Annotated in this window: 201 protein-coding genes, 2 tRNA genes and 3 pseudogenes (2 of these 206 running past the window's edge); 97 read left to right on the top strand and 109 right to left on the bottom strand. The window is 48.9% G+C overall.

The window, feature by feature from the left end; all coding sequences use genetic code 11:
* The 7 genes from GA003_05510 to GA003_05480 form a co-directional block, all read left to right on the top strand.
* Window positions 1-1,039, top strand: partial view of a sulfatase-like hydrolase/transferase gene (locus GA003_05510; GenBank protein ID QXD29429.1) — the 3' portion only. The gene continues 410 nt to the left of window position 1, outside the view; 1,039 of the gene's 1,449 nt are visible here — the last part of the coding sequence; its start codon lies beyond the left edge, outside the window; its stop codon occupies window positions 1,037-1,039.
* Between the two features lie 88 nt (window positions 1,040-1,127).
* On the top strand, window positions 1,128-2,576 hold the full coding sequence (locus tag GA003_05505; GenBank protein QXD29428.1) for a sulfatase: 1,449 nt from the start codon (window positions 1,128-1,130) through the stop codon (window positions 2,574-2,576).
* A gap of 17 nt (window positions 2,577-2,593) precedes the next feature.
* On the top strand, window positions 2,594-3,598 hold the full coding sequence (locus tag GA003_05500; GenBank protein QXD29427.1) for an aldo/keto reductase: 1,005 nt from the start codon (window positions 2,594-2,596) through the stop codon (window positions 3,596-3,598).
* A 139-nt stretch (window positions 3,599-3,737) separates the two neighbouring features.
* The gene (locus tag GA003_05495; protein ID QXD29426.1) at window positions 3,738-4,073 is read left to right on the top strand and encodes a hypothetical protein; all 336 of its coding nucleotides are present in this window, start codon (window positions 3,738-3,740) and stop codon (window positions 4,071-4,073) included.
* Window positions 4,070-4,522: a hypothetical protein gene (locus GA003_05490; GenBank protein QXD29425.1), complete on the top strand. Its 453-nt coding sequence runs from the start codon at window positions 4,070-4,072 to the stop codon at window positions 4,520-4,522. The genes GA003_05495 and GA003_05490 overlap by 4 nt, the downstream gene beginning before the upstream one ends.
* 100 nt (window positions 4,523-4,622) lie before the next feature.
* A complete protein-coding gene (locus GA003_05485) occupies window positions 4,623-4,949 on the top strand; it encodes a sigma-70 family RNA polymerase sigma factor (GenBank protein QXD29424.1) in 327 nt (108 codons plus the stop codon).
* Window positions 4,942-5,178: an RNA polymerase sigma factor gene (locus GA003_05480; protein ID QXD29423.1), complete on the top strand. Its 237-nt coding sequence runs from the start codon at window positions 4,942-4,944 to the stop codon at window positions 5,176-5,178. Before GA003_05485 ends, GA003_05480 begins: the two co-directional genes overlap by 8 nt.
* A gap of 161 nt (window positions 5,179-5,339) precedes the next feature.
* Here GA003_05480 and GA003_05475 read toward each other — a convergent pair whose 3' ends face one another.
* Window positions 5,340-6,011 carry an energy transducer TonB gene (locus GA003_05475; GenBank protein QXD29422.1) on the bottom strand — a complete coding sequence of 224 codons (672 nt, stop codon included), beginning with the start codon at window positions 6,009-6,011 and terminating at the stop codon, window positions 5,340-5,342.
* Window positions 6,012-6,101: 90 nt separating this feature from the next.
* Window positions 6,102-6,626 carry a glycine cleavage system protein R gene (locus GA003_05470; GenBank protein ID QXD29421.1) on the bottom strand — a complete coding sequence of 175 codons (525 nt, stop codon included), beginning with the start codon at window positions 6,624-6,626 and terminating at the stop codon, window positions 6,102-6,104.
* Between the two features lie 122 nt (window positions 6,627-6,748).
* On the opposite strand from GA003_05470, the gene GA003_05465 reads away from it, so the two are divergent.
* Both GA003_05465 and GA003_05460 read left to right on the top strand, forming a co-directional pair.
* Window positions 6,749-7,639, top strand: coding sequence for a DMT family transporter (locus GA003_05465; protein ID QXD29420.1), 891 nt, complete (start codon window positions 6,749-6,751; stop codon window positions 7,637-7,639).
* The gene (locus tag GA003_05460) at window positions 7,632-8,168 is read left to right on the top strand and encodes an NUDIX domain-containing protein (GenBank protein ID QXD29419.1); all 537 of its coding nucleotides are present in this window, start codon (window positions 7,632-7,634) and stop codon (window positions 8,166-8,168) included. Before GA003_05465 ends, GA003_05460 begins: the two co-directional genes overlap by 8 nt.
* A 13-nt stretch (window positions 8,169-8,181) precedes the next feature.
* On the opposite strand, the gene GA003_05455 is transcribed toward GA003_05460, so the two are convergent.
* Together GA003_05455 and GA003_05450 are read right to left on the bottom strand one after the other, a co-directional pair.
* On the bottom strand, window positions 8,182-8,598 hold the full coding sequence (locus GA003_05455) for a DUF481 domain-containing protein (GenBank protein ID QXD29418.1): 417 nt from the start codon (window positions 8,596-8,598) through the stop codon (window positions 8,182-8,184).
* A 15-nt stretch (window positions 8,599-8,613) separates the two neighbouring features.
* Complete coding sequence (locus tag GA003_05450; GenBank protein ID QXD29417.1) at window positions 8,614-9,255, bottom strand: DUF481 domain-containing protein; 642 nt, start codon at window positions 9,253-9,255, stop codon at window positions 8,614-8,616.
* 201 nt (window positions 9,256-9,456) lie between these two features.
* Between GA003_05450 and GA003_05445 the strand changes: the two genes are divergently transcribed.
* The gene (locus tag GA003_05445) at window positions 9,457-10,299 is read left to right on the top strand and encodes a mechanosensitive ion channel (GenBank protein QXD29416.1); all 843 of its coding nucleotides are present in this window, start codon (window positions 9,457-9,459) and stop codon (window positions 10,297-10,299) included.
* Between the two features lie 61 nt (window positions 10,300-10,360).
* On the opposite strand, the gene dusB is transcribed toward GA003_05445, so the two are convergent.
* The 4 genes from dusB to GA003_05425 all read right to left on the bottom strand — a co-directional run bounded on the left by dusB (window position 10,361) and on the right by GA003_05425 (window position 17,900).
* Complete coding sequence (gene dusB / locus GA003_05440; protein ID QXD29415.1) at window positions 10,361-11,350, bottom strand: tRNA dihydrouridine synthase DusB; 990 nt, start codon at window positions 11,348-11,350, stop codon at window positions 10,361-10,363.
* A 319-nt stretch (window positions 11,351-11,669) separates the two neighbouring features.
* Window positions 11,670-15,743: an ATP-dependent RNA helicase HrpA gene (gene hrpA, locus GA003_05435; protein QXD29414.1), complete on the bottom strand. Its 4,074-nt coding sequence runs from the start codon at window positions 15,741-15,743 to the stop codon at window positions 11,670-11,672.
* A gap of 505 nt (window positions 15,744-16,248) precedes the next feature.
* Window positions 16,249-16,854, bottom strand: coding sequence for a nucleotidyltransferase family protein (locus tag GA003_05430; GenBank protein QXD29413.1), 606 nt, complete (start codon window positions 16,852-16,854; stop codon window positions 16,249-16,251).
* A complete protein-coding gene (locus GA003_05425) occupies window positions 16,851-17,900 on the bottom strand; it encodes an XdhC family protein (protein QXD29412.1) in 1,050 nt (349 codons plus the stop codon). The genes GA003_05430 and GA003_05425 overlap by 4 nt, the downstream gene beginning before the upstream one ends.
* Window positions 17,901-17,963: 63 nt before the next feature.
* Here GA003_05425 and GA003_05420 point away from each other — a divergent pair, with 63 nt between their 5' ends.
* The 5 genes from GA003_05420 (at window position 17,964) to ispH (ending at window position 23,320) form a co-directional block, all read left to right on the top strand.
* On the top strand, window positions 17,964-18,440 hold the full coding sequence (locus tag GA003_05420) for a (2Fe-2S)-binding protein (GenBank protein ID QXD29411.1): 477 nt from the start codon (window positions 17,964-17,966) through the stop codon (window positions 18,438-18,440).
* Complete coding sequence (locus GA003_05415) at window positions 18,437-20,734, top strand: molybdopterin-dependent oxidoreductase (GenBank protein ID QXD29410.1); 2,298 nt, start codon at window positions 18,437-18,439, stop codon at window positions 20,732-20,734. Before GA003_05420 ends, GA003_05415 begins: the two co-directional genes overlap by 4 nt.
* Window positions 20,735-20,750: 16 nt before the next feature.
* A complete protein-coding gene (locus GA003_05410; protein ID QXD29409.1) occupies window positions 20,751-21,509 on the top strand; it encodes an energy transducer TonB in 759 nt (252 codons plus the stop codon).
* Between the two features lie 237 nt (window positions 21,510-21,746).
* Complete coding sequence (locus GA003_05405; GenBank protein QXD29408.1) at window positions 21,747-22,286, top strand: type II secretion system GspH family protein; 540 nt, start codon at window positions 21,747-21,749, stop codon at window positions 22,284-22,286.
* Window positions 22,287-22,453: 167 nt separating this feature from the next.
* Window positions 22,454-23,320, top strand: a complete 867-nt coding sequence (gene ispH, locus GA003_05400; protein ID QXD29407.1) for a 4-hydroxy-3-methylbut-2-enyl diphosphate reductase — start codon at window positions 22,454-22,456, stop codon at window positions 23,318-23,320.
* Here the strand turns inward: ispH and rdgB are convergent.
* Genes rdgB through GA003_05385 form a run of 3 tightly spaced genes read right to left on the bottom strand, consistent with a single transcriptional unit; the run spans window position 23,317 to window position 25,669 of the window.
* Entirely contained in the window at window positions 23,317-23,928 is a 612-nt protein-coding gene (gene rdgB / locus GA003_05395) for an RdgB/HAM1 family non-canonical purine NTP pyrophosphatase (protein ID QXD29406.1), read from the bottom strand. The two genes, ispH and rdgB, sit on opposite strands and share 4 nt — an antisense overlap.
* A gap of 2 nt (window positions 23,929-23,930) precedes the next feature.
* Window positions 23,931-25,031, bottom strand: a complete 1,101-nt coding sequence (gene ribD / locus GA003_05390; protein ID QXD29405.1) for a bifunctional diaminohydroxyphosphoribosylaminopyrimidine deaminase/5-amino-6-(5-phosphoribosylamino)uracil reductase RibD — start codon at window positions 25,029-25,031, stop codon at window positions 23,931-23,933.
* Window positions 25,028-25,669 carry an MBL fold metallo-hydrolase gene (locus tag GA003_05385; GenBank protein QXD29404.1) on the bottom strand — a complete coding sequence of 214 codons (642 nt, stop codon included), beginning with the start codon at window positions 25,667-25,669 and terminating at the stop codon, window positions 25,028-25,030. Before GA003_05385 ends, ribD begins: the two co-directional genes overlap by 4 nt.
* A 117-nt stretch (window positions 25,670-25,786) precedes the next feature.
* Here GA003_05385 and leuB point away from each other — a divergent pair, with 117 nt between their 5' ends.
* Both leuB and alaS read left to right on the top strand, forming a co-directional pair.
* Window positions 25,787-26,887, top strand: a complete 1,101-nt coding sequence (gene leuB, locus GA003_05380) for a 3-isopropylmalate dehydrogenase (GenBank protein QXD29403.1) — start codon at window positions 25,787-25,789, stop codon at window positions 26,885-26,887.
* A gap of 109 nt (window positions 26,888-26,996) precedes the next feature.
* A complete protein-coding gene (alaS, locus tag GA003_05375) occupies window positions 26,997-29,648 on the top strand; it encodes an alanine--tRNA ligase (protein QXD29402.1) in 2,652 nt (883 codons plus the stop codon).
* 13 nt (window positions 29,649-29,661) lie between these two features.
* Here the strand turns inward: alaS and GA003_05370 are convergent, their stop codons facing one another.
* Entirely contained in the window at window positions 29,662-29,988 is a 327-nt protein-coding gene (locus tag GA003_05370) for an FmdB family transcriptional regulator (protein ID QXD29401.1), read from the bottom strand.
* 157 nt (window positions 29,989-30,145) lie between these two features.
* A complete protein-coding gene (locus GA003_05365) occupies window positions 30,146-31,390 on the bottom strand; it encodes a GTP-binding protein (protein QXD29400.1) in 1,245 nt (414 codons plus the stop codon).
* Window positions 31,391-31,726: 336 nt separating this feature from the next.
* Between GA003_05365 and GA003_05360 the strand changes: the two genes are divergently transcribed.
* The gene (locus tag GA003_05360) at window positions 31,727-32,275 is read left to right on the top strand and encodes an NUDIX hydrolase (protein QXD29399.1); all 549 of its coding nucleotides are present in this window, start codon (window positions 31,727-31,729) and stop codon (window positions 32,273-32,275) included.
* A gap of 13 nt (window positions 32,276-32,288) precedes the next feature.
* Here the strand turns inward: GA003_05360 and GA003_05355 are convergent, their stop codons facing one another.
* From GA003_05355 to GA003_05320, 8 genes are all read right to left on the bottom strand, one after another.
* Window positions 32,289-32,927, bottom strand: coding sequence for a phosphoribosylanthranilate isomerase (locus GA003_05355; GenBank protein ID QXD29398.1), 639 nt, complete (start codon window positions 32,925-32,927; stop codon window positions 32,289-32,291).
* Window positions 32,924-34,024 (bottom strand): DegT/DnrJ/EryC1/StrS family aminotransferase, encoded by a 1,101-nt coding sequence (locus GA003_05350; protein ID QXD29397.1) that lies wholly within the window; start codon window positions 34,022-34,024, stop codon window positions 32,924-32,926. Before GA003_05350 ends, GA003_05355 begins: the two co-directional genes overlap by 4 nt.
* 118 nt (window positions 34,025-34,142) lie before the next feature.
* Window positions 34,143-35,666, bottom strand: coding sequence for a uroporphyrinogen-III C-methyltransferase (gene cobA, locus GA003_05345; protein ID QXD29396.1), 1,524 nt, complete (start codon window positions 35,664-35,666; stop codon window positions 34,143-34,145).
* The gene (gene hemC, locus GA003_05340; GenBank protein QXD29395.1) at window positions 35,663-36,517 is read right to left on the bottom strand and encodes a hydroxymethylbilane synthase; all 855 of its coding nucleotides are present in this window, start codon (window positions 36,515-36,517) and stop codon (window positions 35,663-35,665) included. Before hemC ends, cobA begins: the two co-directional genes overlap by 4 nt.
* A 106-nt stretch (window positions 36,518-36,623) precedes the next feature.
* Window positions 36,624-37,649 carry a ketol-acid reductoisomerase gene (gene ilvC, locus GA003_05335; GenBank protein ID QXD29394.1) on the bottom strand — a complete coding sequence of 342 codons (1,026 nt, stop codon included), beginning with the start codon at window positions 37,647-37,649 and terminating at the stop codon, window positions 36,624-36,626.
* Window positions 37,650-37,688: 39 nt separating this feature from the next.
* Window positions 37,689-38,183, bottom strand: a complete 495-nt coding sequence (gene ilvN, locus GA003_05330; protein QXD29393.1) for an acetolactate synthase small subunit — start codon at window positions 38,181-38,183, stop codon at window positions 37,689-37,691.
* Between the two features lie 18 nt (window positions 38,184-38,201).
* A tRNA-Val gene (locus tag GA003_05325) sits at window positions 38,202-38,278 on the bottom strand.
* A 99-nt stretch (window positions 38,279-38,377) separates the two neighbouring features.
* Entirely contained in the window at window positions 38,378-39,409 is a 1,032-nt protein-coding gene (locus tag GA003_05320) for an aspartate-semialdehyde dehydrogenase (GenBank protein ID QXD29392.1), read from the bottom strand.
* A 402-nt stretch (window positions 39,410-39,811) separates the two neighbouring features.
* Here GA003_05320 and GA003_05315 point away from each other — a divergent pair, with 402 nt between their 5' ends.
* Window positions 39,812-40,972: a PAS domain-containing sensor histidine kinase gene (locus tag GA003_05315; GenBank protein ID QXD29391.1), complete on the top strand. Its 1,161-nt coding sequence runs from the start codon at window positions 39,812-39,814 to the stop codon at window positions 40,970-40,972.
* Window positions 40,973-40,979: 7 nt separating this feature from the next.
* Here the strand turns inward: GA003_05315 and GA003_05310 are convergent, their stop codons facing one another.
* Genes GA003_05310 through GA003_05300 form a run of 3 tightly spaced genes read right to left on the bottom strand, consistent with a single transcriptional unit; the run spans window position 40,980 to window position 42,844 of the window.
* Window positions 40,980-41,366 carry a hypothetical protein gene (locus tag GA003_05310; GenBank protein QXD29390.1) on the bottom strand — a complete coding sequence of 129 codons (387 nt, stop codon included), beginning with the start codon at window positions 41,364-41,366 and terminating at the stop codon, window positions 40,980-40,982.
* Between the two features lie 53 nt (window positions 41,367-41,419).
* Window positions 41,420-42,181 (bottom strand): class I SAM-dependent methyltransferase, encoded by a 762-nt coding sequence (locus GA003_05305; protein ID QXD29389.1) that lies wholly within the window; start codon window positions 42,179-42,181, stop codon window positions 41,420-41,422.
* Window positions 42,182-42,199: 18 nt separating this feature from the next.
* Complete coding sequence (locus GA003_05300; GenBank protein ID QXD29388.1) at window positions 42,200-42,844, bottom strand: DUF4202 domain-containing protein; 645 nt, start codon at window positions 42,842-42,844, stop codon at window positions 42,200-42,202.
* Window positions 42,845-42,911: 67 nt separating this feature from the next.
* Here GA003_05300 and GA003_05295 point away from each other — a divergent pair, with 67 nt between their 5' ends.
* Window positions 42,912-43,349 carry a hypothetical protein gene (locus GA003_05295; protein ID QXD29387.1) on the top strand — a complete coding sequence of 146 codons (438 nt, stop codon included), beginning with the start codon at window positions 42,912-42,914 and terminating at the stop codon, window positions 43,347-43,349.
* Between the two features lie 259 nt (window positions 43,350-43,608).
* On the opposite strand, the gene GA003_05290 is transcribed toward GA003_05295, so the two are convergent.
* A complete protein-coding gene (locus tag GA003_05290; GenBank protein ID QXD29386.1) occupies window positions 43,609-44,727 on the bottom strand; it encodes an ABC transporter substrate-binding protein in 1,119 nt (372 codons plus the stop codon).
* Between the two features lie 62 nt (window positions 44,728-44,789).
* On the opposite strand from GA003_05290, the gene GA003_05285 reads away from it, so the two are divergent.
* On the top strand, window positions 44,790-45,734 hold the full coding sequence (locus GA003_05285; GenBank protein QXD29385.1) for a LysR family transcriptional regulator: 945 nt from the start codon (window positions 44,790-44,792) through the stop codon (window positions 45,732-45,734).
* Between the two features lie 398 nt (window positions 45,735-46,132).
* Here the strand turns inward: GA003_05285 and GA003_05280 are convergent, their stop codons facing one another.
* From GA003_05280 to GA003_05240, 9 genes are all read right to left on the bottom strand, one after another.
* Window positions 46,133-46,813 carry a hypothetical protein gene (locus GA003_05280; protein QXD29384.1) on the bottom strand — a complete coding sequence of 227 codons (681 nt, stop codon included), beginning with the start codon at window positions 46,811-46,813 and terminating at the stop codon, window positions 46,133-46,135.
* Between the two features lie 39 nt (window positions 46,814-46,852).
* Window positions 46,853-47,338 (bottom strand): alginate export family protein, encoded by a 486-nt coding sequence (locus GA003_05275; protein ID QXD29383.1) that lies wholly within the window; start codon window positions 47,336-47,338, stop codon window positions 46,853-46,855.
* A gap of 229 nt (window positions 47,339-47,567) precedes the next feature.
* Complete coding sequence (locus GA003_05270) at window positions 47,568-48,047, bottom strand: MOSC domain-containing protein (protein QXD29382.1); 480 nt, start codon at window positions 48,045-48,047, stop codon at window positions 47,568-47,570.
* Between the two features lie 13 nt (window positions 48,048-48,060).
* Window positions 48,061-48,882, bottom strand: a complete 822-nt coding sequence (locus GA003_05265; protein QXD29381.1) for an inositol monophosphatase family protein — start codon at window positions 48,880-48,882, stop codon at window positions 48,061-48,063.
* Between the two features lie 66 nt (window positions 48,883-48,948).
* Window positions 48,949-49,860: a DMT family transporter gene (locus GA003_05260; GenBank protein ID QXD29380.1), complete on the bottom strand. Its 912-nt coding sequence runs from the start codon at window positions 49,858-49,860 to the stop codon at window positions 48,949-48,951.
* Window positions 49,861-50,045: 185 nt separating this feature from the next.
* Window positions 50,046-51,482: a sulfatase gene (locus tag GA003_05255; GenBank protein ID QXD29379.1), complete on the bottom strand. Its 1,437-nt coding sequence runs from the start codon at window positions 51,480-51,482 to the stop codon at window positions 50,046-50,048.
* Window positions 51,479-51,673, bottom strand: a complete 195-nt coding sequence (locus GA003_05250; GenBank protein ID QXD29378.1) for a hypothetical protein — start codon at window positions 51,671-51,673, stop codon at window positions 51,479-51,481. Before GA003_05250 ends, GA003_05255 begins: the two co-directional genes overlap by 4 nt.
* Before the next feature lie 84 nt (window positions 51,674-51,757).
* Window positions 51,758-53,413: an arylsulfatase gene (locus GA003_05245; protein ID QXD29377.1), complete on the bottom strand. Its 1,656-nt coding sequence runs from the start codon at window positions 53,411-53,413 to the stop codon at window positions 51,758-51,760.
* Between the two features lie 18 nt (window positions 53,414-53,431).
* Window positions 53,432-54,793, bottom strand: coding sequence for a sulfatase (locus GA003_05240; protein QXD29376.1), 1,362 nt, complete (start codon window positions 54,791-54,793; stop codon window positions 53,432-53,434).
* 197 nt (window positions 54,794-54,990) lie between these two features.
* On the opposite strand from GA003_05240, the gene GA003_05235 reads away from it, so the two are divergent.
* Both GA003_05235 and GA003_05230 read left to right on the top strand, forming a co-directional pair.
* A tRNA-His gene (locus GA003_05235) sits at window positions 54,991-55,067 on the top strand.
* Window positions 55,068-56,010: 943 nt separating this feature from the next.
* Window positions 56,011-57,042 carry an MBL fold metallo-hydrolase gene (locus tag GA003_05230; protein QXD29375.1) on the top strand — a complete coding sequence of 344 codons (1,032 nt, stop codon included), beginning with the start codon at window positions 56,011-56,013 and terminating at the stop codon, window positions 57,040-57,042.
* 119 nt (window positions 57,043-57,161) lie between these two features.
* On the opposite strand, the gene GA003_05225 is transcribed toward GA003_05230, so the two are convergent.
* The 7 genes from GA003_05225 to GA003_05195 all read right to left on the bottom strand — a co-directional run bounded on the left by GA003_05225 (window position 57,162) and on the right by GA003_05195 (window position 67,558).
* Window positions 57,162-58,514 carry a TolC family protein gene (locus GA003_05225; protein ID QXD29374.1) on the bottom strand — a complete coding sequence of 451 codons (1,353 nt, stop codon included), beginning with the start codon at window positions 58,512-58,514 and terminating at the stop codon, window positions 57,162-57,164.
* Between the two features lie 6 nt (window positions 58,515-58,520).
* Window positions 58,521-61,667: an efflux RND transporter permease subunit gene (locus GA003_05220; GenBank protein ID QXD29373.1), complete on the bottom strand. Its 3,147-nt coding sequence runs from the start codon at window positions 61,665-61,667 to the stop codon at window positions 58,521-58,523.
* Window positions 61,668-61,887: 220 nt separating this feature from the next.
* Window positions 61,888-62,988: an efflux RND transporter periplasmic adaptor subunit gene (locus GA003_05215; protein QXD29372.1), complete on the bottom strand. Its 1,101-nt coding sequence runs from the start codon at window positions 62,986-62,988 to the stop codon at window positions 61,888-61,890.
* Window positions 62,989-63,067: 79 nt separating this feature from the next.
* Window positions 63,068-64,342, bottom strand: coding sequence for a transporter substrate-binding domain-containing protein (locus GA003_05210; protein ID QXD29371.1), 1,275 nt, complete (start codon window positions 64,340-64,342; stop codon window positions 63,068-63,070).
* Window positions 64,343-64,688: 346 nt separating this feature from the next.
* The gene (locus GA003_05205) at window positions 64,689-65,153 is read right to left on the bottom strand and encodes a hypothetical protein (GenBank protein QXD29370.1); all 465 of its coding nucleotides are present in this window, start codon (window positions 65,151-65,153) and stop codon (window positions 64,689-64,691) included.
* Between the two features lie 82 nt (window positions 65,154-65,235).
* Entirely contained in the window at window positions 65,236-66,624 is a 1,389-nt protein-coding gene (locus GA003_05200) for a sensor histidine kinase N-terminal domain-containing protein (GenBank protein ID QXD29369.1), read from the bottom strand.
* A 265-nt stretch (window positions 66,625-66,889) separates the two neighbouring features.
* A complete protein-coding gene (locus tag GA003_05195) occupies window positions 66,890-67,558 on the bottom strand; it encodes a response regulator transcription factor (GenBank protein ID QXD30348.1) in 669 nt (222 codons plus the stop codon).
* A gap of 154 nt (window positions 67,559-67,712) precedes the next feature.
* Between GA003_05195 and GA003_05190 the strand changes: the two genes are divergently transcribed.
* From GA003_05190 to GA003_05165, 6 genes are all read left to right on the top strand, one after another.
* A complete protein-coding gene (locus GA003_05190) occupies window positions 67,713-68,441 on the top strand; it encodes a HEAT repeat domain-containing protein (GenBank protein QXD29368.1) in 729 nt (242 codons plus the stop codon).
* Window positions 68,442-68,584: 143 nt separating this feature from the next.
* Window positions 68,585-70,312, top strand: coding sequence for a TolC family protein (locus GA003_05185; GenBank protein QXD29367.1), 1,728 nt, complete (start codon window positions 68,585-68,587; stop codon window positions 70,310-70,312).
* Window position 70,313: 1 nt separating this feature from the next.
* Window positions 70,314-72,008, top strand: coding sequence for an efflux RND transporter periplasmic adaptor subunit (locus GA003_05180; GenBank protein ID QXD29366.1), 1,695 nt, complete (start codon window positions 70,314-70,316; stop codon window positions 72,006-72,008).
* 59 nt (window positions 72,009-72,067) lie between these two features.
* Complete coding sequence (locus GA003_05175; GenBank protein QXD29365.1) at window positions 72,068-72,772, top strand: ABC transporter ATP-binding protein; 705 nt, start codon at window positions 72,068-72,070, stop codon at window positions 72,770-72,772.
* 132 nt (window positions 72,773-72,904) lie between these two features.
* Window positions 72,905-74,209, top strand: coding sequence for an ABC transporter permease (locus GA003_05170; protein QXD29364.1), 1,305 nt, complete (start codon window positions 72,905-72,907; stop codon window positions 74,207-74,209).
* A 187-nt stretch (window positions 74,210-74,396) separates the two neighbouring features.
* Complete coding sequence (locus tag GA003_05165; protein ID QXD29363.1) at window positions 74,397-75,893, top strand: SGNH/GDSL hydrolase family protein; 1,497 nt, start codon at window positions 74,397-74,399, stop codon at window positions 75,891-75,893.
* Between the two features lie 347 nt (window positions 75,894-76,240).
* On the opposite strand, the gene GA003_05160 is transcribed toward GA003_05165, so the two are convergent.
* Both GA003_05160 and GA003_05155 read right to left on the bottom strand, forming a co-directional pair.
* Window positions 76,241-76,429: a cell wall metabolism sensor histidine kinase WalK gene (locus GA003_05160; protein QXD29362.1), complete on the bottom strand. Its 189-nt coding sequence runs from the start codon at window positions 76,427-76,429 to the stop codon at window positions 76,241-76,243.
* Between the two features lie 24 nt (window positions 76,430-76,453).
* Window positions 76,454-77,122, bottom strand: a complete 669-nt coding sequence (locus GA003_05155; protein ID QXD29361.1) for a HAMP domain-containing histidine kinase — start codon at window positions 77,120-77,122, stop codon at window positions 76,454-76,456.
* Between the two features lie 88 nt (window positions 77,123-77,210).
* Here GA003_05155 and GA003_05150 point away from each other — a divergent pair, with 88 nt between their 5' ends.
* Window positions 77,211-78,689, top strand: a complete 1,479-nt coding sequence (locus GA003_05150) for a sulfatase (GenBank protein ID QXD29360.1) — start codon at window positions 77,211-77,213, stop codon at window positions 78,687-78,689.
* A gap of 260 nt (window positions 78,690-78,949) precedes the next feature.
* A complete protein-coding gene (locus GA003_05145) occupies window positions 78,950-80,392 on the top strand; it encodes a Gfo/Idh/MocA family oxidoreductase (protein ID QXD29359.1) in 1,443 nt (480 codons plus the stop codon).
* A gap of 120 nt (window positions 80,393-80,512) precedes the next feature.
* On the opposite strand, the gene GA003_05140 is transcribed toward GA003_05145, so the two are convergent.
* Window positions 80,513-80,881 carry a hypothetical protein gene (locus GA003_05140; protein QXD29358.1) on the bottom strand — a complete coding sequence of 123 codons (369 nt, stop codon included), beginning with the start codon at window positions 80,879-80,881 and terminating at the stop codon, window positions 80,513-80,515.
* 142 nt (window positions 80,882-81,023) lie between these two features.
* On the opposite strand from GA003_05140, the gene GA003_05135 reads away from it, so the two are divergent.
* On the top strand, window positions 81,024-81,533 hold the full coding sequence (locus GA003_05135) for a cupin domain-containing protein (protein ID QXD29357.1): 510 nt from the start codon (window positions 81,024-81,026) through the stop codon (window positions 81,531-81,533).
* 23 nt (window positions 81,534-81,556) lie between these two features.
* On the opposite strand, the gene GA003_05130 is transcribed toward GA003_05135, so the two are convergent.
* A complete protein-coding gene (locus GA003_05130) occupies window positions 81,557-83,119 on the bottom strand; it encodes a sulfatase (GenBank protein ID QXD29356.1) in 1,563 nt (520 codons plus the stop codon).
* A 179-nt stretch (window positions 83,120-83,298) separates the two neighbouring features.
* On the opposite strand from GA003_05130, the gene GA003_05125 reads away from it, so the two are divergent.
* Window positions 83,299-84,756 carry a sulfatase gene (locus GA003_05125; protein QXD29355.1) on the top strand — a complete coding sequence of 486 codons (1,458 nt, stop codon included), beginning with the start codon at window positions 83,299-83,301 and terminating at the stop codon, window positions 84,754-84,756.
* Between the two features lie 144 nt (window positions 84,757-84,900).
* Here the strand turns inward: GA003_05125 and GA003_05120 are convergent, their stop codons facing one another.
* From GA003_05120 to GA003_05105, 4 genes are all read right to left on the bottom strand, one after another.
* Complete coding sequence (locus GA003_05120) at window positions 84,901-85,761, bottom strand: alpha/beta hydrolase (GenBank protein ID QXD29354.1); 861 nt, start codon at window positions 85,759-85,761, stop codon at window positions 84,901-84,903.
* Complete coding sequence (locus GA003_05115; protein QXD29353.1) at window positions 85,758-86,519, bottom strand: hypothetical protein; 762 nt, start codon at window positions 86,517-86,519, stop codon at window positions 85,758-85,760. Before GA003_05115 ends, GA003_05120 begins: the two co-directional genes overlap by 4 nt.
* Window positions 86,520-86,758: 239 nt before the next feature.
* Window positions 86,759-88,036 carry a beta-lactamase family protein gene (locus tag GA003_05110; GenBank protein ID QXD29352.1) on the bottom strand — a complete coding sequence of 426 codons (1,278 nt, stop codon included), beginning with the start codon at window positions 88,034-88,036 and terminating at the stop codon, window positions 86,759-86,761.
* Between the two features lie 252 nt (window positions 88,037-88,288).
* On the bottom strand, window positions 88,289-89,563 hold the full coding sequence (locus GA003_05105) for a DUF2264 domain-containing protein (protein QXD29351.1): 1,275 nt from the start codon (window positions 89,561-89,563) through the stop codon (window positions 88,289-88,291).
* A gap of 130 nt (window positions 89,564-89,693) precedes the next feature.
* Here GA003_05105 and GA003_05100 point away from each other — a divergent pair, with 130 nt between their 5' ends.
* The 3 genes from GA003_05100 (at window position 89,694) to GA003_05090 (ending at window position 92,970) form a co-directional block, all read left to right on the top strand.
* Complete coding sequence (locus GA003_05100) at window positions 89,694-91,511, top strand: arylsulfatase (protein ID QXD29350.1); 1,818 nt, start codon at window positions 89,694-89,696, stop codon at window positions 91,509-91,511.
* Between the two features lie 264 nt (window positions 91,512-91,775).
* Window positions 91,776-92,093, top strand: a complete 318-nt coding sequence (locus GA003_05095) for a hypothetical protein (GenBank protein ID QXD29349.1) — start codon at window positions 91,776-91,778, stop codon at window positions 92,091-92,093.
* Window positions 92,029-92,970 (top strand): hypothetical protein, encoded by a 942-nt coding sequence (locus tag GA003_05090; GenBank protein QXD29348.1) that lies wholly within the window; start codon window positions 92,029-92,031, stop codon window positions 92,968-92,970. The genes GA003_05095 and GA003_05090 overlap by 65 nt, the downstream gene beginning before the upstream one ends.
* Before the next feature lie 77 nt (window positions 92,971-93,047).
* Here the strand turns inward: GA003_05090 and GA003_05085 are convergent, their stop codons facing one another.
* Both GA003_05085 and GA003_05080 read right to left on the bottom strand, forming a co-directional pair.
* On the bottom strand, window positions 93,048-94,337 hold the full coding sequence (locus GA003_05085; GenBank protein ID QXD30347.1) for a sulfatase-like hydrolase/transferase: 1,290 nt from the start codon (window positions 94,335-94,337) through the stop codon (window positions 93,048-93,050).
* A 326-nt stretch (window positions 94,338-94,663) separates the two neighbouring features.
* Window positions 94,664-95,059, bottom strand: coding sequence for a hypothetical protein (locus GA003_05080; protein ID QXD29347.1), 396 nt, complete (start codon window positions 95,057-95,059; stop codon window positions 94,664-94,666).
* 96 nt (window positions 95,060-95,155) lie between these two features.
* Here GA003_05080 and GA003_05075 point away from each other — a divergent pair, with 96 nt between their 5' ends.
* Complete coding sequence (locus GA003_05075; GenBank protein QXD29346.1) at window positions 95,156-95,938, top strand: glycosyltransferase; 783 nt, start codon at window positions 95,156-95,158, stop codon at window positions 95,936-95,938.
* Window positions 95,939-96,074: 136 nt separating this feature from the next.
* Here the strand turns inward: GA003_05075 and GA003_05070 are convergent, their stop codons facing one another.
* The gene (locus tag GA003_05070) at window positions 96,075-97,052 is read right to left on the bottom strand and encodes an MBL fold metallo-hydrolase (protein ID QXD29345.1); all 978 of its coding nucleotides are present in this window, start codon (window positions 97,050-97,052) and stop codon (window positions 96,075-96,077) included.
* Window positions 97,053-97,393: 341 nt separating this feature from the next.
* Between GA003_05070 and GA003_05065 the strand changes: the two genes are divergently transcribed.
* The 9 genes from GA003_05065 (at window position 97,394) to GA003_05025 (ending at window position 108,283) form a co-directional block, all read left to right on the top strand.
* The gene (locus tag GA003_05065; GenBank protein ID QXD30346.1) at window positions 97,394-98,149 is read left to right on the top strand and encodes a cytochrome c; all 756 of its coding nucleotides are present in this window, start codon (window positions 97,394-97,396) and stop codon (window positions 98,147-98,149) included.
* A 73-nt stretch (window positions 98,150-98,222) separates the two neighbouring features.
* Window positions 98,223-98,993, top strand: coding sequence for an NAD(P)-dependent oxidoreductase (locus GA003_05060; protein ID QXD29344.1), 771 nt, complete (start codon window positions 98,223-98,225; stop codon window positions 98,991-98,993).
* An 89-nt stretch (window positions 98,994-99,082) separates the two neighbouring features.
* Complete coding sequence (locus GA003_05055) at window positions 99,083-100,201, top strand: aminoglycoside phosphotransferase family protein (protein QXD29343.1); 1,119 nt, start codon at window positions 99,083-99,085, stop codon at window positions 100,199-100,201.
* Window positions 100,202-100,356: 155 nt separating this feature from the next.
* Window positions 100,357-102,573 carry a sulfatase-like hydrolase/transferase gene (locus GA003_05050; GenBank protein ID QXD29342.1) on the top strand — a complete coding sequence of 739 codons (2,217 nt, stop codon included), beginning with the start codon at window positions 100,357-100,359 and terminating at the stop codon, window positions 102,571-102,573.
* Between the two features lie 23 nt (window positions 102,574-102,596).
* Window positions 102,597-104,546, top strand: coding sequence for a sulfatase-like hydrolase/transferase (locus GA003_05045; protein QXD29341.1), 1,950 nt, complete (start codon window positions 102,597-102,599; stop codon window positions 104,544-104,546).
* Window positions 104,547-104,688: 142 nt separating this feature from the next.
* Window positions 104,689-106,005, top strand: a complete 1,317-nt coding sequence (locus GA003_05040) for a Gfo/Idh/MocA family oxidoreductase (protein QXD29340.1) — start codon at window positions 104,689-104,691, stop codon at window positions 106,003-106,005.
* 315 nt (window positions 106,006-106,320) lie between these two features.
* Window positions 106,321-107,079, top strand: a complete 759-nt coding sequence (locus GA003_05035; GenBank protein QXD29339.1) for an SDR family oxidoreductase — start codon at window positions 106,321-106,323, stop codon at window positions 107,077-107,079.
* A gap of 37 nt (window positions 107,080-107,116) precedes the next feature.
* Window positions 107,117-107,323: a YheU family protein gene (locus tag GA003_05030; GenBank protein QXD30345.1), complete on the top strand. Its 207-nt coding sequence runs from the start codon at window positions 107,117-107,119 to the stop codon at window positions 107,321-107,323.
* Window positions 107,324-107,386: 63 nt separating this feature from the next.
* The gene (locus GA003_05025; GenBank protein ID QXD29338.1) at window positions 107,387-108,283 is read left to right on the top strand and encodes a hypothetical protein; all 897 of its coding nucleotides are present in this window, start codon (window positions 107,387-107,389) and stop codon (window positions 108,281-108,283) included.
* Between the two features lie 141 nt (window positions 108,284-108,424).
* Here the strand turns inward: GA003_05025 and lsrF are convergent, their stop codons facing one another.
* The 4 genes from lsrF to GA003_05005 all read right to left on the bottom strand — a co-directional run bounded on the left by lsrF (window position 108,425) and on the right by GA003_05005 (window position 111,628).
* On the bottom strand, window positions 108,425-109,300 hold the full coding sequence (gene lsrF, locus GA003_05020) for a 3-hydroxy-5-phosphonooxypentane-2,4-dione thiolase (GenBank protein ID QXD29337.1): 876 nt from the start codon (window positions 109,298-109,300) through the stop codon (window positions 108,425-108,427).
* Between the two features lie 224 nt (window positions 109,301-109,524).
* A complete protein-coding gene (locus tag GA003_05015) occupies window positions 109,525-110,799 on the bottom strand; it encodes a PQQ-binding-like beta-propeller repeat protein (GenBank protein QXD29336.1) in 1,275 nt (424 codons plus the stop codon).
* A 102-nt stretch (window positions 110,800-110,901) separates the two neighbouring features.
* Window positions 110,902-111,336, bottom strand: a complete 435-nt coding sequence (locus tag GA003_05010; protein QXD29335.1) for an energy transducer TonB — start codon at window positions 111,334-111,336, stop codon at window positions 110,902-110,904.
* A gap of 1 nt (window position 111,337) precedes the next feature.
* A complete protein-coding gene (locus GA003_05005; GenBank protein QXD29334.1) occupies window positions 111,338-111,628 on the bottom strand; it encodes a hypothetical protein in 291 nt (96 codons plus the stop codon).
* Window positions 111,629-111,899: 271 nt separating this feature from the next.
* On the opposite strand from GA003_05005, the gene GA003_05000 reads away from it, so the two are divergent.
* From GA003_05000 to GA003_04985, 4 genes and pseudogenes are all read left to right on the top strand, one after another.
* Window positions 111,900-112,850: an SMP-30/gluconolactonase/LRE family protein gene (locus GA003_05000; protein ID QXD29333.1), complete on the top strand. Its 951-nt coding sequence runs from the start codon at window positions 111,900-111,902 to the stop codon at window positions 112,848-112,850.
* A gap of 165 nt (window positions 112,851-113,015) precedes the next feature.
* Window positions 113,016-114,368: a PQQ-like beta-propeller repeat protein gene (locus GA003_04995; GenBank protein QXD29332.1), complete on the top strand. Its 1,353-nt coding sequence runs from the start codon at window positions 113,016-113,018 to the stop codon at window positions 114,366-114,368.
* A 597-nt stretch (window positions 114,369-114,965) separates the two neighbouring features.
* Window positions 114,966-115,187 (top strand): annotated as a pseudogene (locus GA003_04990) (hypothetical protein).
* Between the two features lie 54 nt (window positions 115,188-115,241).
* Entirely contained in the window at window positions 115,242-115,811 is a 570-nt protein-coding gene (locus tag GA003_04985; GenBank protein QXD29331.1) for a hypothetical protein, read from the top strand.
* Between the two features lie 134 nt (window positions 115,812-115,945).
* Here the strand turns inward: GA003_04985 and GA003_04980 are convergent, their stop codons facing one another.
* Window positions 115,946-116,434, bottom strand: coding sequence for a type II secretion system GspH family protein (locus GA003_04980; protein QXD29330.1), 489 nt, complete (start codon window positions 116,432-116,434; stop codon window positions 115,946-115,948).
* 150 nt (window positions 116,435-116,584) lie between these two features.
* Here GA003_04980 and GA003_04975 point away from each other — a divergent pair, with 150 nt between their 5' ends.
* From GA003_04975 to GA003_04955, 5 genes are all read left to right on the top strand, one after another.
* A complete protein-coding gene (locus GA003_04975) occupies window positions 116,585-117,301 on the top strand; it encodes a DUF1080 domain-containing protein (protein ID QXD29329.1) in 717 nt (238 codons plus the stop codon).
* 78 nt (window positions 117,302-117,379) lie between these two features.
* The gene (locus GA003_04970) at window positions 117,380-118,819 is read left to right on the top strand and encodes an amidohydrolase (protein ID QXD29328.1); all 1,440 of its coding nucleotides are present in this window, start codon (window positions 117,380-117,382) and stop codon (window positions 118,817-118,819) included.
* Between the two features lie 104 nt (window positions 118,820-118,923).
* Window positions 118,924-119,319: an alkaline phosphatase family protein gene (locus GA003_04965; GenBank protein QXD29327.1), complete on the top strand. Its 396-nt coding sequence runs from the start codon at window positions 118,924-118,926 to the stop codon at window positions 119,317-119,319.
* 84 nt (window positions 119,320-119,403) lie between these two features.
* On the top strand, window positions 119,404-121,794 hold the full coding sequence (locus tag GA003_04960; protein QXD30344.1) for a DUF5060 domain-containing protein: 2,391 nt from the start codon (window positions 119,404-119,406) through the stop codon (window positions 121,792-121,794).
* A 54-nt stretch (window positions 121,795-121,848) separates the two neighbouring features.
* Window positions 121,849-123,132: an Nramp family divalent metal transporter gene (locus tag GA003_04955; protein ID QXD29326.1), complete on the top strand. Its 1,284-nt coding sequence runs from the start codon at window positions 121,849-121,851 to the stop codon at window positions 123,130-123,132.
* A gap of 244 nt (window positions 123,133-123,376) precedes the next feature.
* On the opposite strand, the gene GA003_04950 is transcribed toward GA003_04955, so the two are convergent.
* Window positions 123,377-123,625, bottom strand: a complete 249-nt coding sequence (locus GA003_04950; GenBank protein ID QXD29325.1) for a hypothetical protein — start codon at window positions 123,623-123,625, stop codon at window positions 123,377-123,379.
* A 15-nt stretch (window positions 123,626-123,640) separates the two neighbouring features.
* Between GA003_04950 and GA003_04945 the strand changes: the two genes are divergently transcribed.
* Window positions 123,641-124,639, top strand: coding sequence for a mandelate racemase/muconate lactonizing enzyme family protein (locus tag GA003_04945; GenBank protein ID QXD29324.1), 999 nt, complete (start codon window positions 123,641-123,643; stop codon window positions 124,637-124,639).
* Between the two features lie 126 nt (window positions 124,640-124,765).
* Here GA003_04945 and GA003_04940 read toward each other — a convergent pair whose 3' ends face one another.
* Window positions 124,766-125,761 carry a PKD domain-containing protein gene (locus GA003_04940; protein QXD30343.1) on the bottom strand — a complete coding sequence of 332 codons (996 nt, stop codon included), beginning with the start codon at window positions 125,759-125,761 and terminating at the stop codon, window positions 124,766-124,768.
* A 333-nt stretch (window positions 125,762-126,094) separates the two neighbouring features.
* Between GA003_04940 and GA003_04935 the strand changes: the two genes are divergently transcribed.
* The 4 genes and pseudogenes from GA003_04935 to GA003_04920 all read left to right on the top strand — a co-directional run bounded on the left by GA003_04935 (window position 126,095) and on the right by GA003_04920 (window position 129,792).
* Entirely contained in the window at window positions 126,095-126,295 is a 201-nt protein-coding gene (locus tag GA003_04935; protein QXD29323.1) for a hypothetical protein, read from the top strand.
* Between the two features lie 34 nt (window positions 126,296-126,329).
* Window positions 126,330-127,451 (top strand): mannonate dehydratase, encoded by a 1,122-nt coding sequence (locus tag GA003_04930; GenBank protein ID QXD29322.1) that lies wholly within the window; start codon window positions 126,330-126,332, stop codon window positions 127,449-127,451.
* A gap of 107 nt (window positions 127,452-127,558) precedes the next feature.
* Window positions 127,559-128,231 (top strand): annotated as a pseudogene (locus tag GA003_04925) (RraA family protein).
* Between the two features lie 103 nt (window positions 128,232-128,334).
* Complete coding sequence (locus GA003_04920) at window positions 128,335-129,792, top strand: VCBS repeat-containing protein (GenBank protein ID QXD29321.1); 1,458 nt, start codon at window positions 128,335-128,337, stop codon at window positions 129,790-129,792.
* 133 nt (window positions 129,793-129,925) lie between these two features.
* On the opposite strand, the gene GA003_04915 is transcribed toward GA003_04920, so the two are convergent.
* The 4 genes from GA003_04915 to GA003_04900 all read right to left on the bottom strand — a co-directional run bounded on the left by GA003_04915 (window position 129,926) and on the right by GA003_04900 (window position 132,727).
* A complete protein-coding gene (locus GA003_04915; GenBank protein QXD29320.1) occupies window positions 129,926-130,489 on the bottom strand; it encodes a sulfopyruvate decarboxylase subunit beta in 564 nt (187 codons plus the stop codon).
* Window positions 130,490-130,491: 2 nt separating this feature from the next.
* A complete protein-coding gene (locus GA003_04910) occupies window positions 130,492-130,986 on the bottom strand; it encodes a hypothetical protein (protein QXD29319.1) in 495 nt (164 codons plus the stop codon).
* Window positions 130,987-131,311: 325 nt separating this feature from the next.
* Window positions 131,312-132,055 carry a hypothetical protein gene (locus GA003_04905; protein ID QXD29318.1) on the bottom strand — a complete coding sequence of 248 codons (744 nt, stop codon included), beginning with the start codon at window positions 132,053-132,055 and terminating at the stop codon, window positions 131,312-131,314.
* A gap of 39 nt (window positions 132,056-132,094) precedes the next feature.
* Complete coding sequence (locus GA003_04900; protein ID QXD29317.1) at window positions 132,095-132,727, bottom strand: hypothetical protein; 633 nt, start codon at window positions 132,725-132,727, stop codon at window positions 132,095-132,097.
* A 114-nt stretch (window positions 132,728-132,841) separates the two neighbouring features.
* Here GA003_04900 and GA003_04895 point away from each other — a divergent pair, with 114 nt between their 5' ends.
* Window positions 132,842-133,765: a hypothetical protein gene (locus GA003_04895; GenBank protein ID QXD29316.1), complete on the top strand. Its 924-nt coding sequence runs from the start codon at window positions 132,842-132,844 to the stop codon at window positions 133,763-133,765.
* 126 nt (window positions 133,766-133,891) lie between these two features.
* Here GA003_04895 and araD read toward each other — a convergent pair whose 3' ends face one another.
* The 3 genes from araD to GA003_04880 form a co-directional block, all read right to left on the bottom strand.
* Window positions 133,892-134,626 carry an L-ribulose-5-phosphate 4-epimerase AraD gene (araD, locus tag GA003_04890; protein ID QXD29315.1) on the bottom strand — a complete coding sequence of 245 codons (735 nt, stop codon included), beginning with the start codon at window positions 134,624-134,626 and terminating at the stop codon, window positions 133,892-133,894.
* A gap of 128 nt (window positions 134,627-134,754) precedes the next feature.
* The gene (gene araA, locus GA003_04885; protein ID QXD29314.1) at window positions 134,755-136,278 is read right to left on the bottom strand and encodes an L-arabinose isomerase; all 1,524 of its coding nucleotides are present in this window, start codon (window positions 136,276-136,278) and stop codon (window positions 134,755-134,757) included.
* Window positions 136,279-136,297: 19 nt separating this feature from the next.
* Window positions 136,298-137,977, bottom strand: coding sequence for a ribulokinase (locus GA003_04880; GenBank protein QXD29313.1), 1,680 nt, complete (start codon window positions 137,975-137,977; stop codon window positions 136,298-136,300).
* Window positions 137,978-138,075: 98 nt separating this feature from the next.
* On the opposite strand from GA003_04880, the gene GA003_04875 reads away from it, so the two are divergent.
* The 5 genes from GA003_04875 to GA003_04855 all read left to right on the top strand — a co-directional run bounded on the left by GA003_04875 (window position 138,076) and on the right by GA003_04855 (window position 141,511).
* The gene (locus tag GA003_04875; protein ID QXD29312.1) at window positions 138,076-139,140 is read left to right on the top strand and encodes a LacI family transcriptional regulator; all 1,065 of its coding nucleotides are present in this window, start codon (window positions 138,076-138,078) and stop codon (window positions 139,138-139,140) included.
* 108 nt (window positions 139,141-139,248) lie between these two features.
* Window positions 139,249-140,601 (top strand): sulfatase-like hydrolase/transferase, encoded by a 1,353-nt coding sequence (locus GA003_04870; GenBank protein ID QXD29311.1) that lies wholly within the window; start codon window positions 139,249-139,251, stop codon window positions 140,599-140,601.
* 55 nt (window positions 140,602-140,656) lie between these two features.
* On the top strand, window positions 140,657-140,902 hold the full coding sequence (locus GA003_04865) for a hypothetical protein (GenBank protein ID QXD29310.1): 246 nt from the start codon (window positions 140,657-140,659) through the stop codon (window positions 140,900-140,902).
* Between the two features lie 18 nt (window positions 140,903-140,920).
* Window positions 140,921-141,358 carry a hypothetical protein gene (locus GA003_04860; GenBank protein QXD29309.1) on the top strand — a complete coding sequence of 146 codons (438 nt, stop codon included), beginning with the start codon at window positions 140,921-140,923 and terminating at the stop codon, window positions 141,356-141,358.
* A 24-nt stretch (window positions 141,359-141,382) separates the two neighbouring features.
* Window positions 141,383-141,511: a hypothetical protein gene (locus GA003_04855; GenBank protein QXD29308.1), complete on the top strand. Its 129-nt coding sequence runs from the start codon at window positions 141,383-141,385 to the stop codon at window positions 141,509-141,511.
* A gap of 293 nt (window positions 141,512-141,804) precedes the next feature.
* Here GA003_04855 and GA003_04850 read toward each other — a convergent pair whose 3' ends face one another.
* The 4 genes from GA003_04850 to GA003_04835 are packed head-to-tail and all read right to left on the bottom strand — an operon-like array spanning window position 141,805 to window position 147,407.
* The gene (locus GA003_04850) at window positions 141,805-143,166 is read right to left on the bottom strand and encodes a sulfatase-like hydrolase/transferase (GenBank protein ID QXD29307.1); all 1,362 of its coding nucleotides are present in this window, start codon (window positions 143,164-143,166) and stop codon (window positions 141,805-141,807) included.
* Between the two features lie 8 nt (window positions 143,167-143,174).
* The gene (locus tag GA003_04845) at window positions 143,175-144,716 is read right to left on the bottom strand and encodes a sulfatase (GenBank protein QXD29306.1); all 1,542 of its coding nucleotides are present in this window, start codon (window positions 144,714-144,716) and stop codon (window positions 143,175-143,177) included.
* An 11-nt stretch (window positions 144,717-144,727) separates the two neighbouring features.
* A complete protein-coding gene (locus GA003_04840; protein QXD29305.1) occupies window positions 144,728-146,179 on the bottom strand; it encodes a sulfatase in 1,452 nt (483 codons plus the stop codon).
* A gap of 25 nt (window positions 146,180-146,204) precedes the next feature.
* Window positions 146,205-147,407: a redoxin domain-containing protein gene (locus tag GA003_04835; protein QXD29304.1), complete on the bottom strand. Its 1,203-nt coding sequence runs from the start codon at window positions 147,405-147,407 to the stop codon at window positions 146,205-146,207.
* A 113-nt stretch (window positions 147,408-147,520) separates the two neighbouring features.
* Here GA003_04835 and GA003_04830 point away from each other — a divergent pair, with 113 nt between their 5' ends.
* The 5 genes and pseudogenes from GA003_04830 to GA003_04810 all read left to right on the top strand — a co-directional run bounded on the left by GA003_04830 (window position 147,521) and on the right by GA003_04810 (window position 151,429).
* Window positions 147,521-148,276 carry a hypothetical protein gene (locus tag GA003_04830; protein ID QXD29303.1) on the top strand — a complete coding sequence of 252 codons (756 nt, stop codon included), beginning with the start codon at window positions 147,521-147,523 and terminating at the stop codon, window positions 148,274-148,276.
* An 88-nt stretch (window positions 148,277-148,364) separates the two neighbouring features.
* Entirely contained in the window at window positions 148,365-149,102 is a 738-nt protein-coding gene (locus GA003_04825) for a DUF1080 domain-containing protein (GenBank protein ID QXD29302.1), read from the top strand.
* Window positions 149,103-149,126: 24 nt separating this feature from the next.
* Entirely contained in the window at window positions 149,127-149,657 is a 531-nt protein-coding gene (locus GA003_04820; GenBank protein ID QXD29301.1) for a hypothetical protein, read from the top strand.
* Window positions 149,658-149,705: 48 nt separating this feature from the next.
* A complete protein-coding gene (locus GA003_04815) occupies window positions 149,706-150,551 on the top strand; it encodes a ThuA domain-containing protein (GenBank protein ID QXD29300.1) in 846 nt (281 codons plus the stop codon).
* A gap of 17 nt (window positions 150,552-150,568) precedes the next feature.
* Window positions 150,569-151,429, top strand: a pseudogene (locus GA003_04810) (GNAT family N-acetyltransferase).
* A 188-nt stretch (window positions 151,430-151,617) separates the two neighbouring features.
* Here the strand turns inward: GA003_04810 and GA003_04805 are convergent.
* The gene (locus GA003_04805) at window positions 151,618-153,153 is read right to left on the bottom strand and encodes a sulfatase (protein QXD29299.1); all 1,536 of its coding nucleotides are present in this window, start codon (window positions 153,151-153,153) and stop codon (window positions 151,618-151,620) included.
* 176 nt (window positions 153,154-153,329) lie between these two features.
* Here GA003_04805 and GA003_04800 point away from each other — a divergent pair, with 176 nt between their 5' ends.
* The 4 genes from GA003_04800 to GA003_04785 are packed head-to-tail and all read left to right on the top strand — an operon-like array spanning window position 153,330 to window position 156,921.
* On the top strand, window positions 153,330-153,866 hold the full coding sequence (locus tag GA003_04800) for a cytochrome c (GenBank protein ID QXD29298.1): 537 nt from the start codon (window positions 153,330-153,332) through the stop codon (window positions 153,864-153,866).
* Between the two features lie 58 nt (window positions 153,867-153,924).
* Window positions 153,925-154,761: a sugar phosphate isomerase/epimerase gene (locus GA003_04795; GenBank protein QXD29297.1), complete on the top strand. Its 837-nt coding sequence runs from the start codon at window positions 153,925-153,927 to the stop codon at window positions 154,759-154,761.
* Window positions 154,762-154,771: 10 nt separating this feature from the next.
* Window positions 154,772-155,800, top strand: coding sequence for a Gfo/Idh/MocA family oxidoreductase (locus GA003_04790; protein ID QXD29296.1), 1,029 nt, complete (start codon window positions 154,772-154,774; stop codon window positions 155,798-155,800).
* The gene (locus tag GA003_04785) at window positions 155,800-156,921 is read left to right on the top strand and encodes a DUF5009 domain-containing protein (protein ID QXD29295.1); all 1,122 of its coding nucleotides are present in this window, start codon (window positions 155,800-155,802) and stop codon (window positions 156,919-156,921) included. Before GA003_04790 ends, GA003_04785 begins: the two co-directional genes overlap by 1 nt.
* 257 nt (window positions 156,922-157,178) lie before the next feature.
* Here the strand turns inward: GA003_04785 and GA003_04780 are convergent, their stop codons facing one another.
* Both GA003_04780 and GA003_04775 read right to left on the bottom strand, forming a co-directional pair.
* Window positions 157,179-157,511 carry a hypothetical protein gene (locus GA003_04780; protein QXD29294.1) on the bottom strand — a complete coding sequence of 111 codons (333 nt, stop codon included), beginning with the start codon at window positions 157,509-157,511 and terminating at the stop codon, window positions 157,179-157,181.
* A gap of 11 nt (window positions 157,512-157,522) precedes the next feature.
* Window positions 157,523-158,770: a mandelate racemase/muconate lactonizing enzyme family protein gene (locus tag GA003_04775; GenBank protein ID QXD29293.1), complete on the bottom strand. Its 1,248-nt coding sequence runs from the start codon at window positions 158,768-158,770 to the stop codon at window positions 157,523-157,525.
* 259 nt (window positions 158,771-159,029) lie between these two features.
* Here GA003_04775 and GA003_04770 point away from each other — a divergent pair, with 259 nt between their 5' ends.
* Window positions 159,030-160,241, top strand: a complete 1,212-nt coding sequence (locus tag GA003_04770) for an acetylxylan esterase (GenBank protein QXD29292.1) — start codon at window positions 159,030-159,032, stop codon at window positions 160,239-160,241.
* 338 nt (window positions 160,242-160,579) lie between these two features.
* Here GA003_04770 and GA003_04765 read toward each other — a convergent pair whose 3' ends face one another.
* Window positions 160,580-161,263, bottom strand: a complete 684-nt coding sequence (locus GA003_04765) for a hypothetical protein (GenBank protein ID QXD29291.1) — start codon at window positions 161,261-161,263, stop codon at window positions 160,580-160,582.
* A gap of 192 nt (window positions 161,264-161,455) precedes the next feature.
* On the opposite strand from GA003_04765, the gene GA003_04760 reads away from it, so the two are divergent.
* Both GA003_04760 and GA003_04755 read left to right on the top strand, forming a co-directional pair.
* On the top strand, window positions 161,456-162,232 hold the full coding sequence (locus tag GA003_04760; GenBank protein ID QXD29290.1) for an NIPSNAP family protein: 777 nt from the start codon (window positions 161,456-161,458) through the stop codon (window positions 162,230-162,232).
* Window positions 162,233-162,345: 113 nt separating this feature from the next.
* Window positions 162,346-163,662 carry a sulfatase-like hydrolase/transferase gene (locus GA003_04755; protein ID QXD29289.1) on the top strand — a complete coding sequence of 439 codons (1,317 nt, stop codon included), beginning with the start codon at window positions 162,346-162,348 and terminating at the stop codon, window positions 163,660-163,662.
* A gap of 178 nt (window positions 163,663-163,840) precedes the next feature.
* Here the strand turns inward: GA003_04755 and GA003_04750 are convergent, their stop codons facing one another.
* Both GA003_04750 and GA003_04745 read right to left on the bottom strand, forming a co-directional pair.
* Entirely contained in the window at window positions 163,841-165,292 is a 1,452-nt protein-coding gene (locus tag GA003_04750) for a hypothetical protein (protein QXD29288.1), read from the bottom strand.
* 5 nt (window positions 165,293-165,297) lie between these two features.
* The gene (locus tag GA003_04745; GenBank protein QXD29287.1) at window positions 165,298-166,320 is read right to left on the bottom strand and encodes a DUF2235 domain-containing protein; all 1,023 of its coding nucleotides are present in this window, start codon (window positions 166,318-166,320) and stop codon (window positions 165,298-165,300) included.
* 151 nt (window positions 166,321-166,471) lie between these two features.
* Between GA003_04745 and GA003_04740 the strand changes: the two genes are divergently transcribed.
* Both GA003_04740 and GA003_04735 read left to right on the top strand, forming a co-directional pair.
* Entirely contained in the window at window positions 166,472-166,918 is a 447-nt protein-coding gene (locus GA003_04740; GenBank protein QXD29286.1) for an SRPBCC family protein, read from the top strand.
* Window positions 166,919-167,049: 131 nt separating this feature from the next.
* The gene (locus GA003_04735; GenBank protein QXD29285.1) at window positions 167,050-168,657 is read left to right on the top strand and encodes an NAD(P)/FAD-dependent oxidoreductase; all 1,608 of its coding nucleotides are present in this window, start codon (window positions 167,050-167,052) and stop codon (window positions 168,655-168,657) included.
* A 189-nt stretch (window positions 168,658-168,846) separates the two neighbouring features.
* On the opposite strand, the gene GA003_04730 is transcribed toward GA003_04735, so the two are convergent.
* From GA003_04730 to GA003_04715, 4 genes are all read right to left on the bottom strand, one after another.
* Window positions 168,847-170,400 carry an aldehyde dehydrogenase family protein gene (locus tag GA003_04730; protein QXD29284.1) on the bottom strand — a complete coding sequence of 518 codons (1,554 nt, stop codon included), beginning with the start codon at window positions 170,398-170,400 and terminating at the stop codon, window positions 168,847-168,849.
* Window positions 170,401-170,617: 217 nt separating this feature from the next.
* On the bottom strand, window positions 170,618-172,345 hold the full coding sequence (locus GA003_04725; protein ID QXD29283.1) for a dihydroxy-acid dehydratase: 1,728 nt from the start codon (window positions 172,343-172,345) through the stop codon (window positions 170,618-170,620).
* 479 nt (window positions 172,346-172,824) lie between these two features.
* Entirely contained in the window at window positions 172,825-174,228 is a 1,404-nt protein-coding gene (locus tag GA003_04720) for a DUF1501 domain-containing protein (GenBank protein ID QXD29282.1), read from the bottom strand.
* 3 nt (window positions 174,229-174,231) lie between these two features.
* Complete coding sequence (locus GA003_04715) at window positions 174,232-177,414, bottom strand: PSD1 and planctomycete cytochrome C domain-containing protein (protein ID QXD29281.1); 3,183 nt, start codon at window positions 177,412-177,414, stop codon at window positions 174,232-174,234.
* A gap of 257 nt (window positions 177,415-177,671) precedes the next feature.
* Between GA003_04715 and GA003_04710 the strand changes: the two genes are divergently transcribed.
* Entirely contained in the window at window positions 177,672-179,381 is a 1,710-nt protein-coding gene (locus tag GA003_04710) for a hypothetical protein (GenBank protein QXD29280.1), read from the top strand.
* Between the two features lie 72 nt (window positions 179,382-179,453).
* On the opposite strand, the gene GA003_04705 is transcribed toward GA003_04710, so the two are convergent.
* The 6 genes from GA003_04705 to GA003_04680 all read right to left on the bottom strand — a co-directional run bounded on the left by GA003_04705 (window position 179,454) and on the right by GA003_04680 (window position 186,763).
* Entirely contained in the window at window positions 179,454-180,467 is a 1,014-nt protein-coding gene (locus GA003_04705; GenBank protein ID QXD29279.1) for an NAD(P)-dependent glycerol-3-phosphate dehydrogenase, read from the bottom strand.
* Between the two features lie 75 nt (window positions 180,468-180,542).
* Window positions 180,543-181,439, bottom strand: coding sequence for an alpha/beta hydrolase (locus GA003_04700; GenBank protein QXD29278.1), 897 nt, complete (start codon window positions 181,437-181,439; stop codon window positions 180,543-180,545).
* A 3-nt stretch (window positions 181,440-181,442) separates the two neighbouring features.
* Complete coding sequence (locus GA003_04695; GenBank protein QXD29277.1) at window positions 181,443-182,303, bottom strand: phytanoyl-CoA dioxygenase family protein; 861 nt, start codon at window positions 182,301-182,303, stop codon at window positions 181,443-181,445.
* A gap of 114 nt (window positions 182,304-182,417) precedes the next feature.
* A complete protein-coding gene (locus GA003_04690; GenBank protein QXD29276.1) occupies window positions 182,418-185,813 on the bottom strand; it encodes a fibronectin type III domain-containing protein in 3,396 nt (1,131 codons plus the stop codon).
* A gap of 84 nt (window positions 185,814-185,897) precedes the next feature.
* Entirely contained in the window at window positions 185,898-186,413 is a 516-nt protein-coding gene (locus tag GA003_04685; GenBank protein ID QXD29275.1) for an FAD-dependent oxidoreductase, read from the bottom strand.
* Window positions 186,410-186,763: a metalloregulator ArsR/SmtB family transcription factor gene (locus GA003_04680; GenBank protein ID QXD29274.1), complete on the bottom strand. Its 354-nt coding sequence runs from the start codon at window positions 186,761-186,763 to the stop codon at window positions 186,410-186,412. Before GA003_04680 ends, GA003_04685 begins: the two co-directional genes overlap by 4 nt.
* A gap of 296 nt (window positions 186,764-187,059) precedes the next feature.
* On the opposite strand from GA003_04680, the gene GA003_04675 reads away from it, so the two are divergent.
* Window positions 187,060-187,863, top strand: a complete 804-nt coding sequence (locus GA003_04675) for a purine-nucleoside phosphorylase (protein ID QXD29273.1) — start codon at window positions 187,060-187,062, stop codon at window positions 187,861-187,863.
* 161 nt (window positions 187,864-188,024) lie between these two features.
* On the opposite strand, the gene GA003_04670 is transcribed toward GA003_04675, so the two are convergent.
* Complete coding sequence (locus GA003_04670; GenBank protein ID QXD30342.1) at window positions 188,025-188,396, bottom strand: GxxExxY protein; 372 nt, start codon at window positions 188,394-188,396, stop codon at window positions 188,025-188,027.
* A 124-nt stretch (window positions 188,397-188,520) separates the two neighbouring features.
* On the bottom strand, window positions 188,521-189,672 hold the full coding sequence (locus tag GA003_04665; GenBank protein QXD29272.1) for an alpha-hydroxy-acid oxidizing protein: 1,152 nt from the start codon (window positions 189,670-189,672) through the stop codon (window positions 188,521-188,523).
* Between the two features lie 158 nt (window positions 189,673-189,830).
* On the opposite strand from GA003_04665, the gene arsC reads away from it, so the two are divergent.
* Window positions 189,831-190,193 carry an arsenate reductase (glutaredoxin) gene (gene arsC / locus GA003_04660; GenBank protein ID QXD29271.1) on the top strand — a complete coding sequence of 121 codons (363 nt, stop codon included), beginning with the start codon at window positions 189,831-189,833 and terminating at the stop codon, window positions 190,191-190,193.
* Between the two features lie 12 nt (window positions 190,194-190,205).
* On the opposite strand, the gene GA003_04655 is transcribed toward arsC, so the two are convergent.
* A complete protein-coding gene (locus tag GA003_04655) occupies window positions 190,206-191,255 on the bottom strand; it encodes an alpha/beta fold hydrolase (GenBank protein QXD29270.1) in 1,050 nt (349 codons plus the stop codon).
* Between the two features lie 61 nt (window positions 191,256-191,316).
* Window positions 191,317-193,914, bottom strand: a complete 2,598-nt coding sequence (locus tag GA003_04650) for a hypothetical protein (protein QXD30341.1) — start codon at window positions 193,912-193,914, stop codon at window positions 191,317-191,319.
* A 214-nt stretch (window positions 193,915-194,128) separates the two neighbouring features.
* On the opposite strand from GA003_04650, the gene GA003_04645 reads away from it, so the two are divergent.
* The 6 genes from GA003_04645 (at window position 194,129) to GA003_04620 (ending at window position 205,323) form a co-directional block, all read left to right on the top strand.
* Window positions 194,129-195,715, top strand: coding sequence for a fibronectin type III domain-containing protein (locus GA003_04645; GenBank protein QXD29269.1), 1,587 nt, complete (start codon window positions 194,129-194,131; stop codon window positions 195,713-195,715).
* A gap of 141 nt (window positions 195,716-195,856) precedes the next feature.
* Complete coding sequence (locus GA003_04640; protein ID QXD29268.1) at window positions 195,857-197,863, top strand: hypothetical protein; 2,007 nt, start codon at window positions 195,857-195,859, stop codon at window positions 197,861-197,863.
* A gap of 70 nt (window positions 197,864-197,933) precedes the next feature.
* Complete coding sequence (locus tag GA003_04635) at window positions 197,934-199,211, top strand: DUF1552 domain-containing protein (GenBank protein ID QXD29267.1); 1,278 nt, start codon at window positions 197,934-197,936, stop codon at window positions 199,209-199,211.
* A 329-nt stretch (window positions 199,212-199,540) separates the two neighbouring features.
* The gene (locus GA003_04630; GenBank protein ID QXD29266.1) at window positions 199,541-201,958 is read left to right on the top strand and encodes a DUF1592 domain-containing protein; all 2,418 of its coding nucleotides are present in this window, start codon (window positions 199,541-199,543) and stop codon (window positions 201,956-201,958) included.
* A gap of 200 nt (window positions 201,959-202,158) precedes the next feature.
* Window positions 202,159-204,108 (top strand): FAD-dependent oxidoreductase, encoded by a 1,950-nt coding sequence (locus tag GA003_04625; protein ID QXD29265.1) that lies wholly within the window; start codon window positions 202,159-202,161, stop codon window positions 204,106-204,108.
* 48 nt (window positions 204,109-204,156) lie between these two features.
* Entirely contained in the window at window positions 204,157-205,323 is a 1,167-nt protein-coding gene (locus GA003_04620; protein QXD29264.1) for a mandelate racemase/muconate lactonizing enzyme family protein, read from the top strand.
* Between the two features lies 1 nt (window position 205,324).
* Here the strand turns inward: GA003_04620 and GA003_04615 are convergent, their stop codons facing one another.
* The 3 genes from GA003_04615 to GA003_04605 form a co-directional block, all read right to left on the bottom strand.
* Entirely contained in the window at window positions 205,325-206,851 is a 1,527-nt protein-coding gene (locus GA003_04615; GenBank protein ID QXD30340.1) for an arylsulfatase, read from the bottom strand.
* A 19-nt stretch (window positions 206,852-206,870) separates the two neighbouring features.
* Window positions 206,871-207,758 (bottom strand): NAD(P)-dependent oxidoreductase, encoded by an 888-nt coding sequence (locus GA003_04610; protein ID QXD29263.1) that lies wholly within the window; start codon window positions 207,756-207,758, stop codon window positions 206,871-206,873.
* Window positions 207,759-207,870: 112 nt separating this feature from the next.
* Window positions 207,871-208,353, bottom strand: coding sequence for an FtsX-like permease family protein (locus tag GA003_04605; GenBank protein QXD29262.1), 483 nt, complete (start codon window positions 208,351-208,353; stop codon window positions 207,871-207,873).
* A gap of 230 nt (window positions 208,354-208,583) precedes the next feature.
* On the opposite strand from GA003_04605, the gene GA003_04600 reads away from it, so the two are divergent.
* Both GA003_04600 and GA003_04595 read left to right on the top strand, forming a co-directional pair.
* On the top strand, window positions 208,584-209,777 hold the full coding sequence (locus GA003_04600) for a hypothetical protein (GenBank protein ID QXD29261.1): 1,194 nt from the start codon (window positions 208,584-208,586) through the stop codon (window positions 209,775-209,777).
* 56 nt (window positions 209,778-209,833) lie between these two features.
* A complete protein-coding gene (locus GA003_04595) occupies window positions 209,834-210,547 on the top strand; it encodes a M48 family metallopeptidase (protein QXD29260.1) in 714 nt (237 codons plus the stop codon).
* Between the two features lie 182 nt (window positions 210,548-210,729).
* Here the strand turns inward: GA003_04595 and GA003_04590 are convergent, their stop codons facing one another.
* From GA003_04590 to GA003_04580, 3 genes are all read right to left on the bottom strand, one after another.
* Window positions 210,730-211,062, bottom strand: a complete 333-nt coding sequence (locus GA003_04590; protein ID QXD29259.1) for a hypothetical protein — start codon at window positions 211,060-211,062, stop codon at window positions 210,730-210,732.
* Window positions 211,063-211,501: 439 nt separating this feature from the next.
* Entirely contained in the window at window positions 211,502-212,755 is a 1,254-nt protein-coding gene (locus GA003_04585) for a bile acid:sodium symporter family protein (GenBank protein QXD29258.1), read from the bottom strand.
* A gap of 331 nt (window positions 212,756-213,086) precedes the next feature.
* Window positions 213,087-214,487, bottom strand: a complete 1,401-nt coding sequence (locus tag GA003_04580; protein QXD29257.1) for a sulfatase-like hydrolase/transferase — start codon at window positions 214,485-214,487, stop codon at window positions 213,087-213,089.
* A 157-nt stretch (window positions 214,488-214,644) separates the two neighbouring features.
* Here GA003_04580 and GA003_04575 point away from each other — a divergent pair, with 157 nt between their 5' ends.
* A complete protein-coding gene (locus GA003_04575) occupies window positions 214,645-215,175 on the top strand; it encodes a response regulator transcription factor (GenBank protein ID QXD29256.1) in 531 nt (176 codons plus the stop codon).
* Between the two features lie 43 nt (window positions 215,176-215,218).
* Here GA003_04575 and GA003_04570 read toward each other — a convergent pair whose 3' ends face one another.
* The 4 genes from GA003_04570 to GA003_04555 form a co-directional block, all read right to left on the bottom strand.
* On the bottom strand, window positions 215,219-216,715 hold the full coding sequence (locus GA003_04570; protein QXD29255.1) for an inorganic phosphate transporter: 1,497 nt from the start codon (window positions 216,713-216,715) through the stop codon (window positions 215,219-215,221).
* 165 nt (window positions 216,716-216,880) lie between these two features.
* Complete coding sequence (locus GA003_04565) at window positions 216,881-217,546, bottom strand: gluconate 2-dehydrogenase subunit 3 family protein (GenBank protein QXD29254.1); 666 nt, start codon at window positions 217,544-217,546, stop codon at window positions 216,881-216,883.
* The gene (locus tag GA003_04560) at window positions 217,543-218,592 is read right to left on the bottom strand and encodes a GMC family oxidoreductase (GenBank protein QXD29253.1); all 1,050 of its coding nucleotides are present in this window, start codon (window positions 218,590-218,592) and stop codon (window positions 217,543-217,545) included. Before GA003_04560 ends, GA003_04565 begins: the two co-directional genes overlap by 4 nt.
* Complete coding sequence (locus tag GA003_04555; protein QXD29252.1) at window positions 218,555-219,208, bottom strand: hypothetical protein; 654 nt, start codon at window positions 219,206-219,208, stop codon at window positions 218,555-218,557. Before GA003_04555 ends, GA003_04560 begins: the two co-directional genes overlap by 38 nt.
* Window positions 219,209-219,322: 114 nt before the next feature.
* On the opposite strand from GA003_04555, the gene GA003_04550 reads away from it, so the two are divergent.
* Entirely contained in the window at window positions 219,323-220,162 is an 840-nt protein-coding gene (locus GA003_04550; protein ID QXD29251.1) for a phytanoyl-CoA dioxygenase family protein, read from the top strand.
* A 7-nt stretch (window positions 220,163-220,169) separates the two neighbouring features.
* Window positions 220,170-221,270: a lactonase family protein gene (locus GA003_04545; protein QXD29250.1), complete on the top strand. Its 1,101-nt coding sequence runs from the start codon at window positions 220,170-220,172 to the stop codon at window positions 221,268-221,270.
* 106 nt (window positions 221,271-221,376) lie between these two features.
* On the opposite strand, the gene GA003_04540 is transcribed toward GA003_04545, so the two are convergent.
* The 4 genes from GA003_04540 to GA003_04525 form a co-directional block, all read right to left on the bottom strand.
* Window positions 221,377-222,285: a hypothetical protein gene (locus GA003_04540; GenBank protein ID QXD29249.1), complete on the bottom strand. Its 909-nt coding sequence runs from the start codon at window positions 222,283-222,285 to the stop codon at window positions 221,377-221,379.
* A gap of 11 nt (window positions 222,286-222,296) precedes the next feature.
* The gene (locus GA003_04535; GenBank protein ID QXD29248.1) at window positions 222,297-222,509 is read right to left on the bottom strand and encodes a hypothetical protein; all 213 of its coding nucleotides are present in this window, start codon (window positions 222,507-222,509) and stop codon (window positions 222,297-222,299) included.
* Window positions 222,510-222,710: 201 nt separating this feature from the next.
* Complete coding sequence (locus GA003_04530; protein ID QXD29247.1) at window positions 222,711-223,886, bottom strand: hypothetical protein; 1,176 nt, start codon at window positions 223,884-223,886, stop codon at window positions 222,711-222,713.
* Window positions 223,887-224,011: 125 nt separating this feature from the next.
* Complete coding sequence (locus tag GA003_04525) at window positions 224,012-225,082, bottom strand: Ldh family oxidoreductase (protein QXD29246.1); 1,071 nt, start codon at window positions 225,080-225,082, stop codon at window positions 224,012-224,014.
* A 138-nt stretch (window positions 225,083-225,220) separates the two neighbouring features.
* Between GA003_04525 and GA003_04520 the strand changes: the two genes are divergently transcribed.
* Entirely contained in the window at window positions 225,221-226,063 is an 843-nt protein-coding gene (locus tag GA003_04520; GenBank protein ID QXD29245.1) for a glycoside hydrolase, read from the top strand.
* Here the strand turns inward: GA003_04520 and GA003_04515 are convergent.
* A complete protein-coding gene (locus tag GA003_04515) occupies window positions 226,022-226,564 on the bottom strand; it encodes a hypothetical protein (protein ID QXD29244.1) in 543 nt (180 codons plus the stop codon). The two genes, GA003_04520 and GA003_04515, sit on opposite strands and share 42 nt — an antisense overlap.
* A 73-nt stretch (window positions 226,565-226,637) precedes the next feature.
* Window positions 226,638-227,153, bottom strand: coding sequence for a hypothetical protein (locus GA003_04510; GenBank protein ID QXD29243.1), 516 nt, complete (start codon window positions 227,151-227,153; stop codon window positions 226,638-226,640).
* A 187-nt stretch (window positions 227,154-227,340) separates the two neighbouring features.
* Here GA003_04510 and GA003_04505 point away from each other — a divergent pair, with 187 nt between their 5' ends.
* The gene (locus GA003_04505) at window positions 227,341-227,613 is read left to right on the top strand and encodes a hypothetical protein (protein ID QXD29242.1); all 273 of its coding nucleotides are present in this window, start codon (window positions 227,341-227,343) and stop codon (window positions 227,611-227,613) included.
* A 186-nt stretch (window positions 227,614-227,799) separates the two neighbouring features.
* Window positions 227,800-228,801: a Gfo/Idh/MocA family oxidoreductase gene (locus GA003_04500; GenBank protein QXD29241.1), complete on the top strand. Its 1,002-nt coding sequence runs from the start codon at window positions 227,800-227,802 to the stop codon at window positions 228,799-228,801.
* A gap of 11 nt (window positions 228,802-228,812) precedes the next feature.
* Here GA003_04500 and GA003_04495 read toward each other — a convergent pair whose 3' ends face one another.
* The 3 genes from GA003_04495 to GA003_04485 all read right to left on the bottom strand — a co-directional run.
* Entirely contained in the window at window positions 228,813-229,718 is a 906-nt protein-coding gene (locus tag GA003_04495; protein QXD30339.1) for a sulfotransferase domain-containing protein, read from the bottom strand.
* Window positions 229,719-229,774: 56 nt separating this feature from the next.
* Window positions 229,775-230,254, bottom strand: coding sequence for a MarR family transcriptional regulator (locus GA003_04490; protein QXD29240.1), 480 nt, complete (start codon window positions 230,252-230,254; stop codon window positions 229,775-229,777).
* A 227-nt stretch (window positions 230,255-230,481) separates the two neighbouring features.
* Window positions 230,482-230,686 carry the end of a mandelate racemase/muconate lactonizing enzyme family protein gene (locus GA003_04485; GenBank protein ID QXD29239.1) on the bottom strand. It continues 1,037 nt past the right edge of the window, so 205 of the gene's 1,242 nt are visible here — the last part of the coding sequence; its start codon lies beyond the right edge, outside the window — the gene reads right to left on this strand; its stop codon occupies window positions 230,482-230,484.

Below are 230,686 nucleotides of genomic sequence, written 5' to 3'. Positions count from 1 at the left end.
CAAATGGCAGATTAACGATTTCCGGGTGCAACCCGAAGCAATGATTGAAATTGGCTTTGACGACTACTGCATGTGGACCGGAGGCGAAGGCAATAATCCACCCAGCGATGAACGATTCTGGGATCCCTACATTCATACCAAAGAAGGTAGTTTCATCCGTGAAGGTGAGTACGGCGAAACCATGTTTGTCGACTTCCTCATCGACTTCATGAAGAAGAACAAAGACGACCCGATGTTCCTCTACTACCCCATGGTACTCACGCATACTCCATTCGTCACAACTCCAGACGAACGGGATGTCGAAACCGATCTGGATAAGCACAAGGCCATGGTTCGCTACACCGACAAAGTATTGGGAAAATTGGTACAAGCCTTGGACGACCTTGGTATTCGCGACAACACTATCATCATCTGGACCACTGACAATGGTACCACGGGCGAAATTACCGGCCATCAAAATGGCCGAACCGTAAAAGGGGCAAAGGCCAGTACAACTGAACCAGGACTCTGCGTACCCTTCATCGTCAACAGCCCGGGATTGGTTCCTGAAGGCGTGAAGACAGATGCTCTCATCGATGTCACAGATCTGCTACCCACTTTTGCGGAACTCGGAGGCGGAAAGCTCCAAGAGGGTTATACCTACGACGGGAAATCCTTCGCCGACCTCATTCTGGGCAAAAGCCAAGATAGCCAACGGAGTTGGATGCTTGGCATGGGCGGTCGAAACGAAGCAGCTCTCACCGAAGACGGTGTGGAGAACGCCTATGCCTTTCGCGACCGAGTGATTCGTGAGAAACGCTTTAAGCTGTATGTGAGCCATAAGAAAGAGCCCGAGAAGCTGGTCGATGTATTGGCTGATCCTGACGAACAAACGAATCTGATAACAAGCAGCGATCCTGAGGCCCAAGCTGCACTCGCTCGCATGTCAGACCTCATCAGCACCTTTCCTGAGAGGGACAATGATCCCATTTACGATCCCAATCCCGATCAACCGTGGGATGTAGCAATTACCGAACAGAGCGAGGTCTGGAAGAAATAGACTGTAAATTCAGTTAAACACTTGAAGCAAGCGGGCTTGTTTTAAACGATGTCTATTTTCTTCAAATCTGGAAGAATCCCATCGCTTCATGGTTCGACTGACTATATTTCTTTTTCTTACTCTCCTTTCCGTATTCTCAGGTGCCCTATCCGCTAAAGAAGAGAAACTAAACGTTCTATTCATCGCCGCGGATGACCTGACCAGCTCAATCGCTTGCTTTGGAGATCCGATCGCTGTAACGCCAAATCTGGATCGTCTATCAAACATGGGAGTTCGATTCGACAACGCTTACTGCCAGATACCCCTTTGTAATCCTACCCGTGCATCGCTGATGACCGGTCTACGGCCCGATACGATCAAGGTCTACGACCTGGAAGTTCACTTTCGAGATGCTGCTCCAAACGCAGTTACCCTACCCCAGCTTTTCCAGAAGGCCGGTTACAAGTCCATGCGAGTGGGCAAGATATACCACTATGGCGTCCCCAGACAAATAGGGACCAATGGCTTAGACGATCCCGCTTCTTGGAATCAGGTAGTAAACCCCAAAGGGCGAGACAAAGACGAAGAGCATCTCATCACCAATCTGGAGCCGCATAGACAAATCAGTGCAGCGTTGAGTTGGCTGGCTGCAGAAGGAACAGATGAGGAGCAAACGGATGGAATGATAACCACGGAGGCTATTCGCCTGATGAAGGAAAATAAAGATAAGCCGTTCTTCCTGGCCGCAGGATTTTTCCGCCCACACACACCGTATGTAGCTCCGAAAAAGTATTGGGACCTCTACCCAATAGAAAAAATCAAAATACCCTACGCACCGGAAGGTGATCGAGAAGACATCCCAAAAATCGCATTTGCCCACAACAACCCGGTCCCCAATTACAACCTGGCCATCGAAGATGTCCTTAAAGCCAAACAGGCTTACTATGCCAATGTAAGCTTTGTGGACGCACAGGTTGGAAGATTATTAGACGCCTTGGAAGAGCTGGGACTGGCAGATAACACGGTTGTCGCGTTCTGGAGTGACCATGGCTATAATCTGGGAGAACATAATGGCATCTGGCAAAAACGTTGCCTGTTTGAGGAATCAGCTTCGGCGCCCTTAATCATTTATAGCCCCAACCAAAAAGGAAACGGCAAGCCCAGTAAACAAATTGTCGAGTTTGTAGATATCTACCCAACCATAGCAGAACTTTGCGGATTGGAATCACCAAAGGACGCTGAAGGGAAAAGCCTGCTCCCCTTGCTCAACAATCCTAATAAGAAATGGAAAGGCGAAGCTTTCACCCAAGTGCTCCGCCCAGGTGACGGCCTCCCTGTCATGGGTGCCAGCATTCGCACCGATCGCTGGCGTTACAACGAATGGAATGAAGGCCAGCAAGGAGTGGAACTTTATGATCACTTTGAAGACCCTAACGAGTTCAATAATTTAGCATCAAACCCAGCTTATACGAAAACCATTCGAGAGCTGAGCGCAAAGCTAAGAAAAACGGTCAATGGGCAGGTCCCAACGTCGCCATTTAATCCACCAAGACTTTAATCCAAAACTCATAACCTATGAAATTTCGATCTCTCGGCTCAAGTGGCCTTCTTGTATCTCCTGTTTGTCTCGGAACAATGACCTACGGTTCGCCTGTTGAAGGGGCCGATGCGATAAAATTAACTCATGGAGCCATTGATTTGGGTATCAACTTTATAGATACGGCAAATGCCTACGAAGGCTACAATCGAGTATTGGGCTCTTCGGGCGGTGTCGCAGAAGAGATACTCGGAAAAGCTCTTTCAGATAGAAGAGACCGGGTGATCCTCGCGACCAAGGTAGGCGCACCACTCGGTCCTGGCCCACAAGATGCCGGACTTTCCCCTACCACGATTGGAAGAGAGCTGGATGCCAGCCTTAAACGCCTGAACACCGATTACATCGACCTCTACATTCTTCATTGGCCCGACAAACATACACCACTAGAAGCAACCTTGAGTGCGATTGAAACGGCTGTCCGCCAGGGGAAAATCCGATCTTTTGGTGTGTCCAATCACTTCGCTTTCGATCTCTGCGAGTTGCTCTGGTTATCAGATAAACATGGGTGGCCCAAACCGGTGTCCTCTCAAATCCCCTACAGTATGCTGAAACGCCACTTCAACATCGATCTTGAATTTTGCGACAAGCACAACATCGGTGTCACACCCTATCAAATCCTTGAAGGTGGGCTGCTAACCGGTAAATACAAGCGAGGGCAGGAAATCCCTGAAGGATCCCGGATGCAGGAAAACCCCAACTGGCTATCGAATCCTGAAGAAGGCATTTATAATCAGCTAGAAGCCACTGAAGCATTGGCAAAAGAAGCAGGTATTCCATTTTCTCAATACACCGTCGCCTGGACCTTAGCACAGCAAGCTATGTCTTCCGTAGTACTGGGAGTTAAAACACTGAAGCAAGTTGAAGATGCAATTGCCGGAGCAAATGCTCAGTTATCAGAGGACCTATTGGCTAAACAGGATGGCATCACACCGCCTCCGCATCGGCATAGTGCCCCATTTGTCCGCCCGACCAGCACGAGTTAAATAGTAGAATTGTCGGCGGTTTAAAGAGTTCAGGGTTAAATATAAATCCTGTTGAAGCTTTTTCGTACCTCGCTTAATTCATTGAAGGGTAATGACTCTCCGCGGGGTTATTACTCATGCATAGTTATGCTTATAGAATATGAGCGATAAAAACGAATTGGATTTCTTGTTGAGGAAATGGAAGAATGCACCTGCCTCTGATCCTCAACTCAAAAAGCGTGTGTGGACCCGCATAGCTGCGGAAGATTCCAGAAAAGCCCAATCCTATCGACATTGGCTATCACCACTACTGGAAATAATTTCAAAGCCATTAGGAGCCACTGCTTTTGTAGCCGCGAGCATCGTTTGCGGCATTCTGATTGCAGAACTTCGCTTGGATCGTAGTTCGAGTATTCGAACGGAGGAACTGGCCCAAAACTACATTCAGCTCATTGAAGCTCGGACTCAGCTTCTAGAAAAGAAGGACACACAGTGAAAAGCAGCATTCTTACCATTGTCCTGGGCCTGACCGCTGGTCTGTTCGCCCACTCCCTCTATTTCAATTCATTCAAGCCCTGCGAAGAGGATACCCTGGAATGCAAGTTGAGCTGGATTCAGGATTATCTGTCTTTAAGCGAAGAACAGTTTGAAGTGGTCGTAGCCATGCACCGAGATCATCAGCCAGAAGTCATTCAACTGGAGGAACAAATCCAAGTATTGGAACAACGGCTCGCTTCTCTTGAAGAAGAACGCGTAGAAAACGACCGCATCGATTTCATCGCATTCTACAAATACTTACAGGATAAGGTAGACCTCGATAAAACCAGAGACTCATCTACTGAAAGCTTTTTAACTAAAATTGGGGATGTAATGAACGTGAATCAAAAGGCCCGATTCGACGAATTACTCAAAGACTTCAAAACCAGCCTACCGGAAGAATCTTAATCGACTTTAACTTCCTCAATCCAAGCCCCACGATACTCAGACAGACCTCCGACTCTTGGAGGAGCTGAGAAACGGAAGAGATTCCGCTCTCAACGAAATCATGGATCGTTGGGAACGACCGTTAACCAGCTTTGCATGGCGCTACGTGCAAAATGAAACGGATGCACAAGACCTCGTCCAAGAAACTTTTGTAAAAGTCTATAAGAACAAAGACAAATTCAGACCAGATACCCGCCTTTCAGCTTGGCTTTTCACGACCTTGGCCAACCAATGCCGCAACTTTGGCCGCTGGAAAAGACGCCACCCTACAGTTGCCTTACTTAACATGAGAAATTCAGCTGAAGAGTCTGAAAATACGGTAAAAACGGATCCTTCTGATTCGGAGCCAACCCCCCGACACGAGCGCAGCGACCAACGACATGGTTGAATACTTAAAAAAGGCAATTAGCAACCTTCCGCACGATCTGAAAACCACATTAATACTCTACCAGCATGAAGGCCTTTCCTACAAGGAGATCGCTGAAATAGTCGGTTGTAGCACTAAGGGCGTTGAAACTCGCCTCTACCGTACTCGCAAACAATTGAAACGAGCCCTGCTACCCAAGTTTTCAGAGACAGATCGGATTGCGGCCACTCCGGACCAAGCAACAGGTTAGAATATCCTCTTAAGGCTTAAGTAACATAAATAGGAGGAGATCAATACTCCTCCTACTCATTGGGTAAACGTTTGTTTGGGTGCAAAATTACCGGGTCTTTCTAATTCTTATTTTCTTGGAACTTGAATACTTGACGGACCTGGATAGAAACCGGCTTCCCATTAACCAAGGGGGGGATTAAATTTCCATTTATCCACGGCGAGCAGCGCCGTTTTTCCAAAACTATCGTGAGAATACTCTGTCACATGAGGCATTCGAATATTCCCTTCTTCATCGATATGGAAAAGAACGGTAGCAGAACCTTCGATTCCTTTTCCTTTAAACTCAGCGGGATACAAGGGCGTTGTCATAGAGATGGGTTCAGGAATCTCATCCAATTCCCTCGGGCTATAAATCCGCTTCCCATTGACGAAATTAGAGAACCGTAATTTGGAAGCGGCAGCCTCGTGTATTCCCATTGAAAATACACCTCGGCGATCTTCAAACTTAAAATCAAATGGCTTAATAACGGATAGAGGCTCACCGTTGAGTTTTGCAGGCTTAAATTTCCATTTCTGGATGTACTCTTCGGCCAATTTCCCAAACAATGGATGCGTATAGGAGGCTAGATATACATCTTCAACTTCGCCCAGCTCATTTACATTCACTATAACCTGGGCCGATCCGTCAAAAATGCCTTCAAAAGTCATACCCGTCGGATATGCCGGAAGCACCGAATGGATAACTTCCAATGATTCAAAGTTTTCAACCGCAGTCGAAGCAGTGCTTTGACCAAGATTAATAAGGATAATAAGGGCGAAAGAGGAAAGTGATTTTGGGATACGTATTCTCATATATATTCGGGTTTGAAGAGCATAACACCCAGGACTGCAAAATCCCTTCGAAGAAAATCAACTTATCCCAATAAACAGGACCTGGAAACTTTAAATCTCCCTTTGCAGTTGCAGGTCGACCATCAAATCAGCGGCCACAGCCTCTAATTCGTCACGTAACGTTTCAGGAGCCAAACTGGCTGGTAATTGCAGCAACCCTCTCGCTTTGAACAGCAGTTCAGCAGACATCGGGGCCGTAGTGAGTTCTGTATGCAGTTCCTCGACATTAACATCCAGGCTCGCCAGTAAACCACTGATTCTACTTACAATGCCTACCTGGTCACTCCCAAGGAGCTCTAAAGTCACAAGGGATCGCTTGAGCTGACTTGAAGCAGCTAGTTCAGATCTCACTGTAATACTCAAGCCAGACTCCTGCAGCTGCAAAAGCGATTTCAATAGGGAGGCTTCCTTTGCTTCTTCAATGGCTACACGCAAGACTCCGGCAAATTGCCCACCTAAATGGGACATTCTACTTTCGAGCCAATTGCCCCCCTCGCGGGCCACCACTGAAGCGACCGACTCAACCAATCCAGGTTGGTCTTTTCCCATAAATGTTATCACCAGATGAATGCTCATAAGTAGTCAGTATTTGATTTTAGATTATCAAGGAGGCAGGCCACGGCCAAGGCAACAAAAAGGCCTCTTCTATCTCCTAAAAACCCGTTGACCTGAGTGAGGCCCCCGCCCCTAATCCCCAGATGCCATTTTGGGGAGAAACCTGGTCATTGATGTGCGCGCTTTTTTGGGCCAGCGCCACCATCTTGTTTCGTGTCGCAGTACGCGGCATACCAGCGATTGAATTGGCCCTCTTTAAGAACTCGTTCGCGACGATTCTCTTTTTCCTGACTTGGTTGGCTTTCCCAGACCTCGATGCACAGGGAGAGCTTTCAAGCAGTGATATCTTCATCCTTATAATATCCGGAATGCTGGGAATAGCGGTTGGAGACACACTTTTTCTCTACTCATTAAAGATTCTGGGCGCAGGGCGGAACGCAATCCTGGCCTGTCTTTTCAGTCCCTTTGTCATCCTACTCTCCCTACTGTTTCTAGAGGAAAAAATTGGAGTTCTTCAACTTGTCGGAATCCTCATCATACTCGTAGGTATCCTTCTGGCTATCTATCAGAAGCCACAGCATGCGATTTCTAAAGACCAGTTGATCAGAGGCACTCTCATCGGCATTGCTGCGGTGTTCTTCATGGCAGTGGGGATGGTATCAACCAAACCGATCCTTACCGATGCATCTCCAATCACGGTATCCTGTATTCGCTTACTCGGAGGAACCACCGGAATATTTCTATTCACGGTTTTTTCAGGACGTGTCTTTCACTCAATCCAAATCTTCAAAGGTCATCTTCCATGGAAGGTGATGCTCATCGGAGCCTTTGTGGGATCCTACTTGGCACTCTTCGCCTGGATTGTAGGATTTAAATATACTTCTGTTTCAGTCGCCTCGATTCTCAATCAAACATCCGTCTTTTTTACACTTATCCTGGCAGCCTTCTTCCTCAAAGAGCGACTTAGCCCATTAAAAGTAGCCGGAGCCACTCTGGGCTTTTTCGGCGTCCTGCTCATCATCTTAAATGCCTGAATCTAAAGAGCTCCCCTACTGCCCTCACTGCGGGGCCAAAACGTTCCATGCCGGATCCTTCAAGCCCTGGCATTGTACCTCCTGTAACTTTAAGCTCTACCCCAACATCGCGTCTGCGGCTGGGGTTTTCATTCGTGATACCCAAGGGAGAATACTCATGACGGAACGAGCACACGAACCCAGTTTGGGAAAGCTAGGACTACCGGGTAGATTTTTAGAGCGAAATGAAACGGCTGAGGAAGGCCTGATCCGGGAAGTCAAAGAGGAAGTAGGCATCCCCATTGAGAAACTCAAATACCTCTGTAGCTCTCCGAACCGATACGCATTTGGCGGAATCACCTACGACACCTTGGATCTTTTCTACACAGCGACTACTTCAGCAACCGAGACCATCATCGATCCCGAGGAAGTTGCGGCGGTTCATTGGATGCACCCCAAAGATATCAAACCAGAAGACCTGGCTTTCCAATTATTCCTCCAAGCCTTTGAGAGTCTCAAAAAGTGGCTTGGAGAAGAATCAGTAACTTGAACTGCCTAGGAGCTTAGCGCCAGGTCAGCAGCAACCGAGCATAGTAGGTGGTATCCATTTCATCCAAGCCAGGGACTGGCTCAGAATTATAATCGTTGTTGACACCAATACGTAGCTTCCAAAACTCACTCGTTCCAACTGGCAAATCCAGTGACGTTTCATGATAGACTCTGAAATTCCCAAAGTCTTCAAAGGATGGATTGTAGGTCAGAAGATTATTAAGCGTTCCCCAATTGAGTTCCTTGTAATGAATGAGGGCTAAATCAATACCTGGCGACTCCACCTTAGATCCATCGTTAAAGTTCTCATAGCGATAGGCGAGACCACCGCGAAACTCCAGCTTCTGGTCGTCTTTTCGAATCACATGTTTACCGATACCAAACGCGGCAGTCGCTCGGAGATCCAACAATTCAATATCATCTTTTTCCATCTCTCCACGAACATACTAAGAGAGGCTGTCCAAGAAGAATGACGAGTAATCGATTCCACCTTTAATCTCATCAGCCGTGGTGTTATCATTTTCTTCAGCGTTATCGATGGATCCATAAAACATCAGTCGGTCTTGCTTACCCTCAAGTACTGCAGTGGCTCCAACACCTACCGCTGAACGATCAGAGTTTCCAGACTTTCCGCTGATGTCCGCGCTCACGTCAAACTTCCACTTTCTCTCGTTGGCTGCGATCTCGGCCTTCAATGCTTTTTCCTTCGGGCTATCTTCGCCAGGTTGCCAGGCTGCAGTTACATTGCCAACGGATGTTTCAAACGTACCACCTTGTGCAGCGATCTTGATGGCATCACCTTCCCCGGATACAGTTCCCTTGAAGGTATTGCCGCCATCTGTAGACACATTGATCGTTTCATCAGAAGAAAACACGGCCACTTCAGACTTCTTAATGGAAAGCTCTCCGGCATAGGAGGTTTCAACTTTGATAACTCCACCCTCAATCGAAAGAATCTTCCCGTTGATAACGGATCCGTCTTTGGTTTCAATTTTCCCAGCAAAAACGAGCGGAGAAACAAAGAGTAAAATTAAGCTCACCAAGAGCGTTGCAGGTACAAACGTCCCTAAAGATATAGGTTGTTTCATAATGATAGGATGTTGGGATTCTACAATAAATTGTAGTAAGATAATCTGACCAACGATTCAGGCAATTTCAAATCTTTGTAAAAAGTGTCGCTTTGTATCGGTAAATCAAATACAGTAATCCCGTTTTACCAGTTGTTCCCGGGAAAAATAGGGAAATCGAACTTGTTCAAAATCTCTTCACATTAACTCAACAATAGCACTATGGATATCGATACAGTTGTAAACTGGCTTCAAACAGACGGCCTAGATTTATTAATCAAACTAGTAGTAGCGATCGTCATTTTCGTAATTGGAAAATGGATAGCTCGCAAAATCACTAATCTAGTCAATAAGGCCATGGGGAAAGCCAACATGGACGAAACACTAGTTTCGTTCCTAGGAAACGGCGTCTACATGGTCCTGATGGTCTGTGTCGTTTTGGCAGCCTTGGACTACCTGGGTGTAAAAACGACAGGCTTCGTAGCCATTCTTGGTGCCGCCGGCTTAGCTGTTGGTTTGGCTCTACAAGGCTCTCTGGCAAACTTTGCCTCAGGCGTGCTCATCATCATGTTCCGTCCCTTCAAAAAGGGTGATGCGGTTGATGGCGGTGGAGTTTTTGGAATCGTAGAGGAAATCACGATTCTGACGACCGTAATGCGCACACCAGACAACAAGGTCATTATTGTTCCGAATTCTCAAATCATGGGTGGAGCAATCACCAATTTCTCAACCAAACCTACGCGTCGCGTAGATCTGGTCATCGGATGTGGTTATGACGACGACTTAAAGAAAGTCCGTAGCGTTCTTGAAAGCATTCTCAACGATGACGAGCGAGTTCTCAAAGACCCATCTTACACCATCGGCTTATCCGAAATCGGTGACAGCAGTGTTAATTTCGTGGTTCGCCCTTGGGTAAATGCCGCTGATTACTGGGACGTTTATTTTGATGTGCAAGAGGAAGTATTTAATCGTTTTGGTGAAGAAGGAATTTCCATTCCTTATCCTCAAACAGACGTACACTTGTTCCCTGCGCCTTCGAACGACGGCGATCAGGCAGCCTCTTAATACAGGTAGTTACAATTTAGATACAAAGCCCGGTTGTAAGAACAGCCGGGATTTTTTATGCTTAAGCTCTCAGCTCGACAGTGGACAAGCTCTCATCCCTCAACGCGTATAATTCGTCCCAAGACTTCAGGCGACTCATCCGATTGCGCAACTTACGGGCTCCAGGAAAGCCGGCGACAAAAGTAACCATCCGGCCTTTCATTAGCCCCAGCAACATGTCTTCACGCAAATGACTGTAGTGCCCCTTCATAATCTCCGAGTAGCGAACTACTAATTCCCAGCGTTCTTCAATTGAAGGCTCAGGTGGAGCGACCCGGTCGTCTACTTTATATTTTAGCTCCTGAAACAACCAAGGATTACCAAGGGCAGCTCGGCCAACCATCAATCCACTTATCGAGTACTGTTCACGTAGCTTACAAATATCATATTTGGAACCAATTGAACCATTTCCAATTACCGGGATCGAAATGGATTCAGCAACTTGATGGATCACATCCCAGTTCGCATCTCCTTTGTACCCTTGTGCTTTGGTTCTCCCATGAATCGCCAAAGCCTGGACACCTACATCCTCAATAACTTTGCCCGCTTCGATAGCGACAATGGTTTGGCTGTCCCAACCCATTCGGATTTTTGCAGTCACAGGACAATCGGGAAGGGCTCGGACAACTGCCTGACAAATCTCACCCAAAAGGGGTAGGTCCTTCAGAAGGGATGAACCGGCGTTTTTGCAGGTCACCTTCTTGGCCGGACAACCAAAATTAAGATCGATAAAGTCAGGATTTAAACGATCCACGATTTTCTTGGCTGCATCCGCCATCGTGTCCGCTTCAGACCCGAAAATTTGCACCCCCATGGGTCGTTGCTCTTCGGTAAACTCAATCGAGTTCCAGACTTTGTAATCTCCACGTAGAATGGCATCGGCCAACACAAACTCAGAAACGACCACATCAGCTCCCTTCTCTTTGCACAGGGTACGAAAGCCGATGTCGGTAAATCCGGCCATCGGTGCCAAATAAAGCGGAAACTTTCCGTCCTGAAACCAGGGAAGCATAGCCGTTAAAATGAGAGGCGAGCTTGGACTGTCAAGCGAGGCCGTCCAAGGATCTTACCAATCCAGTTTCTTCACGGAGATGAGATGTTGAGGATGACGACCGAGAGGTGAGTGAGCGCACTTGTGTGTGTAATTGAATCTGGAGGGAGGTTCCGAGGAGCCTTGCGACGACAAGACCGGATGCAAAGCAGACCGGAACAGACTCAGCATGTCATCCCGAAATTCTGAGTATGATCTGTTCAAAGATTGTAACCTGCATAACCAACGCGCTGAACCTTGCTAGTTTACTATTTCACTCAGAATTGTTGAAGGAAGAAGATTAAAAATCCCGACCAATCTTAAACTCTTTTAAATCGATAACCGGTTTCGACTTCGGTTTGATATCCAATGAGTTGGGATTAATCAATCGCTTTATCTTATCGATTTGATCTTCCACTTTCCTGGGCGAGATTGAAACGGGAGTTCCCAATTCCTGAGCAAAGAGGCTCACACGAAACTCCTCCAACAACCACCTGAGTTGATTAAGTAAGCCCAGGCCAGCTTTGGGGAAATCGGGACTACTCAACCACTCCAGATACTGCTGCTTATAGTTATTTAATTCCTCCGCACGTTTAGCATCTTTGGGAGGATCGTTAATGAACCGCTTGCGACGGATTTGCATAGCCTCGAAGTAGCGAGGATATTCCTTAAGTTGGAGGAAGGGTCTTTTCAGTAAGAAGTCCTTGGGAATTAATTGCGCTAAGTCTTCAAACATTCCAGGATAACCTCGTTTCTCGACAGTAAGTAACTGTCGGTTCTTAAAAATGATTTTAAGCAAATCACTAAATTGAGGAACAAGGCCTTTTAGCTCATTTCGAATTCGTCGCACCAGTTCTTCGAATCCTTTCTGCTTAAGCGGCAACACTTGGTCAGATCGATAGAGATGACGGCACAGGTGAACATAGCTATGCTTCAGCAACGTATCCTGATGAACAAAGGTAACGCACAAGGGAGCCAATTGCTTCAAATCCCTTAAATCCTTTTGCAACCAGGCTAGCTCATAACGGAGGACCTTTTCGAGAAGCTTCGGTAAAGTCTGCCTGGTTGATGCATCGGCTTCAGCCAGGGATTTAAAAACCTGAACCTCACAGTCGCTTTCACCCTTTCCAAGGCCAGGGTATCCATAAACGGGTACTCCACCCAAATGACTCACCTCAACCCGTTCCGGTAAATCTCCAAAATCCCATTCCGTGACCTCTTTTCGTCCCCATTTCTTTTGAGCGACCGACCAGGCATCCCGATCTTTTTCATATTTCCGGTGCTTCTTCTCAGCATCTTTGATTTTGGCTTTAACTTCTACCGAAATGTCATCCATCGATCGAGCACTCGCAATGGCCTCGTCATTTTCATTCACGACTTCCAAGCGAACTTTCAAATGATCGGGAATCGCCGAATAATCCCAAACAACCGAAGGGATACCCACATCATACTTTTCCTTAACGATGACTGTCAGCGCCTCACTAAGAGAATAATCTCCAGGTTCAAGAAGCTGCATGATCTCACTGGCCTTTTCACCAATAGGGAAAAGCTTCCGTCTGACATCCTTCGGCAAAGCTCGGAGCAAAGCATCCACCTTCTCTTCCAGATAACCTGGAACAATCCAATCAAGAGCACCCGGCCGGAAAGAATCGAAAGCATGCAATGGCAGACTCAGTGTAGCACCATCCTTTTCCTCTCCCGGTTTGTAATGGTAGTGAAGTCTACGTTCACCTTCGGGCGTTTGAATGGTTTGAGGAAACTGTGCTTCATCAACTTCGACTCCCGATTCACCCAGTAATTCTCCCTCAGAGATTAACAGATCATCTTCAGGATGGGACTTCAACCAGGCATGCATGTCGGCCACCGAACCCATTTGTTTGATACGCTCGCTGTAGAATTGATACAAAGCCTCATCGAGTCCGAAAAATCCCGTCATCCTCGATCGTGCCTGTTTTTGTTCCACACGTTCAATCAAGGCCTGATTCTTCTCACGAAACTTAAGCTGAGTTCTTAAACTCTCACCCATCAGGCCTTCACGAATAAAGATCTCTGTCGCCGCGGCCGGATCCACCTTTACGTAGCCCACTCGCTTCACATCCACTTCCAAACCCAACAAAATGCACCGTTGTTTTGCCACCACACGTTCACCCTTTTCATCCCACCGTGGATCTGAGTACCGGTGTCGGATCAAATGCGCTCCCAGTTTCTCCAACCAAGCTGGATCGATGCCCGCAACGGTTCGAGCATAGACTTGGCCGGTTTCTACGATTTCCGAAGCCACGATCCAGTCCGGCGTATTCCCTTCAATCACATCGCGCGCTTGCTCGCCGGCCTTCTTCTTGCGCATTTCTCGGCTGGCTTTTTTATCAAACAAGGCCGAACCGGGAAAGATCATCGTCTTGCGATTGCGGGCAGCCCGATAGTGGTTGCCCATATCTTTGATGCACACATTGCTGAGCAACCCGGCAACAATCGATCGGTGAATCGCGATGTAATCCACATTCTTTCGACTCTTTCGATATTCACCCAAGTCTTTCATCACCAAAAGCAATTGCTGATGAATGTCCCACCACTCGCGCATACGTAGGTATGAGAGAAAATGACTTTTACAAAACTTCCTCAGTTGGTTTTGCGTCAGCTTCTCCGTTTCGTCGTGATAGGCGGCCCAGATATTGTAGAGCGTAATAAAGTCCGAGGAGTCATCCCTGAACTTCTTATGCATCAGATCCGCCTGCTCGCGTTTTTCTTCAGGTCGTTCACGTGGATCCTGAATACTCAATCCAGCCGCAATGATCAGAACTTCCTCTAAAGCTCCTTCCTCCTTAGCCTCCAGAATCATTCGACCCACCGTGGGATCCACCGGCAAGTGCGCAAGCTTCTTACCCAAAGGGGTCAATTCATATTTGGCATCTGCTCCTGAAGCCTGACCATCGACACCTTTTTTTCTACCTTTCAAGGCCCCCAGCTCAACCAGAAGCTGGTACCCGGATTGAATGGCTCTTGGACTCGGAGGATCAATGAACGGAAAGGTTTCGATATCACCTAAGTCAAAGACGAGCATCTTCAAAATAACAGCCGCTAAATTGGAACGCAGTATTTCAGCTTGTGTATATTCAGGTCGTTTCAGGAAATCCGCTTCTGAATACAAGCGAGTACAAATACCGTTCTCGACACGGCCGCATCGCCCCATCCGTTGATTAGCGCTACTTTGGGAGACAGCTTCAATTGGCAATCGCTGCGTTCGAGTTCCGGCGCTGTACCGACTTAAGCGCACGTATCCAGTATCCACTACAAAACGAATGCCAGGTATCGTGAGGGATGTCTCCGCTATATTCGTAGATAGGATAATCTTCCTGTTACCACTCCTGGAAAATACTTTCTGCTGATCGCCTGATGACAGTCTTCCAAATAGAGTAAATATTTCTACATGCTTCCATCGACGCCCCATAAATACATCTCGTGTTTCCCGGATATCCTTCTCTGCCGGAAAGAAAACCAAAATATCCCCACGATTGTGTTCCTCAATCAGCTGCTCCACCGCAGCCACCGCACCATCTAAATAATTGGCACTTGTTCCAGGGAGCAATTCCTCCAGCGGCAGATACTCCAGGTCCACTGGGAACATACGACCAGACACTTCGATGATCGGTGCATCGCCAAAGGCTTTTGAAAATGCCTCCGTATCGATGGTTGCGGAAGTTATAATAATTTTCAGATCCGGTCGCTCTTCCCTAAGCTGATTCATGTAGCCCAGAAGGAAGTCGATGTTGAGGCTTCGCTCGTGAGCCTCATCGATGATCACCGTGTCATACTCCAGCAAATGACGATCTCCATGAATCTCCGAGAGAAGCATGCCATCCGTCAGAAATTTGATGCGCGTATCCTTTCCTGTTTTGTCCGTAAATCGGATTTTGGCCCCGACCTCTTTTCCCCAGGGAACTTTCAGTTCCTCCGCTACGCGCTGGGATACTGACAAAGCCGCTATCCTTCTCGGCTGCGTGCAGGCAATCTTACCCTTAACGCCACGCCCTGCATCCAAACATAGCTTCGGAAGTTGAGTGGTTTTTCCGGATCCTGTTTCACCAGCGATGACCACGACCTGATTCTCTTGAATCGTTCGACGGATCTCTTCCCGGTGCTGAGAGATAGGCAATGCATCTGGAAACGTAATATCAGGGAGTGAATCTAAAAGCCTGGAGCATCGTTTGGAAGACGCTTTAGCATCGGCTAAGAAGCTCGCCAATTTCTTTTCCACAGCTTTTGGATTTCTGGGAGGCAACAGTCTCTCAACCTGTTCACGCACACGCCACTGAACAGCTACCTCGCATTCAGGTAATAACCGCTCCAACTCCGCTGCCTGTTCCTTCCAGTCCATGTTTTGTCCCGACATTTAAATTCGCCCTAGCAGGGGTCAACGTCATTAAAAATCGTTCTCGTCCCCTCAAAAATCCTCCCTATTATTCGAATACAGAATCCATGCTTTAAAAAAATATATCCGGTGGCCAAACCGGTGCCGATCGCGCCCACTTGATGCTACTCTGGAATTGGTAAAGATGGAGTCGAAATGTGCAGTGTCAATAAGGACAGACTTGGCAAGAGCAGTAGCACCCCCATCGACTTGGTTCGATTCACTACCAACAATAAAGCGCCCATCACCTGGAGCGCGACTATGATAATGGATAGCTCTTGCGAGTATCCGAAAAAGGCAAATAGGAGTTCGAAACCACTTAGTTCATTGACCGGTGTATCTATCAGGCTGGTCGCTTTAAACTGCCACGGCTTCTACATACCATATATAAAGATGACAATTGCAGCGGAGAATCGGAAACTCTGTTCAATGATAACGAAACGTTTCGTGAGATTTGAACTAAAGGAGCCATTCAGCTCTCAGCATTTACCAGATCATCTGGCAAATCTAAATCTCGAACAACACCACCAGAATCAACCGTCACTAATTCTAAATACTCACTCGCTTGCTGGATAATCGATCGGGCTCCCTCATCACATTCCAGCTTGGCTAATGAATCCATATATGAAATTGGAAACACAACCGGATGTCCTCGCCTGCCATTATAAACAGGTAGGGCAACTCGACTACGATTCAGTTCGCAAAATCGTGCTAAAACTCGCTTCACAGATCCAAGCTCCAGGTAAGGCAAGTCACCCAGACAAACCATGATCCCCGTGAAATCCCGTGGATCGATTCCCTGGACGCCTTTTGCCAGTGAAGTACCCATCCCAGATTTCCAATTAGGATTATTCACGCAATCGATCTCGTAATTTGAGAGCAATGAAACCACAGCTTCGTGATCTCCGCCGGTCACTACACAAATCTTCGAAACACCACTGTGTAGGATACATCGAACAACCCGTTCCAATACAGCAACTCCATCCAACTCAACCAACAGCTTATTTTCGGGGCCATAACGCTTAGATTCCCCAGCAGCGAGAATGATGGCGCAAATGGATCCAGCGTCTTCGGTCATCCTTTTGCGGTATCTTCAACCTGATTTTTGAAACTCTGCTTATTTTTAAGCTGCACCATTTCAGCTACAATACTCACAGCAATCTCGGCAGGGGTAGTACTTCCAATATCAAGACCGACCGGTCCATGAATCCGTTCCAGCTCAGCCGCATCAAATCCTTTGGCAGACAATCGCTTCAAACGAGCTCCGTGACTTGTGCGACTTCCCAAGGCACCCACGTAAGAACAGTCACTCTTTAAAGCAATCTCCAGAGCTTGATCATCAATCTTCGGATCATGAGCCAGCATCACCGTGCTATCGAAGGGAGTGAATCTAATTTCCTTCAAAGCGACCTCCGGCCATTTCTGAATCAAATGATCGGGCTTTGTTTCGAAGCGTTCTTCCTGAGCAAAGCTTTCCCGAGGATCGATGACGATGGTCTGGTAGTTTAGCGCTTTCGCGAAATGAACCAGGCTAAGGGAAATATGACCGGCTCCGATAATGAACAATCGATAGGGTTGGGCTATTAATCGCAGGAGTATCTTTGAATCACCTTCCCCAATTTCATACGTGTGGCCTTCGTTAATCATGACCTCTCGCGCCTTTTGCAACGTGAACTCATCCCAGTCACTTTCATCACCCGTTATTGTTCCGTCTTCCAGTAGCAATGCCTGCTTGCCATCACCCGACAACCATACGCCAGTTCCATGCGCTTCATGCAACGCAACCAGTGAAGCCACTAGCTTGGTTTCATAAGTAAAGCGTTCCACGCGAACCCCAATCCTGCCGCCACACGAAAATGCCACTTCCCAGGGAAATCCCTGGCTCGGGCCAAACTCAGCCCAACGGGTCTTTCCGTCCGCCACGCATGAGACAGCCATTTCGATGACTTCCGTCTCAATACAACCGGCACTGACAGATCCAATAAAGTGTTTCCCATCTGCAGAGATAGCCAAGACTGATCCAATTCCCCTCGGGGAGGGATTGCGGGCACTCACCACCGTAGCCAAGGCAAAAGCTTGTTCGGCTTCGATCCATAATTTGAGCTGTGACCAAATTTCGTGCATAAGGAACTTTGACTTACTTAAAGCGACTATTTAGAAAATCTAAACATTTCATTCAATTACCCTATGGCAACCATACAAATTCAGGTTAACGGGACAAATCGAGAAATCGATGACATCGATCCCACGACTCCCCTACTCTGGGCACTGCGCGACCATCTCGGCATGGTCGGCACTAAATTCGGCTGCGGCAAGGGCCTCTGTGGTGCTTGTACCGTCCACTTAAACGGGACAGCCATCCGATCCTGCAGCACGCCAGTGTCGGCAGTTGAAGGCCATATGATTACAACCATTGAAGGCTTAGCCAAGGACGAGGACACCTTGCATCCGGTTCAGGAAGCCTGGATGGAACACGACGTCCCTCAATGTGGCTACTGCCAGGCAGGACAGATGATGAATGCATCCGCGCTCCTCGCCATCAATCCAAAGCCTTCGGATAAGGATATCGATAATGCGATGGCAGGAAACATTTGCCGCTGCGGGACATACAAACGGATCCGCAAAGCCATCCACACCGCAGCTGAGAATGGAGGTGCACGATGAAGAAGGATCTTTATGACTACGAGTTGATTCCAGACGTCGATATGCCAGCTGAGTTTGTTCAGCGAATCAAAGACTACGATGAATTGGACGATAGCTCTGTAGATACCAACATGGCCCGGCGCCAATTCTTGAAGTTATCAGGGATAGCAGGAGGTGGTTTGGTCTTAGCCTTTGCGATGGGTGGAACACCGCGGGCAGAAGCGGCTCATCACGGCAGTAAGAAAGGTGCCGCAGCACTCAATGCATATGTGCAAATCAAACCCGACGGTACCGTCGTCATTGCGGCTAAGAATCCAGAAGTTGGGCAAGGGGTAAAAACCTTCCTACCCATGATCATCGCGGAGGAGCTCGAAGTACCTTGGGAATCCGTTTCTGTTATCCAATCAGATATTGATGAAAAACGTTACGGTCGCCAATCCGCAGGTGGATCACAATCCACCCCTCGCAACTGGACACCAATGCGTGAAGCAGGAGCAACCGCGAGAACGATGCTCGTAAATGCCGCCGCTGAAAAATGGGGAGTAAATGCCTCGCAATGTAGAGCCGATCAAGGACAGGTCATCAATAAGTCGAACGGAAAAACACTCGGCTACGGAGAATTGGCCAGTGCTGCAGCAAAGCAAGCCATTCCAGACCCTAAAAGCTTAAGCTTTAAAGATCGCAAAGACTTTAAACTACTTGGCAAATTTGTAGGCGGCGTGGACAATCACGCTCTGGTTACCGGTCAACCACTCTTCGGTATCGATACTCAGCTTCCTGGTATGCTGAACGCCGTTTCCGTGAAGTGCCCTAGCATTTATGGCAAAGTCAAACGCGCCAATCTGGATGAAGTGAAGAACCTGCCAGGTGTGGTAGATGCTTTCGTCATTGAAGGCAATAGCGTCGACGGTGAGCTAAAGCCTGGTGTGGCGATTGTTGCCAAAACCACCTATCAAGCGTTTCTGGCAGAAAAAGCGTTACAGGTTTCCTGGGACAAAAGCGAAGCCTCCAATGAGTCATGGGGAGACTTTAAGGAAATGGCCAAGGAAGTAACTTCCAAGCCAGGTCCAGCCTCTGAGGAAACAGGCAACATGGCCCAAGCCATCGCCGATGCAGATCAGGTAGTCGATAGCTACTACACTTATCCATTTCTGTCACACTCCAATCTAGAACCACAAAACTGTGCTGCCTGGTTCCGGAATGGGAAAATGGAGATTTATGCGCCCACGCAAACACCTCAAGCTATTGCCGGTCCGGTTTCCAAAATCCTAGGTCTTAAGCAAGAAGACGTAGTCATCAAACAACTCCGCGGAGGAGGTGGATTTGGCCGACGACTGATCAACGACTGGGTGTGTGAAGCAGCAGCAATTGCTCACAAGGTGGATGCGCCGATCAAGATGACCTGGAACCGGGAAACCGACATGGCCCATGACTTCTTCAGGGTCGGAGGATTCCACAACCTCAAAGGCACTCTGGACAAACAAGGCCGGCTGACGGGATTACAAGATCGAACCATTGTATTTACAAACAAAGACAATGGTCGTCCCGTACGCGGGGGCGGCATTCGAGGTGGCAACATACAAGCACCCGAGATTCCAAACGTACGCATGGAAACGCATCAAGTTCCACTCACTATTCCATGTGGTTGGTGGAGAGCACCCACGTCTTGTTCCGTAGCTTGGGTATTCCAAAGTTTTATCCACGAAATGGCTGAAGCCGCTGAACGGGACCACCTGGAATTCCTTCTGGAGCAATTCGGACAACCAAGACACCTAGGCAAAAAGACTGCTCGTGACTTCAACACCGAGCGCGCGATCAATGTCACCAAGCACGTCGCTGAGAAAGCGAACTGGGGACGTAAGCTGAAAAAGGGCCAAGGCCAGGGCTTGTCATTTTACAATAGCCACCTCGGCTATTTTGCCGAAGTAGCGGAAGTGACGGTCGATAGTTCCAACCGAGTAAAAGTAGATCGCGTAGTAGCCTCCTGCGATGTGGGCATGCTGCTTAATAAAAGCGGTGGCGAAAACCAGGTGGAAGGATCCATCGTGGATGCGATTTCAACCTTGGCCGGTCAGGAAATCACTTTCGAAGAAGGTGCCGTTCGCGAATCGAATTTCGACGACTATCCACTCTTGAGAATGCCTTCACAACCGCAGATCGACATTCATTGGTTAACCACGGACTACGCACCCACCGGACTCGGCGAGCCCGCCTTCCCTCCGGCGGTAGCCGCAGTCACCAACGCCATCTACAATGCGACCGGGAAACGTATCCACACCATGCCGATCTCGAAAGAAGGATTTCAAATCGTGTAATCCGAAGACTGATAGCATGAAAAAGCGCTTCTCCCCTATTGGGTTGTTTATTTTCCTGTCGAGCTTCGGCGTTCAATTGAGCGCGGAAGACCTCGAAGGCTTTTGGAAATATTCAGAAGAATCCATTCAGGAGATCACTGATTTCACACTCGAGTCTAGACGAAGCGGAAAATCCTCAGGAGACAGCTCGGCAGCTGAAATCAGTGACGCCTATCGAAATCACATACGTCAATTTTCAATCACTGGGGACAACCGGATACACATCCAGCTCATCCAATTCAAACGCAACGACGATCCTTATCCCAAATATTTTCGCAGCTTTCGCTTCGACTACGAAGCAAAGGACAACCAATTCTCTATTAAGAGTGGCGAGAAGGAGATCTTTTCCGGACATATCGAGGACAATGTTTTACACATCCAAGATTCCTCTTCTGGTTCAGTCCTCAAAATGGTTCCCCTCACGGCTAGCGAGGTACCAACCATAAGCGAAGGCAACTTCAGTCAGCCCAAACTAGATCGCCAACCCAAACCTAAAAAAATGGCGACCCCAGAGTATCCACCCAATCTTGAACGACAAGGAATCGGAGGTGTCGTCCAGCTTTCATTTTATGTGAATGTAGACGGAAGCACTTCTGAAATAAGAGTCCTCAGTTCCCCACACCCAGGGCTGGAACGGGCAGCGATCGACGCGATTCTCGAAAGCACATTTCACCCAGGACGAGCCAACCGGAAAGCAGTCCGCACGCACGTCAAATTGCCTATTACTTTCAGGTAGTTGATCAATAGTCTGGAGATGGGTCATGAGAGGATCAGCGTTTCTGATTCAAAATAGTCACGTAAAGCCGCACTCCTATCCTTTACATAAACTAGAGGGTAACCCTCAGGTGGCATTTAGGTAAACGGTACTTTTTGTAAAGTATTTTTAAAATGATGTAAATTAAGACAGCTCTATCGTCTTACCCAACAATCTAGTCGGATAATTTCGCCCAGGATATAAATTGGAAGTTGGGGTATGAAGAAAAGGGATGTTAAGGGATTTACGTTAGTGGAAGTGATAATGGGATTACTGGTATTCTCCATTCTAGCTACATCAGCTTCAGTCGCTTTCGTGCAAACGCAAAAGCTGGCACACTCAAATGTGATGCACAATACTGCTCGAACGGTGCTTCAAGGATACGTGGAGCAGATAAAGGGCGTACAATACCATAAGCTGATAGAAGTTCTGGAGAACCCGGAGACTCACCCGATTCCCACAAAAAGTATATCTTCTTTAACAGAGGGTGACGAAATCCAGATTGATGATGTCCTAAGTCTAAATGTGGAGAACCATAAGAACATCCTGCTCGATATCATCGACAACGGTAACGGGGAATTTGAATCCCATACCATGGATTTATTCGTCACACCAACTGCTACCAATATTATCAACTCCGCTGGCATCGAGGTCATAGAGTTCACTTTAAACTATCGTTACGAATCACTCTTCAAAGGCATGGGAGCTACTCACGATGGATCAGTCCGATTTATTAAAACCTCTGTTTCGGAATTTTAGACATGAAAAATACGCTTAAAAGTCCCCTCTTCCCCAAAAGCTGGCCAGTCACAATACGAACAGGGCCCTAAACTTGATGGCTTCTCTTTCAAGTTTGGACGATTTGGAATAATTCAATCGATCAGTGGTCGTTGACAAAGTCGAACTCCGCTTCAAGAAGGGAGGGTATGAAAGTCATCCGATCTCAGAGCGCCGGTTTTTGCTGGGGCGTAGAAAGAGCCATTGACATAGCCGCAAAGTTTGCAAACGACGGCCGCCATCCCGTTTACACAGACGGTCCGCTCATTCATAACAAGCAAATGATGGATCGCCTGACTCAGAAAGGCATTCGTGAAGTAGGCGACTACCAGAGCAAATCGACAGTCGAAGTTTCGCACGAAGAAAAAGACGAACCCATCATGGTCGTTCGTGCCCATGGAATTTCCCCAGATCGTCGAAAGTACCTCAAGAATCTTGATATGGAATTCCGCGATGCGACTTGCCCGGATGTGGGCATCATCGCTGGCAAAATCAGACTCCATGCCAAAAAGGGCTATTCAACCGTCATCTTTGGCGATCCTCAACACCCAGAGGTTATTGGTTTGATGGGGTATACAGAGGGGAAAGGTCATGTGATACAGACCAAAGAAGACATCGACAATCTACCGAAGTTTGGCCCTGTCTGCCTGGTTTCTCAATCGACCATGTTCACCCATGAGTTCGAGGAGCTATCTCAGCATCTAAAAATAAATAACCCGGAAGCTGTCATCATGGACACCATTTGCGGAGCCACCAAAGAACGCCAAACAGGTGTTGTCGAACTAGCAGCCGAAGGAGCTGAGGCCATAGTGGTGATAGGAGGCAAACATTCAGCAAATACACGGAAATTGGCCTTACTTGCTCGTCAGCAGAAGTTGCCTACTTACCACATCGAAACCTGGGATGACCTGGACCTTGACGAGATAATTAACTTTGAGAAAGTTGGTGTAACGGCAGGAGCGTCCACTCCCGATTTCATTATCAATGATGTCTGCAAGAAGCTGGAAGCCATTTAACTCGGCAGGTTTTCTCTCATCCAACTGACGAGTTGCTGTAGGGCCTTGGCCCTGTGACTGATTCTGGATTTAACGGTCCAATCTAACTCTCCAAACGTGCTGTCATATCCTTCTGGAATAAAAGCAGGATCGTATCCAAAGCCATTATCGCCAACAGACTCCGGAATCAGATGCCCACGGCAAATATCTGAAAACTGGGTGCGAGTGCCCTGATGATCTACCAGCACTAAACTGCAGGCAAATTGCGCGCCACGATTCTCTTCAGGAACACCTGAAATGAGCATAATCAACTTATCCAAGTTTGCAGAATCACTGGCATCCTCGCCCGCAAAACGGGCTGAATAAATTCCAGGTGCGCCATCCAGAGCATCCACTTCAATTCCACTATCATCAGCCAACGCATATTCTCCCTCACTCAATCGGTCAGCTAGAGCCATGACTTTCAAAGTAGCATTTCCGACAAAGGTGGATTCAGTTTCTTCAACTTCAGGCATACCACCTATAGCGGCCGCGCTTTTTACTTCTATGGGTAACTCCTCCCGCTCAAACATGGCAGACAGTTCCCTAACTTTGTGGTCATTATTAGTGGCTAAATAGAGCGTACTCATAGTTAAGAATAGTTGATAAATCCTCGAGTTAGTTGGTCGTCACCGAAGGTTCCATGCTGAACCTTTTCCAGAGAATAGGCATCGGACATTTGATCCACCGATTGTCCTCCCACAAATGCAGGTGCATCCGAGTCAGCCAAGAACTTGGGCGCTCGGTAGGCAAACAAGTAGTTCAGCTCTTGATTTCCGAGCAATTCACTCAACAAACCTGGGCCTCCTTCAAAATAGATTCCGTGGATGGATTCCTCACGGCATTTTTCTCTAAATCCTCTCCAAAAGGCTTCGCTTTTCAGTGGAAGTTTCCACACCCGGATCCCTTTAGATTCAAGGGCCTTCGGAACATCAGTCTCATCGCCGCAAACAAGAATCGTCTTCGAGTTAAAGGCATCATTATAAATCTTAAGCGTGTCGAGCTGCTCAAGGGTCCTAAGACGACGGTCAAAAATAAACCGAATTCCACACGTAACTGAATCTTCCAACCGGCTAGTCAAACTTGGATTATCGGCTAACGCAGTCCCAGATCCGACAGCAATAGCCGGAAAGTACCTGCGCCATCGCATAACATCCCCTCGTGCCTCCTCGCCTGTTATCCACTGAGAACTACCACTACGCGTAGATACTTTCCCATCCAAAGTGATAGCGGTCTTAGCAGCCAACAGTGGCTGTTCTTCCTTGGCACTAAAATTGAAAATAAGATTCAAATCCTCGCAAGGACCCTCCAATACACCGACCTCGGTTTCAACACCTGCATCATTGAGCAAGGCTATACCCCGTCCTTGATGCCTGGGATCTGGATCAATCGATCCTATAACAACCTTTCTAAGGCCGCTATCAATAATCGCTTGTGTACAAGGACCGGTCTTACCCGTACTGCAACACGGTTCCAGAGTCACATACATGACCGCATCGGCAGACGGGTTACGCCCCAGATGATTCAACACTTCAATTTCAGAATGCGGGCCGCCAAAGCGTGCGTGATAGCCTAGACTCACAACCTGCCCACCTTCTACAATGATCGCCCCTACCATAGGATTGGTCCCAGTGAGCCCCCATCCTTTCTTCGCCTCATCCAAGGCCATCTGCATGTAGCCTTCGTTCGTCATACCACGTCAGGTACGTAAGGATTCGTTGCCTTTTCCTGACCGACCGTCGTTGCAGGACCATGTCCGGAGAGGAGCTGGGTTTCGTCTGGCAAGGTGTATATTTGAGTCCGTATGGATTGTTCGAGTACCTCCATACTACCACCTGGCAAATCCGTGCGACCAATACTGCCCGCAAAAATAGCATCTCCAACCACGGCGAGCTTCATTGCCTCGAGGTAAAACAACACATTACCAGGACAGTGACCCGGCACATGGCGCACTTCCACCTGGTTCTCCAAAATCGTGAGCGGTTGTCCCACCTCGATCCAATGGTCGATCTTTACCGAGCTCAGGTCCTTGTTTCCACCCGCCAGGAATGCTCGCTGGGCCTCGGCATTTTCAAATAGCTCTTTATCATCACTATGCCCGTATACCGGCACACCTGCATCAGAGAATTTCGAAGCATCCCACATATGATCCCAGTGACCATGCGTGAGGTATAACGCCTCCAGCTCAAATGGCATTTCTTGCTTCGCTTGCTCCAACAATTCCCAGGTTTGCTCAGGGGCATCAAAGAGCACGGCTTTGTTCGACTCTTCATCGAGAAAGAGATAGAAATTGGTGCCTGCCATACCAAGTGCTTGGGAGAAAAACTTCATCTCTGTCAGATTGGGGACGGCCTGAGTCGAATCAATTGAAAAGACACTTAACAAGATCCTTGATTTCGCATCTCTTCCCTGAGAGTGTCCCTGCCTTTTCAAAGTCACTGATATCAAATGAGCACTCTTAAATTTGCTGTTTTACCGGGCGATGGAATCGGACCCGAGGTCATGAACGTAGCCCTCAATGTATTGAAGGTTGTTGCTGAGAAGCACCAGTTCGAGCTGGAATTCGAGCACGCTGATGTGGGCGGAATCGCCATTGATAACCACGGTGTAGCCCTCCCTGATTCAACCCTGGAGATTTGTAAGAATGCAGACGCCATACTGTTTGGCTCTGTTGGAGGCCCAAAGTGGGAATCTCTACCTCCTAAGGAACAACCAGAGCGCGCAGCCTTACTCCCCCTTCGCAAAGCTTTTTCACTCTTTGCCAATATTCGTCCAGGTCTGCTTTATCCTGAACTTACAGAAGCGTCTCCACTCAAGACGGATCGTATTCCCAATGGCATCGATATTGTCTGTATCCGAGAGCTCACTGGAGGCATCTACTTTGGACAACCCAAGAGTACTCAGGAGCTTGAGGACGGAGATATCGAAGCGATCGATACTATGGTTTACAAGAAGTCTGAGATCGAACGCATTGCAGATGTGGCGATTGCAACTGCCCAGTCGCGAGGCAAACGCCTATGCTCAGTAGACAAGGCTAATGTTTTGGAAACCTCTGTTCTGTGGCGCAAGACCGTCAGCGATTACGTCGCTGCAAAGGCCCCTGAGTTGGAGCTTTCACATATGTATGTGGACAACGCAGCCATGCAATTGGCCCGCGACCCTAACCAATTCGACGTCTTGTTCACTGAAAATATGTTTGGTGACATTCTGTCCGACGAAATGGCCGTGATATGCGGCTCACTCGGAATGTTGGCCTCCGCCAGTCTCGGGGCAGGCAAAAATAGTTTAGATCATCCGTTTGGCTTATTCGAACCTGCTGGAGGAACCGCACCCGATATTGCTGGCCAAAACCTGGCAAATCCTTGTGCCCAGGTCCTTAGTGCGGCTATGATGCTACGATACAGCTTTGGACTGGACGCAGCGGCCAATGAGATCGAAGCAGCCGTAGAATCCGCCGTCAAAGTTGGCACTCGCACGGGCGACATCGCTTTCGGAGGAAATGCAGCCTCCACCTCAGATATGGAAGCCGCAATTATTGCAGGATTATAAAAAATCTCCTAAAGCTTCTCCTCAGAATCCTAAAAACTGCGAGAAGCAGCATAATGTTGTCCTCTTGGACTGACTTTCACTGAGTACACCGCAGTCGATTTCTCTTATCATGACATCTTCAGAAATTCGCCAATCATTCCTGGATTTCTTCAAATCCAAGGAACACGAGATCGTTCCCTCAGCGCCGTTGTTACCGACGGCTCCGAATTTGTTGTTCACGAATGCGGGCATGAACCCCTTCGTACCCTATTTCCTGGGAGAGCGGACAGCCTTGCATACCCGCGTGGCAGATACACAGAAATGTATCCGGGCAGGCGGAAAGCACAATGACCTGGAAGACGTCGGATTCGACACCTACCACCAGACTTTCTTTGAAATGCTCGGCAACTGGTCATTCGGAGATTATTTCAAAAAAGAGGCGATTGAATGGGCTTGGGAATTGCTCACCGAAGTATGGAAGTTCCCCAAGGATCGTCTCTACGCCACCGTTTACCAACCCGACGAAGGAGATCCGGCAAAGTTTGACCAAGAAGCCTACGATTTCTGGAAAGAGATTTTCGAACGCGAGGGTCTTGATCCGCTTGTCCACATTGTCATGGGCGATAAGAAGGATAACTTCTGGATGATGGGTGAGACAGGACCATGCGGTCCTTGTAGTGAACTTCACGTCGACTTGACTCCAGAAGGAGATACGAAGGGTGCCTTAGTAAACAAGGATTCACCGCTCTGCATCGAGATTTGGAACTTGGTATTTATTCAGTTCAATGCAACTCCGCTGAGAACCTTTGTTCCATTGTCCTCGAAGCACGTAGATACTGGGATGGGCTTCGAACGCGTCTGCGGTATCATGGGGACTACCAAAAACTTCACTGATTTCAGCGAAGCGCCCAGCAACTACAATTGCGATCTATTCCAAGAGATATTTGATGAGCTGAGCAGTCTTTCAGGCAAAGAATACAAAGCCACCCTTCCCGAGTCTGCAGAGAATATGTCGGACCAGGAATCGGTTGATGTGGCATTCAGGGTCATCGCAGATCATATTCGAACTTTATCCTGTTCCATTGCAGACGGAATACTGCCCGGCAACGAAGGCAGGAACTATGTGCTTCGCCGCATCCTGCGACGAGCCATCATGTTTGGTAATGGATTGGGACTGAAAACAGGATTCTTCGAAAAACTAGTTCCCACAGTAGTGGATAAACTGGGACCTGTTTACCCTGAGCTCGTTGAACAAAAAGGAGTCATTGAACGCGTCATTCGTTCAGAGGAAGAAGCGTTTGGAAAAACGCTCGATCGCGGACTGGCATTGCTGGATCGAATCACACAAGAAGCCGGAAATCAAATTTCCGGGAAAGCAGCGTTTACACTCTACGACACCTACGGATTCCCCTTGGACCTTACCCAGCTTATTGCTCGTGAAAAAGGCCTAACCGTCGATTCAGATGGCTTCGACAAAGCCATGAAGGAGCAGCGCAAACGATCCCAGGATGCCCAAAAGAAAAGTGTGATCGAAGTGGTCAGCGATTCTGACGAAGAAGCTACTGATTTCGTAGGCTTCAACATCAAGAATCTAAAGAACTACGAGACCACCGTGCAGAGAGTCATCAAACAAGATGGCCAATCATTAGTGCTACTGAAGCGAACCCCTTTTTATGCTGAAATGGGCGGTCAGGTTGGAGATACCGGATTGCTGCAGGCCGGAGCAAAGAGTTTCAGAATCAAAGATACCACGCGTGATTCCCATGGTCATATTCTGCACAGAATAGAAGAGGATGTAGAATTTGTAGTCGACGAACCCGTAATCGTCAGTGTGGATCGAGAACGCCGATTGGCTATTCAACGTAATCACTCGGCTACCCACTTGATGCATCACGCGTTGAGAGAAGTACTGGGAACTCATGTGCGTCAGGCCGGATCATTGGTAACCCCATCGCGACTCCGTTTCGATTTCAATCATTACGAGGCTGTAACTTCAGAACAACTGAAGAAGATCGAACGTATAGTAAACGAGCTGATCTGGGAGAATGGGCTCATCAATTGGTATGAAGTACCTTACGACGAGAAGCCGGACAATGTAATCGCTCAATTTGGCGAGAAGTACGGAAACGTTGTTCGTGTAGTTGATATTGGTGAATACTCACTTGAACTTTGCGGTGGCACCCATGCTCGTGCCACCGGAGAGATAGGCTTTTTCAAAATTCTTTCTGAGTCGGCAATCGCTGCAGGAACTCGACGTATCGAAGCTATTGTCGGAGACAGCTCTTTCAATTTTGTCGAAGAACAAATAGGATCTCTGCATGAGATCTCCACGAAACTAGCCTGCCCTCCGAACGAAATCAGCAAGCGCCTGGAAAACCTGCTTAAGGACAAGGCTGCCCTGGAAAAAGAGCTTAAGAAGTTTCATCAAAAAGCTTCGGCTAACGAAGCAACTGATTTGGCAGATTCTGCCCAGGACCGCGAGGGACTCAAATGGGTGGTCGAACAAGTGCAAGTCGCCAACCCGAATGACCTAAGAACGTTGGCTGTTCAAATCTCCAAGTCTATCGAAGAAGGCGTCGTTGTTCTCGGGGGTGTATTTGGTGATAAGGTAACCGTTCTGGCCCTTTGCTCCAAAGGTGCGATTGACGCCGGACACAAGGCCGGAGACATCGTGAAATCCTTAACTGGAAAACTCGGTGGGTCCGGAGGCGGTAAGCCCGATTTTGCAATGGGCGGCGCAAAGGATGCCGAAGGATTGAAGGCGGCCCTGGCCGAGATCTAGTCGACCTCTTTTCTTATCCAACCTGGCTCCGAATCGCCCCAGTATTCAGGGTTTCGGGCAGCGCTTTATTGGTACCCGCGGACTTGAAATAATTACCCGTGAGTTTGTCCTTCTCGTATTTGGTAAAACCGGCTTTCTCGACGTTCTTGTTATCGAGCTTCTTTTCAATCGAACCGACCGTATGCTTCACACCGAGATTGGGCGGTTGCATAATTTTCACGATAGGCTCACCCGTGATCGGGTGCTGCTCCAAGGTCGGTTCAGACATGGAATGCTCAACTTCGAAATGCTCCCCTCTGGAGCCATCTTGGTTCACAACGCGGTAAGAATAAACAGGCATAGTTAAAAGGATGATAGGATTAAAAGGAGCGGCGAACTGCCTCTTTCACCTGACAAACCCATGCCATTAAGGGGCGAACATCAATTTTTGATCTCATGTTAAAATAAATTTTTAACAGTTCTTCACAATTCCGGATCCATCAGGTGATCGATTCAAGTCATGAAAAATCTTCTGATTGAAGCTGGCACTCGTCAAGCGCCGCCCAGATAGCGGCTTCATCCATACCAATCCCAATAAAAACGATCTCCTGGCGCCGATCACCAAAAGGCTCCTCCCAGGTTTTCAGAACTTCCTCGGGGAATTGATCTTTTTTCACTTGGCCTTTCTCAAAGCGAGTAGCCCACCAGTCACCGATAAAATCACACCGATTCACATCACCAGCAATCGATAGCAGTGCAACTTGTTCTGCACGCTCTGCAATCCAGGCAAATCCCTTTACACGAAGTAGGCCTGCATGCTGCTTCTCTAAGAAAGCACTCAGCTTAGGAGCTTTGAATGGGATACGGCTTCGATAAATGAAGGTACTCAACCCATACTTGGTCGCAAAATCGGAATCTCCATCAGCCTCAGCACCCTCAAAGCTGGAAGGATTCATCATAGACTGATTTGTCACTGCATCCTGCGGAGCAAAGCTCGGTGAGTCAGAATCTGATTCGTGCTCCAATTCCTGTGTCCAGCGAGGCGCACTAATCGTGTCCTCCATCTTAAAAGCGCGGCTGTTTAACAAAGCAGAAATGTCGGTTTCGCTCTGAGACACCAGTATGGTTTGGGCGCGAGCATTGAGTCCGGCAACAATACTGATCAATTGAACTCCTTCTTCCTCGGTGATCAGATCTTTCTTATTGAGAAGGACATAGTCGGCACATTCGATTTGCTCAACCATCAGCTCAAACACCGGTTGCTCATCATCCGGGCGAATCATTTCTTTCGATGTATCCGAACTGTGGATGCGCTTCCACTCCTTGATAAAAAGAGCACCATCAATCACAGAGACCAATGCATTAATAGGAGCAATATCCGTCACCTTTTTTCCAAATAAGTCTGGAGCATAAAGCGCTTGCAGAACCTGGGTGGGTTCGGCCACTCCGCTTGCTTCAATCACAATATGATCGGCCCCACTATTTTCAACGAGTTCTTGGACGGCTTCCGCCATATCCCCCTGAATGGAACAACAAATGCACCCATTCGACAGTTCGACCATTTGGGTCGCGGAATCATCGAGCTCCTTCAGCTGTGTCTTCACAAGAGACGCATCCACATTAATTTCCCCAACGTCGTTCACCAACAATGCGAGTTTTTGATCGCCGCACTCAGCCAGCATACGATTGAGCAATGTGGTCTTTCCAGAACCAAGGAAACCAGACAGTAGGGTAAGTGGAACGGGTTCAGAATTCGATTTCATGATGATAAGTCCCTGAGATAGGCAACACCTTACAAACTCGTCAATCTTGATGGGAATTATTTACCGATTAAGGCATCATCTTATCAGGCCTTTGGGGGTAATTAACCAAATCACACAACGGATTAGCGGAGGGCAAATCGCTAACCCCATGATCTCTATGCACATAACAGCCAAAGAGAATATCGGCAGCATTCTTGCACTGTTACTCTTGGACTATTGGCCAATATCCACAAACGGGTGCCGATCCATCGTGGCGGATCGGCACCACTCTTTTAATTTCAATTGAAATTCAGCGGAGGCCTACAACAATTGCTCATTTCACAACTGCTATCCTGAATGCCACGAAAAACTAAATACGAAGGGAAATGGCTTAATTTCTACGAAACAACGTTCACCAACTCATCGGGTGAATCGAGGGAGTGGGAATATGCCGCACGAACAGGTTCAGACGGTGCAGCCGTCATTATCGCAGTTGTATCAGATGACATTCCAAATGTGGTAGTCATCAAACAATTCCGCCCACCCATAGACAATTATGCTTTGGAGTTTCCCGCAGGCCTCATTGATCCAGGTGAATCGATTCAAGCAGCTGCTACTCGCGAGCTGGAAGAAGAAACAGGTTATTACGGGGAAGTAATCCAAGTGGGTCCCCCCATCTATAGTTCACCGGGTCTCACAGATGAATTTGTATCCATGGTGACCATCGATGTAAAAGGCCAAGCCGAGACGAGACACGAACCGGATGAGAACATTGAAGTATTCACGCTTCCACTACCGACCTTGTTGGTCGAACTGAAGCGAATACAAGCAGAAGGCTGTCTGATTGATGCAAAGCTTTGGTCATTTGCCCAAGGGCTTGATTGGAATCCAACAGGGAATAAGTAGGCCCTGTTTTCGACTAGGCTGAAAGATTGCCAAAAAATGCTCTGAGCTTGTCTGCGCTTTTGATTCCAGGGCTCGATTCAAGGCCACTGCTGACATCCACTATATCAGCTTCAGACTGATTAACCGCATCTTCGATATTGTCTGGATTTAATCCCCCGGCAAGAATCCAGGTTTTTTCAGGGTAATCATTTTTTAACTGACGAAATCCCTTCCAGTCTCCGGTCTTTCCACTTCCACCGAATCCATTTTTTTGAAAGGTATCCATTAAAAAGTTATCCGTGTAATCAAAAAGAGATTCTGGGAATAACGTCTCAGGAGGAAGTTTGGGAGCGAGCCACAATCGATCGCGGCCTACTAACTCTGATAGCTCCGCCAGATATTCCCCCTCATGGACATCAGAGAAATGAATCTGGAAAAAATCAAAGCCTGCCGAAACATATCGCTTAACCTGATCCATGTCTGGACGCACATCCACGACCACTCGAAAGCTGTCCGTCAAAGAGGCATTCAATGAAGTAAATGCTTCAAGATCGATTGAGCGAGGTGACTTGGAATAAAGAATGAAACCAAGGTAGCTTGCTCCAAGGGAAAGAGCTAATTGCCCATCCTCTGGCCTGGTGATGCCGCAAACTTTTACCCGAGGGGTGTTCATCCCTGAAATGAGTTAACCGTTTCGATGACATAGTCTACCTGCTCATCGGTCAATTCAGGGTAGATTGGCAAATTAATAATCTCGCGGCATGTCTGCTCGGACACCGGAAAATCCCCCTCCTTATAACCAAGACCTTCGTAAACTGGCTGCAAATGCAAGGGCCTTGGATAGAATTGGCCTGTGGCTACACCTGCTTCAGTCAAATGCTGGACAAACGCTTCTCTCTCAGAGTGACACACAGAAAATTGGTGATAGACGCTCTGAGCATTCTCAATCACAGGTGGCAGTTGAAATCCTTCGAGTTTAAAACCGCTCAAATACCGCGCAGCAATCTCACGTCTGCGAGCCGTCCAAGCTTTCAAATATTGGGCCTTCACTTGAAGCACTGCGCCGGCGAAACCTTCCATCCGATAATTGTAGCCAACATCCGAATAGGTATAGCGATCAGGCATTGCATGATTTCGCAATAAGCGAATCTGATCACAGGTGGCCTTATCCTTGGAAACACATAAACCTCCTTCAGTAAGACTCCCCAGATTCTTAGTGGGGTAAAATGAGAAAGCTCCGCAATCGCCAATCAATCCAGTAGCTTGACCTTGGTATTCCGCTAAGTGGGATTGTGCACAATCTTCAATAATCTTCACATTATATTTTCGGCCCAACTCCATGAATGCATCCATGGGAGCTGATTGCCCAAACAGGTGAACGACAACAATCGCTTTCGTCTTCTCCGTAATCGCCGCCTCCACTTTCTCTGGATCTAAGATATAAGTTTCCGGATCGATATCAGCAAAGACGGGAATCGCTTTTTCATAACTGATGCACCAGGACGAAGCCATAAAGGTAAACGGCGTAGTGATCACTTCATCTCCTGGATAAACACCACAGGCTCGCACACAGAGATGTAGAGCTGAAGTACCACTATTTACCCCAATAGTTTCTTCAGCACCCATAAGCTCGGCAAATTGCTTTTCGAACTTATCAACCTGGTCCCCAAGAATGTACTGTCCGAAATCCAGCGTCTCTTCCAGTGCCGCCATCAACTGTGGCTTTAATTCCTGATGGGTCTGATGAAAATTTAAAAATGGAACGTTCATTATAAACTTAGGTTTTGAACCGCAGATAAACTCAAATGACCGCAGATTATTTGATAAAGTTCAAAGCCCTTCTCACATCTGTGTAAATCTGTGTTCATCTGTGGTTGAAGTAAAAAGATTACTCTCCCAGCTCCTCCACGATGGCTTCAACTAGACCATCCAAACTGGATATTTGAGCTTCCTTAGTCAAAGGCACGTGAGATTCGCTCATGACCTTACTTGTCCGTGGACCGATTGAAATCGTTTTAGGCGTCTGTGCACCTTCCGCCAATTGCAGAGCCTTGGCTTGCTTCACAAAAGATCGCACGGTGGAACCACTGGTAAACGTAATGGCATGGGCACCAAGCTCGCGGAATTTCTGAGCCGCCCGGTTTTCACTCAGATCCGTCGCCTCGGTTTTATAAACTTCGAAGCGATCAACGATTGCCCACTTTTCTTCAAGAGGCTTAATCAAGTCATCACTCCCAAGATTCCCTTTCACAACTAATACCTTCGCATGTTCAATAGCCTCCGTATCAATCAAAGCCTGGGCAAGGTCGGCAGCCGTGTGTTTTTCCGGGACAAGCTCAACTTGCAAGTGAAACTTTTCAATTTCTCTAGCGGTAGCCGGTCCAACTGCGGCAATCCGCATGAAGCCCATCGAACGTAGATCCTTAAATTCACTCAGGAATGTCTCAAAGAAAAAGCGAACACCGTTGGGACTCGAGAACACAATCCATTCGTAGGAACCTAATTCACCGAAGATCTCTTTCTTAACATCTTCATCCACCGCTGAACGAACACGAATCAATGGCAACTCAAGCACTTCGGCTCCCAGCTGTAGAAGTCGGTGCATCAATTCGCTGGTTTGCTGACGCGTTCTTGTGATCGCAATTCGTTTTCCAAAAAGTGGTTTCTGCTCAAACCAGGAATGCTTCGGAGCATCCTTTACGACTTCGCCAATGATAATCATTGCCGGCGGCTTTATATTGGCCTCCTTAACACTTTCCAAAATTGTGCCCAACTTTCCAATACAGCTTTCTTGCGTTGGAAGCGTCGCCCATTGCACGACTGCGGCAGGAGTATCCTTACTCATTCCAGCATCGATCAATTGCCCCACGATGAAGTCGAGTTTGGTCAACCCCATATAGATGCACAGCGTGGCATCCAACTTGGCATACTTCTTCCAATCAATCGCCGACTCAGATTTCTCAGGATCTTCATGGCCAGTCACAAGCACCACCGAGGAACTGTCTTTCCGATGTGTTAAGGGAATCCCCATTGAAGCTGCGGTCCCCATCGACGCCGATACTCCAGGAACAATTTCAAAATCAATCCCAGCACTCAGCAGTGCATCGGCTTCTTCCCCGCCACGACCAAAAATAAATGGATCACCACCCTTGAGGCGTACGACCATTTTTCCCGCTTTAGCTTCTTCAATCAGAAGCTTCTCAATCTCATCTTGAGGTTTCGAATGGTATCCGGATTTCTTGCCTACATAAGTTTTCTCACAATCCCTTCGAGTCCAGGTCAGCAACTCATCATAGACGAGATAATCGTAAACAAGTACATCACACTTTTCGATCAATTCCTTACCACGAACCGTCACGAGATCTGAAGCCCCGGGACCTGCTCCGACGAGATACACCATTCCCTGAGTCATGATTCAATCTTTCCAAGGGTCAGACGAATCGCTTCGCGAACTTCATCCATATCCAGCGAATTAAAAGAAAGGCTGAATCGCCCCGCATCCTCATGGAATGCGAGCAAAGAGTTATCAACGAAATGCGCAGCAAATGCGGTCTGACAACCACCCTCAACCATGGTGAGGAACTCACGCTCAATGCTGACAGCCACGTCGGTGGCCGGGTCGGTCAAAGCACTGAAGCGCTCCTCTTCACCCGCTCGACACTGTAGCGCGATTGCGCCTTGCCCAACAGCAGGAATCATTTGATTTAGGCTTAGGGGTTCAAACTGAACGCCTTCCCATTCAGATATGCCCAAGCGTTTCAGTCCAGCTGCGGCGAGAATCGTCGCATCTGCATGCCCATCTTTGATTTTAGTTAATCGAGTGCCGACATTCCCACGTATTTCCAGGAATTCGACATCCGGTAAAAACAATTTTGCCTGGGCACGCCTTCGAGGACTACCCGTTGCCAGAGTTTTAATCGTATCAACGCCGTCTCGCTTCACCAACACATCTTCCACAGGTGCTCGTTGCAAGAATCCGGCCAGTACCAATCCAGGCTCCATCTCTGTAGGCATATCCTTCGCGGAATGCACAGCCAGGTCGGCACGCCCTTCAAGCATAGCGACTTCAAGTTCTTTGGTAAAAAGTCCTTTGCCGCCCTTCTCTTCCAATGACCAGGCCAGCCGCTGATCGCCGGTAGTCGTCATCTGAGATTGGATCACCTCAGTCCCAGGAAAAGCGGCAATGATTGCCTCCTCCACCATCCGGGTTTGAGCAAGCGCCAGGGGGCTCTTTCGAGTGGCCAATGTAATCGTTTTAGACACAACAAATGATTCGAATGGATAGTCTTAGAGTCGGTACTTAAAAAAGAAAAGCGCGAAGACCTCAGGGAGTCTTCGCGCTTAAAATCTTAAAAATCAGAAATGAACCTTAGTAAGCAGCTTGCACACCCTTGATGTTTTTCTTGGATACCCAAGGCATCAGGCCGCGTAAACGTCCGCCGCACTTTTCGATAGGATGTTTTTCACCCGCTTTAAGCAAAGCTTTGTAGTTAGGAAGACCGGCTTCGTATTCGGCAACCCACTGCTTAGCAAACTTGCCCGTTTGGATTTCCTTGAGGATCTTGCCCATAGCCTTCTTGGTTTGAGCAGTGATCACACGTGGTCCACGAGTAATGTCACCATACTTGGCTGTTTCTGAGATAGAGAAACGCATGCCCGCAACACCAGACTCAACCATCATGTCGACGATGAGCTTTAGTTCGTGCAAACATTCGAAGTAGGCCATCTCTGGCTGGTATCCAGCTTCAACCAAGGTTTCGAATCCGGCAGTGACCAGAGCAGAAGCTCCGCCACAAAGAACGGCTTGCTCACCAAAGAGGTCGGTTTCGGTTTCTTCCTTAAAAGTAGTTTCGATAACACCAGCGCGAGTTCCACCGATTCCCTTCGCCCAAGCCAGAGCAATTCTCTTGGCCTTCTTGGAAGCATCGTTGTGGATAGCGATCAGAGAAGGAACACCTTTTCCTTCTTGGTATTGAATACGGACCGTGTGTCCTGGGCCCTTAGGAGCCACCATGATTACATCCACATCCTTAGGAGCTTCAATCAATCCGAAGTGGATTGCGAAACCGTGGGTGAACATAATGGCTTTACCAGCTGTCAAGTTGGGTTCGATGTCCTTCTTGTAGACAGACGCCTGCTTCATGTCAGGAACGGCGATCATGATGACATCTGCGCGGCGCACTGCTTCAGCTGTTTCGAACACTTCGAAACCTTGCTTCTTAGCAACAGCGATAGATTTGCTCTTCTTGTAAAGTCCGATGATCACATTGAGACCACTTTCCTTCAGGTTCAAGGCATGAGCATGTCCTTGTGAACCAAAGCCGATAACGGCGAGGGTCTTGCGTTTGATCGATGCGATATTTGCGTCTTTGTCTTTGTATACTTTCGCTGGCATAATTTACAGAGGCTGTAAGGTGCTTGAATAAAACTTGGGTTACTGCGCCGGTTTAGAATTCTTAGCCCGTTCGAGGGCCAATTTTCCGGTGCGGGAAAGTTCGAGAATTTCAAATTGCTCAATCATCTCTAGAAACGCACGGACTTTTCCTTCGTCTCCAGTTAGCTCAAGGATGAGTGAATCCTTGTTAACATTGATAATTTTGGCGCGGAAAATGTCGCAAATCTGAATAATCTCAGAGCGATTATCTGAATCTGCAGCTAGTTTAACTAGAAGCAATTCGCGCTCAACGGCCTCGCCACGTTTAAAATCCAATACCTGGATCACGTTAACCAGCTTATTGAGCTGCTTTATAATTTGGTCCAGGACCTGATCGTCTCCGACCGCCACTACGGTGATCCGTGAAAGAGTACGATCGTGAGTCGGAGCAACATTAAGCGAGTGAATGTTGAAACCTCGACCACTGAACATGCCGGCAACTCTGGCCAACACTCCAAACTTGTTCTCAACCAGAACGGATATTGTGTGTTTCATGTGGATGGATCTTTAGAATGGTGGGCGAAGACGGATTCGAACCGCCGACCCCCTCGGTGTAAACGAGGTGCTCTAACCAACTGAGCTATTCGCCCCCAAATAAGGTGGGATAGGAAGCCATCTGTTTTGTTCGTAATCAAGCACTAAATCCAAAAAGTTCTGAGCTCAGATTCCACGCTTTTTCACGACCAAATTTACTGGGCTGTAATACCGACCCAACCGCGTTCGTGAAGCAATTCAGCGATTTGGATAGCATTGAGTGCTGCCCCCTTCCAAAGCTGGTCTCCACTTACCCAAAGCGAGAGGCCATTTTCCAAAGCTGAGTCCTTACGAATTCGGCCCACACCACAGTTTACCTTTTCAGAATAATCGATAGGCATGGGATACTGAAGATGGTCGACGTCGTCGCACAATTCACTTCCTGGAAAGTTTGAAACAGCCTCTTTCGCAGCAGCCACTTCTACAGGTCGCTCAAATTCAGCCTGAATGGATACGGAATGCGCACGATAGACCGGCACGCGTACACAAGTGCAGCTAACCTTAAGGTCAGGCAAGTCCATGATCTTTCTGCCCTCATTCAACATTTTCATTTCCTCCTTGGTATAACCGTCTTCGAGGAAAACATCTACATGAGGCAGCACATTGAAAGCGATCTGGTGAGGATAGACCTCCTTTTCAACAGGCTGGTCATTTACCAAAGCCTTCACCTGATTGTCCAATTCAACAATGGCGTCCGCCCCAGTTCCTGAAACGGCCTGGTAGGTAGAAGCAAAGAAACGCTTCAATCCAAACGCCTTGTGCATCGGGTAAAGAGCCATCAATGCCACAATGGTTGAACAATTGGGATTTGCGATGATGCCCTTGTGAGCTTTGGCCGCATCTGGATTGATCTCAGGTATTATAAGGGGGACCTCTTCGTCCATCCGGAAGGCAGAGCTGTTATCGACGACCACACATCCACGACGCGCAGCCTCGCGGGCCAGGGCCTTCGTAATACCTGAGCCAGCACTGAAGAGAGCAATATCCAAGTCGTCAAAAGACTCAGGGGTCGCTTCCTCAACTTCGAAGGAATGGTCTTCGTAGGTAATGGTTTTACCTTTAGAACGGGCGGAAGCCAGCAATCTTAAATTTCCAATGGGGAAATTGCGTTCATACAACAGGCGAATCAGCTCTTTGCCAACCGCACCCGTTGCTCCTACAATACCTACAGAATAACCGTCGTTCATATCTCAAAAAATTAAACCGGCACAAAATGGGTATTCACTTCTCCAAATGCAAGCGAGGATTCCACCAAATTCAGGGCCCTGAAAACCGGTTCCATTCAGGAAATCAGGGATTCCAGGCAGCCATTTTCAAGAGACTTAGCCAAAGCGGACCTAACTCGCTATTTCCACTGTGAATAACTGCGTGAATAACTTTCCCTGCTCCGATTAGAGTGAGTTTACGAACCAGGCCTTAAGGGAAACCCCTAAAAGAGCCTAAGGGAGCTCTCTGAAGCAAAGAAGTCGTTACTTTGGTCCTTAAATAGTATCCATTTACCAAATCCTGCCCCAGCTATTGAGATCCGCAAGAAATCTCAAACCCAACGACAGAGGCCTATCCAGCCTTACCAACTTATCCAATCAACCATGGCCCTACCACCTGTGTTATCGCGTGGAGCAACGAGAATTGAATTCTTCTCGAATGCAACGTCGACTCTGTCTCAAGACACGCCGGATCCTTATTTGAATGGTTTGCCCGACCCAGTATTTCTATTGGGTGTAGACGGCAAAATCATACGAGCGAATGCGCGCGCATTATCCTGGCTGAACAAGTATTCAATATCTCAAGTTGAAGGTTACCGCCTAAACGAGCTGATTGAAGCCAATGAATGGAACGGAGCTGCTGGTTCTATAGAAGCTAAGCTCTTGGGGCGCTTTTTCGAGTCAGGACTCGTCCCGAAGAATGTGAACTTGCACCTGGGTATTCAGGGTGAATGTGAATACACGAGTTCAGAGGAAGATAGCTTCGTACTGAAAGCATCCCTGAAAAAGATTTTTTCTGACGGCAAACCTCGTCTTCTCCTGACCGTTCAGGACATTACCGAGACGAAACAGAGAGAGTTACTTCAGAACCTTTTCATGCATGACTTGGCAAATCGAGTGACCGAAGTCATCGCCAACTCAGAGCTGCTCAATCAATTCTGCAAGAAAGGGGATACGAACCCTGAGAGTATCAACCGTTGGACGGAGAACATTAACATGATCTCCAAAGAGCTGGGACTCGAAGTATCTGCCCAACAAGCAGTGGCAACCATGGAGCTCAAAAAGATGTCCGCACACCCCTGTGATGTTCAGGCCCTTGAAGAAATCCAAAAATTAGCAGCCCATTTCTATCCGGTTGAGAAAGACCACAAAGTAAAGTTACAGGTCTCCCAGGATTCCAAAGAAATTCTCTTTTCAACTGACCCAGTTCTCCTGCGCCGTGTTCTAACTAACCTTGTTAAGAATGCGATAGAAGCTTCCAAGCCAGGAGACGTGATCACCTTGGGTTGCCGAGAAGGAAAAACAACAGGACTCGTCGAATTCTGGATTCACAATCCAGCGGTCATAGACGAAGAAATGCAAAGCCATCTGTTTAAGCCTTACTATTCGACCAAAGCGAGTACTCGTGGCCTGGGAACCTACAGCATCAAATTCCTTACCGAGTATTTCCTCAAAGGCACAGTAGAGGTAGAATCAACCAAGAAGAAAGGCACCTGCTTCCGGGTCGCCTACCCCTTGGCTCTGGAAACACAGTTGTCGGCTTAAGCCTCTTTTAGTTCTCCGAGATTTTTGGAACGCCAGTCGAGGTCGGCACTTCAAAGGTAACATCCTCAAGGTGTATCTGATGGATGCACGCACGCTTGGTGCAGCCTGGCAGAGCCTTAAGCGATACATCACAATCGATATCAATGCTACCTGGAAGGCACTGCCGTGGCTGGCTTTTGGAATAACAAAGCCCAGCAGCAATCGCAAAATCAGTCACCCACTCCTCGTATTTTTCATTCAAACATAAGGTCCTGGTGACCTTATCAGCCTTGTTCGAGGAGTCTGGCTTCGCAAACAGAACAAAGGTCAACTGGAAGCACTCGGAATGCGAATTGAAGACCAATCCGATCCAAGAAGCTTCGTAGAGCCCAGGTCCTAAATTTCCGATATCCATTTAATAGCTAGTATTGGATCTCTATCCAAATTCCGAGTCAACCCCGGGCAAACTTATTTTCGTCCGTGAATGAAGAACACCTGATGCGGAATCGAAAGCAGATCTTCTGGGAAATGTATCTCCAGCATCTGCTTATGCGCTTCGTCAAACGCGACGACTTCTTCTTCAGATAAGGATCCGACCACACCGGCGCTTGCTCGGATCCTTCCAAGCCAAGCCTCGTGAGAATAGTTAACCGTCTCTTGATAGGAAAAGCTGCAGATATCTGAGAACCCTCCTTCATTCAGATGCCTGAACCACTCAGGATAAACCCCGACCTGACCTCCCATATTCCAGGATGGATTTTTCTCCATGATCAGTTTCTCCGTATGCAAGACCACGTTTCCATGGATGGGAAGCCAATCAAAGTGAGCGATTAACAATAAGCCACCGGGTTTCAATATTCGCCGGACCTCTTTGAACGCACTTTCAGGATCGAACCAATGCCAACACTGCCCAGCCGTTACAACATCGGCACAATGATCCTTGAGACCCGTCTCCTCCGCTGTGCCCTGAAGGCAATCGATCACCACGCCTTCTTCCTTGGCCATCCCTAAAGCAGCACCGAGCATTTCAGAGGAAGGATCAATGGCAGTGACTTGGCAGCCTATCTTTGCCAACCCTCTTGCGACGGTTCCAGTCCCAGATCCCACATCCACTAAAGTTTCTGATCCCTCAATCAGTCCCTCGTTCTGTAGGCGGCTAAAAAACGAATCCGGAAATCCAGCCCGGTGTTTCTGGTAGTCGGAAGCAGTCTTTCCAAAGTCGGCTTTCATGAGCAATGAACGATGGGCTTAGCTCAACGCCAATCCAATCAAACGAGCACCCTCTTCGCTGAGTTTTAGCTTTAAGGCTTCTTGTTGAGCCTGCTCAGACATTTTTACCCAGGTCTTTTGAATAATGGAAACCATTTTGGCTTCTTCTGTTTTGGCAATCAGGTCATCGAACTGTTGCTCCAGAAAAACCATACATAAGGCATCTTCAACCAATTGAACCTCGGGATCCTTCCCCAGACCTTGCTTCAAGTTTATAGCACGCACTCGCTCAAGTACTGAGTCCTCATAGCCAAGCTTACCAAGTACTTCGACGCTCTTCTCAGCATGGAAGCTCTTTAGATCCTTCCGCCAGGTTAAGTAACCCACTCGACCTTCTGGATAACTCTTACGAGGAATCTCCCAACGACAAAGATGCTGACAACGAGCCGCCAGCTGCACGACCTCAGATGCTTCGGGATTCAATCTGAGAATCCAACGCGTCATACAATCAGCAAAAAATACTTCGTAAGGTATTTGCTCTCCATTTACTTCACGCTGCTTGGGGTCCTGAGCATTCATTCTGTCGAATTCAGCTACCGCTCCCTCAAACTTATCCGATAAATTCATCGAAACAGGCAAACAAACCACTACGATTGTGGCACGTATAAAAGGAGAGAAGTTCATTAAATATTTTATTTTGCCAAGAAAAGACCTACTCCCTAAAACGAGGGCGATTCGATCAGCACCCTCCATGAAAAAGCAGTCATCTCTAATTCTCTTCGTAAGCCTATTCCTGTCACTATATTCAGTTGATCAAGCGCAACAGGATCTGTTCGGCGTACAAATAAGAGCCTCTTCTCGGCAGTCGCAGGACCGTTGGCAGCTTTTTAATCATATCAATAATGACTCCACTGTCCCAAATCCATTTGCGACTATATTCAATGCAACTGGAACGGCCACACAAATAGGCACAACCGACTATACAGATGGTCTGGGAACTCCTCAGGGTTCGATCAACGGCATCTGGTCCTTGGGAAATGTCGGTAATTTAGATGATGTTGAAGTCACTCCTTATTCAATCACTTCGGTTTCTTTAAACGAATCCATCCAAGCCGGTATCAGTTGGGAATCGGAAACGGGTTTCACCTTTCATGTAGAATGTAATCCTTCTCTCGATGGTCAGACCTGAATCCAAGTGAGCGACTCCTTATCAGAACAGCCATTGACTATGAGTTACACGGTTCTGATCCAGCGACGGCAGACCCACGGTTTTATCGAGTTGTTAAATCGTTTCCTTGAGCATCAGAAAGATCAATGCACGTTAGCTTAGTAACACTTCGACTTGCGCAGCTTCTGAACGTAAGCTTCAGCCAGTTCTTCACCGAGTTTACCAGATTGGATAACCATTTGGGGCGAAGCAGCATGCATAGATCACTGCGCTAAGCTATTTAAGGGCGCGCGGAAGAGAGCTTCCCGGCCACCCCGCAGGCGGCCTGATAGATCTCAGGTTTAAAAACCCGGGTAGCAAGCTTGGTGGACGCAAGACGATAACCTTCGAGTTGTCCCGCTTCTTCCATTCCATCAAGAATCCAGAGCGCTCTTTCCCGAGTCGGCTCATTTGAATCCTCCGAGGAAAATACATTAAAGTCAGAAAAGTTGGAAACCCTGTCCTTAGAAAGCTGATACTGCCCAGAAAAACTTGGCTCAATCAGTTCAGCTGAACAATTCAAATACGCTTTTTGCGAAAGCATTTCGACGATATCTGAGCGGTTCTCCGGATCCTGACAGAACCGACAAGCCTCCAACAAAGCGGAAATCAAATGCGTGTGCACCTCAGCTTTATAGTCAGCAAATTCCCGACGAGCTATTAGTACTTTTTCAGGATGTCCTGGTACAAGTTCGGAGCTCACCTGAACAGTCCATCCAACCCCCTTTTGAACGGCAAGCGAGTTCCAGGGTTCTCCGACGCAATACCCGTCGATGGTTCCGGCAGCGAGATTACGTACCATCTGATTGGGCGGAAGCACAACCATCTCCACTTCCTTGTCGGGGTTTATGCCGCCACTTTTTAGCCATTGTCTAAGCAGGAAATTGTGCGACGAATGGTTATAAAAAACCCCGAGGGTATAAACTTTCTCATCCCGAGCTCGAAGCACCTCATCTCTCAAGGAACTAGCATCCGTAACACCTCTTTGAGCCAACTCATTAGACAAAGTAATGGCATTGCCGTGAAAATTTAGCACCAGACCGGATACGCAATCACATTGTAGGGATCCCAGGCCCAATGAGATGGCAAAGGCCATGGGGCCCAGAGCCTGAGATGCATCCAATTCACCATATACGATCTTGTCCCTCACAGAGGCCCAACCCACCTCTCGGCTTAATTGAACATCAAGATCGAAGTCTCGAAAGATTCCGAATTCCTGCGCAACGACCAAAGGCGCACAGTCAACCAATCGGATGTAACCCAAACGAATGGGTTGACGCCTTATAATTCCGCCGCCAAAGGCTATCGTTTTCTTGTTTTGAGCAGATTTTGCAGAATTCACATCTATTTGTAAGCCCATGGCATGCCACTAGCTATTGTTTTGATGAAAAAAATTCATTCAGAGGTGGTAATACTCAAAATATGCCACGCATTATGACCACACCACTCGATAGCAGACAACTCTTGGCCTTCGCTGCACTGGCCATGTCCGGTAGCTTTACAGAGACGGCCAAAGGTCTATTTGTGACCCAATCGGCCATTTCTCATTCCATAAAAAGCCTGGAAGGAGACTTGGGGTGTAAACTTTTTGCCAGGGTCGGCAAAAAATCGCACCTCACCGAAGCAGGTGAACGATTTCTTCCATCCGCCCTTCAGATATTGAAAGATATGGAAGCAGCAAGGTTAGAAATGGATGAGTTGAACCAACGAGGGAGAGGTCGACTCCGCATCGGAGCCAGCACCACGGCCTGCCAGTATATTTTGCCACCGGTATTGCGGGAGCTTAAACAGTGCTTTCCAAAGTGCCAGATTACGATCGTTTCCGCTGATACACCCAATGCCGTTGACGAAGTTTGTGAAAACAAGACAGACATCAGCATTACTATGGCACCTGAAGGCATTCACAAATGTACCTTCCATCCACTATTCCAGGACGAGTTACGCTTCATTACCTCGCCTATTCACCCCTGGGCAGTCGCGTCGCGGGTCAAACGAAATGAAATTGCGGATGAAAACTTTGTGCTCTACAATAAGGGCAGCTATACCTTCCGACTAATCGAAAACTACTTTAACAAAGAAGAGCTGAAGATTAATCGTTTCATCGAACTCGGGAGTATGGAGGCCATCAAGGAATTGGTAAAAATCGGTATGGGTGTTGGTATTCTCGCACCTTGGATTGTCAGGAATGAACTGGAAGCACATTCTCTAGTCAGTCTACCTCTCGGCCGCACCAAACTGAAGCGACGCTGGGGCATCAGTTATCAAAAAGGACGCAAACTCAATTTGATCGAAGAAACCTTCGTCAGTCTCTGCGAAAGTGCGATCGAGAACATGATTCTTGATAACGTGATCACGGAGATTGCGTGAGGAAAGAGGCAGTAATTAGCTATTAAAGATGTTTTATTATAAACCAATGATGGCACCGATTTACACTGATCTTTTAGCGCAAAAAATCCACTTCCGATACTAGGTAATATTTCTAATCACTTTGAACACTCACGATTGGGGCAATCCAACAATTGAAAGCGATTTCTTAGCTGAGAAAAAATCACAAGCTGAAGAGCAACTAGCTAATTGTAGGAGCAAATTTATTCGCGACTCGTAATTCAATCTACGCCAGGGTCGCGAATAAATTTGCTCCTACAACAAAGAATCGAATTCTGCACTCCACAACCGTAGAAGACATCAACATTCATCTGCTATCAGTGATTAAAAAAATGCGCCCCCACTCAAGGCCGCCTCTAAATCATTCCTCAATTAACGAATTAAAAAGAAAAGTCAGCTTCGAACCAGAACTTGTCGTTGTCGGGTATGCCGCCAGCGGCATCCAAGGTGGCGGCTTTGACAATCATCTTCCACCGGTCATCAACAGGAATCGTAATGACTAGATCGATCTCGTGGCCAAAGTCGACTCCACCGGTTTCCGATGCGAAATCATGATAGACGAGCATGCCTGAAATGGATTGAATTTTGGTCCCTACGGAAACATAGAGATCCTGCAGCCCTAGACCGGGTGTTCCCAAAAATGCATCTGCCCATCCGTTGTAGGCATGCAATGTCGCAAGCGGCGTCTTGAATGCGACCCCATTATCGCTACCGAGCACTTCATTACCGCCCTTGAAGGTAATGCCTTCGAAAGTGGTAGCGGCATTCACATTATAGTATTCAGTGCTGTAATTGAGTGGACTGTTGCCTCCATCACTTTGGGTGGCGTATTCGGCATAGTAGCTGACTTTCTGGCCATCGCCAACTTCGTCGGCTCCCGAAATACTAATACCAAAGGTATCGGTTGAATTCGCAGCAGCGTTGTCGAAATCCAACAAGTAGCCGTACCCGACCACCTTCGCTCCGCCCTTGGTCATCATGGAACCGTTGAACAAAGGAGAATCGCTCTTGAACTCACGCATCGCAGAGGCGGGAGCATCGTCACCGAAGATGCGGTGCACCTTGTCGATGTAACCGTAGAATCCTTTGAATCCGGATTCCTAGTCATTCCACGTCAAAGTCGCGGCATCGTAGGTTTGTTCATTTTGACGCCAACCCACATTCCCAACATAGCGAGCGCCATCCAATATAATGCGTTGGCGACCCACCGTGCCGGTAAACCCATCCTGCTTATAAGAAATCTGAGCCCGATTCAGTTCGGTGCCCTCCGGATCGGCAATGACGGTTTTTCCCGCGACAGGATACGGATTGTAATCATCTTCATCCATCGCCCTGACATCTTCTCCTTCAATCAGGAAGCTGAAGCCTTCGAAGTCCTGGGACTGACATCCAATTCTCGATCTCAGCGTCAACGCATCCGATGCAGGTCGTCCTTGCTGATCAGCTGATTCAGCACGCGCACGAAAGTCTCCTGTAAATTTTCCGAATTCTGTTTCCGCTTGAGAAAACAAGCTTTGAGTCAAAGCAGCAAGAAGGACACAAGTACCTCCGAGACGCGTTATGGTAGTTCTCTTGTTCAGTTTCATAAATCCTAAGTTAAATGGAGTTACGCTAACGACTACATGCCAGGCACCCTCGACGACTTGCGAAAGTCACCATGTGAATCATCATGCACTATGAGTTGCATGAGTGACATTCAGGTTGATTCGGGCAGCCGGTACAGACTGACAATATCGTTAGCATCCCCAACTATACTCATAGGGGGCCTAACTTAACTTGACCTACATCAAGATACAATGGGTCACCAACAGGGCTTCAGTCCAATATTAGTAGGTCTAATTCGCCCACGCCTAAGGTACCTGAACTCAGGATACGCACTCGTAATCCTCCCTGGCCTTCCAAAAAGGCTCTAGCCCCAGGGCCTACCGCAGAGTCCATCCAATCACACGGAGCCGCTTCCTGAGTTCCCTCAAATTTAACGGACCCAATCTGAAACCGTTTACCAATCAGCGAATTCAAATCGATTCCCCGGACGATAATATTACGACGAAAAACAGAGTTTTCGAAATAAGGATCAGGAACTTTTTCTCGAAGTGCATCTGCCACTTCAGATGAAAAAAACGAAGCCTGTCCCTTGAAGTCCTCCTTATAATCAAAAAAGCGATCTCCCTCCAGACCCTTGCCAGCCACACAGTTAACAGACGTCAGCAACTCAACACCATGGTCCAGTCGTTCCTTACCATAGCGACCATAGAAATCGTGGCCGGGAGATACATAAATGGCTTCAATTTTCATGTGGGACAATGGGCTATCCTGGAAACACGCCCGCCTTTTTCCAAACAGATTCTACCAAACGGCAAAAATGAGGCGTTCCGGCGTAAAAATACATCTTGGGTTCTTTTAAGTTAAACTCAGTCATCGGAAAAAATGACTCACCAAATTCATTGAATTCAGAACCTACCGCTTCACATAACGCAATCGACGCGGCCACGTCCCAAATACTGACCCGGTTACTAAAAGAACCATCCATCAATCCGTTCGCGGTATAGGCCAAGTGAAGAGTGCCACTCCCTACATTGCGCAACTTGAAGCCCTGCCCCTTCAAAGCAGCTAACAAGCTGAATAATCGTTCCGCTGAAAATCCATCGAAAGCCGCAAACAGCTCATTCGATTCTGTCCTCTGGCTGATGGCCATGGGTTTGTCTCCATCGAAGGCTCCAAACCCCTTTCCCCCGTGCATCAGAGTATGGCGGGAAAAGTCGTAGATAAAACCATACACGGGCACACCATTGCGAAGGAGACCCAAGGAAATAGCACACATGGACATCCCTATCGCGAAATTATTCGTGCCATCGACGGGATCGATAATCCAAACAAACTCCGACGTCAGTGGCACCGGCTCCGTTTGGTCCTGCGTCTCTTCAGAAAAAAATTGATCTTCAGGAAATGCCGCCAGGATGCGTGCCTCGGTTTCATTAGAAATGGTAAGATCCGCTTCCGTCACACGTGAGCGATCCGCTTTCCACTGGCTTTCAACTCGACCAAACAGCTTATTAAACAGAGGAATCTGAGCTTCGATCGCCTCGAGCCCCGCCTGAATACGCTCCTGTATTGCTGCATCCCCTTCCATGCCCGCTTATGCAAGGGGCTAGATTTCCAAGGTCAACAGAAAGCGGAAAATGTGAAAGGTTAACCTTTAGCCTATACTTCTAACGGGCGGCTTGTCAGTCCCCTGAAGGTTGACCACCACAATTCCCAGCCCCACCAGGAGCACTCCAAATAGAAGAGCATTAGAAATAGGTTCGCCTAATAAATAATAGCTGATGATAACTCCAGAGATAGGCGAAACAAATCCAAAGACCCCAAGCCTACTAGCATTCATTCGCCGAAGTAACACCGTCCAAAAAATAAAGCATAATCCGGCAACCACCACACCTTGGTAAACAACGGCTGAAATTATTCTAGTATTCAGCTCAATACTGGCTCCGCGCTCGAAAATGGCACTCAGGGCAAAAAAGACCGGAAGGCTGAGAGCCGCCTGCCAGAATAAGAGCCGCGCAGGATGGATTTTTTGAGTAAGAGACTTGGTGAAGACCTGACGGGCCCCCAATAAAAGGCCGCTGAGAAGAACCAGCGCATCTCCGAAAAGATAATCGGCAGCAGATGTCAGGATTCCTTCGCCAAAAATAAATACGATCCCGGAAAAGGACAGTATCATTCCACCGACCTTGAAACGATTCAGCCTGTCACCCGGGACAAAGAAATGCGCGAACAGGGTGATGAAGAATGGATTGGTAGACATCAGCACACCCGAATGCGCCGCCAAGGTATAACGTGTGCCAGCGTGCAGTAGATAAATTTGCAGGACAAACAGGACGAGAAGAGAAACGAGAAGTCGTAGTTCATTACGAGTAGGTTTTAGAGGAATACGTGCGAACAAAACCCAGACAAGAACCGTCAACGCTCCCAGTGAAAAACGTACGCCTGCCAATGCGAGCGGAGGAAATCCTTCCAGCGCTATTTTTATGGAGGGTGAATTCCCGCCCCACATCACAGTGATGAGAATGGCGGCAACAGCAGCCTTGGCAGTAATAGGATGATTCAGCATGGACCTCGTTGGACGATGCCTTGGATCATTGAGGCATCTTTCGGAATAGCGATACCATTCAGGAGAATAGCTTTCGATAGAATGGAATTCGAAATCAACGTGTATAAACAGCGAAACAAAATGGTAGCCATGGTGGATACACCATGGAAATTATAATCATGGGGTCGATGCTGTCACCAGCATCGCTACATTCTGGTTGCCAGCAATTGAGACAATTCCTCAATCAAAGCAGCATGAGCCGCTTCCCCAGCCACACTTACATTCTCTCCCGGATCATTTTCATGGTCATAGAGTTCACGAGAAACCACCTGTTTCGTTTTCAGACTTTGCCATTCAATATAGCGAAATCGGTCGGTACGAATGGAACGTCCGATAGCTCCATTCCTGGAATACTCACTGTAGGCACTTTTCCGTTTTATAGATGGAGCATCCAACAAAGAGGCAGCAAAACTTCTACCTTCGAGATGGTCCGGTTGCGATAGGCCACACAGCTCAGCTAGTGTCGGGAACAAGTCGAGCAGCTCTACCAGACTGTTCATCGATTTGCCTTGTGACGAAGCACGGGGGACTGAAACCAACAAAGGTACTCGAGTGGCCAATTCGAAATTGGTGTGCTTCGACCACAAGGAGTGATCTCCCAGCTGATAACCATGATCCGAAGTAAATATGATAATCGTATTGTCCAGCTGCCCACTTGCTTCCAGCTCTTCCAGGATCCCACCTACCAACGCATCCACATAACTGATACAGGCATAATAGGCATGTTTAATTTCTCGGGCCAGATCATCAGGCATTTGCCCTGACTGGGGAATATCTTTAAAGCTACGAACATACCTGGACTCATGAACCGCATAAAGAGGATCCGCATTCTGAGGCGGATTTGGGTACTCAGCGAGCGGAATCGATTCCCGCTCATATAGGTCCCAATATTTCTTCGGCGCATTGAATGGTGTATGCGGCTTGTGAAAGCCTACCATCATAAAGAAAGGATCTTCTCGAGCGGAAGCGGCACGTATCGCCTCACGGGCAGCTTGGGCGGTCAGCCCATCTTCGTAGGCTTCATCTCCCACATCCGCCGCCTCAAACAACGGGTTCACCCGATTCTCAGATACTGAACGATTGATAATGGGATGTTTGTCCACATTTTCAGGAGCTGCATAATGAAGGGACTCAGGCTCAAACCAAGGTTCTGACCAGGAACCCGGGTCGTCCTGCCCATTGTGTAGAATCTTTCCAAAGCCTTGAGTATACCAGCCGTGGTTCTTAAAGAGCTGTGGCAAAGCTACAATGTCCGGATGTTCCGCCCGAAAGGTGTTTTTCGCATTCGTCTTCTTCCCCAACGAGGCCGGCATAAGTCCAGAGAAGAAACTATTTCGAGAAGGCCAGCACACAGCCTTCTGACAATAAGCCCGGTTGAAGACTACCGATTGACTGGCCAGGCTATCGAGGTGGGGAGTCACTGCGATTGCATCGCCATAGGCCCCCATGTCAGGCCGTAAGTCATCGGCAATAATGAAGAGGATATTCATTTCCCCAGCTTTCTCGGATGAACTATCTGACTTCGGATCCGCACAACCAACAACCAATCCCAAGATCAGGAAGGGAATACAAAAATTCTTCATATTAAAGGGAGTGCTGATAACTGGAAAAAAGGCTTCTTATCGTGAGCCTTCAAAAGCCGTGCATAAGCCTCCTGAACGATGTCATCAACGTCTTCCAAGGTGGGAAACCTTTTGATCAAGTAGGCTTTCAATTGGCGCTCATACGACTGTATTTCTTGCGCAAAATGATTGTCCTGTTGAGGTTCAGCCATTAGAGGATTGAATCGATTAGTTTGAGAAGATCTACACCGCTGATGTATCTCGAAGCGTTTAAGGTCACGGGCCAATCGTGAAGATCATAGTTTGGGCATCTTCCAATCAGCCACTTTTTCAGGAGCATGCCAGCTCCCCTGATTATTAGGTGATGGTTTGTTCTTCACCGGACCGATCTGCTTGTCGCCTTTCATGTCGGTTCCTTTAGCGTATTCGTACCAACGGGCTTTCATCGCTTCGACTCGTTTCGGCATTTTTGCTGCCAGATCGTTTTGCTCCAGGCGATCCTCCGCAATGTTATAGAGTTCCCACTGGTGCTGATAAAAGCTGACGAGCTTCCAGTCGCCTTCTCGCATCGCACGGCAGTTTCCAAATGAAAACCAAAGCTCGTCGTGTCCTTTACGATTATTGCCTTCAAAGACAGGAAGCAGTGATTTCCCTTGGAGTGGATTCAGTCCTTTTTTCTTCGGATATTTTGTATCCGCCAATTCAATACATGTCGCCATGATATCTATCAAATGACTAAGCTCGCCGTCCAGACTGCCTGGGTTCTTAATCTTCCCAGGCCAGTGGGCAATAAAAGGGCTGGAGATTCCGCCCTCGTGTTGAGTTTGCTTGTAATGCTTGAATGGGGTATTCCCAACCGTCGCCCAGCTCGCGTCGTAGAGGTAGTAAGACCCCGCCTCCCAGGGTGGAATGTCGATACTGGAGCTCCGTTCAAATGGGCAGGCACCATTATCGGAGACAAGCATGATCAAAGTGTTTTCGTACTCACCCTTCTCTTTCAGGTAATCGATCATGCGACCAATGCTCTGATCCACTTCATCGACCATCGCGGCAAAAATCGCCATACGAAAGGACTCAAACTTTTTCTGCTTTTTGGTAAGTGAATCCCAAGCCGGAACATGTTCGGGCATAGGGGCTAGTTCCAAGTCAGAAGGAAATAGCCCGAGCAGCTTCTGTTTCACCAGTCGCTCTTCACGTAGTACTTCCCAACCCGCATCGTAGCGGCCCATGTATTTCTCAATGGTTTCCTTGGGAGCGTGTAGCGGATAGTGAGGAGCATTAAAAGCAATGTAGTGAAAGAACGGTTTGTCGTCTTCTATCACATTATCCAAAAACTCGATGGCGTAATCCACGTTCGCATCGGTGACATAAAAGTCTTCATCCTTGTCGAAGTCATCCCACACCTCGCCGTTCTTGCGAAAGGTGTCATCTCCAGCAAAGAAGTCGGTCGCGCCAGAAAGGTGTCCCCAGTATTGCTCGAAACCATAGTCTGTCGGCTGCTTGTCCAAATGCCACTTCCCGGTCATCGAAGTACTGTAGCCTGCTTTGCCTAACACCTGCGCAATCGTTACCGCGTTGCGAAAATCACTCTCACCAGCATAGCGACTGTATTGCCCCGACAGGAGGGCGAGTCGTGATGAGTGACACTTGGCGGTGTTGTAAAACTGAGTCAGCCGAAGCCCATTGCTGGCTAGTCGATCGATGTTTGGCGTCTGAATTTCGCTACCGTAACAACCGAAGTCAGCATAACCCAAGTCATCCACCATCATGAGCAGGATGTTGGGGCGTTCATCAGCGGCGATTGACTGCGAGGCGAATGCAAGCAGACAGAAAAGAACAGCAGAAAACTGTGGGAGCGGGTTAACCCCGCGATTGCTCTGAGGCTGCACCGTGTGATCGCGGAATAAACCCGCTCCCACAGCGCACGTAGTTTTTGTAATGCAGTTCTTCATTGGGCAGTAAATTGAGATCTAGTCTTCTCGCTCGGGCCACGCAGGGACTTCTTCTGCCGGGAGCCAGGCACTAAGGCGTTTTATAATAGCATCGTAGTTGGCATTTGAAGCGAGGTTTGTCCATTCATTTGGATCAACGGTGTGATCATAAAGTTCCTCCGTCCCATCGACATATTGAATGTAGCGCCAGCGTTCGCTGCGAACAGTATGATTGCCACGTCCATGCGTAGTGATAGCCGGCGTACCCCAATATTGGTTGTGGTCGTTCAGCAAGGGAACGATACTGATTCCATCTATGTTTTCCGGTTGCTTAAGTCCGGCCAACTCACACAGCGTCGGATAAACACTCATCAAATCAACAGGTGTGGACGAGCGAGTCCCTGCCTGTGTCATGCCGGGCACCACCCAAACATAGGGCGTTTGAGTCGGCTCCTCCCAAAGGGCAAACTTTCGAAAGTGATTTTTCTCGCCGAATGACCACCCATGATCACCCCAGAGGACGATGATCGTGTTATCGGCGATGGAGCTATTCTCCAATCCATCGAGCAGACGCCCCACATTCATATCCGTATAGGCACAGGTAGCCAGGTAGGACCGAATCGCAGCCTTCCATCGACCGCTTTCCTGGAATCTGGCAAAGTCGGTGTTATGAATCGCCATCCTCCTTGCGGCGTCCGACAAATCGTCCAGATCGTCTACCTTGTACGGTGGCAATTGAATCTCCTCTAAAGGAAAGGCATCGTAATACTTTTTTGGCGGAGCAAACGGCAAGTGAGGTTTGTTCAAACCGGCGGCGATAAACTTGGGCTTATCGGACTTTGTATTCATCTGCTCTATACACCAATTAACCGAGTGCCAATCGGCGATATCCTCATCTTTAATATCCATGACCAAGGGTTCATGATACCCTTGGTTCTTGGGAACGCCGCCATGATTTCCCAGTTTGGAAGAATCCATATACTCCGTCCATTCAGACTCGAACCGTTCGCCACTGTGATAAATTTTTCCAGCCCCGACGGTATGGTATCCAGCCTCCTTGAAACGAGCGGACAATCCTTGGCCAGGCTTAAAAATTTCCATCCATTCATCCCCATTCAAATAGGCACCCGTCGACCACGGTCGCTGCCCACTCATCAAGGCCGCTCTAGAGGGTTCACAAGCAGGCACCGCACAGAAGGCATTTTCGAAAGTGATTCCCCGTTCGGCCAAACGATCAATGTTTGGTGTGATGGCCTGAGGATGCCCACCGAGGTGAGTCACCCAGGAATTCAGATCATCGATCGCAATAAATAGGACATTGGGTCGTTCGTCGGCTCCAGACAGTGAGGAAACGAACAAGCCCCATAGCGACAGGACGACCAAGGAAATACGAAGTTTCATAGAGAAGAAGAATCAGGGTAGATTACAAATTGAGCTTGAAAACTTCGCAGTATTGACGTCCGGAAGCAAGACCAGGGTTATCGAACCTCGCTCCAATGCCCTCTTCACAGTGCCAGTCCCAGCTACCACACCAAAATCTCTCTATAATCGGGGTTGACATGGGACCTCGGATTCCAACTATGACCCCTCCTTTTATGGTGGCTATAGCTCAGTTGGTTAGAGCACTGGTTTGTGGTACCAGGGGTCGCCGGTTCAAATCCGGTTAGCCACCCCATCCTTCGCCCTCCCCGAACGCATGGACACAATGGTTGATGTTGGAACCACCTAAGACCCCGGATTAGAACCGGCGAACAAGCCGGTTTAACGGAGTAACTCAAGACAGAATCAAGTTGTTCCTGATCAATCACTCCTCTTTGGTACTGAAAAAAGGCCATGCTTCCATGTCTTACAAATCCTACCATAAAACTTGTTAGTCTGAGCTTTTCCAGTTGAGTTAATGTCTCGCTCTTTGCGCCTATTGCTTCTAGATTGATTTCTGCAAAATCAGCATCCAAGGCTAATGGTTGGCTCAGGCCCATAATACCTTCCATAAGGTTTTGATAAGACGATACCTCAAGAGCGTTTCTTTTCAGGGCAGCTTCTTTGGTGCTTTGCCTGACTTCGTAGCCAACAAAGATTAGGGAGATCAGAATGGCAATCCCTCCAATTATCTCAGCCGTCAAAGCCCACTTCTGAAGTCTCTCGCCACTCATATCAATCAATCCTCCAACAACGCATCAAACCGCGGATTACCACGCAGCCGGTCGAAGATGCTGCCACCCGCATGACTCTTCTTCTCTTCAACTCGGCCAAGAACTGGCCTAAAGAAGACGTACTCTCCACGGTCTCGCGACCGCGGCTACTTTCTTTGCCTATTGTTGAATCTTGGACCTCGTTTTCTTCAGAGGCCTTTTCTTGATCTGGAATGGAAGGAGCGTCTTGGTCCATATGGGAACGGGAGAGGACACTATTCAAGGGGGAGTTGGGTTGGGAGTTGAGAGTGGAAATAATCGGGGCTAAGTGCGAGAGGCGAGGGGCACGGTGAAGAAGCCAGACTAGATTATGATTATGTACGGGGCGTCTAGAAATCCAATTTAATAGGTCTTATCAAAATACAGAAACTTTATTACATACCGACGCTGCCTTGACCCGTTCGAAAGAAAGAGCGAGAAACAACTATGCATCTCCGAAAGTTTCTACCCCTACTCCTATTACTTAATCTAATCGTTCATTCCTCCGCTCTGGCAGATACGCTCAAAATCTACTGGGTGGATGTAGAAGGCGGAGCGGCGACTCTGGTGATCACGCCGGCCGGGGAATCTATTCTCATTGATACCGGTCTGCCAGGCGACAGAGATCCGGGACGGATAAACAAACTGATCCGGGAAGAAGCCGGGCTCTCCAAAATCGATCACTTGGTGGTGACGCACTTCGATCGTGACCACTATGGAGGAGCAGCCGATTTAGCGAAATTGATAACGATTGGCACCCTTTATGATCAGGGTGTTCGCCCTCAGGACCGCGAACGGGTTGGCGAAGCCTATATGAATTTTGAATGCGAAGCCCGACTAGTCCTTACACCCGGCGATGAGCTTCCCTTAAAACAAGCCTCAACAGGCCCCAAACTCACAGCCATAGTCAAAGGGATCCTTCAGCGCAATGTGCAGCCTAATGGATTGAACAAATCGAATCCTTTACCCGCCGAAGGTTACTACCGAAAGGAGCCAGACCTTAGCCACAATGCCAACTCGGTGATTATGTTATTCGAGTATGGTGATTTTCAATTTCTCGATGCGGCAGACCTTTCCTGGAACTTGGAGGAAAAACTGGTCTCTCCTTACAACCTCATCGGTGAAGTCGATGTCTACCAGGTGGACCACCATGGCTTGGACCGCTCCAACAACACACACTTCATTCACAGCATCAAACCAACAGTGGCAGTGATGAACAATGCCCACCGCAAAGGCACAGGTCCACAAACAGTTGCAGGTCTACGTAGTTCGCCCGGCATAGAGGCCATTTACCAAGTTCACAAATGCACACGAGATGGCGAGGATCACCTCAATACCGACGAAGACAAGATCGCCAACCTGAAGTCAGGGGATGACTGCGATGCGAATCACTTGTTTATCTCAGTAGCTGAAAGTGGGAAATCGTACACGGTGACCGTGCCACGTAGCGGGCATGTGGGGACGTATGGGACGAAGTAGCACAGGCATCTTGCCTGTGTGCGCTCAAGGAACAAACACAGGCACTTCCGAGGAATGATAATGACGACATGATCGGATTTTTTAAGACCGGACCATGCCCGTGCCACTCTAAACTACAGCTAAATCTCGTCGCCTGTGGCGGCTAGCAGGTAAAGCTGCGACAGGTTCCGTTGAGCGGATGCGATGAGATACATAGACTCCACTTGCTCTAAAGCCTTCATGGCTTGAAGGGCTTCAAGGGGAAGGCCTTGGTTCTCATAAATACGTTCCGTGCTGAGATCAAAGGCTTTTCGGGCACGATCAACGGCTTGCTTGAGAAACTCGACCTGCTTTCCAGCGGCGCGATATTGAGCGAGCGCGAGATTCACATCAGCAATGATATCCGATTCGGCCTGCAGCTCACGAGCCTGTGCTTCACGCAGACGTGATTGCTGGCTTTCCTTTTTGGCCCAACTGGTGAAGCCAAGATTCTCGAGCTCCCAATAAAGAGCTACGCTCGTTTCATCACGATCATCGTAGCTGGAAGACGTTCCACTGATTCGACCTTTATACTGGGTATCCGAATAGGTTGCACCGAGCTTCGGAATGAGTAGTCCCCAAGACTCTTGTTTCAGCGTCGCTTGTTCAGCTTTTACCAAGGCTTCGTAACGTTTGAGTTCCGGACGATTCGCAAGTGCTTTATTTATTAGCGAGTCCAACTGAGGTTCCATAGGAAACAGATTCAAGGGAACGATCATGGAATCGACAGCTGCCAGTTCCACGGATTCATTCAGGCGCAAAAGCTGAACCAAACGACTGGAAGCCCCGGTTGACCGCATACGAGCCGACTCCAGGTTATTCTGTTGGATCAATGACTCTACGGCGGCACGCTCGGCATCGGCCTGAAGGCCTTCACCGGCTTCCGCAAAATCGGCGGTAACTTTGGCCAGATTACTTGCATTATCCGAGGCTTCGGCAGCGATCGCCATTTGGCGCTGCGATTGCACAAGTTCGTAGTAAGCTCCTGCAACTTCCAACGCCAGATTCTGTCGTGCTTCTATCTCTTCCGCCTGGGCTGCCTTTAATTTCTGCGTCGCAGCCAAGGGCTGAAAGATGCCCTCGGCCAAATCCAGCTCGAGAGCCAATCCAGGTTTAGGAGCCAATCCAGATCCTACGGTCGGAAGACCAAATCCCTTGGACGAAGCTTTCCGATCCGCATCGATGGTGGATCCATTGGTATTTTGTAAGGGACCGTTTTGATCAGAAGTACCGAACCCAGCTCTTACCGTTGGCAGCCATTGGTGCCAGGCTATATCTTTGCCGATCTCGGCGCGCTTGACGCGCTCAAGTTGAATCGCGAGCTCCGTGTTCTGGTCGTTGGCCAGACGCAAGGCACTGGTGAGGTCGATTTGCATCACCTCGGCATGCACCAAGGTAGATGTGGCAACCAGGCTTGAAGAAATAAGAAAGGCAATGAGTGATTTCAGTTTCATGACAAATTAAACTGCAGGTTGCGATTGAAGGTTCGAAGCAGAGCTCTTTTTAACCAAAGCAAATACACTCGGGATAAGCAGCAGAGTTAAGACCGCTGAAACCAGCATACCTCCGATAACCGCGCGGGCTAAAGGAATCATCGCCTCATTCCCTGGAAGCAAGGCGAACGCGAAGGGTGCTAGCGATGCGATCAAAGTGAGCGACGTCATAACAATGGGCCTTACCCGAATGCGAGCGGCAGCGTAGGCAGCCTCGAAAGGCGTCTTGCCTTGTTTCAACTGCAGGTTCGCAAATTCAACCAACAAGATACTGTTGTTTACCACCACCCCGATCAACATGAGCGCTCCCATGAGACTCTGGATGTTCAAGTTGGTGCCGGTAAGAAAGAGGATAACCACAACGCCGGCCATAGCCAAGGGAACGGCCAGCATAATAATGAGAGGATCCACAAAAGACTTAAACTGAGCCATGAGTACCAGGAATACCAATACGCAGGCAACAACGAGTCCGAACCCGATTTTAGAAATACCTTCACGCATGGTCATAACCGGACCTTGCATGGATACGGTCACACCCGGTGGAAGTTCCACATCTTCCAAGCGCTTTTCAATATCAGCTACAACAGAACCCAAATCACGATCTTCAACATTCACATACACGTTGTTCACACGAGAAATGTCGGCATGGGCAATTTCACCAGGAATGTTGACGCGCTTGAGCTTGGCGATACTCGAAAGAGGTATAGTGGATGGGCCTTCGTCTGTTTGAATGCGCAAAGGCAGGTTTCTTAACTCATCTAAGGAGTCAGCTTCGTTATCTCCAAGCTGAACGCCGATAAAGAAATCGGTACCTGACTTGGGATCGACCCAGATCATGGACTGAAAACTGGCACTCGAGCCATAAGCCGTAAGCACGTTCTTGGCGACCTCCTCCTGAGTCAGCCCGTATAAAGCCGCTTTCGTGCGATCCACTTCGATGTCCAGCTGCGGATAGTCTAGCATCTGGGCGATCTGAATATCCACCGCTCCAGGGACGCCTTGGATGGCTGCCTCAATCGTTTCGGCAGCCGCTCGGCCCGCATCCAATGAACCGGTTTTAATTTCGATATCGATGGGGCTCGGTGCGCCTTCGTTCAAAGCAGCATTCACGATACCACCGGTTACGAAGAGAAATTTTTCATTGGGAAATTCTTCAGCCCATTTGGCACGCAGCTCTTTTACGAAGCCTAGGGTGCTCTTGGCACGATCATCCTTCATATTAACGATGATGTATGCCGTGTCCGGTCCTGAGTTGGAACTGAGGATGGTTGAAAATCCGGCACCCTTCCCTACCGGCATACCGATATTGGAAATGATCGATTGAACGGACTCCTCAGTGATCGTCTCGTTAATGGAGTCTTCGATACGTGCTACGATCTCCTCCGTCTTTTCCAGACGCGTTCCCGGGATGGTCTTGATGCGCACTTCAAACGTGCCGGCATCCACATCGGGAAACAGTTCTGATCCCAAAGCGGGAACCAGGAGAAAACAACCAGCCGTAGCTCCAACAATAGCAGCCACAGTTAAGAACCCACCACGCATCGCTTTATGAAGCGTTACCGCATAAAAGCCGCCGGATTTGTGTTCGATATCCACACTGGACGCGGCCGCCTTCCCGGTCACTTTTCCGAGGAAACGGGCACAGAACGCCGGAGCGACGGTCATGGCGATAAAGTAAGAGGCCGTAATGGTCATCACGGCAGCGAGCGACAACGGCAGGAAGAGAAATTTAATCATTCCGGAGAGGAAGATTGCAGGGACGAATACCGCCAAAGTGGTAATCGTTCCAGCCAACACGGGGGCTGCTACTTCCTGGGCTCCTTCTCCGGCCGCGGTTTCGGCGTCTTTACCCATAGCTCGGTGACGCATGATGTTTTCGACCACGACAATCCCGGCATCCACCACTGTTCCCATGGCAAGCGCCAGCCCACCCAGGGTCATCACATTGATGGTTTCACCGGTAAAATAAAATCCGAGAAGACCAATCAGCATGGAAAGTGGAAGCATGAGCAGGATGGCCAGGGACGCCCGCAGCTTCCGCAGGAAAAATACTACTATGAGAACCACCAGGATACCCCCGAGGATCACCTGGGTTTTCAAATTGTTAATCGCCTTGCGGATGTAGGTCGACTGGTCACTGACTAAATCTACCTGGGTCACTTCAGGAATTTCACCCCGGGCTTTCATCGCAGGAATTTCTCGTGCAATTCCCTTACGAACACGGTCAACCACCTGTATGGTATTTTCTCCAGGCTCCCGAAGAAGCGGCACGTATACCGACCGACTTCCGTTTACTCGTACGATGTTGTACTGAAGCTCGGAGTCATCCTTGGTTTGTCCCAGGTCTTTAATAAAAATCGGCTGCCCTTCACGAACGGCTACGACCACATTGTCGATGTCCTGGGTCGTCTGCAGGGTATTGACCGGGTGTACCTGGTAGTCGAAATCGCCGACTTTCAGATTACCGCCTGCCAAGACAAGATTCTGCTGAGCCAAGGCATTGACTACATCGGTGAAAGTTAGATTGTGAGCCTCCAGCTTCCCTGGCTCGAGGTAGGTCATGATCTGGCGGAACTTGCCACCAAATGGGTGAGGGATTTGAACGCCCTTCAGGCCACCCATCTTGTTACGAACCGCGTAGTAACCAATGGTGTAAAGCTGTGATTCACTCAGACCCTCTCCCGAAATGGCTCCCAGCATCACCGGCATGTTGGATGGCTCACTTCTCAGGGTGAACGGAAATTCAATGCCAGGGGGCAAGTGAAACATATCACTCAACTCATAGTTGAAGATATCGTTCATCGCCGCGGAAGGATCGGCACCCGCCTGGAAAGTAACTTTCATCAACGCAGCACCCGGCATGGTGCGAGACTCGATGCGCTCGCGTTTGCCAGCGAGGGTAAGGGCGCGCTCCACACGAGAGGTCACCGACTTCTCCATCTCCATGGTCGGAAGACCCCGGTAGGAAAAGTAACTCATGATAACCGGCTTCTTAAAGTCAGGAAGGATGTCTGCAGTAATCTGCGGATAAACTGCAACACCAAGAAAGGATAATCCTAAGACGACGGATAAAACCGCGAAAGGATTCTTAAGGGCAAATTTGACCAAACTCATAATACTATGCTGCTTTATATTCCTCTTCGTTTGAAGGCATCGCCAATAGCGAACCATTATGAGCGGCAGAGCCGGAGGCTCTTGCCCTACATTTCCAATTAAATATGGCAGGGCGACAGCGTCCCCGCTGTGCCGAGCTATTTGAATTCCTTGGAAGAAAAACCACGATCTTTTCTAAATGAATTAATTCTTTTGTTCAGCTATCCGGTGAGGATCGCGGTTATTTAACGGTCACCGTTGCACCGTCGGCTAGGCGGCCAATCATTCCGTTCACAACTTGCTCATTTCCGGACAAGCCGGAAGTAACTTCCACCCACTCACCGTGATCCAAGCCAATGGTCACTTGTTGGTGTTTCACGGTTGAACCATTCACCACATATACGTGAGAAGGACCTTGGCCGAAGCGAACGGCTCCTGCCGGAAGCACGAGGGCTCCCGACTTCTTTTCCAAACTGATCTTCGCGCGACCGTAGAGTCCGGGAAGCAGTTGACCGTTGCTGTTATCCAAATCGATCTCCGCCTGCATACGTTGTGTGCTTTTATTCAGGGCACCTGATTTGCGAGCAATTCTTCCACTGAAGACTTTGCCAGGAAAGGCATCAAATTCCAATTCAACCGCATCACCGATATCGAGCCAGACTGCATGAGCCTCAGGAACGTGAGTCACGACTCGAAGCTTGTTTACCTGGGCCACACGAAGAAGGGTTTCACCGCCCTTGGATCCTCCAGCAGCCTGGACTAAATCACCTGGATCAACCGCCCGATAAGTAACAATCCCATCAAAGGGTGCTGTAATCGTGGCATAAGCAATCAGGGCATCCACTTCTGCCAAACGAGCGGTCGCCGTTCCAAGACGGGCCTTGGCGGCAGCTACCTCAGCTTCAGCAGCAATCAGGCGGTTGCGTGCCTCATCGCCAGCTTTATTGGTCACAGAGCCTTTCTTGACCAGATCCTGAATACGGGATGTTTCTGATTCCACGGCCGTTAGACTAGCCTCAGCTGCCTGGACACTCGTCGCAAGTTCCCGCTCCTCCGCCTTAAGGGCGTTGCGTTGCTCCGATATCTCAGGAGCTGCAATCACGGCCAATGCCTGGCCTTTCTTGACCTCATCTCCAATATCTACCGGAACAGAATCTACATAACCAGTCACCTTCACACCCAGATCGGCTGAATAGAAGGCCTGTGCTGTGGCAGGCTGCGTTGTTTCACGAACCAAGTCGCGGAGTTCAGGTTTAACAGTCTGTACATTGGCCGCCGATACCAAGATAACGGGGAATCCAAGGAGTACAAAACACGAGACGAGTCTTAGGGAATTAGTCATTTGCGGAATCGTATTGGATGACCCTGTAAAACTTAAGAGTCAATCCCTCAGATGGAACCGCTATGAAATTGCTCAAAAATTAGTAAGAACTCGAGAATCCAGCTATAGCTAACAACGCAGTGGTAAGTTGCTTCTCTTCCTTATCAGGCAAACCATACACAAGCAGAGCCTGGTTGATTTGCTCCAGAACTTCCTGTTCATCCTTGGTAACTGCACTTGGTAGCAAACAGATCAACTGATTGATCCGTGCACTAATCCTTACAAGTGCAGGTCGTATATCGTTCACTAAATCAAGAGGCTCGTCTGTGCTGGCCGCTTGCCTCATCACCTGTCTTTGGATCGCCTTGGCAGCCTCAATCTGAGCATGGAAAAACTGTTCTACTGTTGTCACATCTGGATGAACGACTCCCCGCCTTTCTGCTTCCTGGGATACGCCTTCCACAGCTGCGAGAAGAACACGTTCCTCTTGCTCCAGGTCTTCAATGGCTTTGCCGGTTGCTCGTTTGCTTTCCGCAACGTCAGACATCAAGGACAGCCGCTCAACCATCGCCGCTAAGAGAGCTGAAAATGGATCCGCCGTTTTTGCATCATTTCCGGGAGGGAGCAATGATTCTCGCAAGGCCCCTAAGCTTCCGTTCGTTTCTTGCTCAACGAGCCATGCATTGAGTTGTTGAACTAAGACGGATTGATAAGCCCGCACCCAGGCCGCTTTCAAATCCTGGGTAAAGGGAGCTAAGGCTTTGGCACCCTTCAAACGCGATAACCAATAGGGAGCTTCCATCGTATCCGTCACAACCGCATCGATGGCTCCTTCTTCCAACATCTTGGGTAAGGCCTGATTGTCAGAACTCGTGACCATTGTCGCTCGAGGGAATTGCTTTCGTGTGACCCGTTCGAGGTGACCGCCAAGATTAACCCCGAGGCGAACAGCTTGGTTATCCAACGCCTGCAGGGTTTCCAATTCCGAATGAGCAGGCAAGATAACCACCGCACCACTCGTGGCGGTCGGCACACTGAATTGACCAAGCAGGGATCGATCCTTGCGAATGGTGACCCCACTCATGGCCAAGTCGAATTTGCCAGCTTCTAAATCAGCAGCCAGCTCCGCCCATTTAAAAGGAACCAATTCCAATTCCAGATCGTGTTCAATGGCAAAACGTCGGGCCAACTCGATGTCGAATCCTGCGTATTCTCCACTCGTATTCAACACGCTGAAGGGCTCGTAGTCTCCACTGGTGCCCACCCGTAGGATTTCTGTTTCTTCCCGGACCTCGGTACAAGCCGATACAAATACAAGAGACACAACTATCCAAAGCAGACGAGCGACTTTCAAGGCTGACAAACGAAACACCATACCCGCTCACTTGAGTTCCCAAACCGCAGGGACTCAAGCCTGGATTAGAAAATGATCAGGCGGCCACCTGTACAATGACCGCCTGACCGGTTTTCTCTCACCTGCAACCCCGGCCAGACGTATATCCAAGCCGGACTGACCATGCAGATAAAGTTTTGGGAAAACCAAAATCTATGGCCGCAAATGGGATTAGAAAATAGGTGCTACCAGATCAAGGACTGGAGAGGCCCTTCCAAAGTATATTTTTACAGTCTCTTATCAAAAACCCTAATCAGGAGGCCTCTGACTCAACCCTTGCCAGATTCTGGGATAGTAGATACTCATATTCCTATCACTCTTTCAGAGTCTATCGTTCTACCCCATCAAGATGACTTACACGCAAATCTGTCCGCGTTGCGAACACCTGGCGCAATAACTCCAGAGCCTTTGAATATTCATTGGCCATACAGGCCATCTCTGCAGCGCGAATGAGATAAGGACGGGCGCGATCAAAATCCTGTGCGGACAAAAACAGTTCGCCTAACTTACCCGGCTTGCCTTTCAGCTTCTCCAAGCTCTCCGCCAGTTTCAAACTCCACCTGCGCCGAAAAGACCAAGGCAATCGTTGGAGTAAACCGTCCCTTACTTGAAAATCCGTAAACTGAGCCTGGCCCGCACTTTCTTCGACCAGAACCTCATCATCAAAGAGTGGATCTAAGCCTGAAAGGTCCACGCCCACTTCTACCAGCACTTGTAACGAAAAGCGCTCACCAAGAAGAGCCGCAACACGAGCAGCATCCAACGACTCCAGAGGTATTTCGGGGGTATCCATGTGATTTTCGATACTCTAAAAAAGGGGGGTCTCTAAAAAAGCGAGCCTGTCGTGAGGCCAATCTGAGAGAACACCTAGGCGGTCATCCAGGAGCTAATCGCATCTGGAAATTTCCATCTATCAAAGACGCTTCGAGTCCCATTCCTAAGCATTGAGCGTAAGCAGATCCCACGGAAAGTCCCAGACCACGATGCATCGAACTGGATCTCGAACTGTCTTTTCGCCAGAATCGTTGGAATAGCTTTTCCATATCCTCGTCCACAAGATCTTCACAACTATTACTCACAATCAGGGCTGATTGATCCTCGGAGACACCCACTTCAATACGTCCCCCCTCAGTGGTATAAGAAACAGCATTCTCAATCAGATTGTCGACGATCCGCTCAAACATCGAACGGTCGACATCCCAGATCACTCCTTCAAAATCTCCCAGGTCGACTTGTAACCCTCGCTCTACGGCCATCGATTGATGCCGACCCCAAATCTGCTCAACCATTTCACCCAAAGAAACCGATTCCACATTGAGCTCAACTTCTCCGCTATCCACGCGACTGAGATCCATAAGCTGAGTAACCGTCTGTTGCATTTCTTCAGCAATATGCCGGATGGCTTCATAGTCTTGTTTCGACTCACCCTCGCCCCACTTCATTCCAACCTCGGCTATATTTAGCATCGCAGCAATCGGCGTCCTTAATTCATGGGAAACATCGGCACTGAATTGACGTTCCCGTTCAAAGGACTGGTTCAAACGCGAAAAGAGGTCATTCAACTGCTTAGCAATAGGCTTCAATTCTGCCGGCAAACGACTTTCCTCAAAATGGATACCCAAGGAACTCGCATCAACTTTTCCCATACGACCTGCCAATCCTTTAAGAGGACCCAATCCACGGCTGAGTGCCATCAGGACAAACAAAGGCGAAAGGGCAAGGGTCGCAATGCCACCAAACAACAACAGATTCCGGAGATTGGCCATGGAGGTCTCGATTTCATGGATATCGGTGGCGACTACAAGGATTAGCCGGAATCCCTTATTGTAATCCTGCTCACGATTCCCCCGCACACGCGGTTCGAAGCGCACTCCAATCGCACGCCCGTTCAAATCGTTGGGCAAAACCATGTCCCAGTATCTTGGTTCGCGCTCTTTTCCAAATCGTTTCGGTAGATCCCGTTCCCCCAAAGACTCGGACCGCTTCACAACCTCATCGTCATTTTTCCAGATCTGGTAGAACGCTCGTTTCTGATTACTATTGAATTCATGCAGAAACCGATCGGTGAAGTGGACCTCCACACGCTCCTCACGCCGCTGGTAGGTCGCCGTCATGATCGAATAAGCCTGCACTCTCAATCGTTGATCAAAGCGTTCCATAGCACTCTTGCGCTCATAGTAATAGATCGCCGTGCCGCTGATTCCAAAAATCGCAGCGATACTTAACATGGTCAGTAAGACCAGCCTGGCTCGAATCGATAACATAACCCAAAGGATTCAAAAAACTGAGATGTGATGAAGATCAAGGCGCAGTTCGCAATTCCCTGCGGGAGCGTAGGAACCTACGTGACCAAGCGAATCGCGGGCTGGAACGCAGATATTAGCACATGTCGGTTTTAACATTTGAAAGTGCATCTTAGACAGAGATTCTTGGTGGAATTTACATATTCAATCCTATTCTTCATAACTAACTATTTCTAAACTACTTATATCCTGCACTTTCAAAGGCGTTTGAAACTTTGAAGATAAGCTATTCAACAAAGATATACCCCAGCCCCACTCGTGTCTCAATGGGACAGTGCGTTCCCGATTCTGATAATTTCCGGCGTATGGATGAGATAGCCGACTCGATGGTGTTACTCCGAACCTCATCCGTGTCGCCATAAATTTTCGCTTCAATTTCCATACGAGAAACGACTTCTCCGCGACGCATGGCCAGGTATTCAAGTATTCGGTACTCGCGCGGTTTAAAAGGCATTACTTGATCCCCTTGCCTCGCTTCTTTCATGGCCAGATCGACGCATAAATTCTCCGACTCTATCACAGTCTTCAAAACTCCATACCTTCGCCGACAAAGCGCCTCTACCCGTGCCTCCAACTCTTCCATGGCAAACGGCTTTACCAAGTAATCATCGGCTCCCGTTTTCAGACCAGCCACTTTGTCCTTGAGCGTATCTTTGGCTGTCAGCATCAGAGCAAGCGATTCGCCACCCCTTTCGCGAAAGCGCTCGAGCAGTGCCAGACCATCCAGTTTGGGAAGCATAATATCCAGAATCAAGACATCGTAGTCCCCCGATTCCGCCATCCAAAGGCCCTCCTCACCGTCACTGGCCACATCCACAGCATAGCCACCTTTACGGAGACCGGTTGCAATCGAATCGCGTAGGTAAATCATGTCTTCAACCAGGAGTAATTTCATATATTTTCCGATGCCCTTTTCGCCAAATCCATGCCCGAGACTGCCCCAAAAGTCCAGCCTGGGGGCCAATTTCTCCATTATTTCCCATTCTGGTAAGGCCACGGTAAGGTGAGCCCTGTTAGAATATCAACACTCTAAGAAAAACCGACACTCTGTGAAAACATCAGTATCTACCCTAATTGCAATCGTCGCGATGGTCGTCTCCATCGCGACGTTGTCAATTTCAGTGGACTGGTCCAAGCAGGACACCTCCCAAACAACGGCTGAAGAGCGCATTGTTGAATTGGAGCGGGAAATAGCCCATTTAAAAGGAAGGGTTTACGAGACGGATCTGGTCGCTAGCGACGGTACGGTGAGCACTCCTACACAAACGGAACTCACCACTCTGTTAGACACCGATCAGGATCGCATCAATCACCTGGTTGAAAGCATGCGTTGGACCATGACAGTACGTGGGCTCATGAATCCCACCACGCAGCATATCGAGCGCGCTCACGGGATGATTTTTGATGATAAAGTGAATACCAAGTGGAAACTGGTTGCCCTAAGAATCCTCCAGACCTGCGACAAACGCTCCGACGATGTAGCCCGCAAAATGGTGGAGGAGTATTACAAAACCAGTGACTTCAACCTCCAAGCCGAGATTTTTAACATCCTTGATGGTGTAGATACTCCTGAATTCGCCCAGGCAATTCTGGAAGCTTCCTCCTCAAGCCCCAATGCCAGAGTCAGAAAAGAGGCAGTCGATGCACTGTCTGGATTCCTCCCAGATCCGGAACTCATTGATTGGCTCCAGCAAGTAGCTACGACTGATAAAAACAAAGATGTTAGAAGAGAAGCGGACCGCTTGCTTACCAAACACGCAGAAGTCGCCTCCAACTAATTCCAATCATCTCATCCTTATCCTAATCAATTTTACAGAGTGGTCACTAGAATCCCTAAAGAAAGATATATAAATTCCAACGGCGCAGGGATCCTGGCTGAGCTGTTTGTTTCTACCTCTAGAACTACAGGAATTTAATGCATATGCGTTCTGCCCTGAGAACTAGCCGGCTACTCCTAGGAGTAGCCGGCTACCCTTTTTTACTCCTCCTGGTTGGATGTTCGACGACTGCCTACCGCAATGCTGCCGACAGCGACGTCTACCAAATCGTCGCCCAAGTAGAGGAACAAATTTTTGGTAGTACCTCAGAGTTTTCCATCGAGACACCCTATACAGGCGTGGACCCCGATGAGATTACTCCGGATGACATTTTTGCCGAACGGAATCAGAGCACTCGTAAGACCATCGCAATCGAAGAAGCCATTGATCTCGCGATTAAGCAGAACCGACGATACCAATCACAAAAAGAGCAGCTCTACCTCACCGCACTGACTCTGACCGGAGAGCAACATGCCTTCAGTCCCCAGTTTTTTGCACGGGGCACCGGCAATCGCACCCATTTCCCCGACGGGGAAAAAACCGAAGGAGCAAATACGAATGTAGGCGTTGGTCAGATGCTTTCAACGGGAGCCGATATCAGTGTCTCTATGGCCACAGACGTTCTGAGGTTTCTTACGGGAGATCCTCGTAAAACAGCGGCTTCTACCCTCAGCTTCAGCGTATTCCAACCCCTGCTAAGAGGCGCAGGTAAAGAAGTGGCTGCGGCAAGACTCATACAAGCGGAACGCAACGTCATCTACGCTATCCGCAATTTCAGCCATTTCCAAAACGAATTTGCCACCAGTATCGTGCTCGACTACTTTCGCCTCCTTCAGCGCAAAGATACCATTTACAACGAGTACAACAACTACCAATCGCGTATCGTAGCGACTCGCTACCTCAGGGCGCGTTCAATAGACCGGGAAAAAGCGCTCGATGTGAATCAGGCAGAACAGGCCGAACTCTCCGCACGCAACCGCTACATCAACGCCGTGGTGAGCTATAAGAATCTGCTGGATGATTTTAAAATCACCCTCGGCCTGCCTCAGACGGTCGATTTACACTTAGTCGATGCCGAAATGGAAACTCTCCAGGAGCGCGGCCTAGTCCTTCTAGACTTAAACTCGAGCTACGGATTCCAGCTGGCTGTTGATCACCGACTTCCTCTCCTCAACGCCATCGACCAGTATGAAGACGCTCAGCGGAATGTGCGTGTCGCTTCCAACGGACTGAAAACCCAGATCGGAATATTTGCCAATGCCTCCATCGACAGCGAGGGAGTGACCGACTATACCGATTTTGATTTTGATAACATCCGCCGATCGGTGGGTTTACAACTGGATCTTCCCCTCGATCGCTTGCGGGAGCGTAACCTCTATCGGGCATCCCTCATCGCGTTCGAGTCCGAGCTGCGCAGCTTGGGTCTAACACTGGACGAATTACGTTCGACGGTGGACGAAGGCATCCGCGAGCTCGAGCGCCTTTCCCAAAACTACGAGATTCAAACCAACGCCGTGTCTCTGGCAGAGAAACAAGTATCGGGAGCACAACTTTCCATTGAATCAGGAAATGCCATTTACAGGGACCTCGAAGAAGCGCAAGATGACCTTATCGCTGCTCAAAATGCCCAGACGGCAGCGTTGGTCGATTACCTCGAATCCCGCTTAGATCTCCTACTTCAACTAGGTATCCTAAACACGGGTACGAATCAATTTTGGCTCAATCAAGCCAGCACCTTCAACCTCACTCCAGGAATAGGATCTGGTAGTTCGTCCTCTACCATTTCTGATGACGGAGAAGTTATGACCCCAGACGAATTATTCACGCAATAAGATGAATAGAAACGAAACCCAGGAAAGACCTGCCAACCAAGTTAAAGCGAGGTCTCAACAAGCGCTAAATTTCATTATCCCCTTTGCCAAAAAGCGACCCATCCTTTCGACCGTCATTGGCCTGGTGCTGGTAGTTCTTCTATTTTCGGTTTTGGGTGGCGGAAGTGATGGAGAAGATGCATATTCATACTATAAGGTAACTAAAGGCGACTTCCTGGTTTCCGTTACGGAAGGCGGGACTCTTCAAGCGGTCAACGAAGTAACGGTGCGCAACGAGGTCGATGGCAATTCGCGTATTATCTACATCGTGCCCGAGGGAAGTTACGTAAAGAAAGGCGACCTCATTGTGGAGTTGGATATCGCGGACGTAGAAAATGCTCTCAACGCTCAGTTAATTCGCTTTGAGGATGACAATGCTGATTTCGTCCGATCAGAAACCGACCTGGTCATAACGAAAAGCTCAAGAGACAGTGATATACGTCAAGCCGAGTTGGCGGTACAGTTCGCCAAAATGGATTTGGAAAAATTTGAGAAAATCGAAAAAGCTCAGGAGGTTCGTAATGCAGATATCGAAATCATCACATCTCAGGAATCTTTAAAACTGGCGGAGGAAAGGCTTGAGTGGTCGAAAAGACTGCAAGAGGAGGGTTTTGAGACCAAAAGCAATCTCGACCGGGATCAACTCTCAGTAATCAATCAACAGATGGGCCTGGAACAAGCCCAGACCGTGAAGGAGATGCTTAACCAATATGACCTGGAAAAACTCGAAGCGGAATACAGAGCGGATCTTGAGGAAGCGGAGCAGGAACTCGTAAGGGTTAAGACACAGGGCGACAGCAGAGTCAGACAGGCCGAATCTCAACTTGAAATTGATAAACGCCAACTCGAGCTAGGCCGGGTCAAATTGGCCAAACTGCAGGCACAAATGGCGGCTACCAAACGATATGCGCCGCAAGACGGACTCCTCGTATACGCCATGAGCTCAAGTCGTTATAGCAATGAATCCATGATCGAGGAAGGAGCCACCATTCGTCAACGCCAAGCCATCGTAAAAATTCCTGATACTTCACAGATGAAGGTGGAAATTAAAGTACACGAATCCTATGTAAATCAGGTAAGAGTTGGCCAGACAGCCTTTATCGTTCTTGATTCGCTTCCGGACGATCGCTTCCGAGGAGAAGTCACCAAAATTGCGGTTCTTCCCGATGCCCAAAGTCGCTACGGAAACAGTAACCTGAAAGTGTATTCGACTGAGATCGTAATCACCGATGAATTGCCAGATGTGAAACCTGGAGTATCGGCAAGAGCAGAGATCGTAATCACCAATTTGGAAGACGTAATTAAAGTTCCTATACAGTGCGTAACCACGTTGGGAGGAAAACAGGTTTGCTACGTAAAAGGGCTTCGTGGCCCCAAAGCCACTCCCGTCGAAATCGGACTGTTCAATAACAAGTTCATTGAAGTAAAGTCAGGTCTCAGTTCCGGAGATCGTACTCTCCTGGCCCCTCCGGTCGACAGTGGAGATGATCTGGGAGGTGCCCTTCTCAATGAAGAAGAAAACATAGATCTAAAAAATTCGATCTCGAGCAAACGACCAGAGCCTAAACCGACACAACAGGCACGCAGCCCTCAGAATGAACAACGTCAGAAATCAGGCAAAGGAGACAAAAAAACACGAGGTAAGAGCGACAGCTAGTCCTCCTACAAGCTTTAGGTGTAAATAAAGACCTCTCCTGAATCCAAAGATCCATTCCGATGATTTCTAATCCCAAAACCATTATCGATATCCGAAATATCATAAAAATATTTCAGGTGGGTGAAATTGAAGTACGGGCATTAAGAGGAGTCGATGTTGCGATTAAAGAAGGATCTTACGTTGCCATCATGGGCCCCTCCGGTTCCGGAAAGTCTACCATGCTCAATATCCTTGGATGTTTGGACCGTCCGACCTCAGGGGAATACTATCTCGGAGGAGAGGATGTCGCTACCATGGATGACGATACTCTATCAGCTATCCGCGGAAAACGCCTTGGTTTCATTTTTCAATCTTACAATCTGATCGCTCAATTGACGGTCATTGAAAACATCCAAGTTCCCTTGCTCTACCAAGGTGTGAACTTGAAGGACTACGAAGATAAATGCGTAGAGCTCGCTGAGCTCGTCGGCCTCAAGGACCGACTGGATCACCGCCCTACCCAATTGTCGGGTGGTCAACAACAACGCGTGGCTATCGCTCGGTCTCTCATCAATGACCCCCTGATGATTCTGGCCGATGAGCCAACTGGAAACCTCGATTCTAAAACCGGCAAAGAGGTCCTTGAACTCATCGACGAACTCAACAGCCAGGGTAAAACCATCGTCATGGTCACTCACGACGACGACATTGCCTACCGTGCAGATCGTGTCATCCGCATGAAAGATGGACGGGTCGATAAAGACGAATACCGACAACGCACCTAAAATGATATTTGAATTTATAGCTACAGGAGCAGTTTTAACCCGCGGTTGTTTCTATAACCATTGTTATCCGTCCCACGCCCCTAGCCTGCCCATCGTAGCCTCGGCGAAGCTGGGCCTCGCGCCCCGTTATAAATGTTCCAACTAAACCTAACCCAACACCAACTTCTCAACACCGTAAAACTCGGTGTTAAGAGCTTGCTTTTGCACAAGCTGCGTTCGGGACTGACCATGCTGGGAATGATCTTTGGAGTCTGCTCGGTCATTGCCATGCTGGCAATTGGTGAAGGCGCTTCCCACGAGGCTCAGGAACGCATCAAGCGACTCGGATCGACCAACATCATTATCAACAGCGTCAAGCCTCCGGAATCGCAGGATGACAACAATACCTCTGGGAAAAGTTTTGGCATAGAATACGGTCTCACCTACGATGACGCCTCACGCCTACAATTTACGATCCCAAACGTAAGCAACGTGCTACCCATGAGAATTATTCGGGACAACGTGCGCTTTAATCGGAATCAGGAACCGTGCCAAGTCATAGGCACCTTGCCATCTTACACTGCCATGCAAAAAGTGGATTTGGTAGCAGGAAGATTCCTTACGATGGTCGATCAAAAACACCAGCGCAATGTCTGCATAATCACTTCAGGCCTCGCAGCTCGGCTATTTCCTTATCAGTCACCTCTTCAATCCACAATTCGCGTAAAGGATGTTTATTATCAGGTAGTCGGTTTGATCAACGAAACGGGCACGGCTGATCAACGACCTCAAAAAGACGAGATGGAGGGCGAACCACTCGACAACAACGTTTATATTCCCCTTTCCACAGCAAGGACCCGTTTTGGAGAAACCCTCATTCGACGCAACGCTGGTAGTTTCAGTGCGGAAAAAGTCGAACTGCACCAGATCATTGTAAAGATGGAGACGACTGAATCGGTCATTGCAGCAGAGCAACAGATAAAGGGTCTGCTCAAACGTTTCCACAATCAAAACGATTTTGAACTTATCGTTCCTCTACAACTCCTTCGCGAAGCGGAAGCCACCAAGCGCATGTTCAACATCGTTCTTGGCTCCATCGCAGCCATTTCTTTGCTGGTGGGAGGTATTGGCATCATGAACATTATGCTAGCTACTGTCACCGAACGCACACGCGAGATCGGTGTGCGTCGCGCTCTCGGTGCCAAGAAGAAAGACATTGTCACTCAATTCTTGATTGAAACCGTGGTTCTCTCCATTGGGGGCGGAACGATCGGTGTATTGCTAGGAGTACTGGTTCCTCTTTTGGTTTCGGCCTCTACCGACATGGTCACCATCATAACTCCCTGGTCGGTAGCCCTCGCCTTTGGAATTTCCGGGCTGACCGGAATTGCGTTTGGCATCTATCCGGCGTCACAGGCGGCGGAGCTGGATCCCATCGAAGCTTTAAGACATGAGTGATTTTAAGAAACGGTTCGCAGAACCGTTTCTTAAAATCGCGAATCATCACGCCAATGGTTCAAGGAACAGCTATAAATAATTTGTAGCCATGATCGTGAGATCATGGACAATAGAAGTGATCTCTTTCGGTTAACCTTTGATCGATCCAATGGTGTTACCACCATTGCTACATTTCTTCCATTTCAAAATGCCCCACGCAAAACCACAGTCCGTCTCTCGCTGGCTTACACGGTTGCAGGCGGTGGGGTTTGGAATATTGTTGGTGCTTTTGATTGAAGGGGGACTCCAGTTGGCGGGGTTTGGTGGTGAGGATTTGGGAGAAGATCCATTTATAGGGTTCAGCGCGGTGGAACCATTATTTGCCCTCAACTCAAAAGCTAACCGATACGAGCTACGACCGGAGAGGAGTACCTACTTTGTGAGTGACGGATTTACACGTCACAAAGATTCGGATACGTTTCGGATATTTGTTCTAGGGGGGTCAACCGTTCAAGGTCGCCCCTACTCGATCGAAACCGCTTTTCCCAAGTGGCTACAGATCAACTTGGAGCTCGCTCATCCAAATAAGAAGTTCGAAGTCGTTAATTGCGGAGGCATCTCCTACGCCAGTTATCGACTCGTTCCTATCCTCAAAGAATGCCTGAACTACGAACCCGATTTGCTAATCCTTTGCGCGGGGCAAAACGAATTCCTCGAAGCACGTACCTATGGCGCCATCAAACCACTCGCACGATCTCTTGGCGGTCCAGTGAAAGTTCTTCGGGGCCTGGCAAGTTACCAAGCATTGGACAGCCTGTATCAATCAGCCACCGGAGCCAAAGCCAAGAAAGAATCCCTAAAAAAACCCACTCTTAAATTGGAAGTAGATGCCTTCCTCGATTACAAAAGAGGCCTAAGCGCCTACCATCGCGATCCGCAATGGAGAGAAGGAGTCATTGCTCACTTTAAGGACAACATTCGAAGAATTCATACGATTATTCAAGAAGCAGATCTCCCCCTCGTTGTGCTCAACCCACCTGCGAACCTAAAAGACACACCTCCCTTCAAGTCTGAGCACCGATCAGATCTAAGTGAAGAGGAGGAGATGGCATTTCAAGATTACGTAAATCAGGCCGAGAACCTCTATCAAACGGATGTAGCAAAAGCAGCTGAATGCCTCCGGTGGGCCGTCGACCTGGACCCCTCCTTTGCTTTGGCGCATTACTCGCTCGCACATTGTTATCTGGCTTTGGCCAACTTCGCAAAGGCTGAACATCATTTTATAGAAGCCTTAAACGAAGACATTTGTCCACTGCGCCTACTCCCATCCATGCGGACTTTCGTGAATGATTATTGCCAGTCAAACAACATACCATCTCTAGACCTGCAGCCACTACTCAGAAACTTTTCCGGAGAAATGGTAATAGGATCAGGCATTCTGGTTGATCACGTGCATCCGTCTATCAAAGGCCATCAGTTTATCGGCGAAGAAACCGCCAACCTGCTTTTCAAAAGCGTTCTTCCCCAACCGACCACCCCAAATTGGAAGGCAGGTCGCTCAACTGCCTATAAAAAGCAATTCAATAGCTTGGACGGCCTCTACTACTCCCACGGTCAAATTCGTTTGGACAATCTAATGGATTGGACCAAAGGCCAAACCGAAGGCCCGCCGATCGAAATGCATCAGCCTATCGATAAGCAGTAAGCTCAATCCTACTCTTAATCTTAATCTTACTCTTAATCGATGATCTGTAGAGGCCTAGATTGAAATACAAATGAACCCGATACCCTTAAAAATGCTACTTCCCGAGGCAAGCCACGGGGTACCGAGGGACCAAGTCCCGACACATTCATGGTCCAGTTCAAACCGCTCAACCACGCTTATTGTACGCTTAAACGGCCAGTATTAGTTGATCGGGTTTATGACATTAAAATTAAGCGAACATAAGCGTATATTAGCGGTTAAAAAAATTACGTCGTTCCAGCCCCTCGGCTCTTTGCTCTAAGCCGGTAACTCCACAACGAAGACCGTCTTCGTCGAATCAGACGTTTCTAGAAACAGATCTCCAGAATGTGCTCGCACGATTTCCCGAGATAAACTGAGCCCAATCCCACACCCCCTTTCCGGCTTCTTCTGGCCGCATCCACCCGGTAGAAGCGCTCAAAAATTCGATCTTGGTCTGATTCACTTATGGGTTTTCCTGAATTTTGGACACGGATGGAAACCTGATCACCATTCACCTCTAGTGAAAACGTAATTTCACTTTATCGATCACTGTAACGGAAGGCATTGGTTGCCAGGTTTTGGATCGCCTGCTCCAACAACACTGTATCTGCTTCTACGAATACATCTTCTGGGATAGTAGCATCTATAGCCCGGTCTTCGGCTCTCGCCTCACAATCCTCCACCACGTTCTTGAGCATTTCACTCAGATTAACCGGCTCTAAGGTCAGCTTTAACTTTCCCGTATCCGAAGTTGATAATAGCAACAGCTTCTCCGTAATGCCTTTCAATCGTTCGATTTCGTCCAATAAACTTGCATACACCTGTTGATCACTCGATTCCTGTGGGGCATTTTTGAGCGCCGCCTCTATTTCTGCCTGCAGTCTGGCCAAAGGGGTTTTTAATTCGTGAGAGGCATCTGCGCTGAATCGGGTCGCCTGATAAAAAGCCTTTTCCAATCGCCCCATCATCTCGTTATGCATCCGGATCAAACGCTGGAACTCCGTTTCATACCCCGAACCTTCAATGCGCTGATCTAACCCAACCTCTGTCACCCCTTCTACAGCTCGTGTTAATGCGTTCACAGGCCTGAGTGAACGTTGAGCGATCAACCAAGCCCCACTGACAGCCAGAATCAATGCCAATGGCAACACCAAGTAATAACTGCGTTTCAGTTGATCCATTCCCTGATCAAATGTTTCAATATCCACGGCAATCGCTCCCTACCTCTATTTGAATTAGGTAGGGCGACCTCGCCTAGGGCGCCGATTAATTTCACCTCATCAAGCTGCTCTATATATGAAAAAAATCATCTCAACAGTACTCTTACTCTTCCTTCATCCTTTAGCCTTCTGCCTTTTGGCCTCGGACAAGCCCAACATCATTTTCATGCTGTCCGACGACCAGGGCTGGAACGAGACGTCCGTACAAATGCACCCGGACATCCCTAACTCCAAAAGCGAGGTGGTCCAGACTCCGAACCTTCTAAAGCTGGCCGAACAGGGCATGCGCTTCAGTCAAGGCTACTCCCCAGCCTCCGTATGCGCCCCGACCCGCCTCAGTCTGCAGAATGGTAAAAGCCCCGGTCAGAATCACTGGACCAAGGCCAGCCGGCCTTATACGGCTGCGGACGGTTTTAAACTCATTCCTCCACCCAATATCCGCAATATTACCAACGATGAATTCACCATTGGCGAGCTGCTGCAGGAAGCAGGCTACGCTACTGCGCACTATGGGAAATGGCATATCAATGGAGGTGGCCCAGAAGTCCACGGCTACGATGAAAGCGACGGTGAAACCGGAAATGAACACGCGGCCCCACACAAAGGTGACAACCCGGTCGATATCTTTGGCATGGGAAAGCGAGCGGCGGCTTTCATGGAGAAAAGCACCGCAGCAGAAAAACCATTTTTCATCCAACTCTCCTGCAACGCGCTCCACTACCCGGAAAACGCCAGACCCAATACGGTCGAGAAATACAGCAAGCTTATGCGAAATGGGAATGCACGCTCAATTGGACGTGCTGCTCTCGGCGAGAACCTGGACGAAGGCATCGGACTCCTCATGGCGAAAGTCGACGAGCTTGGTATCGCCGACAACACCTACGTCGTTTACATGTCTGACAACGGCGCTGGGGGTGGCGGTGGAGGTCGCAACCCACTGAGCGGTGGTAAGGGAGATGTGCGCGAAGGCGGCATCCGTGTGCCTCTCTTTATCCGTGGACCTGGTATTGAATCCAACTCCTGGTCGCACCAGGCGGTTGTCGGTTACGATTTCTACAACACCTTTGCCGAATGGGCCGGTTATAATAAGCCGCTGCCTAAGAACATCGAAGGCGGCAGCATCACCCATCTACTCGCAGGCGAAAATAAACCGGTTACCCGTTCCCGCGAAGGCCTCGTCTTTCACTTTCCTCACTACCAGGGTGACACCCCTCATTCCACGCTCATTAAAGGGGACTACAAACTTCTCCATTTCTACGAAACGGAAGATAGCCAACTCTATAATCTCGCTGCAGACCTTCGAGAAAGCAAAGACCTATCCAAGTTAAAGCCCGAGTTGGCAGCAGCCATGGAATCCGAACTCTTCAGTCGGCTCAAAGCCATCGGTGCCGACCTCCCAGAAGTGAATCCTAACTACGACCCAAACAATCCTCCCCAAATCCGACGTGGTGGAGGTGGTGGACGTAATCGCGAAGCACGGGGGAACCGAGGCGGTGACCAAGGAGGCAACCGCGGAGACAGACAAGATCGAAACAACCGGCAGAATCAAAGATGATGAAACGAATAAAGCCAGGAGGAACTCATGGCCTTTATTAAATTGATCTTTTGCCACGTGGATACCCCAGGTATTTAGAATTTGTATACAAGACCGATGGCACCGAAATCCGTTCTTCTCAAAACGGGAACAGGGAGACTAACGACTGGTGTGGCAGACACCCTGCCTGATACAGAGCATGCAGATCGACTGGTAAAACGGTTCAGAAGCAAAAAGGTGTTGTCAAAAGCAATGACCACTCTAACCGTAAGCATCATCACATGCAAAAAAGCTCCAAAGTTTCGCGCCGCAAGTTCCTTGGAAAATCAGCGGCATCCGCATTTAGTTTTACCGTTTTGCCATCTTATCTGGCTTTGGGTAAGAAAGATTCAGAAGGCAATGTGCCACCCAGCCAGCGGCTCAATCTAGGCTGTGTCGGAGTAGGCAATCGCGGGAACGCGGTGATTACAAGTTTGTGCAAGGAAGGGAACGCCATACCCGTGGCATTTGCTGACGTCGACTACTACAATTCCGAACGCGCGGCGAAAACGCTGGCCGCTTTCCCTGATGTTCAACGCTTTGACGATTTTCGTGTGATGCTGGATACCATGGGGGATGATATTGACGCCGTCAGTGTCGTTACACCGGATCATACGCACTTTGTAATCGCGCTAGAGGCCATGCGTCGCGGAAAGCATGTTTACGTAGAAAAGCCGCTCACACATACATTCCGTGAATCCGAATTGTTGATACAGGCCGAAAAGAAATACAAGCTCGTTACCCAGATGGGTAACCAGGGACACACCTCTGGTGGAGCTAGCCAGTTTCAGCAGCTCGTAAAGGGCGGAGCGATCAAGGACATCAACAAGATCGAAGCGTTCTTCAAACCTTTCAAACATCCAGGCATCTGGTTCTATGAAAAGGACCAGAGGATAGAGAAGTACCCCACTGCAGAGGCAATCCCTTCAACCTTGAATTGGGATCTCTGGTGTGGACCGTCTGAGATGAAACCGTTCAACAACTTATACCATCCACAGACCTGGCGCGCTTTCTATCTATACGGATGCGGAATCTTTGGAGACTGGGGCGCCCACATTCTTGATTTCGTCCACGACTACCTGAAACTTGGCCTGCCTAATCGAGTCGAGAAACTGGAGATGCTAGACCACAATCAGATCATCTTTCCACGACTCTCCAAACTATCCATGAAGTTTCCGAAGCGTGGGAAAAACCTACCGGCAGTCGACCTTGATTGGACCGACGGCTACGGAGCCAAACCAGTCGTGGACGAACAATACTGGGACAAGAGCGAAGACGGATCGAGCCAGCATCCAAACTTGGATGAAACAGGCTCCACCTTGCTCCACCGCAAGGATGGCAAGTTCGCCATTTACCGTGCCAGTCACGCGAAGCCGTCACACCTGCTGCCAAGAGTGACCATGAAAGAATACGCAGAGTACGTGAAGCAGCCGAGAGTGACTCAGAGCCACCAGGAGAATTTCGTGCAGGCTTGCCTGGGTAATGGGAAAACCACTTCACCCTTTAGCATTTCCGGAGAACTCACTCAGTTGCTGCATCTCGGAGTTACTTGTCAGTATTTGAATGAGAGCTTTGACTTCGATCGCAAAAAGAAGCGCGTTCGAGGGAACGCCCGAGCCCAAGCAATCCTCGACGGACCAGAGCCCCGAGAAGGCTGGAAAGATTACTACAAACCAATCGCTTAGGAATCTTAAACAGAGTCTACCGAGTGTAGGGACATCTCAAGGGGTATCAATTGAAAAGGGATGACGCTTTGGATTCATTCTTTAAAATACTATATAACTTTTTTTCAGGTAAGAGAAATACTACTCCACTTTCTCACCTGTGAATTCGAAAGTCCTGCCTTGGACATCGTTTTGTCCGGCAATTGAGTTCCCATCCATGGTGGCGCTCAATTCAACAGAATAGCCCCGGTAATTAATACCAGCACTTAAGACACCATTCGCTTCGATTGACAATTCGTTCAATTTGTATTCGCCGGTTGGATTGGAGAGAGTACCCGAGTAGACACCTTCTTTCTTTTTAATCATCAGAGTGGCGTTTGGATTGCCTCCTGGAGACTGTGAAAATTGAATCTCCCATACTCCCACGAAAGGATCCGGTTTTTCGGACAGTGTCGCGCAACCTGAAATCATAACCAGGGTGACTAGAGGTAATAGTAGGTTTTTGATCATACTCAATTAGGCAGGAATACTGGGTTTCTGATTTAACAACGAGATTACGAATACAACGCGCAGGTCCAATGATTTGCAAGTGCTATAGGGAAAGAGGCTCAGAAGACGGAAGGTGTTGTAAAAAGTTAAGACCTCAGGTCATATGCTATTTTTTATTCATTTCCAAAAACGACCAAAGACTTCCATGAAACTATCCATCTTCACTACCCTCGTCCTTTCCTCGGCAGCCCTGCTTATTCTCTCGCGTGCACACGCTGATGCGCACGAACATCAAAAGTCGGTGGTGCCAGAAGCTGAAACGAAACTCGATGCTGCCTTAGCCCACGAGGGTCCGAGCGAGAGCATCAACATCAGCGCCGAGCTCATTGGCGCCGTCGACCTGAAAACCGTTCGGGAACTCGAAGGCAAGCAGGCGCGCGTTCGTCTGATCACCATCGAACCCGGCGGCAAGGTCGCCGTTCATCAACACGACGACCGTCCGGGACTTGCCCTAATCCTCTCCGGAGTCGCAGTCGAATACCGCGGCAAAAAGGCCATTCACCATCGTCCAGGCAGCGTAGCCTTCGAACAGGATGGCGACACGCATTGGTGGCACAACCCCTACGAGGAAGAAACGCGGGCACTCGTCGTCGATATTCTACCTAAGGAATAGAACGAGTTGGATAGAGATCTGGATCAAAGCGGCTTCAAGCGCTTCTCCCAAGGCCACACGCCTTTTTTGTTCAGATCAGGTCCTGAAGGATCGTTGGATTCGTAGTATTTACGAAGACGGACCAGCTCTTTCTTGAGCGCCTGGATGGTGTCCTGATGTTCTAGCACATAGTATTGACTGACCAGTTCCTGAGGATCTGATTCCAGATCAAAATACTCCCACTCGTTTTGGCCATGATAATAGATTAATTTGTGGGCACCATCGGTGACTCCGAAATGTGGATACACGTGATGATTGGCCATTTCAAAATACTGATAAAGAAAAGATTTTCTCCAATCCTCGGGGGTGTTCCCCTGAAGCACGGGGACCAAACTCCTGCCTTGCATATCCTCAGGTATTTCAATTCCGGCAATATCCAGAAACGTTTCTGCGATATCAATGTTGGATACGATATCGTCATCATTAACAACGCCTTCTTCCACCATACCTGGCCAATGAACGATGAAAGCGGTTCGTATCGATTCCTCATACATGAAGCGTTTATCGAAAAAGCCGTGCTCGCCTAAAAAGTAGCCATGGTCGGCCATGTAGATGACGATCGTATTATCAGCCAGGTCGTTTTCTTTCAGAAAGGCGCGGATACGGCCCACATTTTTGTCTATGCCGGCTCCAGCAGCCAGGAAGTTTTTTAAGAGTGCCTGGTACTTAAACCGGGACAGCTCTTTACTAGGGTCATTCCAGTCAAGATTCATGGCTTTATACGGTGTAGTAAACTTGGATCGGTAGGCGTCCCAGGCAACACGTTGATCGGGGTTCAGTTGCCCTAGCTCGCCAGGGTCGCCGATGAGAAGGCTTTCCCTCAAATCCTCATACAGCGTTAACGTCTGATCGCGTATGGCCGTTCCCCGATAAGAAAAGTCATCAAACAAAGTGGACGGCTCAGGAATCTCGATACCATCATAAAGATCATATTCTTCCGGACCTGGGCACCAACCATGATGGGTCGCTTTGAATTGAGACATCAGTACAAAAGGTTTACTTTTGCTCCGGCCATGTTTCAGCCACTCGATACTCAGGTCACCGACGATATCCGAATTGTAGCCCGTTACAGTTCGCTCGTCATTTTGGCCACCGATATCCCCTGTAAGCAGTAAGGGATTGTAATACCGACCTTGCCCCCGCATCACCTCCCAGTAATCAAAGCCGGTCGGAGTCGACTTCAAATGCCACTTTCCAATGAGTGCTGTTTGATAACCGTTGGCCCTCATGATCTTTGGGAAGGTTTGCTGAGAACCGTCGAAGGTTCCTTTTCGATTCCAGGTAATCCCATTCTTGTGACCATACTTGCCAGTCAGGATGGCCGCTCTACTCGGACCACAGAGTGCGTTGGCCACGTAACATTTTCTGAACAACATCCCCTCCTCTGCCAACTGGTCGATGTGTGGCGTATGTGCCACATCCTTTAGCAGGCCGTCGTAGGCACCAATCGATTGCCAGGCGTGATCATCGCTGAAAAGAAATAGAATGTTCGGTCGTTCGGCGAAGGCTGCAGGGATAATTACGACCAGAAGAAGAAGGCGAAGCATGTATTGATGCATGGGAGGTATAGTTCAATTCTTAATGTATAGTGTCGTTAGGTAAATTAGCTTAATCAATTTCAAACCGTCAATCAGCTGGGTTACAGGAGTGCGAGACAGGATGATTCTCAACAAGACCAAAGTTTGAATTGTATCCCTTAGGGTTCACTCGTACGGTTTGCTGTTTAATGAAACGCTTTGCCTACATACTTATCCTTCTGACTTCCCCTTTATACCTTCAGTCCTCCTTGCCTGGTTCGATAAACTCAGCTCAGGAAAAGCCCCTGAATGTTCTATTCATCGCTATTGATGATTTGAACGACTGGGTAGGTGTTTACGGTGGGCATCCTCAGGCAAAAACTCCGAACATGGACCGGTTGGCCGAACGTGGAACCACCTTCCTGAATGCCCATTGCCAAGCTCCTATTTGCAATCCGGCACGGGCCAGCATGATTTCAGGACTGCTCCCTTCGAATACCGGCATCTACTTTCTGCAACCTGGATTGAGAGGTGCCTCCGAAAATGCCGATGCGGAAACGATTTTTCAGTATTTTAAACGCCAGGGCTATTACCTGACAACGCGCGGTAAGATTTTTCATGGAAAGTCCCTTGTAGAAGAAAAAGATTCCTTCGACGAAATTGTGCAAGCCAGCTTGCCCTTACCTCGACCCAAAAAACGCCTGGCATCATTCGACCAAAGTCGCGCTTGGGACTGGGGCCCCTATTTTGACAGAGATGAAGATACCCAGGATTTCCAAACCGCACTGTGGGGGGCCAATCGCTTGAAAGAGTTGGCGGAGGAAGATCAACCCTTCTTCATGGCCATCGGATTTTCAAATCCACACGTCCCGTTGTATGTGCCACAAAAATGGTTTGACCTTTACCCTCAGGAAACACTTGAAATGCCGGAGGTACTGGCCACGGATCGCGACCAGCTTTCTGATTATGCCAAAGAGCTGACCTGGGGGCATGTGGCACCCAAACACGACTGGGTGGTGGGAGCCAATGAATGGAAACCACTCGTGCAATCGTACTTAGCCTGTATTTCCTATGTCGATCATTGCGTTGGAACCGTATTGGAAGGTCTCGAGCAAAGTGGTGCAGGAGACAACACCCTTATTGTTCTTTGGAGCGATCACGGATTCCATTTAGGCGAAAAAATGCATTGGGCCAAGCGAACGCTTTGGGAGGAATCGACTCGGGTACCCATGATGATCGCGGGACCAGAGCTGCTCGCTGGTCAAGCGCTAACGAAGCCGGTAGGACTCATCGACATCTTTCCCACTCTAGTAGATCTCTGTTCACTGCCTTCCAAGAAGCATTTGGATGGTGTTAGTCTGAGGCCGTTACTCACGAGACCCAACGCTTTCTGGGGACGTCCGGCTATTACCACCTTTGGTCCCAACAACCATAGCATCCGTTCTGAACACTGGCGCTACATCCGCTACGATGATGGCTCCGAAGAATTGTATGATCACCGCAAGGACCCACACGAACGCGTCAACCTTTCTGGTAATCCGGAGCACCGCCCCCTTATGGAGGACCTTAGTCGTTGGATCCCTGAGCACAACGCCGCCATTCCACCAGGTAGTGGTGGATCAGGTACACCTCTTTACGCTGAGTTTGAAAAGCGTCCAAAACGATAGGTTAGAATAATATTCCACTTTGATGGTGGAATAACAGTCGATTTTTGTGTGCCAGTAGAGCGAACAACAGAGTGCTTCTTTGTATCCTCGCTTTTAGTGGCTTCCAAAAATCGATACAAATGCTCTTAACACACTCTCTCGTAATTATTTTTCCCCAGTACTTTTGCTGGCGTTTGAAACGGTGAGGTGGATCCATTCTGCCATATCCGGATAACTCTCTCCGGTATCAATGCCGTCACTCACGTTTTTAATCCATTTTCCATCCAACCATACCTGTTCAACCTTACCGTCAGGAACGCCTATCCACAGTCCAGAATTTCCGGCGGCCACGTTTTTTTCCAAAAGCTTGACGGCAGCAAGTGGGCTATGGCCAGGGTCTTCGGGATACAGTTTGCCCATTTTTATCGCAATCGGAATACCTACCGCTCTGAGGTTGTCTACACTCAGATCAGCAAACTGAGTTTTGTAATACGCGCTATGCCATGCGCCTAAGACGCCTGGCGTCTTACGATCGTATATGATGTGGTTCATCATGATACCGCCTGCGGAATTCCCGCTCAGAAATAGTTTCTCAGGATCGATTTTATACTTTTCGTGGTTCGCTTTTATATAATCGACAGCGTCTATACCATCCTGGATCGCAATTTGGGGACCCTGTTTTAAGGTATAATTAATACTGATAAAAACGACCTTATCTTCTGCCAGTTTCGGCATACTACCGATTGCCTTGATCTTGTCCCCAGATCCGAATCCCCCTCCATGGGAATAGATCACAACGGGGTACAGACCCTCCCCGTCCGGCGCCCAGACATCGAACAAATGATTATCCCCGGTAAGCTCAGGATCAACATCGATTCTCGGGCCATAGGCTTCGTTGGGAAACGTCGGCGGAATGGACCATCCCCAGTCAATCTCATCGGCTGGAACGGCATACACACCGGTTGAGCAAAGGAAGATCCCCATCAAAAGGAGGTAGTAAGGAAAATGTTTAAACAGCTGGTTCATTCCTGGGATTTATCAGTTGTCACCGAAGCTACAAATTCAGGAAGAAATTGGATGACCTGATTATTACCAGTGTCATTAAGGCTATGCACTAGCTCAGCTCGTTCGCCAATGCCGAGTTTCTTATATCTTTCCAATACCTTCAGACCGTGTGCAGGGTCATGGATATCTCCCACCACTCCGGGTTCTTTGCGATAGGCTAGGAAGATGGGGGGAGCGTCTGCTGTAATGAGCTCCAATACCTGCTCGGTGAGGCTTCTTCCTGGCAGAGCCTGCCCCATGTAAATGCCGACAATGCCCGGTTTCTGGCTGTGGGCTAATTGCCAGCTCACAATACTGCCCCGCGACTGACCGCCAATGATGATGTGGTTGATATCCAGGTTGTAGGTATCGGCGTTGTCCTTAACCCAATCAAACATCACTTCTGCATCCGCAGCGCAGGTGTAGAAATGTTCGGGTGATTTCATTTGTGCAATGGATTCCCAGCTAACGATCGCAGTGCCGCCGGCTAGCGTGGGATTAGCCCAAGCCTTTTTGACGTCATCAGCCGTAGAGCCATTGTGGTGAGCGTAAATAAATACCGGGGCAGGGTCATTGCCATCTGGCAGGTAGAGATTTAGCCATTGCCTGTCCTCGGGGCCATAAGACACATGCGCGTGTGTCGGTGCTTTATCCTGCCCGAAAAGAGCCAGTGAAAACAGCGACAGAGAACAGGCAAACGAAGCCAGGAATCTAATAGGTTTATTTTGAATACTTGTCATAGTTTTATGGATGGGAAACTAAATAATCCAACGTCTCCCCTACTCCCGCACAGGTTAATAATTCGGAGAGGAGACTAAAGTTTGTTTTCCTGCCATCAAGATAGAACTTCCGCTGATAGACCTGGGACATAAGACTTTTTGTGTCACCATGGGCTTCGCTTACCTTTAAAATTAAATGAACGTACACAGGGATTGGTGAAAAGGGTTCCCTCGGCAGCACTCTTTTTTTTGCTTACCGCTCAGTCAATAATTGCCTGGTAGGTCATCGAAATTACGTCTGGTCGAATATTGATGTGCGTGTAGGGTCGTAGTTGGTTCATAAATACAACCACCAAGTCCTCCTTTGGATCCACCCAGGACAAGGTGCAAAATGCGCCGCCCCAATAGTAAGAACCTTTGCTTCGCAGAGCAGCCGATTCTCCTAGATCCGTAACGACACCGTAGCCCAAACCAAAACCATGACCGGCACCATACAACCAGACGGGCTTATCCCCGATATGGTTTGCCGTCATTAGCTCTACGGTCTTTCGACTGAGAATTCTGACGCCTTCGAGCTCGCCACCGTTAAGCATCATTTGTTGAAAACGGAAATAGTCTCGGGCCGTAGACACAAGCCCTCCAGCCCCCGCAAAAAAAGTGTGAGGCTTGCGCACATAGCGACTTTCAGCAGTGGGTGCCTCAACCAATTTAAGTTTCCCATCGTCGTCTGGTTCATACTGGGATGCAAATCGTGAAAGTTTGAATTCCGGCAAATAAAAATGCGTATCGTTCATGTCCATAGGACCGAAGATCCTCTGCTTGAAGAATTCATCCAAGGTCAAACCGGACATTTCCTCCACCAGAACCCCCACCGCATTGGTGGCAACGCCATACTCCCAATGCTCACCTGGATGAAAATTCAGTGGAATCTCTGCGAGCCGTTGAAGACGTTGGCGAGCGGGTTCACCTCTGGGAAGGTTATTCAATGCTTTGTTATAATCCGGTTGAGTAAGGCCCCGGTAGGTATTGGCCAGGCCAGCAGTGTGGGTCAATAAATGCTGGATCGTGATAGGACCGTTCGCTGGTACCGTTTTGTAGGCGGTGGACAATCGCTCATCAGGAGGTGCCGGAATGGCCACTTCCATGTCTTCAAATTCCGGCAACCAGTTCGAGATGGGATCTCGCAATTGAAAATGACCTTCTTCGTAAAGCATCATCAAGGCGACCGAAGTGATGGGCTTGGTCATTGAAGCAATTCGAAAAATGGTATCTTCGGTCACAGGTGCTCCATTTTCTAGATCACGCATTCCCAGTGGGGATAGATGAACCACCTTGCCTTTCCTGGCCACCAAGGTCAGCACGCCGGCAGACTCATGGCGGTCAAGATACCCCTGCATGACAGCATCCAGTCGTTCTAATCGTTCGGACGATAAACCTACGGATTCTGGAGTTGCTCTTGGAAGCTCAGTGGAGGCCCATATGGCTGACGGTAAAAAGAATAGTAGAAGCACCCAACGCTTGAATGTAGAATAGAACATGTGCCAAATTTGAATGGAAGGAGACCAAGGATACAAGCTCCTTAGAGATAGTTGATACTTGGCGAAAGGAAGCTAAAAGAGTCACCCATCACTTCTGTTTTTTTGGTTTCGCTACGCTCGTTAGCCCCCTTTAGTTGTCTCAGTTCCCGTAGGTGATGTCGATGATGAGCTTTATGGCCAATGGTTCAAAACTCGTCAAGGGAAGCGGAATATCCGCTCGCCGCACAAACGTAGTATTCCAACTAAGCGTGCTTATTCTCGGTAAGCTTTTTGGTTAGCGACATCTTCGCCACTCCAGACCCGTTGCTGAAACCACTTTGCTCGGGGCGCAGTCCATAATGGGTGGTCGGCCGGCATGCCCAGATGGGCGAGCCCGAGGGTGCAATTGTAGAGCGCACCTGTATTGTTGTAGCGATCCCGGGCAGAAGGCTGATGTCCAACATAACCGGGTTGAAGCCACCCGTTTTCGTCAAAGGTACCGGGCGCCTCGATCATTCGCTTGATCACTGTGGTCATGGCAGCACGGGTGGCTCCGGGATCGAGCACTTCCGGCCACTCGACGCGTGCGCCGACATAGCCCAGGTGTTGCAGGTAAGCAAAGCGATAGGTGGACGAACGACCAATCACGGGGAAAGTTCCTTTCGGGGAGATCATGTGCTCCAGAACTTCGGCGTATCGGAAGGCGCGGGCTTTGGTTTTATCGAGATGGTCACCGAGTGGGTGCCCCTGGTCTTTGCAAATGCGAAGGACTTCCAGCATGAGCGGTTGGGCTACATAACTGTTGTAATTGTCCCAATTGAAGCTGTCCCCGTTCGTGTAATAGCCGTCACCGACGTACCAGCCCATATAGCTTTCCACGGCTCGTTCGATGTGCTTCATCTCGCACTCGCCCGTTAATTCCCAAAGGGCCGCTTCAATGATGGCAGAAAACCAAAGCCAGGTTCCGGGAAAGGCTTCGAAGGGTCGATGGGATTTTAAGGCTGCGACTACATTGTCTTTTTGTTTGTCGCTCAGTGGCTCCCATAATTGATCGCGGGCCACCACGAGTGGATAGGCCAGATTGTGGGCGTGAACAATGCGGTCCCGTGCCGCTTCCCCAAACATGAAATCGGCTGCATCCGGATCGGTGGCATGAATGATGCCGGTTCGGGCCAGCTCGATGTAGCCCGCCCGCAATTGACCTTCTTCCGATTCGTCAGCCCCTAAGGATAACCAAGGACCGATTCCGGAAAGGACCCGAACAAATGCCTGTAACGGTGAGGTCTGATAATTGTTTTGTTCAAGTTCCCAGTCTCGCTTCGGTACGGATTGATGTAATTCATTCATGCTGAGCGGAACGAGGACCGGATCTGCCAGTTGGCGCAGGACATGAATGGTGTAGATACGGTCCCATTCACCGGTTTTCTGGCTATCGTCGCCGATGACCGGAACTGCGAATAGGCATATAAAGCTCACCAGTAGGGGGGCGAACGGATTGAAGATACAAGGCCGGGGTGAAACCAGTTTAGAAAAACGGACTCGAGGCATAACTCGAATAACTATTTCAGGCTGCCCTCGTGTTACAAGTTCAATTGGCGTTTATGGATCAATTAACAATACGCTTCTGTTTCTCTTTTTGCTGGAGAACACGGAGCCGATTTATGAAGCTAACTACCTTATGAGTAAATTCTCAGTCCATTCTTTGCTTACCCTCATCCTCTTCCAGGTTTCGGTCTATGCCCGTCCCAATGTCGTTTACGTGATGACCGACGATCAGGGCTACGGAGAGATTTCGGTGCATGGTAATCCCATTTTGAATACACCCCATATGGATCGTCTGCATGGGCAAAGCATCCGGCTTTCCGATTTTCATGCCGCTCCCATGTGCACGCCAAGTCGAGGTCAGTTGCTCACCGGATTAGACGCGGCCCGAAACGGCGCGATCAATGTCAGTTCCGGACGCACCTTGCTTCGTGCCGAGTTGCCGACCATGGCCAACTTTTTTCAGGACGCCGGTTACAGTACCGGGATATTCGGCAAATGGCATCAGGGAGATAACTACCCCTTCCGACCCGAAGATCGTGGATTCGATGAAACACTCTGGTTTCCTTCATCACACATCAACTCTGCTGGCGATTGGTGGGACAACGACTACTTTGACGACACTTTCATGGTGAATGGAAAACGGGAGCAGGTACCGGGTTATGTTACCGATGCCTTTTTCAGGGAAGCGATGAGCTGGATCAAACGCCAGGCGGATGCTGATAAACCCTTCTTCGCTTACATCCCGACCAATGCGCCACACAGTCCTTTCTGGGCCCCAGAGATGGAACTGAAGGAAGCTTATGCTGCAATGGAAGGTCACGAACTCTCTAACTTTCCCGGAGTTCGTCGGGATGACCTGGCCGGCTATTTTGGTATGATCCTGAATATCGACAACAACCTTGGACGCTTGATGAGCTTTCTCGAGGACGAGGGACTAGAGGAAGATACCATACTTATATTTCAAACAGATAATGGAACTACCTTTGGAGACCGGTATTATCCGGCTGGCATGCGTGGCAGAAAAGCCCAGCTCTGGGAGGGCGGTCACCGGGTGCCTTTTTTCCTGCGTTGGCCTGGCGGCGATCTGGGAAAGCCGCGCGATATTGGCGGCCTGACCACGATCCAGGATATTTTGCCCTCCTTACTTGATCTATGTGAAATCCAACTGCGGCAAACGCCCCGTTTTGATGGCGTGAATCTAACTCCTGTTTTTCGAGGGAAGCACCAGTCACCACCCGAGGACCGCATGGTGGTGATTAATTACAGTCGCTTACCATTTGGCTTTGAGTATCCCTCGCCCGACGCGCCCTCCCGGATATACCGGGAAGGCGGCGTCGTATTGTGGAAACGTTGGCGCATGTTGCAGGACCGCGAGCTTTACCATCTGGATACGGATCCTCTGCAGCAGAACAATGTGATAGATCAAAACCCTGAGGTGGCGGCCAGAATGCGTGCTCACCTGGATGCGTGGTGGGAGGATGTGAAGGAAGTGGCCAATGAACCACAAGCAGTTATAATAGGAAGCGATCGCGAAAACCCCATGATGCTATCCGCCTGTGAGTGGCTGGATGTATTTGTCGACCAGCAGGTGCAGGTTCGCAGCGGTGTGGGCAAGAACAGCTATTGGATGCTGGAGGTCGCCGAGACAGGCAACTACGAGTTTGAACTTCGCCGCTGGCCTCGAGAAGCAAACGCCTCATTTACACAAGGCCTTCCAGCCATGCCGGGAGACAAGGCCCGCTGGGGTGTACCCGGTGTCGCCCTGCCTGTCGGGGAAGTTCGGATACAGCTGGGAAAAGAGGTGCAGAGAAAGTCAGTGAGTCCGGACGACAAACATGCCACCTTCACATTCCAACTCGAGGAAGGTCCCATACGACTTTACACTTGGCTGGAAAGGGCCTACCGGGATCCATTGTCAGGAGCATTCTTCGTATATGTCACCCGGAAATAATCTATAGGAGGACAGGAGCGTTAGACACCATGAAAGCTAATTACCCAAAGAACTATGAATGAATCGAAAAGCTATGTTTTGTGGATGGTCGCTATTCTGACCTTTCAGTTATCCCTGGCCTATTCGCAATCCACTTCTGAGTTTACGATTTCCGGACCCATCGCAGCCGAAGAGCCCTGAACCTCACACAATGCTATCTATAGTGCCTCGGCCATAGAACTGGAAGCGAATGGATACCTGGCAGAAGAACACTTTATCGAAGGTTTGGCCAATCGATATACTCGACCGGCAAACCAAACCGGAGAAATCATTGATTCGGGGCATCCTTACCGGACCCGACTCATCGTAAGGCGCCCGAAAAGTGCATCCAACTTTAACCGCATGGTCATCGTCGAGTGGAACAATGTGACAGCGGGACCGGACAAGGACATCGACTGGTGGATGTCTGGAGATCATTTTATCCGTGAAGGCTATGCTTATGTATCAGCTTCGGTTCAGCAAATGGGGGGTCCAATCGATGAAAGACTGGAGTCCGGAACGCTACGGGAGCCTGGATGTTACGAACGGTGGCAAGGTGGATAAAGATGACCTCTCCTTCGATATTTTCTCTGCGGTAGGCCGGGCGATCCATCGCAAGGGCGAGCCTACGAAGTCAGGTCAGTTAGACATTCTAGGCGGATTGCGGGCGGAGCTCATCCTTGCCACTGGGCATTCTCAGTCGGCCAACCGTCTGGTGGCCTACTTGAATCATATGCATCCGTTAGATCCGATCTACGATGGTTTCATGATCCATGGAGGGGGTGCTAGAATTCGCGATGATTTAAAGGTGCAGGTGTTCAAAATTATGGCGGAATCGGATATGATCTGGCAGGCAGCCATTCGTCAGCCAAACACCGATACCTTTCATTACTGGGAGGTCGCAGGAACCTCACACGTGGATATTCACTTTGAAATGGAATATGGAAAAGTTCGCAATTCACTCTTGGGCAAGCCGGATGAAAAGGTGACTCCACGAACGCCGGATTGCGATTTTCCCGCTTTCAGCAGAGTTCCTTTTAGCGATACGCTCAATTCGGCCTACGAACACCTGCACCACTGGGTTCGGGATCATACACCCCCTCCCGCAGCAGAGCCTTTGGTCATCCTTCAGATAAAACCCAATTTGGTGTTAGGCCGGGACGAATACGGCAACGCTTTGGGTGGTATTCGACTTGCAGCCCACGAAGTAAACACTGCGAAAAACAGCGGCATGAATCCGGGGACCTATAGGTTTTGCAGGCTATACGGCAGCCATGAACCATTTGATGAAGAAACCCTTAATCAACTCTATCCCAGCCATGAAGCCTACGTCGAAAAAGTAAAAGAGGTCGTGCAACAGAACCTGGATGAAGGCTACATTCTGGGCATTGCCGCAGAACGCACGATTCGCGAAGCAAAGCATTCAACTATCGGGCGCTAAGGAAAACGGTTACTCCTGTTTAACTGAGTGGCGGTAAGGGGGATATCCAACCTAAAGTAACGACGCGCTGGAGGGCCTCAATTCCGCAGGTGCCAGTCCGGGCCGTCGGCCATGATGCTGGCATTGATTTTGTAGAGTTGCTGCTTTAACTGCTCGGTTCGCGCCGGTTCACTCGCAGCAATATTGTTCTCCTGGCTCGGATCCTTGCTCAGGTCAAACAGCTGAAAGTTTTTATACTCCCCGGACTTGATGACCGGGATCCATGCTTCCTGGAACATATTGTCCAAGGACAACTCATAATCACGTTCCGCTACCAGTGAATAGTTGCCGCTGCGCATAGCCACAATGGGATTGGATCGTTGCAGATGCCAGAAGAACGGTTGGTGACGATTGAATGTCTTCTTCCCCGTGAGCAGGGGAGTAAGATTGGAACCATCTATGTGCCGGTCCGCAGGCGCTTCAATATCGAGCAAACCACATAGGGTCGGTAATATATCTACAATACCACCCGGTTCCTGCTGAACTTGCCCTTTCTTAATTTTACCCGGCCAATGAAATATACCTGGCACGCGAATGCCGCCCTCCCAGTTAGCACCCTTTTTTCCACGCAAATTCCCCGTGCGCTCTTCACGGTAACTGCCGTTGTCGGACATATAGATAATCAGTGTGTCCTCAAACACACCCATCGCTTCCAGCTTGGCAACGAGTCGTGCAATCGCCCGGTCGGTGTTGTCAATCGTGCCCGAGTAAATGGCTGCCTGGTCTTTGAGCTCTCCATATTCAGAAACAATCGTATCCGGGGCAGCGATACGCTGATGCGGCTCATGAAACCAGACGTTTAAGAAAAAAGGTTTACTAGAATCGTGCTGTTCATCCAGCCAGGCAATCGCCTCGTCCACCACAATCTGGCAGGCGTAGCCTTTGATTTCTCCGACTGGCTCCCCGTTGCGAATAAAGTTATCTGGATTCCGGTGACTCGGATTGGCATTGTTCCAGGTAGCAAACCAGTAATCAAAACCATGCTCGGCCGGTGTCGGTTTATCGTAGGTATCCGTGGGCAAGCCCAGATGCCACTTGCCTACATGAGCCGTGCCGTAACCCTGGTCTTTCAACAACTCGGCAATCGTTAGCTCTCGTTCCAGCAAGTGAGAATACTGACTGTTATCATTGATCCAACTATACACGCCTGCACGTATGTGATGCCTACCGGTGAGCAAGGTCGCACGCGAGGGAGAACACACCGCACATCCCGAATAGAAGGTTTGGAACCTGGTGCCATTCGACGCCAGCTTGTCCAACGCCGGAGTCTTTACCGGCCCTTCGTAGCTACCGATATCCTTGTAGCCCAGATCGTCGGCTAGCAGAATGACAACATTCGGTTGTTCCGCATGGGCCAAAGAATAAGAAAAGAGAGCCAGAAAGAGGATTGAGAAACGATGCATGGGGATGACTAAACCCCATCAAGGTGCGACATGGCAAACGATAAGGTTTATGGTACGGTCAGAAGCGTAGTGAAACCTCGTGGGATAGAAGGGTGGGTTTTCCAGTGACCCTACTTAGCCTTTTAACAATTCAGAAAAATGCCTCCGCTTGTGCCGAAGAGGGTTAAATAGTTTCCCTGGGTAATCGTTAACTGGTTGTTTCGAGCTCTTTAATTGCTTGCCAGCGTCGATTCCCAGGTTCCACCCAGGCTTTAGTTTTTTACTTTACGGGTGGCTGAGAAGCTGGCGTCGAATTTTCGACCATTGATATCATAATACACGATACCACTCATACTGTCTCCGTCTATATTCCCTGCATAGGCAACCGATGATCCGTCAAATTTTATGGTGAACCGGATCTTGTTTTCGGATCCATCGCGCTCGACGACTAAGTCCAAGTTCATGTCCCTATCCGGATTATAGAGGGATCCTTTTAAAGCATCTTCTTGTTTTGTAAACGTGGCTACCCGCTTCTTTGTTGAGCCATCAGGAGCCGCAATTTCGATGTTCCAGGTGCCGACCGGATCAACATTACTGTTTCCCATCGCGGACAAGGCAGTAAGCACAAGGGATAGGATAGTTATAGGTACAATAGTTAAACGTATCATAGGTTTCCTCTAATTCGTTTTTCGTTTCAAGACTGAGTATTCCTCCGGGTGCTTCTTCTGAGACTAGATTGATGCTTGGGAATATGCACCCTTTACGTGGTAGACGATGCAAGCACCGATCATACTTCGGATATCGTTAAAGAAATGCTCTCCGAAGATTCGCGTCTTCACCTGATTACCCTGAAGGAAAACGGCGGAACTTATTCAGCGAAAAACAGAATCCTCAGGGATTATTGCCATGGAGAATTTTACGCGCACCAAGATGCAGATGATTATAGCTGGGATACTCGATTTGAGAAACAGTTGGAACTATTGAAAGACCATCCTCAGATGGCGGGTTGTGGCACCGGAATAGACGAGTTCTTTGTGGACCCGTCCATAACCCCGACCATCGAAAGCGAATTCCCCATCCAATTCGATGATAAGGCCCAGGAGTATCACCGAAAGGTTCTCTATCAGCCTTTACTCAAACGAAACGATTTCGTGGCAGATTACGTAGAAAGTTCGCATCTCCCCATTATCGCGATGAACGGCTCCATCGTAGTCAGAACAGAGGTCATAAAAAGCCTGGGTGGATTCGATGGAAGAACACCCATCGGGGCTGACTATGAATTCTTTTTGAGGCTGCTAAGCTTGCATGACTTCGGCAACTCGCAAGAAGTCCTCTACTCAAGAAAGTATCATGCAGAATCCCTGACCAGGCGCCCGGACATGGGAAGCGGTTCTAGCTTCAGGAAACAGTATGAGGGACAATGGCATGAAAGGTTTAAGTCACTGATGCCTTTGATGGAATCCAAAGACACCTCCGCTCTGAAGGCAGCGCTAAAACAAGACATGTTTGTCGCTGAGTGCGATTTCGAATGGAAGAACGGAGCTTAGCTTAATCCGGGCAGCACGAGGAGGCCGAGGTGGTAATCCTGAAGACCGGCGAAACGGAGGACAGAACCGCAATTGCATACTCACAAACACGGCATCTTAAATCGATGCGGCCTTGGTGAGGCTATCAATTAACCGTTTATTGCGGTGGAATAACGGTTACCTTATCTTTTCCAATTATGAAGCGGGTTAAATCAGCACCCATCGTCAACGGACCCGTGTAGGTCGTTTTCAGGCGAGCCGAAATCTCGCCCAAACTCGGAGGCTTAATCTCACCATTCGTAAGTGTCACGTAGTGATACAGAGCGGCCATTTTTGGCTGAGCTTGACCAAATATGCGACCAACATCTTCGGGTTCAGTATGATGGTCGAGAATGACTCTCCAAGAATCTTTGGACGCCAATAGCTCAGGCTTGGCCGCGCCCACCGCATGGATGAAAAGATCCGTGCCTTTGGCCGCTTCTGCCAACGGCGGATAGTACTTGGTATCCCCAGATATCACAACGGACCTGCCATCGTAATCCACTCGATAGCCATAGGCAGGTTTGATCAATTCACCGTGGTTCACCACAATGGCGGTGACTTTGACGCCGTCTTGATTATAAATAAGACCAGCTTCGATTTCGACGGTATTGGGTGTCACACCCTCTAAAGTGAATCCTTGATCTTTAACTCGAATATCCACGTCACCCTGATAAGCGAGACGGATATGATCCATCATCGATTGGGTCCCTTCAGGGCCCCAGACGTTGAAATTGCCTTTTCGGCCACCGAAAGGAGAGCTCAACCAACCCGTCAGTAAAAGGTCTGGAATCCCGATGACATGGTCTGAATGCAAATGCGTAACAAATAAACCATCCACACGCCCCAAAGGAACGCCCAATTGCCACAAACGTTGGGTAACGCCGCGGCCACAATCTACCAACAGGTATTTATCTCCAGCCTTGATGAGCGTTCCAGCACCAAAGCGATGCATAAGCGGTGGCGGTGACCCCACCCCCAACATGATAACTTCAAAATCCGCTTCTTCACTGGCGTAGGCGTTAAGACCTCCTAACAGGATGGATGCGAGTAAGGTAACGCTTATGGCGAGCCATTTTGTGGTTTTTATCAGCATTGGAATGAGCTATGTTTTCTAAGAAGTTAAATGCAAGTACTGGATCAGCTGTAAGAACAGAAGGAATCCAATCTGGTGGTCCTTAGCTTTTGCAATGGCTAAAATGACATCACTAAGATCCAATAACTATCCATCCAGCTCCAAATCATTCGAACGAGATTTCCCCGTTTAATCTCTCAACGTTTATCCCACAAAAATTGTTACAATTGAAATCTCAATCATCAACAAAGCCAAAGTCGCATCTCCCAACGCTCCTTCTAGTAATTTGTCTTTCTTCCAGTAGCGCGGAAGCAAATGAGCAAGAGGAACTGGTCGCCCGAGGGGATTACCTCGTGAATAGCATGGTGGCCTGTGGCAACTGCCACACGCCGAGGGGGGACGACCATCATCCAATCAGTGACATGCACCTGGCGGGCGCATTCCAGGTCGACCGAGCTGAGTTCACGGCCTACTCACCAAATATCACGCCGGACCACGAAACCGGAATTGGTGCGTGGAGCGATGAAGAGATCATTAAAGCCATCCGCGAAGGTGTGCGACCCGACGGCACGGTCATCGGACCACCCATGCCCATAAGGGTCTATCGCGACATGTCAGACACCGACGTTAGATCCATCGTCGCGTATCTGCGAACGGTCCCTCCGGTGCATAATAAGCTGCCAAAATCTAGCTATAACATCCCCCTACCCGACTCCTATGGCCCACCTGTTGAAAGTGTCCCCGACGTCTCTCGGAAAGACACCGTCGCCTACGGTGCTTATGTGGCCAACCAATTAGGTCACTGCATGGAGTGCCATACTCCGCTAGTCAAAGGGAGTCCCGATCTAAGCCGACTCGGCGCGGGTGGAAATGTATTTGTGAAGCCGCATGGTATAGAAATCGTCGCTATGGCTGCGAATATCTCACCACATCCCGAGCACGGAATCGGCGCCTGGACGGATGAGGAAATCAAAAAGGCGATCACACAAGCAAGCAGCCGCGATGGACGGCAGCTGCAACCCGCCATGCCCTTCTATTGGTATCAACAAATAGCCGACGAGGACCTGGAAGCACTGATCGCATATCTTCGATCAATACCACCCCAGTCGGCCGAGTAGCGATTCGATACCATAGAAGAAGTTCAATACGAGGGGCAAAAAGAACCTATCCGAACTACATCCAACTAAGCTGATGAAAAACAAATCTCGCGTCTTAGTCACCGGAGCGGCCGGTCTAGTCGGCACCACCCTGTGGAAAGCCTGGGAATTAGAAGTCTGCTACGAACTGACTCTCACCGATTGCAGACCCATAGAAGGCGCAAGCTCGCGCTGCGAAATGGGTGACATCAAAGATTACGACTTTGCGAAGGCATTGTGCGGGGACCAGGATGTGCTCGTACACTTAGCTTACATTCCCTCAAATAATGTTGGACAGGACACTCTCGAGCTTACCGACATCGGTATCAATATGCGCCTCTTTCAACTCGCACAGGAAGCAGGTATCCGAAAAATCGTATTCGCCAGTACCAATCATATCACTGGCTGGAACGAGCATGCAAATGACCCTCCAATTTTCTCCACAGTCGACCAGATAAACCCTGACGGTTGGTACGCCGCTATGAAGAGCATGGCGGAAGTGGCTGGCCGTAATTTAGTGAATACTGCAGGCATGCGCTTCATCAGCCTTCGCATTGGTTCCTTTACTGGGAATTCCGAAGTCGATTGCCTACGTTATTGCAGCACTCTCCTGACACCTCGCGATGCGGTTCAACTGTTTGGACTAGCTGTTGATTACGAAGGCCCAAAGAGATTCTTCATTACCTACGGCGCCTCCAACAACATCGACGGTGACTTCCGTGGCTTCCTGGACATCTCCCCAGCGATTCGAGAGCTTGGCTACCAACCCCAGGATCAAATCGCCAAGGAGCGGCATCGGTTTCTGGATCAATTTAATAGAAGTTAGTTGTGCTTCACTCAGTAACCTCAACAACATTACTACCTGACACTATTGACTTTCAGAGTGGTTTTAGAGCCAAATAGCAAAACAAGAAGATGGTAAGCAAAGAACACATCAAAACGGTAGGGAAACAGTTCCGCATTCACGGAGAATTCATGAATGCAATTCCTTACGGAGGAGGCCATATCAATGATACCTTTGCAGCAGAGTATAATCAGGGCGGCACTCCCATGCGTTACATTTTTCAGCGCATAAACCATAACATTTTTAAAGATCCAGCATTGTTGATGGATAATGTCTCTCGGGTCCTCTCGCACTCGCATGACCGCCTGGCCGATATCGATGATGCATCTCGACGTGCCCTGACTTTGATTCCATCCGCAAGTAACCAGGCTTACGTAGTCGACGATGAAGGCGCTTACTGGAGGGTGTATATCTTCATTGAGAAAGCCAAGACCTACGACGTTGTGGAGAATGAGAAGCAAGCCTTTGAAGCGGCGCGAGCCTTCGGAAATTTCCAAAAGCTCTTAGTCGATATTCCCGGCGAACGATTGAAAGAAACGATCCCTGACTTTCATAACACGGTACAGCGCTATCAGACCTTGGTCGCCGCCATTGAAGCGGATACTCAGAACCGTGCCAACGACGTGCAGGCCGAAATTGAGTTTATCACTCAAAGGGAATCCGAGACACGCATCATCATCGACGGCATCAACGATGGCAACATCCCAGAGCGTATCACACACAATGATACGAAGCTCAACAATGTCATGATCGACGACGAAACCCAGGAAGGCATCTGCGTGATCGATCTTGATACCGTGATGCCCGGCTCGGCGCTCTATGATTTCGGAGACCTGATCCGCACATCCACCAGTCCCGCCCTGGAAGATGAACAGGATCTCTCAAAAGTCGTTGTGCGCCCGGAGATGTTCCAAGCGCTGGCTCAAGGATATCTTGAATCTGCAGGCGACTTTCTGACTCCTCGAGAATTAGAACTCCTACCTTTTTCTGGGAAACTGATCACCCTGGAGATTGGTATCCGTTTCCTAACCGACTACCTTGAGGGTGACCTGTATTTCAAAACGCATCGAGAAAGTCACAACTTGGACCGATGCCGTACGCAGTTGAAGCTAGTGTCCTCAATTGAAGAGCAGACGGATGAAATGGCAGCCTGCATAGGAAAGATAAAGCGTACAGCTTCAAGCCACTAATTATAAGTCATAGCGTACCCAAGTAAGATCGAAATTGACGGACACCCACTCGGCCCTTGCCCGCAACGAGGCTATTGATACGACGGTTCAAACTATTTTGACTTTGGGAATAGTTCTTATTGAGAAGTTATAGCATCGCCTAAATGATTAGCGGAATGAATCGTTTGAAGAGTTTGCTGATGTTTGCGTTAATATTGCATCCGTTGTCAGCAGAGTCGATGGAGCGCCCGGAGAAGCCGAATATCGTTCTGGTAATGGCTGACGACATGGGAATCGGCGATACCAGTGCCTACTTGGGAGTGCGGCTAATGAAGCATACGGCTCCTATCAGTAAAACGCTGAAGACCCCTCAGCTTGAAGCATTTTCCAAGCAGGCGATGGTTTTTACTGATGCACACGCACCTGCATCCATGTGTAGCTCAACCCGATATTCCTTGCTTACTGGACGCTTTGCTCACCGTGCCTACCTGAAACACCAAGGCTGGTTGCCGCACGGACCAAACCCGCCGATGATTCACAAGGAGATGCCCACCCTACCCGGGATGTTAAAGGAGCGAGGCTATCATACCATGGGGATCGGCAAGTATCATGTCGGAATCGACTTTGACAATGGAGACGGAGAACCAGCTACAAATTTTTATTTTCACGATGTGGATTTCACAAAACCGATGCTGGACGGTCCAACCCATCATGGTTTTGACGAATATTATGGAGTCGCAGGTAATACCGAGGATCCCCTCGACAATGAACCTCGGGTAATACTCGTTAACGACGGTTATTCGCATAGCGACCGCAGTACGATGAAGCTCATCGGCATGAAGAAACGTGAAGCTAAGATTCTGGCCGAACCGGGTTGGGACCTACGGGATCTGGGCCCTCGTTACCTGAAGGCAATTGAGAGCTATATTGATCAGCGTGCGCAGGAGGGAGAAAAACCGTTCTTCCTCTATTTCGTCCCCAACGCGAATCACAACCAACGAAACGTAGGGGGTCAATTTGCTGTTCCTGAAATAGTTGGTGGCACAAAAATTAAGGGAGAGAGTCGCTATTCTGATGGGACTCAGGGTTCGGATCGCGATGACATGGTGTGGGAAAACGATGTGATCTTTGGCAAATTATTAGCTGCGTTGCGTAGCACGGATGATCCTCGCTGGGTGGGTCACAAGCTGATCGAAAATACCTTGATCATATTTACAAGTGACAACGGCCCCAATCTAACGGGCGTGGAGAATAATGTCAGAGTACAACAAAGTGGTGGCTTACGAGGAAAGAAAGCGAAGATCTGGGAAGGAGGACACCGCGTTCCGTTTATGGTCTACTGGAAAGACAAGTTAGAAAGTGGACTGAACCGTACTCTTTTTTCCCATACAGACCTCTATGCAACCATTGCATCAGTAGTGGGCCACGAACTTGGCCCCAATGAAGCGCGGGACAGCCATGATTCCCTCGCTTACTGGAGTGGTGAGGCAAAGATTGAGGATCTACGCCCGAGAGTATTCTTCTGCAATTTAGGGACACCCTATCTGAATGATGCTCTAGCGATTCGTGTGGGCTCGAAAAAACTGGTGCTCAATGGAGGGCTGGCAAATCCGTCTATTAAAGGTGGAAGTCTTGGTGGTCTGGATTACGCCATCCTATATGATCTGGCGACTAATCCGTATGAAGAGGGTGATTTCAAGGACGAGCCGCCGAGCAAGGAAGCCATAGCGATGGGTGAACGCCTATTAAAAATTCATAATCGCGGATATGCTCGAGACCTGGTCATTAAAGATGACAACGAGCTGATTAAAGATGATGGTTGGCATAACTTGCGAAACGATATCAGCGGTCACATAGGGTACGAATTCCGGATGCTTAAAACGAGGAATGTATCTCACCTCGGCATGTGGGACGACCACGATAAAGATATTCCTGTGCGTCCTGCCCGAAATGTTCCAACCGAGCTCGATCGGGATTCACCATCCATTCCCGGCGGGAAAAAGAGCACGTTGGCGGCTCCGCATATTATTAAGCTCTTCGAACTAAACGAAGCGAGAGTTAAGGAAATTGCCTCGGTACAACTTGAGGCTGGCAATCCTGGCTTTCTCGAAGGTGAGTTTCGTTATTTGAAACTGATGGATCGGGTCCAACTGAAAAAGAACTCCACTTACCTACTTACCCAGTCGACGGAGGCTGGGGATGGAGATCAGTTTCATGATCCAGTTTCATTTGATGGCCTCTCTCCTCTACTGTCGAATTCGGTAGAAATAGTGCGAAGCGTTTTAGTTCGTGACAAAGTAAATAGCCGACAACCCCTGCCATCATTTTCCGACATGCATGAAGATTACTTGAAGTATCGACTTCCGGTAGGTCCGACTCTCAAGTTTGACTAGATACAAGTACCATACCACAGAGAATGAAAATTAAAGCCCTATTCTTGATAGCCTATTCAATCACGCTATTTGCGCCGGCATACGCAAAGCCCAACATACTCTTTATATTTATCGATGATATGGGTTTCGCGGATCCGAGCTGTTTTGGAAATCCTCTAATGAAAACGCCGCATATAGATCAATTGGCAGAAGAAGGAATCAAACTGACCAATTTTTATGTAAACTCTCCGATCTGTTCAGCCTCACGGGTGGCTCTCACGACCGGACAGTATCAAGGACGCTGGAAAATCCATTCCTTCCTCAACTCGCGTGCGGGGAATGCTAACCGCGGGATGGCCAACTACCTCGATCCTTCCGCCCCGACGACCGCTAAGAAATTAAAGGCAGCCGGCTATGCCACAGCCCATTTTGGAAAGTGGCATATGGGAGGTGGTCGAGATGTGGACGATGCTCCACTGCCTCAAGCATATGGCTTTGATGAATCATTGGTTTCCTTTGAGGGTTTAGGAGATCGGCTTATTTCTAATCCCAACGGTGTTGCTCGAGCGCGTGAACTGGGCCATGGAGAAATAATACCTTGCACTCGCTGGGAGCGAATTCAGATACAGGTAGATCGCACGATTGATTTCATAAAACGACACAAGAATCAGCCGTTTTATGTACGCCTGTTTCCCAATGATGTTCACGACAAGCACGAACCCTTCCCCGGTACTGCCGATAAATATGAACCTGTATCGAATCACCCTCCGGAACGAGATTTTCTTGCCGTGTTGGAAGAATTGGATCGTCAAATTGGGCGCGTCGTCGAAGCCATCGAAAGGCTCGGACTCACGGAAGAGACCCTTATTATCTTTACCAGCGACAATGGCCCAACCGATTGGCCAAATAAGTATCAGTATGGTGGATACCCTGCCGGATTCACTGGCCCTTATCATGGACGAAAATGGTCCTTATTTGAAGGGGGTGTCCGTATGCCTTTTATTGCACGGTGGAAAGGTACGATACCTGCGGGGATTGAAGACACGACAAGTGTCGTGAGTGCGATTGATATGTCTCCAACTTTGTGTCGCTTCGTGGGAGTGCCAATTGAGGAAAACTTGGATGGTGTCGATCGCAGCGATGTATTGCTGGGAAAACCATCCAGGCGACCCGAGCCCGTTTTCTGGCAGTATGGTCACCCTCATGCACTACTGAAAGGTGGGAGGAGCGAGTACCAAAGCCCGACCTTCTCCATGCGAGATGGTCGGTGGAAATTCATGGTTAATCCGGATGGGAGCGAAGCTCAGCTCTACGACCTTGAAGCGGATGAAGGTGAAACTATGAACCTGTTCCAGAAGCAACCGGAGCGCGCCACAGCTATGTCGTCCCAAGTTGCAAAATGGGCCCACGAGATCGGATTTGATTACGATGCAGACGAAGCACTCACGGCCCCTGGACCTACAGTCGCCATCATGGCTGGTAATCAACTATTACGCTTCAAGAACCATGGTGTGAATAGTGATCAAAACCATTTGTGGTTTAAGGGAAAATCATGGCTTGATCTTCCGGCGTTTCGTGCACCCAAAATCGCTCATGGCCGCAACCTTCAGTTTAATGGAACCGTGACTGCAGATACTGATAGCGGAGTTATCTTTGCCCACGGTGATCGCGACAATGGATTTAGTATTTATCTCAAGAATGGGAAGCCTACCCTTGCGGTTTGTGCGAATGGCGATCGCGAGATTATGGTGGCCGAAACGCCTTTGGAACAAAATTCAGATATAGAAGTTAAGTGGAATGCAAATGGAGAAGTGTTCTTTAAGATAAACAAAGATTTGGTGGGTCGAACCAAAACCGGAATAATTTCAAATGAACCATCTGACACCATCCAAATTGGGGCAGATACGGGTGATCCGATTGGGGATTACGAAGTACCAAACCGATATCAGGGAAGTATTTCTAATATCAACTTCAAGTACCCGAATGGGACATGACCTGCAGAAGAGCGTCTCAGGAGTAGCCCTGGATTGTTAAATTAATCATCCTAGAACGCAATGAACGGAGCCGAATCTCTTATCCAAACACTCATCGATGGCGAGGTTGACTCCTCCTACTGAATTCGATAGTATTTGGGTCATGAAAAAATTTAAACCAAGTTGCGTGAACAGGCGCAAGTTCCTCAAGGCCACCTTGGCTGCCGGCATAGCGCCTCAAATCATTCCTGGCCATGTGCTGGGATTGAACGGACAGGTATCACCCTCCAATAAAATCACTTTGGGCGTTTTGGGTGCGGGTGCTCGAGGCAGAGCTGATTTGGTCAATTTCCTTGGATTGGATGATGTTCGTGTAACTACCCTTTGTGACGTCAACCAGCGAAATATCTCAACCGCTAAAGACAAAATTGCTGAGACCTATGGCACTTCAGACGTAAAGGTCTATTCCGACTTCAAAGCGTTTAACGCAGATCCTTCCATTGACGCGGTGTTGATGGCCTTACCAGTGCACTGGCACAGTATTCCTTCCTTGGACGCCATATTGAATGGGAAACATATTTTCCACGAAAAGCCGATGGCGATGTCATTCGAAGAAGCCAAACGCGTGCAGAAGGCCGTTAAGAAGAAGGGCGTCGTATTTCAGTTTGGAACACAACAGCGCTCAGAACTCAAATTCCGTTGGGCTTGTGAATTGGCACTGAACGGCAGATTAGGAAAGCTGAAAGAGATTCAGGTTGCGGTGCCGGGCGGTATGGTCGCAGAAGATCTGCCTAAGCAAGCCGTTCCCGACTATGTGGACTACGACCAATGGATAGGTCCGGCTCCTGTAACGGATTTTAACGAAACCAAATTGAAACGCGCGTATCATGAGAACATGACAAATTTCTCGCTGGGTATGATATCATGTTGGGGTATCCACCATATGGATATCGCGCAATGGTTAACGGGTCATTACTCAAAGGGACCGACTGAAATTCGAGGAACCGGTAGTTTTCCAAAAACAGGAAGCTGCGACGCGATCTTAAACTGGAATGTTGAGTTCAAATACGACCAGGCACCGCCCATAAAATTTGTAGGTCCCCCATCCGACAAAAAACATGGACTTCGATTTGTGGGAGAGGACGACTCACTTTTTGTAACTCGCGGTAGTTTGGAAGCGGATTTGAACTTACAGAGAGATCCTTTAAACAAGGCCGGTACCATGCCCATCCGGCTACCTATGAGTACCCATCATGAGGGGAATTTCATAAGGGCCATCAAGGAAAACAAACGAGCCATCTGCGATATCGATACTGCCATGCAATCAGACACCCTTTGTCAGATTGCCCATATCGCGGTTAAGACGAGCCGAACACTGAAGTGGGATTCTGAGCGAGAGCGATTCAAGAACGATAAAGGAGCCAACGACCTATTGAAACAAAGGGAATTCCGTGGAGCTTGGAAGCTAGCAAAAGTGTAAGTAGCGTGAACTAAGAAAACGACTACCAGATTCTTGGACAAGGGGGATGCAAACCGAATTATTCGACCGTAACCCCGTTTTTAATTTAAGTATACAAATGGGTACCGTTTAGTTGATGCTGAATCCCAGTAACTTCTGCTACTATCGCAATGACGCTTGGTACATTGGAAATTACATTCCTTATCGCAAACGCATGACCATTCATACTCAATGTGACACTGAGGACTTTGTTGAATTTCGAAAGCAATACATTCACTTGTAGTATGCACGAGCCGCTTCGTTAGAAAACACCGATAGAAGAAAAGACAAAAGCAAATGACTGAATCCAAGAAAGTAGCCATCATAACAGGTGCAGGAAGTGGCATAGGAAAATCCACAGCTCTAGCCTTAGCTAAAGAAGGCTATGTCGTGGTCGCCGCAGGAAGGCGTTTGGAACCCTTACATGAAACGGTTACTGAAGTAGAGAAACAGGGCGGAAGTGCGCTGGCGATAAGCTCGGACGTGAGCCAACCGGATTCAGTTAAAGCCTTGTTTATTAAGACATCGGAAAGCTACGCACGTTTGGACTTACTTTTTAACAACGCTGGCATCGGAGCCCCGTCGGGTCTCCTGGAAGACCTGAGCTACGATGAGTGGCAAGCTGTCGTTGATATCAACCTGACCGGCTCGTTTCTCTGCACACAGGAAGCCTTCAAGATCATGAAGGACCAGGACCCCCGAGGCGGAAGAATCATCAACAACGGTTCCGTCTCGGCCCATGTCCCTAGAACGAACTCTGCTCCCTACACAGCTACTAAACATGCCATTACCGGTCTTACCCGATCCAGCTCACTCGATGGGCGTAAATACAATATCGCCTGTGGTCAGCTCGACATTGGAAATGCATTGGTGGAGAGAACGACGAGTATGCAGGAAGGCAAACTCCAGCCAAACGGTGAAACGGTACCCGAACCCACCATAGACCCCAAAGAAGTCGCACGAGCCGTAGTTTATATGGCTAGCCTTCCCCTTGATGCCAACGTCCAATTCATGACCGTCATGGCGACCCAAATGCCTTACATTGGCCGAGGGTAAGGAAAACAATCAGACCATCGACGAAGGGACTCACCCATTGGACATTCCGTATCAGAAACTTCCCCCCGAAACACTGCGTGCGTTACTTGCCGAATACGTAACTCGCGAAGGAACCGATTATGGCGACAAGGTGTACTCGCTTGAAGAAAAGATTTCCGAGGTACAGCTTCAGTTGAAACAAGGTACCGCCAAGATCATTTTTAATCCTGATGATGAAACCTGTAACGTGGTCACCGTTTCCTAGATCATTGCCATTTTGGAGCATGAGCATCTCCATTTATTTAACCGAATATTCCGGCACATTATCTTGAACAGGGTACTCACACTTTTAACCAGCCATGAGTATGTTGAGCTCACAGAATTGTTTCTCAGACAATTTCTAAAACACTCACAAACGACAATCGATGGCATCAGGATGTTCAGCGATGGAAGTCTGAGTGATTCTGACCGTTCTGCTCTCGAGAAAATTTCCAGTAACATTGAGTTCACAGACAAGGCTCAGGTCGAACAGAACACGCTAGACCGCTTGTCCGATTACCCGAACTGCTTAAAGCTGTTGAGGCACTATCCTCAAATTAAGAAACTGTTCCAGGTTCCAATCAACAGTCCAGAGGAACGTCTAGTATTTTTCGATGTGGACGTCCTTCTCATGCGGCCAAGCAATTTGAATGTATTATGGGAAGAAACAGATACCTCCATCTTTATGCAGGATTGTATCCGACATGCCTATTTCATGTCTCAAACAACCTTATTCTTTTCCAGATTCAGGAAGGGACGAAAAATCCATGACCGATTGAATAGTGGAATCATAGGCACAAACCCTGAACGCTATGATTATGCGCTCATCGAAGAGTTAATAAAAGAGTTTGAAGGCCCCATTTTCCAATCCAAAATATGGATAGAGCAAAGCCTACAGTCCATGCATGCCTATGGCAAAAACACCAAATATGTAAAACCGGCTCAATTATTCGTTCCGGAACTCAATTGGACTCCTTCAAACGGTTCTTTGCCATGCGCACTCCATTTTACTTCGGCCATGAATCCCTTGCGCAAAGCTCAAATTGAGCAGGTGATACAAATGCCTCAAACAAGTTCCACAGAACATAGTACCACTTGGAATCTCGTTGAAGCGAAAGGCTATCCTTACTTCGAAAATTTCTTACGAGAGAGGGTCTACCGAAAAGGCAGAAACCTGTTTAATTAATTATCTAGGCTTCTAAAACGTCGCCATAGACCTTCCCCCATCCCAATCGAGAAATCCCTGTTAGCGGCCTGCCTCGAACTTAAACTAAAAAGGCCGGATCCTGAGATCCGACCTTTAAAAATGTTAGATGTATCGCTCTGACTAGGCGTTCTTCAAATCATTGAAAAGTTCGAGCGCTTCTGCTGGCTTGAGATCATCGTGCACGACCCCGCCAACAGCTTTGATCATGGCGAGAGGAGCTTCGGACTGAAATACGTTACGCCCCATGTCTACCCCCGCGGCTCCACATTGGATTGCGTTGTAGGCAAGCTCGAGTGCTTCGATTTCCGGTAGTTTCTTGCCACCAGCAATGACGACAGGAACCGGTGTGCAGGCCACCACGTTTTCAAAACCTTCGGTATAATAAGTTTTCACAATGCTGGCACCGTTTTCAGCGCACACGCGGGCAGCCATCCCAAAGTATCGGGAATCACGAGCCATGTCTTTACCCACAGCAGTCACACCCATGACTGGGATGCTGTATTTCTGCCCGATATCGACCAAGCGGCTGATGTTAGCGATCGTACTGGCTTCGGTTGCTGGGTCACCCACAGCGATCATTGCAGCCATAGCCGAGGCATTCATACTGATGGCTTCAGCTTCATCGATCAGAATGTTGTGATTCATCTCGGTCAGAATGGTTGTTCCTGTATCGGTACGGAGACAAATGGGCTTCGTGTTGTCGGCAGGAATACAAGAGCGAATCATTCCGCGCGTCGCCATCAGGCAGTCGGCATGCTCTGCAAGAGGAGCGATGGAGAGATCAATGCGCTCGAGTCCCGAGGTGGGGCCCATGAGGAAACCATGATCAAAAGCCAGCATGACTGTGCGTCCAGACTTGCGGTTAAAAATGCGGGACATGCGATTCTTAATTCCCCAATCGGTGCTATTGATGCCCTTAAGATAGAAAGAGCTGGTGTCAGCCGGGGTATTGAGCCCGAAGTTATCGCCGTCTCTAATGTCGTCTAGATCTGCCATGGTAATTCCTTAATAGATGTTTTGAATGTGTAGGGTAATTGAATTGGCTTCAAATTTATCAACTGTTTTTCCTACAGATGAATCGTGGATGTATTTCTTGGGAAAGGGGCCCAAGTGTAAAGGCCTAAAAAGTAATTATCCAGGTTTTGAATAAAATCACGATACATACGATACGCAGGACTCAAAACCCCTCCGCAGTTTTTTCTGCTAACAAACAAGAGGACCTATAATCCGATTGCGTAAAGAATTTCCTGACGCTCAGCTCGCTGGTCACCTTCGTAGTGAGCAGCACGGATTAAAATGCGATCCCGTAGTATGGTGGGGGTGGCAAATATTTCGTCACCCAATTGGTTTTCAGCAACCAAATTCATTTCATCAGGATCAGGCTTAATCACGAACACTTTTCCATTCTCATTGGCGTGGTAAATGTGTCCTCCAGCCAAAATGGGTGATGCGCTTTCCGGCCCCTTGGTTAATCGCTCTCTCCACCGCAAGTTTCCGTCGGAAATGTCCCAACAATGAACGACCCCACCCTCGGCGATACCGTATAAATAATCGTCCACAAGAACCATGGACTGTTCATAACACTTAACGGGTTGGCTCCACATGACACTCTGTTTGGCCACGTCGATCGCCCAAGTCTGCTGACCAGGATATCCACCGGATGCGAAAACCACACCATCCTTCCATAGGACTGTATTGGCTATCAGTGGATCTCCACCCTCAACAGCCCACAATTCAGAGCCGTTCTTAGGATCGTAGCTGGCCACTCGATCTGCACCGTTGAGCACCATCTGTTCAGTGCCGTTGATCGTGGCTACGACTGGCGTTCCATGCGATGAACGGGAAGCTTTACGGCCGCTACGCCAAACTTCCTTTCCCGTATCGCAATTAAACGCAGCAATATATCCATCGCCTTGGCTCTCCGCTGCAACGATCACATTCCCTGCCGCTAGCACGGGTGAAGTACCATAGCCAAAATCACGCTCGGGATAGAAACGGCCCACATCTTTGCGCCACAATTTTTTTCCATCCAAATCCAAAGAGAAGAGATGCAGGCGATCGCCCTTCACAAAGAAAACAATATAGAGCTGCTCTCCATCACTGACAACACTGGGCGAGGCATGGGTATTCTTTCGATGAATCTTCGACGGTAATTGCCCCTCAATTAGCACGTTCTCCCAAAGCAACTTTCCACTCGAGAACGAATAACTGAGAACCGATTGGCGACCTTCATCTTCTCTTGCGGTTGTGAGAAAGATTTGATCCCCCACCACAACCGGTGATGAATGGCCCCGTCCTGGCACTGATGTTTTCCATTTTACGTGTTGGGCCTCCGAAAATTCAGTAGGTAGTACCTGACCTGATTTGGCAGTTCCATTTCCATAGGGACCACGCCAAGTAAGCCAATCATTCTCCATCACAGCGATTACGGGCGCGGACACAAGAAATGTAATAACAGTAAAACCAAGAAGTACGGGATAGAAGAAACGTTTCATAAGCGTTATAGTTCCCAAGATCATCTGAACAGTTCCATAATTGTCACTAACATATGAATGAGAAATCGAACTCGCATCGGAATCATTAAAAACTCAGGACGCTCAACTTTCCCCAGACGCCCCTTTAAAATCGAACCGTTGTTTCACTAGGACAGAAACCTTTTTCCCATCTATAACAGGTGATTCGAATCGCCATTGCTTAACTGATTGCAAAGCCGACTCGCCAAAGATGCTCTGCGAATATTCTGTCACGTGAGGCATTCTTACGCGGCCCCGCTCGTCCACATAAAACATGAGGGTCGCAGAGCCATCCACCCCCGAGTGTTTAGGATCTTCAGGATAAAGTGGTGCAGGCATTTCAATAGGCTCCAGTTCCTTGTCCAGGTCGCCAGGACTGTATGTCCGCTTGGCATCTTGGTTGTTTCCGGTGTATAGAAGCGCGGTCAAGGATTCGGGACCGCCGACCGAATAAACGCCTCGTTTATCATCAAAGTGAAAATCAATCGTCTTAATGGAGGTGATGGGCTCTCCATTCAATTTAGCTGGAAGGAATAATATACCTCACGGCCAGGCGACCAAATTCTGAATGTGAGTATGACTCAACAAACACATCGGTCAGCTCTCCGGTTTCATCGATACCCACAATTAAGCGAGCTCCTCCATTATAGATGCCTTCATAGGCCAATCGAACCGGATATTCCGGGACGGAAGTATCGACCACTTGAGCAGACTCGAAGTTCTCAACTCCAACTGCAGATTGAGCCATTAACACGATGACCGACGAAACGAGGCCTACAGCAAACAGAGGACGGAAGCGGGGTAATTTCATAGCATGATAGGGTTTCCGAATTAACAATAAGGATGGTGTAAATCCCCAGGAATATTTAGAAGTCTCGAAGATTGTTCATACCCTTAGAAATGGACAATGGCAACCCAATTTGAATTCTGACCTACTACTCAACGAGAGGGACAGTGGAGTAACCATAACTATATTATAGGAACCATTTCCTATTTCTAGTTGATCATGATCCCCTGGAAGGATTTAAAATAGTCTTTCGGAATCGCGATTCCCAACTCACAAACAACTCAACCCAAAGTAAATGCGCACGAACTTCATTTCTTCTTTTTCAGATAAAACCAAAATCCTAACAGCCTCGCTACCCCTGATGATCGGCTTGGGAGTAAGTAGCCAAGTCCAAGCCCGGGAGTTCGCGGCGGGGAAACCTATAGGCACCGTAAATGAGGCGGGACTGCGTGGTCCCATGTCGGACAATGTCAAAGTATTCGGCAGCTTTCAATTTTGCGAGAGTACCACTTTCGACCCAGCAAGAAATCTCATTCTCGCCATGAATTCGGGTGATCGCAGCGATCCAGCAAAGAACGATGGCTATGTCTCGCTCCTCAATCCAGATGGCAGTGTTCACACCACGAAATGGATAGGCGCATCCAGAAATGGCTTAGTTCTTAACAACCCACTTGGCAGTGCCATTGGAGATGGTATCCTTTACACGGTCGACGTGGACCATGTTCGTTCCTTTGACTTAAAATCCGGAACCCCCATCAAATCAGTCCACGTTCCCGGTGCCACGTTTTTGAATGGTGTTGCTGTCGCCGATGACGGAACGGTCTATGCTTCGAATACGCGCAACCCAGAAAAAATTTTTAAAGTGAATACAGATGGCAGTTCATCTGTATTTGCAGAAGGGAATCCTATCAACGTTCCAAACGGAGTAGCTATGGACATGGACGGAAACATAGTGGTGGTCAATGTGAACGACAATTCAGTCATCACCTACAATCCTGGTGGAGATGTCGTTCGTGTTGAACATTCAGCAGAAGGTGGAAGCGATGGAGTCGTAGTCCTGGAAGACGGTACGAAATACGTAAGCAGCGTAAAATTCGGTAGCGTCTCACGTATTCGTCCTGGTCATGAGGCTGAGGTCATTGCAACCGGAATCCCTAGTGCGGCATCGATGTGTTACGACTCGATACAGCATCAGCTCGTCATTCCGATGAATACCAATAACGCGGTTGCATTTATCAAGTTATAGAGAAACAGCATCCGTCAGATATTTTGGATACACTGGGCTTATTTCTTGACCGAAGTATGTTTGGTCCGTATATTTTATAGTCTGTGTACACCAAACGCAGCCATACTTAATCTCGTTTTAATCCAACGCAAGCTACAGTCTCATCCTGAAATCATTTCCTGATTCATGGCGCAGTTCATATCTTTCAAAGCAGCAACCGTTTTCATACTAATCATCGTTGTCCACATCGCCTCGGCAACGCCTGAATCGTTCGACCGACTTAGCTATTTTGCTCCTCCTAAAGCCATTTCCTCGGAGGCCGCAACAGACACGTGGCCACGATTCCTGGGACCGAATCACGATTTACACTCGAAGGAAACCAAGCTGCTAAAGTCGTTTCCACCCACGGGCCCACAAAAGGTATGGGAAGTCGAAAAAGGAAACGGCCACGCCCCCATTGCAGTCTCTGGCGACTACTTGGTCATGATCCATGAATTGAAAGGCAAAGAGACAATTGAGTGCCTTCACCCCGAAACAGGGAAACGATATTGGAAATATGATTATCCTGTCGAGTTAGGCTCAAACTATGGCGTAGGCGATGCGCCAAGAGTTGGCCCATTGATAGATGAAGACCTCGTATTCACAGTTGGGGTACGAGGAGACCTATTTTGTTTCGACCTTAAATCAGGGGAAATCAAATGGAATATGAAGCTCGATCAGGAATTTGGCACGGCTCCTCTTTTCTTTGGCCGCGGTAGTTGCCCTTTAATATTCGAAGACCAATTAATAATAAATGCGGGCGGCGATTACTCGGTCGTCAGCCTCAACAAACGTACAGGAAAGTTAATCTGGAGCACAGAATACGACTGGCATGCAGGCTATGCCTCTCCCGTACCTGCTACTATTCATGGAGAAAAACGCATACTTGTCTTTGCAGGTGGAATGGTAAGGCCACCTACCGGAGGCTTGCTTAGTATAAATCCAGGCAATGGAAATCTCGAATCCGCATTCCCCTGGAGGGCAAGAGCATTTGCTTCCGTCAATGCCGCTTCTCCGGTCGTGGTCGACAATGCGGTATTCATTTCGGAAAGCTATACAGAAGGCGGAGCCCTAATAGAACTCAAGCCGGATGGCGAAGGAACTTTGCGCTGGAAGGCGCCTAGATTCAAAAGTCAATTTACAACTCCCGTGGCCCACGAAGGTTATTTATACGGAGTAAGTGGATCCGGCGGAACCGAAATTGTCTGCTACGAAATTGAATCGGGGAAAGAGCTCTGGCGAGACGGCATCCAACTCAAAGATGCACGGCTAGGACGTGCCGGTTTAATTTGGGTCGATGGCGCTTTCTTATGTATTGGCGCTCAAGGTACGCTGCTTTGGTTAGACCTGTCACCAAAAGGAGCAAAGATCTTATCTGAAACTCAACTATTCCATGCACCGGAAACCTGGGGCATACCCACCGTAAGTAAAGGCCTGCTATTCGTGAACCAAACAACCATGGGTTCACGTCTCATTTGCTACGACTTAAGAGACGAATAAGAAGGCCAATCTTCTGTACCCATGATCCATTACAGGATCTTTATACCAAGCAGCGGAGCCCCACGGATCACAAACAAACAAACAAACAACCCCGGGGAAGCATTGACTAAAAAATCGTTTTCCGCAATAAAGGAGCATTCATAAAATTATGGATACGTTTTAGCCATAAACTCGTTCAGGCTCTGAATCTAATGGCTTTCCTGGATTTCTTAACAGATTCACTTCTGAATCTGATCACAGCCCATCTACCACGGAGCCTACATGGATACTGGAAGTTCGAACGATTCAGGCTAGGTTGCAACACTAGCCATGGGTATAATTAAAACGTTGAATAAAATATAAATGTGAGAGCCCAGATAAATAAATGACTGTGTTCACACAACCCTGGTGACACAACCAGCTAATCTAAACTATCATGGTGTCGTATCAGCTGTGCTTCCGATAGCCTTTCCTTAACCAAATCAATCCCAAGCAAAATTCGATACCAAAATCGGGTTGAAATAACTGCAAATTCGACCTGCCACTCATACTATGAATCCCGTACGAATAGCATTTACTGATTACCCAGGACCATTCAATCCGGTTAGGATATAGGCACTGCTTAGAAAACGATTCGACATCGAGATCGATCAGGACAAACCGGACTATGTGATCTATGGAACCTTCGGATTTGATTTCTTAAACTATGAGGACTGCATACGAATCTATTTACCCGGAGAAAACGAAATCCCCGATTTCAATCTATGCGATTTTTCATTTGGCTACCATTGGTTAGATTTCGAGGATCGCTATCAACGACTTCCCAAATACCTCCTCTACGATCAATACAAAGATTTACTAAAACGAAGGCGATCTAGAACCAGCGAATCAAATGTGGAAGATCTCCCACCTAGGTTCGGCAATTTCATTTACTCAAATAAAATTGGGCATCCATTCAGGGATCACCTCTTTGAAAAACTTCATACAACTAAAAAAGTTGATTCGGCAGGTGCGCACTTAAGAAATATCGATGAACAGATTGGTGATGCATATAGGGGCGATTGGACCAAACCCAAAATCGAATTTCAAAAAGAATACCGATTTTCAATCGCTTGCGAAAATGCTTCAACCAAAAGTTATACAACCGAAAAACTCATCCACGCATTAGCTGCAGATACTATACCTATTTACTGGTGCAATCCCGATATAGGAAGAGAGTTCAATTCGAAACGCTTTATCAATTGCCACAATTACCAATCGCTTGATGAAATCGTGGATCATATAATGTCCCTGGAGAATGATCCCTCACAGATTTCTAAAATATTACAGGAACCGTTCTTCCCTGATGACAAAGACTTGGAGGAGCTTTCTGAAAATCGAATTCTACAACAGTCCCACTACATATTTTCTGTAGACAAAGAACAGGCTGTTAGGAGAAACCTTCACTTTTGGGGCAAGATTTAAGAGGATCGGGCCCTGAAGATGGATAATGCCAATACTTTCCTGCATGGTAAGAACATATGGGGTAAAGCTGCCAGAGCCGTTAAGAGGCTGAGTGGCGGTTAAGTCGTTACGACTAGGACTTGGCGTTTAGATCTTCAGTTTCCCTCAATGACCAACATGACACCTTCGCCACCGCGCGATCTAACAATGCCGTTCGATAAATCTCCATCGTCCATCATGTTGTCTATGAGAATTAGGACATCATTATCAACAGTCACGCTCTGAACTGACACAGCGGCCTGAACGCCCTGGACGCCCATCTCCCAATTATAGTTTCCACCGATGGGAGTTTCTTCAGTCCAAACGTTTGTGTCCAAATAATCGTCCATTCCATCAGGAACCACACCTTTGGTGTTGTCTGGTGGGTATGTGCCATTGTCCAACGCATACATTTGAAATGCGTCCGTAAAAATTCGAAAGTCATTTGCAACTCGACTCGCCTGCGCGCGATCTCGTACACGCTTGAACGCCGGAATAGACATGGCTGCCAATAAACCGATTATGGTCACCACGATCATGATCTCGACGAGGGTAAAGCCCCGTTGAGCCTGCGTAGTCTTACTGTTTATCGAATTTAGAAACATAACGAATAAGCTATGCCAGAGTCTCTTCGACACAATTGTGTGCCTGACATTTACATATTTTTACCAAGTTTTCAGGAACTGATTTCAAAATTGCTATGAGCTCATAATCTCCTCACATTTTGGATCCTAACATTATCCCCCCTAAGTCACATGTATAAATACTACCTATTATCCGTTGCCTGTTTGTTCCTCTCCTTAAGCGCTTGCACGAAAGCACCTGAAAACCAGGCATCGAGCAACAACGATGAATGGACCTCCCTTTTTGACGGCAAAACGCTCAATGGCTGGCGTGGCTATAATGGTGTCTCTATCGAAGGAGTTTGGGTTGCCGAAGAAGGTGGCGTACTACACTTGGTCGGACGTCCAAAGAAAAGCCCCCACGTAAATATAATTACTGAAGCCCGATACGATGACTTCGACCTACACTTCGAGTGGAAGGTCGAAGAAGGTACCAACTCAGGAGTGATGTTTCATGTTGGAGAAGGTCCCAAACAGCCTTACCTCACCGGCCCTGAGTACCAGGTATTAGACAACTTTGGTTTTCGATCCGGCAAAGGAGAGCCCGTGGGCCCGAAAGAGCACACGGCTTCGAATTATGCGATTGAAGCTGCCGCAAGCGACGAAACCAAACCCATTGGCGAGTGGAATGAAAGCCGCATTGTCGTTCAAGGCAACCACGTCGAGTATTGGCTCAATGGTGTGAAAACCACGGAATACGAAATGCACAGCGTAAAATGGAACGAACAGATCGCCAACGCCAAGTTCAGTAAGTGGGAAGACTTCGCAACACTTGGAGAAGGCCATATCGCTCTTCAGGATCACGGCCACCGTGTATGGTTCCGCAACTTGAAGATCAAAGAGCTCTAGAAAGTTTCGTCATAGGGTGTCACTGCCCTTGTCTCTAGGAAAATTGACAGAGCAAGTACTCTGCCTGATAATGCACGGATGCTCTTCTCTATTCGTTCAATTCTTACTCTCTCAATCATCTTTACCGATTCAGTCGGATTTGCGAGGACACACGATCACCCGCACAAACAAGCGGTCATCGATTCCATTGATACCAATACGGAAAACCTGATTGATATCAGTGACCGTATTTGGGCCTACGCAGAAACTGCTTTTAAGGAGAATCGATCTTCGGAAGCTCTCGCTACCTACGCAGAGCAAAATGATTTTCGAGTCACCCGAGGGGTAGCTGAGACACCGACCGCGTTTGTGGCCGAATATGGATCAGGCAAACCCATCATTGGAATCCTCGGAGAGTTCGATGCCCTGCCCGGCTTGTCTCAAAAAGCCGTTCCGTTTAAAAGCGTCCTCGAAGAAGGAGGTGCAGGTCATGGATGTGGGCATAACATGTTTGGAACGGCATCCCTGGGTGCCGCCGTCGCCATCAAGGAGCTCATAGAGGCCGGCGAGCTCGAAGGAACTATTCGCTTTTACGGAACACCGGCAGAAGAACAATTCTTCGGAAAGCTCTGGATGATTCGGGCGGGATTATTTAACGACGTGGATGTGGTCATGGATTGGCATCCAAACGCGGAAACGAAAGCTCACGTACAAAGCTCCCTTGCCATGGTCGATTTCGAAGTGGAATTTTTCGGACAAGCGGCTCATGCAGCTGCTGACCCCTGGAACGGACGGGATGCCTCCGACGCACTCGAGCTCTATGCCTCCGGAATTAACTACTACCGCGAACACGTGAAACCAACGGTTCGTATTCATTATGATATCAAAGTTGCCGGTGAGGTTGTGAATGTGGTTCCCGACTATGCTCGCATCTGGGTTCGAGTTCGGGATTCCAAACGAGACGGCATGGTCGAAGTATGGAATCGAGTAGCGGAAATGGCCGAAGGTGCAGCCATTCTGGCCAATGTAGAACACAAGGTCTCACTCGTTTCAGGAATCCACGAAGTGCTCCCCAATCGAACCGGTGGAGCGCTCACGCAAGCCAATCTGGAGTTCCTCGGCCCTATCCAATACACCGACGAAGAAATCGCTTTTGCCAAGGCCATCCAAAAAGCGACGGGAAAACCAGAGGTAGGACTGGATGCCAGCATAACTCCCTTGGAAGAAACCCAAAAACATCCCAGTGGTGGATCGACCGATGTGGGAGATGTTAGTTTTATTTTACCCGTACTAAGAATGACAGCAACCGTGGCCCCCAAAGACACCCCCTGGCACTCCTGGGCAGTCGCCGCCTGTGGAGGCATGTCTATCGGGCACAAAGGAATGCTTCACGCAGCCAAGACCATGTCGATGACCATGGTCGATCTCTATGAAAACCCAGAGAAGGTCAAAGAGATCAAAGCCGAGTTTAAGGAACGCAAAGGTGATTACGTCTATGAAGGGATAGTTCCAGACGGCCCCCCTCCCATAGGCAACTGAGAAGTTTTCTTTGAGCGATCCTTGTAACGCGACCATAGAAGCGCCTTTGACCTTCCCGCGATAACGTCTCCAAGTTTCACCCCAGAAACTCTATTACTCCCACTATGAAGCTCCGAACCATTCTTACCTTTTCATCTGTGGCCGCCTTATGCTTCACCGCTTGTAGCCAAAAACCTCAGGATAATCCCCTCTCCGCCAAACGTGTAATCGTCATCGGCATCGATGGCATGAGCCCTGACGGTATTAAGAATTCCCCTACACCAATCATGGACAGTATCATGAAAAGCGGTGCCTACACATTGACCGCCAGAGGCGTGCTTCCTACATCCAGCTCGCCCAACTGGAAATCCATGATCTCTGGTTCCGACACTGAACATCACGGCGTCACTTCCAATAAATGGCAGAAAGACAAATTCATTCTTCCGGCTGCCATCAAAGGTCTGGAAGACATCTACCCCACTATTTTTGCAGAAAATGCCAACCAAAGCTTGATTTTTTGACCAACCTCCAAATGGTCTGACCAGTTGAGATTAACACTATACCCTTAAGTTTTTACTATGAAGATCAAACTACTCTTCTCACTCATGGTTCTGGGCATCCTGACGAATCTAGGACTCTCAGGCCAAACAGAGCACTTACTCAACGCTACCGACTTCGATATCGAAGGTAGCAATTACTACGTCGACCAAGACAAATGGCTGGCCATCGATCCAAGTAAGGGTCATCGCAACGCCTCCGCCAAGACCACGGTTCCGGCTGGCAATGCCAGATTCACTGTCGAGCTACACACGGTGGGCGAAAACGATGGTTCCTCAAATTACGAGGTGCTTATCGGCGGTCGTTCTGTCGGCATTTTTACCGCACCCGTTTCACAGCAAACCACTGAAACGGGTCCACGCTACACAGCCGTCTGGGGCGGAGTGAACATCAACGAGGGCGAGATCATCGAAGTGAAGTCTCGTGTCCATTATACCACTCCAACCACTAGCACGCGCGGACGTTGGGCAAAGGTGGTCCTTTCCACTCGCGAGGTGGATCCAGGCCGCGCTCAAACTGTGGCTGCTTCCAAGCAAACCTTCGAACAAACCGGCCCCGACCTCGTTCAACCCCGAGGCAAAGATGGTGACGGCAAGGTAACTATTTCGGGTGAACTCAAAACCTGGCACAATGTTATGCTCACTCAACGCGGTCCCTGGGTGCACGAACGAGACAACAAGCCCAATCCTTTTATCGACTACAGCATGTATGTCACGTTCGCCCATGAGTCGGGCGTGCCCGTCTACACCGTCCCTGGCTACTTCGCTGGAGACGGTATGGCCGCCGAAACCTCTGCTGAGGCCGGTTACCACTGGCGAGCTCATCTATCCCCCGACAAGGCTGGGACTTGGAGCTACCGCGTATCCTTTGTAAAAGGCGACAACGCAGCCCTCGATCCATCCGTGGATTCCTACCTGAAGCCCTACCACGGCGCCCACGGCTATTTCGATATCGAGGAAACCGACAAAGAAGGCATCGACTTCCGTGCCAAGGGTCGGCTCGAATATGTGGGTGGACACTACCTCCGCTTTGCTGGGTCAGGGGACTTTTATCTCAAGGCCGGACCCGATGCTCCGGAGACCATTCTCGCCTATACGGATTTCGATGACACCGTAGCCCTTAAATCTAAGGTCCCCTTAAAGACCTGGGCACCTCATGCACAGGATTACGAAAAGGGCGACCCAACCTGGCAGAATGGCAAAGGTAAGAACATCATCGGCGCCATGAACTACCTCTCTTCGAAAGGAGTTAACGCGTTCTCCTTCCTCACCTACAATGCGGGTGGCGACGGAGACAACATCTGGCCGTTTGTACAACGTGACACCAAGTTCCACTACGACGTTTCCAAGCTCGATCAGTGGGGCATCGTATTCTCACACGCTCAGGCCAAAGGCATTTATCTTCACTTCAAACTTCAGGAGAACGAACTCGATGACAACCGTCGCGGCTCAAAGAAAGATGCAGTCATTATCCCCGAATCCTTGGACGGCGGTGCGATGGGTCCGGAAAGAAAACTGTATCTACGTGAGCTCATTGCTCGCTACAGCCACAACCTCGCTCTTAACTGGAACCTGGGAGAAGAGAATACTCAGAGTTACGAAGAACAAAATGCGATGTCCGAGTATATCCTCAACATGGATCCCTACGACCACAACATCGTCATTCACTCCTTCCCCAGCCAGCAGGAACAAGTCTACCGTTCTCTCATTGGACACAAATCTGTTTTAACGGGCACATCCTTGCAGAACCCCTGGCACAAAGTTCATCAACAAACCCTGCGCTGGGTGGAAGCTTCCAAGGCTGCTGGTAAACCATGGGTCGTAGCCAACGATGAGCAAAATCCTGCCAATCAAGGCGTCCCACCTGATCCCGGATACAATGGATTTGATGGATGGGGCACCGATGACGGATTCGGAAAATACAATGTTCATCACATCCGTAAATACACACTATGGGGTAATCTCATGGCGGGCGGTGCCGGAGTAGAATACTATTTCGGATATCAATTACCGCAAAATGATCTTCTCGCTGAAGACTTCCGCAGTCGCGACTTGAGTTGGACTTACTGTGGTTACGCCATCAACTTTTTCTATGATAACGACATCCCCTTCTGGCGCATGCGCAACCGCAACGAGCTGGTCGGTAATTCAGCCAACGAGAACACCCGTTTCTGCCTCGGTCGTGAAGACGAAGTCTATGTGGTTTACTTGCTCGAAGGCGGCACCACCGATATCGATTTACGCGAAGCCCAAGGCAAGTATTCGGTCAAGTGGTACAACCCACGCGAAGGTGGAAAGCTATTGAATGAATCCGTCAAATCTGTAACGGCCGGCAAAAAGGTTTCCCTTGGGAAACCACCGTCCCATACAGACGAAGATTGGGTAGTGCTGGTAACAAAGCAGGCAACTGCTTCCACGGAATTCAAAAGGAAAAAGTAGTGGCAACCCGCTGACATAGCTGCCACATTGGGTATTCTTCCTCGAATACCCCAAATGACTGATACCAACGACGCGCCTCCTGTACCTAAAACATTCTGGCAGTACTTGCGCTCCATGGGGCCAGGCATCGTCATTGCTCTCACTTGGTTGGGAGGCGGTGATCTGGTAGACGCAGCCGTCGCTGGAGGCAACTATGGTTACGCCTTGATGTGGGCCATGGCGCTCGCCTTGAGCGTTCGCTTCATTTTTGTATCCATCTTGGCGAAGTACCAGCTTTGCAATCAGCACAACGAATCAGTGATGGAAGGCTTCAATCGCATCCACCCAGTGATGCCCATCTTCATCGCTGCGGTTGCCATCATCCTCGGTCACTTCTACGGCGCCTATTTCGTAAAAGGGATTGGCGAAGCCAGTAACCAGATCTTCGGTGGAGGTCCTCCTTGGGTTTGGGCGACCTTGTGGATGTGCGTCGCAGCTCTTCTGATGTTCAAAGGTGCATTCGACCGCATCGAATTTGTTTTCTATATTATCCTAGCGTTGCTCAGCCTCTCTCTCATGGGCGTCGCCCTCTGGAGTGGTCCGAATCCAGTCGAAGCGGCAAAAGGTGTATTCCTTTTTTCACTACCTGAGGACAAAGGTTCCTTCGGAGTCTTGTTGGTTGTCACTTCTCTTATCGGGGCGGTGGGAGGATCCATCACCAACTTGTTTTACCCCTACTTCATCAAAAAGAAAAAGTGGAATGGTCCCAAGTATCGTAAATTGCAACTCTACGACCTGGCGTTTGGAGTCTGTGTCCTAATCGTTCTCGACCTGGCTGTATGGACGATTGGTGCCGAGATCCTTCACCCTACCGGTCAAACGGTCGGCTCGATTGAAGATTTAGCCAACTTATTAAAGACCACACTCGGTCGATGGGGAGAGATTATTTTTTACCTCGGTGTATTTGGAGCTCTATTCAGCTCCGTGCTTGGAGATGCCTTGGGCTTTGGCTACTTGGTTCAAGATGCATCATCTCTTAGGAAGAAAGATCGTGAACAAATTAAACCTGAAACTACACGCATCTTCAAAATCGTTGCTCTGTGGACCATTTTTTCGCCGTTGGTCTGGATGCTTCCCGGCACACCCGGCTTTGTTGCCCTGACGATAATCGTCAACGCTGCAGGGGTCATTGTTCTTCCGGTGCTGTCAGGTGGTATCTGGCTGATGACTTCGAAAAAGTCCTTCATCGGAACCAATTTCAAAAACCGTTGGTGGGAGCACGCAGTCATGGCCTTCCTCTTCTGCCTCTCGATCTGGGCTTCTTATAATTCGATCAAAGCCATCATCGGATATATTTGAGAAAGCAATTACGAATAGAGATATTCCACTAGTATTCCTCTTTGCCGTTGACCGTTTTAGCTAAGGAGGCTAAAAAGAATACACACATTAATTGACTGCTTCGAGGTAGATGAGGTCCAAAAATCTCATTCCTTTTTGAGCATTCATAAACTCCTACCCCACCCCGAATATGAGTCTCTCAAGACGTTCCTTCCTTGGGTCAACAGCCCTTGGCACTGCCGGTCTTTTGGCCGGATCCAAATCCTCATCCTTTGCTGCCTCTCACAGCAATCACGAACGCAATAATCCCCTCGATGGCATTGAACGGGAAAATATTAAAATAACCGATGTCCGCGTCCGCTTGTTCTCCTGCGACTACCCACTTAAAAAATGGTAGTACGGCGTAGGCGTCACCATCCTGACCGAAATTGAAACCGACCAGGGAATCATCGGCATTGGCGGCCCCAGCCCTTACGGTGGCCCGGAATTTGTCAAAGAGTATACCGAGACACACATCAAACCACAACTGGTGGGCAAGAACCCATTCGATGTGGAGGTGATCGCACCCAGTCACCGCGAACGCAACAAAGCCATGGCCTGGGCCGGCGTCAATGTCGCTTGCTGGGACATAATCGGTAAGGCAAAGAACAAGCCGGTCTACGAATTACTGGCAACCAATACCAAACCAAGAACCCGTATCAAGCACTACGCAAGTTGCGGCACCATTTGGGATTTTGACAAGCGTCCGGAAGATCTCATCGACGAAGCTCTTGGTTACAAAGAAGAAGGTTTCTATGCCATGAAGTTTCGTTTCGCCGAACATTTCGAGCGAAACATGACGATTCAGAAGTATTTGCCCTTTCTCGAAAAATTACGCGATGCGCTGGGTGATGATTTTGAACTCATACACGAATTTAATATGCGGGTTCGTATCGACCAAGCACTGGAGTTGGTTCCCAAACTAGCAGAATTAAAATTTCATTGGATCGAAGAACCCGTCGATCGCTGGGGTCGTGTACGCGGTGGCCGCAGTGGCCAACCGGAAGACATCGATCGTGCCATTCGTTGGCATCAGCAAGTGCGCGAGGCCGCCAATGGTGTGCCCATATCCGGAAGAGAGACCATGACCGATCGATTTGAATTCAAAGACTGGATCGAATCCGGTGCCTATGACATCGTTCAACCCGATTGCGACACCACTGGACTCAGTGAAGGTTGTTACATCTCACAACATGCCCATCTCCATGGCAAACCCTGCGTTCCCCACAACTGGCACGGTGGATTAACCTGGATGTCCAATATCCATCTAGTAGCAGCGATTCCCAACTATCAAGCGCTCGAATCCTGCCGCCACTACAACCCCTTCCGCAACGGGCTCTTTAAGGAACCCATCGTCGTAAAGAACAGTTACGCCAACGTCCCCAAAGGCCCCGGACTCGGTTTGGAAATTATCTATGACGCGGACAAAAAGTTCCCTTACGATCCCAAGAAGCACTGGCTGGAAAACTATCCTAGTTGGTTGAGGTGAGAAAAGAGCATTAGTTAAAAATTAACCACGAATGCACACGAATTGACACGAATTTGTATGAAAAAAAAATCTAAGGTTTAGTCTGATTGATATTCGTGTTCATTTTTGTCCATTCGTGGTTACCTTCTACTTCAACAACACTTCCCAATAGCGTGTTCGATTGGATTCCCCCTTTGCACCTTTCACCGTTAAGGTGATCACTGTCCGCATATTCGATTCCTTGAAGGTGTGAATAGGGTGTTGTTCCTGGGAACTCGTACCATCTCCAAAATCCCAATACCAGGAATCAATCTCACCGATCGACTCATCCTGAAAAGCCACCACTCGGCGATCCTGGTCTACATACTGATAGTTCCATTCTGCATATAAATCAGGCTGTAGTTCAGGCTCGATAGGCATTAATCGAAAACCACATACATAATCAGCATTTTTAACCATCAACACATTGTGGGCCAAATTGTAATGACCATCTCGCTTATCTCCGTCGAAATCCAGGATCGACCAGGACACGCCAATTAATTCGTTCTCCTTGAGCTGAGATTCCACGGCATTCTCAGGACCCGATGAAGGCGCGTAATCATAGGGAGTGATCCAACATTCTAATACGAGTTTCCCGCTTTCCCCGTGTTTAAAATCGTAGTCAAAGGCATAGTTCGAATGTGGAAACTCTGAGATCCATGATTGACCTCCCCAAACCAAAACCCAGGCATTATTTACCATCGGTGTATAGATGTGATAATTCTGGGCATGATTGCCGGCAAAGCGCGTGTAATTTTCAATCGCCTCAGGACCACCGTCAGACCATGGTCGACCAGCCATTAAGTTCTGATTATTGATAAACTCACCACCCGACATATCTCCATCCACGACAATTTCAAAGATGTCATTCAGGTAACCATTGGGATTAAAGCGTCCGAAATCCCAATAGTCATCGTGGGCTTCATAAAGGAAATAGAGTCGGTTCAATCCTTTCACCCAACCAACAGTAACCTTCACGTCTAGGTCCTCTGGATCGATGTCTGTCCCATGTCCATCTTCCGTATCATTGAGCAAGCTTGTATCGTAGACATACGAATCCGGCACGATGGCCCAGTCTGAAGCATCTCCATCAATGCGTGGCATGGCATCGTGAGGGAACTGAAAGATTTTGAACTCCATATCCGGTCGTGCAATTTTGTAGTGAGCATCGGTGGCAAAGAGCCCTTGGCTGAGAAAAAGAAGACAGAGGAAAGAAAGGAGTAGAGGAAAGAAGCGTTTCATGAGATCGAACAATGGTGAGAAAATCTAAGGGCGGCCATCTCCAACATCAAGAACCGACTCCACTACAGGTTTACTAAACAACGTTTATCCATGGGAAAGTGTTGCCCTACAAGACCTCAACCGCTGAAATGACCATATCGGTGATCCCGTACCTCTACCCCTGAATTCTCAATCAGAAACCCACACTACCCTATTATGACACCCACTTTAAAGCGCCTCTCCCGAAGACAGTTTTTCGAGATTGAGTATGGTGAATTCTTATTCAATCTGGATGAAGACCCCGGCGAACATCGTGACCTCCGCTACTTCCACCCCGAAACATTTAACGAGCTGAAAACGATTTACAGAAACTGGAAACAGGACATGGAAGCCTCCGAAGCTCAAGCAGGCTCATAACCCCAAACCTTTCAACACATCATACCCCAAACACATGAAACGTAGAACGTTTGCCAAATTACTCACCGCTGGTGCAGCGGCCGCAGCTAGCGGAGCCGCTGTCTCCTGCACACAGTCTTCAGCCAAAACCAAGATCAAAGCTGCCAAGATGCACATCGGCTGCCAACGTGGTGATGTCACCATCAAGGAGTTGGAATTCAAAGCCCGCCACGGCATCAAAAACATCGATGGTAAAGCACCCACGTTCATCGAAGGTGTCGGCTGGGATATCGACGACGCCAAGCGGCGAGTAGAGATGGCTGCCAAATACGACATTTCTATCGATGCCTATCACCTACCCCTCAGTTCCGCAGGTATCGAACGAGTGAGCGTTCCGAATATTATGCTGGGTAAAAGCCCGGAACGGGATCGTGAGATCGAGCTCATCCAACAGATGATCTCCGTCGCCGGACAGACAGGTGTCAGAGCGCTTCTTTACAACACAACCATCCTTCCCGTCGTCCGCACCGAACGCACCGTAGGGAGAGGGAACGCCACTTACTCGAGCTGGGACGAATCCATCGGCATGAAGCAAGCAAAGATCCTTACAGACGCTGGCTTGGTCGATGCGGATACCGTATTCGAGCGTATTGTCTACTTACTCGATCGACTACTTCCAGTAGCGGAAGAATACAACGTCCAACTCGGCAACCACATCGCCGATCCTCCGCTTCCAGAAGGTTTCAAGGGAATCACACGCTGGAACAGCCCCGACATCATGCACGGCATCAAGCGCTTTGCCAATTTGTCAGACAGCCCCATGCACGGCTTCAATCTCTGTCTGGGATCCTGCGCAGAAGGCATGGTAGATCCGAATACCGAAATCCACGAACTCATCCGTTACGCAGGTAATCGAAACCAAATCTTCAATGTGCACATGCGCAACATCAAAGGCGGCTGGGGAAACTTTCAGGAAGTGTACCCGGATAATGGTGACATGGACTTCCTCGAGGTCATGCGATCCCTGCGTGATGTCCAATACGAACACATGATCATGCCAGACCATGTACCTAAGCACCCGGACGATCCGGATGGCAGCCAAGGTTTTGCCTTTTGCTACGGTTATCTTGGAGCACTCATCAAAGCCGTAAACGCAGAGGCTGAAGCGTCGGCATAACTCAATATCCAATTTTTAAAACCAAAATCATGACCCTAAAAAAACTAACACTTCTCTTGATTCCTATTATCCTCCTCTGTCAGGCAGCTTTGGCTATGCCGCTAAAAATGACGAAGGAGCGACTCATCGCTTACACACCTGATTGGACAGGCGAACGCTTTGATGACGGTCGCCCCAAAGTGCCAGACGATATCATAGAGCGAATGAAGAAGGTAAATATCGAGGAGGCGTGGTCGGTCCTTCGAAACGAAGGATATGATTACCAGTTCGAACGCGGCTGGAAGCATGTGCATCCGGGGGAGGTCCATCATCGGTGGAAATCTTGCCAATGCCATTTACGCCAAATCCGGAAACGGTGTGTTGTTTAATGGTGAAATCCGCGACCTGGAACAGCTCGAAGCCATCGAAGGATTTAATGGATTCGTCCGCAATTGGAATCCTGGCTATTACTGGGCATCCACCATTGCTGGTATCAACATCCCAACCAACATTGGCAATACTGTGGTGATGCCCGGCGATGTTATCCTGGGAAAACGCGAAGGCGTTATAGTCATCCCTCCTCACCTGGCTCAGAGAATTGTAGAAACAGCGGAAATCGTTCAACTTCGCGATGAGTTTGGCTTTGCTCGACTCAAGGCGGGAGTCTACACCCCAGGCCAAATCGACACCCGTTGGGCTGAGAACATTGAAAAAGATTTTGAAGGTTGGTTAAAAACAAAGGATGACCTCCCCATGTCTCTGGAGAGAATCGAGGAGTTATTGAAGGAACGAACTTGGTAAACCTAACATAACGTACGGCAATGCAGGGATGCAGTAGCCCTACCATCTCTCTCTTAATTTGGTAGGGCAAGAGCGTCCTCGCTCTGCCGTTATACGGAATCCGATGATCATACAAAAACGAAGCATTCACATCCTATCCCTGGGATTCACAGCTCTCATCTTCTCTTCATGTCGTGATTCCTTAAATTCCGCCGATGACAATCCACCTGTTGCTTCCCGCCTATCTGAAGCTAAAGCCGACGATGGTCAGTTCATCTCTTGGAAAGAACATCTGATCGACACGGCCGATATCCATGGCGTAAAGCTAAGTGGAAGCGATGGTCTGACAATGGGAGACCTAGATCAGGATGGTTTTCCGGACATCGTTTCTGTTCACGAATCAGACATCGAATACGATGGGATTGCCAAGGGGCACATTCGATTAGCTTTCGGAAGCAGCGATCCCAATGAGTGGGAATTGGCAACATTGGCCGAGGGACCGGAAGCGGGCGCAGCGGAAGACGTTGATATTGCAGACGTCAATGGAGACGGTTGGCCCGACATCATCGCTGCGTGTGAAATTGAACACCTCATCTATTTCCAAAACCCAGGTAAGAATATTCGTTCCGGAAAGTGGGAACGCGTGATCCCAAAAATCACTGAAAACCGAGGATCCTTTATTCGCGCGTTTTTTGCCGATTTCAATCAGGACGGGAAATACGAAATCGTAGCGCCTAACAAAGGCACCCAGAATGCCAGCAGGGACAAGAAGTGGCCTATTTCATGGTTTGAGATAAAAGGGGATTTCCTCGATGGTGATTCTTGGGAGGAGCATGAGCTCAGCCGGGTACTGGTACCGGAAAATTCGCGACCAGTAGATCTCGATGGAGATGGTGACCTGGACATTTTTGGGGCATCCCGGTGGGAAGAACGGATCTTCTGGTTTGAGAACCTTGGGACAACGCCCATTTCATTCAAGGAACATGAGATCAACGCCTTTGAGGGAGATGAACCCTACCCAATTACCGGAGTGAATGTGGACTTTCACGATTTCAACAAGGATGGTCGCCTGGATATCGTGGTCTATCACAGTCCTGCGAAACGGAAGTTTGCATGGATTGAACAACCAGAAAATTTCTCAGATCCCTGGAAAGCATATCCCATAGGAACCACCTATCCCGACATGTTGATTGGAATCGTTATTGCCGACATCAATGATGATGGAAAACCCGACGTACTGACTGGTACTTATAGTGGCTCTCCCAGGGATCACGACGGTACTGACAAAACCGCTGATGATAACATAGGAAGACTGGCGTGGTTTGAACATCCGAGTGATCCAAAAGGGCAATGGATCAGGCACGACATCTCACGCCGTATTCGCGGCATGTTCGATAAGTTCATCCCCATGGACCTCGATAAAGACGGAGACATCGATTTTGTATCCACGCGCGGAAACAGCTATCCCTACGATGGTGTGTTCTGGCTGGAGCAGGTGAGGACAGCCCACCCAACAGAACGGTTTAAACCAGCGAGGGAAAGCGAAAGCCGTGAGGTGGGATTGCCGACGGTTGTAGAGTAGCACAGGCTTCCCAGCCTGTGTAAGTTTCCTTGGGGTCAAGTAACCAGAACGGATCACCTTTAATCCAAAATCGTGCGTTTTCGAAAAAACACAGGCTGGAAGCCTGTGCTACTCTAGTTTATCATCCACAGAATCACTTCTCCAACGCCTTCTTCAAGCGTGCTGCTCGATTGGCTATGCTCATTTCAAACTTAGGCACACCTTCCTGACCGCGTTCCACTTTCCAAATAAATACCGCTGGACCTGTTTCAGTAAACACCCGAGGCAGACAGTCTTCAAAGGCCTCTTCAGTTTCAACTGTAACCACATTTTCGATACCTGATCCCCGGGCGATCGCTTCAAAGTCCATCTTGCCTGCGCCCGGCAGGGTCTGATTGCCAGTCACTTCGTAAGTACCGTTTTCAATGATGATCATGGAATAGTTTTCACAGGGACGCTGAGCCAGCGTTACGAACGTTCCCAGACACATCAACATACTCCCATCCCCATTGATAGTGATGATCCGTCGCTCCGGCTGGGCAATGGCCAGTCCAAGTGCAAAATCTGCGGCATGCCCCATCGCACTATCCACCGAAGCAAAATCGAGTGCGGTATCAGATAACTTCTCCCAAGGCTTTGCCGATCCCATACAGGTAACCACCACTTCGTCTTTCCGAAGGGCCGCCAGCTTTTCCAAACAGGTATATTTATTCAACATAGTCAGCTTGTCGTTTCCGCAATCAATACCGCAGCGGGTCTAGAGGTAACTTCAGCAATTTTAAATGCGCGCTCAATCATGGGCATATCTTCATCGCCCACCATTGTTTTATAAGGGATATTCCAAGCCTTGAGTGTCGGCTCCGTAAATTCTGCAACCGTGTCCCTTCTCTCCGAATCCGGATCCAGCGTCTTAAATCCTCGATAGGCAATCAGCATGACTTGAGGAATTTCCATAATCCAACTCGTTCCGCGAAACGCATCCCCCGACTCCAGGAAGCCCGTATTCTGAATAAGTATCAGAGGTTTCTTTCCCCCCAAGTACAATCCAGAAGCAATTGCGAAGGCCTCGCCTTCCCGGCTCACATGCACGATCTCAAGCGATTCCTCATCCTGTAACCCCTCAAACAACACCCGGCACAAGTTATCCGCCAATCCAACCACATGGGTCACCCCCTGGGCTTTAATCGCATCGATAATCTTGGAAGCACTAAGCATTTATAAAGGCTATGCCCCGACCTCCTCCTAGTTCAAGCGTTCAATCGCCTTCGATTATCCCTGACCAATAGATAGACGTAGGAGGTAGCTTGCTGCCGATCGACAGGTATATGAGTAACATACCGCAGCTAAAGCAGCTCCTACAAACGCACCCTACGAGCTCCGACGTATCATCTGAGCAGCTTGAGAAGATCTAGATGTCGAGCTTAACGAATGATTGGCGCGGGAGCGCACGTCGGTGCGTGACCAAGCCAGGAAGAAGGAACACTCGGCATGTAGGCTTCAGGCTGTGGGCAATCGAAAACCAACGACTACAGCATATTCTTCACGGATCCATTATCATCCTAACTTCACCACATCTTTGCACACATCCGATCAAAGCGCTCAGATCAATAGTCGCGGACAGAACCGTCTGCGGGTTGACCAGCTCGAACGGATGCTCTTCCGCGATCTTTTCATCCAAGTCACAGCCCAAACCCGGCTTGTCCGGCAACATCGCGTATCCATCTTTAAACTTCAGCTTGGTGCCCATAAAGATGTCATCTTCCCAACCCGTTCGGCCTTCGACGAATTTCCATTTTGACTCCTGGATCACACAATTGGGTGTGCACGCGTCGACGTGCAATGATGCCAAGGTGCAAGGTAAACTCGATGGGTTGTGACAGGCTGCCTGGATGCCTTGGGCTTCGGCCATGGCACAGATTTTTCGTGTTTCCGAAATACCACCGGCCTGAATCACATCAGGCTGAACATACGATACCAGATGACGACTGATGAGATCTTCAAAGTCGAACTTAGTAAAATGACGTTCCACCGTTGCAAGCGGAACGGTCGTCCGTTCTGACAACCATTGAAGGGAATCATTAAACTCAATATTGATCGGTTCTTCTAGCCAAAGTGGACGAAACTCTTCAATGCCCTTTGCATATTGCAGGGATTGAATGGGCGTCAGTTTGGTATGGGCATCCGTCGCAATATCAAAATGGGGACCGGCCTCATCGCGCAATTCGGCAAATTTATCGACTGCAGCCGTCAAATCCCACAGGAACTGCAAGCGATCATTCACCATATTCAGCGGGGGGCCAGTCTTGATTGCTGAGTATCCTTTCTACTTAGCAAACTGAACGTCTTCTCGAGTATGACCATGAATATAGAGGCGGATTTTATCCCGCGCCGCTCCACCAAGCAAATTGTAAATCGGAACATCGAGCAGTTTACCCAGAATATCCCAGAGAGCGATCTCCACCGCACTAATAGCCGTGTTCAGCACGGGACCGCCCCGCCAGCGTGGCCAACGAAACATACCCTGCCAGAGAAATTCGATCCGTGTCGGATCGTGCCCCATCAAGACATCTTTCAACTCCAAACAAGCAGCCAAGGTTGTGCCCGTTTTACGATGCACCGAAGCCTCGCCCAAGCCGGTCACACCTTCATTGGTGTAGATCTTCACGAACACCTGGTTGGCCTCGATACCGACCGCCCAAGCCTTCAGATCAATGATCTTAATATTCTTGGGAAGCTTGGCCGCGAGGTGATGAGGAAGAAAGGAACTCCAGAAGCCGAGGCCACCAAGGCCAAGTCCTAGTTGTTTGATAAATTTTCGACGATTCATGGGGTATTTTGTGATAGAGGTGAAGTCGCCGCTCGGGGTTTGAGAACGGCCACCGTGAATTGTTGTCGCAATCACCAATAAATCAATCTCAAAGGAAGCTGCCAGCGTTTGCTCCGGTCCATCGTCCATGTCGACCTGTATCCAACGCTGCTTGAAAGAAGCTGAAATTCGCGAAGAACTACAAAACAAGCTGGAGACTTGGATAAAATAGATGAATGCTCCTATGCCTTAGAAAAAGAATATATGAGTAGCAAAATTATCCACTGGTTCATCCTCCCAACTGTTCTACTACTCTCGTCCAGTTGCAGCAATCAAACTGATAGCCTCCAACCCAGTAGACCCACAACGCCTCCCCTCTTCACCTTCGCGGTAATGGGAGACGTGCCTTACGGACTTACCCCAGAAGAGATAGAGGGTGAAAAGGTAATCCTACGAGAGCAAATCAGCCGCTTAAATGAGAACACGGCTATCGAATTTGTTGCCCATGTGGGGGACATTAAAAAAGGGGCACCACCTTGTGAACCTGAGGTTTATGAGTCCGTGGCCGAGATTTTAAAAACCAGCACCCACCCTGTCTTCATCATTCCTGGCGACAATGAATGGAATGACTGTACGAATCCTACAGAAGCATGGAAGCTCTGGGAATCCAACTTCATGCGTTTCGAGGAAAACTGGACTCATGACTTGGACGCGGCACATCAACCCGAACGAGACGAGAATTTCGCATTTATCCGAGATGGCGTTCTGTTCCTCGGCATAAATCTGGTGAATGGAAAAGTCCACGACTGGGAGGAATGGGAATCCAGAATTGAAGACGACCGCCGTTGGTTGGAGATCCAATTCAAGGAGCACTCAGATGAGGCCTTCGCCGCGGTGATTTTCGCTCATGCCAACCCAGGGTCACGGCTCAATAATGAATTTGTCTATAAGAAACAGGCCTTCCGTCCGCTCATTGAATACCTGGACCAAACAACGAGCACCGATTTTACGAAACCCATTCTATTCATTCATGGCGACGGCCATAAGTGGATAGCTGATCTTCCATTCCCCAATGCTGGAAATAGAATAGGACGCATCCAACTCACTCAAGGTGGCTTGGAAGCCCCTTTACTGGTCGAGTTGCGCAACGATCCCACAAATCCATTTTCTTGGATAAGGAATCAATAAACTCACAATCGATCAGTTAGGCCTCTGTAATCGTCCAATGAATACATCTACCAATCTACACAAAAAAAGCCGACCGAAATGGTCAGCTTTTCTTGAAGAATGGTTAATGAGTTCTAGCCCTGAAATTTATTTTTGCCCGTAGTATGCACCTTCACCATGCTTGCGCAAGTAGTGTTTATCGAGCTGCGCTTGAAGAAGTGAATTCGAATGGGGGTCCAGAATTAGGTTCTTCCAGGTCATTTCTGCAATGATCTCCAATGCATAAGCCGTTTCCACGGCCTTGGCGCCTGAGGTTCCCCAAACAAAAGGGGCATGCCCATTCAATAACACCGCATTGATCTGCTCAGGGTTTAAATCCTCAAAAGTCTCCACGATCAAATTGCCTGTCTCCCACTCATAGTGACGGCTGATTTCTTCAGGCGTCATGCGCCGAGTAACTGGAACTTCACCATAGAAATAATCGGCATGTGTCGTACCCATGCATGGGATACCACGTCCCGCTTGCGAAAATGCTGTCGCATTCCTGGAGTGCGTGTGCACGACGGCACGTACGTGAGGAAAGGCTTGAAACAATCGTAAGTGGGTCGGTGTATCTGAGCTAGGTCTCATAGATCCATAGAGCTTAGCCTCATCAAGATCCATCTCGAAGTCCTCATCTGGCTGCGCATTGAAATCCATTACACAAATATCATCCGGAGTCAGAGAGTCATAAGGAACACCACTGGGCTTAATCGCCACAGCACCTTGTTCTGGATCACCGACACTTACGTTACCAAAAGTGAGGTCTACGATTCCGAGTTTCGGAAGTTGCTTGTTTGCTTCACAACATTCCTCGCGAAGGGCTAAAAAGTTATCGCTCATAATTTCTATCTACATTCAGAGACTTTTCTGTAGGAGCAAATTTATTCGCGACCCAATTGCCCTTGGAGTTCCGAGTCGCGAATAAATTTGCTCCTACATTATACTATCAAGTTATAAAAGATATCCGCCTAACCAGCGTGATTAATTCCCTCCGCGCTATGGTAATACACTTCGTTCGTCCGAAGTTCTTTTTTGATTCCACGAATTGAAGAATCTCCATCAATCAATAGGTACTCTATACCTGCCATTTCGGCAAGGTCTTCAAGTTCTTCTGAACCCAGGGCTTGGCTGAAGATCGGATGATGAGATCCACCTGCAAGAATCCAAGCAGTGGCTGAAGTTTTGAAATTCGGTTTGGGCTCCCAAACTGTTCGAGCAACCGGAAGCTTTGGAAGGTCTTCGTCAGGAGCAACAACATCCACCTCATTCGCTACCAGACGAAAACGGTTTCCAAGATCCACGATGGTCGCATTCACTGCAGGACCTGCAGGTGTATTGAAGACTAAACGAACGGGATCCTCCTTACCACCAATACCAAGCGGATGGATTTCCAAGGAAGGTGTGCCATCCGCAATCGTTTCGCAGATCTCAAGCATATGCGAGCCGAGTACCTTGTTTCCAGCAGGATCCAAATGGTAGGTGTAATCCTCCATAAAAGAAGTACCACCTTTCTGACCATACCCCATCACCTTCATCAAACGAAGCAATGCACAAGCCTTCCAATCTCCTTCAGCACCGAATCCATAGCCATCGGCCATAAGCCGTTGCACAGCCAGCCCTGGAAGCTGACGTAAACCGTGCAAATCCTCGAAGGTGGTGGTAAATCCTTTGAAATCTCCTGCCTCGAGAAAGGACCGCAGTCCTACTTCGATACGAGCACCTTCACGCAACGAATCGTGGCGGTCGCCACCTTTGCAGAGAGATTCCACCACTTGGTACTGATCATCATAGACAGCACAAAGGGCATCGATGTCCGCATCGGAAGCGGCATTCACATGTTCAACTAAATCACCCACACCGTATCCATTGACTTCATAGCCAAAGCGCGCTTCCGCCGAAACTTTATCACCGTCGGTTACAGACACATAACGCATATTGTCGCCGAAACGGGCAAAGCGAGCTCCCTGCCAATCAGCCCATCCACGAGCAGCACGCGACCATACACCGATCTCTTCCTGAACGATTGAATCCTGCCAATGCCCAACAACCACTTTGCGACGATTGCGCATGCGGGCATTGATAAAACCAAACTCCCGATCTCCATGGGCTGCCTGATGGAGGTTCATGTAATCCATGTCGATTTCACCCCAGGGGAGATCTCGATTGAACTGAGTATGAAGATGGAGAAAAGGTTTGTTGAGATTCTTTAACCCCAGGATCCACATCTTGGCTGGAGAAAAGGTGTGGCACCAAAAGATAAGGCCAATGCAGTTCGCATCGTGATTGGCATCATTTATGATTCCGCGAATCTCCGCCGGTGTCTCCCCGATCGTTTTGTAAGTGATAGCAACGGGAATAGACGGTGCTGCATTCAGCGTTTCAGCCACCTCTTGGGAGTTCATTCCTACCTGCTTCAAAGCTTCAGGGCCGTACAGGTGCTGACTTCCGGTTACAAACCATATCTTCTGGTGACTAAAATCGAATAAGTTCATACACGTATCGAGTTAACAACTACCCCTTCCTAGCCGCATCCTTGATTTCGAGAAGACGCTTCATGACTCCACCTAAGTTAGAGCCCCCCACTCCACCGAATGCGTCATGGAGTTTTTTATACTCGGCGAATAAATCATTGTATACTGCCTGGGCCTCAGGGTTGGGTTTATAAGATTCATCCTTCAGGCTCGTCATCGCAGCTTGAGCAGATTGGAAATCATCATACCCACCCTTTTCAGAACCTGCGACTACGGCAGCACCCACAGCGGATCCAAGGGCACACGTCTGCGAGGAACTTGAGATGAGCATTTCGCGCCCGGTTATGTCGGCGTAGATCTGCATCAGCATGGGATTCTTTTCGGCAATACCACCGGCACAAACCACTCGATTAACGGGCACGCCGTATTCGTCGAGGCGCTCAAGAATGGCACGAGCACCGAATGCAGTCGCCTCAATCAAGGCACGATAAATTTCAGCCTGGGAGGTGTGTAGGGTTTGCCCGAGAAGGAGACCCGACAAAAGTGGATCAACCAGAATGGTGCGGTTCCCATTATTCCAATCGAGAGCCAAGAGACCACTTTCACCTGGCTTCAACTCAGACGCTTCCTCGGTCAGGCGAGCATGCGTTTCACCCCCGCCTTTTAAAACACGTTCTACATACCAGGCGAAGATGTCGCCAACGGCTGATTGACCAGCTTCGACACCAAAGTAACCGGGAAGGATTGCACCTTTTACGATACCACAGATTCCTGGAACGTCCGCGATCTCTTTGTCCGCGCGAACCACTCCGCAATCACAAGTGGAAGTACCGATCACCTTTACCAAGGTGCCTTCATCTACACCGGCACCGATGGCACCGTAATGGACGTCAAACTCACCCATAGCAATTGGGATACCAGCTGGAAGCCCGAGCTTAGCAGCCCACTCATCACAAAGATGGCCTGCGATCTCAGAGGCATCATGAGCCTTCTCATAAAGACGGTCTTTCAAGTCGGCCAACTTCGGGTCGAGCATCGATAAAAATTCCTTGTCCGGAAGCCCACCCCAATCTTCGGCATAGAAGGCTTTGTGACCTGCGGCACAGACACCTCGCTTGACCGCTTTCGGGTCAGTTACTCCACCAAGAATCGCAGGAATCCAGTCACACAATTCGACCCAACTGTAAGCCGCATCAAAAAGATCAGGATCCACATTCAAGCAATGCCAGAGCTTCGACCAAAACCACTCCGAAGAATAAGTATTTCCACACTTAGCCACGTATTGTGGGCGGTGCTCACGAGCCAGCTCAGTGATCGTAGCTGCTTCCTTTACGCTGGTGTGGTCCTTCCAAAGCCAACATTCCGCATTCAAGTTTCCTTTCCAGGGCTCCTGGACCGCAAGCGCCTGATTGTTTTCATCTACCGGGATTGGGCTAGACCCAGTGGAATCGACACCGAGGCCAATCACCATGTCGGCGGAGAATTCCGCATCGGCTTCCTTCGCTTCTGCTAAAGCTTCAATGATACTGGCCTCTACACCGGCAACGTAATCACCTGGATGTTGACGAGCGAGGTTGTGATCGGAGGAATCCAGAAGGATGCCAAGCTCACCACTCGGGTAATTAAATACAGATGTTCCTAATTCTGCTCCGTCCGAGCAGCGAACAAAAATGCTTCGCACCGAGTTGGTGCCGTAATCGATTCCAATTGTGTAGGCCATAAAGTGTAATTTGCTGATTTTAAAAGTAGGGTTGGGCTGGCTCTGACTAAAGCTCCAGATTACTTGACAGTAATGTCTTAAAGCTGATACTCAGAACCATGGCGCGAGTTACGCTTAAAGCCATCGCCGAACGGTTAGGCTACTCTAAAAACACCATTTCTCTGGCCCTGCGCAATAACCCGCAGATTCCGGAAAGAACCCGCAATAAGATAAAAAAGACAGCGGAAGAAATGGGCTATCAATCGAATGCGGTTGTTTCCCACCTGATGGCTCAATTGAGGGCCAGTCAAACCCCTCGATTTCAAGCCAAACTGGCATTGATCAACGCACACCAGGACCAGGACGCGCTCCGCTCTCACCCGACGATTCCCAATTACGTAAAGGGCTGCGAGAGCCGAGCCAAGCAACGGGGCTATAGTTTCGATCGTTTCTGGCTCCATGACCCAAAGCTTACCCCTGACGGATTCATTCGCATCCTCAAGACTCGAAACATTCAGGGACTCGTCATTGTCGGCCTCATGTCGACCAATCGACTGCCAAAAGCATTTACCAAAGTCTGGAAGGAATTCCCAGTGGCGATCACCGGTGTGCAGACCCGCAACCCTACTTTGAGTTTCTGTTGTGTTGACCACTACGACCTGGCTCGTCGCGCTGTCAACCGAGGCATCGGTCTCGGATATAAGCGACCAGCCTTGGTCTTGGATGACGTCATAGATCAATTGGTAGAGAAACGTTTCACCTCAGGCTTTCTAAGTGGCCAACAAACGCTGCCGGAAGATCAACACATCGAACCATTCATGAATTGGGGATCTTTAGAGGAGGACAAAAAAGCGTTCCAGGTTTGGTTTGAGAAAAACAATCCCGATATCCTTTTTATTCTCTATAATACTGTTCTCCACTGGCTGGAAGACATGGGAGTTCGTATACCAGAAGATGTCGGTGTTGCCCAATTGGAATGGCGTGAGTCACGGCCGAACATCGCCGGGATGGATCAGCACAGCAACTTAACCGGCGAAGCAGTCGTAGATATGGTCATCAATCAAATTCACAATAACGAACGAGGCATTCCTCAGTTTCCACTTTCTACACTGGTTGGATCGTCGTGGATTGAAGGGGAATCTGTTCGCAAACAACAACCTGATTCGCCTGTAACGGTAACATAAAAAAAGGACTGATAAGATTGTAAGTCAGACATGATACTCCATCCTCTCGGCACTTACTAACCACCATTTACACATTTACTAAAATACTTACCTCTTTGAGACACCTACATGAGTAAGCAACCAAACGTCATCGTCTTCTTCACCGATCAGCAACGCTGGGATACAACGGGTGCCCATGGCAACCCACTCAACCTGACACCCAACTTCGATCGCATGGCAGATCATGGTACTCACATTGATGCCAGCATAACCTGTCAACCCGTGTGTGGTCCCGCACGCTCTTGCTTGCAAACCGGGCTTTACGCCACGCAGACCGGCAGTTGGCGCAATGGGATTCCCCTCAATCCTGACCTCAAGACTCTACCACAATACTACAAAGAGGCAGGCTATACGACCGGCTACATTGGCAAGTGGCACCTCGGCACAACTGAAGGCGCCGTCCCTAAACATGAGCGCGGCGGCTATGAGTATTGGCTCGGTGCGAACGTTCTCGAATTTGTGTCCGATGCTTACGACTGCATTTTCTTCGACGAGAATGACGAACGGGTAAAGCTACCAGGCTACCGTGTGGACGCACAAACGGACGCCGTCATTCGCTACATCGACGACCACAAAGATAACGACAAACCCTTTTTCCTATTTGTATCTTACCTAGAACCTCATCACCAGAATCACGTGGATGACTACCCTCCTCCGGATGGTTACCGCGAACCGTACACCGGTAAATGGACGCCCCCTGACCTGCAACAGCTTGGCGGGACAAGCGGCCAACACCTGGGTGGGTATTTGGGCATGATCAAGCGATTGGATGAAGCACTGGGCCGTACCCAAGATGCGCTGAAGAGCTTGGATCTAACGGACGACACCATCATGCTCTACACTTCTGATCATGGCTGTCATTTTAAGACCAGGAACGACGAGTATAAACGCTCCGGCCATGAAGCTTCCGTTCGTGTACCAACCGCATTTTCGGGTCCTGGATTTGAAATGGGTGGCCGTCGACAGGAAGTGGTTAGCCTCATCGACTTGGTTCCGACCCTACTGGATGCTTCCGGCATAGAACCTCCGGAAGTGATGGTCGGTCGCTCTTTAATGCCGCGTCTTCGTGGAAGCACCGATGACTGGGACAATGCTGCATTTATCCAAATTAGCGAATCACAGGTAGGCCGCGCCATTCGAACCAAACGATGGAAATATGGAGTGGTTGCACACGATAAGGACGGAGAAACCGAATCCTGCTCAGACAGCTACGAGGAAGACTATCTATATGACTTGAATACGGATCCTTACGAGCTGCAGAATCTCATAGACTTCCAATCGCATGGTCCGGTTTGTGATCATTTAAGAGACAAACTACTGCGCGAGATGGACAAGGCGGGTGAAGATGCACCGACCATTGTGCAGAAAGAGCGGACACAAGTGGGACAAAGGAAGTTGTTCGAGAAGGAGATCGCAGAGTAAGAAAGGTAACACAGATTGATTTGAAGAGAGAGGTCCCTCAGCCCACATTGCCAAAATGACTTCTCTTGGACTCCTCTACGCATTCATCACTGTAATTGCTTGGGGAGTATGGCTAACCCCTTCTGAAAAAGTCGCATTGCCTAATCCGCAAACTCGGAGTTTCTATGTCGCTCTGGGCAACCTGATCCTTGCGACCATAGCTCTCTTTATTGTTGGAGTGGAAAAGCTGAGCATAGAGCTATTCCTCTTCCCCTTTTTGGGCGGACTCATTTGGGCTATCGCTGGCATGTGTGCATTTTAAGCCACATCTACCATTGGCATGGCCAAGGCGATAGGCACCTGGGCCCCCTTGAACATTATTTCAGGCATTGCCTGGGGAATGATTCTTTTTGGTGAGTTTCTAAAAACCGGCCCGCTAAATCTTGCGCTTTCGGCGGCCTCAATCGTGATGATAATAGGGGGTGTACTTCTAATCATTTTCTCCGGGCAAACCAAGGACTCGCCCACCACAACGAAACACATCAAAGCCGGGTTCGCATGCGCTATTGCTACAGGTATTCTATGGGGCAGCTATTTTATTCCGACCAGCTATCTTGCGCGAAAAAACCCTGAAGTGAACGAATGGATAACCGCATTTCCTCTAGCGGTTGGTATATTCGTAGAAAGTTGCATACTCGTCGTGCTAGGGCGTAAATGGCCTACATGTAAAAGCCTGACAGATTACAGCCGAGTCATGATAACCGGCGTCCTTTGGTAGGTCGGCAATTTTGGAATGCTCTTGATGGTCCAGGAGATCGGCATGGGCAAAGGATTCACCATCGCCCAGCTCTGTGTCGCCGTAGCCGTTCTACTCGGTATCTTCTACTTGCGTGAACCAGCCCCCGGAACAAAACAGCTAAGTGGACTTTGATCGGCGTTTGAATCGCAACAATGGGTGGCGTCCTACTTGGTAATTTGAAGAGCGGAATGTGAGATAAAGTAGCACGGGCATCTTGCCAGTGATGGGAATCAAACTATTTAGGACGGTTTTGGTGTCGTCACTCCGTTCCTCAAAACGGCGATCCGTCCCTCCCTTCTATTTAGAAATCGGACTCATAGGTAGGGCAACCTCGCCGAGGGCGCCGAACTCTGGGCGTAAAGTAGCGGCGGTAGTAACGCCGCCGAAAGGAAGAGAAAGAGGAGGATGAAGAGTAAGAACTTAGACTACTTTGCCGGAGGCTGCCAGGGAATGCTACCTCGCAGTTGGTAATGGAGCGCCAGGCGAGCTCTTAGCTCCGTAAAATGTGGCACCTTTGCGTACTCGTTGATCGTCTTCCCTTCGAGCAGGTTGTTCTTCTCGTAAGGATCCTTAGCAATGTTGTACATCTCGAATGATTCGTAGGGTGAATTGTGCAGCAACTTATAGTCGCCTATACGAATCGCTTCGATGGTTTTTCCGTTGTATGTCACACCTCCTTCACGACGAGAAAAGATCATAGCGCGATCAGAGACATCAACGCGCTTTCGTTCGAGCACAGGTGCAAAACTAACTCCATCAATCGGGCCGTCCCAATCAATACCACATGCATCCATAATTGTGGGAAAGACATCCATGGTCATGGCGGTGTGCGAATTCTTAGAGCCCGCCTTCACTTTGCCATCCCAGACAACGACAGCCGGGACGCGAAGACCGCCTTCGTAGACAGTTCCTTTCTGGTCACGCAAGGGTCCGTTGTCGGAACCATAGCGCAAGGAGCCTCCATTGTCGCTAGTGAAAATGATCAAAGTATTCTCATATACATCATTGTCCTTGAGCGATTGAATGACTTGTCCGATTCCGTAGTCCATATGTTCGGTAAGCGCTACAAGCTTGGCTCGTTTTTCAGTAATACCTGGCTCACGTTTCATCACCTTCTTCACCCACTCTTCCGGTGGTTGGATAGGACTGTGAGGCGCATTGTATGCAAGGTAGAGAAAGAAGGGTTCTTCCTCCTCAGATGCATCGCCAATATAGTCGACAGCCCATTGGGAAAATAGATCCGTGGCATGCCCCTCGGGATCAATCTCACCGTAATTTAACCGCATGAAGTTGTGACCGTGACGACGATGATGATAATAGTCATCCATCATGTCCCCGATAAAACCTTTGAAGTGGGTAAACCCGCGATCGCTAGGCAGATTTGGTGATTCTAGTCCCAGGTGCCATTTTCCAACTAAGGCAGTATGATACCCATTGCGCTTCATCACCGTGGCAATGGAGGTTGAGTTCGGATCCCAATAACCCCAGGTATTGAGCTCAAGATCGCGAATAACGCCTTGAACTCCGACTAGGTCCTGTTGCCGACCTGTAAGCAGAGCGGCCCGAGAAGGAGAACACACAGGGCAATTAGCATAGAAGTTGTCGAAACGCATTCCAGCATCGGCCAAGGCATCGATTGCCGGAGTTTCGATGTCCTTCTTGTTGTAGTAGGACACATCGTAGTACCCTTGATCATCGGTAAAGATGATTAGCACATTGGGGCGCTCGGCAGCTAAACTGATAGTACAAAGGCACAGCAGTGCCCAAAGAAAAAGAATCGGTTTCATAAAATAAATTAGCGACGGCGACGTTCAAAGGCAGGATCTTCTTCGGGAACCTGATAACGTTCACGCAAGCGAGTGAGTTGATTCATTTTCTGTTTCTGGATCTTCGCGTATTCAGAACTCCCATACACAGAATTCATTTCTTCAGGATCCTTCTCAAGATCGAAAAGCTCCCAATCATCAATCTCCTCATTCTCCAGCTGGTAGAAATGTATCAGCTTATAACGGCCGTCGGTAACCCCATAGTGGCGAGCGACGTTGTGGCCTCCTGGGTTTTCGTAGTAGTGATAGTAAAATGCCTGTCGCCAGTTGTCGATTTCACGACCACGGAATAAATCTTCGAGGCTACGACCCTGCATGTTCTTCGGGATGTCTACATTGGCTAACGAAAGGAAAGTTTGAGCAAAATCGAGATTGGAAACGATCTCATCGCGCACAGATCCCGCTTTCACAACCCCCGGCCAACGAACCATGAGCGGAGTCTTTAATGACTCTTCATACATCCAACGCTTGTCGAACCAGCCATGCTCTCCCAAATACCAACCCTGGTCAGATGAGTAGATGACGACGGTGTTATCGGCCAAACCATTTTCGTCCAAGTAATCGAGCACACGGCCAATTCCATCATCCACTGACTTCACACAGCGCAGGTAATCTTTCACATATCGCTGATACTTCCATTGGATAATTTGCTTCTCGGTCATGTTAGGCAATGCAGCCAGGTAAGCTTCATTCTTTTCCTTGTATGCCCGGTTCCAGATTTCCCATTGCTCATCATTGAGGTTGCCGCGTGGCTCGAGCTTTAAATCACGAGCGTTCATGTGGGTTTTGATCTCCATCGCGTTGCGAGCTGCTGATTGAGTGCGACCGGAGTAATCGTCAAATAGCGTTTCTGGCTCGGGAATGGTCACGTCATCCAACCAGTTCAGATACTTGGGGCCAGGCTTCCAATCACGGTGAGGAGCCTTGTGCTGATACATCAACATGAATGGCTTGTCGCGCTTACGATCATTCTCCAACCATTCGAGAGTCTTGTCCGTAATCACGTCGGTGGTGTAGCCAGTGTTTTGCTTCGTAACGGGCTCACCATTTGCGTCCTGGGTAATCATGGGAGGATTGTAGTATGGTCCCTGCCCCACTAGCACATCATAGTGATCGTAGCCCTGCGGCGTAGAACCCAAGTGCCACTTACCTACCACAGCGGTTTGATACCCAGACTTTTTCAAAAGCTTTGGAAACGTCTGCTGGTCACCGTTAAAAGTGATCCCATTGCGGAAGAAGCCATTCAAGTGACTGTATAGACCCGTTTGAATCACCGCCCGACTGGGACCACAAATCGCATTGGTTACATAACAACGTGTAAACTTCATACCCTCATTGGCCAATCGGTCCATATGGGGGGTCGACATGCGAGACGGGTCATACGCACTCAGCGCCTGTTCGCAGTGGTCATCAGTAAAGATGAAAAGAATGTTCGGTTGGTTTTGGGCAAACAAATTACCTGCCAGACAGAGTAAGGCGATAAACGCCAAGTGTAGTTTGAGTAGTTTCATAGGTTCTTGATTTAGGGTAGTAAGAAATAGGGTTCGTTCATAAGGCGGGCTTTAATACCTAAGTATTCTCGCCCCGGATCCTCGCCTGGATCAAATTGCGTATTTACGGTTGGGATACCAGCATCAATCGCCTTCAAATAATTATCCAATTGGCGACTCATCCGTACCACACGATTAGTGTCCTTTCCGGCTAGGTCATTGGTCTCCTCCAAGTCTTTATCGAGATCATAAAGATGATACTCGCCGGTCTCCCAAAATTTAAGTAGCTTGTAGTTCCCTTGATACATAGCAGTGGATGGCTGCCCTGCCTTTGCTAACTGGTAGTGAGGAAAATGAACAACCAAAAATGGATATTCTCGCTCAACAGATGCATTCCCTTCTCCGTTGAGGACAGCATTTAGACTGCCGCCTTCAATACCATTTGGCAGAGAATCAATTCCTAGCCAATCGCAGATGGTAGGAAATAAATCCCAGCCGATAACTCGTTCTCGACTTCGGCTGTGATTAATACCAGGGCCCGCAATAATCAATGGAACACGTATACCACCTTCCCAGGTTGTGGCTTTCCAACCGTGCAATGGACCATTCGTATTACCCGGATTGTTCAGTGGATAACTGCCGTTGTCTGCAATATAGATAACGTAGGTATTATCTTCGATGCCGAGCTCTTTGATCTTGTCAATAGTCATACCAACTCCGGAATCCAAATCCTCAGACATGGCAGCATGCCCTGCCAGCGCATGACGCTCGCCGGGCTGCCTACTCTCAACCACCTCTAGGGTCGAATCCAAAGAGTAAATCGCCAAGTGAGTCGCATAGTGAGACAATTGCATATAAAATGGACGATCAGCTTTAACCTGTTCCTCCATCCATTCATTGCCACGCTCAGTTATAGAAAAAATGCGTTTAGGATTTGGATCTTCGCTACCTCCTTCTCTATTACCAGTCGCTCCTGTGCTTACATCAAATCCATGCCGCTCCGGACCCCCTCCATTAATATGCCACTTACCAAAGTGAGCCGTCGCGTAGTCCGAACGGTGTTGTTTGATCCACTCAGCAATTGTGATCTCTTCGTCCGCAATATCATTCACATGCGGTGGAGGAATCACTCGATTGCCTTCAAAAAAATGACCTCTGTGTCGATCTACGATATCGCTCATCTGCAACTTCGCAGGACTCTTTCCAGTGAGAATCGAATAACGGGTCGGTGAACAATTGGGATGTGGAGCGTAAGCAGAAGAAAAAATCACACCACGATCTGCTAATTTCTCTAGATGAGGCGTCCTGACGTAGTCACTCCTCGACTCAGGAACATCCTCATCCATGAGGACGGAAGTCGCTCCCCATCCTTGATCGTCCGTTAGTATGAGAACGATATTGGGAACTGCGGCAGTAACCAACAGCTTACTCGAGAGAGTAAAGCAGAACAATAATAGGCACAAAAAGAAGCGGTAAGAATACATAAATTTCTATTAACTAAGAATAAGTTCAGCCTTCAGCAGGAATGTAGTGACGGGTGAGCGTATCAAGGATCACACTACGAACACGCTCTGGATCAATCTTCCCCAACTTGCGGTAGAGAACCTCCCCCTCCTGGTTAACAAGGATCGAATACGGAATAGGCCCAGGCCACTCAGGATCCAAAGCCTCAGCGAGGTCATCGACGCTAGAACCCGCGTAGAGGTAGTTATTGGTCATACGCCCCTCGACCTCAACTGATTTGCGTAACTTATCACTCATCACTGCACGATACTTTCCTAAGAACGCTTCCGCTCTCCCCTTCATACTGGGTTGATCGAGACTAATAGTAATCAATTCAAATTCACGGCGACTGAATTTACGAGCAATCGCTGTCAGATCAGGGAATTCTTCGACGCAGGGAGCACACCAGGTGGCCCATACATTTATAAGTCGAAGTTTCTCAGTGCCATTCTTGCGGAGAGCTGCAATCCCCTCTGCATCGATATCCTCCATGGTCACTTTGAAAGACTGCCACTGCTGTTCCTCCTCGACCACATGCGCATTGCGTTCTTTCCATTTTGTGGAGCATCCGTGCGGTCGGGTGGTTTCGGCAGGCACTGGTTTGCCAGCTAAAAGCGCTTCCATTGCGTTACGGGCGTCTGGGTGCTTTACTGTTTCCGGATCCGGAAATCGAGAATCATCGAAACGACCGTTGTAACGCAGCTTCCGATCTTTATCGAAAATTAAAACATGAGGTGTGGCCAAACATCCGTAAGCCTTGGCTGCATTTTGAGTCTCTCCATCATAAAGAAAGGGAAAGGTCCAACCATAGTCCTCGGCATAGCGTTTGGAGTCCCCGAAAGATTCATCGTAGTCGGTATGCCCAAATTCATCCGGTCGCAGGCCCGAATTGTGGTTGGGGTTAATGGCTACAAAACTGAAACTCTCATCTTTGTAGTCGTCGACAAATTTGAGCATACGCCCCATCACCCCGTGGGAAGTAGGACAGTGGGTGCCGGTAAAATAAACGACCAAAATATCCGATCCGCCAAAGTCGGCCAAAGTGTATTGTCGGCCGTCTGTGCCCGGCAGAGAAAAATCAGGTGCCTGATCTCCAATATTCAGCGTGGTAAATCCGGCAGGAAGGTCCTTGGGAGTTACGGCGAACGCGGAAAAGGACGAAACGGCAAATGAAAGAGCGATTAGGGTAATTGTCTTCAGAGTATTCATGCTAAAAATAGGAATTCTGAGACTAGAAGGGATTTTTGGATATTCAACTCCATAAGCAAGAAAGCAGTGCTCGATGCTTGTCGGGCAAACATATGCGACTATTATACCCAACAATGACTCAAGGTCTAAATACCTCCCTCATCCTCAGTTTTCTATCAGTCGCCCTCTCTTGCGAGGCCTACGCAAATGATCTGGCTACTTCTCTCAAATTCCTGGAATCAGGAATTGAAATTACCATTCACAAGTCCCCCCAGGGACCTACTCTCAAACTGGCCCGTTTTAATAATCCCATCAAAAGCGTCGTCCTGAAGCAGGAAGAACAAGAAACCGCTTTAGCCATACAGCCCTACCCCACTCATTGGGAAATAGACCTGGGAAAAAATCGAAACCTTGCGGGCAGCACCGTCATGATTGAAACACAGGGCAAACCCATGCGTGCCGGCAAAGCCATGGTTGCAATGCCAGACGACACAGGAACGGTGGCGCTTCATGCATCCCAGGCCATCACCGTGGGAGAACGACTTCGCTATGAGCCTCAGCCAAGCAAAAACACACTAGGCTATTGGACCCAACCTAAGGATTATCCTGAGTGGTTATTTCAGGTAGCAAAACCAGGCAAATATCGTGTCGTAATCCATCAAGCCTGTGGGCGGGATCAGGATGGCAGTTCAGCAGAAGTAAGGGTTGGCGAAGAATCCATTGGGTTCAAAGTTAAGGACACAAAAAGTTTCCAGAACTTCGAAGCTCACAGAGTTGGTACTATTAAGATTGCATCTACGGAACCGCAGAGTCTTAAGATTCATATTACACGTCTCAGGAAAACGGCTGCCATGGACCTCCGTTTGGTTGAACTCATTCCAATTAATTGACTAAGTTGGTAAATTCGAACTTAGCTTATTGGGTATGCACTACACCTCTTTTTGCACAAAATTTCTGTTATTAGCCATTCTGTCCTGTATGAGCCTACCGGCAGCAGAATTGGTGGAAAACAAACAAGGCGTCCAAGGCTACCAAGACACCCCCTATCTAAGTTGGATAAATTACCGGGTGCATGACAACTCACGCCCCAAACCGACACACGTCGACAGTTTGCCGATCACTACGCCTCCACCGACCGATGCAGTTGTATTATTCGATGGCAGCTCAATGGAGAGATGGAACCCGATTGAAACCTGGGCGGTTAAACACGGAATTCTAGTCGCACAGAAAGGCGTGCTCGTAAGCAAGGAATCGTTTGGTGATTCACAGATCCACCTGGAGTTTAAAGTGCCTACCGAAAAATCCATTAAGTTTACCGATCGCGGAAACAACGGAGTGGGACTCATGGGGTTCTGCGAGATCCAAATATTCGACTCCCACCCCATGCATAAGGAAAAGCTTTATGCCGATGGCCAATGCGCATCCATCTATGGGCAAACACCCCCTTTGGTAAATGCCTGTCGCAAACCTGGAGAATGGCAAAGCTTCGACATCACATTTACGGCCCCTGTATTTGAAGGTGAGCGTCTCGTTTCACCTGCCTATGTGACCGTTTACCACAATGGCCTTTTGGTTCAAAACCATGAAAAAATCTGGGGACCTACCCTTCACCGGGGAATTGCGCCCTACAAGACTCACCCATCCGAATTACCCATCACCTTAAAAGGGCACGACAGCAAAGTTGAATTTAGAAACATCTGGGTGCGCCCCCTTTAGAGCGCCTTAATCCAGCCATATCCCATGAGACGCCCTCACCAAAGAAAACGTGTCATCGAAGAACGCGACGACCGACACAAAGAAAAAGAGATCAACCATTCCATGGAAGTAAAGGTCGTGATCTGGGGATCGGTGGCTGTGTTTTTCATCGTCACCGTCTTCTTTCTCTTGAGAGATGATGGAGAGAAAAACTGGTCCTCCGCCAGACCTGGAACCGTAGATTCTAATTTCGGCAAACGCAGCGATGAGGATAGTTTTCCCATCAACACGTTCGACAGTATCCAGCCAGAAGAGGCCAACGCCATCGTGATCGCTTATATGAAACATTTGACCGGTATGCGCCCGTCGATGGCATTACGAAGTGCCCTCCCCAACAAGGAAGGAACCTTTTGGCACATGGATCTCTACTACCTCGACAAAGAAAAAGCCGGCGAACATGAGAACCGCCAAGTATTGCTTCATAAAGGCATTGGAAATATTAAGTCAGAAGGGCTTCCCTCAATGACCCTTCAAGAATTAGCGGAAAAATCGTCGTTGCAGATTAGAGATGAATAATTTCAGCTTCCTCGATCAAATAACTCGTACACTACCCTACCCGATTACATGAAACACAACATCCGTTTTCTCTATTTCCTGACGCTCAGCGCCATTTTCTTTCTGGCAAGTTCACTGGGAAGCCATGCACAAAAAGACCCCGAACCTCTGAAGGTACTTTTGATCACCGGTGGTTGCTGCCATGCATATGCCACACAAAAGAACATTCTCAAAAAGGGCTTGGAAGCCCGGGCTCATTTGGTGGTCGATCAAGTCCACAGTGACGATACCACCACCGCCCCTCCATTTCCTTTCTACGGAAATCCGGATTATGCGAAGGGCTACGATGTCATCATACATGATGAGTGTGCCGCAGCCATGAACGATGTCGCCACCCTTAAGGACGTCCTAGCGCCTCACCGCAACGGGATCCCCGGAGTTAATTTACATTGTGCCATGCATAGCTACCGCGTTGGCAATCACAGGGAGCCAACCGAAGCGGGAACAGACGGCAGTCTCTGGTTTGACTACTTGGGCATTCAATCCAGTGGTCATGGCCCCAAAGAACCGATCGTAGTAAATTTCACCGCCAAGAAACACGCCATCACCAAGGGCATGGAAGACTGGGCAACAGGCCCAGAAGAGCTCTACAATAATGTGCAGGTATTCAAAGGCGCCAAAGGGTTGGCCCAAGGGTTCCAACATCAGCCCGAGCGCAAGCGCCGGGGAGAAACTATTCCAGCCCAAGACGCGGAAGCCGTTGTTGTTTGGACCAACGTCTATCACGACAGCCGTGTATTCAGTACCACGCTGGGCCACTATGACGAAACCGTGCAAGACGATCGTTACCTCGACCTCGTGACTCGCGGTCTTCTCTGGTCCTGTAAGAAACTGAATGACCGGTATTTGAAGTAGGCAAACTTGATTACCCCATGAACCTCGACTCCCTCAACATCCGGCAACTCACTCGCGACGAATTGGATATCGCAGTTGAGTGGGCTGCTGCTGAAGGGTAGAATCCTGGCCAACACGACGCGGATGTATTCTGGGAAACAGATTCTGATGGCTTTGTCGGTATAGAAAAGGATGGAGAGCTAATCGCGTCCGGATCAATTGTTTCGTACAACGGATACTATGGGTTCATGGGATTCTTCATTGTGAAACCCGAACTCAGAGGACAAGGGATCGGCACCAAACTCTGGTTTCATCGGAGGGATTTATTAGCATCACGACTGCAGTCCGAAGCGGCCATAGGCATGGATGGCGTATTTGACATGCAGGCCTGGTATGCCAAGGGGGGCTTCCAATTCACTCATCGTAATTTGCGAATGCAGGGTATTGCCAAACCAGGCCTCATGGCTGAGCAAGTTGTTCACTATTCGGAAATTCCCTTTGATCACCTCAATGAGTATGATTCGAAGCGATTCGGAATTGATCGCGAAAGGTTTACCAGAGCTTAGGTAAACATACCCGATTCAACGGCATTTGCTTACGTCGAAGAGGACCATATCCAAGGCTACGGCCTGATTCGGAGATGCCGAAAAGGCTGTAAGATTGGACCCCTATTTGCCGATCATGCTGAAGCAGCAGAAGCCCTTTTGCAAGCGCTATGCAGTCAAGCCGTTGGGATGCAAATCAATCTCGATGTCCCGGAAATCAACAGCTCGGCTATAATCCTTGCCAAGCGTCACGGCCTCACAGAAGTCTTCGGCTGCGCACGCATGTATTATGGAACGGCACCCAAGGTCGACTGGAACAAGATCTTTGGCATTACGACTTTCGAGTTAGGGTGAAGCACACAAAGTAGCACAGGCATCTTGCCTGTGTTTTACTCGATCAAGCTTTAGGCACCGGTTGGTTTGATTGCACCTCAAATGAGAAAATACGTACGACGGCACTCTCATCCTTATCCGAACCTCAAGTCATTCTTCCAGTTTAGGTTCTAGAAATACACACAGGCAAGATGCCTGTGCTACTCTATTTACGGTATCGCCGGCTTGATCGCATTCCCCTGCTCATCCACCGGGTAAAGTGCCGATTGAGCGATCAAGTCCATCACCAGCCCTTTCATCAGAGCCCTCAATTTCTCAGGATGCTGATCTGCAACATTGGTCGATTCAAAGGGATCATCCTTCAGGTTATAGAGCTGATAGTGAGAGACGTCTGACACCTCTGTTGGCAGGTAGTGGTAAATCACTTTCCAATCTCCATTCCGATACACAGTAAAGTAATCACTACGGTGTGGCGCATGAGGGTAATGCATCAGAAATGTCTGTTCACGAGATGCGTCCGCACTTCCAGACATCAACTTGGCGAGACCTTTGCCATCTACTGCGTGTCCATCAGGAGTATCCACTCCAGTTAAACTGAGAATGGTGGGAAATAGGTCGGTGACATTGGCAACTTGTGGCTGAATGGCCCCCGCCGGAATCGACCACTCCTTCTGCAGCGGATTATCCGGATTAGGCTTGGCCCAGGCTGCAATGAAAGGCACACGCATGCCCCCTTCGTAATGAGCACCTTTTTTTCCTCTAAGCGGAGCGGCACAGGCCACCTCATGCTGATGCCCAAGAGGAGCATCGGATCCATTATCACCCAAGAAGAGAATCAAGGTATCTTCAGCCACTCCGAGCGTTTCCAAGTGGTCGATCATATCCCCCAATGACTTATCCATACCTTCAATCATAGTAGCAAAGACCTGAGCCCGCTCATCTCTTCCAGAATCCACATAATTTGCAGCAAAGCGCGGATCCGACTGAAAGGGGGAATGCACGGCATAGTGGGCAAAATATAAATAGAAGGGTTGATCGGCTCCCACCGCCTCATCGAGTGCTTTTTTAGCTTCGATAGTTAGGGCTTCACTCAAGTGAGTATCGCTTCCGTGATAAGCTTCAAGATGTGGCACGGCATGTGTCTCCCGTTTCGTTCCCCAGCCGAAGTTGTCTTCGGCATAGTAACTGCCTGGCGCTCCCATACAGGCACCGCCGATGTTGACATCAAACCCTACATTTAATGGCTCGGCACCCTCAGCTTCTCGGTGACCAAAATGCGCCTTGCCCACGTGAATGCTCCGGTAACCTGCCTCGCTCAATACACCAGGTAAGGTGACATCCCCAATTTTGAGTCCATCCCAGTTCCAATCGGGTGGTCCCTGAGGACCGGCATTGTTTGAATCAGGCCGAATCCAATTGGTAGCCCGATGCCGCGCGGCGTTCTGCCCGGTCATGATGCTATTGCGGGTCGGCGAACATACACTCATGGCGTAAAATTGATTAAACCGAATCCCCTGTGCCGCCAAACGCTCCATACTCGGCGTCCGGTAGTATTCGTTCAATGGGTACTTTTTCGCCTGCCCATTTTCATCGGTAAGAAACGGCAGTGAAGTATCCATCACACCCATGTCATCGACCAGAAAGACAAGCACATTAGGGCGGGAGGCGGTTTGGGAGTCGTTATTCTGACATCCGATAAAACCAAAAACGAGACAGGAAAAAAGGAGAATGAGTCTAAAGTTCATAGAATGAGTTGTTCTGAGGAAAAACCCGAGCCTTGGAGATCCCGAAAGGCAGGTCAAATGAGAATACCTAATTCGTCCACTCCGTGAATTATTAGAAAATTCCAAAATAAATATAATCTCAGGTAATGCTTGGCCCCACAAGCTGACGCCCACCTAAAAACCATTAGAGTAAGATCATGAAATCTATTAGCCTTAGCATCTGCGCGGTAATCGCATTCGCATACACACTTTGGTCGAGTGGTCACGCCAGTCTCGAAAAAGACCTGGAAGCTCTTCAAGCCCGCGTCCAAGCCATTGAAGATCGCCTCGCCGAGCCTATTACTGCCAAAGAAGCCACAACCTTAAGCGAACTGGCTCAAGACGGAAAAGCTAAGTTCAACACGATCTGCACAGCCTGCCATAAAAACAGCTTCACTGACCCCATGCTGGCAACCCCCATGGCTATGGTTAAGGATCACTACAGTCAGTTTTTCAAGGAAGACAAAGCAGGTTTTGTTTCAGCCGTTGTGGAAGGGGTTAAGAACCCAACCCAGGAAAAAACCATGATGCCCGGTGCCATCCGCAATTTTAAAATCATGCCTCCTCTACTGCTACCGGATGAGGACCTGGAAGCAATCGCCACCTACTTGTTTGAAGAGGAGATTCCCACACCCAGTAATTTCAGAGAACATATGCGCCGGGAGCGTAAAGAATTACAAAAAGGGGTTCATTAGGATCGAATCAAGGAGAGTTCTTGCCAGACACAAATCGGCCTGAGAAGCTTAGACCCTTATGTCGAACTCATCCACTCCCGCAGAGAATATCGCCGTCTGCAGTTGGTCCCTCCAGCCAAAAGACACCGCCGAACTCGTCAGCATGGTCCAATCCCTGGGCCTCAACAAGGTGCAACTTGCCCTCAACGACCATCGTGGTAGCCAAGGAGGCGCCGCCATCGGTGTCGAGCTAGCCAAGGCCGGCATCGAAATCGTATCGGGCATGTTTGGAACAGTGGGCGAAGACTACACCTCCATGGAGACGATCAAGCAAACCGGCGGAGTCATTCCCGATGAGCATTGGGAGGCCAACCAGCAAATTGCCAAGGATGTGGTCGAAGCCGCTCGCTCCCTGGGCCTGGACCTGGTAAGTTTCCACGCAGGGTTCCTGCCCGAGGATCAGAACGATCCCGACTATGAGAAACTCATTACCCGCTTACGCACACTGGCAACCCTCTTTGACGACTCAGGTATCATGCTATCCTTCGAAACCGGACAAGAAGAAGGCAGCCATTTATCCCATTTCCTTGACGATCTAGCAGCCCCGAATGTCGGAGTGAACTTTGATCCCGCCAACATGATCCTTTACGATAAAGGGGATCCCATTGAAGGGCTGCGTTCCCTGGTCCCTTACTTACAGCAAGTGCACATTAAAGATGCCAATAAGACAAAAACTCCTGGCACCTGGGGAGAAGAAGTAGTTGTCGGTACCGGAGAAGTGGATTGGCCAGCATTTTTGGAGATTCTGAACCGAGCAAACTACAAAGGCGCACTGGTCATCGAACGCGAAGCGGGCGACGATCGGGTCGCTGATATCCTAGCCGCAAAAAACCATTTAGAAACACTCTTACACTAAAACACCAGTTATGATTAAAGTTGGAATCATCGGCCTTGGAATGATGGGCCAAATGCACTTGACCGGTTGGGCAGGTATACGTGGAACACGCCTAAGTATGGTAGCAGACACCGATCCTAAGCGCGCCGCAGGCGACTTTTCCGGTTCCTGGTCAAACATGGAAGGCGGAGCCAAATCCATCGACTTCTCAAGGGTCAAAGGAACCGGCGATCCCATGGAGCTGATTCATTCTGACGAAGTGGACCTGGTCGATATCTGCGTCCCGACTCCTTTTCATATCGACTTGGCACTCGCCGCTATCAAGGCGGGCAAACATGTGCTTTGTGAAAAGCCCCTCGCCCGCACCGTTGCAGATGCACGCCGCATTGCTCGTGCTGCAGACAAAGGAGCGGGTTTTTTCCAACCTGCTATGTGTCTTCGTTTTTGGCCAGAATGGGCCTGGCTGAAGAAAGTCGTTGAGAAAGGTACCCATGGCAAAGTCATCGCAGCGGAATTCAAACGCGTCGGAGCTTTTCCTCCCGGTTGGTTCCTCAATGGTAAACTCTCTGGAGGTGCCATCTTGGATCTTCACCTGCACGACACCGACTTTATTCACTACGTCTTTGGCATGCCCAATGGAGTGAGTAGCGGAGGTTGGACAGGCCCCAGCGGATGTATCGATCACGTAAACACCCGTTATATTTATGAAGGTGGACCCGTGGTTACCGCTGAAGGAAGCTGGGCCTCCGCCGAAACCAAACCTTTCAGCATGAGCTACATCGTACAATTCGAGCACGCTACGGCCGACTATGATCCAAGCCGATCTGATGCACCGTTGATGCTCTACCGCAAAGCCAAAGGGAATCGTAAACCACCTGAACCTAAGGCCGTAAAATGCGCCGGACCAGATGGCTACAAAGGGGAGATGACTTATCTGGCAAAATGTATCCGCACGGGAGAGACACCTAGTGTCGTTACAGCAACAGAAGCCGCAGATTCCATCCGCATCGTTGAAGCAGAAGTCAAGAGCGTGGAGGCCGGACGCATCGTAAGGCTCTGATGACCGATTCAGACGACTCCTCAAAGCCGCAGCGTCTGGTATCCTTGGACGCACTCAGGGGCTTTGACATGTTCTGGATCATTGGAGGTGCCGGCGCAGTGGCTGCATTCTTTGGAATGCTGGGATTTCCGGAAAGCTGGATTGAGGCATTGGCAGAGCAAATGACTCACGTTGCATGGGAAGGCTTCCGCTTTTTCGACCTCATATTCCCCCTCTTTGTATTTATTTCAGGCGTCACAGTCCCCTACTCGGTATTATCTCAAAAAGCCAAAGGCGTAACGGTAAAGAAAATACAATGGGGAATCATCAAACGCTCGCTCATCATTGTTCTCATTGGCCTGAGCTATAGTTTCTTCAAATTCGAAGCAGGAGCGCTCCGCCTCTACACCGTGCTGTGGATGATCGGAATGAGCTACATGATCGGAGCCAGCCTCAACCTCCACATTGAAAACTGGAAACATAAGCTGATCCTATTCTTCGGCGTTCTGATTCTCTATCACTTGGCCATTTACTACCTCCCTTACCCGGGCAAAGCCGACGCCATTACTCCTGACAACAATCTGGCTGCCTGGTTGGATCGCAATCTCATCACCACTAATCTCTATCGCGAGCTCTACGACCCCGAAGGCACCATCCGTATCTTGACCGGAGGCATGCTCGGTATGCTGGGCGGGATGGTCGGACAACGTATCAAGAGTTACAAAACGCCTGACCTGCGTTGCGGCATAGAGCTATTGATCGCCGGATTCGCTTGCCTCATCCTCGGATGGATCTGGAGCTTTTCTTTTCCCATCATTAAGGACCTCTGGTCCCCTTCCTTCATTCTCTGGGCCGGCGGCTGGTCCTTTATATTACTTTCCTTATTCTACACCGTCATGGACGTCTGGGGACTTCGCTGGCTCGGTTGGGTCTTTGTCCCCATTGGCATGAACTCCATCGCCATCTATGCTGCTCAGTGGTGGATTCCACTCGATGCCAGTAGGAATTTCTTCTTCAAAGGCTTCGCCAACCTCTTCAGCAACGAAGCGACACAACAGTTTATTCTATTTGGCGGCCTGGTGCTCATCCAGTGGCTGATCCTCTATTGGCTGTATCGGAAAAAGGTCTTCTTCCGGGTGTAGGAGAATCAATATTCCTTAAGAAAGGTAGGGCGACCTCGCCGAGGGCGCCGTTACCAAAGGATTTCAAATTTACTTCAAGGATGGTTAAAGATGGCCGAGCTGGTGCTCAGCGTTCCGGGAAAAGTAGCCCAGGCATCTTGCCTGTGTTTTGAAACAATGCCTGCGAACAAGCGGAATAAGCACATCACACCAACTAATCTCGCCCCCTATGATATCCACTTTCACGAACCCTACAAAGCCAAGATGCCTGCGCTACGCTACCCCTTAAACTCCACCAATACTTCACGAAAGGTCTCGGTGCCCACATTCTTCGCACTATGCGTAGCGGGCACGACCGGATAACCCGGGGTATCACCATGAATCTCGTCCCCTATGATGTGAAAACTATGGGCTCCTCCTGGTTCCAGTTGTACCGTATCGAGCAGTTCGTTCTGCGCCCCATAGACCTCTAAAGTCGATCCTGATATCACTTTAAACAGATAATCCAACTTGTGAGTATGCTTAGCGCCATGCTCACCGGGAGCCAGATCGAGATGCCACACAATCAAACGATCATCCTCATAAACTTTCTTAGTTCCTACTCCTGACATATCCTTTTTGGCTAAACGTTTACTTTTTCTGCCCCTTTCAAAACGGCTTTCGTATCGACAATTCCGACACCGGGTCCTTGAGGCACAATCAGATCACCATTCTCAATCCGAAGCGGTGGATCAAACCAGTCACTGTAGCGTTGGATGTTTCGTTTATATTCCTGGTAGCGGCCGATGAATTTCGTTCGCGATGCGAAATGCAACATGTAGATAAATCCAAATCCGCCAGAGATGTGCACGGTAGTCGGCATGTTGCGTAACTCGGCCATACGCGATACACGGATGGAACGGATCATGCCCCCGTAGTAATGAAGATCAGGCTGAACGATATCTACCGCTCGATTCTGAATGGCCCATTGGAAACGCCAGTGACTGTATTCCTGCTCTCCACCAGAAACGGGGATGGCTAACCTGTCTGTCACCAGTTTGGTGTCTTCCAGACGATCAAACTGGCAGGGCTCTTCAAAATAAACCGCTCCAATATCTTCCAGCATCCTCCCAACTTCAATGGCCTGGGGCGGATCATAGGAACTATTGGAGTCAGCATGCAAAGCAATGTCGTCACCGAGGACTTTTCGCGTCAGGGGGATCAATTCTTTAGTCCGATTAGGCATGGCATCTTCGTTGCGACTCATCCGACCACCCACCCGGTATTTTACCGCCTTGGCCTTGGTTTCATCGATCAGGCCCTGCAGGTATTCGACCTCCTCTTCCGGTGTGGAATCACGTTGTCCACTGGCTACATAAAAGGGGATCCGCTTTCGAATCACTCCACCCAGCAAATCGCCCATGGACTTATTCGCCACCCGACCCAGTAAATCGAGCACCGCAAACTCCAACCAGGCCACCGGACTCCAGAAAGCCAGCCCCTGCAATTTGTAGTTACTGCGCCAGCGATAGAGTTCCCAGAGCAGGTGCTCCAAATCACGCGCATCCTTACCGATGAAAAACGGAGCCACTCGATCGAGGAAAATAGGTGCCAAAATGCTGGCCCGGTTATTGTCCACGGAAATGCCTTCCGCCCCGTCCTTGGACCGGACACGCACATAATACTGGCGATCCTTTTTCAGCAGATCGATCGATTGAATGATCACCGGTTCGTTCAAACCCTCCAGATAAAGGATCGGCTTCTGGGCTACCTCAATAAGATCTTTGGCAGCTCCGGGAAAATCCACGGCTTGAAGTAAAGAGGGACTACTGAGGGCCAGCGCACTGAGCCCCGCAGATCCTTTGAAAAAATCACGACGGGAAAAGGACATGGGCTCAACTTAGCGGCCACATAGATAAGAGCAAAATTAAAAGATAAAGTAGCACAGGCTTCCCAACCTGTGTAGTGGAACAGCATCTCACAACAGCCTCCAGAGGCACCTCACTCACGTTATCCTTAAATGCTAAGTATAATTTACCTGCCCTGAAACAAACACAGGCTGGGAAGCCTGTGCTACTCTATCACCCCTGCCACAACGATCTTCCACATTTAACTTCCAAACCTAGCTCATGCCGACTATACACTTCTGTATGACTACCCAGACCCCATTAAGAATCTTCTTTTCAGGTTTCCTCGCTTTCCTTTTCACCCTGTCCAGCCTTAGCGCCGCGCTCCTACCCATGAGTGAGGCCGCGCCCGAAGAGCTGCTCTGTATCGGCAATCACTGGACGCCTGCAGAGGCGAATTTGAAATTGAAGGAATTCGCCTCCACCTACAAAAACAAAAAGACCTGGGAAAAGCGGAAGGCACAAATTAAGCAAGGGATCCTTGGCGGCCTGCATTGGGATCACATGCCCAAGATCGAAGGGAACTTTAACCCCATCATTCACAGCCGTCGTGAGATGGACGGCTATGTGGTCGAGAATATCGCCATCGAAAGTTTTCCCGGCTTCTGGATAACCGGCAATCTCTACTCGCCGCTCAAACCGAAGGCTAAGAACCCGGCCATTCTCAACCCTCATGGTCACCTGGCCAACAAACGCCTCACCGACTATATGCAGATTCGTTGTGCGGCTTTCGCCCGTATGGGTGCGATTGCCTTTGCCTACGACATGGTCGGTTATGCCGAGTCGACTCAGACGACACACAAAATGCCCATCGCGGCGCTACTCCAAATATTCAACAGCAGCCGCATCCTAGATTACTTATTATCGCGTCCCGACGTAGATCCCAAACGTATCGGCATGACCGGTGGCTCTGGCGGTGGAACCCAAACCTTTGTCCTCACCGCCATTGATGACCGCATCACCGTATCCGCACCCATAGTACAGATATCCGCTCATTTTTTTGGCGGCTGCGTCTGCGAAAGCGGCATGGCCATTCACAAGAGTAACCAGCACCAGACCAACAACGTAGAGTTCGGCGCGATGGCGGCACCACGTCCGTTGCTCATGGTCTCTAACGGTGCTGACTGGACCCGCAACACACCCAACATTGAATTTCCCTACGTTCAAAAGGTCTACGCCCTCTACGACGCCGAGCACAATGCCGAGAATGTGCACCTCCCCCTCGAGAGTCACGACTACGGCATCTCCAAACGCGCCGCCGCCTACGGTTTCTTTGCCCACCACTTCGGCCTCAGCCGCAAAGCTATCCCCTACAACGAAGGCTGGGACGAAAGCTTCGTAACGATCCTGCCACCGGAAGACTTAAAAGTGTTTAACGACGAACATCCTCGACCGAAAGGTGCACTCCAGGGCGATGAAGAAGTGATGGCGTATCTGGGGTTTAAAAAAGGTTGAGCTGCGCCAGCATAGAGCGAAGAGCCTGAAGCCGAGAGGATTCTATACGGCTGTACTAAAATCTAGCAGCGACGTATTTTTTAAACCGCTAATACACGCTTATCATCACTAATGGGCTAGCAGCGGCGTAATCTTAACCGCAGAGGGCGCGGAGAACGCAGAGTTGTTTTTCTTGTTTTCCTCAGCGCTCTCAGCGTCCTCGAACGTAGCAGGCGGTTTTAGTGCGCATAGCATTAATCTCTGCTTCCTCCGTTACCTCCTGTTTAAATCTTTTATTCAAGTATTTCCAGAGCGACTAAGATGTCTTCGGTGAGTGCCTTGAGATCCTTCAGGAAGTTTCAGCGGAGCTGTTTCATGAGGTAAAAGTTTTCGTAGACGGCGTAGACATCTTTCTGACGAAAAAATTCCCGGTAGACATCGGCGGTGTAGGTCAACTCCTTGCGAGGAGTTCCACCGGCGGGTTGAAAGCCTGCCAGGCTGCCCACTTGCTTGCGAATGTCCAGCACGCCACCCTGGAAAAATTCGCTACTCGCCATTTCATTGTAATGATCAAAACGTCCGCTGCGTTCTTGGTAATCGAGCAACAACTCGTTCAAGTCCGGATCGTCGATCAAAGTCATCGTACCTGAAGAAATGGCCGTGTTATACGCTCCGAGTAGTGGTCTAAATACGAACGGAGCAAACGAACGAGTGCTCTGTTCTTTCATCTCCTCTGCGGTAAGATGCTTATCCTCATCAAAGATGTTCGCCAGGAACGCATCAATGTGCGCCATGTTACCTTCCACCATCTCCAAGGTCTCATCGAGATTCTCAAGGTTGGTCTGAAAATCGGATTGTAAATCTTCGATCAGCTCCGAGCGCTGCTGATCCAACCGCCTAGCCTCTTTCCAATCACCAATCTGCACCGCGATTAGGATACCGATGACGATGAGGAGGATCTCGCCGACAGCATACGCAACATAGGTTCTCAACTTTCCTGGTTGAAAGAAGGAACGGCAGAGTTTTCTATAGATAAACAACATTGGGAAAGAGCATGGAGTTTTTAAAAGATCAGGACATAAATCAACCATCGAGCTTACAATTTAACTGGGGATATTCCTTCAAAACTTGCCTTCCCTTCCTCAACTGTATGAACTCCTGATTAGCTCCTCCCTAATAGGATTTATGAGAATAACCCAATAACTAGAAACCAGTAACAATTCTTAACAACACCTATGAACAGACGCACATTCATTACCACCGCAGCCGTTGCAGGCGCCAGCACCAGCACTTTGCTCCAGGGAGCTGGTCATAAAAGCCAACAAGCGGGTTACCTCGAACTCATCCGTTTTGTGGTTCGTAACCGACCAGCGGTTCGCACATTGGAAAAATACTTAGGAGATACGGTCATCCCTGGCCTCAATAAACTGGGATGTAATCCGATTGGCGTCTTTAAGCCGAAGCACGGCTCACACGGTGCAGACGTATACATGTTGGTCCCTCACAAGGATATGGATTCTTTCTCGACCGCCTGGAAGAAACTGTCGGCTACCGATGCCTTCAAAGCTGCGTCTGATACTACGATAGAAGGTCAGCTTTACGAACGAATGGAAACCACCCTCATGAGCTGTTTCTCACATATGCCAGAATTGGAAATCCCGAAGGCTGTGAAAGGCGTGGATGGACGCATTTTTGAAATGCGCATTTACGAAGCACACAATCGCATGAAGAGTGACCTCAAGGTGGAGATGTTTAACGAAGGAGGCGAAATAGAGATCTTCCGCGATGTTGGACTTCACCCTGTATTCTTCGGACACACAATGGCTGGCCCATTGATGCCGAACCTTATTTATATGCTCGCCTTCAAGGACATCGCAGAGCGGGAAGCCAACTGGAAAAAATTCAGCTCCGACCCTGCTTGGGTAAAACTGAGACAGAACAAACGTTATGCTGGTACCGTTTCTAACATCACGGACATCATCATGACTGCATCGTCGGTCTCGCAAATTTAACCTCAGTCAAATTCGGCGGCAAGCCACCTCCTACAGTTCATAATTGGAATCGTAAGTGTAGGAGGTGGCTTGCCGCCGAATTGAACACCCCAGATTTTCGATCCATCTGAGAAATGAGAATTGGTCACTGGAAACCACACTTAAGCTACCACCTGGTCCTGCTGGTCTCTATCCTAGCATTTGGCATCATTCCAAAGACGAACGCAGAGGAAAACAAAATGCCCAACCTCTTGTTTATCCTGACAGACCAGCATCGGCGCGATGGTGTGGGAGTCTATGGTGAAGCAGAGGTGATGACACCCAATTTCGACCGTATTGCTACGGAAGGGATTCGCTTCAATCGAGCTTACACGGCGCAACCGGTTTGTGCCCCCAATCGTGGGGCGATCATGTCGGGGCTCTATCCGCACAATCATGGTGTGATCGAAAACACCTGGGACCTGGATACCGATGTCCGCATACTACCTGACTTGTACCGGGAGAACGGGTACCGTACGGGTTATTTCGGAAAATGGCACCTGGGAGACCCAGCCCGCGATGCCTGGGACGAGATGCCCACCTACCCCGGGGATGGGCGCGGCTCAAAACACTACTACGAAGTCGAAGGGGAAATGGTTTACCAGACGGAAGTGATCACTCCCGATGTGATTGACTTCATGACCAAGGATCCCGATCAGCCGTTTGTTGCCTTTGCTTCCTACTATCCGCCCCACCCGGCCTACTCCGTTCCTCAATCCTATGAGGACATGTATGCCGATATTTATCCGGACGATGAAAGACGTCGAATCTACTATGCCATGTGCACCGCGGTCGACGATGCGGCGGGTGATCTACTTCAGGCCTTAGACGACAACGGACTGACAGAAAACACTCTGGTAGTTTTCACCACGGAGCATGGGCACAATTTCGAGCACCGTTGGAACGACCACGATAAGCGTCTCTGTTACGACATCTCTGCACGGGTACCTTTGCTAATGCGTTTTCCGGGAGTCATTAAAGAAGGTCAGGTCAGTGAAGCACTCATCAGTGCGGTGGACCTTTATCAGACCATGACAAACCTGATGGGGCTAGTTGCACGGCCGAGTCTGGACGGAGTAAACCTGGGCAATCAGATCTCTGGACGGACAGACAAGGGTCGCGCCTCTCTGGTTATGGTCAACATCCCCTTCATTGATAAGAGCGGAAGCACCAACATGCCCGACCTGGAAAAGGGTGAGGAACGCTGTATTGTTAAAGGCGATTGGAAATTGATTCTATCTACCGTGCGAGAACCAGAGCTCTATCACCTTCCTACTGACCCTGACGAAACGGATAATCGATGGGCAGACTCAAAAGACACGACCACCATTGCCGAGCTAAGCCTCGCACTCCACTACTGGGGCAAACGTACGAAGGATCCTTTGATGGAAAAGTTGTTGGGGGAATTGTAGGCTTGAACAGGAGTAACCGGAGATAACGGAGTTCTAGAGTAGCACAGGCATCCTGCCTGTGTAGGCTTTAAGAATGGGGATTCAGTCGTAAAGACGTTGTTTTCTCTAAAAATCGGTCTTTCACGATCGATTGAAAGTCGTTGTTTCAAAACACAGGCTAGGAAGCCTGTGCTACTCTTTAATCAAAGACAACACGCGTGTAGGGACTTGAAATGTAGGTCGGATAATCACGCCCATTATACCGGATCGTCTTTCGATGATTGGTGAACACATCTATGTGCAAGGCGTCTGCAGATACAGGAACTTTCACCTGCCAGGTTGATCCAGTATTGGATTCTTTCATCTTACGCCAATTTTCATCCGGAATGAGTTCAGCGAGGTAGGCGCCACTCCCATCAGACCCTCGATTATTCATCCACCAGATTTCTCCAGATTCAGCAACCGAGCCTTCAGGAAAGGTAACAGTGACAGACAACTCTCCATCTTCTAAACGTGTTTGAATCCGGGGTGATTCCAGGAGCTCATCCACATCGTCAAAGAAATGACTGAGCAAGAAAGCCGCCTGATTGCTTTCATCTCTGGCGTTTTTGGGGTGACGCTTTTTCTTACCGTGGCCTGTGTTCGCAGCAAAATATACAGGGATATCGGGATGGTGGATACCACCCCAAGCGACATCGAAGCATACATAATCATGCGTTCCGGGATGATAATAAAGGTCCACTCCCCTAGCCCTTAGCTCATCGAGATTCCGGGAAATAAAAACGTGATCAGCCATTCGCTCGGCCAACTCTTCCAACTGCTCCCAGCTATGTCCGGCATTCATTGCATCGGGATTGTAATCCGGACCAAAGTATCCCCCACGAAAAAAATGCCGGGTTATCTTCGTTACGAGGTCTTCGTCTAGCCCTTTGCGATGCGCATACTCCTGATCCTCAATATTCAATGCTTCCCAGGCTTCCTTATCCCCCATCCTCAGCGGAGAGTCCCACAGCGGTGAAACATTCGCATGCTGAGCCGTTATTCGACGGTCATGAATTATGGACACAGAAGGCGAGGCACCATTTTTGGACCCACCCGACACAGCGATTTTACCGACTTCAAAATAATTTGTTTCCGCATAAGCAGCCGTGATCGCCCGACAGAGTCCCGCGGGCCAGCCCCAAAACTGAATCGAGTAGCGTGTATTCAGGGTTTCGATAAACCGTTTTTTCATTTCATCGCCCAAAGGCCCCTGTCCCCAGGTATTGGGATTCTGGACAATGGTTTGAACAAGACCCACGCCACCACGAATCAACTCAATCGCTACCCCACGAATCTCTGTATCTTGCTGAATCCTTTTCAGGTTATTACCACCGGTTAAATGAAAGCCTGTAGCCTTACGATCGGCTGGCACTATCAAACGCACCGGCACGCGGTACTGCTGCCCGGGCCATAGTTCTCCGACATTAATGCTCATGTACTTTTGCCGAGTCGGCACAGCACCTCCCACTCGGTGCCAATCGTCTATCACCTTCACATCGAGGGTACTTTCATCAAGCATCTCCTCCATATAGATGGAACAGATCTCGGAGTGCCCGAGGCATAAGAGGGGGATAGAAAGAAATAAGGCAAAAGAGCTAAGATATTTCATAACGACTATTCACTCCAGTCTTCCAGCTTACTCCTGAAACGGCGACTCAAATTCTTGGGCCGGTAGTCAGGACGGTCTCGCCAACGACGATTTACGCTTATGTCTAATTGATCAAAGCTTCCGGTTATGGATCGGAGTTTAGCTCCAGTCAGTTTATACATGCCTTTGATCTGATTATCAAAATCGATGGCATGGTCACAGGCGACACCGTCTTCTATTCGAGAAAGATCGGTTAGCAGCTTCACTCCGTGGGCCTCCATGCGTTCAAACATCCAAAGCAAGCAGCGATTCGAAAGCGGTGCCTTAGGAAACTTCCCTCCCCCTATACAACTATGATCCCCGGGAAACCACATTTCTTCAACCACTTGTCCTGATCCTTTACAGGCTTGCATCGGTGTGACTTCAAAAACCGAGCGAAGTTCATCAATAGCCTTGGCATGAAAGGCGAACTTCACCATGGGGTTTACGCAGGTGTCATGAAAAGCAAAGCGCTGGTTGAACTCATCGTCCATTTCCGTACCGGGAATCTGAAAGGGGATGCCCAGCGCGCCCACCGTATCCCAACAGCCTAACACTTCCACCGGTGCGCGTTCACCATGCTTTTTACGAAAGGTCTTCGCTTTGGAAGAACTCGGCGTGGTATCCGGATCCCGATAGAGTTCGAAAGCTTCGGGAATGTTGCGCATGTAAGGACGATCCACTAGACCGCTGCAATAAATCAATCCGGCAATACTCCGCGCAGTATAAGCTCCGCGACTAAAGCCAAAGAGGTAAATTTCGTCCCCCGGATGATAGTTGAGCGCAAGAAACTTGTAGGCCTCCAAAATATGCTGATCTAAACCTAAGCCCAGGATTCCCCGGATACGGCTCTTGGTGTTGGAGCCCAGCCCTTCACCATAAAAGACCGATTGCCGAATTCCATCCTCGTCCTTTTCAGTGATCGCTTGCGCCATCTTGATGACATTCGAAGGGTAAACGGAATTCAGATCCCGCCAACTACCATCGCAACAAACAATCAGTCGCTGCATGGGAGGAAATGATAATTTATAATTGGAGATAACACAGGCGAGATGAAGAATGGTCCGTTAAAAAGGGTAAAGCAAAGTGGGTATTTGGCTTTTATTCAACCCTGAGGATCGTGAATTATAAAATAAAAAGACGCAACCCAGTCACCATTTTATGTATTCAGCCTCCCAACACGTAGTCATCTACGCTCCCCCGTTAGAAGTATTCAAAGTCGTAGTTGGATTTTACACCCTCTCCGATTGGCATCCACTTTGTGAAGATCCACCAGAAGGATCCATCGCGAATGAGGACGGCGTCCTGCGAAGGAAGAATCGCATCGTTGGCTCGGAGATTGATAACATCGAAGACTTGGTTCACAGCTCACTCGATCCAGAAGACCTGCACTATGTTTACGAGTATCGCGGAGGGATGTTCGACTCGATTGGTTACCGAGCTACTATTCGCTGCACGCCCACAAACGGTGGTAAGAGTACGGTCGTTCTTTACCACTCGGTTTGGGAAAGTGAAGAAGAAGGTGGCGGGGAAGATGCGGTGAACAACTTTTACCAAGTTGGACTCGACGCGGCAAAGGAACTGATTGAAGGTAGGAGGAGCGACTGATCCGAAATGCGAAACAATTTTCTTTAAACTCCCATTCGGTGGCAAGCCACCTCCTACATTTTGTATCGAATAGTCAGGTGTAGGAGGTGGCTTGCTGCCGAACAGAACCTCAGGAAAATGAGCCAGCATCCATGACCCAAACAAGTCCATCTTCAAAAAACAACTTCGACGCCATCATTGTCGGCGCTGGTTTCGCGGGACTCTATATGCTTCATCGACTTCGAAACATGGGGTTGAATTGCTTGGTAATCGAGGCTGCAGATGAGGTAGGAGGCACCTGGTATTGGAATTGTTATCCTGGTGCCCGCTGCGACATCCAGAGTATGGAGTATTCCTACCAGTTTGATAAAGATCTTCAACAAGACTGGGAGTGGACTGAGCGTTACGCTACTCAACCGGAAATCCTTTCCTACATCAGCCACGTGGCTGATCGCTTCGACCTGAGAAAGGACATTCAGTTCGGCACGCGGGTTTCTGCTGCTCACTACGACGAATCCTCCAACCACTGGCAGATTCAAACCGACCCAGGTGATTCCCACACGGCCCAATATTTTGTCATGGCTACCGGCTGCTTATCGGTAACGAACCAGCCGAAGTTTGACGGGCTCGATTCCTTTCAAGGAGAGTCTTACCTGACAGCTGAATGGCCCAAAGAAGGCGTCGATTTTACAGACCAAAAAGTAGGGGTTATCGGAACGGGATCCTCGGGCATCCAAAGCATTCCAGAAATTGCCAAGCAAGCAGAGCAGGTTTACGTATTTCAACGGCGCCCCACCTATACGGTCCCAGCGCATAACCAGCCATTGGACCCCGAACAGGTCGCTGCGATCAAAGCGGACTACGATACGTTCCGAAAAGAAAACAGTCAGAAAACGTTTGGAACGAGAGTTCCTTCTCCTGAAACGTCGGCCCTTGCAATCAGTGATGAAGAACGGGAAGCAGCCTACGAAGCAGCTTGGGCGCGCGGAGGTTTAGGTTTTGGAGCAGTATTCGCAGACCTCATGCGAAATGAGGATGCTAACGAATCAGCCGCTCAGTTTATGCGGAAAAAGATTCAGGCAATGGTCGACGATCCGGAAACCGCGAAACTTCTTACGCCAGACTACACCGCTTTCTGCAGACGGCTCTGTGTCGATACCGATTATTTCAAAACGTATAATCGTGAAAATGTGGAGCTGGTGGATATCAGCCAACCACCCATTGAGAAGATCACACCCTCAGGGTTAACTACAAACGGGCAGGCATACGAAGTCGATGCATTGGTGTTCGCTCTAGGCTTTGATGCGATCACAGGGGCGCTCGCGCGCGTGGATATTCGAGGACGAGAGGGTCTTTCCTTAAATGACAAGTGGGCAGAGGGAGCGAAAGCCTACCTCGGACTCATGACCGAAGGTTTTCCAAACCTATTTATGATTACAGGTCCAGGAAGTCCATCGGTACTCTCCAATATGATTCCCGCTATTGAGCAACATGTAGAGTGGATTGCTGAAGCGATTGATCACCTGAGGTCTCATCAACACACAACGATTGAGGCAACGACCCAAGCAGAGAACTCCTGGGCGAAATTAGTCACACTCCTGGCACACAAAACCTTATTTAGAACCTGCGGATCTTATTACAATGGCGAGAACATTCCCGGAAAACCCAAGGTGTTCTTACCCTTCCTTGGATATCCTGATTACGTCAAGAAATGCGAAGACGTAGTTAAAAATGGGTACAAGGGGTTTGAGTTGAGCTAACCACTTCTTCTTACTTTCTCGTCGGCGTTGCGCAAACGCAGCTACCTGTTCTTCTGAATTCTGCGCGCTCGGCGATCGCGCCCTACCCTCACTGAAAAGTAGGAAGCTCAGAAGGTAGGGTCCGATCGCCGAGCGGACCGTGGTCAGAGTAAGAGGACGAGGAGAAGAAAGATTCCAGCTCCGCTGGCCCTACCCCGGATAATCCTCAACGAAGATCGCCTTAACTTGCTGGTAATCGCGAAGAGTATCTTCGCAGTTCACACCACCACCAGGTCCTCCGGAGATACCTTGTCCGCCGTAAGGAATACCGTAGGCACCACTATTGTGGCAATTGACCTGACCCGATCCGTCCCGGAATTGTTTGGCAATGCGTTGTCCAAGCTCGAGATCCTTCGTCCAGACACTGGATCCCAAACCATAATGGGTATTGTTCGCATACTGAACCGCTTCCTCGACCGAATCAACCGGTTGAACATTCACAAAGGTATGGAAGATCTCGATGGGGTTGCAATCAGATCCGCTAGGAGAGCTTAACAGGGACGGTTTCAAATAGAAGCCATCGTGCCCTTCCACGGATGCGTGACCTCCAGGCAGAATCGCCTCGGCTCCCTTGTGAATAGCCGATTGGATTCCCTTAAGGATCCGCTGTGGCTGGCGGGAATTCACTACGGGGCCTAACTGAGTCCCTTTCTCCGCCTGATTACCAATCTTTAGTTCGTTGAAGAAAGCTTCGGAGGCGCCGAGGAAGTCATCAAAAATGGATTTTTCTGCAAATACACGGTGAATGGTGCAGCAGGTCTGACCGTAGTGCTGATTGACTCGTTTGCCAATCATACGCGCAACCAATTCAGGATCTGCATCGGCACATACAATGGCGGAACCGTTGCCTCCCATTTCGCGCTTCACACGCGTGCCATGCTTGTCGGCTGCTTGCAGAATACTCTGACCTACTCCGGGTGATCCAGTGAAGGCAATATAGCGAACACCAGGATGCTCGGAGATAAACTTACCGGACAATTCTCCGCGGCCAGGGAGCACATTGATCACCCCAGGAGGGAATCCTGCTTCTTCTGCCAACTTACCAAAGTAGAGAGCACTCAAAGGTGTTTCTTCACTTGGCTTTATTAATATACAGTTTCCCGCCATGAGCGCTGGAAACATAAACCAGGCCGTTAATACCACCGGGTAATTCCAAGGGATGATTCCAGCAACTACTCCCCAAGGTTCAACATGCGTATAAGCAGTCACACCCGGATCCGGATGAATCATTGGACTGTCACCAAACTGGGCAGTACTCGAAATCTTGGCAAAATACTCGGCACAACCGCGAACCGCTCCCATATCACCTTCCGCTAATTCAGATACCTTTCCTCCATTAAGAATTTCACAGGCCAGGAACACATCGAGATCGCGCTCAAAAAGCTCCACCATCTTCATGATCAACGCCGCGCGCTCTTCAACGGAGGTATTTTTCCATCCCCCATGATAAGCTTTATAACCAGCCTCAACAGCCGCATTCACATCGTCGTAGCCCATCTCAGAAACACGGGCCAGCACTTCCTTAGTTCCGGGGTTGATCGCATCGATCACCGCGTTCATGTCACCTGCGACTTGCTTCCCTCCAATGATGCCGCCTAAAGGCCGTCCACCATTATGGCAGAAGCTGGTAAATTTTTCGGGTGCCGAGAAATCATCGGCGGTGAATGCTTGAACGGTATCGGGTGCTATTGCAGTCGTTGACATAAAAGGTCCTCCTGAGAGTGGGGTTTAAGTGAAATTCGGTTTTGCCTTATTAGACAGGAGTCAACCTATGCCCATCAATCAAAAAGAAGGTTAACGGTTGAGGATGGTGGAAAAAATAAATGGTGCGATGGTGGAAACACCATCGAAAGGTCAGAGGAAGTCCACGGTCTTACGACCGTGGCTACAATTTAGAGGAAGAGGAGGAAGAACGTTATGACTAATGCGACACCCGCGGGACGCCAGCCCCGCGTTTCCCAACAAGAAAGTCCAAGTCCGCTCCTTTATCGGCCTGGAGCACGTGATCTACATACAGCCTCTGGTAACCACCATGCATGGCAGGTTCAGGCGGTGACCAATTGGCCCTCCGCTCAGCCAACACTTCCTCGGTCACATCCAGGTCAAGTGTTCGAGATTCTACGTCCAAAGAAATCATATCCCCGTCCTGGACCAAAGCCAACGCTCCTCCAACAGCCGCCTCCGGTGAGGTGTGCAACACAACCGTTCCGTAAGCCGTGCCACTCATGCGAGCATCCGATATCCGAACCATATCGGTGATCCCCTGCTTCAGGAGTTTGGGTGGCAGCCCCATATTGCCAACTTCGGGCATCCCAGGATAACCACGCGGACCACAGTTTTTCAAAACCAGAACAGAGTTCTCATCAACGTCCAAATCCGGATCATTGATGCGTTCGGCATAGTGTTCAATCGTTTCAAATACGACTGCGGGTCCACGATGCTTCAAAAGGTCTGGAGTGGCTGCCGATGGTTTTATCACAGCACCGTCAGCAGCAAGCGAGCCCTTCAACACAGCAATACTCCCCTTCTCTTCTAAGGGTTTATCGAACGACCGAATGACGTCCTCATTCCAATTTGGCGCTTCCTCGTTGTTTTTCCAAATGGTATCGCCATTCACGGTAAGCGCTTCCTTGTGTAAATGACCCGCTTCTCCCAGAGCTCTTAAGACCGCAGGCAAACCTCCAGCATAATAAAAGTCCTCCATCAAATACTCTCCTGACGGTTTTAAATTTACCAGGGTCGGAATATCTCGTCCCAGTTTATCCCAGTCATCCAGATCGAGAGGCACTTCAACCCGACCTGCCAGAGCAATCAGATGAATCACCGCATTGGTCGATCCGCCGATCGCAGTGTTGGTAAAAATGGCATTTTCAAAGGCTTCCCTCGTGAGGACCTGCGACATGCGCAAATCTTCATGCACCATTTGAACGATGCGTCGACCCACTTCCTGAGCCATACGGTTGCGTCGGGAATCAACCGCTGGAATGGCGGCATTGCCTGGCAGTCCCATTCCTAAGGCTTCGGTTAAAGACGCCATCGTCGACGCAGTCCCCATGGTCATGCAATGACCCACCGAACGATTCATACCCGCCTCAGCAGCTACAAAATCGCTGCAAGTCATTTTCCCACTACGCAGGTCTTCACTGAAACGCCAAAGATCTGTTCCCGAGCCGATAGTCTCACCACGAAACCTGCCATTGAGCATCGGTCCACCTGACAAACCAATGGTAGGCAGATCACAACTGGCAGCCCCCATCAACAATGCCGGGGTCGTTTTATCACAACCCATCATAAGCACAACTCCGTCAATCGGATGCGCTCGAATGGCTTCTTCCACATCCATGGCCGCCAAATTCCGAAACAGCATGGAGGTGGGCCGCATGAGTGGCTCCCCCAAAGAGCTCACTGGAAATTCAACTGGGTATCCACCCGCCTCATACACACCTCGCTTGACTCGCTCAGCCAAATCACGGAAGTGCAAATTACAAGGAGTCAATTCGGAGTAGGTATTGCAGATACCTATGACCGGACGGCCATCAAACATATCCTCCGGCTGCCCTTGCATTTTCATCCAACTGCGGTGAATAAATCCTTCCAGATTGGTCGGCCCGAACCAGCCTTTTGATCGAAGTTCTTTTTTATCGGACATGAGGAGAATGATGGGGTTGATTCATAAAGTACCTGAATGAGTTTGGAGCATATAGAGGAAACGCTCTTTTAAAATCATTAAAAGCAGTTAACCACTACCAAGCGAAGCGCCATAACCACAAGAACCCAATGGACACCAATAGACACGAATAAAAATTAAATCTTACAGCAATCAATTCTTCACCGACTCGTGACGTGGCTAAGTTTTAAAACAACATCCATGGTTTATTGACCGAGGCTACAAGGTCGTAGCGATGGTGGTGACACCATCGAGCACTCTGGTTAGGATTCGTAGTTGGTCCACAGTCTTACGACTGTGGCTACTTTAATTCTGAATATTACTTCTTGTTAACTGTAGGAACAAACATGTTCGCGACAGGAAAGGACGAAGAGGAGTAAGAGGACGAGGACGATTCCTTTTCCTGACCACTGAACGCCGACACTTGAAATTGCAGCTTGCCTGCAAAACGGATCATCGCGTTATGCGATGAGGTCGTGCCAGACTTTTCCATGGACGTCAGTCAATCGGAGATTGCGGCCTCCGTATTGGAAGGTGAGCTTCTCGTGATTGATGCCAAGTTGATGGAGCACAGTGGCCCACAATTCATAGATGTTGGAAACCTGATCGACGGCGTAATAACCAAACTCATCAGTCGCCCCCATCACTGTTCCGCCTTTCATTCCACCTCCTGCGAACCAGGCAGAGAAGCCTTGTGGGTTGTGGTCTCGGCCAATGTCTTGAGCAAACGGGTTCCTTCCAAACTCGCCGGAGAAGACGACAAGTGTGTCGTCTAGTAATCCGCGCTGTTTCAAATCCCGCACCAAAGCCGCGATGGGTTTATCCACCTGGGATGCCATCGCTCCATGGCCGATCTCAATCTTGTTGTGCTGATCCCAGGGATTCGCTTTTTGCACGCCTTTTTCAAACGGACAGCAGGACAGTTCAACAAAACGCACTCCTCGTTCAACGAGACGCCGAGCCATGAGACATTGTCGTGCATATTCAGATTTATACCACATGGAATCATTCACTCCATAGTCTTCGAGAGTAGCATCCGATTCACCAGAAATATCTGTTAATTCTGGAACGGCCTCTTGCATCAAATAAGCGGTCTCGGCATTCTTCACCGACGACAGGACGGCATCTTTGGCTGCTGTTCGTTCAGCAAATCCATAGTCGAGCGATTTTATGATATCCAATGCCTTTCGCTGTTCATGCTTGAGCAGAGCTGGCTCGATGTTGGGTACCGCCTTGGCACCCGAGACATTAAAAATCGAACCTCCGGCAGTGGCGGGAAGAAAGGCATTCCCAAAAACACTAACTCCTCCATGGGGAGCCCCGGAATTTTCTGATTGTAGAACGATATAACCAGGTAAGTTATCGTTCTCTGTCCCCAAACCATAATTCACCCAGGCGCCGGCACTAGGATAACCTAGAAATGGAAACCCAGAATGCATGAAAAAGTTTCCTTGGGCATGCTCGCTGAACTTGGCTGTCAACGAACGTACAATGGCCATATCATCGGCCAGCTCGGCGATATTTGGAAAGAGATTGGTCATCTCAATCCCTGACTCACCATACTTCCTATGCTCCCAGAAGGAACCCATGATATTGCCCACATTATCAAATTGGGTACGCTCAACTTCCATCGGCATCGGTTGACCATCTAACTCGCGCAACAATGGTTTAGGATCAAACGAATCCACGTGAGAGACCCCACCCGACATATAAAGAAAGATGACCGACTTGGCTTTTGCTCGGTGATGCAACTTAGGCAAATAACCAGAACTTGCCGAGACGGAATTAATCAAGCTGGAAAGAGTTAAAGCCCCCACTCCTTTCGAAGTAAGTTTTAAAAATTCGCGTCTGTTGTATTGATTCATTTCCTAGTAAAGATACATGAACTCCTTCGTATTCATTAGGGCAAATGCAATGTTCTCCATCGCAGTATCAAATTCATCGATACTATCAAAATAGTCCTTCAACTGCTCTTGCTCTTTCTCATTAGCAGATCGACCATAAGCATCCCAGAAGAAGGCATCTATCTTTCCAGCTACCGAAACTCCTTGGGTTGCCTGAATTAAACGATGAGCCCATTGCCTGGAAGCAGTTTGAACAAATTCGCCATTCATCATACTAAGTGCCTGGGCAGGAATATTGGTGCTATCACGCTTACTGATCGTTGTAGTCGGAATAGGCAGGTTGAAGGTGGTCAGGAAGGGATCGAGCTTGTTGCGAATCACCTTTTGATAGACAGATCTCTCATAGTCTTCATTGGCTAGGAAGTTCACCGAGTCTTTGATCACTTCTGCATCCAGGCGGCGCGGCGAGAAGAAGGAATAGTAAGCATTACCAGGGTCTTTTTCCTTCACTCCAGCGGCGGCGAGACCAGCGGAACGAAAGGTCCGACTCATTACCATTTGCTTGAGGGAGGTTTTAATCGACCAGTCGTTCTTTTCGAAATCGAGAGCCAGATAATCGAGGAGCTCGGGGTGAGTTGGCTTTTTCCCAAGCCGACCAAAGTTGTCGGTAGTTGCTACAATACCTTGGCCAAATACATAACTCCAAAGACGATTGACCAGAACACGAGTTTTCAAGGTATTAGTGGTCCCGGCGATATCCTCGGCAAGCTCAAGCCGACCTGAGTTATTAGCTGAGTAGGTTTTGTTAGCAAATACTTCGAGAAACTGCCGTGACACGGGATCATCGGCATTCTTGTATTCGCCCCGTTTCAACAAAGGCTGGTCGATCACATCTCCTTCGAGCTGCGCAGGGGCACGAGTGGGCTCGGGAATTTCATTTTCAAGTTCACGGTACTCTTCTATAAGTGAACGCAGCTTGGCAGGAAGTTCCTCCACATGATTGGGTAATAAGTTGAACCGAGCAAAGGTACTAAGAAACTGAGCCTGGGCATCCGATGCTCGGGAACGTCTCCAGGCCTTGATCGAATCGCTGAGCGCATCTCGGTAAGCCTCCAGTAGTGATTCCTCATCCTGAACGGATTCCGGATCTTTTATTAAAGTATACAGCGGTGTCCCCAGCTCTTGCATCTCTATCTGACCGCCAATAACTTCAGTAATCCCGAACCATGAGCGACCCGATGTATGCTTAACGGGCTTATCCCCAGCAGTTGAGATCTGGTAGTGCACGAGGTCATTGTTCCAGAACTTATACTTCTTCAAGGGGAACCACTGCATCGCTCCATTGCCCGCGTATTCGTAAGCATGAAGTCCTTGCTCGAGCGGATAATTGCGCGCGGACATGCGAATCGCACCGTTCCGACCTACCGCTCTCATAGAACTCCAATCTCCTTCAGCCAGGTGATTGGGAGATGCAAAGGTTCCGCTGTGCTTGTCGGAAATCAGGTGACTGTAGACTCCGCGGGGATAGATCCCTGTGATTGCCAAATGCCCCTCGCCGGCGATAGCAAACGATCCGGCAGGACTCACTTTTGGATTCAGCCCATTGCCTTCCAAAAACCAGCTATCGACCGTATTCTGGTCACGCAGATCAGCATAGAAGGTTGCATTCGACTTAGCGTCGTCAAACTCACTCAAGGCAGCTTCGTGTTCTAAGATTAGCTGCTGCCAGGCTCTTGGCACTTCCTCCGAGAATTTCATTGGTGCGAAAGGATGAAAGGCACCCACTTGATTCATTTCCAACTTTAACGAGAAAGCATCCAATGCATCGTTGTCCTCAGGCAGTGTTTGCTTTCGCTTTCTTCGAGCCTGCTTAAGATCCTTGAACAAAGCCAGATCCTGTTCGCTTTCTTCGAATGAAAATGAGCTGAGTTTGGCCACTGCCCCATCCACTTCATCCAACCAGTAGTCAGCCAATGCTTTTTGGATTCTTGGCTTGAGGCGCTGCAGACTGCGTTTATTCAATGCCTGTTTTTCCTTCGTATCTACGTTACGAGTACCGGGCCTCGTACTGACTAAGATCCCATATAGGCGATAAAAGTCTTTCTGACTAATGGGATCGAATTTGTGGTTGTGGCAACGAGCGCAGGATACTGTGACCCCCAACATGGCCTTCGAGAGAACATCGATCTGGTTGTCGATATTTACAATCTGCTCTTGGTAGGCATCCACTACACCAAAACCATAGGGTACCATCCGAAAATGGGCGGGCCCAATCGCGCTTTCGTTTAACTCAAGTTCCTTATTGATTCGAGGACGCTTCAGCAAGTCCCCAGCAATGTGCTCTATTAACAACTGGTTATAGGGAACATCATCGTTGAGAGCTCGAATGATGTAATCGCGGTAAATACTCGCATGCGGCAAAGCCGGATCGCCTTCACTTCCGTGCGTTTCCGAAAAACGATACCAGTCCAACCAATGACGTCCCCACCGCTCCCCATAGGCCTGACTGGAAAGTAATTCATCCACTAAGGCCTCATAGGCTTCCATCGAAGGATTCGCGATGAAGGCCTTCGTAACCTCAGGCTTCGGCGGTAACCCGGTAAGAATGAGATGAAGGCGACGAACCAGGACTTCAGGAGAGGCTTCTTGCTGAGCCTCTAACCCCTGGGTCGAGATTGAATCATAAACAAAGCGATCAATTTCATTTTGATTCCAAGCCTCATTCTCGGTTTTTGGGGCGGGACTTTTTTGCAGCGGCTGGAACGACCACCACTGGCTGCGTTTTTCCAGGAGCGTCTCCCAGGCGATGGCATTATCAAGATCGAGCTGCGTCGGTTGCTTGTCCCGTGGATCCGGTGCACCCATTTTTACCCAGGCCTCAAAATCGGCGATGACATTGTCTTCCAGCTTGGGACCTTCCTCTGGCATATCGAAACCATCCTGGTGTCGAATCGCCCAAATCAAAACACTGGCATCCGGGTCACCGGGCACAATGACGGGACCATCGTCACTTCCAGCCAAAAGCGCCTCACTCCAATCCAAAGCCAATCCCGCTCTGGATTTGTTCACACTGTTGTGGCACTCGTAACAAGTCTCGGCCAGGACCGGCCGGATTCTGTTTTCAAAAAACTCCAGCTCCTCAGGTGCAATGGCCTGCAAAGAAGTACAGGCAAAAACAAAAATAAAAATAATCCCCCAGGGTTTCATAGAGTCAGACAGGTGTAACTTTGAAAAAATGTAGCTTTCACTGTATGGAAGGCAAGCGAGATCGGATAAGATCAATGGCATCCGTAAAAAGGAATTATCGGCAGCAAGCTACCTTCCTACCATTTCGGTCCGATCTTTAATGTAGGAAGGTAGCTTGCTGCCGAATCCATACACCCCGGTCCTACAAGCTTGACGCCAAGTACTGGACTTCCGTTCTATGGAGGCATGCGCTCCGATATTCATCTCCAACATCCTGAATGACAGCTACCACCTACAAGTGGGCCACGCGTGGTGATATCAATGCCTTCTTCGCGCTCTTTCTCGACAACGTCGTAAACTTATTCGTGCTTTCGGCTATCCTGACAGGTTTTGGGATGCCCAAGGAATTTGTTTACACGCGGATACTTCCAGGAACGGCGGTGGGAGTCATGGTGGGCGACTTGCTTTACACCTGGATGGCCTTCCGCGCAGCCAAGCGGACAGGCAACATGAAGCTCACGGCGATGCCGCTAGGGCTCGACATGCCGACTACCGTTGCGGTTGCCGTGGCGGTGATGCTTCCCGCCTTCACACTGCTCAATGATCAACTGGGTGATCCCAACAAGGCCGCTCAGCTGGCATGGTATATTGGAATCGGCTCTACCCTCTGGATGGCCGTCATCAAATTTGTAGGAGCCTATTTCGCGAAACCGATCCAGAAAGCCGTACCGGCAGCTGGACTGGTTGGCTCGTTAGCAGGGATTGGTCTCGTCTGGCTGGGCGTGCATGCTTTTCTAGGCATCTACGAAATGTCCTACGTGGGGCTCGTTTCGTTGGTCATACTGATCTTCACCCTGATCGCTCTTCACAAATTTCCCTTCAATATCCCCGGAGCTGCAGCGACCGTATTGGTGGGAACCATCTTGTTTTATTTCTTAGGACTGACCGGTATTCTCGGACGCATAGGAACTGAATTTGCCCTACCTGGCTTTGACGGCTTAGGGTTCAATCTTCCCGTCATCAGCAGTGGAGGCTTTAAGGAAATGTTCGCTGGTAGCCTCATCTACCTTCCCATTACCGCGCCTTTTGCAATTCTGGTATTCACTGGATCCGTAAACGTCACTGAGGCCGCTCGACTGGTGGGTGATAAATTTAACAGCCGGAATATTATCCTGGCAGACGCCTTGGCCACCTTGGTTGGAGGATTATGCGGAGGCATTGCTCAATCGACTCCTTACTTTGGACATTCTGCCTACAAACGCATGGGGGCAAGATCTGCCTATACGCTGACAACTGGCATCGCGATAGGGCTCGGTGGGATTTTTGGATTTATCGGATTTCTGGTGGATCTGATCCCCGGAGCTGTCGTCAAACCCATCCTGATCCTCATTGGATTCGACATGGTTCGACTGAGCTTCCAACTGACACCATCTCGACACATCAAGGGCGTCATCCTGGCCATCGTTCCCGCCATCTTTAATTACGTCTTCACTCACCTGAAAACCACTTATGGTCATGTCCAGCGAAGTGCAGCCCAGCTCAAGGAGAGCATCACTCAAATCGGTATTGCCAATTCGGATACCCTGACACCGGTCTTGGCTAAGACCGAAGAGATCATGCCTCCTCAATGGTTGGCGGAGTACGCACTTATTGGAGCCTTAGGACAGGGATTCATTCTAGTCGCGATGATCTGGGGAGCCACCGTTGCCTTTATCATCGATCGGCAAATCATTCGTGCTGCCATCACCCTGGGAATTGCAGGCGTATTCTCACTGTTTGGAATTATCCACTCCATCTTCCCCAGCGGATCCCTCTACTTGCCATGGCGATTAGGCGATACAGCCGGCAATGATGTGATAGGTCGTGCAATGACTTTCCCATTTGAGTTCTCGTCGGCCTACTTTCTGGCAGCAATAACACTGTTGATCATTTTCTATGCGGGACCCGCCCGTCATGGGGAAGGACCGGAACTAGATTACAAGATCTAGCAAACGAGAAACACTATCCAAAAAGTTTGAGAACCAGAAGATCGTTCTCAAATGGTCCCAGCAGAAATCCGATCAAGCGTCACTTTCAGGACGTGGATCGCGACTGAGTAATTCAGCCAGTGCCTGGCGGGCAGGTTTATCCTGATAAAGCACAGCATAGGTCTGATTGATCAATGGAGTACGAACACCGGTCTTTTTTGCCAGTTTGTAAACACTCTCTGCATTAGGAAGCCCTTCAGCAACTTGAGTCATCTTCTCCTTGGCTTCCTCCAAAGACAGTCCCTCTCCCAGCATACGTCCTAAACGATTATTCCGGCTATGCTGACTATAGCAGGTAACAATCAGGTCACCCACGCCACTGAGGCCCTGGAAGGTGCTGGCTTTGCCACCGAGGGCAGTACCCAGGCGCATCATTTCGGCTAGACCACGAGTCACCATCGCCGCTTTGGCGTTATCACCTAGGCCGAGACCTTCTGCGATTCCCGCGGCAATGGCGAAAACGTTCTTAACTGTGGAGCCAATCTCAATGCCCTCGACGTCTTCCCGAGTATAGGATCGAAACCAGGGTAAAGTAAATGCCTGTTGAAGGCGGACGGCTGAGTCATGATCGGCCGAACCAATCACAGTCGCCGTGGCCATGCGCTTGGCTACTTCCTCCGCATGAGTCGGACCTGAAAGAGCAGCGATCGGATTGCCAGGAAAATACTCTGCCAGCAATTGTGTCATCAACAAACCTGTGTCTGATTCGATCCCCTTGTTGCAGACTACGAAAGTAGTGTTTGGTCCTGCGCCAGCGTCCTTCAATTGACTGATGACCAGGCGAGCAACCTGTGAAGGCACGACCAAGAGAACAAGCGGCTCGTTGACGATATCGGCAATATTGGCTGTAGCACTTATGTTTTCAGGTAGCTCTGTGCCCGGCAAATATTTGGAGTTCGTATGGTTCTCATTAATGTCCTCCAGAACATCCTCTTCAATACCATAGACGGTCGTTGGTATACCGCGTTCGCCCAGGACAATCGCCAGGGCTGTTCCCCAACTGCCCGATCCAAGGACGGCAGCACTCTTAAATTCTGTTTCTGACATGCAGGATTTATTTAAATTTCAGGTTGAGCCTGAGACAACTAGCATTCGCGTCAACGCCCATGTGCCACTTATTTGCTAAGATCCATGTGCCCGACAAAATGCTCCGATTGAATCAAGCGCTTTCCAAACTTCGGGGATCGCCGGAACAACCTGCTCACTATTATGCCAGGCATGAGGTACATCGTCGAATTCCTCAAATTGTACATTTACTCCGGCAAGCCGCGCTTTGTTGGCATAGGCCATGGCATCACCGAACATGGTCTCCTGGTTTCCCACTTGAATCAACAGAGAGGGTAACCCAGTAAGATCGGAAAACACCGGGGAAGCCAGCGGATGCTTCGGATCTTCATCACCCAAATACCGTTCTGCAGCTATATCGAGATAGCGTTTCGAAATTGAAGGATCGACACTCGAATTACTCACATAGGTTTCAGCTGATTGCGTAAGATCAGTCCATGGAGACAGAAGCACGGCTGCAGCTGGCATTGCTTCGCCATTCAGCTTGAGCTTGGCTAAAAGAGCTGCAGTCAATCCGCCACCAGCAGAGCTACCTCCGACTACGATTTGATTGGGTAAAATCCCCTGCTCTAGGAGCCAATGGTAAGCCGCATAAGCATCATCCACCGCAGCTGGAAATTTGTTCTCGGGCGCCAGTCGGTAATCAACGGTAAGACATCGGCATCCACAGACCTTACTCAAGTTCGAAGCCGCCATTCGACTGGCAGGCCCCGTACTGCGGTAGTAACCGCCTCCGTGAAGGTAGACAAACAGACTATCTGTAGTAGGCGTCTCCCAAGTGACCCATTCGCAATATACACCTTCAGCATCGACCGATTCATAGGTGGTTCCCGCTCGAGGATTACAACCTGGATCAGGTTCGTCAGCCGCCCGAACTTCTTCAACCGTCCGATCGGGGTCGGGTCGGTTGGACCAACGGATGTCCAGTAATTTTTTAAGTTCTTCGCTGGGCATCCATCAGGTCGTCGACTCACCAAAGGTCGACTTCTCCATGACACTTTGTGTCTCGTAAATGGAACCGGCATGCTTGGGACGAGGGAGCGGTATCCTGACCGGTACGTCCGTTACGCGCGGTTGATTCGTCGGTTCACCTTGCACGTGGCTAGCAACATACTCGTTCCATTCGATACCTCGCAGTGGCCAAGCATCACTGGCACAGTATTGGAACAGCAGGAGTCTACGGGGATTCACAGAAAGGTTTGGCAGCGACCCATGCAAGACACGTACGTGATGGATAGAGATACCGCCGGCCTTCACCTCGATCTTTTTGGCTCCTGAATCATCGAAGTCTGGTTCGGTTACCCCTCCGGCGAATTGGCCATCCTTATGATGATCTAGAATTCGCTCCTTGTGAGTTTCAGGAATCGCTAACAAGCAACCATTCTCCTCCATCATATCATCCATACAAACCCCAACAGCCAGCAGATCGTCATTGGTAAACGGATACCAGGCCCAGTCCTGATGCCACTCAACCGGACTACCTCCCCCGGCTGATTTCATATTCAGCTTGTTTCCATTGGTCCAAAAGGACGGACCAATTAACTGGGAAACAATTTCCAGAATCTTTTCGTCATGGAGGGTTCTGCGATATACATCATGCACTTGGATAGGTGCTTTGAGTCGCCGAAGTTTCGGCTCTTCTGTGGTATGCCCAGGCTCGAGATCGAAGATATCGTTATTTTCTGTCACCTGGCGGGACTGTTCTAAAAAATCATCGGTGACGCTGCGGAGTTCCTCTACTTCAGCGAGGCTGAGTACATTCTCCACACTGATATATCCGTCGCGATGGTATTGTTCTATTTTATCTGGGGTAAGCATAGTAAGAAAATATTTCACGCAGTTTATCTGTCCCTGATCTCCGTGCGAGCCTTATTCGATTCAACCGTTGATCTATTTGCAGCTCCGATAGGTAGCATGCGTTTGAAGTTGCCGTCAATCCACTTCAAAGATCTCGAGAAGCGCCACACCTTCTCCTTCATCGTTGCCGCTTACCTGAAAGGTGTATGCCCCTTCACTGACCTGGTAAATTTCGGCTGCTTCCTTTTGGTGGTCCATCGGCAAACCAAGCTCGGCAAATTGAACGGCTCTGTCCGATTCACCCCAATCATCGATACTAAATTCATCACCCGCCTCATTCACCATTTTCAGAACAGGATCAGCCAAAGTCGCCTCTACTTGAGTCAGACTGGGGCCCAGTCCACGGACCAGGATTTGTTTCTGAGCTGCCCCCGATATGACGAGGCCGCCAATCATCAAATCATTACCACCCTTTACAACCCCCCGGGTAGATAAGTTCGTTAAGCGACAGGTTTCGCAGCCTTCCGTGATATCGTATATTTCAATCAATCCTACTCCTAACGCTTCCTCCCCTTCATTACTAAGAATCGCCGTGTAAGAGCCTGAGGCCAAAGTCACAAACATCGCACTCTCATTATCCTCAGGAGGTGGTAGCCCAGAATCCACAATCGCCTGACTATCCGAAGAGTTCACCCAATCATCATTCAACACCTCTAGAGGTTCTGAAACGCCGGTTTGCACGAGCCGCAGAAAAGGGTCACTAATCGTATTAGAAATCCCACTACTTTGAAGACTCGGACCGAGACCTCGAATATAGAGAGTCATCGCAGGTCCCTCTGGAATAACAAAACCACCTATCATGACATCGTCACCCTTCCCAACCAACCCACGGGTAGAAAGGTTGACCAGATTGGTCGCTTCCCTGGTAACAATCACATCAGTGACCACGGAGACTACATCCTCGCCAGCCACAGCCGAGATTCTATACTGATAAGCAGTCTCGGGAGTTAGATTGCGATCTGTATAACGAGTACTGTCAGCAGCGAGGTTCACAAGCTCGATCCAAGTTTCACTTCCCTGTTTTCGGCGTTCAACACGGTAAGCCTCCTCGTGAGCCGATTGATCATCCCATGCCAGGCTGATTCCATAGCTGGATTGCGTGGCGGCCTCGGTTAACTCCGGTGCCTGTTGTTGCTTATCCAATGAGAGATGAATGGTCGGGCTGAACCAAGTCTGATCATCCAAAGTCACTACTAATCGATATTCACCTGCATCGACCGAATAGGTAGATTCCAAAACCAGCGTCTTTTCGGTGGCTCCCAAAATGGCGAGACCGTCCTTTTGCCATTGCAGGTTCATTCCGTCCTCGGATGAGCTTACAAACTCGGCGGAGAGTTCTACCAGTTCCCCTGCCGAAACCTCCATGAACTCCGGCTCATAAAGAAATTCAAAGTACTCTCCCAAATCGGCTACTAAAGTCCGGTTATCACCGGCCACGATCATTTTACCGGCTGCGGCAACCCCCTGCACCAAAGTTTCTTGAATACCAGGATAGCGCTCTTTCCAGCTTTGCCCGCCATCGTCGGAAGTAACAATGCGTCCATTCCTTCCTGCTGCCACGAAATAACCATTTCGGTAGGTAATGCTATACAAGGGCAGACCTTCAGTGATAGCGGTGGGGTTCCATTGTACCCCATCAGCAGAGGTGAGTATGCCCCCAGAAACATCTACTGCGACAAACACATCATCACCCCAATCCACATCGAGGAACGTGGGCAATCCATCCTGATCATCGACGAGAGTCCAGGTTTCACCATTTGCAGAACGATAAAGATCTTCCCAGGTCCATGCCAGAAATTGACCCGCTCCAAATGCCACACCCTCGAATTCAAGATGGGAACGGTCATAGATCAGCGACCATTGATATCCATCGGGGGAGAACCAGGCCATCCCCAGGTCATCCAAGTAGTTATAAGGAGAAGTATATCCTCCCACAGCTACATACTTCCCATTTCCATAAGCCACATCCACGACACCATAGAAGGAATCCACACTTACCACCTCCCAATCCACTCCATCCTCGGATACAACGATTCTGGAATCCACGCCTGTGGCGATAAACTTTCCGTTCAAGTAATACAGATTGTCCAGGAATGAGAAGGTAGGGAATTCCTCAAAACCGGTTTCCTCAAAATCATGGGACCACCACGATAGCTCACGTCCCCCTGCTCCAACAAATTTACCCTCACCAAACACAACTTTCCAAACAATACTCCCTTTGAACGCTGGTAGATCCTCCCACTCGTCTAGTGATTCTGTCAGGTCGTTGTCATGAATGGTCAAATGCGCAGTATGAGGCGCATCTAGGGCACTACCATTATCGGGTTCAAGCATCACCACCAGCGTTTCGTCTCCCTCGCGTTTATCGTCGTCGACGATTTCAAACTCGAGCGTTTTAGCACCCCCTTCACCGGCTTCCCACTCCAAGGTAACAGGAGAATGATAATCGACCTCTTCCGTCGTTTGAATATCGGCAAAGCTTAAGTTGACTGAAGCTGAGTTTGTCAAATCCCCTACTCGTTCGACCTGGATCACCGGTTGTTCAGCCCCTTCGGCTGCCTCCAACTCCGGCTCTAGAAAACGAAAACGTGACTGGTTGTTTTCGACCTGACTGACCATAGCAGTATCGATCAAATCAGAGAGCTCCTCATCCATCACACGAAATAATGAATTCTGACCGACTACCACACCGCTGATCAACCAAGGTTCACCTTCTTGTCCACGGCCCATTAGAGGACCTCCACTATTACCTGCCTCCGTATCCAGAGCTCGGCCTCCGTTGAACAATCGATTCCTATAGCGGTAACCAGGTTCAAATTGATCCTCGCCACGCTCGCTGAGCCATTGGCGTTCTTTGCTTATTGTCCGGTGAACTTTCCATCCCCGCGCATCTCCTTGTGGATACTTGGCACTCGGATAGCCCACGACCTCATACAAATTACTATCATAAAGAAATCCAGACTGATAAGCTCGTGGATGCGCCCGGGCAAAGCCATAGGGTGTAGCCGAATCGTCACTAAAGAGCAGCACCATAGCGTCGCGGTTAAACACCTCCATGGGAGAAGCGCCATCATACTGGTTGAGATCATACACGTCGATGGCATTTGCATATCCAGTGAGGCTCACGATGGAAACCACGTTCGTAAAAGACGGATCATTTTGCGAAGCAACTCCAGGGTGCCAGCGACGATAGTTTTCCCAGGGCAATTGGACTGTATTGGGTGAATTCGTCCACAGTACATGAGCTGCCGTCAAAATGACTCCCGGTCCCACAGCCGTTGCAGTTGCTTCACCATGAGGAGGCGTAGCAAAGTCGCCCGTGAAGGTCCGGCCAATATATTTGTAAGGCGCCTCGTCCGCCAACTCGAAAGGCACTTGCTCTGTTTCACCGTACAGTCCTCCTGCAGGGTGGAGCTGCATCCACCCGATCAATGAAAGTAAATAAATAGATATACTTAAAACGCGGATCATCTAACTAAAGAGTTAGGATGAAACTGAATGAGTAATATACAATCCGATACTTCCAGCTTTGAAGGACTGCATACCTAGAAAACTCTAGGAATAAACCCTCACCTCATAAATTCTTGCAGATTTACACCCATGCGTATTGACTACTTCAATACGAATCTCATTCGACTCCACCGACATATCTAGCTTGTGAGTTCTTCGCCGATGATAGTTACCTTCGAAGCTTAGCACTTCTTTCCAGGCGTCTCCATCCATCCCCTCAGTTTCCTCAGGGTGCACATCGCAACCGGTCGCAATGATCAGGTAATCATAATTCAGTTTCTTTCCATTGTTCAGAGATACCTTTTGCTTCTCGGGCTCAATGACCTCAATACCAGCAAACTCTACCTTTACACCCGAGGGCAGGAAGTTGCGTTTCGGTTTAATGACATCCTTCTTCTTATAGATACCAAAAGGAATGAACAAGAAACCGGGTTGGTAATAGTGGGTCTCATTTTCGTCCACAATAGTGATCTCCCAATCCATTAGATCGAGAGCTGCATTCAGCTTATTGGCCATCATGGTTCCAGCCGTGCCGGCTCCCAGTATGAGTAAACGTTTCATGATTCTTCTTTCTCCTCTGAATTGTTTTCTAAATATTGACCTCGGAAATATTCGACCATTCCACGGATGCGATCGTCCGCCAGCCGGTAAACCACACGTTTCTCCTCGCGGCGGGAGGAAATGAGACCGGCAAGGCGCAGCATCTTAAGGTGTTGAGAGATGTTAGAAACTTTCGTCTCACCAATGATTTCGGCGATGTCGTTCACGCAAAACTCACCACGGGTAAGTGTGCAGACGATACGGAATCGGCACTTGTTGGCGATGAGTTGGAAAATCCCAATCAAGCCCACACAGAGCGCTTCGTTACTCTGGAACTCCTTTTTTATCTCTCTACCTGTTTCGTTTAACATTTTAATAACTCATAAAACATTCAATTCTTAAAATTACTCAAACTAATACACAGATTTATCAGTATAAGTACTACTTCTTATAAAGAACATTAGAATACTCTAATATTATCCAGATTCTGCATTTTCATACCCAAGCCTAAGCACACAGAACTTTGTCTGCGAACTGAGGACCAAAACTGCTTAGATGGTGCGCTTAACGACCCTTTATCTAGCGGGCTAATGCCCCATCAGCAGTTTACTGGCGAACTCCCCCTCTATATTTGACCTATACCTGGCGATCTCCTAACACCTATAAGATGACCGAAACGATAGACTATATACGTGAACGAGCTGAGGGAAGAAACCCATCCATTGGCATGATACTTGGATCCGGACTCAATGAATTTTCAGACAACTGTATTCAGGATGCCGCGACTATCCCCTACTCCGACATTCCCGGTTTTCCACAATCGACAGCACCCGGTCACAAAGGGAATCTGATAATGGGATCGATTGAAGGGAAATCAGTGGTCTGCATGCAGGGACGTTTCCACAAGTATGAAGGCTATGGCATGAAGGAAGTAACGGCGACTATCCGGCTTATGGCCGACCTGGGAATCGATACCTTCATTGTGACCAACGCCTCGGGCGGTATTAATCCTGCATTCAATGCAGGGGACCTGATGCTTATCACCGATCACGTAAACAACATGGGAGACAATCCTTTAATCGGGCCGATGGAACCAGGAACCGTACGATTCCCCGACATGAGTATCGCCTATGATTTAGAACTGCGGGATAAAACGGAAGTGGCAGCGGTGAATGCAGGGGTAAAACTTCATAAAGGGGTCTACCTTGCTAACCCCGGTCCCTCATTTGAAACACCAGCCGAGATCCGAGCCTATGAATCCATGGGAATCGACACGGTAGGCATGTCGACGGTTCCGGAAGTGATCTACGCTCGAAGTCGCGGCATCCGAGTACTTGGCATCTCACTCATAAGTAACAAAGCGGCCGGACTCTCTGGCCAACTCCTCACCGAGGAAGAAGTTTTTGAAGCCGCCAATGCAGCCAAGGACAAGATCAGCGGACTGATGGAAGAAATCCTGAAGAGTATTTGAAGACGGATTTTTTTGAACAGGAGGAAACGAAGGAAACAGAGAGCCAATGAATCAATTTCGGTTGTTATCTTTTCTTCTGTTTAGAGGCACCAACTCATTTCCTAGGTTGATGATATCCATACAGAAAGTTATTCCTGATTCGCACTGGGAAGCATTAATCTTTACACACCATTCGTAAGTTTCAATTCATGGAAGTTGATCAGGAGCCCCAAAGGCACATCGAGAAGCTTCATATAGCTTAAGAGCTGAGCTTTATGGATCGGTAGCAGTTCCCTAACCGCTTTAGCTTCGACCAACAAACAATTTTCGATCAGGATGTCGAAACGAAGCGGCTCATCGAAAACAAAACCCTTATATTCAACATTGATAACTTGCTGACTGACCGTGCTAAGACTCCGGAGCTCCAATTCGTGGATTAGACACCGCTCATAGATACTTTCAATTAATCCTGGCCCTTTGTCTCTATGAACTTCAATGGCTCCAGCAATTACTTCACCCGTTAATGAATTAGCTTTAGCGAAGAGCGGATGCATACCAAATACAAATGGCATAACCTTTCATAGAATACGATTACTTAAATGACAGAAGTCTAATCCGAATATCAGAGGTCCATAATTTCAGTCTCTGTTTCCTTCGTTTCCTCTTGTTCAAATAGTATCAATCCTCAATCAAGTGCTTGGGAAAGTCGTCTACTTTTTCGCAGGCGATTTGCTCCATGACTTGTTGGAGTTGTCGCTTGAGCATGGTGATGGTGTGCAGCCCACCCTGCTTTCCTAAAGCACATACTCCGTACATGAATGAACGGCCGAGGAATGTAAACTCGGCGCCACTGGCAAGAGCACAGGCAATGTCGGGTCCAGAGCGAATACCGCTGTCCAACATGATCGTCGTTTTGTCGCCATAGTTTTTGACTAATTGAGTCATTGGCTTGATCGTCGACTGGCCTGCATCGAGCTGACGTCCACCGTGGTTGGAAGCAATGATACCGTCTACTCCAAGCTCGATCACTTTGGCAGCGTCTTCATCAGTCACCACTCCTTTGACCACCAGATTCCCTTTCCAACGATCACGAATGGCTTTGATTTTATCGGTGGTGAGACGCCCATTGAATGTCTTATTCATGAACAAGCCCAGATGCTTCATATTGAGTCCTTTGGGGATGTAGGGCTTCATGGTCTTAAACTCCGGAGCTCCAGCTGCAAGCTGCGAAAATGACCAAGTCGGATGAGTAGTCATTTGCATGATGTTACGCAGAGTCATTCTAGGCGGAATGGACAAGCCATTGCGTATCTCTTTGGGGCGGTAAGCGAAAGTCGGCGTATCAGCCAAGATGACCAATGTCTCACAACCTGCAGCGGCGGCGCGGTCCAACAACTTGTCGCGCAATTCATCTTCCGCCGGATGATAAAGCTGAAACCAAAAGTTTCCTTCAGTGAGTTCCGCCACCGTTTCGATACTCGCCGTCGCAACCGTGCTCAAAACGAATGGAAGGTTTTCTTCTCTGGCTGCTTTGGCCAGTATCTCTGTTGCTTTTGGCCACATGAGCCCTTGCAACCCGATGGGGGAAACCCCAAACGGAGCATCATAGGTCTTACCAAACAAGGTCGTCTTCAGATCGGAACCTGGATAGTCGCGCAAGTAAAAGGGGCGCAGCTGAACTTCGCGAATGTCAGCGGTGTTTCGGTGCAAATTGATCTCCGAGAAACAACCAGCCTCCAAATAGTCGTTGGCGAATCCAGGCATGCGTTTGCGAGCGCGTTCGCGTAGATGTTCGATCGAAGGGTAATTGGAGTTAAATACGTCGCTCATGGGGTTAAGCTCGGGTGAAAGTACCGAGTAAGAAATCGATTTTACCGAAACTCAAGACACGAATCATTAGTTCTAATAAAAAGTCTTCTATCGCACATGGAAACGTTGCAGTTTCACCTTCGTAGATCCCAAACTAACAACTCGAATTGAAATACGCTATGACTAAGCAAATACTCAAACTTTATCACAACCCACGCTGCAGCAAAAGCCGCACGACCAAGCAACTACTCGAAGAGCATGGCGTAGATGCAACCGTCATTGAATACTTGAAAGAAACACCGACATCCAACGAGCTGGATGCTTTGTGCAAAAAGTTGAGTGTAGAACCTAAAGAAATCATCCGCAGCAATGAGAAACGCTTTAAGGAGCTGGGATTGTCGATGATGGATTCTTTGAGCCGCGGCGAATGGCTGACCATCCTTGCCGAGAATCCCATTCTGATTGAGCGCCCTATCTTCGTAAAAGGAAACAAGGCGGTTATCGGACGCCCACCAGAAAATGTGTTGGCACTCCTAAATTAACTGCACTAGAAATCAGCGTTGGTCCGTGGAAGTTCCTCTCGCGAGCCACTGGTCAATAAAGCGGTAAGCTTCCTCCCTGACTTCTAGCGGAAAATCGTGATCCGCATCGGGATAGCCAATACGCATGCGGTCTGGCATACCGTAAAACTCGTAGATTCGCCGGACTTGAACAGCCGCTTTTTCCACTCCACGGTAGTCGAAGTTTGCATCACCAAGTGGTGAGTTAGAAAAAAAAGCGCGAGGAGCGAGCGCACCAACAAGCTCATAGAAATCAAAGGGCACCTTTCCTGGATCCAGATGATAATCGTCACGCAAACTCGGCATATATCGATCACTGGTCCAGCCTTTGATCTTTCCTCCGTAGTAATCATGAAAGGGGGTCCAACCACAGCTGGTCACAATCACTTTCACACGTTCATCAAAGACGGAATGGAAGATCGCATTATGACCACCGAGGGAATGGCCGATATTCCCGATACGATCAGAATCTACATCGTCCCTTGCTATCAACAGATCCACGCAACGCATGTGATTCCAGATACCTTTCATGGTTCCTGTTTTGTAGCGGTCGTTGGCGAAATCGTAGTCGGCATAATCGCCATAAGAAAGATAGTCCGGGGCAATTACGACATACCCTCGTTCGGCGAGCTCCTTCCCATAAGCCCGATTGGGCCGTTCGCTTTGTCCGTCGACGACCCCCTTACCCATGTTGGAGGTTGGATGAAGCGCGACGATGCCAGGTCGCTGTTCACCGGCTGTGATACCTTTCGGGATGTAGAGATAAGCCGGTGTTCGATCTCCTGCTTCCGAAGCAAAGTCGATGGTATGGTGAGTGTAGAGTTTGGTTTCAACCTTCTCACGAAATTGAACGTCGAGGTCAGGCAATTGAACACGACTCGGAAGCGACCCTGCAGCTTCCTCGAACCCTTCGAGGATTTGCTTTCTTCGAATCTCCCAGTCGTCTGTGGACAGTATCGTTCGTTCGATCCCAAATTTGTCGTTATAAAAATTCAGCCGTTGATGAGGACCTGGCCCCGTGACTGTGGGTACTTCCTGTGACATCACTGTCCCGGCTCCAAGTAAAAAGCATCCTATGCAGACGAATGATCTCATCTCAAGTTTTTCAATGCTCTCCTTCTTTGATCGCCTTAATAAAAAGCACCAATGACTCCACTTGTGAGTCGGTCAACACACCTGCGTAACTCGGCATGGCATATTCGCTTTTATCAAAAGCACGAACAACTTTAGCGGCCGGTTCGAGGATGGATTCGCGAAGGTAAGCATCGTCGGCCATGACGGTAGTTCGATCTTCGTTAATGACGACTTCCCGTTCACTTCCGTAGAGGTCTCCCCAGCCAGGTCCAACTTTGGCCATGTCTTCGGTCGAAGCTGAATGACAGGCAGCGCAGCCCATTAACGAATGGAGTCGACGTCCTTCTTCAACCGACACCGGGCCCGTTTCCCGTTTGGCTGCAGCGCGAGGAGTCAAATCGACCGAAAGACTTTCGAAGCCCTCAGCCACAGGGTCAAATGCCGGCAATGAATAAGGTGTTGTGTACGCGTTGTCCTCAAATGCTATTCCATTTACCGTTTTGAGCGACCATCCCATTCGTAACTGCATCACTGGCTTCATTTCTGGCACAGCGATAAAAACACTGCGCTTATCGCGGGAAAGATAAGCACTACTCGGTGTGAGCCAATCAATACCATATTCACCATCGGCTCTGTATTGAGCTGATCCATACCTGTGTGTGCGAACATAACTCCAGCTCGCCAGCGAGTAACTGTCAGGATCGTCTGCTTGCTCAGGGTCGAGAGTGACATCGAATCGCAAAAGCACGCCCTTGTCCATGGGAGCAATTTCACTTGGTAGTGTTACGGTTGTACCTGTGTAACGCACCCGTCCGAGACCAGATAGTTTGTTAAGTGCATTGCCCCACCCGTTGATCTGGTAGCCAGCGATATAGAGCTGACCATCCACTGGATTCACCGAACCGTTTAGTGGGGGAAAATCGAAACCGGTGGTTATACTCATAACCGACGCTTGCGGCTTTGTGCCCCGATTGTTTAACAGCACCTTAAAGAGTTCAGGACGATTAAACCCGATGTGCACAAATGCATCATTTAAAGCCCCCATCTGAGCTCCAAACAACCAGATCTGTGAAATGGCCGATGCATTTACTGCATGGGGAATCCAGGTAAGCGGCTCAGCAATAGGCGCCGGGTATTTTTCACGTTCATGTAATCCTTCTGACAAATAACCATAGAATTGTTTGTCGCGAACAATGTGCAACGGCGTGCTCGGAATATATTGGCCCTCCTGATCACTTGAAGTAACCAGTCCGGTTCGAATGTTAACACCAATACTTGGCTGACGAAATCCATAACCCAACACCTCGGACCGACTTCCATCAGCGGAAATACGCAGGACGCTGCCGTTGTGTTTTCCTAAAGTCGCTTTCTGTTGCCCGCCTTTGGCGATGATAAATGCACCTTCTGGTGCCAGTCGGATCGTGCTTGGGAATTCCCGCATGTCGCCTGTCTGAGCAAAGGCGTTCGAAAACAGCTCGTGCACGTCAGCTTCTCCGTCGCAATTCGTATCTTCCAGTCGCCAAATCCCATTTTTATCAAAGGCATAAATCTCGTCATTCCGAATCACCACACTCATCGGTTCATGCAAGCCAGAGGCAAAACGCGTCCACCGGATCTTATTCAAAGAATCTTGGAGGCCATGAGCCAACCAGATATCACCATCTATAGATGGGAGCACTCCCGTTCCATCGCTGAGAAATTGAACGTCTCCCGGACGAATGTTTCGACGCCAGGGGTTTTCCAGAGGTATCGGAATGTTATCAACCACATAGGAAGCTGACTCTGTCGACAAATGGGCTTGGGTAACAACTGACTCCGGCCAACGTCGCTGGGATATACCACCCGGGATGACCTTGGGGGTCATCTGAGGTGCTGGTCCTGTTTCCGTGTAGGTAACACAGAACTGAATCGTCTTATCATGAGCCGGAACACGGGCCACCCAGACAGACTTTTGTTCCCGAAGTCGGGCCACTCCCTTATTACCAGAAGATGTAAGCGTTACTCCGGCCTGACCTTTCAACCCAAGCAAAAGTGACAGTCTATTCTGAGTAGGGCCAACTTCAACATGCCGCTCCACGACCCAATGATCACCCTGCTTGGTTACAGCAAAAAGTTCAAGTACCTGAGCACCTGAGACTGAGTATTCCAACACGACAGTTTCATCGACCAATCTCACCGCTTTGAAACGGCCTTCCTTTTCCGACAAGGGCCCTCGCCCAACTTCTTCTGGTGAAGGGGCTCGCTCTCGTGGATCATCCAATCCGATGCTGTTTCCCTCCTGCCAGCCCGGATAGATGCCATTGGCCACCCAAAGGTCGCCAACTGGCCGCGGCAATGGAACTTGACCACCCGGAGTCTTTCCTCCCCAAGGATGATAGGACTTAGTAGCGAGTGCATCGGGTGTCACGCCATCTCCCTGCCAAATGGCAGCTACACGAAGGAGATCCGTATCGAAACAGACCCAATGATCATTCCCTAGATTCAATATGAGCCCACGCGGTGTAATATTTCTTTCTGAAAACCCAGGCTTACTACTCGAGGCATCCAATACGGAAGAAAAGAACGGGAAGTTGGGTTCAACCCAATCCAGGTAGGGTGAATCTTCCTCATTGTTCTGGGCTACACCCAAGTGCGCCAAGATAGCTGAACAAATAATCAAGCAGGGTAGTTTACAAATTCGGGGAACCATTGTTGGAGCTAGCTTGGAATGCGATTCAGCATCTCGCAAGTCTCATAAGATTTCCCGTAATATTGTAACGGTTCCCAAAATATCGTTTCAGAATGACAGAAATCCCATCGACAAGTCGGGCTCCATTTCGGATTCTTATCGTTTACCATACCCTATGAAATATCTATTCTCACTTTGTATACTGTTAGTATCGGCTAAGCTGGTTTCGGCGCACAGCCACGACTGGAAACCGACTCGTTACTCCGATTTAAAGGCATACGCGCCTACTCCGATTCCCGAACGCGTGGTGCTGACTTGGAACGGTGATCCCGCAACCACCCAGGCGGTTACCTGGCGAACAGATAGCTCCGTAAAACACGGGATTGCCGAGCTGGTCATCGCCAACAGTAATGGAAGAGCCTTGAAACCCGATCGCTGGGATGCAGTAACCACCACCTTCAAAAGTGATATCAATGAGGCAAACTACCACACGGTTGAATTCACAGAGCTCGATCCTGATACCCTTTATACCTACCGAGTGGGTGACGGGCTAAACTGGAGTGAGTATTTTCATTTCAAAACTGCAAGCACAGCCCCCGAGCCCTTTACCTTCATTTATTTCGGAGACGCCCAGAATGAAGTAAAAACGCACTGGTCGCGTGTCTTCCGTGAAGCCTTCCGCGATGCTCCAAGAGCTGCTTTTTCGTTGCATGCAGGTGATCTCATCAATCTCGATGAAAAAGATTCCGAGTGGGGTGACTGGCATGGAGCTCCTGCCTGGGTCAATGGAACCGTCCCCGTGATCGCAGTTCCGGGTAACCACGAATATTACAAACACAATCGAAGCCCCAACAATGAGCGTTATTGGACAGCCAAAGATGGACGAACCATTGCAGTAGACATCAGCTTAGAGGAACTGGAGAAGGACTTGCTTTACCGGGCTACAGCCAAAACAGAAGGAGGAAAAACGGCGATGGTTAGCTTTAACAACAAGGATCAAATCCTCGAAGTCGATCAAGGATTCACAGACTTAACCGGCTACACTCCGCAAAATATCCTGGGCAGCAAAATCGACGGAGATCCACTGGACGATCGTCTTCGCAATGAAGGTGAGCCCCGTGTAAGCACTCACTGGCGTCCCCAGTTTGCGTTCCCTCTCCAAAATGCTCCAGAGGAATTAGAAGAAACCTGTTACTACATCGACTACCAGGACGTCCGTATTGTTGCTCTCGACTCAAACCGAAAACAAGAAGAGCAGATTCCCTGGTTGCGAAATGTTTTAACCAACAACCCCAATCGTTGGACCATCCTCACCTTTCACCACCCAATGTTCTCGCCAGCTCGAGACCGTGACAACAAGGAATTACGAGGGCTCTGGAAACCCATCATCGACGAGTTCAAAGTCGACCTGGTACTTAACGGGCACGATCACTCTTACTCAAGAACGGGTGCATTGCCAGAAGGGCTAGAACTGGTTAATGTACCAGAGGGATATCAACAGGCTTACGATCCCGATATCGGAACGGTTTTTGTAGTATCCGTCAGTGGCCCCAAGATGTATCCCATCACTAAAGGCGACTACGCCGTACGCCTGGCTCAGGATACTCAACTTTACCAGGTCATCGATGTAGAGACCAGCAAGCTGCATTACAAAGCCTACACGGCAACGGGCCAACTCTACGACGCATTTACAATCAAGAAACGTTCCGGTCGTCCCAATCAGCTGATTGAACTGCTGCCGCTCGAGAACCGCGGAGATTGATAGAAGCATTATTGCCTTAGAAAGAGAATCTTTACCAGGGACTTATTCAATGCGGTAGATTCCTTTTGGATAGCCGACTGTGGAAGTTATTCTGATTTTTCTGGTTAATTACGCATAGCTGTGAACAAATATGCTATGACTATGATCAGACGACCTTTACTATTCTTGCTCGCGTTTCCCAGTTTGATTATGGCTTCACCCTTGTCCGTCTACGACCAAGCTGAACTACAGGGGAGCGAAACCATCATTTCCAATACGTTCTCAATCTACAGTGGTTCAGAGATTCCAGATGGATTGGATAACACCATCTCTTCCTTTCGATTAGCGGCTAACCACATGCTCATCGTTGCAGATGAAGCAACCGGATTGGGGCCAGGAAAAACATACATAGCGGATGGCGCTGATCTGGTAATTGAAACACTTCCTCCTGAATTGGAAAATGCGATTTCATTCCTCAGGGTCGTGCCTTGGAGACCTACTTTGAAAAAAGGGACTGGTGGAGATTTGAGCGATAACCCCAGCGTAAATGCATCTTGGTATTACCGGTGGGGATTTAATGTGGAAGCCGGTCAGGCATTAGAGAGCAGAGAATATGTGCCCATGTCCTGGGGAGCAGGAGGAGCGAGCGACGAAACCATCCCCAACTATCTGGCCATGGATCAGGTCAGCCAATTACTTGGCTTCAACGAATCCGACAACTGTAACGATCAAAGCGGACAATACAGCAACTTATGCGATGTCGCGACCGCGGTCGGTTTTTATGAGAACTTGCAGAAAGCAGGACTTCGCTTGGGATCTCCAGCTACGCGGGAGGAAGGAGCGAGAAATTCAACTAGCTGGTTATCCCGATTCATCGATCAGTCGGAGGCAGTTGACATTCGGATCGATTTTGTAGCGCTGCACTGGTACGACTGGGGAAGCAGTCCTGCAGGAAGTCCAAACGCTCCCGCCACTGCCGTCTTCGAGCGTTTCAAACGATACCTGAGCAATGCGTATCACCTGTATAGTAGGCCACTTTGGATTACGGAGTTTAACGCAAATCCCAATCGCGTAACGAACGTTCAAGATGAATTCATGAAGTTGGCGCTCCCCTATCTGGAATCTTTGGGTTACGTGGAACGGTATGCGTGGTTTCAGCCATTCAGCGGGACGGGGGATTTTTTCAGTGAAGGGCAACTAACTTCAACCGGTGAAATCTATAGGGACCAAGTCTCCACCCCAGCCTACACATCGGGAGCCCTGCATCCCATTTGGCAAAGTCAGGACATTGGCAACCCAACCGCAATCGGAAAGACTATTCAGTCGCAAAGTAACTTTACCGTCTGTGGATCAGGCACGGGAATCGGTGGAACCAGTGATAGCTTTCACTATGCTTTCAAACCCCTTTCCGGAGACGGATCACTCGTCACGCGCATAGATGGCATACTCCATCGAGACAACTCCAAGGCGGGTCTGATGATACGAGAATCATTGGATGCGGGATCAAAATCGGCGTCACTATTATTGACCAGCAATGGACAGCTTCAGTTTCAACACCGCTCCTCAGCTAATGGTGAGACTGAGACGAAGGATCCAATCGCTTTTCAAACACCCTACTGGCTCAAGGTCGAGCGTTTGGGTAATACCATATCCGGGCATTATTCAAGTGACGGGGAAAACTGGATACAACTCGCGAGCGAGAGCATAGACATGGACGAAGAAATCCATATCGGTATGGCTGTATCATCCCAAGACGGGAGCACCTTCTGTGATGCCATCTTCAATATTTCCGACTCGGATGATGATCAACTGCCGGACACATGGGAGCGGTCCTATTTTGGAGACTTGACGACCACAGGTGAAAATAACGCTAACTATGATGGTGATCCTGATTCGGACCTCAAAGAATTTAGCCTTGGCACCGATCCTACAGATTCAAGGTCATTCTTCCGCTCCACCGTTACTCAGGCAAACAGTGGATATTTGGAAATTTCCTTCGATGGGATTGCTGGACAAAACTACGAACTGGAGGTGAGTGAGCTGCTGACTCCAGAAAGCTGGAGTTCGATAAACTCGCTAACTCCCACGACCGATGGAATGCAGGTTCTGGACTACAAGCACCCTGAGAATCTGAAAACACTATTTGGCCGCATAAAATCAGTCGATTAACGCCCCGAATATCCGATCTCGACAAACCATGGGGTGCGAGGACAAAATCCCTTCAAACCTTCCAATCTCTATGCGTTCTACCCAACATGATCGTCGCAGTTTTCTCCGTTTTGCTTCTCAGGCAGTAGCCGGAGCCATTGCCTTACCTGTACTCCCTTCCCTTTCTATGGGTGCTCCCAAGACTCAATCGCCCAAGCGATTGGTTTGCGTAGGCACACAGCTGGGATGGTATAAACCTGCTTTTTTTGCCAACGGCGATGATGGCCGTTTGCTGAAACCATTCGACGATTTGGGAGTTGGAGATCAGCTCACCACCATTTCTGGACTCGATCATAAAGGTCCGACTGGGAACGGACACGCCCTGGTCTATACTCTTTTTACCGGACAGGTCCTCCGGAGCGTTTCACTGGATCAATACGTGGCACCCGAATTGGGAGCAGATACTCGTTATGAATCCATACAGCTCTGTGCAGGTGAGCAGCGGTTTAACGCTCCCATGTCACTCAATCAGAACGGTATCCCCTTACCACCTATTATTCGACCGAGTGTATTGTTTTCAAAAGTCTTCGGAGGCGATGCCGCCAGCATGGAACGCCAACAATACCTCCTCGAATCGGGTCGCAGCCTGCTCGACGAGGTCACTGGAGACGCGAAACGACTGAATTCTCGCATCAATCACGAGGACCAGGCAAAACTCGATGAGTACTTTAGTTCGGTGCGCGACGTGGAAAAGAAACTAGCCCGCCGTCGTGATTGGCTGGACAAACCTTACGCCACACCCGATCCCAAATTCTCACTTCCAGCCGACGAGAATGTAGCTCACTCCATGATGATTCAAAATGAGGATCTCATGTGGGACCTCATGGCCTTAGCGATCAAGAATGACGCCTGTCGGGTCTTCTCGCTCACCATTCCTCTCGCTGATGGGGCACTCATGCTGAACGGGAATCTGATGGCCAATGGCTACCACAATATTTCTCACCATGGAAACAAACAAAACAAGGTGGATGATCTCGTTGCGATCGAAACCGCCCACATGAACGGTGCAGCGAGGTTCATGAAGGCGCTCAAGGAAACCACCGATGTCGATGGAGGCAGTATGCTCGACAATACCACCTTATTGATTGGCAGTGCCATGGCCGACGCCTCCAAACATAGACGAGTAGACTTCCCACTCATGATCGCTGGAGGAGGTTATAAACACCAAAGACACCTTTCCTGTGGAGATGATCAGGTGAATAAAAACGAAATGGCCTGCGATCTTTACGTTACGGTGTTACAGAAGATGGGATTTGAATCCGACCGATTTGCGACGAGTCAGTCCAACCTGAACGCAGCGTTCCTATAATCATCATTCCTCACCGAATCCGCGCAAAGGGAAATTAAACCACAGGGGATTGTGCATGACTAAATTACAAATGGATCATTTTGGATCTATGCTTTGCACGGATTCTCGGGCTGACATGCCGAGTGTTCCTCCTTCCCAGCTCACTTACGCACAAAAGTGCGCGCCTTCGCTTATCAGTCGTCATCCTCAACATCTCAACTCCGTGAGGAAGGTGCTTATACGTCGCGGGCGCATCGAACCGCTACAGCGAGCGATTACCACCTTCCCTCAAACACCACCATTTAATGGTAGGGCCATTGCGTCCCCGCAATGCCGCTCAGAACAATAAGATGACTGTATTTAGATTTTCCATACCCTTAGCATTTACATGCCTCCCCTTAGTAGGTGAGGCACCCCAACCCATCTCGAACTTCACCAAAACTTATTGTTTCGAATGCCACGATGCCGCCAAAGAAAAGGGTGACTTCCGCATAGATAATCTCCACTGGGATCTGACTGACAAAGATAGCCGGGAACAATGGGACCTCGTCTACGAGTATGTTGAATTGGGAGACATGCCAGAAGAGGAGGCTAAGAAACATCCCAACAAAGAAACGCTTGCAGCATTTCTTGCGCAGCTGGAAGCGGCCATGGAGGAGGCAGATCAACAAGCGCCCGTAGGAGGCACACCCTTACGTCGCCTCAATCGAAACGAATATCTCAATACCGTGCGTGATCTCTTTGGCATCCGTATGATAAATTTGCCAGCCTCCTTTCCGGATGACAGCTCAGAGGCCGAATTCGATACCATGCCGGAAGGTGTATTTCTTTCTCCAGCGGTAATGGAAGCCTACCATGAAGTGGCAACCCTTATTGCTGACCGTATGGTCCCTTTGCCTAGTTCGAAGCGCTACCAGTCTCATATGACGGTGGGTGAAATAGGTGGGGATGCAGGACGCCGTTGGTTTGGCCCAGACAACGAGTATCTCATGTTTACCGGCCTGAATTATTCCGGATGGGTCGGCGCCCTTTGGGACCCGCTGTTTATTGCTCCTGAAAGCGGAGTCTACCACGTCCACCTCCTGGCCAATGCCCAGGCTGAAACGGGAGCAGACGGGAAACCTTTTCGCTTAAGCTTCCATGCGTTTGACCCAACCGAAGAACAACTTCCCAAGCGCTATATTCGCCATCGAGCGACTCCAGTAGGCGAAATAGAAGTCCCGGCGGGCGACCCCCAATGGATCACCGCACAAATCTACATGGAAGCGGGAGAGACTTTTCACGTTTACTGTGACAACCGATTGGGAGTCGATGAATTCACTGAGGTCGCTGTCAATAGAGGGGCTGTCAATGTCGACATTAAAGCCGTTAAAGCTCGAACCGAGCCCACCGTAGAATTGCGCGAAATGAAAGTCGAAGGCCCTGTCGATATTCTCCCCCGGGTAAACGACTTTTTCGGCACCTACCCTCCTCGTTTGAACCGTCGCGAACTGGAACGCCTATTAATCCCAATCGCAAAAAAGGCCTATCGCCGCCCCTTAACCACCGATGAAAAAGAAACACTTATTACTTCAGTTATTGATCACGGTCGCGAGGTCGGAAAACCCGAGTATGCCTGGCATTATGGCATTCGTCGTATATTGTGCTCACCGGCTTTTCTTTACCGCGAAGCTGAACCCAAGGATCAACCTACCCCACTTAGCCAGCACGCGCTCGCCTCACGCCTCTCCTATACCTTTTGGAGCACCCTGCCCGATCAGGAACTCATTCAATTGGCCAACCAGGGGCGATTGTCTCAACCGGATATCTTAAAGACCCAGATCAAGCGCCTACTCTCTGATCCGAAATCTCAGCAGTACATCAAACATTTCACCGGACAGTGGCTGGGTAATCGGCTCGTTGAATCGATCAATGTCTGCGATAATCGGTACACCTGGGATGACAATGTGCGCTATGGTTTCGTTCGTTCAACCGAACGGTTTTTCGAAGAAATACTCCGGAAAAACCTCCCCATTAGTACCTTCATCGATTCCGATTTCACCTATGCGAACAATGCCATCCAAACCGTCTGGGGATTAGAAGGTGCTCGCGCGCTGGATCGAATCGCAGCTGACCAAAGGCAGAGTCTCATTTGGCCGGAACCTGATCGCATCGACCTCACTCAACTCCCAGAGGGGACGCCGGCTCATGTTCGCATACGGGGTGGCATCCTGGGCCTACACGGTCCTTTAACGGTCACAGGCGACGGTGTAGAATCTTCACCCATTCTTCGCGGTGTCTGGGTATTGGAGAACCTCTTTGGGAAAAGACCTCCGCCTCCACCGAAAGATGTGCCAGCCCTGGATATCGATACGAGTCAGGCGACCAACATTCGAGAAACCCTCGCACTCCACCAACAGTTGGATACATGCGCAAAATGTCATCGCGACATCGACCCTTTAGGCCTGGCGCTGGAAAATTACGACGGCATTGGTGGCTGGCGGGAACGCTACCTGGGTGAACCATCGCCGATCGACGCTGCCTCCGTTACACCCGAAGGTCACCAGCTAAACGGACCGCAATCCATTAAAGACTACCTGCTACAAAACCCGGATTATTTTACGCGCTGTCTGATTACTAAATTTCTTGAGTACAGCGCGGGGCGCGAACTATCTGTCGGCGACGAGCGAATCGTGGATGAACTCGTGACTGCAGAACCAGAACTTGGTTACAAATTTGAAGACCTTCTCATCGCTGCTACCATGAGCGACGTATTTCTGACGAAGTAAGCTCGAGTTAGGTTGTAGCTGATCAACCGTTGACCGTCTGTCTAATTGATTGAAAAAGCCTTACTGTATTACCTGACGGAACTTGAAGAGAAAACAACTGGAGCTTCGATAGAAGAAAGTCATACTCAATCAGACAGAATACCATAGGCGAACAAAACGAAAAATCGCAGGACATCCCGATTAGGAGTCGTAGAAAATTTATGACAGGAGCAGCCGCATTTACCGGTTATAGCATGTTGGTCAAAGCGCCACAGGCTCTGGCCTCGGATAAGGATCCCTTTGTTCGACGCGAAGACGTAGTACCTCGCATCGATGAGTTGGCACCCGATGATGCGAAGCCGAATATTTCCTCCAATGATCCCAATATGCGGGTGGTCCATCTCGAGTCAGATGTGCTGGTTGCCGGTGGAGGCCTTGCCGGAGTCTGTGCAGCAATCAGTGCAGGTCGGTTGGGTTCGAAAGTGATCCTGATTCAGGATCGCAGTCGTCTAGGCGGAAATTCCAGTAGCGAAGTTAAAATGCATCCGCGAGGATCCCGCTTCGGATTTCGGGAAGGTGGAATCATTGAAGAGATCTGTTTGGAGAATGCCTACCACAATGAGCAGTACAGTTGGGAAATTTGGGACTTGTTGCTCTACGACAAAGTGATCCGTGAACCCAATATCAGGCTACTCCTGGATACCGCAGTCTATCGTGCTGAAAAGGAAGGAGACAAAATCTCCTCCGTTTGGGCCCGCTGCGACAAGACCGAACATCTTTATCACATTGCCAGTAAGGTATTCGTAGACTCCACCGGTGACAGTCGCCTTGGAATGGAAGCCGGTGCGGAATTTAAAATTGGCCGAGAATCTTCCAAAGAATACGGAGAGTCCTTGGCGGACTACGATACCTTGGGAAGCACACAAGGATCATCGATCCTGTTTACTGCACGTGAACATGACAAAGAGATGTATTATCAGGCACCCTCATGGGCACGGGGTATAGGAAGTGAAGATTTAAAATTGCGCGGTGTGGAATCCCCTACCGACACTTGGGAGTATGGTTATTGGTGGATCGAACTGGGAGGCGTATATGATACCATCCGTGACAACGAGCGCTTACGTTTCGAGCTCCTATCCATCGTACTGGGCGTTTGGGACTACATAAAAAACAGCGGCAATTTTCCTTCCGCCAAAAACTGGGCACTCGATACCGTTGGCATGATCCCCGGCAAACGGGACTCTCGACGCCTCATAGGTGATACCGTTCTGACTCAACAAGATGTTACGGAAGACTGGAAGCAATTCAGTGATGGAGTCGCATTTGGCGGCTGGTCATTGGACGACCACCCTGCCGAAGGATTCGATGCAACGGATCGCATCCCAGCACAACAGATCAAATATCCGGAAGCCTACAATATTCCCTTTGGTAGTTTGTATTCAAAAAATGTGGACAACCTCCTCATGGCGGGACGTAACGTCAGTGCAAGTCATGTAGCCTTCTCCTCGCTTCGAGTCATGCTGACCTGCGCGGTGATTGGACAAGCCACAGGTACCGCTGCACACCAATGCCAGGATAAAGACCTGTCTCCGAGAAAACTCAGAGAAAACAAGAAACATTTAAAGGCGCTCCAGCAACAACTGCTTCGAGATGGAGCATTGATCCTCAAAGCAAAGAACGAAGACAAATCCGACCTTGCACGCAAAGCCACGGTCACTGCTTCTGCCTCTACTTCCAATACGTCTCCCGAGAATATCCTTTCGGGACAAACCTACGATAAGCCAGACGAATATAAGCATCGCTGGATGGCTCCTTTGGGAGATCAGAAAATCTGGTTACAGCTCGACTGGAAGCAAACCGTAGAAATCAGCGAAATTGAAATCTCACACGACACCGGACTCCACCGCGATGTGACTATGACTTCGTTGATCTGGTTGCAAAACGAAATGATTTCCGGAGCACAGCCCGAATCCATTCGTGACTACCAGGTTATCGGCGTCGACAAAAACGGCAAAGAAACGGTGTTGGCAAAAGTGTTGGATAACTACCAGAAACTTCGCCGCCACAGCTTTGACCCCGTCAAAGTCCGCTCCATTCACATTCAAGTCGATCAAGCCAATGGAGACGAAGTAGTGGGGATCTACGAGATAAGAGCCTACGGCCCAAGCTGATATCCAGATCCATTGACATAAGTATTCAGAGGAGCATCCTTCTAAGCTATGCGCAGGTATTCACGTCGTAATATATTGAGATTGCTCGCCGCTAGTGGAGGACTGGCAGCCACCCAACTCGCACTGGGGCGTGTCTATGCCGCAACTCCTGCTTCCGCAACGAGTCAGCGTATCACTCGATTTGAAATCATTCCCGTTCGAGTTCACATGCACGAACGAGTCAGGGAGATATTCGCGGAGGTATACCGCCAACAAGGCATCCATCGCGACTACTACGATTCAACTCTAGTAAAACTGTATACTGATGAAGGATTAGTGGGTGTGGGTGACGCCCTTCTCAATGTGGAAGACTCACTCGGAAGTGTTCCGAAAGCGGAAGCCATTTGTAAACGATTGATCGGTCGATCCCCCTGGGAGTTTCTACTGGATGACAGCTTGGGTGGTATCCTGATGGCTGTTTACGACCTGATCGGTCAAGCCGCCGGCCTACCCGTGTCTCGCTTATTTGCGTCAGAACCAAAAACACACATCGTTCAAAGTTGGTGGAGTCAGTGCTTCCCTCCCGACTTAATGGCTTCGGAAGCAAAACTGGGCTATGACTTGGGCTATCGCGTACACAAAGTAAAAGCCCGGGACTTCGAAGATCCGGTGGAACAAGCCGAAGCGGTTACTTCAAATGTACCTGAAGACCTAAAAATCTGGGCGGATACGAACAGCACTTGGGTAACCCCTGAGCGGGCGATTAAATACGGGCAACGACTCACACGCTTTCCTCAGTATTTCGCTATCGAGACACCCTGCGAGCGCTATACCATTGAACCGTTTCGCCAACTCAAAGGTCGTTTTCCACTCAAGTTAGCTGAGCATATGCCGAAAGACCCGATGCCCTTCGTTCGCGAAAAGCTACTGGATGCTTTTGTAGTCGGCGGTCCTGTCGGAAAGAGTTTTGTGCAACGCGCCTTCATGGCCGAAGTGACCGGGATTCCTCTCTGGGTCCAACACAGCATTTTCACAGGCGTAGCTCAAGTTTTCCAGGCTCATCAGGCAGCAGCCTTCCCAGGTGTTGAACATTGCGTGAGCATCACACACGTCATCCAGGACGATCTGATGACGGAACCCTTCACCATGAAGGACGGCCTCTATAAGGTGCCGACCAAACCAGGACTTGGGGTTACTCTGGATGATGAGGCGATCGAGAAATACCGCAGAGGGTAAATCAATTCATCCAATCCAGCTCAGCCCAAGTTTTAGCCCCATCATTCTTCTGAACTTTGCCTGGAGTACTCCGGCCTTCATTCACGTATTGTTCCAATAAGGTTTTCATCGCTGTGACGCGTTCAGGGTATTTGGAAATAAGGTTGGTAGTTTCACCTGGGTCTTTCACAAGGTTATAAAGTTGGAATTCGGGCAACCCCTTCATGTCTTCCTCGGTTGCCGGAAAGGCCCAACCACCCGAACCAGGCCAAAGGATGAGTTTCCAATCGCCTTGGCGAATGGCAAAGCGGCCGTCACTTGAATGATGAACCGTGGCTTCACGTAGAGGCTGATTGTATTTCTCCCCCATTAACACGGGTAGAAAGCTGATGCTGTCTTCGGCGGTGTCATCCTTATACTCCACATCCAACATATCCGCTGCTGTGGCCATGAAGTCGGTCGTGCATATGATTTCATCGGAGCTAGAGCCCTTCTCAATCTTACCAGGCCAGGAAGCAATAAAGGGCACCCGGTGCCCGCCCTCAAAGATATCAAATTTTTTGCCCCTATAGATGTAACTGCCTTTGTGATTAGCGAGTGGGAGTTCGTCGTCATCAAAGTCCGCACGCGGTGACTGCCCATTGTCACTGGTAAAGAAGATCAAGGTATTCTCGAGTCGTTCATTATGGGTGATCGCATTGACGATTCTTCCGACTTCGTAATCCACTTGAATAACAAAGTCCCCGTATGCGCTGACATTACTTTTTCCAATCCATTCTGACTTGGGGATGATGGGGGCATGCGGTGCCGTCATGGCTACATAGAGAAAGAAGGGATCGTCCGAACCTGATTGTTCCCCGATATACTCGATCGACCGGTCGGTGATATCACCCAGCACTTCCGCGTGATCAAAGTTATCCGCCTTGGGACCTTTTCTCCAAAAGGCCTTCTCATCGTAATTGACTGAGATATTCGAGGGAATGGCGGTCGGCATACTGTTTTCAACCCAAACGAAGGGAGGTGAAGACAAGGAAGCCATGGTTCCATAGGAATAAATAAATCCCTGTGACTGTGGACCGTTCTTAATCGGCTTATTGAAATCAATCACCGGAACGGTCCGGTCATCAAAGGTTTCCATCTGCGAGCCTTTGAGCTGCCAGTTCCATCCTACATGCCATTTGCCAACGATGGCCGTCTGATACCCTTCCCCTTTAAAAAGCTCAGCAATGGTAAAACGTTCATCCTCAATCAACGGGGAAGAGTAACCATTGTAACCTGCACTTTTTAGCGTCGTCCTCCAAGCGTATCTACCTGTAAGAATTCCGTATCTCGTCGGTGTGCAAAGCGCGGCGCCCGTATGCGCATCTGAAAATGACATGCCGGCTGCAGCCAGCTTATCAATATTCGGGGTTTCCCAGGCAGATGCTTCGTTGTAGGCTGACACATCCCCGATACCCAGATCATCGGCAAGAATGATGACCACATTGGGTCGAGAGGAAGCAATGAGTTGTACCGATATTGAGGATACTAAGGCGACTAGAGGTAAAATAGTTCGTTTCACAGATTTTCTAATAAGGTCTAATGGCTTTGAAAGATCGGTACTTCTCAAAGGACTCTTTCATGGATTGCGGTTGTCGCCAACCAAGTTCAGCTTCAACTCGAGAACAATCGACTAAGGAGTCCAGTTCATCGACCGGTTTCTTGCAGGGAACATCTTGCAGGCCCTCAGCAATCACTTCCTGGGCAGATTTCTGCTCAAGATTATCTTTTGAGGCAACAAAGTAACATTGATAACCTTCTACATTGGCTTGGGCAGCACACACCATCACTTCCGCAGCCGAATAAACGGGGAGGTAGGTATAGGCATCGTAGGGATTTCCACGTGGCATACCCCCTTGCTCAATAGAGCTTTCCAGCATGGCTGAATCGATGAGCAGAGGAAAACGGATGGCCACACAGGTGAGCCCCGCCGTTTTTGAAAAGTACTCCAGCATATGTTCGCCAGCCTGTTTACTAAGCCCATAGCTGTTAAGCGGTATCGCCGGCATCTCTGAATCCAAAGGAAGATAGGGCAGAAAATTCGGATGAGACATTCGGTCGGTAGTAGGCAACTGACCATCCAACACTTGAACCGAGCTGGAAAAGATAATACGCTGACACCCTTGTTTCGCTGCAGCGGCAAACATCCGCATATTCATACTCAAATTGACAGTGTAGACCTCTTCCTGAGAAGCGCTATCCCAGTTCGGGTGATTAGCCAGATGCACCAATACATCTACACCCTCAAATAGATAATCCACGCTGTCGTTTTGAGAAAGATCAACGATCTGCACGGGATATTGGACAGTATCATCCGATACTCGATCCACCGCTACAAAATCAATCCCCTGCTCCACTAGTATCCGACAGATACTGCTCCCTAATCGACCGGTTGCTCCTGTTACTAAGACTTTCATGAAATGATATCAAACAGCCAACACAGACTGGAACCAAAACGAAACCTCTTTTTTGGTTAACGGTGTACTTTTAGACGGAAGTAATCATCAAAGTTCCAGCAAAGAAATGAATTCATTCAGCCCTCAGAGATTGCATCGGGCTCACTCGCATAGCTCGCATAGCAGGCACAATGCAGGCCACTAAGCTCACACAGGTAAGAATGGTGGCGACAACAAGGTAGGTAGGCAGGTCAGATGTGGTAACACCGTAAAGTTGACTGGCAATAATTCGACTGAGCATCCAGCTGCCAATTAAACCCAGCGCGACCCCTGCCAGGGTCAATTTTAAGCCTTGCTGAAGGATGATCCAAATCAAACTACTACGCTTCGAACCGAGTGCCAGGCGTATACCCATTTCGTGAGTCCTTTGCTCTACCGAATAGGCAATAACGCCGTAAATCCCAATACTCGCCAATACCAGGGCAGCTACGGCGAAGAGACCAATCAGGATGGAACGAAATCGATCAATCGCTGTGCTGTTATCAAGATAAGTTTCCATCAGCCGAAACTGGTTAAGTGGCTGCTCTGGATTCAGCTCACGTACTTTTTCTGACACGATGGGTGCAAGACTGAGAGGATCCGGTACAGCCGGGAGATATCATAAAAATTCACGGGGGACTCTACCAGGGAGTTCTTAAAAACTATCCCGACTGGCACAACATCCCCTTCGATGGGACTTATTGGTTCACCCAAAAAGGCACTGCTGAGCGCCCCATCGTAATCGAAGCAGCCGGAGATGGTGAAGTGATCTTCGATGGGCAGGGGGCCCTTAATCTATTTAATGTCATGGCGACGGATCATCACATTTTCCAGGGGCTCACTTTCCGGAATGTGGATCGGGTTTTCGAAGCCGGTCGGAAACATCTGGCAGGAGCCAGTAATCTGACGGTTCGCAATTGTCGCTTTGAGATGGTTGGTGAAGGCCTTCGGACAGAATATGCCGGCTCCAAAAACTTCCTGTTTCAAGACAACGTCCTCATTGGTCGCGATGATCGTTTCAGAGTGTATGGTTGGACGGCTCACCGGGAGGGGCACATTCCTTACGGGACTCATTTATTGGATTCCTATTATGGCATCAAAGTCTACGGATCCGGTCACGTAATTGCTTACAATTCCATCGCCTACTTCCACGATTCCATAGGCGTTTCAACCTACGGCTCTCCCGAAGAGGAACAGGAATTAAAAGCAGTCTCGATTGATATCTACAACAATGACCTGCACCTCCAGGTCGATGACTTCGTGGAGGCAGATGGCGGTGTGCACAATATTCGCATTATGCGGAACCGAGGTGTAAACACCGCACAGAGCGGAATCAGTGCTCAACCCGTATTCGGTGGCCCTGCTTACTATATTAGAAATGTTCTCTACAATATACAAAAAGGAGGAGCCCTTAAGATTCACGGAGGCGTACCAGGCCTGACCACTTATCATAACACTTTCATTGCAGAAAACAACGGGGGTGGCGGACACCCGAATTCGAACTACCGGAACAATTTAATTCTGGGAGCGGATGGGCCAACCCATATTTATCGATTTCCGTATACGACAAGCTATTCGATTGCTGACTATAACGGCTACCGTCCCAATCGCGGCCCAGAGAGTCCGGAAGGTCAATTCAAGTGGCTGACGCCTCAAGGGCAGTGGGAAGAATTTAAAACCCTAGGAGCATTGAGAAAAGCGAGTGGCCTCGAAGAGCACGGTATCATTGTCGATTATGATGACTTTGAAGATCTACAAAAACCGATCCAAGGACCGGTAGGTACGTCGTTTGGTGAAATGCCTGGACGCGTGTATCACGCAGTGGATCTTAACTTTAATCTCAACTCGAACGGGAATGCGGTCGATGCCGCAGTGGTTATTCCTAACGTGAATGATAACTTCACTGGAAAAGCTCCCGATTTAGGGGCGCTCGAAGTCGGCGCTCCTCCTGTGGTTTACGGAGCTCGTCATCTAGATCCGAATCAAGAGTTCTACCGCTGATTTCGAAACGGAGCTTTGTCATTGCCGGTGCTTATCGTAGGTAGTGTGATACATGAATGGATTCATTTTTTAAGGGACTTGGAAGAAAAGCCGGAGAGACTTACAATAAGTCCCGTTGGCTCTATGATTCCTTACTCGGATCCGAAGAAGAACGCATCGCATCAGAATATAAGCTGGGCCATCAGATGGCCAATGAAGTCACTGCGCAAAGTGAGCTCGTCGAAATTGAATTTACAGGTGTCCTTCACAAGCGCCTGGCCAAATGGATCAATTCTCCTCACCGCTTCAATAGCACGGTCCTGCGATCAGACGAGGTGAACGCCTTTGTGCTACCGGGCGGATATATATTTCTAACCGAAGCCATCGTGAATTTCTGTAAGCGCAATGAAGACGAGCTCGCCTTTATTATCGCTCATGAAATGGCCCACGTTGTGAAAGGGCATGCCTTTGACCGCATGATAGCCGATCATTCTATTCAAGTGATCAGTAAATGGCTGCGTGTCGGTGGACTCGCAGGAGCTGCAGCCAAGCAGGCCACACTGAAATTCCTTAAAACGCAGTACTCGCGCGACAATGAACACGAGGCAGACGACTTCGGCATACGACTCGCAATGGCCGCCGGTTATGATCCCAAAGGAGCCGTTCGCCTATTCGAGCGACTAAAGACTTTAGGAGAATCGGATATTCCCGAATACTTCTCTACCCACCCTTCATTTAACTCTCGTCTCGTTCAGATTGAAAAAGCAGCCCATCGCGCGCGGACTCGATGATGGTTAGAATCAAAGACTTCCGTCCATCTCACTCTCGTCGGAGTGTGACCGTGTGGGCGACTCTGTGCCTTACAATGATTAGCATGATGGCAGCCTCCGCTAATCCCACTTTCACAGACGTGTCCGCTACGAACGGCCTCGATTTGACCCCCATTAACGATAGGTTCTTCAACACGGTCGAATTACCCGACTTGCAAGTCATTCAGCAGACCTGGGGCAATGGTGTCGCGGTAGGAGATGTGGACGGGGATGGCGAAGCTGAGCCGATCTTCAGACCTCAGGCTGGCATCGCGCTGCATTTCCTTGGCAATTAGCTTGTCCGGCTCTGAGTCGTAAGCACGAATACCCACATACAGGAAATCAGAGTCTTGAAGCAGCCGAACTTCCGTCTTCTCCGTTGGCGCTACATTTTCGATGGGCCGTACTTGAGTAAAATTGGTGATCACCGCGGCTTTTTCCCAAACCGCCTCATCCAGCTTACCATCGATAACCGGAGGGGCGGAAGCTTGAACCATGCGGACCGAGAAAGTCCCTGAACCAGATTCAGGTGTCGGGTTAGCTTGTGCAGCTAACTGCGAAGAGGACTGAAAAGCACTCAATACTCCAACTAGAGAAAGGAATATTAAAATTAAACATCGAGGCATGGTAAATTCTTAGGGAAGAGGGGGGAGGTTTCGCTTCGGGCTTTAGAACCGAAATAGATTAAAGGATATGTGGGTTGGGAATTGGTCTGTTAATAAAATTAGAATTTCGAAATCCACGCGCTCACACCCTTTCAAGATTCTTTGCAGGACTGTAATTATCATCACTCAATCTGAGGGGACGAAAAACGTTTCGTCCGTGCGGGAGGAAGAGATCAACCAACATTTTCCCAGTCTACTCAATTACATTGTAGCAGAAGATAACAGTCTAGGAGGCAAGCAGCAGTATGGCAGAAAAAACGGGTTAGTGGTTTTAAGCATTGCTGTTCTCGTCAGGCTGATTCTGGGCAGCAGTTTCAGGAATCCTACCTTTCCAGAAGGAAGCCAATACAGATCCGGTAATATTCATCCAGGTTCCGAAAATGACCGGCCCCAACGCCGCGCTGGTACTTTTCAATACATCGATGGCCAGGGCCGTGCCCATACCACCATTTTGCATGCCCACTTCAAAGGCTACGGTTCTGCAATCTGGTTCGTCCAGACTTGCTGCACGCGCTCCGTAGTAGCCTAGAAGATAGCCTATCAGATTATGAATGAGGGCCGCAGCAAACAGGCCAATTCCTAAGCTCAGAATTTCAGAGCGGGATCCCGCCGCGATGATGGCGATAATGTAGATGATGCCACCCATGGACACTAGAGGCAGCCCTTTATCCAACCATGCTTGACGGAGTATAGCCATAAGAACGAAAGCACCACACATGCTGTTGAGCTGGGTCTGAGCAGCAGGAATTGATTGCGCGAGAAAATAGCAAATCACCGCCAAAACCAAAGCGGCTGGTCTCCAGATATTCCCCTTAATCTTTGAATGCAAAAGATAATGAGTAATCAACCCGGCTGCGATAGGCAGGATAATCAGATTAATGATAGAGAGCATCATGGCCCAAACCTTGATCTCGATCAACTTACCGGCCAACAGCTTCATAGCAAACGGAGTTGCAAAGGGAGCGGCGATGGTGGAACAGGCGGTCATCGTAACCGACAGGGCCACGTTACCCTTGGACAAGTAAACCATGACATTTGAGGCCACCCCACCGGAGCAACTCCCAATCAGAATTATCCCCGCTGCCACTTCCGGATCGAATCCAAACGCGGTGGCAATGATCCATCCGGATATAGGCATAATGCTAAACTGCATCAACATTCCCAGTCCGACCGCCTTGGGCATTTTCAAGGCGCGGGCAAAATCCTCCAGGCTCAAGGTCGCACCCATCCCAAACATAATGACCTGAATGAGTGGGACGATCAGAATGCTTAACTTAAATCCACCGATCTCGATAAACAGTTTGGGAAAAACAATGGCGCCAAAGAAAAAGGCAAAAACCCAACAAGTGAAGGTAAAGGTTTTCAGTGTTGTAGACGTCTGGAAATAAAGTCCCAACATTACAAACATAAGAACAACCATCATTCCCATGACCGGATAATTACCGAGGAACGCAAAAACAACGGTCAATAAGAGTGACAGTGCACTGATGTACAACAAGGGGCGGGCTAGGGATTTAGAGATCATGGAGTAGGCTTATTCATTGGTGGGGTAGATTTGAGAAATTATCTGTATGGGTTATCAAAGAATTTTCGGCAAGTCGAGAGGCTTAAATTAACGATTGATAGGATCACTATGCTGTAAGCAGAACGCCGCGAACCCATCTTTTTTGGGTATGGAAGCAGGTCAGCAGCAGCTCTGGAGTAAATTTCTGATTGGAGATATTTAGATGGGAGGTATATGAGACTGGGGACTGTATCCCTAAAATATCAAATTCTCGGATTACGCCCATCCCGTAAATACGGGATAGGCTCTGAGATAGTCTCAGGGCCTATGTAAATTCACTCTGTACTGGGACTTATAGCTCTTTTCGCTCAGCAGAGAATACGTCTCCCGTTGGTCCAGCTGGAAGACTCTCTTTCCAAGCATTCAGCTTCCCTTTGAGCTCACGCACAACACTGTTTTGGGAGTGCTTCAGATCCCTTTTCTCAAAGGGATCAGAGGCAATATCGTAAAGCTCTAGATAGCTGCCATCCTGATTAGTCACCAGCTTCCACTGCTGATCCATCATCGCATAAGAAACCCAGTGCTCGGGCTTACTGTCCCTGGCAGGCCAGGGAGACTCATATTTCCAATAGAGTGGCTTCTCGCGTGTCGAAGTAGCTTTCCCCTTTAAGACACTGACCTGACTGATGCCATCCGACTCATATCCGACAGGTAGCTTGGCTCCGGCGATTTCGCAAAATGTGGGAAGAAGATCCACGGCCGAGATCAAGGAGCTATCGTCGATCTCTCCGGCTTCAATCTTTCCAGGCCAGCGCGCAATGAATGGCACGTTGATACCCCCTTGATAAAGGGACGCTTTATAGCCTTTTCGACCAGCGGTAATTCCTTTGGCGGCGGCAATCCCCCAACCAGCACCGGTGGCGGTATCGTAGTTCAATCCTAGCTCGGTCGGTCCTGACGCTCGCGCCGGTCCATTGTCGGAACTGAAAATCACGAGGGTATCATCGGTAACACCCAAGCGGTCCAAATTATCCAGCACTTCTCCAATGCGGTCATCCGCGTGGGATAACACAGAAGCGTAGATTTGATCTTCTCTATTTTCAAGGTGTCTGAAACGCCACTCGTACTTGGGCACGGTATGAAATGGCGTATGAGGCTCGTGAAGCCACAGATTGATGAAGAATGGTTTCCCAGCAGCAACCGCCTGGTTGATAAACGCATTGGCATGCATCGAATCCTCATGCACCGGCATCTGCTCACCCGAACTATTAAAAGTACCGTATTCGTCATACCCATACACTCCTGCCTCAGGTGAATCAGGAATCATATCATTCGCCAAGTGCCACTTCCCATAGTGCGCGGTAGCATAACCTGCTTTTTGAAGAAAGCGTGGCAAACTAGGTGCTCCTACATCCAACCAATCGGGCATGTTCCGCTTGGCGTTGCTCGGCACCCAGGCGAAATGACCGTCTATATTATAGCGCCCGGGGAAATGCCCGGTCATAACCGCGGTTCGGCTCGGAGAACACACGCCGCTGGCGACCGTAAATCGATAAAACTCGGTTCCTTCCTTTGCCAAGCGATCGATATTGGGCGTTTTTACGTAAGGGTGTCTATGGCAACTGAGATCTCCCCATCCCCAATCGTCGGCAAAGATGAACAAGATATTGGGCTGATTCTCAGCACGAACCCCTAGAGGCAATAGTAATAAGAAGCATGACCAAAGAAGCTTAGCGTAGGTCGATTTACTCATAGATAGAAGTGTTTAATAGCTAGTTTTGATTGGATTACATTTCCCTGAATGCAGGAAGCAAATAAACCGACTTTCTTTAGCGCGCAGGTGTAAGGCGTATTTTCGATAACCGGATCCAACCGCCAACGTACCCATCGTCTAACTGAACTTTCAGGGTATGGTTCCCTGTCTTAGAAATATTGATAAGACAGATCTATTGTTGGACCTAAGCCTCCCAGGCATGAGTGGCCTTGATGCCCTTCCCTATTTCAAAGAATACAGCCCACAATCAAGAATCATCATACTTACACAGTCCGATAGTGAAAGTGATTTACTCCGATCCATAACTTTGGGGGCTTGGGGTTATTTGCGTAAATCGGCTACTGTTAGCGAGATTCTCCAAGGTATCAGGACCGTCATGACAGGCGGAGCATCTCTGGATACGAATGTTGCGAGATTTGTTCTGGAGAACCTTCAACAGCACCTGCCAAAACAAAATGTAGAAATTGAACTTTCGCACCGAGAGTTAGAAATCCTGAAACTACTTGGCGAAGGCTTCGTCAAAAAAGAAATAGCGCATACACTTGAAATCGGCTATTCCACGCTCGATACCCACGTCGGTCACATCTACGAAAAACTACAAGTGAGAAACGCTCCTTCAGCTATTGGGAAGGCGTATCGGCTCGGGATTTTTCCTGATAAAAAGTAAGCACCCTACGGTTTTAGAGTCTTCAACTTTTAAACAGAACCTACTAGGCTTTGTGGTATTTCTGCTCGTGGGCGTCGGAGCGGCGTTTAAAAATATATCTCCCAACAAGGTTGAGCAATATGCAGATGATTAAGCCTGCAATCGAAAGACGATAGATCACGTTGGCCACAAATCCCGTCGCTACGATGGCAATGATGGGGGCAATCAACCAACAGCTAACCACCCAAATAGCCCGACCTAACTTCGTATCGGCTTCGCCCCGGGTAAAGACACGGTCCGAAAACCCTGATCCAAGAATAGCAGCAAAGGCTACATAAGTGGTTGAAACGGGCAGCCCTTGTCCGGATGCGAAAGCGATCACACTCGCACTCACTCCGGTAATAACGGAAGCACGCAAAGTATCAAAGTGAATCTTCTTTTTATTCCCATCTACTTCGGAAGGAGGAGCTACTTCCTTGGCATTGCCACGCAATCTAATGAAAAGGCGCGCCAGAGATTTACACCAATTGGGAGCGTAGAGAGATACCGAATCGAATTGACTGCCGGTGTTTACTTGAGCCCGGGTTACCCGTTGCGCATAACCGGTTAACATGCCTGAAGCCATAAGGACACCACAGCCAAACAAAGCCCATGCTGAAATAGGGATCTTAGAACTTAGATCTGCGAAATCCCCCATTTCTCCGCCGCCTTGCCATAGCGTGAAGCTAGCCAATCCTGGCGACGCAGCATTTGCCAAATCGTTTTGCCCAAAAGCAAACGCCATACAAACCATTCCCAAGACAGCTGTAACTGAAAAGAGGTGCTTGTAGCCGGCGTTCTTGAAGATCACTAAACAGAGGTGTGTGAGTAGGGTAAAGGTTCCCCACATGGCAAGTAACACAAGAGTGATCCCGTATTCTTGAAAAACCTCGGTTTGGACCAGCTTAACGGCTTCCACGTTTTTCAATCCTTTGAAAACCATGAACCAGCTCAGCCAGGTAAAAATGGCTCCAGCAATCCAAGGTCCATGAAGCATCACGGTATCTCGATCTTTTGCCTTGTCCCTAACAGCCCCTCGAAAGACTCGCATGACCATAAACGAGGCAAATCCACTCACCACGATCGAAACGACGATCCCGGTAGTCACCTCACCAACCTTGGGCCAATTTACATTGCTGAAACCGGCCAAGAACAAGGAAGCACCGACAAGCTCGAACACCAAACAAGCGGTCGTACTTACTGGCATACCGAAACTGGAAAAGCCGTAAAGCAACACGGTGTCTACAAAGTAAACACTGATGTAGATAGCCATGGCCATCTGGATGGTCAGCACGGTGGGATCGAAGATGCCTTTTCGGGCCGTTTCAATAACCGGGGATGAAAAGGTCGCTCCCAGGATAACCGCCGCACCGGCAATAAACACGGCCGTCCGGCGATCTAAAACGCGGGCACCAAACACCGCATTGACCAGGTTAGCCGCATCATTGCGTCCCACCTCGATACAGTCCCAAATGAGCATTCCAAGGCCAACAATGGCCGCAATCATCAAAAAATCCAACATCCTATAGCCGCTAAATTTGTAGGTTATAAACCGAAAGAGAGAGCACATCATGCAGAGCCATCTCTACTTGAAAAGTTCAATCGACGATGCACTTCAAAAAACTTGGAACTTAATCTGGCTCTATCTTCAATCAACTGGATTTAGACCATGAACCCGCATGCTAGCCTACTCCCAAACCGCCTTGATCGGTGCTTTTCCCTGCATCTGATCCGCGGTAAACCCACCTGCATGGTGACGCGGCCCCGGATAGCCAATGAGCTTCCAGCCAACATAGTCTTGATTGCCTCCATATTTTGGGTCCGCAAGAAAGCCAATCAGTGTGTGCCCTCGCACCGTCGCAAAGAAGATACCGGGAGCTCCTGCGCTGTCCGGCCATTCATCGGTCTCATCTGATTCCAGGGACGCGAGGATGTCATATTGTTGGTCAGGATGGAGGTCCAGAAAGCCTTTGTTGTATCGCTTTTCAGAAACGGCTTTCAATCCCATCAGCCCATTCTCATAAACCGACTTCTGCGCCTCGTCTTCATTGGCCAAGACTTTATCGATAAAATTCACGCAGCTGGCTTCTATCGCTCCAGGCTCATGGTCGGTTGGAATGATACGACCGGTGATGGCCTCAACCGTTTTCCATTGAGTGGAGGAAAAGGTCACCGGTTCGCCAGAGGAATGAGCTGCTGCTATCGCTTTAGGTCGAGGCAGATTCAGCCAAGCGAGTAAAGTTCCTCCATAAACTGCGCTTTGCCCCATAAAATCCCGGCGGGAAATATTTGGTTTTTTAATGGGAATATCCCCACTGGACACTCGTCCCTCGCCAATCGAACCGTTTTTCATAAATTTCCTTTCTTCTCTTCGCTTATGAAGTGATCGGCCACCCGGTGAGCATTGGCCATAAGCGTAAGCGTTGGATTATAGCCACCAGCCGTCGGAAAGAAACTTCCATCGACCACCCAGAGGTTCTTCACGTCGTGGCTGCGGCACCAACGATCGACAACGGATTTATTCGGATCGTCCCCCATACGACAAGTGCCATGGATATGGACACTTCCCTGCATGGCTGACGAATCATCAACCAAACGATAGCTGCTGGCCGGGGCCCAACTGGTAATCGCTCCAGCCTTATCGGCTAAATCAAACATGCGTTTCTCAAACCACTTGAACATAGCCAGATCATTGGGGTGTTGTTTGTGAGTGATTCTTGGAGCGGGAAGACCATCTTTATCTTTTAAATCTGGATCAAGCTCGACTCGATTTGACTCCACCAGCAGGTCCTCAAGAATCGCGGTCAACTGAGCCTGTTTTGGGAAATCTCGCAACGCCTGCTTCAGATCTGAACCCCAGGCTCGCTTCAGGTTCGGATGGCCGTTTAAGGCACCGAGCGCATAGCCCAAGGGTTGTTTAACAAAAGGATTCCCATCGGTTATCACCCCGCCACGAATGAAGCCTCGCCCCGGATCCGAGGGATGCAAATCGTCAGTAGCGATCAGTGCCTCAATTCCGGTAAAATTGAAAGTCGGTTGGTCCAACGTATATAAGACGAGAGGAAAATGATGGTAGGTGAGATTCCTACCCACCTGTCCACTCGAGTTGGCCAGACCGTCCGGGAATGAATTGGATTGGGACAGCTGTAACAGGTGTGGTGAACCAATCGCTCCGGCAGCCAAAATGACCTGCTTGGCTTTCACTTCCTGTTCTTCGCCCTTCCCATCCAGATAACGAACACCACTCACTTTGCCATCTTTTCCTGTAGCAATCTCAGTCACTCGAGCATCCGCTGGTAAATCCAAGTTTCCACTCGCTATGGCCCTGGGGATATGAATGGCCAAGGTTGAAGCCTTGGCACTAATCGGACATCCGTAGCCACCACACGCATCCGCCATAAGAACAACCGGGGCGACCATTGTAGGGCTGAGAATTGATACTCATGGGCATCGGGAAATGTTGATAGCCTAACGATTCTAGTGCGCGCCTGACATGCGGTGTGGTTGCGGTATCAGGATGTGGAGGATTGGGAAAACCTTTCTTACGAGGAGCCTCCACCGGATTAGCTCCACTCAGTCCAGATACACCCAACTCCCATTCCGCTTTTTCATACCAGGGCTCCATTTCGTCGTAACCAAATGGCCAGTCCACTAAACTCGCTCCGGCTACCGGCCCTTCGGTGGAACGCACCTTAAATTCATCCTCTCGAAACCGCCAAGTCCAAGCGCCCCAGTGAGTAATCGTTCCACCCACACAATAGGCAAGGTTGTTGAACTTGCCCTCGAGCACTGTGCTATCCGCATCTGGTCTCCAGGATTCAAGTTGCCCGGGCGAAAAGAGTTCATCACGAATCTGAATCGACAACTCATCGTCGCTCATAAAGTCCATGACGTCTAACTTCGGACCTCTTTCCAAAGCCACCACCTTGAAACCGGCTACGGTTAGCTCCTGCAGCATCACTCCTCCTCCGGCACCGGTTCCGATTACACAAACATCAAATGTTTCTTGCGACATACATTCATCGAATAGCCAAAGCGGATCTAGATAAAGTTAAATATGATTCCTTGCGGTTCGACTTCAGCGTTATAATTGCCATTCCATGCCTGAAGGCTCTAGTTTCAAAACACGATGTCCGGAAGCCTTACTTCAAACCAAACAAACTCCTACGAAAACGAGGGTATACTCTTTCCCCTTCAGGTGCTTGACCCGACGGAAGTCCAGACCATGACCCAAGGACTCGCCGACATCGAGAAGCGCCTGGGCAGGTCTCCGAAAACAGAAGAACTTCACCAATTGTTCTTAAACTACCGATGGGGTTATGACCTGGTAACTTACCCCAACATTTTGGACGCGATCGAATCCGTTTCGGGACCGAACATCTTATTGTGGGCGACCAGTGTATTTGCAAAACCAGCACACGATCCCGGTTTTATTTCCTGGCATCAGGACGCTACCTACTGGGGGCTTGATTCAGGTAGCATAACTACCGCCTGGATAGCGCTATCGGAAAGTTCAACAGACAACGGTTGTATGCGTGTGGTAAGAGAGTCCCATAAATTGAGTATTCAGCCGCACAAAGAAACCTTTGCTGAAAATAACCTGCTCAGTCGCGGCCAGGAAATTGCCGTCGAAGTCACCGAAGAGGAAGCAACCGATGTAGTACTGGCGCTCGGCGAAATGTCACTCCATCATGTAAACATTGTTCACGGTTCGAAAGCGAACTTCAGCGACAAGCCGCGTATCGGATTCGTAGCTCGCTACATGACCCCGTCGGTGAAACAAGATGGTTTCCAGCAACCCGTCATTCTTGCACGAGGAGAAGATAAGTTTGGGCATTTCGAACACATGCAGGCACCACCCGATTCAGAGGACTTAAATACAACGCTTCAAAATCATTTAAGAACCGCGCGTGAACATGTAACGGGTATTCGTGAAACGAGCGGAGCTTACGATTCCAACGAGCAGTAAACGAGTCATGATAAGACAAACCCTATTCGGCCTAATCGCGCTATTGATTCACAGCTTCACTATCGCTGAGGAATCATTTCTGCTACTCGTGCCAGACAAACCCAACCAACAACTTCTCAGCCTCACGGTTCACGGTGCAGCCGAAGGGGTAACCATCAGTCAAAAGCGTTCAGTGCCCCTGCCATTCAGTCCTTCCGGGATTACCACTCAAACTTCTGATAAACGGTTGATTATTACTGGAGGCAGTAAAGGAGAGAACCATGCTGCCTCGGTTGGGATTTCCGAAAACGGTGAGTTGCATGTGATCGGCTCCTCAAAGCTGGCTCATGCCACCGGCTATACAAGCGTCGATCGAACGGGTCGCTATTTCATGGCAGTCAATTACGGCACCGGACAAATTTCCACTTATAATATAAATAATGACGGAGTGGTCGGAGCTATAGCGGACTTTTTAAGGTCTCCAAAAAGAGAAGCCCATTGCATCCTCACGACCCCCGATAATCGCTTTGTATATATCCCCTGCGTAAAGCTCAACAACGCGCTCTACCAGTACGCGTTTGATGAAACGACCGGACGGCTGACTCCTCTGGAGCCGTTCAACGCAAAACCGCCCGCCATGTTTGGCCCACGGCATGTGGCCTACCACCCGACTTTACCCCTCCTCTACTTCAGCAACGAACAACAACTCGGAGTGAGTATGTATGAGATCGGCGAAGACGGACAGCTCAACGATCGGCAACACGTTCCTACCATCCCACGCCGCTCGCCTTTCGAACAAGGCAAGCGGGACCTCCATGCGTCTGACATCGCCCTGACGCCAAACGGAAAATTCCTCTATGTAGCCCTGCGCGACTTCAACGGCGACGAGGATAGCGTCTTCTCATTTCGCGTGGATACCGAAGGCAAGCTCAGCCCAATCAGTAGAAGCAAAACAGGTGATATTCCCTGGAAGGTTGATGTCTCTCCCAAAGGCAATTATCTAATCACGCGCCAAATGGGCGACCAGACCCTCTCATTTTTCAAGATAGATTCAGGCGGAGACCTGAAGCATGTTGAGACGATAGATCTGCCAGCCCAAACGAATGACTTTTCGGTAGCCAGTTACTAGCAGGTGCACTGTTGGTATCTGCCTGGAAGTATCTCCAATTCCTTTGACTTTCATACCCTGGAAACAAGCCCCGAACAATGAAGAACTCCTTACTTATCGAACTATTTCATTCGATGGTCAACTCATTGAACCATCCCCATGCCAACCTTCGATACTCACTTGGAATTAAAGCCCACCTGTCTGTATGCGGATGAGCCGCGATATCATTTGGAAAACTGCCAAATAGCTTAGCGGTTTGCACATCGATGAAAGTAAAGTTGCCTAAGGATTGCAGTCGCTCACGCACAAATGTTTCCGTGCCATATTTATCGCCATTTTGACACACCAGGTAAGGACGACCATCGACTCGTTTTAATCTCTCCGTAGCTTCAGCCTGGTATTTCTCAAACGGGGAACCCCATTCCGTTTTGCCCCACTCTTTGATCCCATCAAAGTGATCATGAGTAATGAATCCGGTCCAAAGTTTAGCTACTTCATCGTCGTGGAGCCCCAGATAATTAACACCAATCGCTCCACGCGAAAAGCCACAGAGAAAGACGACATTGGGATCGGCGTTATACGCTTCGATAATTCTAGGTACATTAACCTTGGCATACTCCACCGTGGCTTGGTCATCCCCCCACCAGGTCACCTGATTCTCCTGATGATTCTCATGAATGTAGGGTAAAGATACCCAGATGTATTTCCCTCCTGACAGACCAAAGCCTAACCCGGCGTCTTTGACTTCCCCGGTTGAACCGGACTTAGGAAAATAGTTTCCGGTATACTCGAAGATGATGGGCAAGCGTTCTCCATCAGCGCTCCAATCATCCGGAAGATAAATCGTATGATAAACATGGGTGCCGACATACTCAGGAGCCGTAACTTTGACAAACTTGCCAGCCGAGGGATTGCCGGAAGAAAGTTTGGGGATTGAAAGAACGACCTGAGAATCAGACTCCAGGTCAGCGGGCTCCGAACAAGCCAAAAAACTCAAAATCAAAACAAGGAACATGTAAATAGTGAGTTGATGCATGCGTTGAATCCCTATTTCTGATTTAGCAAATTTCGAAAAGCATCAAAACCTTCGATGACATAGTCGACATGCTCCTGATGCCGAGTTCCTTCAACCTTACTGGCTGCCACTTTGAGTAATTTATTCAAATGGACCACCACCGAATTGGGCCAAGCCGGTAAGAAATCTTCTTCTTCAAAATGAATGTCGAAGTAGTGATGACCCATCGCTCGACCCCAAGCCACGTTCCTCTTATCGTTTAAAAAGTTTGGTGATGCTGACTCCTGCGCATCAAGCACAGAAAGACCAAGTAAGACTATTAGGAAAAAGGATCTCCCAAAGACGTAATACACATTCCAAAGAAAACTCATTGGGCATTGATATAGCTTGTTTCAAAATTTCAATGCAAGAGCGTATCTTGCAGAAGCAAAAGAAGAGAGCCCGATCTATTGGACAAGACTGCTTAAGGGAACAAACAAGGTAGACTCGATTAATGCTCCGTTTTCCATCGCAGGAAAAAAACGGGCCTCCTCCAGGAGTGCAACCAGTGGCTGCTGGTCCTCAATGTATCCCACATTCAAATAGTCTACGCGAGTCGATCCGTCGGGTTGCACCACCATTTCAATCTTGATGCTTCCCAAATTCCTGGAGGGAGCCACTTCAACGATGGCATCCGCATCGAGAGGTCGAAATAAAACCGGCTCCTCTCTTCCTGAGCTCTTCTTGTATTTGGATAATAGATACTCAAAATAATCAAGGTCCGACATGCCCCGCAATCCATTGCTTTCTTGATGAGGAATTTCTTTCCCATTTGAAAAAACATGGATGCCCACATCCTCCACATGGAATCCTGCTGGAAACCCAGAAATGGCATAATTAAAAGCAAACGGTGAGTCACCTCCATCATGCTTAAAGCTCCGGTGAACCGGTTGAAGCTTCACACTGGAGTTCCCCGCGGAAGTATACCTGACGAGCAGCATCATGAAGCCTTCATGAATTCCGGCAGGTAGCCGGAGCTCACCTTGAATTCTTACCATATCAGCAAGTGAAGCCGCATTGTTCATTTTGTCTTCAAGGTCTGTGCGTACGTTTTCAAAATTTTCGATATTGCTTTGCGTACGCTCCATGGCTTCGACGGATGCTCCCGATAAAACCGTTTCACCATTCATGACGATTGAATATCGGTCGCCTGATTCGAAAAAGCTGGAGGCATTTTGATCGAAGCTGTCACTTTCCACAGCTAGAAGGGAAAACGTTGACTGAAGAGCTTCATAATCAGCCTGGTACTTACTATACTCAGTCGATATTTTATCAATCCTGAGTTGCAGGCTTTGCTGAGAGACCTTCGATCTGGACGCATAGATTAGACTACCGCCCTTCCGCACAGAAACCAATTCTCCATCTTTAACGATCTGAACGCGCTTCTTCGAGAAATCTTGAACGCGGTACTTCTGACCTCCTTCCACCCAATACATATCGAGCCCCGTAAACAGGTAGTTTTCTGCCGGAGCTACTTGCTCGGATGGGTCAGCTGAAGCAGAGAACGTAGAAATAAAAACGAAAAGAGTAGCCCAATAAAAAACAGGGGACTCAAAAATTCCTAAACTTCGATGACGCCTCATTACAGAATTACTATGCTAAAGCAGAACAAAAATGCCAAGTGGTTTCTTGGAAGAGGTATCTCTTAAGGATGAGATTTGAATCGAGGCGTTCTCACAAGAAAACGACACAGGATAACCAGGCTACTTCAGGTCTGCCCCTGAAACATCTTAAGCTCCAGTTTCTCAGCCAGTTTCCGGAAATCACTTAGAACAGCTTCATTGATAGGTATTCCAAGCTCTTTTCGATCGGCTTCATAGGCTTTCTCCGGATCTCCGGGAATCATGACCGGGGTATCTGGATCCTGTCTGGGCTGCTGACGAATCCGATCCGCCAAATCCTGTAGCCGGTCCTTAAATTGACTGGCCTCTTGAAAAGCATCTATCCGAGTAGCCGTGAAGAAATGACCGAGATGACGTTTTTCAGAATTGGGATCTCTGAACATGTCAGTCACCTGATCTCCTGTCGGCATTCCAGTCATCACACCGCACAGGATATCCACCATCATCGCCAAACCAAAGCCTTTGTAGTCACCCATCGGTAACAACTGACTGACCTCAGCTGGATCAGTGGTATCCCTCCCTTCACTATCCGCTCCCCAGCCGGTTGGAATATCCTGTCCCTGGTCACCCATGTTTCGGATCTTATTCAATGCAACCATGGTCGTAGCTCCATCGTAACAGAACGGACCTTCTCGACTCATAGGAGCAGCCATGCAAATAGGATTGGTTCCAAAGAAACGGGTGGTGGCGTTTGCTGATCGCATGTTGGGAGATGCATTGGTATAGGCAGTACCAATCATGTCGTTCTTGGCTGCTTCCAGTGCGTAAAAAGCCATCGACCCGCAATGATTGGAATTCGAAACCGCAACTTGCCCGGACCCTGATTCTTTAGCCATTTCAATGGCCTGTTTCATAGCCAACATTCCAGCGGCATGACCGAAACCATGGTCAGCGTCTACTCGGCCGGTTGTTGCACTTGTCTTTTCAAATTGGATGTGGGCCTGAGGGTTCACTCTTCCGCAACGCACTCCTTGAACATAATGGAGTAATAAGCGAATGCCGTGCGAATCTACGCCTCGCAGCGAAGTTTGCCAGAGGCCACGGGCCGTCACCTGGGCAGCATGGTCTTCAACACCGGATTTTAGCAGGACTGCTTCAACAAAGTTATAAACGTCTTCAGCGGGAAAACGTTGAGGCGGTGACTTATCAGAATCCATACCATAGAAACGCTGCTTGCCCTTGTTCGAACCGCAACGAAATTCCAATCCGGTCGACACCTCTCGAGGAATGACAACTGCCTTTTCTTAACAAAAATTCCTTGGCGGTGATGAGGACTGTTTCTAGAAATTTATGGCATGAGACTCTCACATCTTCCCGGATTCTTACTTTTCATTCTCAGCACCTTGGCTGTTCAGGCAGACTGGACGGATTACAAAGGTGATGTAACCGAGGTGCGGGAACTTCGGCATGTTGAAAAACACCCGGACTCTTGGAGGGTTTGGCAGCCTTTTATTACCCAATGGAAGAACAAGCACTTGATTGTCGTGTTTGGAGCGATGACGAACGGTAAAAAAGATATGGGAGACATATTCGCCATGGTCACACGCAACGATGGTGAGAATTGTGATGAACCCGTTGCCATTTTCGATCACAACAAGTGGCAAGGAGATCTTCAATTTGCTTATGCAAACCCGGTGCTCTTCAAACCGAAAGACCAGAACGTAGTTTGGTGCTTTGCTATGCGCTGTTCCATCAAACAGGAAAACAGCGAAGAGTCACATCTCGTAGCTGCGTTCACTGCGGACGGTGGCCGAACCTGGACGCCAGTCGAATTGTCTATGAACTACACAGGTCCATTGATCACCAATGCAGGGATCGTTGAAACCACAATTGGAGGAAAGAAACGGTATCTGCTGCCAGCACATCGAAACACTTTGGCCGCGGACCCGAGAGGATCCAGAGACCATTTTATCTTAAGCAGTAGCAGTCTATTTGAATGGGACCTTGAGTCCTATATACCTCAACCGGTGCATGAGCGCGTATTCCTGCATGAGGGCAACATCGCACCCGGTGACCGACCCGACGATTGGAAGATCGTTATGCGAACAGCCAATTACGATGACACCAGTTTGACGACTGACCCTCCTCGTGCTTATTCAAGTTTCAGCCGGGATGGAGGGCAGACCTGGAGCATCTAGACGAAGCAAGCGTTCCACTACGAACGGGTAAGATAACAAGCCGAGTATAGATCCCAGATTGGAGGGGCTGTAGAGAATGTAAGGATTTCCACTCTCTTTGAGATCGGAGGCTGATAACCAACGCTGCAGCACCAGACTAATGGTTGATAAGCCGAAAAAGCAGATACCTGTTTTAACCGCCAGCAATAGCAACAGCACCAAGGTCGGTGGCAATCCTTCGAAGCCCAACTCAAGTTGTTGCAAAGGAAAGCAGATGAGGCCGTACAATAATAGCAACCAATGAAGCCGTGTGTATTTCTTCACACCGAATTTCTTCAATCCCCAATGAGCGAACGCATACCCGCCCAACAACAATCCCTGAAAGAAGATCATGCAAGTGCCCCAGGTCATAATACTCCCACCGAAAAGCGGAAGTAATTGTCGAGCGGTGATCAACTGCAGTGAGAACAGCAAAAATGCGCTTATAAAAACGCCTACCTGAAAGAAGATCAGTCGAGGCATAGTCGAGATAGAAGGAAAAGAAGGAAGGCAAACTATTGAGCGAGCCTACAATACAGAGCAACGTTTTTCCGGATCATTGTCCCACAGGCCAATCTCGCTGATCCAAGCGCTTTACTTCCAGCGAATCTTTTACGTTCCGCAAATCAGATCTTTTTTCTGAGCGCTTCATTCGGAATCGATGTTTGTTTCCCACGATCTTTCTCAAATCGACTTTCACGTCGTATTGGTGTGGTTCATACACGTGACGCTGGTTTTGAAAATACAACCCGTTGGAACTACGTTGAAGATGAAACGGTGAAAACAGGCCTTTGTTTCCTACCTGCCGTGCGTGAACAAGCGCCAATTCAATGTCGTTAACCCGGCGAAGCTTTCGATCAGCATCCAAAAAAAACAGTGTAAACTTTCCATCCTGAATTATCACCTGCGCATATCCCCCGGCATAAGGCCATGATACGCCCCAGGTTGAAGGAACCCTTATCCCTTCCTCAACCGGGATGTAACCATCCGGAGTAACTTGGGCCGAGCAGATAGCCCCCACAAACAATAAATAACACAACAAACTTTGCTTAAACATAGGTAGCAGTTTCATGAATAATAAAGAAGAACATCTTGGGATGAAGGACGGAGCGGGCGCAAGTTGCTTTCTTTTATTACAATCGCCAAACTTAACCCGTTCCAGACGTGTAGCTCCGAGTTTACTTTGAGCCATCATAATACTTACACCACAACATAATAGTAGATAGGAAATACATGAAAGAACATAAAAGAATGGATTCATGTTGATTGAGATAATGATCGAGGAGGTCAATATTGGAGTGCTTGCCGCATTGGCAATTCCAGCATTCACCAAGGTCGAACAAACGTCTCTGGGAAATTCGGTTCTTAACGACTTGCGAGTTATTGCAAGCGCTGCGGAGCAATATTTTTTGGAGAACGGTGCTACCAGCGTCGCAGTGTCAGATTTAGATATCTACGAGCATATGGCGCCCACGGACGCCTCCTCATTCAGGAACCAGTTATACCCGTTTGAGGTGCGGGCACGCCCTTAGTAGTCACGGGAAATACGTTACCAGGAGGTACCGTTTCGCTTCATTTCTAGGACGTCCTGGAAATACTACCAAGCATATCCACCTCCGAAAGGGGGCGGATTTTTATATTTTAAATGACGATCCCAGGATCCGTTTATATTGAGCCGCTTGACGCCAGAAGCTTTCACCGATTGAAACTACAAGCATATGAAAATCGGAATCATCGGAACAGGTTGGGTCACGGAACTACATCTTAAGGCCCTCAAGGAAATTGAAGGAGCTGAAGTAGCCGCCATCGGAGGGCGTAACCAAGAACGGGCGAAGGAACTGGCTGCCCCCTGGAAAGCCAACACCTACGACTCAGGGTTGAACATGTTGCAGAAGGAATCCCTCGATGCCGCGTTCATCTTATTACCCCCACATTTGCACGGTGATTTGGAGAAAGCCTGCGCAGAACATGTAAAAGGTGTACTGATAGAAAAACCGATTTCCCAAAAGCTGGAGACAGCCCAAACTATCAATGGCTATTTCAATGACGCTGGTACCATCGTATCGGTGGCTTACCAAAATCGATATCGCCAATCGGTTCAACGAGCCAAGGAACTACTTTCCCAGGAAAATAATCAAGGTATCCTTGCTCGTGGATGGTGGACCACTCAAATGCCTCCCCCACCCTGGTGGCGCAAATTCGATCAATCAGGAGGTCAGTTTTCAGAACAGTGTACCCATCTACTGGATATCTGTCGCTACACCATGGGAGAAGTGGAAGAAGTAAGCGCCTACGCCACGGATGGATTCATGCCTGAGGTAGAGAACAAGACGGTGGACGATGCCATGGTCGTAAACGCCCGCTTTAAGTCTGACGCAATCGCCTCTTTTGCCACCGGTTGTTTCCCTCTTGGAGGTCACCCAGAAAGCCCTGGTGGTGGCATCGGACTCAGCCTGTCCTCCCGCAACCATCGCATTGCTCTTACGGGTTGGGGCTATGAAGGCACGATTCATTCTGCTGAAGAGGACCGCGAACACATTCCGAGCGAAGAGAACATCTTCATCACTCAAAATAAGGCCTTCCTGGAAGCTGTATCATCAGGAGACGACTCAGGCATCCTCTCCTCCTACGAAGACGGGCTAAAAACCTTGGCTGTTACTTTGGCAGCGAATGAATCTGCACGGAACCAAAACGGTAGGCCGGTAAAAGTGGTCTATTAGCTCCTGGTCGTTTACGATTGTTTTTCGAAACTTCCCTTGGCGACCCAGTCAGCACAATCCGGCCCCAACTCCGCTTCAGATTTCGCTTCATATTCAGCACAATCTTCCTCCGTCAGCACCTCTGTCCATCGGCCATTGATACCCTTGTGAATAAAGACCTTGGGTCCTCCTTCCCAAAAGGCTCCTCCCAGTGGTACTGTCTTCGAAGCATTTTCCTTCATCCAATCAAATGAACAATACTCAAGGATTGAAGGCCAAGATGACTCGTTGATCGGGATTTCCAAAAATTCTTCAATCCGACGTATCTTACTGGACATGTCTTGCTTGAGATCGGCAAAGTGGACAAAGTGAACGTTTGGCAGATCTCTTATCGCCCACCAAGTCCGAAGGTTTTCCCAAAAAGACCAGAAAGGATAACCATCACGCTCGAACCAATCCGACCAGTATTGACGGATATCGTCGGTGGGAGGCTCGATAGGAGGCCCCACCCGACCAGGTGTTTTATTGAGAGCATCGTAAAAACCCTCATTGGCGTTTGCATGATGGTTATACAAACTCCAAACGACATCGCGTCCGTCGCGGCCGATATAGATATATTTGGCCTTCTCAGAAAATACCAAAGCATCCACTGGCAGGTGAGTTTTCAGAAACCTTCGATGCGACTGTTCTTCGACAAATTGAAGTTTAACTTCCTTCGGCGGCACTCGCAGATCCATCCACGGAGACATTTCTGAAACTTCCAAATCAGGATCACCTCCAACCGAGAGTTGGGCGATTATCTGCTGCATCCAAGTCGTTCCAGCTTTTCCATAGGTTCCGATGATGATGTCGTCATCTCGAAACTGAAAATCATTCCAGATGGTCGAATCGAAATGGTGACTATGAAGTTCGCGAGTTTTTTTTGGGGAGATTTCGATCGTTCATTACGAGTAATAAGGCGTTGGAAATTTAGATGATGGTTCAAGAGGGAAAGTTACTGAGCAGGGACTTCAATCAACTGATTTTTCTCAGCTATCTTTTGCAGAATATGTTCAAGCGTTTTCCGTTCAGTTGCATTGAGACAGGAGAAATATTGGTCATTCAGTGTGTTCGTCATTTTATCGAGCTTAGGGACAAGGTCGTTTGCTTTTTTAGTGAGCTTGATGTCCTGATAACGACGGTCTGTTTTTGATTCTGTGCGCAAGATGAGACCTTTCTTAGTATTCTTATCGATCAGTTTTGAAATAGCCCCACGCGTCATTCCTGTAGAATGAGCAATCTCACTCGACGCTATGGTACCTCCACTCAAATAAATAAGCCTTAGAACGGCCCATTCAGCCACAGTCACAGAACTGCGTTTCAGTTCCTTGGTAAATAACTGATGGAGCTGGTAAGACACATTTCGCATCATCCCTCCCAACCCCATTTTGAAATTCGTAGAGTTTTCCTTCACACAACTCACTACTGTTTCCATAGAAACTATTGTTAAGGAAACTATATTTCAATAAAACAAATAACTATCTAAACAGGAAAGCGAGTCGAAAACCTTAGCAGGCACACTCGCCCTTCAGAATCAAATCGGAGCACACAAAGGATTACCGTTACATGCCCACAACCAAGCTCGGCGTTCTCAAGCGAAGCGACCGGCTTAATTCTTTGTTATCTTCGTTCTCTTCGTTACCTTCTGTTCAAAACATCCCCCTACCAATTAGTGATAGATCCATCCCCTCGCTCAAAGACCGGATGATCATAAGACGACGGCTTGGTAATCTCATTCACCAATTTGACTTTATCCGGGAAGAACTCAACACCCAGCCCCGGACGTTCGTTCGGATAGAGTTTTCCATTCTTAAAGCTCAGATAGTCGTCATTCAAATACGGGATCTTAGCCGGTCCATCTTTGGTC

The sequence above is a fragment of the Opitutia bacterium ISCC 52 genome (genome assembly GCA_014529675.2).
Classification (GTDB): domain Bacteria; phylum Verrucomicrobiota; class Verrucomicrobiia; order Opitutales; family UBA2995; genus UBA2995.
Note: the sequence above shows the minus strand (reverse complement) of the source record. Positions and strands in the feature narration are given on the sequence as shown.

Bases quoted from the DNA above. Each gene is read 5' to 3' on its own strand.
- GA003_05505 (QXD29428.1), top strand. From the start codon at position 1,128: ATGGTTCGACTGACTATATTTCTTTTTCTTACTCTCCTTTCCGTATTC.
- GA003_05500 (QXD29427.1), top strand. From the start codon at position 2,594: ATGAAATTTCGATCTCTCGGCTCAAGTGGCCTTCTTGTATCTCCTGTT.
- GA003_05495 (QXD29426.1), top strand. From the start codon at position 3,738: ATGAGCGATAAAAACGAATTGGATTTCTTGTTGAGGAAATGGAAGAAT.
- GA003_05485 (QXD29424.1), top strand. From the start codon at position 4,623: ATGGATCGTTGGGAACGACCGTTAACCAGCTTTGCATGGCGCTACGTG.
- GA003_05480 (QXD29423.1), top strand. From the start codon at position 4,942: ATGGTTGAATACTTAAAAAAGGCAATTAGCAACCTTCCGCACGATCTG.
- GA003_05475 (QXD29422.1), bottom strand. From the start codon at position 6,011: ATGAGAATACGTATCCCAAAATCACTTTCCTCTTTCGCCCTTATTATC.
- GA003_05470 (QXD29421.1), bottom strand. From the start codon at position 6,626: ATGAGCATTCATCTGGTGATAACATTTATGGGAAAAGACCAACCTGGA.
- GA003_05465 (QXD29420.1), top strand. From the start codon at position 6,749: ATGCCATTTTGGGGAGAAACCTGGTCATTGATGTGCGCGCTTTTTTGG.
- GA003_05460 (QXD29419.1), top strand. From the start codon at position 7,632: ATGCCTGAATCTAAAGAGCTCCCCTACTGCCCTCACTGCGGGGCCAAA.
- GA003_05455 (QXD29418.1), bottom strand. From the start codon at position 8,598: ATGGAAAAAGATGATATTGAATTGTTGGATCTCCGAGCGACTGCCGCG.
- GA003_05450 (QXD29417.1), bottom strand. From the start codon at position 9,255: ATGAAACAACCTATATCTTTAGGGACGTTTGTACCTGCAACGCTCTTG.
- GA003_05445 (QXD29416.1), top strand. From the start codon at position 9,457: ATGGATATCGATACAGTTGTAAACTGGCTTCAAACAGACGGCCTAGAT.
- dusB (QXD29415.1), bottom strand. From the start codon at position 11,350: ATGCTTCCCTGGTTTCAGGACGGAAAGTTTCCGCTTTATTTGGCACCG.
- hrpA (QXD29414.1), bottom strand. From the start codon at position 15,743: ATGGACTGGAAGGAACAGGCAGCGGAGTTGGAGCGGTTATTACCTGAA.
- GA003_05430 (QXD29413.1), bottom strand. From the start codon at position 16,854: ATGACCGAAGACGCTGGATCCATTTGCGCCATCATTCTCGCTGCTGGG.
- GA003_05425 (QXD29412.1), bottom strand. From the start codon at position 17,900: ATGCACGAAATTTGGTCACAGCTCAAATTATGGATCGAAGCCGAACAA.
- GA003_05420 (QXD29411.1), top strand. From the start codon at position 17,964: ATGGCAACCATACAAATTCAGGTTAACGGGACAAATCGAGAAATCGAT.
- GA003_05415 (QXD29410.1), top strand. From the start codon at position 18,437: ATGAAGAAGGATCTTTATGACTACGAGTTGATTCCAGACGTCGATATG.
- GA003_05410 (QXD29409.1), top strand. From the start codon at position 20,751: ATGAAAAAGCGCTTCTCCCCTATTGGGTTGTTTATTTTCCTGTCGAGC.
- GA003_05405 (QXD29408.1), top strand. From the start codon at position 21,747: ATGAAGAAAAGGGATGTTAAGGGATTTACGTTAGTGGAAGTGATAATG.
- ispH (QXD29407.1), top strand. From the start codon at position 22,454: ATGAAAGTCATCCGATCTCAGAGCGCCGGTTTTTGCTGGGGCGTAGAA.
- rdgB (QXD29406.1), bottom strand. From the start codon at position 23,928: ATGAGTACGCTCTATTTAGCCACTAATAATGACCACAAAGTTAGGGAA.
- ribD (QXD29405.1), bottom strand. From the start codon at position 25,031: ATGACGAACGAAGGCTACATGCAGATGGCCTTGGATGAGGCGAAGAAA.
- GA003_05385 (QXD29404.1), bottom strand. From the start codon at position 25,669: ATGAAGTTTTTCTCCCAAGCACTTGGTATGGCAGGCACCAATTTCTAT.
- leuB (QXD29403.1), top strand. From the start codon at position 25,787: ATGAGCACTCTTAAATTTGCTGTTTTACCGGGCGATGGAATCGGACCC.
- alaS (QXD29402.1), top strand. From the start codon at position 26,997: ATGACATCTTCAGAAATTCGCCAATCATTCCTGGATTTCTTCAAATCC.
- GA003_05370 (QXD29401.1), bottom strand. From the start codon at position 29,988: ATGCCTGTTTATTCTTACCGCGTTGTGAACCAAGATGGCTCCAGAGGG.
- GA003_05365 (QXD29400.1), bottom strand. From the start codon at position 31,390: ATGAAATCGAATTCTGAACCCGTTCCACTTACCCTACTGTCTGGTTTC.
- GA003_05360 (QXD29399.1), top strand. From the start codon at position 31,727: ATGCCACGAAAAACTAAATACGAAGGGAAATGGCTTAATTTCTACGAA.
- GA003_05355 (QXD29398.1), bottom strand. From the start codon at position 32,927: ATGAACACCCCTCGGGTAAAAGTTTGCGGCATCACCAGGCCAGAGGAT.
- GA003_05350 (QXD29397.1), bottom strand. From the start codon at position 34,024: ATGAACGTTCCATTTTTAAATTTTCATCAGACCCATCAGGAATTAAAG.
- cobA (QXD29396.1), bottom strand. From the start codon at position 35,666: ATGACTCAGGGAATGGTGTATCTCGTCGGAGCAGGTCCCGGGGCTTCA.
- ilvC (QXD29394.1), bottom strand. From the start codon at position 37,649: ATGCCAGCGAAAGTATACAAAGACAAAGACGCAAATATCGCATCGATC.
- ilvN (QXD29393.1), bottom strand. From the start codon at position 38,183: ATGAAACACACAATATCCGTTCTGGTTGAGAACAAGTTTGGAGTGTTG.
- GA003_05320 (QXD29392.1), bottom strand. From the start codon at position 39,409: ATGAACGACGGTTATTCTGTAGGTATTGTAGGAGCAACGGGTGCGGTT.
- GA003_05315 (QXD29391.1), top strand. From the start codon at position 39,812: ATGGCCCTACCACCTGTGTTATCGCGTGGAGCAACGAGAATTGAATTC.
- GA003_05310 (QXD29390.1), bottom strand. From the start codon at position 41,366: ATGGATATCGGAAATTTAGGACCTGGGCTCTACGAAGCTTCTTGGATC.
- GA003_05305 (QXD29389.1), bottom strand. From the start codon at position 42,181: ATGAAAGCCGACTTTGGAAAGACTGCTTCCGACTACCAGAAACACCGG.
- GA003_05300 (QXD29388.1), bottom strand. From the start codon at position 42,844: ATGAACTTCTCTCCTTTTATACGTGCCACAATCGTAGTGGTTTGTTTG.
- GA003_05295 (QXD29387.1), top strand. From the start codon at position 42,912: ATGAAAAAGCAGTCATCTCTAATTCTCTTCGTAAGCCTATTCCTGTCA.
- GA003_05290 (QXD29386.1), bottom strand. From the start codon at position 44,727: ATGGGCTTACAAATAGATGTGAATTCTGCAAAATCTGCTCAAAACAAG.
- GA003_05285 (QXD29385.1), top strand. From the start codon at position 44,790: ATGCCACGCATTATGACCACACCACTCGATAGCAGACAACTCTTGGCC.
- GA003_05275 (QXD29383.1), bottom strand. From the start codon at position 47,338: ATGAAACTGAACAAGAGAACTACCATAACGCGTCTCGGAGGTACTTGT.
- GA003_05270 (QXD29382.1), bottom strand. From the start codon at position 48,047: ATGAAAATTGAAGCCATTTATGTATCTCCCGGCCACGATTTCTATGGT.
- GA003_05265 (QXD29381.1), bottom strand. From the start codon at position 48,882: ATGGAAGGGGATGCAGCAATACAGGAGCGTATTCAGGCGGGGCTCGAG.
- GA003_05260 (QXD29380.1), bottom strand. From the start codon at position 49,860: ATGCTGAATCATCCTATTACTGCCAAGGCTGCTGTTGCCGCCATTCTC.
- GA003_05255 (QXD29379.1), bottom strand. From the start codon at position 51,482: ATGAAGAATTTTTGTATTCCCTTCCTGATCTTGGGATTGGTTGTTGGT.
- GA003_05250 (QXD29378.1), bottom strand. From the start codon at position 51,673: ATGGCTGAACCTCAACAGGACAATCATTTTGCGCAAGAAATACAGTCG.
- GA003_05245 (QXD29377.1), bottom strand. From the start codon at position 53,413: ATGAAGAACTGCATTACAAAAACTACGTGCGCTGTGGGAGCGGGTTTA.
- GA003_05240 (QXD29376.1), bottom strand. From the start codon at position 54,793: ATGAAACTTCGTATTTCCTTGGTCGTCCTGTCGCTATGGGGCTTGTTC.
- GA003_05230 (QXD29375.1), top strand. From the start codon at position 56,011: ATGCATCTCCGAAAGTTTCTACCCCTACTCCTATTACTTAATCTAATC.
- GA003_05225 (QXD29374.1), bottom strand. From the start codon at position 58,514: ATGAAACTGAAATCACTCATTGCCTTTCTTATTTCTTCAAGCCTGGTT.
- GA003_05220 (QXD29373.1), bottom strand. From the start codon at position 61,667: ATGAGTTTGGTCAAATTTGCCCTTAAGAATCCTTTCGCGGTTTTATCC.
- GA003_05215 (QXD29372.1), bottom strand. From the start codon at position 62,988: ATGACTAATTCCCTAAGACTCGTCTCGTGTTTTGTACTCCTTGGATTC.
- GA003_05210 (QXD29371.1), bottom strand. From the start codon at position 64,342: ATGGTGTTTCGTTTGTCAGCCTTGAAAGTCGCTCGTCTGCTTTGGATA.
- GA003_05205 (QXD29370.1), bottom strand. From the start codon at position 65,153: ATGGATACCCCCGAAATACCTCTGGAGTCGTTGGATGCTGCTCGTGTT.
- GA003_05200 (QXD29369.1), bottom strand. From the start codon at position 66,624: ATGTTATCGATTCGAGCCAGGCTGGTCTTACTGACCATGTTAAGTATC.
- GA003_05195 (QXD30348.1), bottom strand. From the start codon at position 67,558: ATGAAATTACTCCTGGTTGAAGACATGATTTACCTACGCGATTCGATT.
- GA003_05185 (QXD29367.1), top strand. From the start codon at position 68,585: ATGCGTTCTGCCCTGAGAACTAGCCGGCTACTCCTAGGAGTAGCCGGC.
- GA003_05180 (QXD29366.1), top strand. From the start codon at position 70,314: ATGAATAGAAACGAAACCCAGGAAAGACCTGCCAACCAAGTTAAAGCG.
- GA003_05175 (QXD29365.1), top strand. From the start codon at position 72,068: ATGATTTCTAATCCCAAAACCATTATCGATATCCGAAATATCATAAAA.
- GA003_05170 (QXD29364.1), top strand. From the start codon at position 72,905: ATGTTCCAACTAAACCTAACCCAACACCAACTTCTCAACACCGTAAAA.
- GA003_05165 (QXD29363.1), top strand. From the start codon at position 74,397: ATGCCCCACGCAAAACCACAGTCCGTCTCTCGCTGGCTTACACGGTTG.
- GA003_05150 (QXD29360.1), top strand. From the start codon at position 77,211: ATGAAAAAAATCATCTCAACAGTACTCTTACTCTTCCTTCATCCTTTA.
- GA003_05145 (QXD29359.1), top strand. From the start codon at position 78,950: ATGCAAAAAAGCTCCAAAGTTTCGCGCCGCAAGTTCCTTGGAAAATCA.
- GA003_05140 (QXD29358.1), bottom strand. From the start codon at position 80,881: ATGATCAAAAACCTACTATTACCTCTAGTCACCCTGGTTATGATTTCA.
- GA003_05135 (QXD29357.1), top strand. From the start codon at position 81,024: ATGCTATTTTTTATTCATTTCCAAAAACGACCAAAGACTTCCATGAAA.
- GA003_05130 (QXD29356.1), bottom strand. From the start codon at position 83,119: ATGCTTCGCCTTCTTCTTCTGGTCGTAATTATCCCTGCAGCCTTCGCC.
- GA003_05125 (QXD29355.1), top strand. From the start codon at position 83,299: ATGAAACGCTTTGCCTACATACTTATCCTTCTGACTTCCCCTTTATAC.
- GA003_05120 (QXD29354.1), bottom strand. From the start codon at position 85,761: ATGAACCAGCTGTTTAAACATTTTCCTTACTACCTCCTTTTGATGGGG.
- GA003_05115 (QXD29353.1), bottom strand. From the start codon at position 86,519: ATGACAAGTATTCAAAATAAACCTATTAGATTCCTGGCTTCGTTTGCC.
- GA003_05110 (QXD29352.1), bottom strand. From the start codon at position 88,036: ATGTTCTATTCTACATTCAAGCGTTGGGTGCTTCTACTATTCTTTTTA.
- GA003_05105 (QXD29351.1), bottom strand. From the start codon at position 89,563: ATGCCTCGAGTCCGTTTTTCTAAACTGGTTTCACCCCGGCCTTGTATC.
- GA003_05100 (QXD29350.1), top strand. From the start codon at position 89,694: ATGAGTAAATTCTCAGTCCATTCTTTGCTTACCCTCATCCTCTTCCAG.
- GA003_05090 (QXD29348.1), top strand. From the start codon at position 92,029: ATGAAAGACTGGAGTCCGGAACGCTACGGGAGCCTGGATGTTACGAAC.
- GA003_05080 (QXD29347.1), bottom strand. From the start codon at position 95,059: ATGATACGTTTAACTATTGTACCTATAACTATCCTATCCCTTGTGCTT.
- GA003_05070 (QXD29345.1), bottom strand. From the start codon at position 97,052: ATGCTGATAAAAACCACAAAATGGCTCGCCATAAGCGTTACCTTACTC.
- GA003_05065 (QXD30346.1), top strand. From the start codon at position 97,394: ATGGTGGCCTGTGGCAACTGCCACACGCCGAGGGGGGACGACCATCAT.
- GA003_05060 (QXD29344.1), top strand. From the start codon at position 98,223: ATGAAAAACAAATCTCGCGTCTTAGTCACCGGAGCGGCCGGTCTAGTC.
- GA003_05055 (QXD29343.1), top strand. From the start codon at position 99,083: ATGGTAAGCAAAGAACACATCAAAACGGTAGGGAAACAGTTCCGCATT.
- GA003_05050 (QXD29342.1), top strand. From the start codon at position 100,357: ATGAATCGTTTGAAGAGTTTGCTGATGTTTGCGTTAATATTGCATCCG.
- GA003_05045 (QXD29341.1), top strand. From the start codon at position 102,597: ATGAAAATTAAAGCCCTATTCTTGATAGCCTATTCAATCACGCTATTT.
- GA003_05040 (QXD29340.1), top strand. From the start codon at position 104,689: ATGAAAAAATTTAAACCAAGTTGCGTGAACAGGCGCAAGTTCCTCAAG.
- GA003_05035 (QXD29339.1), top strand. From the start codon at position 106,321: ATGACTGAATCCAAGAAAGTAGCCATCATAACAGGTGCAGGAAGTGGC.
- lsrF (QXD29337.1), bottom strand. From the start codon at position 109,300: ATGGCAGATCTAGACGACATTAGAGACGGCGATAACTTCGGGCTCAAT.
- GA003_05015 (QXD29336.1), bottom strand. From the start codon at position 110,799: ATGAAACGTTTCTTCTATCCCGTACTTCTTGGTTTTACTGTTATTACA.
- GA003_05005 (QXD29334.1), bottom strand. From the start codon at position 111,628: ATGAAATTACCCCGCTTCCGTCCTCTGTTTGCTGTAGGCCTCGTTTCG.
- GA003_05000 (QXD29333.1), top strand. From the start codon at position 111,900: ATGCGCACGAACTTCATTTCTTCTTTTTCAGATAAAACCAAAATCCTA.
- GA003_04995 (QXD29332.1), top strand. From the start codon at position 113,016: ATGGCGCAGTTCATATCTTTCAAAGCAGCAACCGTTTTCATACTAATC.
- GA003_04980 (QXD29330.1), bottom strand. From the start codon at position 116,434: ATGTTTCTAAATTCGATAAACAGTAAGACTACGCAGGCTCAACGGGGC.
- GA003_04975 (QXD29329.1), top strand. From the start codon at position 116,585: ATGTATAAATACTACCTATTATCCGTTGCCTGTTTGTTCCTCTCCTTA.
- GA003_04970 (QXD29328.1), top strand. From the start codon at position 117,380: ATGCTCTTCTCTATTCGTTCAATTCTTACTCTCTCAATCATCTTTACC.
- GA003_04965 (QXD29327.1), top strand. From the start codon at position 118,924: ATGAAGCTCCGAACCATTCTTACCTTTTCATCTGTGGCCGCCTTATGC.
- GA003_04960 (QXD30344.1), top strand. From the start codon at position 119,404: ATGGTTCTGGGCATCCTGACGAATCTAGGACTCTCAGGCCAAACAGAG.
- GA003_04955 (QXD29326.1), top strand. From the start codon at position 121,849: ATGACTGATACCAACGACGCGCCTCCTGTACCTAAAACATTCTGGCAG.
- GA003_04940 (QXD30343.1), bottom strand. From the start codon at position 125,761: ATGCCACGCATTGATGGAGATGCTTCAGACTGGGCCATCGTGCCGGAT.
- GA003_04935 (QXD29323.1), top strand. From the start codon at position 126,095: ATGACACCCACTTTAAAGCGCCTCTCCCGAAGACAGTTTTTCGAGATT.
- GA003_04930 (QXD29322.1), top strand. From the start codon at position 126,330: ATGAAACGTAGAACGTTTGCCAAATTACTCACCGCTGGTGCAGCGGCC.
- GA003_04920 (QXD29321.1), top strand. From the start codon at position 128,335: ATGATCATACAAAAACGAAGCATTCACATCCTATCCCTGGGATTCACA.
- GA003_04915 (QXD29320.1), bottom strand. From the start codon at position 130,489: ATGTTGAATAAATATACCTGTTTGGAAAAGCTGGCGGCCCTTCGGAAA.
- GA003_04910 (QXD29319.1), bottom strand. From the start codon at position 130,986: ATGCTTAGTGCTTCCAAGATTATCGATGCGATTAAAGCCCAGGGGGTG.
- GA003_04905 (QXD29318.1), bottom strand. From the start codon at position 132,055: ATGGTGAATGATCGCTTGCAGTTCCTGTGGGATTTGACGGCTGCAGTC.
- GA003_04900 (QXD29317.1), bottom strand. From the start codon at position 132,727: ATGGACGATGGACCGGAGCAAACGCTGGCAGCTTCCTTTGAGATTGAT.
- GA003_04895 (QXD29316.1), top strand. From the start codon at position 132,842: ATGAGTAGCAAAATTATCCACTGGTTCATCCTCCCAACTGTTCTACTA.
- araD (QXD29315.1), bottom strand. From the start codon at position 134,626: ATGAGCGATAACTTTTTAGCCCTTCGCGAGGAATGTTGTGAAGCAAAC.
- araA (QXD29314.1), bottom strand. From the start codon at position 136,278: ATGAACTTATTCGATTTTAGTCACCAGAAGATATGGTTTGTAACCGGA.
- GA003_04880 (QXD29313.1), bottom strand. From the start codon at position 137,977: ATGGCCTACACAATTGGAATCGATTACGGCACCAACTCGGTGCGAAGC.
- GA003_04875 (QXD29312.1), top strand. From the start codon at position 138,076: ATGGCGCGAGTTACGCTTAAAGCCATCGCCGAACGGTTAGGCTACTCT.
- GA003_04870 (QXD29311.1), top strand. From the start codon at position 139,249: ATGAGTAAGCAACCAAACGTCATCGTCTTCTTCACCGATCAGCAACGC.
- GA003_04865 (QXD29310.1), top strand. From the start codon at position 140,657: ATGACTTCTCTTGGACTCCTCTACGCATTCATCACTGTAATTGCTTGG.
- GA003_04860 (QXD29309.1), top strand. From the start codon at position 140,921: ATGGCCAAGGCGATAGGCACCTGGGCCCCCTTGAACATTATTTCAGGC.
- GA003_04855 (QXD29308.1), top strand. From the start codon at position 141,383: ATGGTCCAGGAGATCGGCATGGGCAAAGGATTCACCATCGCCCAGCTC.
- GA003_04850 (QXD29307.1), bottom strand. From the start codon at position 143,166: ATGAAACCGATTCTTTTTCTTTGGGCACTGCTGTGCCTTTGTACTATC.
- GA003_04845 (QXD29306.1), bottom strand. From the start codon at position 144,716: ATGAAACTACTCAAACTACACTTGGCGTTTATCGCCTTACTCTGTCTG.
- GA003_04840 (QXD29305.1), bottom strand. From the start codon at position 146,179: ATGTATTCTTACCGCTTCTTTTTGTGCCTATTATTGTTCTGCTTTACT.
- GA003_04835 (QXD29304.1), bottom strand. From the start codon at position 147,407: ATGAATACTCTGAAGACAATTACCCTAATCGCTCTTTCATTTGCCGTT.
- GA003_04830 (QXD29303.1), top strand. From the start codon at position 147,521: ATGACTCAAGGTCTAAATACCTCCCTCATCCTCAGTTTTCTATCAGTC.
- GA003_04825 (QXD29302.1), top strand. From the start codon at position 148,365: ATGAGCCTACCGGCAGCAGAATTGGTGGAAAACAAACAAGGCGTCCAA.
- GA003_04820 (QXD29301.1), top strand. From the start codon at position 149,127: ATGAGACGCCCTCACCAAAGAAAACGTGTCATCGAAGAACGCGACGAC.
- GA003_04815 (QXD29300.1), top strand. From the start codon at position 149,706: ATGAAACACAACATCCGTTTTCTCTATTTCCTGACGCTCAGCGCCATT.
- GA003_04805 (QXD29299.1), bottom strand. From the start codon at position 153,153: ATGAACTTTAGACTCATTCTCCTTTTTTCCTGTCTCGTTTTTGGTTTT.
- GA003_04800 (QXD29298.1), top strand. From the start codon at position 153,330: ATGAAATCTATTAGCCTTAGCATCTGCGCGGTAATCGCATTCGCATAC.
- GA003_04795 (QXD29297.1), top strand. From the start codon at position 153,925: ATGTCGAACTCATCCACTCCCGCAGAGAATATCGCCGTCTGCAGTTGG.
- GA003_04790 (QXD29296.1), top strand. From the start codon at position 154,772: ATGATTAAAGTTGGAATCATCGGCCTTGGAATGATGGGCCAAATGCAC.
- GA003_04785 (QXD29295.1), top strand. From the start codon at position 155,800: ATGACCGATTCAGACGACTCCTCAAAGCCGCAGCGTCTGGTATCCTTG.
- GA003_04780 (QXD29294.1), bottom strand. From the start codon at position 157,511: ATGTCAGGAGTAGGAACTAAGAAAGTTTATGAGGATGATCGTTTGATT.
- GA003_04775 (QXD29293.1), bottom strand. From the start codon at position 158,770: ATGTCCTTTTCCCGTCGTGATTTTTTCAAAGGATCTGCGGGGCTCAGT.
- GA003_04770 (QXD29292.1), top strand. From the start codon at position 159,030: ATGACTACCCAGACCCCATTAAGAATCTTCTTTTCAGGTTTCCTCGCT.
- GA003_04765 (QXD29291.1), bottom strand. From the start codon at position 161,263: ATGTTGTTTATCTATAGAAAACTCTGCCGTTCCTTCTTTCAACCAGGA.
- GA003_04760 (QXD29290.1), top strand. From the start codon at position 161,456: ATGAACAGACGCACATTCATTACCACCGCAGCCGTTGCAGGCGCCAGC.
- GA003_04755 (QXD29289.1), top strand. From the start codon at position 162,346: ATGAGAATTGGTCACTGGAAACCACACTTAAGCTACCACCTGGTCCTG.
- GA003_04750 (QXD29288.1), bottom strand. From the start codon at position 165,292: ATGAAATATCTTAGCTCTTTTGCCTTATTTCTTTCTATCCCCCTCTTA.
- GA003_04745 (QXD29287.1), bottom strand. From the start codon at position 166,320: ATGCAGCGACTGATTGTTTGTTGCGATGGTAGTTGGCGGGATCTGAAT.
- GA003_04740 (QXD29286.1), top strand. From the start codon at position 166,472: ATGTATTCAGCCTCCCAACACGTAGTCATCTACGCTCCCCCGTTAGAA.
- GA003_04735 (QXD29285.1), top strand. From the start codon at position 167,050: ATGACCCAAACAAGTCCATCTTCAAAAAACAACTTCGACGCCATCATT.
- GA003_04730 (QXD29284.1), bottom strand. From the start codon at position 170,400: ATGTCAACGACTGCAATAGCACCCGATACCGTTCAAGCATTCACCGCC.
- GA003_04725 (QXD29283.1), bottom strand. From the start codon at position 172,345: ATGTCCGATAAAAAAGAACTTCGATCAAAAGGCTGGTTCGGGCCGACC.
- GA003_04720 (QXD29282.1), bottom strand. From the start codon at position 174,228: ATGAATCAATACAACAGACGCGAATTTTTAAAACTTACTTCGAAAGGA.
- GA003_04715 (QXD29281.1), bottom strand. From the start codon at position 177,414: ATGAAACCCTGGGGGATTATTTTTATTTTTGTTTTTGCCTGTACTTCT.
- GA003_04710 (QXD29280.1), top strand. From the start codon at position 177,672: ATGACAGCTACCACCTACAAGTGGGCCACGCGTGGTGATATCAATGCC.
- GA003_04705 (QXD29279.1), bottom strand. From the start codon at position 180,467: ATGTCAGAAACAGAATTTAAGAGTGCTGCCGTCCTTGGATCGGGCAGT.
- GA003_04700 (QXD29278.1), bottom strand. From the start codon at position 181,439: ATGCCCAGCGAAGAACTTAAAAAATTACTGGACATCCGTTGGTCCAAC.
- GA003_04695 (QXD29277.1), bottom strand. From the start codon at position 182,303: ATGCTTACCCCAGATAAAATAGAACAATACCATCGCGACGGATATATC.
- GA003_04690 (QXD29276.1), bottom strand. From the start codon at position 185,813: ATGATCCGCGTTTTAAGTATATCTATTTATTTACTTTCATTGATCGGG.
- GA003_04685 (QXD29275.1), bottom strand. From the start codon at position 186,413: ATGAAACGTTTACTCATACTGGGAGCCGGCACGGCTGGAACCATGATG.
- GA003_04680 (QXD29274.1), bottom strand. From the start codon at position 186,763: ATGTTAAACGAAACAGGTAGAGAGATAAAAAAGGAGTTCCAGAGTAAC.
- GA003_04675 (QXD29273.1), top strand. From the start codon at position 187,060: ATGACCGAAACGATAGACTATATACGTGAACGAGCTGAGGGAAGAAAC.
- GA003_04670 (QXD30342.1), bottom strand. From the start codon at position 188,396: ATGCATCCGCTCTTCGCTAAAGCTAATTCATTAACGGGTGAAGTAATT.
- GA003_04665 (QXD29272.1), bottom strand. From the start codon at position 189,672: ATGAGCGACGTATTTAACTCCAATTACCCTTCGATCGAACATCTACGC.
- arsC (QXD29271.1), top strand. From the start codon at position 189,831: ATGACTAAGCAAATACTCAAACTTTATCACAACCCACGCTGCAGCAAA.
- GA003_04655 (QXD29270.1), bottom strand. From the start codon at position 191,255: ATGTCACAGGAAGTACCCACAGTCACGGGGCCAGGTCCTCATCAACGG.
- GA003_04645 (QXD29269.1), top strand. From the start codon at position 194,129: ATGAAATATCTATTCTCACTTTGTATACTGTTAGTATCGGCTAAGCTG.
- GA003_04640 (QXD29268.1), top strand. From the start codon at position 195,857: ATGATCAGACGACCTTTACTATTCTTGCTCGCGTTTCCCAGTTTGATT.
- GA003_04635 (QXD29267.1), top strand. From the start codon at position 197,934: ATGCGTTCTACCCAACATGATCGTCGCAGTTTTCTCCGTTTTGCTTCT.
- GA003_04630 (QXD29266.1), top strand. From the start codon at position 199,541: ATGACTGTATTTAGATTTTCCATACCCTTAGCATTTACATGCCTCCCC.
- GA003_04625 (QXD29265.1), top strand. From the start codon at position 202,159: ATGACAGGAGCAGCCGCATTTACCGGTTATAGCATGTTGGTCAAAGCG.
- GA003_04620 (QXD29264.1), top strand. From the start codon at position 204,157: ATGCGCAGGTATTCACGTCGTAATATATTGAGATTGCTCGCCGCTAGT.
- GA003_04610 (QXD29263.1), bottom strand. From the start codon at position 207,758: ATGAAAGTCTTAGTAACAGGAGCAACCGGTCGATTAGGGAGCAGTATC.
- GA003_04600 (QXD29261.1), top strand. From the start codon at position 208,584: ATGGCGACGGATCATCACATTTTCCAGGGGCTCACTTTCCGGAATGTG.
- GA003_04595 (QXD29260.1), top strand. From the start codon at position 209,834: ATGGATTCATTTTTTAAGGGACTTGGAAGAAAAGCCGGAGAGACTTAC.
- GA003_04590 (QXD29259.1), bottom strand. From the start codon at position 211,062: ATGGTTCAAGCTTCCGCCCCTCCGGTTATCGATGGTAAGCTGGATGAG.
- GA003_04585 (QXD29258.1), bottom strand. From the start codon at position 212,755: ATGATCTCTAAATCCCTAGCCCGCCCCTTGTTGTACATCAGTGCACTG.
- GA003_04580 (QXD29257.1), bottom strand. From the start codon at position 214,487: ATGAGTAAATCGACCTACGCTAAGCTTCTTTGGTCATGCTTCTTATTA.
- GA003_04575 (QXD29256.1), top strand. From the start codon at position 214,645: ATGGTTCCCTGTCTTAGAAATATTGATAAGACAGATCTATTGTTGGAC.
- GA003_04570 (QXD29255.1), bottom strand. From the start codon at position 216,715: ATGTTGGATTTTTTGATGATTGCGGCCATTGTTGGCCTTGGAATGCTC.
- GA003_04565 (QXD29254.1), bottom strand. From the start codon at position 217,546: ATGAAAAACGGTTCGATTGGCGAGGGACGAGTGTCCAGTGGGGATATT.
- GA003_04560 (QXD29253.1), bottom strand. From the start codon at position 218,592: ATGGCGGATGCGTGTGGTGGCTACGGATGTCCGATTAGTGCCAAGGCT.
- GA003_04555 (QXD29252.1), bottom strand. From the start codon at position 219,208: ATGTCGCAAGAAACATTTGATGTTTGTGTAATCGGAACCGGTGCCGGA.
- GA003_04550 (QXD29251.1), top strand. From the start codon at position 219,323: ATGTCCGGAAGCCTTACTTCAAACCAAACAAACTCCTACGAAAACGAG.
- GA003_04545 (QXD29250.1), top strand. From the start codon at position 220,170: ATGATAAGACAAACCCTATTCGGCCTAATCGCGCTATTGATTCACAGC.
- GA003_04540 (QXD29249.1), bottom strand. From the start codon at position 222,285: ATGCATCAACTCACTATTTACATGTTCCTTGTTTTGATTTTGAGTTTT.
- GA003_04530 (QXD29247.1), bottom strand. From the start codon at position 223,886: ATGAGGCGTCATCGAAGTTTAGGAATTTTTGAGTCCCCTGTTTTTTAT.
- GA003_04525 (QXD29246.1), bottom strand. From the start codon at position 225,082: ATGGATTCTGATAAGTCACCGCCTCAACGTTTTCCCGCTGAAGACGTT.
- GA003_04520 (QXD29245.1), top strand. From the start codon at position 225,221: ATGAGACTCTCACATCTTCCCGGATTCTTACTTTTCATTCTCAGCACC.
- GA003_04515 (QXD29244.1), bottom strand. From the start codon at position 226,564: ATGCCTCGACTGATCTTCTTTCAGGTAGGCGTTTTTATAAGCGCATTT.
- GA003_04510 (QXD29243.1), bottom strand. From the start codon at position 227,153: ATGAAACTGCTACCTATGTTTAAGCAAAGTTTGTTGTGTTATTTATTG.
- GA003_04505 (QXD29242.1), top strand. From the start codon at position 227,341: ATGTTGATTGAGATAATGATCGAGGAGGTCAATATTGGAGTGCTTGCC.
- GA003_04500 (QXD29241.1), top strand. From the start codon at position 227,800: ATGAAAATCGGAATCATCGGAACAGGTTGGGTCACGGAACTACATCTT.
- GA003_04490 (QXD29240.1), bottom strand. From the start codon at position 230,254: ATGGAAACAGTAGTGAGTTGTGTGAAGGAAAACTCTACGAATTTCAAA.